Below are 228,673 nucleotides of genomic sequence, written 5' to 3' on the forward strand. Positions count from 1 at the left end.
GTTGATAGGCCAGATCTGGAAGCCCTGTAAGGGGTGGAGGTGACTGGTACTAATAGGCCGAGGGCTTGTCCTCAGTTGCTCGCGTCCACTGTGTTGGTTCTGAAACCACGAACAACCCCGCGTTTGTCACAGAGCGTGGTGCGGTTGATTGTTTCATAGTGTTTCGGTGGTTATAGCGTGAGGGAAACGCCCGGTTACATTCCGAACCCGGAAGCTAAGCCTCACAGCGCCGATGGTACTGCAGGGGGGACCCTGTGGGAGAGTAGGACGCCGCCGAACAATTATTAGAGGTAGGCCCTGAACTTCGGTTCAGGGCCTACCTCTTTTTTGTTTGTCGTCACTTCGAGTTCACGTTCCACGCCGACCATCCCACCATGGGTACTGGAGCAATGCTCAGGGCTGCGGGTGTCGGACTCGGTGACGAGGTCGTGGTGCCGGCCTTCGGTAACACGGAGCTCGCCGAAGAGGTGGCCCGGGTCGGTGCGATGCCGGTGTTCGCGGATGTGGACCCGGTGAGTTACTGCCTCGACGCGCTGGCCGTCGAGTCGGTCGTCACTCCTCGGACGGCGGCCGTCGTCGTGGTGCACCGCTTCGGGCGGCCGGCGGATGTGGCGCGGTTGCGGGAAGTCGGGGCGCGGCGTGGGTTGTTGGTGCTGGAGGAGGGGGACGGGGAAGGGGCCGTCGACGAGGTCGCTCAGCGGCGGGAACGGGCGGCTTATCTGGACGCGCGGTTGCGTGGGGTGTGGACGCCGGACGGTGGTGACGGGCACACGTATCAGCAGTATGTGGTGAGGGTGCCCGGCAACGGCCGGCCGGACCGGGACGCTTTCGCTCGGGCCTTGCGCGGCAAGGGAGTTGCCTGCCGGGTGCCGGTGAAGACGCCTGTGCATCGGCTGCCGGAGTTCCGGCGGTGCGTGTCGTTGCCGGAGACCGAGCGGGCCGCCGACGAGACGCTGGCGCTGCCGGTCGACGCCGGGCTGACGAAGCGTGACATGCAGCGCATAGTGTCCGCCTGCAACGCGCTCGGCGGGCTGTTGCAGTCGGCCTACTGATCGGCCCGCTGAACGGGTTTGGGAATACACGCTCGTTCAGGGTACGATCTTCTTGTTGCCGAGAGGGAAATCGCCCAAAAGGTAACAAGGCCCCTATAGCTCAGTCGGTAGAGCGTCTCCATGGTAAGGAGAAGGTCAACGGTTCGATTCCGTTTGGGGGCTCAGAAATAAACCCCCTGCCTTGAATGGCAGGGGGTTTTCTCATGGCCTCTTCCTCCCCGTTCTCACGCCACCCGCATCGCCAGAATGGCCATGTCGTCCGACGGCGCGTCAGAGGCGAACCGCTCCACCGCGCGCATGATGCGGGCGGCGACCGCACCCGCCGTGAGACCCGTACACGTGGTGAGGACGTCGGCGAGGCCGTCGTCGCCCAGCATGCGGCTGCCCTCGCGGCGTTCCGTGACGCCGTCGGTGACGCAGAGGAGGACGTCACCGGGGTCGAGGGTGACCGTCTGCTCGTACAGCTCCAGGTCCTCGATCACGCCCAGGAGCGGCTGGGGTTCCGCGGCGGGCTCGACCGTGCCGTCCTGGCGCAGGCGCAGCGGGAGGGGGTGGCCGGCGCAGACGACCTTCAGCTCGGCGCTGCCGTCCTCCTGGGGCCGCAGCTCGCCGTAGAGGAGCGTCAGGAAGCGGCTGCGGGCGCCCTCGTCGAGGATCGCGGAGTTGAGGCGCTCCAGGACCGCCGGACCGCTCAGGCCCTCCCTGGCGAGCAGGCGCAGGGCGTGGCGGGCGAGGCCGGTGACGGCGGCGGCGTTGGGGCCGGTGCCGCAGACGTCGCCGATGGCGAAGCCGTACGCGCCGTCGCTGATCGGGAAGACGTCGTAGAAGTCGCCGCCGACCTCGTTGCCCTCGCCGGCCGCGCGGTAGATGACGTCGACCTCGACGCCGTCGATCTCGGGCAGGCCCGGGGGCAGGAGGCTGCGCTGGAGGGCCTGGCTGATGGCCGTGCGCTCCGAGTAGAGGCGGGCGTTGTCCAGGGCCAGGGCGGCTCGGCGGGAGAGGTCCTCGGCGAGTTCCAGGATCTCCTGGCGGAAGTGTTCGTCGGTCGGTTTGCCGAGGGTCAGCATGCCGATGACGCGGTTGCGGGCGACCAGGGGCAGGACGACCGTCTCGCCGCCGACCGCGGAGGCCGTGGCGAGGGTGGGGCCGATGCCCGAGGAGACCGGGTGCGCCGGGCCGCCGGCCAGGCCCAGGCTCCGCATCGAGCTGCGCAGCGCCGCCTCGTGGGCCGCCTGGCCGGGGGCGGTCCAGACGCGGGCGCCCGGGGTGGGGACCGGGTCCGGCGGGGCCGTCTTCGACAGCAGCGACTTGATGCCGTCGATGAGTTCCTCGTCCTCGTGCAGGACGTACGACAGGTAGGGGTCCGACGCCTGGTCGGCGATCGTGTACACGGCACACCAGGTCGCCAGCGTCGGCACCGTCATCTGTGCCATCAGGGCGAGCGTCTGGTCCCGGTCCAGGGTGCCGGCGAGGAGGTCGGACGCCTCGACGAGGAAGCTGAGCGAGCCTCTGCGCAGCCGCTCCAGCTCGCCCAGGCGCGCGGACTCGACGGCGAGGGCGATTCGGTCCGCGGCGAACTGGAGGCGCAGCGCCTCCTCGTTGGAGTAGCGGCCCGGCGACTCGGAGGCGACCCCCAGCGAACCCGTCAGCCGTCCCTCGACCTTCAGCGGGACGGTGACGACGGCCCGCATGCCGGTGCCGTTCAGCAGCGGTACGGCGCCGGGGACGGCCGTCAGGTCCTCGTGGACGGCGGGCATGCGGGCGGAGCCGTAGCGGCCGGGGCCCGCCTCGACGGGGACGCGGGCGAATCGCTGGCGGGTGGAGGGGAGGCCGGTCGAGGCGCGGACCTCCAGTTCCGTCTCGTCGTCCGTCGCGAGGAGCAGGAACGCGGCGTCCGCGTCGAGCATGTCGCGGGCGCGCTCCACCGTGCGCTGGAGGAGGCCGTCGAGGTCGTCCGGTGCGGGGGAGCCGATGAACACCTCGAACGGGTCGGTGTTCGGGGAGTCGGAGGAGGTGGCGGCGTCGCCGGCCGGGACGCGGGCCGGGGTCTGGAGGACCGCGCGCTCGTGGTCGCGGACCAGCAGGCAGACGGTGGAGGGCTCGCCGCCGGTGTCCCGGACGCGCAGGTGGGAGGCGTAGACGGGGGTGACCCGGCCGTCGGCGCCGCGGATGCCGTAACTGCCCTCCCAGCGGGAGAGTTGCAGGGCCTCGGCGATGCCGGTGGCCGTGCCCGGGGTGTGCGGCCAGGCGGCGAGGTCGGTGAGGGGCTTGCCGATGACCTGGTCGGCGGGGTAGCCGAAGATGTCCTCGGCGTCCTCGTTCCAGGCGGAGATCGAGCCCGTACGGTCGATCTGTACGACGGCGACCCGCACCCGGCTGTCGGCGAGCGGCAGGAGGCCGACCGGGAGGGCCGGGCCGGCCGCGCGGGTGCCCACCGCGCGTTCGGGCAGGGCGATCTGGAACCACACGTTCTTGTGGGTGGGCGTGTACTCGACGCCCCAGCGGCCCGCGATGGCCGCGCACAGTTGGAGTCCGCGCCCGCCCTCGCGGTCGGGGTTGCTCATGGCGGGCAGCGCGCCCTGGAGGGGGATCTCGCGCTCCGGATAGCGGTCGGCGACCTCGACGCGTACGCCGTCGTCGCTGCGCAGGCACAGGACGTCGGCGTGGGTGCCCGCGTGGATGACGGCGTTGGTGACGAGTTCGCTGGTGAGGACGACGGCGTCGTCCACGATGTCGGCGAAGCCCCATCCCTGGAGGGTGTCGCGGACGAACGCGCGGGCGGTCGCGACCGATCGTCCCGCAGGCTCGAAACTGGCAGCCGCGCGCGCGGTGATCACAGAACTCCTCGGCCGGTCGTCGGCGGACAGTGCTTCCCGGTCGTCCGGGTGGCGTGGCTGGGGCGGGCGCGTGCCGGCCGGCCGGGGGTCCGGGGGCTGTCCCCCGGGAATCAGTCCGGTGGTCATTACGTCGGCCGCCCCTCCGCTGCCCGCTCGTGCTGGTGCCACCGCCCAGGCCGGGTCGGGCCGGCGCGGCTGGACAGCCTATGCAAGGTTACTGACCTTCCGGGGTCCCGCGGATGCCGGTCGCCCGTGTTCACCGTTCCCGGAATGTGCGGACGATGTGCGCAGCCGCCGAAGTGTTATGGCCGTGTTCGTCGAGGGTGAAACACTGGGCAAGCTTCTTGTGAAGGTCCGGGCAGACTGGGTGTCTTCCGTGTACGTCGGGCAGCAGCCTTCACTGTGGCCTGATTACATCGGGCTTCGATACGCGGTACTGGTAGGGGTCGACCCGTGCGGGAGGGACAAGTGGAGTCTGGCGCAGCGGCGCGGGGCACGAAGGCGCGCGCGAAAGGCGGGACGTCCCTGAACAGGACGCGTGCCGCCCGTGCGGGGGAGACGACCGTGGTGGACACGGCCGCTCTGAACCGTCTTCTGGCCGCCCTGGTGTCCATGCGGGACGGCAACTTCCGCAAGCGGCTCACGGTGTCCGGCGACGGCGTGATGTCCGAGATCGCGGCCGTCTACAACGAGGTGGCGGACCGGAACCTGCATCTGACGGGTGAACTGGCGCGGGTACGGCGGATGGTGGGCCGTGAGGGCAAGCTCACCGAGCGGCTGGAGACCGGTGTCTGCGAGGGGTCGTGGGCCGCGGCCATCGACGCCTCGAACTCGCTGGTCGACGATCTGGCGCGGCCCGTCTCCGAGGTCAGCCGGGTGCTGTCGGCGGTCGCGGAGGGCGATCTGTCGCCGCGTATGGAGCTGCGGGCGCACACCCCGGAGGGGGCCGGGCATCCGCTGCGGGGCGAGTTCCTGAAGGTCGGGCGGGTCGTCAACAACCTGGTCGACCAGCTGTCGACGTTCACCGACGAGGTCACGCGCGTGGCCAGCGAGGTGGGTACCGAGGGCAAGCTCGGCGGTCAGGCGCAGGTTCGTGGAATGTCCGGTTCGTGGAAGGACTTGACCGAATCGGTCAACACGATGGCGGATCGTTTGACCGCACAGGTGCGCGATATCGCGCTCGTGACGACAGCCGTGGCCAACGGTGATCTGTCGCGGAAGGTCACCGTCCATGTCGCCGGCGAGATGCTGGAGCTGAAGGAGACCGTCAACGCGATGGTCGACCGGCTCTCCGCGTTCTCCTCCGAGGTGACCCGTGTCGCCCGTGAGGTGGGCACCGAGGGCATCCTCGGCGGCCAGGCGCAGGTGCGCGGTGTGGACGGGGTGTGGAAGGAGCTCACCGACTCCGTGAACACCATGGCCGGGAACCTGACGGCCCAGGTGCGCGGGATCTCCGAGGTGACGACGGCCGTCGCCAACGGCGACCTGTCCCGCAAGGTGACCGTCCCCGCGCGCGGGGAGGTCGCGCAGCTCGCGGACACGATCAACCAGATGACGGAGACCCTGCGGATCTTCGCGGACGAAGTGACGCGGGTCGCCAACGAGACCGGTTCCGAGGGACGCCTCGGCGGGCAGGCGAACGTACCCGGTGTGTCGGGGACCTGGAAGGACCTGACGGACTCGGTCAACACGGTGTTCCGCAACCTCACCACGCAGGTGCGGGACATCGCCTATGTGACGACGGCCGTGGCGAACGGCGATCTGTCGCAGAAGGTGACCGTCGACGTGGCCGGCGAGATGCTGGAGCTGAAGAACACCGTCAACGGGATGGTGGACCAGCTCTCGGCGTTCGGGGCCGAGGTGACCCGGGTTGCGCGGGAGATCGGCGTCGAGGGTGAACTGGGCGGGCAGGCGCAGGTGCTGGGCGCGGCCGGGACCTGGAAGGACCTGACGGACTCCGTCAACACGGCGTTCCGCAACCTCACCGGACAGGTCCGCAACATCGCGCAGGTGACGACGGCCGTGGCGAACGGCGATCTGTCGCAGAAGGTGACCGTCGACGTCTCCGGCGAGATGCTCCAGCTGAAGAACACCGTGAACCGGATGGTCGACCAGCTGTCGCTCTTCGCCGACCAGGTCACGAAGGTGGCCCGGGACGTGGGTACGGAAGGGCGGCTCGGCGGTCAGGCGCGGGTGGACGGGGTGTCCGGGACGTGGAAGGAACTGACCGATTCCGTCAACTTCATGGCCGGAAACCTGACCTCCCAGGTGCGTCAGATCGCTCAGGTGACGACAGCTGTGGCGCGCGGTGACCTCTCGCAGAAGATCGACGTGGACGCGCGCGGGGAGATCCTGGAGCTGAAGAACACCATCAACACGATGGTCGACCAGTTGTCCTCGTTCGCCGAGCAGGTGACCCGGGTGGCCCGCGAGGTGGGCACCGACGGGCGGCTCGGCGGGCAGGCGCAGGTGCCCGGGGTGGCCGGGGTGTGGCGGGACCTCACGGACTCCGTGAACGGCATGGCGTCCAACCTGACCGGTCAGGTCCGCAACATCGCGCAGGTCGCCACGGCGGTCGCGCGCGGTGACCTCTCGCAGAAGATCACCGTGGACGCGCGCGGGGAGATCCTGGAGCTCAAGAACACGCTGAACACGATGGTGGACCAGCTGTCGTCGTTCGCGGAGCAGGTCACCCGGGTCGCGCGCGAGGTGGGCACCGAGGGCATCCTCGGCGGCCAGGCGGAGGTGCAGGGCGTCTCCGGTACCTGGAAGGACCTCACGCAGTCCGTCAACTTCATGGCGAACAACTTGACCACCCAGCTCCGCAACATCGCCGAGGTCACCACCGCCGTCGCCAAGGGCGACCTGTCGAAGAAGATCACCGTCGACGCCAAGGGCGAGATCCTGGAGCTGGTGACGACCGTCAACACGATGGTCGACCAGCTCTCCAGCTTCGCCGAGCAGGTGACCCGCGTGGCCCGCGAGGTGGGTACCGAGGGCATCCTGGGCGGGCAGGCGCACGTACCCGGGGTCACGGGCATCTGGAAGGACCTCAGCGGCAACGTCAACCTGATGGCCAAGAACCTGACCATGCAGGTGCGCAACATCTCCCAGGTCGCGGCGGCCGTCGCCAACGGCGACCTGACCCGGCAGGTGACGATCGAGGCGCGGGGCGAGGTCCAGCAGCTCGCCGACACCTTCAACACCATGGTGAAGACGCTCAGTTCGTTCGCCGACCAGGTCACCAAGGTGGCCCGCGAGGTGGGTACGGACGGCATCCTGGGCGGCCAGGCGCACGTGCCCGGGGTGTCGGGCACCTGGAAGGACCTCACCGAGTCGGTGAACCAGATGGCGTCCAACCTGACCGGACAGGTCCGCAACATCGCGATGGTCACGACGGCCATCGCCAAGGGCGACCTGACCAAGAAGATCGACATCGACGCGCGCGGCGAGATCCTCGAACTGAAGACGACCATCAACACGATGGTCGACCAGCTCTCCTCGTTCGCCGAGGAGGTCACCCGGGTGGCCCGCGAGGTGGGCACCGAGGGGGCGCTCGGCGGACAGGCGCGCGTGCGCGACGTCGACGGCACGTGGCGCGACCTCACCGAGTCCGTCAACGAGATGGCCGGGAACCTCACCCGGCAGGTGCGCGCGATGTCCCGGGTGGCGACCGCGGTGACCAGGGGCGACCTCAGCCTGAAGATCGACGTGGACGCCTCCGGGGAGATCCAGGAGCTCCAGGACTACATCAACAAGATGATCGCCAACCTGCGCGACACCACGATCGCCAACAAGGAGCAGGACTGGCTCAAGGGCAACCTCGCGCGCGTGTCGGCCCTGTTGCAGGGCCGGCGCGACCAGGTCGACGTCGCCTCGCTGATCATGAGCGAGCTGCCGCCGCTGGTCGCCGCGCAGCACGGCGCGTTCTTCCTGAGCATGGCGACCTCCGACGCCGGCCCCGACCAGTACGAGCTGCGGATGCTCGGCTCGTACGGCTACTCGATGGGGTCGATGCCGACGTCGTTCAAGCCCGGTGAGGGGCTCGTCGGGACGGCCGCGCTGGAGAAGCGCACGATCCTCGTCTCCAACGCGCCCAGCGGCTACCTGAAGATCTCCTCGGGGCTCGGGGAGGCGCCGCCCGCGCAGGTGGTCGTCCTCCCGGTGCTGTTCGAGGGGAAGGTGCTCGGGGTGATCGAGCTGGCGTCCTTCGGGGAGTTCACGCAGATCCAGAAGGACTTCCTCAACCAGATCGCCGAGATGATCGCGACGAGCGTCAACACGATCTCCGTCAACACCAAGACGGAGCGGCTGCTGAAGCAGTCGCAGGAGCTGGCCGAGCAGCTCCAGGAGCGTTCGGGGGAGCTGGAGCAGCGGCAGAAGGCGCTCCAGGCGTCCAACGCGGAGCTGGGGGAGAAGGCCGAGCTGCTGGCGCGGCAGAACCGGGACATCGAGGTGAAGAACACCGAGATCGAGGAGGCCCGGCAGGTCCTGGAGGAGCGCGCCGAGCAACTCGCCGTGTCCATGCGGTACAAGAGCGAGTTCCTCGCGAACATGTCGCACGAGCTGCGCACCCCGCTCAACTCGCTGCTCATCCTCGCCAAGCTCCTCGCCGACAACGCGGAGGGCAACCTCTCCCCGAAGCAGGTCGAGTTCGCCGAGACGATCCACGGCGCCGGCTCCGACCTGCTCCAGCTGATCAACGACATCCTCGACCTGTCGAAGGTCGAGGCGGGCAAGATGGACGTCTCCCCGACCCGGATCGCCCTCGTGCAGCTCGTGGACTACGTGGAGGCCACCTTCCGGCCGCTGACCGCGGAGAAGGGCCTCGACCTGTCCGTCCGGGTCTCCCCGGAGCTGCCCGCCACGCTCCACACCGACGAGCAGCGCCTCCTCCAGGTGCTGCGCAACCTGCTGTCCAACGCGGTCAAGTTCACCGACTCCGGCTCCGTCGAGCTGGTGATCCGGCCCGCCGGGACGGACGTCCCGGTGGTGATCCGGGAGCAGTTGCTGGAGGCCGGTTCGCTGACCGACGCGGACGCCCCGCTGATCGCCTTCTCCGTGACCGACACGGGCATCGGGATCGCGGCCAGCAAGATGCGGGTGATCTTCGAGGCGTTCAAGCAGGCCGACGGGACGACCAGCCGTAAGTACGGCGGTACGGGGCTCGGGCTGTCCATCTCGCGGGAGATCGCGCAGTTGCTCGGCGGGGAGATCCACGCCCAGAGCGAGCCGGGGCGCGGCTCCACGTTCACGCTGTACCTGCCGCTGCGGCCCAGCGAACTGCCTCCGCAGGGCTACCAGCAGGTCGTGCCGGCGCTGGAGGCGGGCGATCTGGTGGCCTCCGAGAACGGGCTCGTGGCGCTCGTCGAGCTGACCGGGCCGGTGCCGTCGGAGATCGAGACGCCGGCCGAGGTGAAGTCGTACCACGAGACGCAGAACGGTGCCGCGGCGCTCTTCCGGCGCCGACGGCGGTCCGCGTCCGGCGAGGAGAACGGGGAGCACACGGCGCACGCGCGCGTGAACATCCGGTTCGGCGGCGACAAGGTGCTCATCGTCGACGACGACATCCGCAACGTGTTCGCGCTCACCAGTGTCCTGGAGCAGCACGGCCTGTCGGTGCTGTACGCCGAGAACGGCCGGGAGGGCATCGAGGTCCTGGAGCAGCACGACGACGTCGCGGTCGTCCTGATGGACATCATGATGCCGGAGATGGACGGGTACGCGACGACCTCGGCGATCCGCAGGATGCCTCAGTTCTCCGGGCTGCCGATCATCGCGCTCACCGCGAAGGCGATGAAGGGCGACCGGGAGAAGGCCATCGAGTCCGGTGCGTCCGACTATGTGACCAAGCCGGTGGACCCGGACCATCTGCTGTCCGTGATGGAGCAGTGGATGCGGGAAGGGTGAGGGGAAGTGTGTGGAGGTGCCGTGACGCGCTGACTCAGGGTGGTCGGCTCTGGGCAGCGGGACGGTGTTCGGGGAACCTTCTGGTCTCTCGCTGCGTTCCTGCTACGTGCACTGTGACATCGCGGTGACAGGGTGTGGCGACGGTCGGGGTGCGGCTACCATGACCGGCACAAGGAAGGGCGGCGCAAAGGATGTCGTCCCCAGGGGCGGCGCCCGGTGCACTGCCGGGGCGAGGAGGGCGGGCCATGGTGCAGAAGGCCAAGATCCTCCTGGTCGATGACCGGCCGGAGAATCTGCTGGCGCTGGAGGCGATCCTCTCGGCGCTGGATCAGACACTGGTGCGGGCATCGTCCGGGGAAGAGGCGCTCAAAGCACTGCTGACGGACGACTTCGCGGTCATTCTGCTGGACGTCCAGATGCCGGGAATGGATGGATTCGAGACGGCCGCGCACATCAAGCGTCGGGAGCGGACCAGGGACATCCCGATCATCTTCCTCACCGCGATCAACCACGGGCCGCATCACACGTTCCGGGGGTACGCGGCGGGGGCGGTGGACTACATCTCCAAGCCGTTCGACCCGTGGGTGCTGCGGGCGAAGGTCTCGGTCTTCGTCGAGCTGTACATGAAGAACTGTCAGCTCCGGGAGCAGGCGGCGTTGCTGCGGCTCCAGTTGGACGGGAGCGGGCGGCCGGGGGTCGACGGGGGCAAGGAGGCGCCCGGGCTGCTCGCGGAGCTGTCCGCGCGGCTCGCGGCGGTCGAGGAGCAGGCTGAGGCGTTGTCCAAGCAGTTGGACGACGATTCGGCGGATGCGGCGGCGGTGGCCACCGCAGCGCATCTGGAGCGGAAGCTGACGGGGTTGCGGCGGGCGCTGGACGCGTTGGAGCCGGGGGCCGGGGGTGGGGCGCCTACCGTGCCTTCGCAGGGCTGAGGGCGGGGTTCGGGGCGCGTGCGGGTACGTCGTGGCGGGGGTGGGCGGGGTTTCGCCCGCCCGTGCCGGCGGGGTGCCGCTGCGCCCACCCGTCTAACTTCCTTGCAGGAAGCGCCTTCAGGCTCGGCGTCAGTTTCGGGCCTCTGGGGAGGCGACACGGACGGGTGAAGCTGTAGGCACACGTGTCCTGTGTTGTTTCCGCCGGTACTCTCACACCCATGGCCTCACGTCCCTCCGCAGCCAAGAAGCAGCCCGCCAAGAAGGCTGCTGCTCCGGCGAAGGCTCCGGCGAAGAAGGCCGTAGCGAAGAAGGCGCCGGCGAAGAAGGCGCCCGCCAGGAAGGTCGCGGCGAAGAAGCCCGCGCCCAAGCCGGCGCCGAGTCCGACAGGCGGCGTCTACCGCCTCGTACGCGCCGTGTGGCTGGGCCTCGCGCATGCCGTGGGGGCCGTGTTCCGCGGGATAGGGAACGGGGCGAAGAACCTGGACCCGGCGCACCGCAAGGACGGCGTCGCGCTGCTGCTGTTCGGGCTCGCGCTGATCGTCGCCGCCGGCACCTGGGCCGACCTCAGGGGCCCCGTCGGCGACCTCGTCGAGATCCTGGTGACCGGTGCCTTCGGGCGGCTCGACCTCCTCGTACCGATCCTGCTCGCGGTGATCGCCGTACGGTTCGTGCGGCATCCGGAGAAACCCGAGGCCAACGGCCGTATCGTCATCGGGCTCTCCGCGCTGCTGATCGGGGTTCTCGGGCAGGTCCACATCGCGTGCGGATCGCCCGCGCGCAGCGACGGGATGCAGGCCATAAGGGACGCCGGCGGGCTCGTCGGATGGGCGGCGGCGACTCCCCTGACGTTCGCGATGACCGAGGTCCTCGCCGTACCCCTCCTCGTGCTGCTAACGGTCTTCGGGCTGCTCGTCGTCACCGCCACCCCCGTCAACGCGATCCCGCAGCGGCTGCGGCTGCTGGGCGTCAAACTGGGCATCCTGCACGACCGGGACGAGGCGTACGACGAGTACGAGGAGTTCGGTGACGACGACGCGCGCTACGACGAGCAGTGGCGTGAGGCGCTCCCCGGGCGAGCGCGCCGCCGGGCGGCCGGGGGAGAGCCGTACGGCCCCGAGGACGCCGAGGAAGCGGCCCTCTCGCGGCGTCGCGGACGGCCGAGGCGCCCCGGGGTGCCCCAGCCCGCCGCGGACCGTCAGCCGGACGCCGTGGACATCGCGGCGGCAGCCGCCGCGGACCTCGACGGCGCCGTCCTGCACGGCATGCCGCCCTCCCCGCTCGTCGCCGACCTCACCCAGGGCGTCAGCGTCGGCGACCGCCAGCCGACGCGGCCGACGCCCGTCCCGGCGGCCCGGCCGCCGAAGCAGGAGAAGCTCAAGCCGGGGATAGTGCCGGACCTGACCAAGGCCCCGCCGGAGGAGATGCGCGACCTGCCCCCGCGCGCGGAGCAGCTCCAGCTCTCCGGGGACATCACCTACTCGCTGCCCTCCCTGGACCTCCTGGAGCGCGGCGGCCCCGGCAAAGCGCGCAGCGAGGCCAACGACGCCGTCGTCGCGTCCCTGACGAACGTCTTCACCGAGTTCAAGGTCGACGCCGCCGTCACCGGCTTCACCCGCGGGCCGACGGTCACGCGCTACGAGGTGGAACTGGGCCCGGCCGTCAAGGTCGAGCGGATCACCGCGCTGACCAAGAACATCGCGTACGCCGTCGCCAGTCCCGACGTACGGATCATCAGCCCGATCCCCGGGAAGTCGGCCGTCGGGATCGAGATCCCCAACACCGACCGGGAGATGGTCAACGTCGGGGACGTGCTGCGGCTCGCGGACGCGGCCGAGGACGACCATCCGATGCTGGTGGCGCTCGGCAAGGACGTCGAGGGCGGGTACGTCATGGCGAACATGGCGAAGATGCCGCACATCCTCGTCGCCGGGGCCACCGGGTCCGGCAAGTCGTCCTGCATCAACTGTCTGATCACCTCGATCATGTGCCGGGCGACCCCCGAGGACGTCCGGATGGTCCTCGTCGACCCCAAGCGGGTCGAGCTGACCGCGTACGAGGGCATTCCGCACCTGATCACGCCGATCATCACCAACCCCAAGCGCGCGGCCGAGGCGCTCCAGTGGGTCGTCCGGGAGATGGACCTGCGCTACGACGACCTCGCGGCGTTCGGGTACCGGCACATCGACGACTTCAACCAGGCCATCCGCGAGGGCAAGCTGAAGACGCCCGAGGGCAGTGAGCGGGAGCTGAAGCCGTACCCGTACCTACTGGTGATCGTCGACGAGCTGGCCGACCTGATGATGGTCGCGCCCCGGGACGTCGAGGACTCGATCGTCCGCATCACGCAGCTCGCGCGCGCGGCCGGTATCCACCTGGTGCTCGCCACGCAGCGGCCGTCCGTCGACGTCGTCACCGGTCTGATCAAAGCCAATGTGCCCTCCCGGCTCGCGTTCGCCACCTCCTCGCTCGCGGACTCCCGGGTCATCCTCGACCAGCCCGGCGCGGAGAAGCTGATCGGCAAGGGGGACGGGCTGTTCCTGCCGATGGGGGCGAACAAGCCGGTCCGGATGCAGGGGGCGTTCGTCACCGAGGCCGAGGTCGCGGCCGTCGTCCAGCACTGCAAGGACCAGATGGCGCCGGTCTTCCGGGACGACGTCACGGTGGGGTCGAAGCAGAAGAAGGAGATCGACGAGGAGATCGGGGACGATCTGGATCTGCTGTGCCAGGCGGCCGAGCTGGTGGTGTCCACGCAGTTCGGGTCGACCTCGATGCTTCAGCGGAAGCTGAGGGTGGGGTTCGCGAAGGCCGGGCGGCTGATGGATCTCATGGAGTCTCGGGGGGTTGTGGGGCCGAGTGAGGGGTCGAAGGCTCGGGATGTGTTGGTGAAGCCGGAGGAGCTGGATGGGGTGCTGGATGTGATCAGGGGGGGTGGGTGAGGGCGGGGGTGGGGGTGGGGTGAGGTGGGGGTGTCTGGGGGGAGGGGGCCTGCTGGGAGGGGGTGGGGCGGGGCCTGGAGGGGGTGGGGGGCAGAGGGAGGGGGAGGGGTAAGGGGGGTAGAGGGGTGCGTGGTGGCTGGGTGAGTGAGTGGGTTCAGGTCGGTTCGGTTCGGTTCGGAGAGTGGGCGGCGGGGGTCTGTGCCGGGTGGGCGGGGGCTTGTGGGGCGGTCGGCGGGGGCTCGTACGGGTGGCCGGTGGGGTGGCCGGGGGAGCGGGGGGCTTCGTGACTCACCCGTTAGAGATCGTCGGGCAACCGTTTCCCTTTGTCGCACGTCCAGTTGAGCGAAGGACAGGTAAGGGCCTCACCCTGGCCCGGTCCGTCCCGCTGTCGGCTTGTCCGGCCATACCGATGGCGTACAAAGTCCGACCGCCCGGTTGCCCCACCCTTTTGTACCCCCCCTAAACTGTATTTCCAGCACAGGCGGCTACACGCTCGAAAGGCGCCCCCGTGTCCATCGGCAACTCCCCTGAAGACGAGCGTCCCTTCGCAGACGTTTCCTCCGAGGAAGCCCCCTCCATCGGCCATGTGCTCCGGCAGGCGCGTATCGCTGCCGGTATGACCGTCGACGACGTCAGTACCGCCACCCGCATCCGCATCGCCATCGTCCACGCGATCGAGGCCGACGACTTCACGCCCTGCGGCGGTGACGTCTACGCGCGCGGGCACCTCCGTACGCTGGCGCGCGCCGTCCACACCGATCCGGCGCCGCTGATCGCCCGGTTCGACGCGGCGCACGGCGGGCGTCCCGCGCCGACGCCGGCCGCGCCGCTCTTCGAGGCGGAACGTATCCGCCCGGAGCGGCGGGGGCCGAACTGGACGGCCGCGATGGTCGCCGCGATCGTCGCGGTGATCGGTTTTGTCGGATTCACCGCCTTCAAGGGTGACGACGCCGACAAGACCGATCAGATCGCCGGCGGTGCGACGCCCACGCCGTCCGCGTCCACCACCGCGCCCACCCCGAAGAGCGAGAAGCTCGCCACCGACCTCCAGCCGACCCCGTCCGACGACGCCATCGCCGCCGCCCCCCTGGACAAGGTCACCGTCCGCGTCAGCGCCACCCACGGGCGCAGCTGGATCTCCGCCAAGGACCACAACGGCCGCCTCCTCTTCGACGACCTCCTCAAGCAGGGGCAGTCCAAGACCTTCCAGGACAACAGCAAGATCAACCTCGTCCTCGGGGACGCGGGGGCCATCGAGCTGTGGGTCAACGGCAAGAAGCTCGACAACGAGTTCAAGGCGGGGGCTGTGGAGAGGCTTACTTATACGAAGGGTGATCCGCAGGCGGGGTGAGGGGGTGGGGCGGGGGATCTTGTCGAACCCCGTCGGCGTTTGTTGTCGGTGGGGCAAAGGAGCGCGGCGGTGGGTCTTGCCGCTTTGAGTGCTGGATAGCAGGTCAGAGGGCCCTTACCTGGGTTGGTAAGGGCCCTCTGGTGTTGCTGCGTGACTATGTGCGTGACTAGCGCTTAGGGGTTGGGGCTCCGAAGATCTCGTCCATGGCGGTGGCGCCGGTTTGGATCACTGGGCGGATCTGTTTGCGGTACACCGTTTCCGTTACGGCTGTGCTGGAGTGGCCTACCAGGCGGGAGATCTCTTCGAGGGGGATGCCTCTGTCGGAGAGGATCGAGACGAAGGATGTGCGGGTCTCCCGGGTCGTCCAGTCCTCAGGCACGAGCGCGTGTGAGCTGTTCTCGGGCAGCAGCTCCGCCGCGTGGGCGATGACCTTGCGGAGCGCCCGGCGGACGTTGATCGCGTACAGCTCCGTGCCGACAGCGGATGTGAAGACCAGGCCCGATTCCTTCCACCTGTCACCGGCCTTGATCCGTTGTTGCTTCTGCCGCTCGCGCTGCACCTTGAGGGCGTCTACGGCTCGTCCGGGGAGGGCCAGGGTGCGGCGGGACTTCTTGGTCTTGGTGTCGCCGGAGCGGCGGACCGAGCGCCACACGGCGATGTAGGGCGGGATCGGGGGGTCCGCGTTCGGATCGCCTTCCAGGTCGACGTGGTCCCAGCGGAGCGGGCGCATTTCTTCCGTGCGACCGCCGGTCAGGAGCGAGACGACGAAGTAGGCGTGGTGCGGGGAGTCCTCCGCCGCCTTCAGTACTGCTTCTGCCTGAGTGAGGGTCAGGGACTTGGACGGTCTTCCGGGGCGGCCGGTGGGGATCGAGCAGAGTTCTACGACGTTGCGCTTCACCTTGTCGCGGGCCATGGCACGTTTGACCGCGCGGTTCAGGCAGGAGTGGATCACTTCCAGGGAGCGGGTGCTCAGCACCTTGGACTTGGCCGCCAGCCACTTGTCCACGTCGTCGGCGCTGAGGTCCCGGAGCTTGCGGGCGCCGAGGTCCGGGACGATGTGGTTCTTGCACATGCTCTTGTCCATCCTGACCGTTCCGGCGTCCAGGCCGTTGCGGCCGTACGTGAGCCAGTCCGTCACGGCGTCCTTGACGGTGTAGCCGGTCGGCGCGATCGCGAGGCCGTCTTCGTAGTCCCGCAGTACCTCTTTCAACTTGTTCTTGGCTTCGGTCTTGGTCTTGCCGCTGGCCCGCTTCACGTTCCGCTTGCCGTTCGGGAGGAAGCCCAGGCTGGCGGTGGCGATCCAGCGTTGGCGCTTGTCGTCCCAGTGGAGGCCGCCGTCGCCCCGGCTTCGACGTGCCGCCATCAGGCCGCGTCCTCAAGGCGTGTGCGGATGTAGTCCTGTACGGCGGTCTCGGGGATGCGGCGGGTGCGGCCCTCCGTGAAGGAGGCGAGGCGCTTGGTGCGGATCAGGTCGTAGACCTTGGACTTGCCGAGCTGGAGCCTCACCATGACGTCAGGGACGGTCAGCAGGGCAGGGGGCGGGGTGGTCATGCGGCGACTCCGTCCAGGTCGGGGTGGGTGTGCCGTTCCTCGCGGGCGGTTTCGCGGTTGAGCTGGATGTCCCGGTGGATGGTGGCGGCGAGCCAGGATTCGCCGGGGGCGTGGCCGTGGCCGGCGTAGGTCCAGTGGGCGAGGGTCAGGGTGGTTGTCTCCTGGGTGTCGGGGAGGCCGAGGGCTTCGCGTTGTTGGGCGGCGCGGTAGTCGGCTCGGGTCTGGCGGAGGGCGCCGAGGGTGGTGGAGTAGCGGCGGGACTTGGTGGAGAAGTGGCCGCGGAAGCCGAGCATGTGGGCCCAGTCGCGGAGTTTGCGGCCGGGGTAGAGGGGGTGGAGGTCGAGGCAGGCCGCGATCAGGCGGGCGGGGTGGTCGGGGACGTTGAGCAGGACGAGGGCTTCCTTGTTGCCGATCCGGCGGTCAACCGTGCCTGTCGTTTCGGCCGCCTTGGTGGCGTACTTGGCGACGTAAGAGGCCACGGCTTGCTCGGTGATCTCCTCACCGTTGCCGAAGGCGCCGATCGGCTGTACGTCGAGCTGGGTGCCCCAGCGCAGGGTGCGGGCGGGTTGGTCACCGGCCGGGGGGACGTCGACCGCGACGCGGGCAGCGGCAGCCCCGATGGCGTCGGTCAGTAGCGCGAGGGTGGCCCAGCGCGGGGGAGCGGCGTGAGGCCCGTCGGGGCCGTCGAAGCGGATCACAGCGTGGAAGTGGACGGCCCCGCGTTTCTGGTACTCGGCGACCTTGCCGAAGGCCACGCGGGATTGTGCGTGGGCGTCCTTCTGCGTGAGGCCCGCACGCTTGGCGATCTCGCGGCGGAGGTAGATCGTGAAGTACCGCCACAGGTCGGAGGCGTAGTTGTTCCACAGGACCGCGCCCGCGTAGTCGTAGGTGTCGGGGTCGAGGGGAGTGCCGAGTTCGGGGGCGTCCTCGGGGTGGTGGTGGCCGCAGCGGCAGGGCCTGTTGCCGGGCCGGTTGTGGACCGGGCCGAATGACGGGGCGGTCAGGGTGGCGAAGACGCGAGGGTGGTCGCGGATGGTGTCCGGGGTGCCCTTGGCGGGGTCTCCGACCAGGCCCGCGCGGATCAGGTGGTACGTGTCGCCCGCGTACGTCCAGGCGCAGGAGGGGCAGCGGGAGGCGCGGCGGTTGCCACAGGCGATGCGGAGCCGTCCGCCGGGCTCGGTGTCGGTCGAGTAGTGGTGCAGCACTCGGCCGGTGGTCTTGTCGCGGGTGACGGTGGCGCCTTGCAGGTGGATCGGGTCGGAGCAGCCGCCTGTGCGGCGGATCTGGTCTTTGACACGGTCGAAGCCGGGGGAACCGGCCAGCCTCAGCACGTCGGCGAGGACGGCCGGTTCCAGGGCCGCCGGGGTGGCGGAGGGGGTCACGCCTTGTGCTCCTTGAGGATCGAGCGGACGACGACCGCACAGACGGCGACGGACGCGGCGGTGATCGCGACGGCGAGGAGCATGGAGACCAGGACCGCGCCGACGACCAGGACCAGGGCGCCGCCGCCCGCGACGAGGGTGAGCGTGCTGCCGGGGGTGAGCTGGAGCGCCGGGCGGTTGGAGACCGGGGCGGACGGGGCCGGGATCGGGACGGCCGGGGTCGTGGTGGTGATGGCCGGGGCGGTGTCGGGCTTCGGGTACTTCGGGGTGAACACGAGGGCGGTCCCTTCTTCAGTCGAGGAGCGTGGCGACGGCGGGGGCGAGGACGCTGTGGGCGATGAGGTAGCCGCCCAGGAGGAGTAGGGCGACGAGCCACCACGGCGGGCGGGCGAGCTGGACGCCGAGCACCGTGACGGCGAGGACGGCGAACCAGAGGGGGACGTTCACGGTGGTGTTCTCCTGTCAGGGCTGGCAGCGGTGGGTGCGGGCGGCGAGTTCGGCGGCGGCGCGGCTGTCGTACTCGGCGGAGAAGTCGCAACGCGGGGCGGTGCAGGCGGCGAGGTGGCGGTTGCGGCCACGGGCGAGGTACGAGGCGACCTGTACGGGGCCGATGCGGCGGACGTCGCGGAAGCGGCGGTTGGGGGTCACCGGTCCTCCCGCAGGGTGGGGGCGGGGAACTCGGCGAGGACGCGGGCCGCCTCGGTGTGGTCCGGGATGAGTTCGGCGGCGGCTTCGGCCAGGAGGCGGGCGAGGGTGGGGCGGTTGCTGTCGGCCATCTCGCGGGCCGCGTTCAGGTAGTCGGCGGGGGTGTTGAAGTTGAGGAACGTCACTGGTCAGGCTCCGGTCGGGGTGAGGTGGGCGGCGACGGCGGGGGTCATGGAGGGCGGGAGGCCGAGGCGGGCGCGGACTGTGTCGGGGTCGGCGGGGTGGCCGGTGGCGGTGCGGAGTTCTTCGGCCAGGGCGCGGACGCGGTCGACGAGGGCGGGCGGCAGGGAGATGACGGGCGTCGCGGTGATGGGAGGCGCCGGAAGTTCGTCGAGGCGGGGCGCGTCGATCTCGGCCGGGGCAGCGGGCTCCTCGTCGAGGTCCGGCGTGGTCGAGGCGGAGGCCGGCGGAGCGTCCTGCCCATGAGGTGTGTGCGCCAGCAGCGTCCCGCCGAAGAAGGCGACGGCAGGCCATCCCGCTACGACGATCCGGAGCGAGGCGGGGACGTCGTCCAGGTCGAGGAGTCCGGCGGTGGCGACGTTGGCGCCGAGGGACGCGCCCAGGGCGACCAGGAACCACAACCGGGCGCCCCCGGAGGGGAGTTGGGCGCGCTGCTGATCACGCATCCGGCGCCAGGCGGCGACCAGGAGCAGGTCTACAGAGACCGGGTAGGCCCACGCCTTCCAGCCGGTCTGTCCGGCGGCTTCGGCGAGGTCGTGCAGGTGGGCGAAGGAGAGCGCACCGGCGATGACGGCTTGGACGAGGACGGCGTCGAGGCGGATCGAGCGGGACACGGTCCTCACTCGTCCTCGTCGTCGGCGACGTCGTACCAGGGGCAGTCGCGTTCGTCGTGGTCCACGCCGGTCTCGGCGCCGTCGGTGTCGCCGCAGTGCTCGCAGAACACGGGGTTCTCCTGGGGGTTTTGGGCATGGCGGGGGTAGGGACTTGGCGCGAGAAGGTCACGCCGACCAGGGGAAAGGGGAGTTGGCTACTCGGTCACCGGGCGGGCGGCGACGGGAGCGACCGGCCCGGCGGCTTCGACGCCGACGGCGACAGCCGGTCGGAAGGCGTCGAGGCGGGGCAGCTCCGGCACGAGGGCCGTAGTCGCGCGGCAGACGGCCGCGACGTCTTCGAGCGTGAGGTGGGGCGAGCGAGCGCGGGACCAGCCGCCGGAGGAGTCTCCGACGATGGCGACGCCGGGCCGTTCGGCGGGGATCGAGGTGGCGGCGAGGGCCGCTTCCGGGGAGATGTCGGCCAGCGCCATGTTTGCGGACGACTCGTCGTTGACCCGGTGGCAGACGCGGCCGGTGAGCTGGGCCCGGAGCATCGTGGCGCCCTTGCCGAGTTCGGAGCCGAAGCGCTGGCCGCAGACTTCGAGGTAGATCCCGGCTGCACGGCCGAGCTGGGCGATACGAATGATCTTTGTGACCATCGCGTCGCGCCGCTTCTCGTCGTCTCGGTTCGCGGCGAGGAAGAGTTCCGCCACCTCGTCGACGACGACCACGACCGGCACCGGCCGTACCTTCTCCGGGAGCCCCCAGACGTCGGAGGTGAGCGGGACACCGTCCGCCCCCGACTTGACGCCGATCAGGCGGAACCGTGCCTCCATCTCCTCCAGCAGCACGTCAAGCAGGTCGTTCGCCCGCTCAGGAGTGTCAGCGAGGGCCGACAGCCGAGGCGAGAACGGCGCCAGTTCCACACCCCACTTGCAGTCGATCCCGACGAGCACGACCGGCCGTCGGGCGAGGCCGTACAGCAGGTTGCGCAGGTAGACCGACTTGCCGGACTGCGTGGCACCGAGGATCAGTTCGTGCGGTACGGCGCGGAAGTCGCGGACGTGCCAGCGGCCGTCGTCGCGGAGTGCCATCGGCAAGGAGAGCGGCCCGCCCCGCTGCTGTCGACGGGGACGCCGTACGTCGGCGAGTACATCCCAGCCGATGAGCCGGAGTTCGATCCACCCCGGCTTGACCGGGCGGATGTGGACGGCGTGAGCGGCCCAGGCGTGCCGCAACCGGTCGGCCGAGGCGATGAAGTCCTCGGGTGCCTGCCCGGTCGCGATGCGCAGCCGCATCACCAGGCCGAACCCGGTCGGCAGCGGGAACGTACGACGAGGCGGGACCGGGGCCGCTTCCTTCCCGACCAGTCGAGCCGTGGCCCGGCGTACGGCCGAGGCGGGGACCGTCAGGCCGCACGCGTCCATCGTGGCCCGGTAGGTGGCGAGCACCCGCAGCGCGACCAGCGGGTACCCGACGAGCCACCAGAAGGCGACCGGGAAGCGGCGGTGCAGCACCAGCGTTGCGGCGAGCGCCAGCAGGCACAGGATCAGCGTCCAGGCGGAGTTGGTCATGGCGATCAACCCTTCGCCGGAGCCGGAAGGTTGACCATGACCGCGTCGGCCCGGTACGCGATGCCGTGACGCATCCGTCCGGCGAACTCGCTCTCCCACGGGCGGGCGATGAGGCCGGACAGGGCGACCGGGGCGCCCATCACCAGACCCTCACCGATACCCGGCTCCGGAACGGTGACCTTGATCATGTCCGAACCGCCCGCCGCGATGAACACCAGCTCCAGCGTCATGAGGCGGTGGTTGGTGACCGGGTCCACGGCGACCTCACCGGTCTGGCGGTCCCGGACCTTCACCTCCGGCAGCTTGGTGACCAGCATCGTCGCGGCGGAGACGTCTACGGGGATGACACGCATTGTGTGAACCTCACTGTGATCGGTGCCGGTTGGTCGGCGCCCTTTTGGTCTGTCCACCCCCCTAGACAGCGTGGGAGGTGAACCCCCTCAACTGTCTAGGGGGCTTGACGCCTACCGTAAACCGACGACCCGGCAACTGTCTAGGGGGGTAAACGGCGAGGGGTGGATTCCTAGGCCAGGACCCAGTGGATGGCGGTTGCGTCGTCCTGGGCTTTGCCCCGTGGCCAGCGTCGACCGTGCGGGTCGGTGGCCTCTGCGGACCGTACGCGGCGGATCAGCTCATCGGGCCCGGAGGAGTCAAGGACGGCCAACGTGTCGTGCCAGGTGGCCAGTTGGAAGCGGTCGGCGAGGCGGGAAGCGCCGTCGCTCAGCAGCGAGACGGATGCCAGCGACTCCAGCGGTACGACCCCGGTGAGCGCGTGTTCCGCCGCTTGCGGGTCGGCTCCGGCGATCCAGAAGCCGTCGGGTCGGTTGCGGAACTTCGTCAGGGCGTCGCGGTACTCGGCGAGGGCGGCGGCGTGTTCGGGCGATCCGGTGGGCAACGCGTCGACCGGTCCGCGCAGGCGCTTGTCGACGTCGTCCAGGCGGCGGTCCGTGATGACCGTCGTGCGGCCCTGGGGATCGGCGAGCAGCAGGGACGAGTCACCGAGGACGAGGTGTTCCAGAGCTCCCGCACGGGCCCGGACGGCGACGACCGTACTGGTCGGACTCGCACGGTGGGTCAGGTCGCAGCCGTCCCCGTGCAGCGACCGGACCACGCGGATCGAGTCGGCGAGACACGCGGCCAACGGCTCATCGGGGCGAGCGGTGATGGAGCCCAGGAGCACCCCGCCCAGCGTCGCGGAGAACCAGGCGACGCCATGCATGCACCCGGTTTCCGCCCCGGCCACGCCGGCGCCGTCGAGGAGAACGGCGGCTTCGGGGGCGACGGCCGCAAAGTCCTCGTTCTCCCGACCCGGTTCGGCAGGCACTGAGGCGAGGCCGACGCTCACGCAGCCGTTTCCTCGTCGTGCTGGTAGAGGGGGGTGAGGAGTTCGGCGGACTGCGGTTCGCTGGTCTCAGGGTCGTACTCGACGCCCACGAGCGTGGAGAAGCGCTGTTCGCCGACTTGCCCCCACAGGGCGTTGAGGTCGGAGCTGAGCAGGTGGACGACGCCGAGGGACCCTTGCGTGTGGATACCGGCGATGGCCAGCACCGAGCCCTTGCCGTCGGGGCGGGGGAGCCTGCCGAGGTATCCGACGTCGTACGGACGGGCGGGATCACTGTCCTGTCCGGACCGGTACACGGTGCCAGTGCGGTGGTCCACGACCGTCCAGGGGCCGTCTTTCGCCTTCTCCCAGCGCAGCACGGGATCTTTGGCGTACATGTCCCACATCTCCTCGGACATGCGCGGACCGCAGACGACGACCAGGCCGTCACGGTTGAGATCGATGTGCCCGCTCACCGGCACGTGCTCGGAGGTGACACCGAGGTCGTACGACCGTGCCAGGTCTTCCAGGCTCTTGCCCGAACTGACGTCGTCCACGGCGACGACCGTGCGCCCGCGTTCGTCGTCTCGCCGCAGAGGGGTCGCAACCGTGACCGTGCCCCGTCCGAGGAACGCGCCCTCCGGTGCCGGGCCGGTGTGGCGGATCTGATGGATACGGCCACGGCTCAGACCGGCTTCCACCGCGATCTGCGCGTACGACATGCCTTGCGCGTGGAGGTCTTGGACCACGCGTCGGCGGAGGCGAGCGAGTTCGGTCACCTCTTGCTGCGCTTCAGACAGACGGACCGTGACTTCCCGCAGAAGCCGGTAGGGGTCGTCAATGGCCATGATGCGTTGCAATTCGTCCGGCACGGCTTCACCTCCTAGCAGTAACCAGGAGTCTAGGGCCCTAGACGGAATGGGCGGGAGCCGCCGCCCCGAATGAACGCCGACCACGTAGAACTTGGACAGCCGTCGAGGTACACCCCGAGGGCTCACCCACCTCTCCCCGGGCGACGAGTGGGGAGCACGGCGACGCGGCGAGCCATCACGTGCCGTTCCGGGGCAGCTCAGCCCAGATGCGGCGCCCGTTGGACCCGCCCTTGACGCCCCAGTCCTTGGCGCAGGCGGCGACCATCAGCAGCCCACGGCCGGTTTCCTCCGCCGGGCCGGTGACCTTGCGCTGGAGCGGTTCCTCGTCGCCGCCCTGGTCAACCACCTCGATGCGGATCAGGTCGTCGGCGAAGTGGACGATCACGATGAACCAGCCTCGGTACCAGCCGCTCCGGGTGTGGCGCACGGCGTTCGCCGCCAGTTCGCCGACGACGATCACGGCGTCGTTGACCAGAGCTTCGTTCTCGTCTCCGAGCAGGGCGCCGACGAAGTGGCGGGCCTCCGCCACCTGCCAGGCCAGGCCGGGGAAGGCCCGGTGCCACATTTTGGGCATGGGAACACTCCTTCGTGTCTAGGGGGCTAGACGTCGCGAGGAGCAGAGTATTCCCGTGCGCGGTCAAGATGCCAGGCATCCTGAGGAATTATTCCTCTAACGAGTGGTGTGGGACTCCAGTTCCCGGAACTCCGCCATGATGCGGATCAGCAGCTCGCGCGCCTCGATGCCGAAGACGGCGGCTTCCTCGAAGCGGGTGAAGGTTTCCTCGTACGTGGTGACCTCGGCGGGGTCGTCGAGGAGCTGTTCGCCTCGGAAGGTTTCGACGACCACGGCCTTTTGGTCGCACAGGGTGAAGCCGTGGCGCGGCATCACCGGTACCGCCCGGCGCCACGGGATGACGCCGATCCGTGCGGTGCTCAGGCTGTCGACGGTCAGGAGGCGGTCGAACTGGGCGAGCATCAGCGAGGGGTCCCCGGGCCAGGTGCGCAGGACGGCTTCCGTCAGCACGAAGACGGATTCGCGGCCCGGTTCGTACAGGAGACTTTGCCGTTCCGCGCGGTCGGCGACTGCGCGGCCGACGGCTTCGGGGGTGGTGTTCGGAGCGCTCTCGAAGACGTGGCGGGAGTAGCCGGCGCTTTGGAGGAGAGCGGGGAGGACGAGGCACTGGAACGAGCGGACCAGGCGGGCGGACCGTACGGCGTCGTCGAGGACCGTCCCGGCAAGAGCCTCTGCGGCGGGTACGTCGGCGATGTCCGACGCGGCTTCCACGGCGGCCAGGAGGTCACGCACTTCGTGGGTGGTCGACTCGTTGAGGTCGAGGGCTAGGGACAGGCGGCCCAGAACGCCGAGGCTGGGAACCATCCGGCCGGTCTCGACCTTGGACACGGTCGGCTGACCTACCCCGGCCCGTTGCGCCAGTACGGCACCTGTCAGACCAGCCTCCATGCGAAGGCCCCGGAGGCGTGCCCCGAGTTCCTTCATCCGTTGTTGCCGCTCACTGCCCATACCCAGGGTTCTACACCACGGGTCTGCCGAAGCAGGGGCCGATCGCCAACGACGACCAACCACCCCAGACACCCCCAGAAGATCACCTGTTACAGGTTTCTCTACCTCATCAAGGCGGCTCGCTCCGCTCCCCGCGCGCGGCCCAGCCCCCGGCCGGGCCTGCGCTCCTGTCTCCGCCCCGCTCCAGCCCGGCCGACGCCCGTGCCGCGCTCACCGCACCGGCCGAATCCCAAAGGGCAGCGGGAGCCCCGGGTTCCACTGGACAAGCGCGACGTTCAAACAGAGCCCACTAAACCCGCACCTGGCTAAGATGTGACCCGCAGCGTGCCAATGAAATCATGTACGACTTGCCTCTAAAGGTGATACGCGCGCGCTTCAGGTCCCTTATCTGCAACGTGGTTAAGCTTGCATGCACCAGAACGGGAACGAAAGTCACTGGGATGCTTTCCATGACTTTATGAATCAAATCCGCTCCCTTCTGTAACTGCTCCACCACCTGTCCCGGCTTAGCCCCACCCCCTTTGAGCTCAATTGCATACGCTCGCACCTCATCCCCCTTGCTCATCACCCAAAAGAAAGCCAGGTCGCTGAGCTTCCCTTCACGTTGATGGTTCTCTTGGTATTTTGTCCCCGACAGGCAAACCCACTTTTCCGATTTTTCCGGGAATATTAGTGAGCACTTTCCTTCCCGGTAGGAACTCGTTATGCCGCAGCAAGTCTTATGTCTCTCCGGGCCGGCAAGTGGATTGCTGGTCTTATTTGTCTTCTTCAAGGCGCCTACTTAGCACAACGGATTCGCCATAGAGCTTTTCTTCGACCTCGGAAAAGCTATTCTGAGAGATGCCGGCATCAGGGCTTACTTCGAGGGCGTGCACCTCGGTACCATTCGCCGTAGGCTCGAATAGATAGGCGCCTACCTTGCTCGGCGGGAGTCGCATTCCAAGGTCAAAGCCCATTTCGTCGGCTTCTGGCTCTGGAATTGCGCTCGCAATAATTGCATTATTTAGCTGCTGTAGAAAGAACTCGCTGTGTGTAGTAAGGGAAACGCGAAGCCCCTTATTTACCAGGCGGCAAATGCAGCGAGCCAAAGCGGTTTGGCTGGCGGGATGTAGGTGCGCCTCGGGCTCTTCGATTACAAGATGATCATGGCGTGAGAGGATGTGACGGAGATATACGACGATTGGAGCGATTTCCGAAATCATCGAGGATGTGCGTGCAAGTGGGTAGTCGCCTTGGCCTTGCGTATAAATAATCTCGGGATAGCCGAAAGCGTCGTCCTCAAGACGCACTGTGCCGCTAAGGATATCCCGCTCCAATTGTGCAGCCTCATCTGTGAAGTTACTTGAATTCCTGGTCTCCAATTCCAGCAATTCGCCGAGAAAGTCAACGACCACGCCACTCATGGCCGGGATTTTCAACTCTTCCATTCCGGCCATGGATGCACGCCTGACCATGGAAGCGGCCAGTGTCTTATGGGACTGGAGGAGCCCTGAACGTGCAGCAGGGAGATACTTAGTGTGATAGGGGATCTTGTTAAAGCAATTGCGCGCGATCTCTGTGGCCATTTCTCGCAAAAGATAAGTTCGGGGGAGTCCTTGGACGTGATCTGTCCGCCGCTTGATTCTTTTCCATGAGTTTGTACCAGCCTTGGGCCAGACTTCGCTCAAGGGCGGTGGTGACACGTCGACCGTTACCCCGCGTGAAGAAATCTCAAATCCAATGGACCATGTTGGCCGCCAGCTTCGGACGCTAATGGTGCCTTTAGTGAGCCTCTTTTGCCTCCTGCGCAACTCCATTAGAGACATCCCAAAGATGCGCTCAAATTCAGTCACCATGCCGCGAGAATACAAGTGCATAATCTCGTGCAATAGTTCAGTGAAGATGTCCTTTATTACATCCGGAATCTCTTCGACTTGCGGAGTTCGGCCTTCTTCTAGCATCTCGAAGACGTATGCGCTCGCTTCGTAAGCCCTTTCGTCGGGGATCTTGGAAAAATGCTTTCCAAGCCTGACTCGCCGTACGGCATAATCAGCTGCTGCCCTGGACCATGCGGCGTACATTCCTGTAGCGAAGATTGACTTTCCGGAGTTATTTGGACCGATCAAGACGTTGAGCGGGTGAAGGTCTACCGTGGCCGTCCTGATAGGGCCGATGTTCCCCATGGTGAGCTGCATATCCGCGTTATGCCTCATAGTTACTTTGACGGGAAAATGAACTGGTCACTGTAATTCTCATCCTCTCCCCGTCAGGGGGGTGGAAGGATGCTATTAGCGCAAGTAGGTATGGCGGCCGCATCACAACCATACGTCGATGGTGGCAAGTAGGTGGTGGTTTTGGAGCATTGCAGTCCAACCAGGCAGCGCGACCGGCGCTTCTGTCGCAGGCAGCCGCCGTTTGGGGTTCTGACACAAGCCGATAGCGTGGCTGAGGCCGGTAGGGGTGCAGCGAGGCGCACGCGTGCCTGATTGGTCGGCGCACCCGCCGTCGTGGCGGACTGTCGTCGGCTCAGGCGCAGACGGGTTCGTAGCCGATCACTCAGCGGATGTTGGCCGTTTGGCCCGGCTCGAACAAGCTGACCCCAATCACGCCAGGCCGACGCCCCACCCCGCCACCCAAGAAGCCCCCACCCCTGCGTGACCAACTGCGTGACAACGCCCCCAACCCCCAGCGGACCCCCACACCCGCCGACGCACCACAACCCCAGCCCACAGCCACCCCCACCCCCATCCGAGCGGGCGCCAAGGTTGCCGGTGGGACAAAGTAGTCTTGAGCCCATGCCTGAACGCCGTACCGTCGCACTGGTCACCCTTGGCTGCGCCCGTAACGAGGTGGACTCGGAGGAGCTCGCAGGCCGTTTGGAGGCGGACGGCTGGGAGCTTGTGGAGTCCGCTGATGACGCGGATGTGGCTGTGGTCAACACCTGTGGGTTTGTGGAAGCCGCCAAGAAGGACTCTGTCGATGCCCTGCTGGAGGCCAACGACCTCAAGGGGCAGGGGAGAACGCAGGCCGTTGTGGCGGTGGGGTGTATGGCCGAGCGGTACGGGAAGGAGCTCGCGGAGGCGCTGCCCGAGGCTGATGGGGTGCTCGGGTTCGACGACTACGCGGATATCTCTGATCGTCTTCAGACCATCCTGAACGGCGGCATCCACGCCTCGCACACCCCCCGCGACCGGCGCAAGCTGCTGCCGATCAGCCCGGCGGAGCGGCAGGAGTCGGCGGCCGGTGTCGCTCTGCCTGGCCACGCTCCGGTGGACCTTCCCGAGGGGCTCGCCCCGGCGTCCGGGCCGCGTGCGCCTCTGCGGCGGCGGCTCGACGGGTCGCCGGTCGCCTCCGTGAAGCTCGCCTCCGGCTGCGACCGGCGCTGTACGTTCTGCGCCATCCCGTCCTTCCGCGGCTCCTTCATCTCCCGCCGCCCCTCGGACGTGCTGAACGAGACGCGCTGGCTGGCCGAACAGGGCGTCAAGGAGATCATGCTGGTCTCCGAGAACAACACGTCGTACGGCAAGGACCTCGGCGACATCCGCCTCCTGGAGTCCCTGCTGCCGGAGCTGGCCGAGGTCGAGGGACTGGAGCGGGTGCGGGTCAGCTACCTCCAGCCCGCCGAGATGCGGCCCGGCCTCATCGACGTACTGACCTCGACGCCCAAGGTCGTGCCGTACTTCGACCTCTCCTTCCAGCACTCCGCGCCGGACGTCCTGCGCGCGATGCGCCGCTTCGGTGACACCGACCGGTTCCTCGAACTGCTCGACACCATCCGGAGCAAGGCGCCCCAGGCGGGCGTGCGCTCCAACTTCATCGTCGGCTTCCCCGGCGAGTCCGAGCACGACCTCGCCGAGCTGGAGCGTTTCCTGACCGGCGCCCGGCTCGACGCGATCGGCGTCTTCGGCTACTCGGACGAGGACGGCACCGAGGCCGCGACGTACGAGAACAAGCTCCCGGAGGACCTCGTCGCCGAGCGCCTCGCGCGCGTGTCCCGGCTCGCCGAGGAACTCGTCTCCCAGCGCGCCGAGGAGCGGGTCGGCGAGAGCGTCCGGGTCCTTGTGGAGTCGGTCGACGAGGTGGAGGGTGTCTACGGCCGCGCGGACCACCAGGCGCCCGAGACCGACGGCCAGGTGCTGCTCACGAGCGGCGAGGGGCTGGAGGTCGGTCGTATGGTCGAGGCGAAGGTGGTCGGCACGGAAGGTGCCGACCTCGTGGCCGAGCCGCTGGAGCGCTCGAACGGGTGGAGTGAGGAGACAGGCAGATGACGGGTGTTCCGGCGTCGGCCGCGGGCGGCTCCGCACGGGTTTCGCAGGGCTCCGGGGGAGCGGGCGGGACGGCGGGGGGCTTTGGGGTTTCGTCGGGGCCCTCTGCGGGGGGTGCGCGGGTTTCTTCCGAGGCCGGCGAGGCGGTGGGGACCGGCGGGGGGATCGCGTCGGGTGAGGTGTCCCAGCCTGCTGAGGACGCTCCGGAGGCTTCGGGGATCGGCAAGGGCTCGGGTTCGGGTACGGGCTCGGGTGCTGCCGGCGGTGATGGGCGCGGCGTCGGAGGTTCGGGCCGTACGTCCGCCGATGACCGTGCCGTTGAGGGTGACGGCCGTGCTTCCGGTGACGCGGGCGTGCGGCGGGGGCCGGGTTCCCGCGGCGCCGCCGGGGCCGGGAGCGGCCTGGGTGCCGACGACGCCGACGGTGCCGACTTCCCGGAACGGGCGCGGGCGCCCCGTGGGGCCAAGGTCGTCGCCGCCGCCGTCAACCAGGCGAGCGTCTGGAACATCGCCAATCTGCTGACGATGCTCCGGCTCATCCTCGTCCCCGGCTTCGTCGCGCTGATGCTCGCCGACGGCGGGTACGACCCGGCGTGGCGCTCGTTCGCCTGGGCCGCCTTCGCCGTCGCGATGATCACCGACCTCTTCGACGGCCACCTCGCGCGCACCTACGACCTCGTCACCGACTTCGGGAAGATCGCCGACCCCATCGCCGACAAGGCGATCATGGGGGCGGCGCTGATCTGTCTCTCCGCGCTGGGCGATCTGCCGTGGTGGGTGACGATCGTCATCCTCGGCCGGGAACTCGGTGTGACGCTCCTTCGTTTCTGGGTCATCAGGTACGGAGTGATCCCCGCGAGCCGCGGGGGGAAGATGAAGACCCTGACCCAGGGCGTCGCCGTCGGGATGTACGTCCTGGCGCTGACGGGGTGGCTGGCCACTCTGAGGTTCTGGGTGATGGCTGCGGCGGTCGTCCTGACGGTCGTCACGGGTCTCGACTACGTAAGACAGGCCATTGTGCTGCGGCGCCAGGGAATCGCCGAGCGCGAGGCGGCGTTGGAGGAGACGGAAGCGTGAGTTCCACGGCCACTGACGTGGTGCGACTACTGACGGTGAAGGGTGAGACGCTCGCCGTCGCCGAGTCGCTGACCGGTGGCCTGGTCGCGGCGGAGATCACCGCGGTCCCCGGGGCGTCCAAGGCGTTCCGCGGTTCGGTCACGGCGTACGCGACCGATCTGAAGCGCCAGGTGCTCGGGGTCGACGCGGCCCTGCTCGCCGCCCGCGGAGCGGTGGACGCGCAGGTCGCGGCCCAGATGGCGGCCGGCGTACGGAAGGCTCTCGGCGCAGACTGGGGCATCGCGACGACCGGTGTGGCGGGCCCCGACCCGCAGGACGGGCAGCCGGTGGGCACCGTCTTCGTCGCGGTCGACGGACCGTTCGGCCCCGATTCCGGTTCCGCCCCTGGCGGAAAAGTGAGGGCCCTGCGGTTGAACGGCAGCCGGACGGAAATTCGTAGAGAGAGTGTACGGAGCGTACTCGCACTGCTTCTTGAGGAGCTTGCGGGCGAACAGACCGGGAATGAGCGGGCACAGGATACGGAACAGAACGGGGGGTCTTGATGTTTACAGCCCTGAGTGAACACGACATCGCTCCCCGCACGGCCGCGGCGCTAGGCGGTACGGTGGGGCGAGAAGGATGCGGCTACGCGGTCCGAGGAGGGAGCCACCGATGATTCTGCTCCGTCGCCTGCTGGGTGACGTGCTGCGTCGGCAGCGCCAGCGCCAGGGCCGTACTCTGCGCGAAGTCTCCTCGTCCGCCCGAGTATCGCTCGGCTATCTCTCCGAGGTGGAGCGGGGGCAGAAGGAGGCGTCCTCCGAACTGCTGTCCGCCATCTGCGACGCGTTGGACGTACGGATGTCCGAACTCATGCGGGAAGTGAGCGACGAACTCGCCCTCGCCGAGCTGGCCCAGTCCGCTGCGGCCACCCCCAGCCAGCCCGTGCCGACCCCGGTGCGCCCGATGCTGGGTTCCGTTTCCGTGACCGGTGTGCCTCCGGAGCGGGTGACCATCAAGGCGCCCGCCGAGGCGGTGGACGTGGTCGCCGCCTGAGGGCGGATGCGCGGGAAGCGTGTGTGCGTGAAGCCCCGGCCGGGTCTCGGCCGGGGCTTTCGCATGCCCCGGGGCCGTGCGTGTTCCGTTTGCCGGGTCCCCGGGGCGCGGGCATCGTGGAACGGCCCGACCCGAGCACCGGAGGTTCACGGATGTACGTCGTCAAGAGCCCGCTGTCCGACGCCGACCTGCGGACCGTCGCCGACGCCCTGCAAGGGGCCCTCGTCGACCTGATCGACCTCTCGCTGGTCGCCAAGCAGGTCCACTGGAACGTCGTGGGACCCCGGTTCCGGTCCGTCCACCTCCAGCTCGACGAGGTCGTCGACGTCGCCCGGCTGCACTCCGACACCGTCGCCGAGCGGGCCTCGGCGCTCGGGGTGCCCCCGGACGGGCGGGCGGCGAGCGTCGCCGCCGGGAGCGGGATCGGGAACGTGGCCGACGGGTGGGTGAAGGACACCGACGCGGTGGGGACGCTGGTCGCCGCGCTGGGCGCGGTCATCACTCGTATGAGGGAACGTGTGGCGGTCACCGGTGACGCGGACCCGGTGAGCCAGGACATTTTCATCGGGATCACCGCGGAGCTTGAGAAGCATCACTGGATGTTCCAGGCGGAGAACGTGTAGGGGGCCGGGTGGTGGGGTGGATAGCCCGGGTACTGCTCGGGGTCGTGTGGTGGTGGGCGGCGCTGCGCCTCGCTGTCGCGCCGGACGCGGGCGTGGTGGAGGGGGCTGTGGTGGCCGGGGGGTGGGGGCTGAGCCTGCTGCCGGTGCACTGTGTGCCGCGGGCCGGGGCGGCGGGGGCGGTGGCGTTGGGGAGGTGGCGGGAGGCTTGGCGGGGTGGGGGTGCTCGGGGTGGAGGCGGGTAGGACGGCGAGGGGGCGGGGGCGCGGGGGTTCAGGGGTACAGAGGTTCGGGGTGAAGGTGTGATGATCGGACCGGATTGTCGCCGGCCCGCTCACCAAGGCATCGCCACACCCCCATTGGGCCGCAGAATCTGCCCCGTCACGAACGCCGACGCGTCCGACGCCAGATACAGCACGGCGTGCGCGACATCCTCCGGCTCACCCACCCGCCCCAACGGCGCGAGCCGGGTCATCGACGACTCCACGCGGGCCTGCGCCGCCGGGTCGGACCGGTCGGTCATCGGCGTACGGACCCACCCCGGGGCGACCGCGTTGACGCGGATGCCGTGCGGGCCGACCTCGGTCGCGAGGGTCTTCGTCAACTGGACGACGGCGGCCTTGGCGACGCCGTAGCAGAGCAGCCCGGCGCCCCCGGTGTCCACGGCCCCGGACGCCATCGTGACGATGCTGCCGCCCGAGCCCTGCCCGATCATCAGACCGGCGGCCTCCTGGCAGGCGTACAGCACGCCCTTGAAGTTGACGGCCCACACCCGGTCCAGATCCTCGTCACGCGTCTCCAGGACCGGACTGCTGTGCATGATCCCGGCGACGGCGGCCAGGACGTCCAGGCGCCCGCAGGAGGCGAGGGCCCGGCGCAGTTGGGTGCGGTCGGTGACGTCGAGGGGGTGGACGCGGACGGATTCGCGGCCGGCGAGGGCCGCCGTGTCCTCCAGCCCTCGCGCGTCCCGGTCCGCCGCGTGGACGGTCGCCCCCGCCTCCGCGAGCAGGACGGCGCAGGCGCGGCCGATGCCGCTCGCGGCTCCGGTGACGAACGCGGTGCGCCCGCTGAGGTCGTACGCCTTCACGGCCATGCACCGACCGTACGAAGGAATCTGACGGTCCGTCAATCCATGGGGCCCTGCTGGCAGCTCGGGCACCAGTAGGCCGGGCGGCCGTCCTGGTCGGCGAGGCGGACGACGGTGCCGCAGCGCAGGCACGGGCGCCCGGCGCGGCCGTACACGAACAGGTCCTGGCCGCGGCGGCCGGTGGTCGTGCGGACCGGGCGGTCGCGGTTGGCCGTCAGGAGGCGGTGGGCGAGGGCGGGGAGTTTGGCCGCGCGGTCGCGGGGAAGCGCGCCGATCGGGAGCCAGGGGGTGGCGCCGGTGAGGAAACAGAGCTCGCTCTTGTAGATGTTGCCGATCCCGGCGAGGTTGCGCTGGTCGAGGAGGGCCTCGCCGAGGGGGCGGGCGGGGTCCGCGAGGAGGTTGCCGAGGGCCCGCCCGGGGTTCCAGTCCGGGCCCAGCAGGTCGGGGCCGAGATGGCCGACGAGACCGTCCTCCTCCGGGGTGCGGATCAGGTTCAGCACGGTCAGGCGGTAGCCGACGGCCGTACGGTCCGCCGTCCCCAGGACCGCCCTGATCTGGTGTCCGGGGCCGCCGCTCCAGCGCCCGCCCCGCTCGTACACCTGCCAGGCGCCCTCCATCCGCAGATGGGAGTGGAGGGTGAGGCCGCCCTCGATCCGGGTGAGGAGGTGCTTGCCGCGCGGGGTGACGTCCAGGACCGACCGGCCGATGAGGTCGACCGTCGCGTACTTCGGGACTCTCAGGTCGGAGCGGGTCAGGGCGGCGCCGGCGAGGGCGGTGTGCAGGCGGCGGGCGGTCTGCCAGACGGTGTCACCTTCGGGCATGGGGGCCCTCTCGGGGGGCTGCGAGGGGCGTACCCGCGCGGGGCGCCGTCGTACGAGGTGTCGTCGTGCGAGGTGTCGTCATGCGCGCAGGCGCAGGCCGCGCGGGGTCGCGATGAAACCTGCTCCTTCCAGGAGGAGGCCGAAAGGGGAGGTGAGGGCCTGGACGCCGTTGACGCGCTCCACCGTGACCGTGCCGAGCGTGCCCGCGCGGGCGGCCTCCGCGAGCGCCTCCGCCGCCTCACGGAGCCGGGGATCGTCCCCCGGAGCGTCGTCAGGACCGCTCGGCCAGGCCAGGAGCGTCTTCCCGCCGCGCTCCATGTACAGCGTCAGCTCCCCGCCGACCAGCACCACCAGCGAGCCCGCCTTCCGCCCCGGCTTGTGCCCCGCCCCGGTCGGCGGCTCCGGCCAGGACAACGCCGCACCGTACGCGTTCGCCGGATCGGCCGCCGCGAGAACGACGGCCCGGGAGGGCGGTGTACGACGGTGAGGGTGCCCTTGCGCGTACGGCGGGGGCGGGCCGGGGCGCCGGGAGCCTCGGAGGGTGCCGACGCCTGTGCCTGTGCCTGCGTCGGCGTCGGCTTCGGGGGAGGCGAAGTCGAGGGTGTCGCCGGGGGCCGGGGTGCTCCAGTCGAGGTCGGGGAAGGCGGTGCCGGGCGGGCCCGGCGTGATGTCGTCGGGGTGCACCGGGTGGTCGTAGGGCGTGCTGTGGTCCGGGGACGCCGGGAAGTCCTCCGGGGTCGGTGCGATGCCGCGCGTGGCGCTCGCGGGGAAGCCGTAGTCGGCCGGGGTCGCCGGGGCGGGCAGGGGTTCGTCCCGGTCGCGAGCGTTCGCCACCGCGCGCAGGCGGTCGACGGCGCCGTCCATCGCGAACTGGGCGGCGCCGAGGCCCTCCACGACGTACCCCCGGCGGGCCTGGCCGTTGTCCTCGAACGCGGACAGCACGCGGTAGACCGCCGAGAAACCGCCCTCGACGCCCTCGGCGGCGACCGCGCCCCGGGTGACCACGCCGTGCCGGTCGAGGAGCGTGCGGGCCAGGGCGTGCGCGCGGACGGTCGGGTCGCCCTCGGGGGGCGGGAGGAGGGACCAGCGGCCGGCCACCGTCGGGGGGCCGCCGCGCGAGGCCGGGCGGGCGGCGGCCGTCAGCGAGCCGTAGCGCCCGCGCGGGACCGCGCGCCGGGCGCGGTGGGCGGTGGAACCCGCGGTCCGGCCGGAGCCCAGCAGGGCGCGCATCGGGGCGAGCGTGTCGTTGGTGAGGCGGCCGGACCAGGCGAGGTCCCAGAGGGCGTCGGCGAGCTGGGGGTCGGTGGCCTCCGGGTGGGTCGTCGCGCGGACCTGGTCGGCGATCTGGCGGAAGAACAGGCCGTAGCCGCCGGTCAGGGCGGTGAGCACCGATTCGTGCAGGGCCGTCGGCTCCAGGGGGTGCGGCGGGGGCAGGAGCAGCGGGGCCGCGTCCGCGAGGTGCAGGGCGATCCAGCCGTCCTTGCCGGGGAGGGCGCCCGCGCCCGCCCAGACGATCTCCCCGGCGGCCGTCAGCTCGTCGAGCATCGCGGGGGAGTAGTCCCGCACGCGCGACGGCAGGACCAGTTTCTCCAGCGCCGAAGCGGGTACGGAGGCGCCTTGGAGCTGCTCGACCGCGCGGACCAGGCCGTCCGTGCCCCGCAGGGCGTGGCTCTTGCCGACGTGCTGCCACTGGGGCAGGAACTGGGCGAGCGCGGCCGGCGGGACCGGCTCCAGCTCCTGGCGGAGCGCCGCGAGGGAGCGGCGGCGCAGGCGGCGCAGGACCGTCGCGTCGCACCACTCCTGGCCGATGCCCGCCGGGTGGAACTCGCCCTGGACGACCCGCCCGCTCGCCGCCAGCCGGTGCAGCGCGCCGTCGGTGACGGCCGTGCCCAGGCCGAAGCGGGTGGCCGTGGCGGCGGACGTGAACGGGCCGTGCGTGCGCGCGTGGCGGGCCAGGAGGTCGCCCAGGGGGTCCTTGACTGGTTCCGTGAATGCCTCGGGGACGCCGACCGGGAGGGCGGTGCCCAGGGCGTCGCGCAGGCGGCCCGCGTCCTCGATCGCCGCCCAGTGGTCGACGCCGGCGATCCGCACCCGGATCACGCGGCGGGCGGCGGCCAGCTCCGGCGCCCAGCGGGGGTCGGCGCCCCGCTCGGCCAGCTCGGCGTCGGTGAGCGGACCGAGGACCCGCAGGGCGTCGGCGACCCCCTCGGCGTCCTTGAGGCGCCGCTCGTCGGTGAGCCACCGCAGCTCCCGCTCCAGTTCGGCCAGCACGTCCGCGTCGAGCAGCTCGCGCAGCTCCGCCTGGCCGAGCAGCTCCGCCAGCAGCCGCGAGTCCAGCGACAGGGCCGCCGCCCTGCGCTCGGCGAGCGGCGAGTCGCCCTCGTACAGGAACTGGGCGACGTACCCGAAGAGGAGGCTGCGCGCGAAGGGCGACGGCTCCGGGGTGGTGACCTCGACCAGGCGCACCCTGCGCGACTCCAGATCGCCCATCAGCTCGACCAGCCCGGGGACGTCGAAGACGTCCTGGAGGCACTCCCGCACCGCCTCCAGGACGATCGGGAACGACCCGAACTCGCTCGCCACCTCCAGCAGCTGCGCCGCCCGCTGCCGCTGCTGCCACAGCGGCGTACGACGGCCCGGGTTGCGGCGCGGCAGCAGCAGCGCGCGGGCGGCGCACTCGCGGAACCGGGACGCGAACAGCGCCGAGCCGCCGACCTGGTCGGTGACGACCCGGTCGACCTCGCTCTTGTCGAAGACGACGTCCTGCGCGCCCACGGGCGCCTGGTCGGCGTCGTATTCGGTGCCCGCCTTCGCCGGTTCCCGGTCGAGCAGGTCCAGGCCCATCAGGTCGGCGTCCGGGAGGCGCAGGACGATGCCGTCGTCCGCGTGCATCACCTGGGCGTCCATGCCGTACCGCTCGGCGAGGCGGGCACCCAGGGCGAGCGCCCACGGGGCGTGCACCTGGGCGCCGAAGGGGGAGTGGACGACCACGCGCCAGTCGCCCAGTTCGTCCCGGAAGCGCTCCACGACGATCGTCCGGTCGTCCGGGACGTGACCGCAGGACTCGCGCTGCTCGGCGAGGTACGACAGGACGTTGTCGGCGGCCCACGCGTCCAGGCCCGCCGCGAGCAGGCGCAGCCGGGCGTCCTCCCGGGACAGCGCGCCGACCTCGCGCAGGAACGCGCCCACCGCGCGCCCCAGCTCCAGCGGGCGGCCCAGTTGGTCGCCCTTCCAGAACGGCAGCCTCCCGGGCACCCCGGGGGCCGGGGAGACCAGGACGCGGTCGCGCGTGATGTCCTCGATGCGCCAGGAGCTCGTCCCGAGCGTGAAGACGTCGCCCACGCGGGACTCGTACACCATCTCCTCGTCCAGCTCGCCGACCCGGCCGCCGCCCTTCTTCGGGTCGGAGCCCGCGAGGAAGACGCCGAACAGGCCGCGGTCGGGGATCGTGCCGCCCGAGGTCACCGCCAGGCGCTGGGCGCCCGGACGGCCCGTGATCGCCCCGGTCACGCGGTCCCACACCACGCGGGGGCGCAGTTCCGCGAACGCGTCCGACGGGTAGCGGCCGGCCAGCATGTCCAGCGTGGCCGTGAACGCGGACTCCGGGAGCGAGGCGAAGGGGGCCGCGCGGCGGACGGCCGCCAGCAGGTCGTCGAACTGCCAGGTGTCCATCGACACCATCGCCACCAGCTGCTGCGCCAGTACGTCCAGCGGGTTCGCCGGGACCCTCAGGGACTCGATGGCGCCCTCGCGCATCCGTTCGGTGACCACCGCCGCCTGGACCAGGTCGCCCCGGTACTTCGGGAAGACCACGCCCGTCGACACCGCGCCCACCTGGTGGCCCGCGCGGCCCACGCGCTGGAGGCCGGAGGCCACCGAGGGCGGGGACTCCACCTGGACCACCAGGTCCACCGCGCCCATGTCGATGCCCAGCTCCAGGCTCGACGTCGCGACGACGGCGGGCAGCCGGCCCGCCTTCAGGTCCTCCTCGACCAGGGCGCGCTGCTCCTTGGAGACCGAGCCGTGGTGCGCCCGCGCGAGGATCGGCGGGGCGCCCTGGGCCGCGCCCGAACCGCCCATCAGCTCCGCCGGGGCGTGATGCTCGCCGAGCGGCTCGCCCGTCGCCCGTTCGTAGGCGATCTCGTTCAGCCGGTTGCACAGGCGTTCCGCGAGGCGGCGGGAGTTCGCGAACACGATCGTCGAGCGGTGGGCCTGGACCAGGTCCGCGATCCGCTCCTCCACGTGCGGCCAGATGGAGGGGCGCTCCGCCTTCGCGTCGTCCACCGGGGAGCCGCCCAGCTCGCCGAGGTCCTCCACCGGGACGACCACCGAGAGGTCGAACTCCTTCGCCGACCTCGGCTGGACGATCTCGACCTTCCCGCGCGGGGCGAGGTAGCGGGCGATCTCGTCCACCGGGCGGACCGTCGCCGAGAGGCCGATCCGGCGGGCCGGTTTCGGGAGCAGTTCGTCCAGCCGCTCCAGGGTCAGGGCGAGGTGTGCGCCGCGTTTCGTGCCCGCCACCGCGTGGACCTCGTCCAGGATGACCGTCTCCACGCCTGTCAGCGCGTCGCGCGTCGCGGACGTCAGCATCAGGAACAGGGACTCCGGGGTCGTGATCAGGATGTCCGGGGGGCGGGTCGCCAGGGCGCGGCGCTCCGCGGGCGGGGTGTCGCCGGAGCGGATGCCGACCTTGACCTCCGGTTCCGGGAGACCGAGGCGGACGGATTCCTGGCGGATGCCGGTCAGGGGGCTGCGGAGGTTGCGCTCCACGTCCACGGCGAGGGCTTTCAGCGGGGAGACGTACAGCACTCGGCAGCGCTTCTTCGGGTCTGCCGGTGGGGGTGCCGACGCGAGGCCGTCCAGCGCGGCCAGGAACGCCGCCAGGGTCTTGCCCGAGCCCGTCGGCGCGACCACCAGGACGTCCGAACCCTCCCGGATGGCCTGCCACGCGCCCGCCTGCGCCTCGGTGGGCGCCGAGAACGCCCCCGCGAACCAGCCGCGGGTCGCGGGGGAGAAGCCGGCTAGGGCTCGATGCGTGGGACTGACCATGCGTCCATCCTGCACCTCGGCACTGACAATCGGGCTGAGCTGGGCGTTCGGGGGCGGGGCGGGGAGAATGGGAGGATGGGTGAGGTGGCTCGGCATTGGCGGTACGGGGAGTTGCCGGGGGTCGATCTTCTGCGGGCTCGGTACGTGCGGAAGTCGTTCGTGCGGCATACGCACGAGGAGTTCGTCATCGCCGCCATCGCCGAAGGGGTGGAGGTCTTCCGGCATCGGGGGAGCGAGGTCTCGGCCGGGGCCGGGGCCGTGGCGCTGGTCAATCCGGACACGCCGCACACCGGGCGGGCCGGGGTGCCGGAGGGGTGGCGGTACGGGGCGGTGTACCCGTCGCCGGAGGTGGTGGCCGGGATCGCCGCCGAGACGACGACGCTGCGGGGGACGCCGGGGTTCGTGAGCCCGGTGGTCGACGATCCCCGGACCGTGCGGCTGGTGCATCAGGTGCTGCGCGCCGCCGAGGAGGGGGACGCGTTGACCGCCGACACGTTGCTGCGGGTCGCGGTGACACGGTTGCTGCGGCTGAACGGGGGTTCGCCGCCGCCGCGGCCGGTGCGGACCGCCGGCGCGAGCGTCGCCGTACGCGCGCGGGACGTGCTGACGGAGCGGATGACCGGGCCGCCGACCCTGGAACAGCTCGCCGAGGAACTCGGGACGGGGCCGTTCGCCCTGCTGCGGGCGTTCCGCGACACCTACGGCATGCCGCCGCACACCTGGCTGACCGACGCCCGGGTACGGCTGGCCCGGCGGCTCCTGGACGCGGGCAGCTCGCCCGCGCAGGCGGCGCTCGCCGTGGGCTTCAGCGACCAGCCGCACCTGAACCGGCACTTCACCCGGATCGTGGGGGTGCCTCCCGGGGCGTACCGCAGGGAGCGCAAGAACGTACAAGACGCGCGGGCGCGCCTGCTCCTACCGTCGACGGGTGACGGAACAGACAGAGACACGCGCCGGTGACGGTGCGGTGGTGCGCGACGGCCTCGCCGTCGGCGTCGCCGTGGGGCTGAGCGGATTCGCCTTCGGGGTGACGTCGGCCGGTTCGGGGATGACGGTGGCGCAGAGTTGCGTACTGAGCCTCCTGGTGTTCACCGGGGCGTCCCAGTTCGCCCTGGTGGGGGCGCTCGCGGCGGGCGGCGGGCCGTTCACGGCGGCTGCGGGGGCGTTCTTCCTGGGGACGCGCAACGCGTTCTACGGGCTGCGGCTCTCCCGGTTGCTGGCCCTCCCGCGCGCGGTGCGGCCGTTCGCCGCGCAGTGGATCATCGACGAGACGGCGGCCGTCGCGCTCGCGCAGCCCACGCGGCGTGCCGCGCGGATCGGCTTCGCCGTCACCGGGCTCAGCCTGTACGTACTGTGGAACCTCACCACCCTGCTGGGCGCCCTCGGAGCGGACGCCCTCGGCGACACCGGGGCGTGGGGCATCGACGCGGCCGGGCCCGCCGTGTTCCTCGCGCTGCTCGCGCCGATGCTGAAGACCTCCGTCGAACGGGGCGTCGCCGTGCTCGCCGTCCTGCTCGGGCTCGGCCTGCTGCCCGTCCTGCCCACCGGGGTGCCCGTGCTGGCCGCGGCCCTCGCCGCGCCCGTCGGGCTCTGGGCCGAGGGACGGCGCCGGAGGGACGCCCGGTGAACACCTGGATCGCGGTGCTGGCCACCGCCGTCGGCTGCTACGCCGTCAAGCTCGCCGGTCTGCTCGTCCCCGAGGGCGTCCTCGAACGCCCCCTCGTCCGCCGCCTCGCCGCGCTCCTCCCCGTCGCCCTCCTGGCCGCTCTCACGGCCCAGCAGACGTTCGCCGACGCCCACACCCTCACCCTGGACGCCCGCGCCGCCGGCCTCGGCGCCGCCGCCGTGGCGTTCCTCCTGCGGGCACCTTTCCTGGTGATCGTCGGAGCGGCGGTGGTGGTGACGGCGGGGGTGCGGGCGTTGGCGGGGTGAGGGGGGTACGCGCGCGGGGAGGTCGCTGAGAACCGCACGGGAACATGGACCGGCTACGCGCGCGCCCGCGAGGAGTGAAGACCTCTGGGTCGTCCAGGAACGGCTACGCGCACCCGCGCGGGAGACGCCGGTTCCGCGCTCCCCTGTCAGGGCTCACCGGATGCCCGTGCCACGCTGATCGCCCGCCCCGGCTCACGTCAGCAGCCGTCCATGCGCTCTCAGCGTGCGGAGAGCCTCGATCGTCAGCATGGCGCGGGACTCCAGGGTGGCGGCGGGGGTCCAGTGGGGGCGGAGGAGGGGCCAGCCGCCGTCGTCCTGCTGGGCGGCGGTGAGGAAGTCGAGGGAGCGGGACATCTCGGCGTCGGTGAACCACGCGCGCGCGAGGGAGCGCGGGGTGCGGGCGAGGTCGTGGGGGAACCGGTGCTCGGTGGGCGCGTAGCCGTCGGCCACGGGGTGGGAGCTCGCCCGGTCGGGGTCCAGGACGACCAGGCGCTGGTCACGGACCAGCCGGCCCAGCCGGTCGGCGGCGGCCTGCGCGCGGGAGCGGTCGGGTACGGAGTCCAGGAAGTCGACGGCGGCCTCGACCTCGTACGGATGGGAGCTCGTGAGGGACTCCACCGCGCGCCAGCAGAAGTCGGTCGCCCGGAACAGCCAGGCGTGCCACACCTCGTTGCGGTGCAGGAGGCCCGCCACGGGACCGGTGGTCAGCAGTTCGCTCGGGGGCGCGTCCACGACCGGGACGAACGGCGCGGTCGGACAGCCCCGCTGGGCGGGCAGGACGGCCGGCAGCGCGCCCTCGGCGGTCGAGACGGCCGTCAGATGGCGGCACAGCTGCTCCACCCGCCGCCCGCCGCAGCGGCCCACGGCGTCCAGGACGCGCAGCGCGTACACGGCGTGCAGCGGTTGGCCCACGGGCCCGCGCAGATCGGGTTCCAGGGCGTGCCCGTACCCGCCGTCGGCGGTGCGGTAGGCGTCGAGGGCGGTCTCCGCGGGTTCGGCGGGGGCGCCCAGGAAGTGGTGGGCGAAGAGCCGCTGTTCCAGCACGCGCGCGTTGAGCCAGACGAAGCGCTCCGCGCGCGCGAGCGGGGAGCGCGCCGAGGGCGTCTGAGGGAGGGGGGCAGCCCCTGGTTCGGCCATGTCGCCGACCGTAGGACGGAAAACGGCTCCCGGGGGGACGTACGGCCAGGGTGTACCCGAGGGGCGGGATACTGGGGGCATGCGGTTGACGGTCTTCTGGGAGCGGATGGCGGAGCACTTCGGTACGGGGTACTCCGAGACCTTCGCGCGCGATCACGTGATGACGGAACTGGGCGGGCGGACGGTGCACGAGGCGCTGGCCGTCGGCTGGGAGGCGAAGGACGTGTGGCGGGTGGTGTGCGCGGTCATGAACGTTCCGCACGAGAACCGGTGATCCGGGGCGAAGATCGCGGGGGGATTGCCGGACCGCCGGGTGCGTGGGCGAGACTTGGGCCGTGGCACCGACTGAGGAGACCGGGCAGCTAGCCCCGCAGACACCGTCGTCCGGCACGGCTACGCCGCCCGCGGACCCTCCCGCCGACAGCAGGGAGGCGGCCGGGGAGCGCATGCCCCGGTGGCTGCCGCGCGCGATGGCGCTCGCGCTGGCCCTCGTCGGCGTGTTCCAGCTCGGGACGTGGGCGTTCCACGAACTGCTCGGACTGCTGATCAACATCCTCATCGCGTTCTTCCTGGCGCTCGCCGTCGAACCGGCCGTGAGCTGGATGGCGTCCTACGGGATGAGACGCGGGATGGCGACCTTCCTGGTCTTCTTCGGGCTGCTGATCGCCGTCGCCGGGTTCATCACGCTCCTCGGGTCGATGCTCGCCGGACAGATCGTCAAGATGGTCGACGACTTCCCGCAGTACCTCGACTCGGTCATCCACTGGGTCAACACGACGTTCCACACCGAGCTGAAGCGCGTGGACATCCAGGAGGGGCTGCTGCACTCCGACTGGCTGAAGAAGTACGCGCAGAACAGCGCCGCCGGGGTGCTCGACGTCTCCACCCAGGTTCTGGGCGGGCTCTTCCAGCTGCTGACGATCGCCCTGTTCGCGTTCTACTTCGCCGCCGACGGGCCCCGGCTGCGGCGGGGCCTGTGCTCGGTGCTGCCGCCGGCCAAGCAGGCCGAGGTGCTGCGCGCCTGGGAGATCGCCGTCGACAAGACCGGCGGGTATCTCTACTCGCGCGGGCTGATGGCGCTGATCTCCGGGATCGCGCACTACATACTGCTCCAGGTCCTGGAGATCCCCTACGCGCCCGTGCTGGGCCTGTGGGTCGGTGTCGTCTCGCAGTTCATCCCGACGCTCGGGACGTATCTCGCGGGTGCGCTGCCCATGCTGATCGCGTTCACCGTCGACCCCTGGTACGCGCTGTGGGTGCTGGTGTTCGTCGTGATCTACCAGCAGTTCGAGAACTACATGCTCCAGCCGAAGCTGACGTCCCGGACCGTCGACATCCACCCCGCCGTCGCCTTCGGCTCCGTCATCGCCGGGACCGCCCTGCTCGGGGCCGTCGGCGCGCTGATCTCCATCCCGGCGGTCGCGACGCTCCAGGCGTTCCTGGGGGCGTACGTGAAGCGGTACGACGTGACCGACGATCCGCGGGTGCAGGGCCGCCCTCGGCGCGAGGAGCCCTCGGGGCTGCGCGAGATGTGGCGGCGGGCCGGCGCGCGTGCGCGTGGGGGACGGGAGCGGTAGGCGCGCCGCCCGCGACGGGACACGCGGGTGTGGTCCGCCGGTGTGAAGGGTGGGTGGACGTACCCTCGGGAGCCGTGTGGTGCGCTTGACACGAAAATCGAACATCCATTCTGATGGAAGCTCCGGCGAGGCATTCGGCGGGGACTTCCCTGGTTGTTTTGCCCGGGTACGGGCGGAGAAGTCGCCAAGTTATCCACAGGCTGGACCGGCGTCGAGGCGCGTTGTCAGTGGCAGGCGTTAGCGTCTTGGACGTGAAGCGATCGACTCAAGCAAACCGGGTGGAACCCATGGCAGGCACGGACCGCGAGAAGGCGCTGGACGCCGCGCTCGCACAGATTGAACGGCAATTCGGCAAGGGCGCGGTCATGCGCATGGGCGAGCGGTCCATGGAGCCCATCGAGGTCATCCCGACCGGCTCGACCGCGCTCGACGTCGCGCTCGGCGTCGGCGGTCTGCCGCGTGGCCGCGTCGTCGAGGTCTACGGACCGGAGTCCTCCGGCAAGACCACGCTGACGCTGCACGCGGTGGCGAACGCCCAGAAGGCCGGCGGCCAGGTCGCGTTCGTGGACGCGGAGCACGCGCTGGACCCCGAGTACGCCAAGAAGCTCGGCGTCGACATCGACAACCTGATCCTCTCCCAGCCGGACAACGGCGAGCAGGCCCTGGAGATCGTGGACATGCTGGTCCGCTCCGGCGCCCTCGACCTCATCGTCATCGACTCCGTCGCCGCGCTCGTCCCGCGCGCGGAGATCGAGGGCGAGATGGGCGACAGCCACGTCGGCCTCCAGGCCCGCCTGATGAGCCAGGCGCTGCGGAAGATCACCAGCGCGCTCAACCAGTCCAAGACCACCGCCATCTTCATCAACCAGCTCCGCGAGAAGATCGGCGTGATGTTCGGCTCCCCGGAGACGACGACCGGTGGCCGCGCCCTGAAGTTCTACGCCTCGGTGCGCCTCGACATCCGCCGCATCGAGACCCTCAAGGACGGCACGGACGCGGTCGGCAACCGCACCCGCGTCAAGGTCGTCAAGAACAAGGTCGCGCCGCCCTTCAAGCAGGCCGAGTTCGACATCCTCTACGGCCACGGCATCTCCCGCGAGGGCGGCCTGATCGACATGGGCGTGGAGAACGGCTTCGTCCGCAAGGCCGGCGCCTGGTACACGTACGAGGGCGACCAGCTCGGCCAGGGCAAGGAGAACGCCCGCAACTTCCTGAAGGACAACCCCGATCTCGCCAACGAGATCGAGAGGAAGATCAAGGAGAAGCTGGGCGTCGGTGTCCGCCCGGAGGAGCCCACCGCCGAACCGGGCGTGGACGCCGCGAGCGCCGCCCCGGCGGACGACGCCTCCAAGACGGTCCCCGCGCCCGCCGCCAAGACCGCCAAGACCAAGGCCGCGGCAGCCAAGAGCTGATCCCCCGTGACACGACGAACCGACTGGGCCGACCCCGACCCCCATGCCTTCTGGGACCAGGAGACGCGGGACACCGGCCAGGGCCGCCGTGGCGGCACCGACCGGTCGGCACAGAGCGCGTACGACGACGGCCGGCCCGGGGACGCCTACTCCCCGGGCGCCGGCCGGCCGAGGAACGGCACGTACGCGAACGGCGATCCGTCCGGCGAGGCCCCTTGGGGTGACGGACCGGACGGCGACGGGGGACCCGGCGCGCGTGGCGGCCGTGCCGGGCGTGGCAGAACCGGCGGAGGTGGTCCGCGCGGCGGGCGCGGCCGTCGCCGGAACGGCTTCGGGGAACCGTCCGGTGGACGGTCCGCCGAGGGGGAAGGCGCCTCCGACTCGTCGAGGGCCGAGAAGGAGCAGCCTTCAGGGGACCCGGCTGAGCGGGCGCGGGGAATCTGCCTGCGCCTGCTCACCGGGGCCCCGCGCACCCGCAAGCAGCTCGCGGACGCCCTGCGCAAGCGGGAGATCCCGGACGACGTGGCCGAGGAGGTCCTCTCCCGCTTCGAGGAGGTCGGGCTGATCGACGACGGTGCCTTCGCGGACGCCTGGGTCGAGTCCCGGCACCACGGCCGGGGCCTGGCCCGGCGAGCCCTGGCCAGGGAGCTGCGCACCAAAGGCGTCGACTCCACGCTGATCGACGAGGCGGTCTCCCAGCTCGACTCCGAGCAGGAGGAGACGACCGCCCGGGAACTCGTCGCCCGCAAGCTGCGGGCCACCCGGGGTCTCGACCGGGACAAGCGCGTCCGCCGTCTCGCGGGCATGCTCGCCCGCAAGGGCTACGCCGAGGGCATGGCCCTGCGGATCGTCCGCCAGGCGCTGGAGGAGGAGGGCGAGGAGACCGACTTCCTGGACGGGGAGGGGTACTGAGCTTTCCGGATGGGGAGGGGCACTGAGCTTCTTGGGCAGGGAGGGGTGCTGAGCCCGGGGCCGCCTGCGGCCTTGGTGCCCGGCGGGTGCCTCGGGGCGGCGTGAGGGTGAGCGAGAGCCGCCGGGAGGTGGTTCTTCGGGCCGAGTGCGTGCCCCTCGGCCCCGGTGGAGCGTTGTCCTGATCGGGGCGGGACGCAGTCGTGGGGGCGACGGCCGGATCGCGGCGTCGGGGCGGTGGCCCCGGGGCCCGTGGCCGTCGAGGCGGGGGCATCGGAGCGGCCGGCTCCGGACAGGGTGGACGCGCGGGGGCGCCGATCGTGTCCGGGCCGGGCTCGGTGTACTTCCCGAGAGCTGCCGAGTGAGGGTGCGGGGTGCGGGGGAGCAAGGTGGGGGAGTGGAGCGCTGAAACGGGGGCGATCCTCTTGTCGTACCGCGACAGCCGGGACGGCCCCCGCCGACGTGTCTCCTCGGCCCCTGTGTCGCCTCGCCCCGTGTCGCTCGGCCCCCGCGTTCCTCGGCCTCGCGTCCCTCTGCCCACGCGCCCCTTCGCTTCGCTACCGCGTCACCGGGAGTCCCGCCGCCCTCCACGCCTGGAACCCGCCGACCAGGTCGGTGGCCCGGTGCAGTCCGAGCTGGTGGAGGGAGGCGGCGGCGAGGCTGGAGGCGTAGCCCTCGTTGCAGACGACGATCACGCGCAGGTCGTGGCCGGTGGCCTCGGGGGCGCGGTGGCTGCCCTGGGGGTCGAGGCGCCACTCCAGTTCGTTGCGCTCGACGACGAGGGCGCCGGGGATCAGGCCGTCCCGGTCGCGCAGGGCGGCGTACCGGATGTCGACCAGCAGCGCGTCTCCCGCGCGGGTGGCGTCGTACGCGTCCTGAGGCTCCACGCGCGCGTAGGTGGTGCGTATCCGGTCGAGCAGGGTGTCGATGCCGACAGGGTGTTCGCCGGGGGTCTCGGTGTCGCTCACTGCCAGTCCTCCGGGCGTTCGACCTGTTCGAGGCGCAGGATCTGTCCGGTCCGGCTGTAGCGGCGGATGCGGGGGAGGGGCGGGTAGTAGGCGTGGACGGAGACCGCGTGCCGGTCGGGGGACTCGTTCAGGACCTCGTGGATGTGGTGACGGCCGAACGCGCGGCCCTGGCCGGTGGACAGGTGGCGTTCGCGGTCGACCTCCTCCGTCAGCTCCAGGGTCTTCCAGCCGTCCGTCGGAAGGCGGGCCGCGAGGGAGTTCTCCTTGAGCGCGCCCTGGGCGGTGAGGAAGGCACCCACCGAGTCCGCGTGGTCGTGCCAGCCGGTGCCGGTGCCCGGGGGCCAGCCGATGAGCCACGCCTCGCTGCCCGCGGGGCCTTCGAGGCGAATCCAGGTACGGCCCTCCGGGTCGAGCGGGAGGGACGCGATCAGCTCGGCGTCGGCTGCGGTGCGTCGTACGAAGTCCAGGAGATCGGCCTGGGTGGGGACGCGTGAGGGTGTGGGGAGGGAAGAGGCGACAGACACGGACACCGTCCTGGTGAGGTTCGCTGAGGGCGCGCGAGGGGCGCGCGAAAAGGGATGCGAATCAGCAGGAGGGACACACGCAGCCCGCGTAACGGACGAGGTCCATATGGACCCTCCGCCACAGGTGCACGCAGGTGTCGGTCACGATCCGGAGTAGACCATGGCCGTGCGGGACGGTCAACTGGCTGTCACCATACGGACGGCAGGGGCGCGGACCGGTGTTCTCGTCGGATCGTCGGACCGGGGAGCACGCTCTGTGCGGGGCCGGAGAACGCGCGCTCCGAAGGACCGGGGAACGCGCTCCCGTACGTCACGAGACCCCGGGATCGTGCGCCTCCCGGTGGAGCCGGAGGCCGCCGGTGCTCACTGCACCCCCGCCTCCGCCTCCTCCCGGCTCGCCCCGCCCATCGCCGTCTCCGCCGCCGCGTACAGATCCGCCGGCCGTACGCCGTTCAGCGCGGCCACCAGATGCCCGTCCGGACGGATCAGCAGCACGGTGTGGGGCGCGGCCCCCGGATAGCTCTCGGCGACCAGCAGCTCCGCCGGATACGGCAGCGCGGTCACCGCGGCGGCGAGCCGGGGCATGATGCCGGCGCCCACCCAGTGCTTGCGCTCCCACACGCCGGTCCCCGGCGCGACCAGCACGGCGAGCAGCGCGCCCCGGCCGAGCCGGTCGCGCAGGCGGACGAAGGAGCCGTCCTCGGCGGTCACCCGGACGTCGGCGACCTGCGCGCCGGGCGGCGTGTCCACGGGCACCTCCGCGGCCAGGTGCCGGGGCGCGAGCGGGGAGTCGGCGTGGCCGCCGGGCGCGCCGAGCGGGCCCCGGCCGAGGTGGCCGTCGGAGAGCAGCGCGTCGTGCCCCCGGGCGGCGCCGGGGACGTACGCGCGCAGACCCCCGCCGCCGCGCAGCAGCGGCAGTGTCTGGTCGGCCGCGCGCAGCCGGGCGGAGACGGCCGCGCGGCGCTCCGCCTGGTAGCTGTCGAGGAGCGCCTCGCGCGGGCCGTGGTGCCAGGCCGCCGCGAGCTTCCAGGCGAGGTTGTCGGCGTCCCGGAGGCCCTCGTCGAGCCCCTGCGTGCCGAACGCGCCCAGCAGATGCGCCGCGTCCCCGGCGAGGAAGACCCGGCCCACGCGCCAGCGGCGGGCCAGCCGGTGGTGGACGGTGTGGACGCCGGTGTCGAGCAGCTCGTACGGAGGGGTCGTCCCGCCGTTCCAGCCGGTGAGGGTCTCGCGCACGCGCGCCACCAGCAGCTCGGGCGTGACGAGGTCCTTGCCGGGCGGGAGCAGCCAGTCCAGGCGCCAGACGCCGTCCGGGAGGGGGCGGGCGGTGACCTCCCCGGCCGATGGTCCGGACGTCCGCCACGGCGGCATCCGATGGAGCAACGCCTGACCCTCCCACGGAAGTTCCGCCCGCAGCGCCGCCACGGCGTGTCGCTCGACGCCGGTGCGTCCCGGGAAGCGGATGTCCTGGAGCTTGCGGACCGTGGAACGGGGGCCGTCGCAGCCGACCAGATGACTCCCGCGCCACCAGGTGCCCTTCGGCCCGCGCGTGTGCGCGGTGACGCCGGACGCCTCCTGCTCGATCGTGTCCAGCCGGCTGTCCGGGGAGAGCTTCACCAGGCGCTCGCGCGCGACAGCGGTACGCAGCGCGTTCGTGAGGACGTGCTGCGCGAGGTGCAGGGGGGCCGGTTCGGCGTCGTCGAACGTGACCTCACGCATCGTCTGTTTGCGGCGCAGCGACCGCCAGCCCGTCCAGCGCAGCCCGTCGAGCGGGGCACCGGTGAGCCGTTCCGCCAGCGCGGTCGTGTCCTCCCGCAGGACGACCGTCCGCGCGAGCCTCGGTTCGTCCTTCCCCGGGCCCTCGTCCAGCACGACCGACGGCACCTCCTGACGCGCGAGCGCCAGGGCGAGCGTGAGCCCCACGGGCCCCGCTCCGACGATGATCACCGGGTCCACTGGACGCCGCCCCCTGCCCGCGACGGTGCCCTCAGGGACGTGAGTGAATACGAAGGACGAGCAGGGAGCGCGATCACAGAACGTATGCAACCCATTGCCGCTGCTTGCGTCAAGTGACGGAGGCAGTGGCGCGCGCGCCACTGCCTCCGTACAGGTCAAGGGATGTGAGGGAGCGTCAGGTCGCGCCGCCCGCACCCGTGCCGTATGTGCCGCCGACAACGGCCGAAGTCGCCACGTCGTCGGTGCCCAGTACCGCGCCCGTGCTGCGCTTGCTCTGCCGCAGGCGCTTCTCCAGCCAGCTCGCGAAGCTGGTCAGGATGAAGTTCAGGACGATGAACATGACCGCGACCACGATGAAGCTCGGGATCGGGTTGGCGTAGTTGGCCGCCAGCGTGCCGCGCGAGTTGAGCAGCTCGGTGAAGCCGATCATCACACCGCCCAGCGCGGTGTCCTTCACGATGACGACGAGCTGGCTGACGATCGCCGGCAGCATCGCCGTGACGGCCTGCGGGAGCAGGATGCTGCTCATCGTCTGGCCCTTGCGCAGACCGATGGCGTAGGCGGCCTCCGTCTGGCCCCTGGGGAGGGCCAGGATGCCCGCGCGGACGATCTCGGCGAGCACGGCCGCGTTGTAGAGCACCAGGCCCGTCACAACGGCGTACAGCGGCCGGTCCTCGCTCGTGATGTCCGTGGAGCTGGAGAAGAACTGGTTCGCGAACAGGATCAGCAGCAGTACCGGGATGGCCCGGAAGAACTCGACGATCGTCCCGGACACCGCGCGCACCGTGGCGTGGTCGGAGAGGCGGGCGATGCCCAGGACCGCGCCCAGCGGGAGGGCGATCAGCATGGCGAGCGCGGCGGCCTTCAGCGTGTCGCCGAGCCCGGGCAGGAGGTACGTCGTCCAGGCTTCCGACTCGGTGAACGGGCTCCACTGGGCGGACGTCAGGAGATTCTTGTCGTCCATCTTCTGCCACACCCACCACACGAGCAGGACGAGCAGGGCGGCGAAGACCACCGAGAGGACGATGTTGCGCACCTTGGCCCGGGGGCCGGGAGTGTCGTACAGGACCGAGCTCATCGCTTCACCGCCAGTCGCTTGCCCAGCCAGCCGAGGAAGAGGCCGGTCGGCAGGGTCAGTACCACGAAGCCGAACGCGAAGACCACGCCGATGAGCAGCGTCTGCGCTTCGTTCTCGATCATCGTCTTCATCAGGTAGGCGGCCTCGGCGACGCCGATCGCGGCGGCAACCGTGGTGTTCTTGGTCAACGCGATCAGGACGTTGGCCAACGGGCCGATGACCGCGCGGAATGCCTGCGGCAGGATGACGAGCGTCAGGGTCTGGGTGAAGCTCAGGCCGATGGCCCGTGCGGCCTCAGCCTGCCCCATCGGCACTGTGTTGATGCCGGAGCGCAGCGCCTCGCAGACGAACGCGGCGGTGTACGCGACCAGACCGAGCACGGCCAGCCGGAATCCCTGGATCTTGAAGTCGTCGGCGCCCAGGGTCACACCGAAGACGTCGGCGAGACCCGCCGAGCAGAACAGGATGATGACCGTCAGGGGGATGTTCCGGACGATGTTGACGTAGGCCGTGCCGAACCCGCGCATCAGCGGGACCGGGCTGACCCGCATCCCGGCCAGCAGGGTGCCCCAGACGAGGGAGCCCAGGCCGGAGAGTGCGGTGAGTTTCACCGTCATCCAGAACGCCCCGAGGACGTCGTAACCTTCAAGAAAGTCGAACACGATCTCCCGCGCTTCCGGGTGGATGGTCAGGGGGAGGGCGCGGCGCGCCGCCGCCGTGATCGCGACGTACGGCGGTGCGCCTCGGGAACCCTTCGGGGTTGCTCCGCGTCTACTTGACGAGGACGCCGATCTTCGGGGCCGGCTCGTTCTTGTAGTTCGCCGGGCCGAAGTTGGCGTCGACCGCCTTCTGCCAGGAGCCGTCGGAGACCATCTTCTCCAGCGCCTTGTTGATCTTGTCGGTGGTCGCGGTGTCGCCCTTCTTGACGCCGATGCCGTAGTTCTCGTTGCTGAGCTTGAGGCCCGCGAGCTTGAACTGGCCCTTGTACTGGTCCTGCGAGGCGAAGCCCGCGAGGATCGAGTCGTCGGTCGTCACCGCGTCCACGGCGCCGTTCTGGAGGGCGGCGATGCACTCGGAGTAGCTGCTGTACTCCTTCAGGTTGGCCTTGGGCGCGATCGTCTTCTGGACGTTCTGCGCGGAGGTCGAGCCCGTCACGGAACACAGCTTCTTGCCGTTGAGGTCGTCGCCCTTGGCGATGTTCGCGCTCGCCTTGATCAGCAGGTCCTGGTGCGCCAGCAGGTACGGCCCAGCGAAGTCGACCTTCTCCTTGCGCTTGTCCGTGATCGAGTACGTCGCCGCGATGAACTTGACGTCCCCGCGCTCGAGCGCGTTCTCACGGTCGGCGCTCTTGGTCTCGACGAAGGTGATCTGGTTCGGCTGGTACCCCAGCTCCTTGGCGACGTACGTGGCGACGTCCACGTCGAAGCCCGCGAAGGAACCGTCCGGCTTCTTCAGGCCGAGGCCGGGCTGGTCGTACTTGATGCCGATCTTGATCTTGCTGCCGCCCCCGCTGGAGGAGCTGCTGTTCGTGTCGTCGTCCTTCTTGTCGCTGCCGCAGGCGGTCGCGGCGAGGGCGAGGGCGAGGACGGCGGCCGAGGCGGCGGTGACCTTGCGAAGCTTCATGGAGCGTCCTTAGGAGTGCTGGGAAGGGATGCGGGTCCGTATCGGTGCGGGTGAGGCCGTCAGTGGTGCAGGATCTTGGACAGGAAGTCCTTCGCGCGATCGCTGCGCGGGTTGCTGAAGAACTGGTCGGGGGCGGCCTGCTCGACGATGCGGCCGTCCGCCATGAACACCACCCGGTTGGCGGCCGAACGGGCGAAGCCCATCTCGTGGGTGACGACGATCATCGTCATGCCGTCCCGGGCGAGCTGCTGCATGACCTCCAGGACCTCGTTGATCATCTCGGGGTCCAGCGCGGAGGTGGGCTCGTCGAAGAGCATCACCTTCGGGTCCATCGCGAGCGCCCTCGCGATGGCCACACGCTGCTGCTGGCCGCCCGAGAGCTGTGCGGGGTACTTGTCGGCCTGGGTACCCACTCCGACGCGGTCCAGGAGCGCCCTGGCCTTCTCCTCGGCCGCCTTCTTGTCGGCCTTGCGGACCTTGACCTGTCCCAGCGTCACGTTCTCGAGCACGGTCTTGTGCGCGAACAGGTTGAACGACTGGAAGACCATGCCGACGTCGGCGCGCAGCTTGGCCAGCTCCTTGCCCTCCTGGGGCAGCGCCTTCCCGTCGATCGTGATCGTGCCCTCGTCGATCGTCTCCAGGCGGTTGATCGTGCGGCACAGGGTGGACTTCCCGGACCCTGAGGGTCCGATGACCACGACGACCTCGCCGCGCGCGATGGTCAGATCGATGTCCTGGAGCACGTGCAACGCACCGAAGTGCTTGTTCACGCTCTTCAGGACGACCAGCTCGTCGGTCGAGGCCGCGTCCTGCTTGGCCACCGATACTTCGGTCATCGCTCTCTGGCTCCGTCCTCCTCGGGTTTCGAGGACAGTAGTAACCAGTCGCGACCAGCGTCATTACATCTGAGGTGAATCTGAGCATCACGATCCGATAGCAATCGGACACGTGTAGTGGCCCGGCGACCTGAGCGCGTATCGGGCGGATAACGGAAGGGGTGCGCAACCGGAACCCGCTTGACGGCGTCGTCGTCCATCAGCGTGACTTCGGTGGTGCACGCGCGCGTGGTGGCGCGTTTTCGCACCCGGGGCTCCGGTTCATTCCTAGGGGCTCGGCGCTACAAAGGAATGAACTGGGGGAGGCCGGAATGAGACTGCTGCTCGTCGAGGACGACAATCACGTCGCCGCGGCCCTGTCCGCGGTCCTCAGGAGGCACGGTTTCGACGTCACCCACGCGCGCAGCGGCGAGGAGGCCCTCCAGGCGCTCGTCCCCGAGGGGCCCGGGTTCGGCGTCGTCCTGCTCGACCTGGGACTGCCCGACCAGGACGGCTACGAGGTGTGCGGCAAGATCCGCAAGCGCACCGCCACCCCGGTCATCATGGTCACCGCCCGCTCGGACGTACGCTCCCGCATCCACGGCCTCAACCTGGGCGCGGACGACTACGTCGTGAAGCCGTACGACACCGGCGAGCTGCTCGCCCGAATCCACGCCGTCAGCCGCCGCACCGTCCACGAGGACGGCGCCCCGGCGGCCGACAGCGCCCTCGTCCTCGGCCCCGTCCACATCGAGCTGCCGACCCGCCGGGTCACCGTGGACGGCGCCGTCGTACAGCTCACCCGAAAGGAGTTCGATCTGCTCGCCCTTCTGGCCCAGCGGCCCGGCGTGGTGTTCCGCCGAGAGCAGATCATCAGCGAGGTGTGGCGCACGAGCTGGGAGGGCACCGGGCGCACCCTGGAGGTGCACGTCGCCTCGCTGCGCGCCAAGCTGCGCATGCCCGCGCTCATCGAGACCGTACGCGGCGTGGGCTACCGGCTCGTCGCGCCGGCCGCGTAGCGGGCACGCGTGCGTACACGGCTGCTGCCGCTGCTCATCGTCCTCATGGCGGCCGTCCTGCTCGCCTTCGGCGTCCCGCTGGCCGTCAGCCTCGCGGGCGCGCAGCAGCAGAAAGTGGTGGTCGACCGGATCGACGACACCGCGCGGTTCGCGGCGCTCGCGCAGTTCGTGACGGTGACCGAGGACGTGTCGACCACCCCCAATGAGCGGCAGGAGACGCTGCGGAAGGAGCTCCAGAGCTACTACGGCGTCTACGGCATCTGTGGCGGGGTCTTCCCGCGCAGAGGTGCCCCCATGGCCGTCGCCCCGTCCAGCTGGGGGCTGGGCGCGAAGGACTCCGAGGTACGCAAGGCGTTCAACGAGGCACTGCTCAGCCGTCGTAGTCACGACCCCGAGCAGGTGTGGCCCTGGGACCGGAGTCGGCTGGTCGTGGCGTCGCCCGTCATCCGGGACGGCGACGTCGTCGCGGTCGTCGTCACGGACTCACCCACCGGGGCGCTGCGGTCACGCATCCTGCGCGGGTGGCTGATCATCGGCGCGGGCGAGGTCGCCGCGCTGCTGATCGCGATCGGCGCCGCGCTGCGGCTGACGGGCTGGGTGCTCAAGCCGGTCGGGATTCTCGACAGCACCACCCACGCGATCGCCAGCGGTCGGCTGAAGTCCCGCGTGGCGGCCTCTGGAGGCCCTCCAGAGCTCCGCAGGCTGGCCCGGTCGTTCAACGAGATGGCGGACACCGTCGAGGACGTCCTGGAGCAGCAGAGGGCTTTCGTCGCCGACGCCTCGCACCAGCTGCGCAACCCGCTCGCCGCGCTCCTGCTGAGGATCGAACTGCTGTCGTACGAACTTCCCGAGGGCAACGAGGAGATCGCCTCCGTCCAGGGCGAGGGCAAGCGACTCGCCCAGGTCCTCGACGACCTCCTCGACCTCGCCCTGGCCGAGCACTCCGAGGCCGACCTGAGGATCACCGACGTCGGTCTGATCGCCGCCGAACGCGTCGCCGCGTGGGCGCCCACCGCCGAGGCCAAGGGGGTCACCCTGCGCGGGGACTGTCCGGCCACCACCGCGTGGGCCGACCCCGTCGCCCTGTCCAGCGCGCTGGACGCCGTCATCGACAACGCCGTCAAGTTCACCCCCGAGGGCGAGAAGGTCGAGGTGTCCGTCGCCGTCGACGGCACCACCGCGACCGTCGTCGTCACCGACAACGGGCCCGGCCTCACGGAGGAGGAACTCGCGCGCGTGGGCGACCGTTTCTGGCGCAGCGGACGGCATCAGAACATCAAGGGCTCGGGGCTCGGGCTGTCGATCTCCCGCGCGCTGCTCGCGGCGGGCGGGGCGACGATCTCGTACGGCCCCCACGAACCGCGCGGGCTGACGGTGACGGTCCGGGTGCCCAGGACGTCGGCCTCCTGAACTACGGCTTCACCGAGCGGTAGTAGCGGCGGGCGCCGGCGTGCAGGGTGAGGGGGTCGGTGTAGATGGCCGTCCTCAGGTCCACGAGCTGCGCGGAGTGGACGTTCTTGCCGATGTCGTCACGGCTCTTGATGACGATCCGGGTGAACCACTCGACGAGGCGCTCCGGGGTGTCCGCACGGGTGATCAGGAGGTTGGCGACGGCGACCGTGGGCACGGGCTCGCCGTGCTGGAGGTTCGGGTAGGCGTCCCCGGGCATGTTGGTGGACCGGTAGTAGACGGCCGGACCACCCTGTTCGTGCATCTTGGCGACGAGGTCCGGCGGTATGGCCACGAACCGGAACTCGAAGGGCTTGGCCGCCAGGGGCTGGAGGCCGTTGGTCGGTACTCCGCCGGACCAGAAGAACGCGTCGATCTTGCCGGCCATGAGATCCCGCGGCCCGGTGTCGATGCCTTCGTTCATGGGCGTGATCTCCTTCTGGGAGACGCCGGCCGCCGCGAGGACCCGGTTCGCCATGAGCCGTACGCCGGAGTTGTTGAGCCCGGTGCCGACCCGTTTGCCCTTCAGGTCGGCGACCGTCTTCACGTCCGATCCGGCCGGCACGATCAGCTGGAGGTAGTCGTCGTACAGGCGCGCGACCGCGCGCAGCTCGTCCGGTCCGTCCTTGTGCGCGTCCTCGTACCCGGCGACGGCGTCGGCGGCTGCGATCGCGAACTGCGCCTCGTCGGCGGCCACGCTCTTGACGTTCGCCTGCGAGCCGTTGCTCTGGAGCAGCTGCACCTTCAGCCCCGGCATGTTCTCGGACAGCGCACCCTTCAGGAGTTCGGCGTACTGGTAGTACACGCCGACCTTGTTCCCGGTGGTGAACTTGACCGACCCGGACGGCGGATCGTCCCCCAGCGGCAGCAGCCACCACAGCAGCAGCCCGAGCAGGACGACACCGACGCCGGCTCCTTCGAGCGCGTGGCGCTTGCCGATACGGGCGGGCAGCTTGGGCATGGCGCGATCCTGCCAGGCGGGGCGGACGGTGACCAGGGCGGGCGGCACAGGGGGGTTGTCAGTGGGCGCCGATACAGTCGGGGCATGAGTTCGTCGCCCGCCGATCTGGTCAGTGAGTTCCACCGAGCCTTCGGGCTCGACGCCCGCAGCACGCCCTCCGAGGTCGCCCCCGCGCTCGCCGCGCACCGCGGGGAGCTGCTCGCGGAGGAGGCCGCGGAAGTCGCCGAGGTGGCCGTGACCGGCCCCCTGGACCGGCTGGCGCACGAACTGGCGGACGTCGTGTACGTCGCCTACGGCACGGCCCTCGTGCACGGCATCGACCTCGACGCCGTCCTCGCCGAGATCCACCGCTCCAACATGACGAAGATCGGCCCCGGCGGGGAGATCGCCCGCAGGGTCGACGGGAAGGTGCTCAAGGGGGAGCACTACGAGGCGCCGGACGTGGCGGGGGTGCTGCGCCGACAGGGATGGGGGTCCGCTTCGTAGGGCGGCTGTGTACGGCGGCGCCGGGCCCCGGGGATCGCTCACGGCGCGCGACGGGCCCCGCCGGGGATCGTGCACGGCGCCGGGTGGGCCCCCGCCGGGGCGGTGGCCCACCCGTTCCTCACGCCGGTGAGCCCGCCAGCTTCCACTCCCGGTGCAGCGTGCCCAGCGGGATGTCCCGCTTGAGCACCGGGGTGCCGAAGACGGAGAGCTGGAGCCGCAGGGTGCCGGTCAGGTCGATGCCGCCGTAGAGCGCCCAGGTGCCCTTCGTCTCGAAGTCGCCGTCCGTGCCGGTGACCGAACCCTGGCCCTCGCCCCGGACGTACGGCGCGAGGTCCGCGATCACGCCGACGGTGCCGTAGAGGCCCACGCTGGCCTCCGCGCCCAGGGCCGCCTTGACGGAGCCCGCGGTGGTGACGGACGTGCGCACCGGAGTGCTCTTCACGGTCGAGGAGTTGACCGGCGTCCACCCCTGGGTGAGCCCGAAGGACCCGCCCGCCTTGAAGTCGCCCTCGACGCTCTGCTCGACGTCGACCGTGACCTTGCCGTCGCCGGTGATCTGGACGTAGCAGGTCAGGTCCAGGTTGACGACGACCGGGACCGGGCCGACCTGGAGCACCGGGTCGGCGTGCAGTTTGGCGAAGGGGATGCGCTGGGCGGTCGCCGAGGCGGCGGCGCGGCCCTTCAGGGACCAGGCCGAGGACCAGTCGCCGGAGACCCCGAGGTACGCCGAGAGCGGGGAGGCCGCCGCGCCCTCGCCGCCGTACGTGAAGTCGACCTGCGGGGCGACCTGGACGAAGCCCGAGACGGACGCGGAGGCCGACGCGGAGCCGTTGCCGACCGTCGGCAGCGCGGCGCTGACGTCGAGCCGCAGACTGCCGAGGGGGACGGTCGCGCCCTTCGGGCCGACGTGCACGTCCCCGGTCTTCGACCAGGAGATGTCGACGTCCGGCAGCAGCTTGTCAATCTCGAACGCGGACGGGTCGACGGGGACCCTCCCCTTCGCCGTCTCGTCGGCCAGCAGCGCGTTCAGCTGCGCCGGTTCGGTCTCCACCTCGGTGCCCTCGTCCGTCTCGCCGAGGACCTTCGTCACCTTGGCGAGCAGACCGTTCGGGGCGCCGGGGGCGGGGGCGCTGGCGATGACGTCGCCCACGGCGGTGGTCTGCTCGGGGGCGGAGCCGGCGGGCGCGGAATCGCTCGCCGAGGGGGCTGCGGAGGCCGGTCCCGAGGGCGATTCCACGTCGCCGGAGGGCTGCGGGGAGGCCGGGTTTTCGGTGGATTCCGAGGGACTTGAGGAATTTGTGGGTGATGGGGAACTTTCGTTCCGCTTGCCCGCGTTGGAGGAGATGACGGCCCGTCCGGTCCGGCTGTCGTACGAGGCCACGCTCAGCTTGCTGGCCTTGGCCCGTCCGTCGGACCCGCCGCCGGGGCGCGCGGTGGCGGTCGGCGCGTCGTCGGGTGCGGCGGCCACGGCCAGCGGGGCGTCGTCCGGAGCGGTCGTCGAGATGTCCGCGGCGATCTGCTCGCCGGCCGCGGCGGGGCGGTCGTTCTGCGGGGCGGAGGAACAGCCCGCCGCGAGGAGCAGGGTGCTCGCGACCAGAGCGGGCATGAGGGCGCGATAGGGCTTCGTGCGTCGGCGCAACGTCAGTCCTGGAGGTGAGGGGGGTGTGGAGAGAGAACGACCGGCGGGGCGAGTTCGCCTACTCACCGGTAACGGGCCATGAGCATGCCACGGCGACCACGCGGAGGTTCCACAGTTTGATCACATCGGGGTGTGACCTGCGTCATGTCTGGGGCGTTCTCGGGGGCTTGCTGGCGGTGTGCGGCGAGTTGTCGGTCCGGGCCTCAACTCGGCTTCGTGGAGGGCGACTTCGGTGCCGGACCGGAACGCGGAACGGCCCCCGGGGCGACGCGGGTCGCGCGTCGCTTCGGGGGCCGTGCGGGGTGGAGGGGGCCTCGAAGGGGGGTGCCTCGAGCGAGGGGGCCTCGATGGGGAGGGCCTCAGCGGGGAGGGCCTCAAGGGAGAGGGCCTCAAGGGGGAGGGCCTCGAAGGGGAGGGCTTCAGTCGCCCACCGACGTCTGCTCCTGCTTCTCCACCAGAGGTGGCACCTCCTGCGCCGCCTTGGCGGACTCCCGGCGCAGCGCCCAGCGCGTGGCGAGGGGCTCGGTGTAGCGGGCCGTCAGCGGGCCGATGATCACCAGCAGGAGGACGTACGCCGTGGCCAGCGGGCCGAGCGACGGCTCGATGCCGGCCGTGACCGCGAGGCCCGCGATGACGATCGAGAACTCGCCGCGCGCGACCAGCGTGCCGCCGGTGCGCCAGCGGCCACGGACGGAGATCCCGGCCCGCCGGGCGGCCCAGTAGCCGGTGGCGATCTTCGTGCCCGCCGTCACGACCGCCAGCGCCAGAGCGGGCAGCAGTACGGGCGGGATGCTCGCCGGGTCCGTATGCAGGCCGAAGAAGACGAAGAAGACGGCCGCGAACAGATCGCGCAGCGGGCTCAGCAGCGTGTGGGCGCCCTCGGCGACCTCGCCCGACAGCGCGATGCCCACGAGGAACGCGCCGACCGCCGCCGACACCTGGAGCTCCTGCGCCACACCGGCCACCAGGATCGTCAGCCCCAGCACCACGAGGAGCAGCTTCTCCGGGTCGTCGCTGGAGACGAACCGCGAGATGAGCCGCCCGTACCGCAGCGCCACGAACAGCACGAGCCCCGCGACACCCAGCGCGATCGCCAGCGTCAGCGACCCCGACAGCAGCCCGGCGCCCGCCACCAGCGCGGTGACGATCGGCAGGTACACCGCCATCGCCAGGTCCTCCAGCACGAGAATGCTGAGGATCACCGGCGTCTCCCGGTTGCCGACCCGCCCCAGGTCGCCCAGCACCTTCGCGATCACCCCGGACGAAGAGATCCAGGTGACCCCCGCGAGGACGACGGCCGCGACCGGCCCCCAGCCGAGCAGCAGCGCGGCGGCGGCGCCCGGCAGCGCGTTGAGACAGAAGTCGACGACCCCGGCGGGATAGTGCGACTTCAGGTTGGAGACGAGATCGCTGGCCGTGTACTCCAGGCCGAGCATCAGCAGCAGGAGGATGACACCGATCTCGGCACCCGTCGCGACGAACTCCTCGCTCGCGCCGAGCGGCAGCAGCCCGCCCTCACCGAAGGCGAGACCGGCCAGCAGGTACAGCGGGATCGGCGAGAACTGGAACCGGGCGGCGACCCGCCCGAGCAGTCCGAGGCCGAGGATGATGGAACCGAACTCGATGAGCAGGACCGCGGAATGCACTCGTTCACTCCTGACCGAGTATCGCGGCCGCCGCGTCGACGCCCTCCCGGGTGCCGATCACGATCACCGTGTCACCGCCGGCCAGCCGGAAGTCCGGCGCGGGCGACGGGATCGCCTCCGCGCGCCGCAGCACCGCGACGATCGAGGCACCGGTCTCGGTGCGCATCCGGGTGTCGCCCAGCAGCCGCCCGTTCCACCGGGAGGTCGCCCCCACCTCGACCCGCTCGGCGACGAGCCCCAGGTCGGTCGTGTACAGCAGGCTCGGGCTGTGGTGCGACGGCATCAGCGCGTCGATCAGCGATTCCGCCTCGGCGGTGGTCAGCCGCAGCGACTGGGCACAGGAGTCGGGGTCGTCGGACCGGTACACGTTCACCGTGCGCGTGCCGTCGCGGTGCGCCACGACCGAGATGTGGCGGTGATCGCGCGTCACCAGGTCGTACTGGACCCCGATGCCCGGCAACGGCGTCGACCGGAGGCGTGGAGCAGACACGTTTCTCTTCCCCTTGATGCTGATGTCGGGCCGAGCCTCCCGCGAGCCGCGGAAGCCTTGCCGATGTGTTCCGGACACACGCCCGGAACCGACCATGCTGCCATCCGGCCGTACCGTGGCGATATGGGTGTCATGACGGATGGACCGGTCGGGGGGTGGGCGGCGAGGCTTTTCGCGGGTGCGCCGTGGGCGCGAGGCGGGACCTCGCGGGGCGGGCCTTCACGAGGGCCGAGGAGAGGAGGGGTCGGGGGAGTGTCGCTGTTCTGGCGGATGTTCTGCCTCAACGCGGTGGGTCTGATCGTCGCCGCCGCCCTGCTCCTGGGACCCGTCACCGTGTCCACGCCGGTACTGCCCGCCGAGGCGCTCGTCGTGGCCGCCGGCCTCGGGGTGCTGCTCGTCGCCAACGCCGTCGTCCTGCGGATCGGCCTCGCGCCGTTGAGCCGACTGGGGCGGGCCATGGCCTCCGCCGACCTGTTGCAGCCGGGCGGGCGCGCGGTCGTCGCCGGGCCCGTCGAGACCGCCGAGCTGATCATGACGTACAACGCGATGCTGGACCGGCTGGAGGCCGAGCGGGCCGCCAGCGCCGGGCGGGCCCTGTCCGCGCAGGAGGGGGAGCGCAGCCGGATCGCCCGCGAACTGCACGACGAGGTCGGGCAGACCCTGACCGCCGTGCTCCTCCAGCTCAAACGGGTCGCCGACCGGGGCCCGGACGAACTGCGCGAGGAGATCGGGCAGGCGCAGGAGGCGACCCGGGCCGGGCTCGACGAGATCCGCCGCATCGCGCGCCGGCTGCGGCCCGGTGTGCTCGACGAACTCGGGCTGATCAGCGCCCTGCGCTCGCTCGCCGCCGAGTTCACCACCCATGGCCTGTCCGTCCAGCGCGACCTCGCCGCCGGCCTGCCCCCGTTCCCCGAGGAGTCCGAACTCGTGATCTACCGCGTCGCCCAGGAAGCCCTCACCAACACCGCGCGCCACAGCACCGCCGACCGCGCGGAACTGAGCCTGCGGGCCGTCCCCGGCGGCGCCGAACTCGTCGTCCGCGACAACGGCAAGGGCTTCTGCGGCGCACCCGAGGGCGCCGGCATCCCCGGCATGCGCGAACGCGCCCTCCTCGTCGGCGCCCGCCTCACCCTCACCGACGCCCCCGGCGGCGGCGCCGAGGTCCGCCTGCGCATCCCGGTCGTCCTCCCGCTGGGGCCCCGGGCGGAGCTGCGCGCCGGGTACGGGGACGGCGGGGCGGGCGAGCACGGCCGTACGGAGGACTTCGTGCACCGGGAGTTCGGGGGCGGGTTTCCGCCGATGGCCGTCGACGCGGGGAAGTCGGGGGCCGGGTCCGGGCGGGCGGACGGCTTCGCGGACGCAGCGGACCCAGCGGACGCAGCGGGTCCGGCGTCCGAAGACGCCGGGCGGGCGGAAGAGCACGGGGGACGGAAATGACCGCCTCACCCGCCGGCCGTCCGCCCATCCGTGTACTACTGGCCGATGATCACACTCTGGTGCGCCGAGGGGTGCGGCTGATTCTCGACGGCGAGGCCGACCTGACGGTCGTCGCGGAGGCCGGGGACGGGGCGGAGGCGGTCGAGCGGGCGCGCGCCGGGGACGTCGACCTGGCGGTCCTCGACGTCGCGATGCCCCGGACGACGGGGCTCCAGGCGGCGCGGGAGCTGTCGAGGCGCCTGCCCGACCTGCGGATTCTCATCCTCACGATGTACGACAACGAGCAGTACTTCTTCGAGGCGCTGAAGGCCGGCGCGGGCGGGTACGTGCTCAAGTCGGCCGCCGACCGGGACCTCGTGGAGGCGTGCCGGGCGGCGATGCGCGACGAGCCGTTCATCTACCCGGGCGCGGAGCGGGCGCTCGTACGGTCGTACCTGGACCGGCTGCACCGGGGGGACGGACTGCCCGAGCGGCCGATCACGGAGCGCGAGGAGGAGATCCTCAAGCTCGTCGCCGAGGGGCACACCTCGAAGGAGATCGGGACCCTCCTCTTCATCAGCGCCAAGACGGTCGAGCGTCACCGAGCCAACCTGCTCCAGAAGCTCGGGATGCGCGACCGCCTCGAACTCACGCGCTACGCGATCCGCGCCGGCCTGATCGACCCCTGAGGCCGGGGCCGGTCCTTGGGGGTTCGCCGCCCCGGGGCTCACCCCGCCAGGTCGAACTCCGGGATCAGCTCGCCGACCAGCTCGATGCTGCGCATGACGCTCTCGTGCGACAGCCCGCCGACCTGCTGGAAGCACATCAGCCGGTCGATGCCGAGATCGGCGTACGCCCGGAGCTTCTTGCGGACGGTCTCGGGCGAGCCGACGATCAGGGAGCCCTGCTCGCTGAGCGCCTCGAACAGCTCCTCCTCGGGGACGGTCTCGCCCTGGAGGATGCGGCCGATCGCGAGCTGCGCGGCGTTCGGCCCGGCCGCGGCGCCCGCCTCGGCGCGCAGGAACGCGCCCGCGCGCCCGCCGCCGTCGGGGGAGGCCATCAGTTCCTTCTCGCGGTTCATGTTCTCCAGGAACGCGTCCGCCGCCTCGAAGAACGTCAGCGCGCGGGCCGTGTACCAGGCAGCCGCCGCTGCCGCGCCGTCCCGCATCGCCTGCTCGTCGGTGTCCGCGCAGTGCACGAACGTGAAGAACGCGATCTGGTCGTTGACGAACGCCCCCGCGGGTTCACGGCACTCGGCCGCCGCCGCGCGGTACAGCTCGACCAGCCGGCTGACCCGCTCCAGCGGCTCCCACAGCGTCGTCCCCAGGACACCGACGCCCCGGCGGCCGGCCTCCTCGAACGAACCGGGCGTGGACGCGGCCTGCCACAGCGGGGGGTGCGGGGTCTGGAGAGGCGACGGGACGACGGGGACGCCCCCGGTGACCGAGAGGTCGCCGCCCCAGATGCGCGGGACGGTCTCGAAGACCTCCGCCACCTGCCGGCGCACGGTCGCCGGGTCCACGCCGAACAGCCGCCACTCTGGGGCCGTCGAGCGCGTCAGCCCCAGCTCGACCCGGCCGCCGCTGAGGTGGTCGAGCACGGCGGCCCGCTCGGCGACCCGGATCGGGTGGTTGATCTGCGGGGGCGCCAGCACGGCCGCGTGACCCAGCCGTATGCGCGCGGTGCGCTGCGAGAGCGCGGCGAGGAACAGCTCCGGGGCCGACGACAGGCTGAACTCCTGAGCGCCGTGGTGCTCGACCTGCCACCAGCAGCCGTATCCCAGTGAATCGGCCAGCTCCGCCTGCTCCAGTGCCTGGGTCATCCGCAGGTGCTGGTGATCGGGGGTCCAGGGCTTCGGGTCCTGGATTTCGCTGAAGATGTCGAGCTTCATGTGGGGAGGTCCCTTCAACGGTGCTCCGACCGGATTTGGTCCGATCGTCGCCATCGTACGAAAGCCCACTGACAATCGGACGCGCGGCCTCCGTCCGGCCGACCGGACGTCAGATCCGGGTAAGTGCGCACTGCTTCACCCCTGCCGTCAGGCATGATCGGTGCATGGCGACGGAGGAGAGCGGCGGGGCACGCGCGGGCGCGATCTCGACGGCGCGGGAAGCCGCGAACGACGAACTGGTGCTGGCGTTCGGACGGTTGCAGGGGGCCGCCAACCGGCTGGAGTACATCCTGGGGCGGGCGCTGGAGGTCGAGTGCGGGATCACGCACCTGACCTTCGAGGTGCTGCTGATCCTCGGGCGCGCGGGGGAACCCGGGCTGTCCATGCGGGCCGTGGCCCAGGAGCAGGTGCTGACGACCGGGGGCGCGACGCGGCTGGTGGACCGGATGGAGGCCGCCGGACTCGTCGAGCGGGTCGACGACCCCGGTGACCGCCGGGGGCGGCTGGTGCGGCTCACCGCGCTCGGCGAGGAGACGGTCGTCTCGGCGTCCCGGGTGCATGTCGCGAACATCGAGCGGTACTTCCTGGCGCCGCTTCCGGAAGAGGACCGGGAGCGGTTCGCGGAGGATCTGCGGGTGCTGAGCCATGCGGCGCGGGACATGCTGCCTCGGTTGCCGTGAGGTGGGGTGAGGTGAGGGGCGGTGACGGGCGGCCGGCCGTCGGATGGAGGAGTCCCGGAAATATCTGAGGGGGCAGATACTGTTCCCTCAGGTGAATCGCTCGCGTCCGGTGAGCGTCCCACCCTGTCGAGGTCATCGATGCAGCTCGTCTACGTGTACGACGCCTACTGCGGCTGGTCCCACGGTTTCTCCGCCACCGTCCGCGAGATCGCCGCGCGCCACCCGGAACTGCCCGTCGAGGTGGTCTCCGGAGGGCTGTTCACCGGCCGTCGGCGTGTCCCGATCCGGGAGTTCGGGTACGTCCAGGGCGCCAACGAGAAGATCACCGAACTGACCGGGGCGGTCTTCGCCGAGCCCTATCAGCGGCTCGTCGCGGACGGCTCCTTCGTCATGGACTCCGAGGCCGCGGCCCGTGGACTGGCGGCCCTCCGCGCGGTGGCCCCCGACCGGGTCGTCGAGTCGGCGACGGCCCTCCAGGACGCCTTCTACATCGACGGGCTGAGCCTCTCCGACCCCGCCACCTACCGGAAGCTCGCCGAGGCGCTCGGGCTGGACGCGGACGCCGTCGTCGCGGCTTTCGAGGCTCCACGCGCGCGTGCGGACGCGGCGGCGGACTTCCGGCGGTCCGAGGAGCTGGGGGTGAGCGGGTTTCCCACGCTGCTGGCCGTCGACGGGGAGCGGGTTGTGCCGCTGGCTCGGGGGCGGGCCACGGCTGATGAGGTGGATGCGCGGTTGGGGGCGTTGGGCTGAGGCGCCGGGCGGGGGCAGGGCCGGGGTGGGGTGGGGCTGAGGTGGGACGGATGCTCGCCGGGGCGGGCTCTCCCGCCCGGTGAGAGTTCGCCGCCGCGGTCTTCGTACGCGTACGAATCACCCGTACCGGATGCCGTGCGCGGAAGCGGGGGCGAAGGGTGTCCGAGGCACCGCCTACCCTGGAGCCATGACCAGCAGCAGTGACCGGAGCCAGCCCGTGGACGCGAAGACCTACGAAGTGCGCACCTACGGGTGTCAGATGAACGTCCACGACTCCGAACGGCTGGCCGGTCTGCTGGAGGGCGCGGGCTACGTGCGCGCGCCCGAAGGGTCCGACGGCGACGCCGACGTGGTGGTCTTCAACACCTGCGCGGTCCGCGAGAACGCCGACAACCGCCTCTACGGCAACCTCGGCCGCCTCGCGCCGAGGAAGGCGTCGCGCCCGGGGATGCAGATCGCGGTCGGCGGCTGCCTCGCGCAGAAGGACCGCGACACCATCGTCAAGAAGGCGCCCTGGGTGGACGTCGTCTTCGGCACGCACAACATCGGCAAGCTCCCGGTGCTCCTCGAACGCGCGCGCGTGCAGGAGGAGGCCCAGGTCGAGATCGCCGAGTCCCTGGAGGCGTTCCCCTCCACGCTCCCCACCCGCCGCGAGAGCGCCTACGCGGCCTGGGTGTCGATCTCCGTCGGCTGCAACAACACCTGCACCTTCTGCATCGTCCCGGCCCTGCGCGGCAAGGAGAAGGACCGCCGCCCCGGCGACATCCTCGCCGAGATCGAGGCCCTGGTCGGCGAGGGCGTCTCCGAGATCACCCTGCTCGGCCAGAACGTCAACGCGTACGGCAGCGACATCGGCGACCGCGAGGCGTTCAGCAAGCTCCTGCGGGCCTGCGGCAAGATCGACGGCCTGGAGCGCGTCCGCTTCACCTCGCCGCACCCCCGGGACTTCACGGACGACGTCATCGCCGCCATGGCCGAGACGCCCAACGTGATGCCGCAGCTCCACATGCCGATGCAGTCCGGCTCGGACACCGTCCTCAAGGCGATGCGCCGCTCCTACCGCCAGGAGCGCTACCTCGGGATCATCGAGAAGGTCCGCGCGGCCATCCCGCACGCGGCGATCTCCACCGACATCATCGTCGGCTTCCCCGGCGAGACCGAGGAGGACTTCGAGCAGACCCTCCACGCCGTCCGGGAGGCCCGCTTCGCCCAGGCGTTCACGTTCCAGTACTCCAAGCGCCCCGGGACGCCCGCGGCGACCATGGAGGGCCAGATCCCCAAGGAGATCGTCCAGGCGCGCTACGAGCGCCTCGTCGCCCTCCAGGAGGAGATCTCCTGGGACGAGAACAAGAAGCAGGTCGGCCGCACTCTCGAGCTGATGGTCGCCGAGGGCGAGGGCCGCAAGGACGACGCCACCCGGCGCCTGTCCGGCCGCGCCCCCGACAACCGCCTCGTCCACTTCACCAAGCCCGACCAGGACGTCCGCCCCGGCGACATCGTCACCGTCGAGATCACCTACGCCGCCCCGCACCACCTCCTCGCCGAGGGCCCCGTCCTCGACGTCCGCCGCACGCGCGCGGGCGACGCCTGGGAGAAGCGCACCGCCGAGAAGGCCGCCGCTCCGGCCGGCGTCATGCTCGGCCTGCCGCAGATCGGCGTGCCCGCGCCGCTGCCGGTGGCGACGGGCGGGTGCAGCGTCGGCTGACGGCGTCTGCGGGGGCTGGTCGCGTCTGCGGGGCTTGAGGTGCGGGAGCCGGCGCTCACGCGCGTGCTCCGGAGCGCCCGGTGGTGCCGGTGCGGCGGGCGTGCATCCGCTGGTCGCCTACGGTCAGTTCGAGACGATTCTGACGCGGGTCCCGGCGGGGGAGGCGGGCGAGGGTGGTGCGGAGGGGGCGAGGGGTGGTGCGTCGGGACGGTACCGGTTCGTCGGATCGCATGCGTAGCGACGAAACGGGCACGTCCCGGCCTGCCGCGTCGGGCCGCTACCGCATCGTCCTGACGATCGCGTGTGGTCGGTACGGTTCCGTCCTCGCGGCGGCGTCGCGTCGCTACGGTTTCGTCCCGACGCCTACGTCCCGACGGACCGGCAGCGTCCCGACGCTCGCGTGACGCCGATCCGGTCCCGTCCCGACGTCACCGCCGGGGCGTACCCCATCCGTATCCGACCGACCCGTATGTGACGTGTGACCGCTTCCCGGGGATACGCTGCCGATCATGCTTGTCGCCGCCGCAGTCTGTCCCTGTCCGCCGCTCCTGGTGCCCGAGATCGCCGGGGGCGCCGCGCCCGAGCTGGACGCCGCGAGAGCCGCCTGCACGGACGCGCTGGGCGTGCTCGCCGCCTCCCGGCCCGACCGGCTGGTGGTGGTGGGTCCCGCGGCCGAGCACGGGTGCGGCCCGTACCCCGAGGGGACGCCGGGTTCGTTCCGGGGGTTCGGTGCCGACATCGTCGTCCGGCTGGGGCGGGGCGACGGCGAGGCGGGTGACGTGGGGGCCGGCCGGCTGCTGCCGCCGTCGCTCGCGGTGGGGGCCTGGCTGCTGGGGCGGGCCGGCTGGGGCGATGCCCCGATCGAGGGACTCGGGGTGGGGGAGCCGTTCGGGGCCGAGCGGTGCGTGCGGACCGGGCGGGAGGTTGCCGGGCGGGCCGGGCGTGTCGCGCTGCTGGTGATGGGCGACGCCAGCGCCTGCCGGACGCTCAAGGCGCCGGGCTACCTCGACGAGCGGGCGGCGCCCTTCGACGCGGAGATGGGGCGGGCGCTCGGCAAGGCGGACGTCACCGCGCTGGAGACCATGGACGTCGAGCTGGCCCGTCAGCTGATGGCGTCGGGCCGGGCGCCCTGGCAGGTGCTTGCGGGGGCGGGGAAGGACGCCGGGCTGAGCGGCGAGCTGCTGTACGAGGACGCGCCCTACGGGGTCGGGTACGTGGTCGCGACCTGGTCGTAGGGCGCCGGGGACGGGCCGGCGGACGGTCCCGGGAGACCGTCCGCCGATGGCTGTCCCGGACGTCGGTCAGGAAGCCGGGGGCGGAGAGCTCGGCGGGGTGCCGGTCGTGCCCTCGTCCTTGTGCGCGAGCTTGTCCACGGCGCCCTTGGCCTTGTCGGTGCCGGAGTGGATCTTCTCGCTGTACTTGCCCTTGGTCCGCTCGTCGACCGCCTTGGCGGCCTTGTCGATGCCGTCCTGGATCTTGCCGCCGTGCTGCTGGGCGAGGTCGGAGACCTTGTCCTTGGCCGGACCGAGCTTGGCCTTCAAGTTGTCCATGAGACCCATCGGGTCACCTTCCCTCGTGGTAGGTCATCCGCAACCGACAGAAATTCGCAAAACGCCCATATCCGTTTCACACGGTACTCGTGCCCCTCCGATCCCGTCACCTCGCCGGTGCGAGTACGGCCCGCGAGGTTTGCGAGACTGGTGCCGTGAGCAGCGCACCCCCCGCCCCCCGAGTCATCGCCGTCGTCGGACCGACCGCGGCCGGCAAATCCGATCTGGGCGTCTTCCTGGCCCGGCGCCTGGGCGGTGAGGTCGTCAACGCCGACTCCATGCAGCTCTATCGGGGGATGGACATCGGTACCGCCAAGCTAACGATCGAGGAGCGCGCCGGAGTTCCCCACCACCTCCTGGACATCTGGGACGTCACCGAGACCGCCTCGGTCGCCGAGTACCAGCGCCTCGCCCGCGAGCGCATCGACGCCCTGCTCGCCGAGGGCCGCTGGCCGATCCTCGTCGGCGGCTCCGGCCTGTACGTCCGCGCAGCCGTCGACAACCTGGAGTTCCCCGGCACCGACCCCGAGGTCCGGGCCCGCCTGGAGGAGGAGCTGACACTGCGCGGCTCCGGCGCCCTGCACGCGCGCCTGGCCGCCGCCGACCCCGACGCCGCGCGGGCGATCCTGCCGGGCAACGGACGCCGGATCGTCCGGGCGCTCGAAGTGATCGAGATCACCGGCAAGCCCTTCACAGCCAACCTCCCGGGCCACGACTCGGTGTACGACACCGTCCAGATCGGCGTCGACGTCGCGCGCCCCGAACTCGACGAGCGCATCGCCCGGCGGGTCGACCGCATGTGGGAGGGGGGACTCGTCGACGAGGTGCGCGCACTGGAGGCGCAGGGGTTGCGCGACGGGCTCACCGCCTCGCGCGCGCTGGGCTACCAGCAGATCCTCTCGGCGCTCACCGGGGAGTGCACCGACGACGAGGCGCGGGCCGAGACCGTCCGCGCCACCAAGCGCTTCGCGCGCCGTCAGGATTCGTGGTTCAGGCGCGATCCGCGGGTGCACTGGTTGAGTGGGGCCGCGGCGGACCGGGAGGAACTTCCGCGCCTCGCATCGGCGTTGGTCGAACGACCGGTCACAGCCTGATCACGTCATGGCATCGGGACGCCCAGGCCGTCATCCGGGCCTGTCGTGCCGTGCCATCATCGAGCTTCGATCGACCAAGTGGAGTCCGAGTTGGGAGGGCGCGTGGCGATGGAGGCCGGCCCTCGCGACACCGCACAAGGCACCGAGAACCGCGCATCCGGGCGGGACGAACGGAAGCCGGACGACGTCCTTCCGGACGCGGACGGGTTCCCCGCCGAGGCCGACGGCTCTCCTCGCCTGATCGGCGGCATCCCCCGACCGGGCGGACGTGACAACGACGCCTCCGGACTCCGGGACACCCTGCCGGACAGTGATCTCCCCGAGCCCGCGGACGCCTTCCAGGAGCCCGTCACCGACCTCTCGGACACCGACGGCGGACTCACCTCCGACGGCCCCGACGACACGGACGAGACACCCGACGGCGTCACGGACGACGGACCCGAGCCCGAGGAGATGTTCGCCTCCGGCCCCGAGGTCGAGGTCGAACTGCGGCCCCAGCGTCGGCTGCGGATCTGGCAGCTCGCCCCGATCGTCGCCCTGGCCACCGTCGGCTCCCTGATGTTCGCCTTCCCGCTCGCCTTCGACTTCGGCGACAGCGGCGCCGTCGTCGCCATGCTCGGTCTGCTGATCTGCTCGTGCGCCGCGGGCTGGGGCATGATGGCCGCCCGCCGTGTCGGTTACACGTGGCCGGGACTGCCCCTGAGGGGCTCCGGACGCCGTCCCGACTGGCGTGTCGTCCTCGGGTACGTCGTGATGGTCGCCGCGGCCGTAGCGCTCGCCGTCTGGCGCGTCGCCCGGCTCCGCTGAGGCACGCGCGCGTGGAGCGTCGCCGTCACCCCGTGTGAGCGGCGCTGTCGTACCCACGCCGTACGATCGAGGAATGAGCACGCGGATCGCCTTCCTCAAGGGGCACGGGACCGAGAACGACTTCGTGATCGTCCCGGACCCCGAGAACGCCCTGGACCTCCCGCCCGCCGCCGTGGCCGCCCTGTGCGACCGCCGCGCGGGCATCGGCGGCGACGGGCTGCTGCACGTCGTACGGTCCGCGGCGCACCCCGAGGCGCGCGCGATGGCGGCCGAGGCGGAGTGGTTCATGGACTACCGCAACGGCGACGGCTCGGTGGCCGAGATGTGCGGCAACGGCGTGCGCGTGTTCGCGCGCTACCTCCAGCACGCCGGACACGTCGAGGAGGGCGACCTCGCGGTCGCCACGCGCGGGGGCGTCAAGCGCGTCCACATCGACAAGGAGGGCGACGTCACGGTCGGCATGGGCCGCGCCCGCCTCCCCGAGGGCGACGTCGAGGTGGCCGTCGGCGAGCGCCACTGGCCCGCCCGGAACGTCAACATGGGCAACCCGCACGCCGTCGCCTTCGTCGACGACCTGGCGCACGCGGGCGACCTGCTCACCGCCCCGCCCGTCAGCCCCGCCTCCGCCTACCCGCAGGGCGTCAACGTCGAGTTCGTCGTCGACCGGGGCCCGCGCCACGTCGCCCTGAGGGTGCACGAACGCGGCTCGGGCGAGACCCGCTCGTGCGGCACGGGCGCGTGCGCCGTCGCCGTCGCCACCGCGCGCAGGGACGGCGCCGACCCGGCCGCCGCCGGAACACCCGTGACGTACACCGTGGACGTGCCCGGTGGACGGCTCGTCATCACCGAACAGCCCGACGGCGAGATCGAGATGACCGGCCCCGCCGTGATCGTCGCCGAAGGAACGATCGAATCCGGATGGCTGGAAGACGCCTCCCGTCGGCGCGCGTAGCGGCTTCACTTCGCAGGCAGGGGCGGCCCGGCACCGTACGGGACCGCCCCTTTTCGCGCACCCGGAGGCTGGAATGCGCGACTCCCTCCGGCCACAGTGGCGCGAAACAGTCAACCACCGGAGTGTCGCTCGAATGGGTGATCCGTTTCACGCTCGGCGAGAGGCGGTCAGCCGCGCATGGTGGGCTCGGTAGCATCAAGCACCGGCCCGGACGGGAGACCGAAACCAGTCCCCGAGCCGTGTCCGCCCTGGGGCACTCGTCCGCCGGTCCACGCAGCCGGAGGTGCCCATGAGTGCGGAGGCGACGAATCCCGCGACCCCAGGCCCGGTGGTGCCCGCCGTCCCCCGACGGCGCAGCCGCCCCCGTATCGACCTGCGCAGGCTGGGTCGTGCCGCCTTCCTGGGCCCGGCCACCAGAGGCCGCCTGCCCGACGCGATCGGCCACGTCGTCGAGGCCCATCGCGCCCACCACCCCGAGGCCGACCTCGAACCGCTGCGCCGCGCGTACGTGCTCGCCGAGTCCTCGCACCGCGGCCAGATGCGCAAGAGCGGCGAGCCCTACATCACCCACCCCCTCGCGGTGACGCTGATCCTCGCCGAACTCGGCGCGGAGACCACGACGTTGACGGCGTCCCTGCTCCACGACACCGTCGAGGACACCGATGTGACGCTCGACCAGGTGCGCGACCAGTTCGGCGAGGAGGTCCGCTACCTCGTCGACGGCGTCACGAAACTGGAGAAGGTCGACTACGGGGCCGCCGCCGAGCCCGAGACGTTCCGCAAGATGCTGGTCGCCACCGGCAGCGACGTACGCGTCATGTCGATCAAACTCGCCGACCGGCTGCACAACATGCGCACCCTCGGAGTGATGCGCCCCGAGAAACAGGCGCGCATCGCCAAGGTCACCCGGGACGTCCTCATCCCGCTCGCCGAGCGCCTCGGCGTCCAGGCGCTCAAGACCGAGCTGGAGGACCTGGTCTTCGCGATCCTCCACCCCGAGGAGTACGCGGGTACGTGCGTGCTGGTCGACGGCAACGCCTCCCGCGCGGACGACCCGCTCGCCGAGATGGCCGAGAGCATGCGCGCGGTGCTGCGCGAGGCAGGCATTCAGGCCGAGATCCTCATCAGGCCGCGGCACTTCGTCTCGGTGCACCGGGTCTCCCGCAAGCGCGGCAGCATGCGGGGCTCCGACTTCGGACGGCTCCTGGTGCTCGTCAACGAGGACGCCGACTGCTACGCCGTCCTGGGCGAGCTGCACACCTGCATGACGCCCGTCGTCTCCGAGTTCAAGGACTTCATCGCCGTACCGAAGTTCAACCTCTACCAGTCGCTCCACACGGCCGTCGCGCGCGAGGACGGGCAGGTCGCCGAGGTGCTGATCCGCACGCACCAGATGCACAAGGTCGCCGAGGCCGGCGTCGTCGCCCTCGGCAACCCCTACGCGGCCCCGGTGGAGGAGCAGACGGCGAGCGACGAGCGCGTCGACCCGACCCGGCCCGGCTGGCTCTCCCGGCTCCTCGACTGGCAGGAGGCCGCGTCCGACCCGGACACCTTCTGGTCGACCCTGCGCGAGGACCTCGCCCAGGACCGTGAGATCACCGTCTTCCGCCCCGACGGCGGCACGCTCGGCCTGCCCGACGGGGCGACCTGTGTCGACGCCGCGTACGCGCAGTACGGCGAGGACGCGCACGCCTGCATCGGCGCCCGCGTGAACGGCCGTCTGGCGACCCTCAGCACCGCTCTGCGGGACGGGGACACCGTCCAGCTCTTGATGGGCCAGGACCCCGCCTCCGAGCCCTCCAGGGAGTGGCTGGAGCACGCCCACACCCCCGCGGCGCGGATCGCCATCCAGCGGTGGCTGTCCACGCACCCCGCGGAGGGGCGCGGTGCCGTCCGGGAGGAGACCCCCGAGGACGCCGCCGCACCCGAGGCCGCGCCCGGCGCCCGGGGCCGCGGCGGCCGGCGCGGCGCCGACGGGCCGTTGCCGCATCCGTCGACCGCCGCGCGCGCGGGGAGCACGATCTCCGTCGCCGGGCGGCCCGGGGTGAGCGTGCGGCTCGCCGGGTGCTGTACGCCCGTCCCCGCCGACGAGGTCACCGGGTTCGCCGTGCGCGGGGGAGTCGTCACCGTCCACCGCGTCGAGTGCGCCGCCGTCGCGCGCATGCGCGGTGCCGGGCGGCCCGAGGCCGACGTCCACTGGGGTGACTCCACCGAGTGCCGGGTCACCCTCGTAGCGGAATCGTTCGGCCGCCCGCATCTCCTGGCCGACCTCACCGAGGCGATCGCCCTGGAGGGCGCCGAGATCGTCTCGGCCACCGTCGAACCGCCCTCCCAGGGGCGCGTCCGCCACACCTACACCCTCGAACTCGCCGACGCGGGCGCGCTGCTCACCCTGATCCGCGCGATGAGAAACGTTCCTGGGGTGTACGACGTGAGCCGGGCGCAGCACCACGCGGGGGTGCACTGAGGGGCGGGCACCGGACGCCGGGGGCACCGCGCGGAGCACGGGCGGCACGCGCGCGTGGGGCGTGACACCGGACGCCGTTCCACCCCCCCTCCGGCGCGCAGGAACGTCCCTCCCCGGCAACTCGGCCCTCCCGGACAACCCGTTCGGGTGGGCCGGACGCGAGTCGGCGCCGTGCGGGGCGGGCGCGCTGGTAGCGGTGGGGCATGCTGCGCAGCCCTCGAACCGAAGCCCCCGGGACGACCGATCCCGCACCGGCCGATTCCTCCGCACCCCGCGCCACCCGCCGCCCCGGACCTCGCCGTCCCGGACCCCGCCGCCTCGCCCGGGCGGCCTTCGTCGCCTCCGCGCTCTCCCTCTGCCTCGTCGCCGCGAGCGCTCCCCCCGAGCAACTCGGCATCGGGGACCGGCTGTTCCCGAACCTCGGCAACCCGGGGTACGACGTCGCCGCGTACGACCTGGAATTCACGTACCCCGGGAGCAACGACAAACCGCTGCGCGCGGTGACGACGATCGACGCGTGGACGACGGCGCGCCTGGAGCACGTCAACCTGGACTTCGCGCACGGGGACGTCGAGTCGGTCGAGGTCGACGGCGAACCGGCGACCTACGCGCGCGCGGGCGAGGACCTCGTCGTCACCCCGCAGCGCCCCCTCCCGGAGGGCAGCTGGATGCGGATCACCGTCCGGCACACCAGCGACCCGATGCCCCCGGAGGACGGCGAGGGCGGCTGGGTGCGCACCTCGGACGGGCTCGCCATGGCCAACCAGGCGGACGCCGGGCACCTGGTCTTCCCCTGCAACGACCATCCTTCCGACAAGGCGATGTTCACCATCAGGGTGACCGCCCCCGACGGCTACACGGCCGTCGCCAACGGCCTGCCCGCCGGCGTCGACCGCGCGCGCGGGTCCACGACCTGGACGTACCGCACCCAGCACCCCATGGCGACCGAACTGACCCAGGTCTCCATCGGCCGCTCCAGCGTCCTGCACCGCGAGGGACCGCACGGGCTGCCCGTCCGGGACGTCGTCCCGACGGCGGACCGCAAGGCCCTGGAGCCCTGGCTGGCGAAGACGCCGGGCCAGATCTCCTGGATGGAGTCGAAGGTCGGCCCCTACCCGTTCGAGACGTACGGGCTGCTCATGGCGGGCGCCACCACCGGGTTCGAGCTGGAGACGCAGACCCTGTCGCTGTTCGAGAAGGACCTGTTCACCGAGCCCGGCTACCCCGCCTGGTACGTCGAGTCGATCATGGTCCACGAACTGGCGCACCAGTGGTTCGGCGACAGCGTCTCCCCGCGCACCTGGTCCGACCTGTGGCTCAACGAGGGGCACGCCACCTGGTACGAGGCCCTCTACGCCGAGGAGAAGGCGGGCCGCACGCTGGAGGCCCGGATGAAGGCCGCGTACGGCGCGTCCGACCGCTGGCGCGCGGCCGGCGGCCCGCCCGCCCTCCCGAAGGGCCCGGAGCCGGGACAGAAGATCAGCATCTTCCGGCCGGTCGTCTACGACGGCGCGGCCCTCGTCCTCTTCGCCCTCCGCGAGGTCGTCGGCCGCCCCGCCTTCGAACGGCTGGAGCGCGCCTGGGTGACCGAGCACCACGACGGCGTCGCGAGCACCGCCGACTTCACCCGCCTCGCCGAACGCGTCTCCGGCCGCGACCTCGCCGCCTTCTTCGACGCCTGGCTCTACGGCACGAAGACCCCGCCGATGCCCGGTCACCCGGACTGGAAGTCCCAGACGCCGACCCCGGCGAAGCCGGCCCGGGAGACCCCGGCGGACCGCCGCGGACGGCCCTGAGAATGCCCCCGGGGCGGCGGTCCGCACACCGGCCAGCCGCCCCGGCCCGGGAGCCCGTGGAGCCCCGTGGATAAGCCGGTGACGCGGCGGGGCGGGGCGTGCGAACATTTTCGGGCCGGCGCGGTACGGGGCCGCAGCGCGGGGAATCTTCCGCGGGCCTCGTGCGTTGAGCAGGGTGACAGGCGCCCGAGCGGCATCTCCGACGACGTAAGGACCCAATGACCTCCTCTTCTTCTTCCCAGGACACCCAGCGCGCCGCGCACTCCTATGCCGACGGTCTTCGGGCCGATGCCCTGATGGAAGAGGACGTCGCCTGGAGCCACACGGTCGACGAGGAGCGTGACGGCGACCAGTTCGACCGCTCCGAGCGAGCGGCCCTGCGCCGCGTGGTGGGCCTCTCCACCGAGCTGGAGGACGTCACCGAGGTCGAGTACCGCCAGCTGCGGCTGGAGCGGGTCGTCCTCGTCGGCGTCTGGACCACCGGCACCGCACGCGACGCGGAGAACTCCCTCGCGGAGCTCGCCGCCCTCGCCGAGACGGCCGGTGCGTACGTCCTCGACGGCGTGGTCCAGCGCCGCGACAAGCCCGACGCGGCCACCTTCATCGGCTCCGGCAAGGCCCAGGAACTGCGCGACATCGTCCTGGAGAGCGGCGCCGACACCGTGATCTGCGACGGCGAGCTGAGCCCCGGCCAGCTGATCGCCCTCGAAGACGTCGTCAAGGTCAAGGTCATCGACCGTACGGCCCTGATCCTCGACATCTTCGCCCAGCACGCCAAGTCCCGGGAGGGCAAGGCCCAGGTCGCGCTCGCGCAGATGCAGTACATGCTGCCGAGGCTGCGCGGCTGGGGTCAGTCCCTGTCCCGGCAGATGGGCGGCGGCAAGGGCGGCGGCCTCGCCACCCGAGGCCCCGGTGAGACCAAGATCGAGACGGACCGGCGCCGTATCCGCGAGAAGATGGCGAAGATGCGCCGGGAGATCGCGGAGATGAAGACCGGCCGCGAGATCAAGCGCCAGGAGCGCAAGCGCCACAAGGTGCCGTCCGTCGCCATCGCGGGCTACACCAACGCTGGCAAGTCCTCGCTCCTCAACCGCCTCACGGGCGCGGGCGTCCTGGTCGAGAACGCCCTGTTCGCGACCCTGGACCCGACGGTGCGCCGCGCGGAGACCCCGAGCGGCCGCCTCTACACCCTGGTGGACACGGTCGGCTTCGTCCGGCACCTGCCCCACCACCTGGTCGAGGCGTTCCGCTCCACGATGGAGGAGGTCGGCGAGTCCGACCTGATCATCCACGTCGTGGACGGCTCCCACCCCGCCCCGGAGGAGCAGCTCGCCGCCGTACGCGAGGTGATCCGGGACGTCGGCGCCACCGCCGTCCCCGAGATCGTCGTCATCAACAAGGCGGACGCCGCCGACCCGCTCACGCTCCAGCGGCTGCTGCGGATCGAGAAGCGCTCCATCGCGGTCTCCGCGCGCACCGGCCAGGGCATCGCCGAGCTGCTCGCGCTGATCGACGAGGAGCTGCCGAGGCCGTCCGTCGAGATCGAGGCGCTCGTGCCGTACACGCACGGCAAGCTGGTCGCCCGCGCCCACACCGAGGGCGAGGTCGTCTCCGAGGAACACCTCGCGGAGGGCACGCTGCTGAAGGCCCGGGTCAACGAGGAACTGGCCGCGGACCTCGCGCCGTACATCCCGGCCCAGGCGCTCTGACGCGGATACGACGAAGCGCCGCCCCCACTCCCGGGGGCGGCGCTTCGCCATGTCGTCAGCCGGCGGACTTCTCGCTCACCGACTCGTACACGCCCTTCGCGACGTCGCCGAGGTGCGGTCCCGCGAGCCAGCCCGACGTGGCCGGGCCGATCGACGTGTTGGAGACCAGCGCGGGCTTGCCGTCCGAACCCTTCGCGACCCAGCCGCCGCCGGAGGAGCCGCCGGTCATCGTGCAGCCGATGCGGTACATCGTCGGGTCCGCCGTCGTCAGCGAGAGCCGGCCGGGCTTGTCCGCGCACTGGTACAGCTTCTGCCCGTCGAAGGGCTCCGCCGCCGGGTAGCCGGTCGCCGTGATGCTCCCGACGTCCGCGACCGCGGGGGCCGCGAAGTCCACCGGCAGCGCTCCGCCGACCGTCTCCTCCAGCGACTTCCCGGAGCCGCCCTTCTCCGGGGTGACGTGGATGACCGCGAAGTCGTACGCCGCGCCGTCACCGCCCGTCGGGCCGCCCTGCGCGATCCACTGCTGGGAGGTCTGCGCCCAGTCGCCCCACCACACGCCGTAGGGGGCCACCTGCTCACGCGTCGCCGTCTTGAGCGCCGACGTCGGTATCGCGCTGTCGTTGTACGACGGGACGAACGCGATGTTGCGGTACCAGCCGCCGTTCTTGCCGGCGTGCACGCAGTGGCCCGCCGTCCACACCAGGTTCGACTTGCCGGGGTGCGCCGGGTCCTTCACGACCGTCGCCGAGCAGACCATCGAGCCCTCGGGGGAGTCGAAGAGCAGCTTGCCCGCCTCGGGCACGTTCGCGTGGTACTTCGCCGCCACCGCCTTCGCGTCCACCGGCGCGGGCTCCGGGTCCGTCACCCCCTGGTCGCCCGAGAGGTCACCGGCGGCGACACCGCGGTCCGGGTCCTGGGCGTCCCGCATCCGGTCGGGGTCCCACAGGCCCTCGATGATCGGGTTGATGAAGTCCTGGGCCTCGCGCAGCCAGTCGTTCTTGTCCCAGTTCTTCCAGGCGCCGTTCTTCCACTTGTCGAGGTCGATGCCGTGCTGCTTGAGCCGGTCCAGGAGGTCGCCGGGGATCTGGATCTTCCCGCTGTCGGAGGCGGAGGCCGCCGCGGACGGCGATCCGCTCGCCTGGTCGTCCCCGTTGCACGCGGTGGCGGTGAGCACGAGGACCGAGGCCAGGGCGACCGCGGACAGCACGGTCCTGTGCCTTCGACGAGCGGTGAACGGCGGCCGTATGGATGGCATTTCTGAACTCCCCCTGCTTTCTGCGATCTTGGAGCCGTGCCGTGCGAAACCGGCCCCCCGAACGGCGAGTTCGGGACGAGTGCACGGTCACGTGGAACGGCAACACACGATATGCGCTCGCTGTGGGGGACTTCCGGGGGAACGGCAACGGTTTCGCTACGGGCCGCCTGAACTGGGGAGTTGGGCGAAGAAACGGTTCCGGTCAGGCGTACCAGGGGTTCCAGGAGCCGGGTGCCGCCCCCCTCGGCACAGGAGCGCGCCGTGCCGCCGCGCCGATCTTGAGCGAGGCCGTAACCCGCCGGTCGGAGCGGGGTTGGTAGCGGTGGGGCCGGGCGGCCCCGGGGGCGCAGGCGTGACGCGGGCCCCGTTCCTGGGCGAGGGGAAGGCGGGGAGCCGTGGGCGGGATCGGGGCGGGGGAGCGGGGGGACGGCGGCGCCGGGGAGTGCGGGCCGGGCGGCTACGAGGGGATTCTGCGGCGGCAGGCCGTGCGGGAGTCGGCTGCGCGGACGTACGCGCGGGCGCTGCCGATCGTGCCGGTGCGGGCCCGGGGGCTGACCGTCGAAGGAGCCGACGGGCGGCGGTACCTGGACTGCCTGTCCGGGGCCGGGGCGCTCGCCCTGGGGCACAACCATCCCGTCGTCCTCGAAGCGATCCGCAAGGTGCTCGACTCGGGGGCGCCGCTGCACGCCCTCGACCTCGCCACCCCCGTCAAGGACGCCTTCGTCACCGAGCTGTTCCGCACCCTCCCGCCCGGACTCGCCGGCCACGCGCGCGTGCAGTTCTGCGGGCCCGCCGGGACGGACGCCGTGGAGGCCGCGCTCAAACTCGCCCGCACCGCCACCGGCCGCACCGGGGTCCTGGCCTTCACCGGCGCCTACCACGGCATGACCGCGGGCGCCGCCGAGGCGTCCGGCCACGCCCCCGACGTACGCGTCACCCGCCTGCCCTATCCGTACGACTACCGCTGTCCCTACGGCGTCGGCGGTGACCGCGGTGCCGGGCTCGCCGCCCGCTGGACCGAGTCCGTCCTCGACGATCCGGGGTCGGGCGTGCCGCACCCGGCCTGCATGATCCTCGAACCCGTCCAGGGCGAGGGCGGTGTCGTCCCCGCGCCGGACGACTGGCTGCGCCGGATGCGGCGGATCACCGCCGAGCGGGCCATCCCCCTGATCGCCGACGAGATCCAGACCGGCGTCGGCCGCACCGGCGCCTTCTGGGCCGTCGAGCACAGCGGGATCACCCCCGACGTCATGGTCCTCTCCAAGGCGATCGGCGGCAGCCTGCCCCTCGCGGTGATCGTCTACCGCGACGACCTCGACGTCTGGGAGCCCGGCGCGCACGCGGGCACGTTCCGCGGCAACCAGCTCGCCATGGCAGCGGGCGCCGCCACCCTCGCCCACGTCCGCGAACACCGCCTCGCCGACCACGCCGCCGCCCTCGGCGCCCGGATGCTCCGCGAACTCGGCGCCCTCGCCGGGGAGTTCCCGCACCTCGGCGACGTACGCGGCCGGGGCCTCATGATCGGCGTCGAGATGGTCGACCCCGAGACCGGTCCGTCGCCGCACGACCCCGGCGCCTTCGCCCCGTCCCCCGCCGCCCCCGGTTTCGCCGCCGCCGTCCAACGCGCCTGCCTGGAGCGCGGGTTGATCGTGGAACTCGGCGGCCGTCACCGCAGCGTCGTCCGCCTCCTGCCGCCCCTCACCCTCACCGACGACCAGGCGACCGCCGTCCTCGACCGCTTCGCCGACGCGGTCGCGGCCGTCACCCGCGCCCCCGCCACCCACCTCACCCCACCACCGCGAACGCACCCCCGACAGCCCCCGCCCACCCCGTACCCGCCCGCCCAGCCCCTGCCCGTCCAGCGACAACATCCCCCCGCCCGACCTCAGCAGCCGTCCGACCGAACCGTAGGCCCACCGCCCCCGCCCGACACCCCACCGACCTAGCCCGCGTCCACCTCGCCACCCACGGGCCACCCACCCCCCACGAGGACTCCCCGTGCACACCGAACCCACCCGACGGCCGACCGCCTCGGCCCTCGCCCCCCACAGCCCCGTCGACGACCCCCTGAACCACCCCGACCCCCACACCGCGGCCCAGGCCGCCACCAGCGAGAACCTCCTCCGCTGCTGGGTGCGCGAGACCTCCGTCCCGCCCCCGGACACCGGCCACCTCCGCATCCCCCTCCCGTCCTGCGGCCTCACCCTGCTCGCCCCCGTCCTGTACTGGTCCCCGACCGGCCTGCACCGCTTCGGCCCCCCGTCGCTCGCCGACGCCCCCGCCGCACCCCTGGACCCGATCACGCTCGCCGCCCTGCTGACCCGCGAAGCGCACCCGACGGCCGCCGCCACCACACCGGGCACCGACACCTCCGACCTCCTCGCCCGAGTCGCCGACTCCCTCCGCCGCACGACCCTCTTCCTCACCGACCACCGCTCCCGCGCCCTCGATCCCGCCGGGACCTCCGACACCCCCGATCTCTTCCTCTCCGCCGAACAGTCCCTCCTGCTCGGCCACCCCCTCCACCCCACCCCGAAGAGCCGGGAGGGCCTCACCGACACCGAGACCCTGCTCTACTCACCCGAGTCGCACGGCTCCTTCCCCCTGCACTGGCTCGCCGTCGCCCCCTCCCTGCTCGCCGCCGACTCCGCCTGGACGGAGAGCGGACGCCCGGTCCGGGCGGAACACCTCACCGCCCGGCTCTCCGGCCCCGGGCTCCCCCTGCCCGACGGCCACGCCGCCCTGCCCCTGCACCCCTGGCAGCTCCGCGAGGTACGCCACCGCCCGGAAGTCGTCGCCCTGCTGGACGCCGGACTCCTGAAGGACCTCGGCCCCTACGGTCCTCCCTGGCACCCCACCTCCTCCGTCCGCACGGTCCACCGCTCCGGCGCCCCCGCGATGCTCAAGCTCTCGCTGGCGCTGCGCATCACCAACTCCCGCCGGGAGAACCTCCGCAAGGAACTCCACCGGGGTGTCGAGGTCCACCGGCTGCTGCGCACCGGCCTCGCCCGGCAGTGGCACGCGGCCCACCCGCACTTCGACATCGTCCGCGACCCCGCCTGGCTCGCCGTCGACGACCGCGAGGGGCGGCCCGTGCCCGGACTGGACGTCGTCGTCCGGCACAACCCCTTCGCCCCGTCGGACGACGTCTCGTGTCTCGCCGGCCTGGTCTCGCCCCGTCCGCGGGCTCCGAGGAGCCTGCCCGGTGCCCGGCGTCCCGTGACCGATCCGTCCCACGGCGATTCCTCCTTCCGTTCCCATCTTTCGACGCTCGTCGACCGGCTCGCCGCCCACAGCCGGCGTCCTCGCGGCGCCGTCGCCGTCGAGTGGTTCCTGCGGTACCTGGACCACGTCGTCCGTCCCGTGCTGTGGCTCGACGGGGAGGCGGGGATCGCCCTGGAGGCCCACCAGCAGAACACCCTCGTCCTCCTGGACCCCGACGGCTGGCCCGTGGGCGGCCGGTACCGCGACAACCAGGGCTACTACTTCCGCGAGTCCCGCCGCGCGGAACTCGACTCCCGGCTGCCCGGGACCGGCGGGGCGAGCGAAACCTTCGTCTCCGACGAGGTCACCGACGAACGCTTCGCCTACTACCTCGGCATCAACAACGTGCTCGGTCTGATCGGCGCCTTCGGCTCCGAACGCCTCGTGGACGAGCGCCTGTTGCTCGCCGCCTTCCGCCGCTTCCTCGAATCGGCCGCCGCCGGCCCCCGGCGGATGCGCAGCACCCTCCCCTCCCGTCTGCTCGACTCACCCGTCCTGCGCTGCAAGGCCAACCTCCTGACCCGGCTCCACGGTCTCGACGAACTCGTCGGCCCCGTCGACACCCAGTCCGTCTACGTCACCGTCCCCAACCCCCTCGCCCCCTGAGGCACTTCAGCCGCCGCCTCCCACCTCCCTCCGTCTCCCGTCTCCCGAAAGGAGCGGCCCTGTGCCGACCGTGGAAGAAGGCCACACCGGCCACGGCACCGCCGAGGACCTGCTGGACGGGGTCGCCGACTGGGGCCCCACCCTGTGCCATCTGGGCATCTTTCACCTCGTTCCCGTGACGTTCGAACTCGGCATCCCCCTGGTCGCCCGCTGGATGAACGACCCCGCCGTCGCGGCCTTCTGGGACCTCGCGGGCCCCGAGATCCGGACCACCCGGCACATCCGCGTCCAGCTCCAGGGCGGCGGACGCAGCGTGCCCTGCCTCGGCGTGCTCAACGGAACCCCCATGAGCTACTGGGAGATCTACCGCGCGGACCTCGACCCGCTGGCCCGCTACTACCCGGCGCTGCCGCACGACACCGGCCTGCACCTCCTCATCGGCGACGCGCGGGACCGGGGGAGAGGAGTGGGCGGGATTCTTCTGCGGACCGTCGCCGAACTCGTCCTCGACAAGCGGCCCTCCTGCCCTCGCGTCGTCGCCGAACCCGACGTCCGCAACGCCGCCTCCCTCAGCGTCTTCTCCACCTCCGGCTTCGAGTGCGCCGGCGAACTCGATCTGCCCTGGAAGCGAGCCGCACTCATGATCCGCAACCGCGCCATTCCGTACCCCCTGACCCCGTATCCCCGGTTCCCGGACGAAGACGATCTGTGACGATCCGGGATTGTCTTGTTACTCATAGTGACGTTCCGCGTGCCGTCCGAGTTCCCCCACCCGCCAAACTTTTTTCTCGCACCTCACTCCGCCCCACCTTCGCCCCACCTCATCCCCGCCTCTCACCGGCGCCCGCCCCACCCCTCGCGCCCCCTCCCGCTCCGCACTCACCCCCCGTCCCACCCCTCACCTCCCCTTCGACCCCACGATTGTCAGTCCCGGGCCGTAGGGTGGTCGCGCTATGACGAAGCCCTCTCTCCCCGAACTCCTGCATGCCGCCGTCGCCGCAGTCGGCGGCGCGGAGCGCCCCGGCCAGGTGACCATGGCCGAAGCCGTCGCGGAGGTGATCGACGACGGCTCCCACCTGCTGATCCAGGCCGGCACCGGCACCGGAAAGTCGCTCGGCTACCTCGTACCCGCGCTCGCGCACGGCGAGCGGGTGGTGGTCGCCACCGCCACCCTCGCCCTCCAGCGCCAGCTCGTGGAGCGCGACCTCCCCCGCACGGTCGACGCGCTGCACCCCCTGCTGCGCCGGCGCCCCGAGTTCGCGATGCTCAAGGGCAGATCGAACTACCTGTGCCTGCACCGGCTCCACGAAGGCGTCCCGCAGGACGAGGAGGAGGGACTCTTCGACCAGTTCGAGGCCGCCGCCCCGTCCAGCAAGCTCGGCCAGGACCTGCTGCGGCTGCGCGACTGGTCGGACGAGACGGAGACGGGCGACCGCGACGACCTCACCCCGGGCGTCTCCGACCGCGCGTGGGCGCAGGTGTCGGTCTCCTCCCGGGAGTGCCTGGGCGCCTCGAAGTGCGCGTACGGCGCCGAGTGCTTCGCGGAGACGGCCCGTGAGCGCGCCAAGCTCGCCGAGGTCGTCGTCACCAACCACGCGCTGCTCGCGATCGACGCCATCGAGGGTGCCCCGGTCCTCCCGCAGCACGAGGTCCTGATCGTCGACGAGGCGCACGAACTGGTCTCCCGGGTCACCGGCGTCGCCACCGGAGAGCTGACCCCGGGACAGGTCAACCGCGCGGTGCGCCGTTCCGCGAAGCTGGTCGACGAGAAGGTCGCCGACCAGCTCCAGACAGCCGCCGAGGGCTTCGAGCGGCTGATGGAACTGGCCCTGCCCGGACGGCTGGAGGAGATCCCGGAGGACCTCCGCTACGCGCTGACGGCCCTGCGGGACGCCGGCCGCGCGGTGATCTCCGCGCTCGGCACGACCCGCGACAAGTCCGTCCAGGACGAGGACGCGGTCCGCAAGCAGGCGCTCGCGTCCGTGGAGACGGTCCACGACGTCGCGGAGCGCATCGTGACGGGCTCCGAGTACGACGTCGTCTGGTACGAACGGCACGACCGCTTCGGGGCGTCCCTGCGCGTCGCCCCGATGTCCGTGTCGGGCCTGCTGCGGGAGAAGCTCTTCGCGGACCGCTCGGTGGTCCTGGCCTCGGCCACGCTCAAGCTGGGCGGCGACTTCAACGGCGTGGGCGCATCCCTGGGGCTCGCCCCGGAGGGCGTCGACGGCGAGGACCTCCCGCAGTGGAAGGGCGTCGACGTCGGCTCGCCCTTCGACTACCCCCGGCAGGGCATCCTCTACGTCGCCAAGCACCTCTCGCGCCCCGCGCGCGACGGCGACCGCGCGGACATGCTGGACGAACTCGCCGAGCTCGTCCAGGCGGCAGGTGGGCGGACGCTCGGTCTGTTCTCGTCGATGCGGGCCGCCCAGCTCGCCGCCGAGGAACTGCGCGTGCGGATGCCGGAGTTCCCGATCCTCCTCCAGGGCGAGGAGACCCTCGGCGAGTTGATCAAGAACTTCGCGGCGGACCCGAGGACCTGCCTGTTCGGCACGCTCTCGCTCTGGCAGGGCGTGGACGTGCCCGGGCCCAGCTGCCAGCTCGTCGTCATGGACAAGATCCCGTTCCCGCGCCCCGACGACCCGCTGATGAGCGCGCGGCAGAAGAAGGTCGAGGAGTCCGGCGGCAACGGCTTCATGTCCGTCGCCGCCACCCACGCAGCCCTCCTCATGGCGCAGGGCGCGGGCCGCCTCGTCCGCGCCATGGGCGATCGCGGCGTCGTGGCCGTCCTGGACCAGCGGCTCGCCACCGCCCGCTACGGCAGCTACCTGAAGGCGTCCATGCCCGACTTCTGGTACACGACGGACCGCAACCAGGTCCGCAGGTCGCTCGCGGCGATCGACGCGGCGGCGAAGCAGGCGGGCGCCTGAGGGCGGGGCGAACGCGAGGACACGACAAAGGGGGCGGACCCTGGCCCGCCCCCTGGCACAACACACCCGTGAGAGCCCCCGACCGGCGTCCGGACACAACACAGGGCCCCGGAACCGGCGCAGGGGTCCCGGGGCCCAGTCACGCAGGGCGGCTCGACCGAACGGCGTCCTCAGACGCGGCGCAGTACGGCCACCACCTTGCCGAGGATCGTCGCGTCGTCACCGGGAATCGGCTCGTACGCGGCGTTGTGCGGCAGCAGCCACACATGGCCGTCCTCGCGCTTGAACCGTTTGACGGTCGCCTCCCCGTCGAGCATCGCGGCGACGATGTCGCCGTTCTCGGCGACGGGCTGACGGCGGACGGTGACCCAGTCGCCGTCACAGATCGCGGCCTCGATCATCGAGTCGCCGACGACCTTCAGCACGAACAGCTCCCCGTCACCGACGAGCTGACGGGGCAGCGGGAAGACGTCCTCGACGGACTCCTCCGCGAGGATCGGGCCACCGGCGGCGATCCGGCCGACCAGCGGGACGTACGACGCGGCGGGCTTGCCCGCGGTGTCCGTCGGCTGCACGGCGGCCGACTGGTCGGAACCGCGCACCTCGTACGCGCGCGGGCGGTGCGGGTCGCGGCGCAGGAAGCCCTTCCGCTCCAGAGCCATCAGCTGGTGCGCCACCGAGGACGTGCTCGACAGGCCGACGGCCTGGCCGATCTCCCGCATGGACGGTGGGTAGCCGCGCCGCTGCACGGAATCCCTGATGACCTCGATCACCCGGCGCTGCCGGTCGGTCAGGCCCGAGCTGTCCGCCCGGATGCCTGGAGGTCGGCCCGGCAGGGAGCGCTTGTGTCCCTCGGGACTGGTGGCTTCGTTCATCGCATGCACCGGGTCGAGTCGGCCCTGGGAGCGGTCCTGGGCGGTGATGGTGGCACTGTCTGCGGTGGTGGTCACGGCGGCCCCTCTCGATGGTCTCCCTGCTTGACAACGGTAGTTGCTTTCGAAAGGTTGCGCCAAACACACGTTCGAGTGAAAAACCCCGAAGAGTTGGACTTGATCATGCGCCCAGGTGTATGGCTCACGTCATGTCCGGCAAGCGGAATGGGCTGACGCCCCAGTCTGCCAGCCGGGGTCGCGCCCGACTCGGACCGCGGTCCGAGTCCCACCTCTCCTCCCTGTGGTGCTCACGCAATCTCCCCATGTGCCCAGGTCCCGAGCCGCACGCGCGCGGGAGGGACGGTTGTGCGGATGCCGTGCGAGCGCGACACGCGGGAACGGCCTGCGTTTTTTCGTCAATCCCCCACATGTAGTGGTCGCGATGAAACAGTGGCCCAGAAGTTGTGGTGCCCCGTGTATTCGCACCCTCCGGGATCGCCTATGCTGGGGGCTGCTTCGTGAGGCCCGAGGGGCCCGTGAGGCCATTGAGTCTGCTTGTGAGGAGGGTTGGGAATCCATGCACTGCCCCTTCTGCAGGCACCCCGACAGCCGCGTGGTCGACAGCCGTACGACCGACGACGGCACGTCGATCCGCAGGCGCCGTCAGTGTCCTGACTGCTCCCGTCGTTTCACGACGGTGGAGACCTGTTCGCTGATGGTCGTCAAGCGTTCCGGAGTCACCGAGCCCTTCAGCCGTACCAAGGTCATCAACGGCGTGCGCAAGGCGTGCCAGGGACGGCCTGTCACCGAGGACGCCCTCGCCCAGCTCGGCCAGCGGGTCGAGGAGACCGTGCGGGCCACCGGGAGCGCCGAGCTGACCACCCACGACGTGGGGCTGGCCATACTCGGCCCGTTGCAGGAACTCGACCTCGTCGCCTATCTGCGGTTCGCCTCGGTCTACCGGGCGTTCGACTCGCTGGAGGACTTCGAGGCCGCGATCGCGGAACTCAGGGAAGAGCCGGGAACCACGGCCGCGGACGACGGCGTCCGCGAAGGAGACGGCGGCGGGAGCGGGGGCGTCCAGGTGCCCCAACCCGCCGGTACCGCCGACTGATCCGAGGGCCGCGACCGGGCGGAGACACCGGGGACGGCCGGACGGCGGCGAGGAAGAGACCAGTCGCGGACGAGTGGACATCGTGGTCCGCGACTTCAGAAATCACACTGTGTCACGGGAACAACGTGGCATTTCTGGGCGTTTTGCCTGTACCAGGGAGGCGGCATGACAGAGACGGCGAGCGGTCCGGCACGAGGTTCCCGAGCCAAGGGCGCCAAGGCCACCAAGGGCCTGCGTATCGAGCGCATCCACACCACCCCCGGCGTGCATCCGTACGATGAGGTGGTCTGGGAGCGCCGTGACGTCGTCATGACCAACTGGCGCGACGGCTCGGTCAACTTCGAGCAGCACGGCGTCGAGTTCCCCGACTTCTGGTCGGTGAACGCGGTCAACATCGTCACCAGCAAGTACTTCCGCGGAGCGGTCGGCACCCCGCAGCGCGAGGTCAGCCTCAAGCAGCTGATCGACCGCATCGTGAAGACGTACACGAAGGCCGGTGAGGACTACAAGTACTTCGCCTCGCCCGCCGACGCGGAGATCTTCGAGCACGAACTGGCGTACGCCCTCCTGCACCAGATCTTCAGCTTCAACAGCCCCGTCTGGTTCAATGTCGGCACCCCGCAGCCCCAGCAGGTGTCCGCCTGCTTCATCCTGGCCGTCGACGACTCCATGGAGTCGATCCTCGACTGGTACAAGGAAGAGGGCATGATCTTCAAGGGCGGCTCCGGCGCCGGCCTGAACCTCTCCCGCATCCGCTCCTCCAAGGAGCTCCTCTCCTCCGGCGGCAACGCCTCGGGACCGGTCTCCTTCATGCGCGGCGCCGACGCCTCGGCCGGCACCATCAAGTCCGGTGGCGCCACCCGCCGCGCGGCCAAGATGGTCGTCCTGGACGTCGACCACCCGGACGTCGAGGACTTCATCGCCACCAAGGTGAAGGAGGAGGAGAAGATCCGCGCCCTGCGCGACGCGGGCTTCGACATGGACCTCGGCGGCGACGACATCACGTCCGTCCAGTACCAGAACGCCAACAACTCGGTCCGCGTGAACGACGAGTTCATGACCGCCGTCGAGAACGGCACCGAGTTCGGCCTGCGCGCCCGCCTGACCGGCGAGATCATCGAGAAGGTCGACGCCAAGGCGCTCTTCCGCAAACTCGCCGAGGCCGCCTGGGCCTGCGCCGACCCGGGCATCCAGTACGACGGCGTCATCAACAACTGGCACACCTGCCCCGAGTCCGGCCGGATCACCGCGTCGAACCCGTGCAGCGAGTACATGCACCTGGACAACACGTCCTGCAACCTCGCCTCGCTGAACCTCATGAAGTTCCTCAAGGACGACGGCAAGGGCACCCAGTCCTTCGAGGCCGACCGCTTCCAGAAGGTCGTCGAGCTCGTCATCACCGCGATGGACATCTCCATCTGCTTCGCCGACTTCCCCACCCAGAAGATCGGCGAGAACACCCGCGCCTTCCGCCAGCTCGGCATCGGCTACGCCAACCTCGGCGCCCTCCTGATGGCGACCGGCCACGCGTACGACTCCGACGGCGGCCGGGCCCTCGCCGGCGCCATCACCTCCCTGATGACCGGCACCGCCTACCGCCGCTCCTCCGAGCTGGCCGCGGTCGTCGGCCCGTACGACGGCTACGCGCGCAACGCCGACGCCCACAACCGCGTCATGAAGCAGCACGCCGACGCCAACGGCACCGCCGTGGCCATGGACGACCTGGACACCCCGGTCTGGGCCGCGGCCACCGAAGCCTGGCAGGACGTGCTCCGCCTCGGCAAGCAGAACGGTTTCCGTAACGCCCAGGCGTCGGTCCTCGCGCCCACCGGCACCATCGGCCTCGCGATGTCCTGCGACACCACCGGCGTCGAGCCCGACCTCGCCCTGGTCAAGTTCAAGAAGCTGGTCGGCGGCGGCTCGATGCAGATCGTCAACGGCACCGTCCCGCAGGCCCTGCGCCGCCTGGGCTACCAGGAGGAGCAGATCGAGGCGATCGTCGCCCACATCTCCGACAACGGCAATGTGATCGACGCCCCGAGCCTCAAGCCCGAGCACTACGAGGTCTTCGACTGCGCCATGGGCGAGCGCGCCATCTCCCCGATGGGCCACGTCCGGATGATGGCCGCGATCCAGCCCTGGATCTCCGGCGCCATCTCCAAGACCGTCAACATGCCGGAGACGGCGACCGTCGAAGAGGTCGAGGAGATCTACTTCGAGGCGTGGAAGCTCGGCGTCAAGGCGCTCGCGATCTACCGCGACAACTGCAAGGTCGGCCAGCCCCTCTCCGCGAAGACCAAGTCGTCCAAGGACGAGCAGGCCGAGGTCACCGAGAAGGCCGAGGCGACGATCCGGGAGACCGTCGAGAAGGTCATCGAGTACCGTCCGGTCCGCAAGCGCCTCCCGAAGGGCCGCCCCGGCATCACCACGTCCTTCACGGTCGGCGGCGCCGAGGGCTACATGACGGCCAATTCCTACCCGGACGACGGCCTGGGCGAGGTCTTCCTGAAGATGTCCAAGCAGGGCTCCACCCTCGCGGGCATGATGGACGCCTTCTCCATCGCGGTCTCCGTCGGCCTCCAGTACGGCGTCCCGCTGGAGACGTACGTCTCGAAGTTCACCAACATGCGCTTCGAGCCGGCCGGCATGACGGACGACCCGGACGTGCGGATGGCCCAGTCGATCGTCGACTACATCTTCCGCCGCCTGGCGCTGGACTTCCTGCCCTTCGAGACCCGCTCCGCGCTCGGCATCCACTCCGCCGAGGAGCGCCAGCGCCACCTGGAGACCGGCTCGTACGAAGCGGCCGAGGACGAGGTGGACGTCGAGGGCCTGGCCCAGTCCGCCCCGCTCCAGGCGGCCCCGGTGACCGCCGCGCCGCTGCCCGCCCCGGTCGCCGTGCCCGCCCCCAAGCAGGCCCACACCAGCGCCGAACTGGTCGAGATGCAGCTCGGCATCCAGGCCGACGCCCCGCTCTGCTTCTCCTGCGGGACGAAGATGCAGCGCGCCGGCTCCTGCTACATCTGCGAGGGCTGCGGCTCGACCAGCGGATGCAGCTGACCTGAGGCACGGTCGCTCACCGGAGTGACCGGCGGGTGACAGAGGTAAGGGGCGTCGGCCATGGCCGACGCCCCTTACGTCGTCGTACGCGTGGGACGGGTCAGGACGGGCGGGTGGTGCCCATGACGCGGGTGAAATCGGCCGGGTCGTCCTCGAAGCCGTGGACGCCGTCGTGATACTCCCAGCCGTCCTTGGGGTCGCGGACGAAGGTGGCGAGGGTGGCGGCCGTGGAGCCGAGGATGTCGCCGAAGTCGCCCTCCGCCAGGACGTTGTAGCCCTCCCGGATGCGGAACTTCGGGTTGACGACGCTGACGAACGTGCGGTGGTCGGGGCGCTGCTGGATGATCACGCCGACGACGACGCGGACGTAGCGCGCGTCCAGGCGGTCGAGTTCGAGGGTCATCACCTCGTCCCAGCCGAAGCCCTTGCCGTCCTTGCTGTCGCGGTTGAGGTAGATCGTGCCGTCCGGCGACCGGCTGTCGAAGTGCACGACGAAACCGGGAGCGCCCTGCGGATCGCTCTGGAGGTAGGTCGCGGCGACCACGTCCAGATCGGTGGCCGGCTGCCCCGCGGGACTGGGGTCCCACTTCACCGAGATCTCCACCTTGCGGATGCCCTTGATGAGGCCGTTCATCAGCCTTCCCCTTCTCCCCTGTGGTTCGCGACCCCAACTGCCCGGTCATCAGGGCCGGTTGTCCATCCTGCCATGCGCGGGCCCGGGAACGTCGGGCTGAGGGTGACCGGCGCCACGCTCCGGGGCCTTACCATGGCGCGGTGCTGGTCAAGTGGATTCGCTGCACCGTGGTGGACCGCCGAGGTTTCGAACGGGGACAGCGGAAGTGGGCGGGGCTTCTGGGGGAGCCGGGATTTCGTGGACAGGGCGGCGGCTGGAGCAGGAGCCGTCCTGCGGTCGCGCACGTCTTCGCGTTCTGGGAGAGCCGTGCCTTCTACGACTCGTTCATGGCCCGCTCCCACGACCGGCTGGCGGCCTCCCAGGCGGGCACCTTCCGTGACGCCCAGGTCCGGCTGTTCGACTACCGCTTCGACGTCAAGACCGGCTTCGAACCCCGCTTCACCGACGCCGACCTGCTGCGCGTCGCCCTCTCCCGGGTCCACGAGGAGCGCGCCGAGCACTTCACGCTGATGCAGGAGAAGGTCTGGAACCCCGCCATGGCCGGCTCGCCCGGCATGATCCGGGGCCTGTTCGCCGAGGCACCCGGCAACGAGTTCATGGTCCTTTCGATGTGGCGCTCCGAGGCCGAGCACGGCAAGTACCGCACGGAACGCATCGAACGGCTCGCCCTGCGCGCCCAGACCGAGGCCGACATCGCCGCCCTCACCGGCGACATCGTCGAGATGGAGTCCGCCTGGACGGTCTGAGGACCGCCTCCGGGCATGTACGGGTGCGACCTCCGATGCGCGTTTCCGTGTGACCTACGCCGTATGGGGCCCGTACGGGTGCTCGAAACGGCGTGACTCGATCTAGGGTTTCGGCATGGCACGACCACGGCGCATCGTCCTTGTCCGGCACGGGGAGTCAACGGGCAATGTTGATGACACCGTCTACGAACGCGAACCCGACCACGCGCTGGCCCTCACCGACAAGGGCCGGCGGCAGGCGGAGGAGACCGGGAGAACCGTCCGGGAGATCTTCGGCGACGAACAGGTCAGCGTGTACGTCTCCCCGTACCGGCGCACCCACGAGACCCTGAACGCCTTCGAGCTCGACCCGGCGCGCATACGCGTGCGCGAGGAGCCCCGGCTGCGCGAACAGGACTGGGGCAACTGGCAGGACCGCGACGACGTCCGCCTCCAGAAGGCGTACCGCGACGCGTACGGCCACTTCTTCTACCGCTTCGCCCAGGGGGAGAGCGGCGCCGACGTGTACGACCGGGTCGGCGGCTTCCTGGAGAGCCTGTTCCGCAGCTTCGAGGACCCCGACCACCCGCCCAACGTCCTGATCGTCACCCACGGCCTCGCGATGCGGCTGTTCTGCATGCGCTGGTTCCACTGGACCGTCGCCGACTTCGAGTCCCTGGCGAATCCCGGGAACGCGGAGCTGCGGATGCTCGTTCTAGGAGAAGACGGCAGGTACTCCCTCGACCGGCCGTTCGACCGCTGGCGGGACCCGGAGCCGTACGGCGTCACCGGATAGGGTGACGGCGATGACTCCCGCCCCTTCCGTCCCCTCCGACCCTTCTGTCCCTCCGACCTCCTCGACCGGCGAGCGCCTGGCGCGCGCCCTCGGCAGCCTGCGAGGGCTGTCCGTGGGAGACGCCCTCGGCTCCCAGTTCTTCGTCCCGGAGAACTACCCCCTCCTGGCCCGCCGCGAGCTGCCGCCCGGCGACTGGCAGTGGACCGACGACACGGAGATGGCCTGCTCGGTCGTCGCAGTCCTCGCCGCCCACCACCGCGTCGACCAGGACGCCCTGGCCCGCTCCTTCGCCGTGCACCACGACTTCGACCGCGGGTACGGGCCCGCCGTCAACCGGCTCCTGCGCCTCGTCCGCGAGGGCGGCGACTGGCGCGAGCTGGCCGCCGCGCTCTTCGGCGGCCAGGGCTCCTGGGGCAACGGCGCGGCCATGCGCATCGCCCCGCTCGGCGCCTGGTACGCCGACGACCCCGAGCAGGCGACCCACCAGGCCGAGATCTCCGCCTACCCCACCCACCAGCACCGCGAGGCCGTCGCCGGTGCCATGGCCGTCGCCGCTGCCGCCGCCCTCGCCGGGTCCGCCGACGGCCCGCCCGCCCCGGAGGCCCTCCTCGACGGCGTCCTCGCGCTCGTCCCGAGGAGCGCCGTCTCCGCCGGGCTGCGGCGCGCCCGCGACATGCTCGACTACTCCGACGCCGGCACCGTCGCCGCCGTCCTCGGCTGCGGGCGCCGCACCACCGCGCACGACACCGTCCCGTTCGCCCTCTGGTCGGCCGCCCGTGCCCTCGGGGACTTCGAGTCGGCGTTCTGGACGACCGCCCAGGCCGGTGGGGACGTGGACACGACCTGCGCGATCGTGGGCGGTGTGGTCGGGGCGGGGAGCGCGGGGGCGCCGCCTCGGGAGTGGGTGCGGCGCACGGAGGCGTTTCCGGAGTGGTTGTCGCCGGGGTTGTGAGGCGGGCGGGCCGTGCCGTTTCGCCGGGGTTGTGAGGCAGACGGGCCATGCCCTTCGCCGTAGCCGTCGCCGGGTTCGTGAGGCGGGCCGGTCGTGCTGTTCACCGCGGTCGTCGGCGGGTTCCTGAGGGCAGCCGGATGCCGGCCGCCCCGGGTTCGGGGAGAGGCCGCCCGTCGCCGTGCACCGCGACGCGTGAGGCCGGTTTCTCGTTGCCGTTCACTTCACGTGTGCGACCACGGACGACCGGAACGGCTTCCGCCGCCCGCTTCTCGCCGGTGCGAGACAGGCGAGGCGGGAGGCGGCGAACCCCGGTTCCCGCGAGGCCCGTTCCGATGCATCCGCGAACGGCACGCGCCGGGCCACCGCCGGGCCGGGCCGGGGTGCCGGGCATCGATCCCGGCGGCGTAGGCTAGGACCGCCATGCCGTACGAACCACCCACTCACACCGTCGAGCGCTCCCTTCGCGCGACGACCGGCGCGAAGGTCATCGCCGGTGTCGACGAAGTGGGCCGGGGAGCCTGGGCCGGTCCCGTCACCGTCTGCGCGGCGGTCACCGGACTGCGTCGGCCCCCCGAGGGCCTCACCGACTCCAAGCTCCTCACCCTCAAGCGCCGCACCACGCTCGCTGCGGAACTCGAAGGGTGGGTGACGTCGTACGCCCTGGGCCACGCGTCGCCCGAGGAGATCGACGAGAAGGGCATGACCGCGGCCCTGCGACTCGCCGCGGTCCGTGCCCTGGAGGCCCTCCCGGTCCGCCCCGACGCCGTCATCCTCGACGGCAAGCACGACTACCTCGGCACGCCCTGGCGGGTCCGTACCGTCATCAAGGGCGACCAGTCGTGCGTGGCGGTCGCGGCGGCCTCGGTGATCGCCAAGGTCCAGCGCGACAAAATGATGGCCGAACTGGGTGCCGAGCATGCAGACTTCGGTTTCGCGGACAACGCCGGGTATCCCTCACCCGTGCACAAGGCCGCACTGGAGGAGCGGGGGCCCACCCCGTACCACCGGCTCTCGTGGGCCTACCTCGACGGGCTGCCCCAGTGGCGGCACCTGAAGAAGGCCCGCAGCTGGGCGGAGACAAGCGCACCGGGGGTCGAGGGCCAGCTCGGCTTCGACTTCTGACGTCCCCGCTCGTACCGATGTGCCACCCCCTGGCGCGAGTCGCACCAACGTTTGATAAAAATCAGCTCATGCCTCTCATTCCCGAGGAGCCTCAGATTCACGAGAGTGCCCAGGGTCCCCGCGTCACTCCGGCCGGCGGCCGCAGCGCGCAGACCCCTCGTCCCGTACCCGGCCCCCGTCCCGCGGCCCCGCCGCGTCCCGGTCGCCCCGGCCCCCTGCGGCCGACGGCTCCGGCGCAGCGCACCCCGCGCGACACGGCCCCTGCCGCCCCGGCGGCGGTCCAGATCCAGGTGATCCCGGCTTCGGCGGACGGCGCTCTCGACGCCGCCGACGAGGCCGTGGACATGCTGCTGGAGTCGGGCCGTGCCCCCGGCGAGGTGCTGGTGATCACCACCGGCGCCCAACACCCCTGGTCCGCCCACGAACTGTCCTTCGGCGAGGCTTCCTACTGGGCCCAGCACGACGCGCGTGACGACGTCTTCTGCACGGACGCCGCCCTCGCGAGCCGCGCCGCCCAGCGCCCCGTCGTCGTGGTCGCCGTCAACGGCGGTCCGGACGACGCCGTCGCCGCCGTCCTGCCGCTGGCCCGTACCAAGGCGAGCGCCCTGCTGATCGTCTGCGGAGACTCGCAGCGCGTCAACGCGGTACTCGCCGCCGGGGTCTGACCGACCCCGGCGAGGGCCTGCCCCACGCGTGCGCACGAACGGGGGTTTCGGCGCACGCGTCCTTCGCCATGCCCCGACGGGGTACGGATCGAAGGGCGCCGTCCACCGCGCCAGGGCTTCGTACACCGTGAACGCGTGAGAGGCCGGGCCGGTTCCCGAAGGGCCGCGGTCTGTCGTACGACGCACCGCGGCCCGTTCTTCGTGCCGTCCCCGGCGGGCGCTCAGCGGGCCGCCGCGCGCCTCAGGACGTCCGAGACGGCGCCGCCGGTGCGGGGGAGCGGGGGCGGGACCTCGGAGAGGCCGAAAGGTTCCGGCAGGGACTCGGAGTTGGGGCTACGGCCGCCCCGGCCCTCGCCCAGCACCTGCCAGCCGTCCCGCGTGAGCGTGATGTACGCCCCGCAGCGCAGCCCGTGCAGTGTGCACGCGTCCCTCAGACCCCACATCCACGCGCCGTCCTCCTCGGTCCAGCGCGCGTCGCCGTCCCGGCAGTAGAGCAGCACCGCCGTCCGCACCGGGGTCCGCCGCCGCAGGTCGTGCGGGATGACCCGGCGCAGCTGGGCGAGCAGCGTGTTGCGGAACATCCAGCCGTCGGCCGGCGCCGGACGGCGCACGAACGAGGCGCTGGCCCGCAGCCGTTCGTCCGGGTCGAGCACGGCGACGACGGCGGTGGACGGTCTCGGCCTGTGTCGCGCGTGCAGTCCGCTCACGACCTCGCGCGGGTTGCGCAGCAGCGGAATCCCCGCCGCGGCCCATTCCGCGGGTTCGAGCAAGCGGCTGGCGGAAGCGGCGGACGCGGACGTCGAGAGCGATGCCGCCGAGGACGGCGCGAATCCGAAGGTCACGATCCTCCCTTCGGCTACGGCCCACACAGCGGGCGGGGCGAATTCGGGGGGCACGCACCGCAAACAGAGCCCTGCCTGACCTCGGGCGGACCGTTACGGGGAGCGGACCTCAATTCTTGCTGTCGAACGGAGATGCGGCAACGAGCAATTGGGATCACCGACGGTTATGTGCCGTTACATGGCTTATATCACTACCCTGGATTCTGCGCCGTGACAGCAGGGGCGGGACGGGTGACGCGCCGGTGCGATCCTGTACCTCCTGGTGTCTGCCTCCTCAGGCGTGCGCTCAACCCTGGAGCGCCAGGACCAGCGGCATCACCCCCCGGGCGCCCGCCCTGCGCAGCATCCGCGCGGCGACCGCGAGCGTCCAGCCGGTCTCGCTCAGATCGTCCACCAGGAGGACCGGACCCTGCGCCCCGTCCAGCGCGGCGGCCAGCGCGGGCGGCACGAGCAGCGCCCCGTCGAGCGCCTTCAGCCGCTGCGCGCTGTTGCTGCGGGCGACCCGGGAGGAGCCCTCCGCGTACTCCAGACCGCCCAGCAGCGGCAGTCGGCCGACCTCCGCGATGTGCGCGCCCAGTGAACCGATCAGCGACACGCGCGTACGCGAAGGGACCGTCACCACGCCCACCGGGCGTGCGGGCGCGTCCGCCGCTCCGGAGGCCCAACCGCCGGGCCCCTTCGCCCAGTCGGCCAGCACTCCCACCACGGCCCGCGCCACGTCCTCGGGCACCGGCCCGTCCGGCGCCTGCGGCGCGAGCAGGGGCCGCAGCCGGTTGCCCCAGCCGATGTCCGACAGCCGTCCGAGCGCCCGCCCGGCCGCCGCCTGCTCACCGGCCGGGATACGGCCCTTGAGGTCCATGCCGACCGCCGCGAGCCCCGTCGGCCACATCCGGCGGGGCTCCACCTCGACGCCCGCCCGGTCCAGGTCCACGCGCGCGGCGTCCAGCGCGGCGCTCGACGCGTCGGCCGTGAAGCGCGCGCCCGCGCAGTTGTCGCACCGGCCGCAGGGCACCGCAGTCTCGTCGTCCAGCTGCCGTTGCAGGAACTCCATCCGGCAGCCCGTCGCCGCGCCGTACTCGCGCATCGCCCGCTGCTCCGCCTCGCGCTGGCGCGCCACCCACGCGTAGCGGTCCGTGTCGTACGACCACGGCTGTCCCGTCGCCGTCCAGCCGCCCTTCACGCGCCGGACCGCGCCGTCCACGTCCAGGACCTTGAGCATGCTCTCCAGGCGAGAGCGGCGCAGCTCCACCAGGGGCTCCAGGGCGGGCAGCGACACCGGCCCCTGCGCGCGCGCGAGGACGTCGAGCGTGCGGCGCACCAGCTCCTCGGCGGGGAACGCCAGGGAGGCGAAGTACTCCCAGATCGCCTCGTCCTCCCGGCCCGGCAGCAGCAGCACCTCCGCGTGGTCGACGCCACGGCCCGCGCGGCCCACCTGCTGGTAGTAGGCGATGGGGGAGGAGGGCGAGCCCAGGTGGACGACGAAGCCGAGGTCCGGCTTGTCGAACCCCATGCCCAGGGCGGACGTCGCGATCAGCGCCTTGACCTTGTTGCCGAGCAGGTCCTCCTCGGCCTGCTGCCGCTCCGCGTTCTCCGTGCGGCCCGTGTACGACGCGACCGCGTACCCGCGCTGCCGGAGGAACGCGGTGACCTCCTCGGCGGCGGCCACCGTCAGCGTGTAGACGATGCCCGAGCCCGGCAGGTCGTCCAGATGGTCGGCGAGCCAGGCCAGGCGGTGCGCGGCGTCCGGCAGCCGCAGCACGTTCAGGCTCAGGCTCTCCCGGTTCAGCGGGCCGCGCAGCACCAGGGCGTCCGACGCGGCGCCCGTACCGAGTTGCTCGGCGACGTCGGCCGTCACGCGCGCGTTGGCCGTCGCCGTCGTCGCCAGGACGGGTACGCCCGCGGGGAGGTCCGCCAGCATCGTGCGCAGCCGGCGGTAGTCGGGGCGGAAGTCGTGGCCCCAGTCGGAGATGCAGTGCGCCTCGTCGACCACGAGCAGGCCCGTCGCGGCGGCGAGGGAGGGCAGGACGCGGTCGCGGAAGTCCGGGTGGTTGAGGCGCTCGGGGCTGATCAGCAGGACGTCCACGACGCCCTCCGCGATCTCCTCCTGGACCGAGCCCCACTCCTCCGTGTTGGCCGAGTTGATCGTCCGCGCCCGCACGCCCGCGCGCGCCGCCGCGTCGACCTGGTTGCGCATCAGCGCGAGCAGCGGGGACACGATCACCGTCGGGCCCGCGCCGCGCGTCCGCAGCAGGGCGGTCGCCACGAAGTACACCGCGGACTTGCCCCATCCGGTCCGCTGCACGACCAGCGCCCGTCTGCCTTCGGCGACCAGGGCCTCGACCGCCCGCCACTGGTCCTCCCTCAGCCGGGCCCGGCCGCTGGGGTCCCCGACGAGCCGGGCGAGGACCGAGTCGGCCTCGGCCCGGAGATCCGCGTTGCTGGTGTGCTGCATGCGTCCATACAACAGGACGGGACTGACAATGCGGGCGGGAGGCCGGGAGCGGGGCCGGACCGAGGGGGTCTTCCTTCCGAAGTGACGTGTCCCTGCCCGGAGTTATCCACAGGCCCAGCGGGAAGTCGCGATTCGCGAGATCGTCACCGCATGACGAATCACAGCGAAACGCCTGAACCCTTCGACAACGGCACATACGACAGCGTCGTGCCGTACGACGTCGAGACCCACGGACTCACCCTCAAGACCCCCGCCGAACTCGCGGACGCCGTGCCCTACCTCCTCGGCTACCGCCCCGAGGACAGCATGGTCCTCGTCTCCCTGCGCGAACAGGACGGCCAAAGCCGCTTCGGCCCACGCGGCGGACTCGGCATCCCCGCGGACCCCGGCAGGTGGAAGGAGGTGGCCGGCATCTTCGCCAAGGGACTGGTGAAGGGCGCGGAACGCCGGGGGATGCGGCCCGAGCAGATGGTCGCCTACCTCTGCCGGGAACCGGGACCCGGCGAGACCGCCCGCGAGGTCATGGAACGGCTGCGGCCCCTCGCCCAGCACCTGCGCAAGGCGTGCGGGCGCCTCGACATCCCCGTCATCGAGGCGCTCTGCGTCTCCGGCGGCCGTTTCTGGTCGTACTGCTGCCGGGGCGACGGCTGCTGCCCGGAGGAGGGCGTCCCGATGGCCCTCCCCGGGACGTCCGTCCTCGCCGCCGCCGCGACCTACGCCGGACTCCAGGTCCGCGGCACCCTGCGGGACTTCCGGGTCCGCATGCTCCCCTGGGAGACCGGAGGCGTCCGGGAGCAGGAGGAGACCCTGGACCGGATCGCGGAGGAGATCGTCCCCCGCATCCTCGACGGCGAGAGCGCTCAGGTCGCCGAGGAGACGATGGCCCTGGTCGAACGGCTCGTACGGCGCCTCGCCGCGGCCCCCGTGGCAGGCGGCCCGCTCCTCTCCGACCGCCGGGACGACGCACTGCTCGGCGAGGAGGAGGCGGCCCGGCTGATCTTCGGCCTCCAGGACCGCACGACCCGCGACCGCGCCGCCGAGTGGATGGAGGGCGAGGAGGCCCTCCCCGCCCTGCGCCTGTGGCGAGCCCTGGCCCGCCGCTGCGTCCTCTCCTACAGCGAGTACGCCGCCGCGCCCCTCGCCCTGGCCGGCTGGGTCGCCTGGTCCCTCGGCGACGAACTCGAAGCGCGCGAGGCGCTCGCCATGGCGCTCGGCGCCGACCCCGACTACCTCTTCGCGGCGCTCCTGCACCAGGCGTGCAACGAGGGGCTCGACCCCGAGTCGATCCGGCGGTGCCTGCGGTCGGAGCGGCAGGGGCGGCAGCCCGAGGAGGCCGGTGCCACGGAGGGTGCCGAGGTGACGCCGGAGGAGGCCGTGGAGGCAGGGGTGACCCTGGAGAAGGCCGTGGAGGCTGGGGCAGTGACGGACGCCGAGGTGGTGCCGGACTCCGGGGCGGTGCCGGATGCCGGGGAGGCCGCACCCGCTCCCCGGCGCCGGGCTCGCTCCAGGGGCGGCGTGCCGGCCGAGGCGGGAGCGGGCGGGCGGCGGCCGGCCCGTACCCGTCCGGCGACGAAGGGCCCGCGCACGCGGACCCCGGGACAGCGGGTCGTACGGCAGCGGAGTGCTCCCGAGGAGGAGGTGAGCTCCGGCGGGGAGGAGACGGCGGGGACGGAGTGAGGGCGTGGGGGTCGGCCGAGGCGGCCGTGCCGGCCGGGCGGTGGGGCGCCGGAACGGGGCGGCGGGGCTTCTCCGGCGGGCGTCGGGCGCGCGGGGCGTGGCGGCGGCTGTTCGGTGGCCGCCGGGAGGACGGCGTCCGGCTCCGGCCGTTCGGACGCCGTCGTACGCACCGCCATTCGGAGTGGCCTTGCGGCTGCGGGCGTGACCCGGGGGAGGTCCGCCCCGTTCACCTGAGTGGCGGAACAACCGCGCGGCCCGCGTCGCCGTACCGCCCCAGTGCCGTCGGGGTGCCTCCCCGGCGCCGCACTCGCCCGTGGCGCACAGAGAGCAGAAGAAGTCACCGCATGCATCAACCGACTCCGCCCTCCGCCCCCGGCGGGCCCCCGTCGTGGGACCGGGACGAGCTCCCCGAGCGGCTCCTGGGGCGGACGCCCCGGGGCCCGGCCGGCGGCGGGGCGCGGCCCCCGCTGCCCGACCAGGGGCGGCGCCCGGCACCCCGCCCCGAGGGGCTCCCGCCCGTCCACACCGCCCTGATCTGCGTCGCCCTCCCCGGGCTCGCGATCTCCACCCGGGAGGGGCAGCTCACCGGGCGCGGCCTGGAGGGGTTCTACCGGGCGGGCCGGCGCCTGCTGTCCCGCTGCCAGGTGCGCGTGGCGGGCCGGGAACCGCTCGTGGTGCAGGCCAGGATGACGGCCGCCGACGAGGCCCGCTTCGTCGGCACCCTGCGCGTCTCGCCCCAGGGCGGCCCCGATCCGGACGTCGTCGTCGAGCGCACCCGCGGCGCCGACGGCACCGAGCGGATCACCCTGCACAGCTCCGCCCCGCGCCCGCTGCGCCTCCCGGTCGAGGTGTCCCTCGGGACGGACCTGGCGGACCTGGGCGCGATCGCGGCCGGCGTGACCGCGCCCGAACTGCCCGCCAGCGTCCACGACTCGGGCCTGCGCTGGTCCGGCCCGCCGGGCGCCTCCACGGTCACGGCGGACCCGCCCCCCTCCGACGCGCTGGCCTCCGCCGGACTGTTGCGCTGGGACCTCGACCTCCCGCCGGGCGGCAGCGCGGTGCTGGAGCTCAGGGTCAGGCTGGACGGGAGCGGACCGATGCGGGCCGTGGGCCGGTCGGCGACGAACCCGCTGGCGCCCGCCCGCGCCCGGGGCGACGACCCGCGCGTGGGACCGCTGCTCGCGGCCGGCGTCGAGGACCTCCAGGCACTCCTGGTCCGCGACCCGGCACACCCCACCGACACCCACCTCGCGGCCGGCGCCCCCTGGCGCTGCGGACTCGCCCCGGCCGACGCCCTGGCCGCCGCCCGGATGACACTGCCCCTCGGCACCGGGCTCGCGGCCGGCACCCTGCGCACCCTCGCCCGCACCCAGCGCGCGGACGGCCTCCTCCCCGGCCCCCGACGGGACGCGGGCGCCCACCTGCCGCCCGCGTGCACGGGCACCGAGGCCACGCTCCTGTTCCCCGTGCTCCTCGCGGAGGCCCGCCGCTGGGGCCTGCCCGAGGCGGAGACCGCTGAGCTGCTGCCCGCCGCGGAACGCTGTCTGACCTGGCTGCGGACCACGGCCGGGTCGGGCACCTACCTGCCCGACCCGCAGCCCGACGGCCCCGTCCGCTGCGAGACCCAGGCACACGCCCACCGCGCGGCCCTCCTCGGCGCCGACCTCCTCGACGCCTGCGGCAGGCCCGGCGCCGAGCCGCTCCGGGAGTGGGCGCGCGGACTGCGGGCGGCGTTCCGCGAGGAGTTCTGGACCGACGACCTCGGCGGTGGCCGGCCGACGGCCGCCCGGCTGCCGAACCGGCGCCCCGTCACGCACCTCGGCGCGAGCGCCGTACACCTGCTGGACACAGGGCTGCTCGGCGGCGGCGAACTCGCCACCGGCCTCCTCGACCGGGTGCAGACCGAGCACCTCGCCCGGCTGCTCGGCGGCCCGGCGCTGGACTCCGGCTGGGGGCTGCGCGGCCTCGGCACGAAGGAGCCCGGGTACAACCCCTTCGGCCACCGCGGCGGCGCCGTCCGGGTCCACGAGAGCGCGCTCGCCGTGGCGGGCCTCGCCGCCGCCGGGTACGAGAAGGAGGCCGGCTCGCTGCTGAAGGGCGTCCTCAGTGCTGCCGAGGCGTTCGGGTACCGGCTGCCCGAGATGTACGCGGGCGAGCAGCGCGCCGACGGGAGCGCTCCCGTGCCCCATCCGGCCGCCTGCCGCCCCGCCGCCACCGCTGCCGCCGCCGGGGTCCTGCTGCTGACCACCCTGGTCGGCATCCGCCCCGACGCCCCGGCCCGCACGGTCACCCTGCGCCCCGTCCACAGCGCGCCCCTAGGGGAGATCGGCCTCAGCGGGCTGCGCGTCGCGGGCGAGCCGTTCTCCGTGCGCGTCAGCAGACTCGGCCTCGCCATGGTCGAGGAGGCCGGCGACGGGCTTCAGCTGGGGGTGTGAGCGACCGGCCGTGCACGGACGACGACGAGGTCCGACCGGAGTGGATCAGCCTTCTCCCCGGTCGGTGAAGGGAGTGTTTATCGTCAGGGAGACGCCTAAGATCGCCGCATGCCCTACGACCCGTCAGCCTTCCCGCCCTTCGCCGTCACCGTGGACCTGGTCGTGCTGACCGTGCGGCGCCACGCCCTGTGCGCGCTGGCGGTCCGCCGGGGCGAGCCGCCGTTCCAGGCGAGATGGGCGCTGCCCGGCGGCTTCGTACGGGCCGACGAGGACCTCTCCCAGGCGGCGGCCCGCGAACTCGTCGAGGAGACCGGGCTGCACGCCCACGACCCCGCGGCCCCCGCCCAGGACAACGGCGCCCACCTGGAACAGCTCGCCACCTACGGCGACCCCGGGCGCGACCCCCGGATGCGCGTCGTCAGCGTCGCCCACCTCGCGCTCGCCCCCGACCTGCCCGCACCCCGCGCGGGCGGCGACGCCAGCAACGCGCGCTGGGCGCCCGTCGAGGAACTCCTGCAACAGGGCGGCTACGGCAGGGACGGCGACCCCGTCGCACCGCTCGCCTTCGACCACGCCCAGATCCTCTCCGACGGCGTCGAACGGGCCCGCTCCAAGATCGAGTACTCCTCCCTGGCCACCGCGTTCTGCCCCACCGAGTTCACCGTCGGCGAGCTGCGCCGGGTCTACGAGGCGGTGTGGGGCGTCGCGCTCGACCCACGCAACTTCCACCGCAAGGTCACCGGCACCCCGGGCTTCCTCGTCCCCACCGGCGGCACCACCACCCGCCAGGGCGGCCGGCCCGCCCAGCTCTTCCGCGCGGGCGGCGCGACGCTCCTCAACCCGCCGATGCTGCGTCCGGAGGTGTGAGCCCGGGGCGGACGGCTGTTCGGGACGGGTTCCGCGGACTTCCGCGAGCGGTCCGTGCCTGGTGCCGGGCGCCGCCCCCGCAGGTTCCGGGACCCCGGTTCGGCGGTCGGCCGTGCGATGTCTCAAAAACCGCAAACGGGGCGCTATCTTGCTGCGGGTGATCCAGGCATTCGGACTGACCAGCATCCCCCGCAAGGATCTCCCTCCCGCCGTCGACGACGTCTCCTTCGAGGCGCGCGTCGGTCATGTCACGGCGCTGCTCGGGGCGCCGGGAGCGGGCAGAAGCACGACGCTGAGACTCCTGCTCGAACTCCAACGGGGCCGTGGCGTCACGTACTTCAGGGGCCGCCCGCTGCACCGCATCGCCCACCCCGCGCGGGAGGTCGGCGTGCTCCTCGGCGATGTCCCGGGGCACCCGGGCCGCACGGTCCGCGGCCACCTGCGGATGCTGTGCGCGGCGTCGGGCGTCCCGGCCGCACGCGCCGAGGAGGTCCTCGAAGCCGTCGGCCTCGTGAGCCTGCGCGAGGAGCGCCTCGGCGCCCTCTCCCGGGGCATGGACCGCCGCCTCGGCCTCGCCTGCGCTCTCCTCGCCGACCCGCACACCCTCGTCCTCGACGACCCCGCCGAGGGCCTCTCCGCCCGCGAGAGCCGCTGGCTGTACGACATGCTCACGGCCCACGCCCGGCACGGCGGAACCGTTCTGCTGACCATGGCCGACCCCAAAGAGGCCGCCCGCACCGCCGACCGCGTCGTCACCCTGGACCGGGGCCGCGTCGTCGCCGACCAGGACGCGCCCGACTTCGCCCGCACCCGGCTGCGCCCCCGCGTCGCCGTCCGCACCCCCCACGCCGCCCGCCTCGCCGCCGAACTCTCCCGGGACGCCCGGACGACCCGGCGCTCCGTGGAGGTCGTCCAGGAGGACGGCAACCACCTCTCCGTGTACGGCAGTACGTGCGCCGACATCGGAGACGTCGCCTTCCGCAACGGCATCCTCGTCCACCAACTCGCCGACGAGGTGGGCGACATGGGGCCCGGGGCGCACGCGGACGCCGGGGAGGGGGGCGGTGACGGCGCCGACGGCGGCGTATCACCGGAGGCGTCGGAAGAGGCGAAGACCGCTGCCGGGAAGGGGCGTTCCCCGCTGGGGGAACTCGGGACTTCGCCGCCCCCGCTGGGGAAGCTCGGGACCTCGCCGCTCCCGCCGTCCATCGCCGTCCGCCCCGCCCCCACCCCGCTGCGCCCTCTGCGTTACGAACTGCGCCGGGCCGCCGGGATCAGCACCGGATTCGCCGTCTGCGCGGGGACGCTCGTCGTCTCCGTGGTCACCGCGCTGCTGCTGGCGCGGCTCGGACACACCCCGCAGGCGCGGCTGTTCGCGGCCTGGCCCGTGCAGTCGCCGCTGCCTCCGGCCGCCCTCGGGGCGGGGCTGCTGGGGGCGCTGGCCTTCGGGGACGAGTTCCGCCACCCCGCGCTGGCCGCCGACCGCGGAACCGTCCCCCGGCGGCTGGGGCTGCTGGCCGCGAAACTCCTCGTCGCCGCACTCACCGCGCTGCTGCTGGCCGTCCTCACTGTGGGCTGCGACGCCGAGGCGCTCTACCTCGTCTACGGACGGGAGCTCGCGGAAGTTCCCGCGGACTGGCTCTCCCTCGGTGCGAGTTGGACCGGCCTCGTGGTCGGCTGCGCCTGGGCCGGGGTGCTGGCGGCCGGCGTGTTCCGGTCCACGACGGCGGGGCTCGCCGCCGTGCTCGCCGTACCGGTCGCCGTCGTCCCGCTCCTGCACCGGCTGTCGGCGGGCGCGTCCGTGCGCGTGGCGGCCGGAATGCCCGCGCGGGCACGCGACATGTTCCTGCTGCGCTGGCCCTTCGGGGGCGAGCGCTACCTCGACGCCGCCGCGCGCGTGGTGGCCCAACCCGTGGGCGGTGCACTCGCGTTGTCGCTCACCACCCTGCTGTGCGCGTATCTGCTCACCACCCTGCGCGGCAGGGTCCGATGACGGGCGTCCACGCGCGCTGTGCGCACAACTCCCCTCAGAAAGCCCATTTCTTTCCGATAAGGCGTCAATTCCGACGGGGTGAGCGATCACCCTTTCGTGTGCTTTTCACCAAAGCCCTCAAGGGAGTTGGGGACGGCGCCGACAAAAGATCCGTGAGTACCCTTGCGCACACCATGATGACCGCCGCCCGCTCCGCCGACTCCGGTCTGGCCGCCCCGGGCGAACTCGACCGTTACCCCTACGCCGAGACCCCCGCCGACCGCTCGCCCATCTGGGACGGCGTCGACCCCGACCTCGGCCGCGTGGGCCGCCGCGCCACGGGCAGCCGCGGGCGCGGGCTGCACGGCCAACTCGTCCAGCAGCTCGGCCAGATGATCGTCTCCGGCGACCTCGGCGCCGACCGCCCCCTGGTGCCCGAGGAGATCGGCCAGCGCTTCGAGGTCTCCCGCACCGTCGTCCGCGAGTCGCTGCGCGTCCTGGAGGCCAAGGGCCTGGTCAGCGCCCGGCCGAACGTCGGCACGCGCGTGCGCCCCGTCAGCGACTGGAACCTGCTCGACCCCGACATCATCGAATGGCGCGCCTTCGGCCCGCAGCGCGACGACCAGCGCCGTGAGCTGACCGAGCTGCGCTGGACCATCGAACCGCTCGCCGCCCGCCTGGCCGCCGGGCACGGCCGGGAGGACGTCCAGCAGCGGATGTCCGACATGGTCGAGATCATGGGGCACGCGATGGCGCAGGGCGACGCCCTGACGTACTCCCGCGCGGACGCCGAGTTCCACACCCTGCTCATCCAGGTCGCCGGCAACCGCATGCTGGAGCACCTCTCCGGGATCGTCTCCTCCGCCCTCCAGGTCTCCGGCGGCCCGGCCACCGGCTGCGAACGGCCGAACGAGACGTCCCTCGCGCACCACGCGCGCATGGTCGACGCGCTCGCCGCGGGCGACGGCGCGGGCGCGGAGGCGGCGATGCGGCAGCTGCTGACCGTCCACCCCGAGGTGGAGCGCGTGGTCCCGGCGCCGCGCGAACACTGACCGCGCCTCTCGGGCGGTGCGGCCGGGACGCTCTTCCTCCTCCGGCGTCCCTCAGTGCCGGTGCCCCGCCCTCCGGTCGGACTCCCCAGGACCCCTCGCGGGCCCTGCGGAGTCCGACGGTGCGACACGGCAGAAGAGCGCTTCGATCACAGGGGGCGACTTCTCTGACCGCGTCTGACCGTTTTTGAGCGCTTACGGGGTGTGACTCGGGCCACGTAGATTGGGCGTAACGCTCGTGGGAACAGCGCGATGACCTAAGAGGTGACAGCCGAGGAGGGAATACGGACGCCGTTCACGGCGCTGTGCATTCTCCCGGCCCCCGCCCGCCCGTCGGCCCATCCCCAAGGCCGGTGGTCGGCTCCTGTCCGCTGTGGACGGGGCCGGAAGCCGTTTTCCAACGTTCCGAGAGGTTGTTCGTGTCGGCCAGCACATCCCGTACGCTCCCGCCGGAGATCGCCGAGTCCGTCTCTGTCATGGCGCTCATTGAGCGGGGAAAGGCTGAGGGGCAGATCGCCGGCGACGATGTGCGTCGGGCCTTCGAAGCTGACCAGATTCCGGCCACTCAGTGGAAGAACGTACTGCGCAGCCTCAATCAGATCCTTGAGGAAGAGGGTGTGACGCTGATGGTCAGTGCCGCAGAGCCCAAGCGCACCCGAAAGAGCGTCGCAGCGAAGAGTCCGGCCAAGCGCACCGCCACCAAGACGGTCGCGGCGAAGACGGTGACCACCAGGAAGGCCACCGCCACCACCGCAGCTCCGGCCGCTCCCGCCGCCGGTGACGGCGAGGAGTCGCCCGCCAGGAAGGCCGCCGCCAAGAAGGCCGCGCCCGCCGCCAAGAAGGCCGTCGCGAAGAAGGCGGCCCCCGCCAAGAAGACCGCCGCGAAGAAGACCACGGCCAAGAAGGACGACGCCGAGATCCTTGAGGACGAGGTCCTCGAAGAGGCACCCGGCGGCAAGGCGGGCGACGAGCCCGAGGGCACCGAGAACGCCGGCTTCGTCCTCTCCGACGAGGACGAGGACGACGCGCCGGCCCAGCAGGTCGCCGCCGCGGGCGCCACCGCCGACCCGGTCAAGGACTACCTCAAGCAGATCGGCAAGGTCCCCCTCCTCAACGCCGAGCAGGAGGTCGAGCTCGCCAAGCGCATCGAGGCGGGCCTGTTCGCCGAGGACAAGCTGTCCAACGCCGACAAGCTGGCCCCCAAGCTCAAGCGCGAGCTGGAGATCATCGCCGAGGACGGCCGCCGCGCCAAGAACCACCTGCTGGAGGCCAACCTCCGCCTCGTGGTCTCGCTGGCCAAGCGCTACACCGGCCGCGGCATGCTCTTCCTGGACCTCATCCAGGAGGGCAACCTCGGTCTGATCCGCGCGGTCGAGAAGTTCGACTACACCAAGGGCTACAAGTTCTCCACGTACGCCACCTGGTGGATTCGTCAGGCGATCACCCGCGCGATGGCCGACCAGGCCCGCACCATCCGTATCCCGGTGCACATGGTCGAGGTCATCAACAAGCTCGCGCGCGTGCAGCGCCAGATGCTCCAGGACCTGGGCCGCGAGCCCACCCCGGAGGAGCTGGCCAAGGAACTCGACATGACCCCGGAGAAGGTCATCGAGGTCCAGAAGTACGGCCGTGAGCCCATCTCGCTGCACACCCCCCTGGGTGAGGACGGCGACAGCGAGTTCGGTGACCTCATCGAGGACTCCGAGGCCGTCGTCCCGGCCGACGCCGTGAGCTTCACGCTCCTCCAGGAGCAGCTCCACTCCGTCCTCGACACCCTGTCCGAGCGCGAGGCGGGCGTCGTCTCCATGCGTTTCGGTCTCACCGACGGTCAGCCGAAGACCCTCGACGAGATCGGCAAGGTCTACGGCGTCACCCGCGAGCGCATCCGCCAGATCGAGTCCAAGACCATGTCCAAACTGCGCCACCCGTCGCGTTCGCAGGTCCTGCGCGACTACCTCGACTAGGTCTCACCTCGTACGACGACGGGGGCCCGGTTCCTTCCAGGGGAACCGGGCCCCCGTCGTCGTACGCGCGCGTGCGGTTCTTCGCGCGGGTGCGCGTCACACCACGGTCGATCACTCTGGGTTTTCGATATCCACCCCAGAGTGAGGAACGTGCATGCGCCTTCCCTTGGTCCGGGCGCTCGCCCGGCCGTTGGCCCTGGCGACCGCGCTGGTCGCCATACCGCTGATGAACGCGGCCCCGGCGGCCTCCGACACCATCGTCGTCGGCGGCTTCCCGGTCGACGTCTCCCAGAGCCCCTGGACGGTCGCGCTGTCCAGTCGTGACCGGTTCGGCGGTACGCGGTCGGGGCAGTTCTGCGGCGGGGTGGCGGTCGCGCCGACCCTGGTGCTCACGGCGGCCCACTGCGTCGGCGAGGACGTCCTCGGGGCGCCCCCGAACCGGGTGCGGGACTTCAAGGTCGTCGCGGGCCGCACGGATCTCTCGACGGACGCCGGCCGGGAGATCGCCGTACGGGACACCTGGGTGAATCCGGAGTACGACCGCTCCAGCAACTCCGGGGACTTCGCCGTCCTCACGATCGCCGATCCGCTGCCCGAGGCGTCGGTCGTCGGAGCGGCCGGGGCGGGGGACACCGCGTACGCGGCGGGGACGGAGGCCATGGTCTACGGCTGGGGCGACGTCTCCGGGTTCGGCCAGTACGCACGCGGTCTGCGGGCCGCGCGGGTGCACGTCATGTCCGACTCGCGCTGCGCGCGGGCGTACCCGGGAGGCCCCGAGGGGGGCTACGTCGCACGGACGATGCTGTGCGCCGGGGAGGCCAGGGGCGGCCCGGACGCCTGCCAGGGCGACAGCGGCGGGCCGCTGGTGGCGCAGGGCAGGCTGATCGGTCTGGTGTCCTGGGGGAGCGGCTGCGGACGGCCGGGGAGCCCGGGGGTCTATACGCGCGTCTCGGACGTTCTGAGGGTGCTCAACGGGCCCGCGGGCCACGCAAAGGCTGCCGGGCCGTCAGACGGGCGCTGAGCGGCCCTGAAGGGATACGCGTACGGGCGGCGGCCCCTGTCTCCAGGGACCGCCGCCCGTACGCCGGCCTGTGCCGGTTGTGCTGCTCGTCGTGAACGCCGAACGTCAGCGCTCATCCTCGGAGGCGGTCGCGGGAACGGCCGTCAGCCGCTCCGTCTCGTCCTGTATCTCGGCGGCGATCTTCTTGAGCTCCGGCTCGAACTTGCGGCCGTGGTGGGCGCAGAAGAGCAGTTCTCCGCCGCTCGCCAGGACAACGCGAAGGTAGGCCTGGGCGCCGCAGCGGTCGCAGCGATCGCCGGCCGTCAGCGGGCTCGCGGGGGTCAGAACAGTAGTCACGTCGCCTCTTCTCTAGCTCGACGAGCTGTCGTACCAGGGTCAACATCCAACCAGCCTCAAACGTTCCCGCTTGCGGCTTTCCCTCGAAAAAATCTTTCGAGGCGGCTGTCTGCTGCCGGTTTGGCGGCGAATGTGCCGTATTGCGTTTCTTGTGTGCTTACGGTTTCGCGCTGTCGATCATGGGGTCGGTCCTCCCGGCCGGGTTGCCGGTTCGTTCTTGAGGACGTGCCCGGAGCCTAAATGGTTCATGCCTCGAAGGGAACGTGATATGTACTTCACTCCATCGAGCGATCGAACACGCATACGACTCTGGACTAGTCTGACTCCAGACGAGGGTGGCGTGACAACGGCTCTACCTGGCCTCGGTACCCTCTTGACGGCGACCGAAGCCGCGCCCTTACCCAGAAGGGCCCCACCTGAAATTCAGCGAGGAGCGAACCGCGTGACCGCCGATACGTCCGTGCCGTCCACTGCGCTGCTGGCAGGAGCAGACCGGGACGGCTCCAACTACACCGCGCGGCATCTGCTCGTCCTCGAAGGACTAGAGGCCGTCCGCAAGCGCCCGGGTATGTACATCGGATCGACCGACAGCCGCGGTCTGATGCACTGCCTGTGGGAGATCATCGACAACTCCGTCGACGAGGCGCTGGGCGGCTTCTGCGACCACATCGACGTCGTGCTCCACGACGACGGCTCCGTGGAGGTCCGCGACAACGGCCGGGGCATCCCGGTCGACGTCGAGCCCAAGACCGGGCTGTCCGGCGTCGAGGTCGTCATGACCAAGCTCCACGCGGGCGGCAAGTTCGGTGGTGGCTCCTACGCCGCCTCCGGCGGTCTGCACGGCGTGGGCGCCTCCGTCGTCAACGCCCTCTCCGCCCGGCTGGACGTCGAGGTCGACCGCGGCGGCAACACGCACGCGATCAGCTTCCGGCGCGGCGTCCCCGGCGCCTTCGCGGCGGCCGGACCCGACGCCCGGTTCGACTCCCAGAGCGGCCTGCGCAAGACCAAGCGGGTCGCCAAGGCCCGCACCGGCACGCGCGTGCGCTACTGGGCCGACCGCCAGATCTTCCTCAAGGACGCCAAGCTCTCCCTGGAGCACCTCCACCAGCGCGCCCGCCAGACCGCGTTCCTGGTGCCCGGCCTGACCATCGTCGTCCGCGACGAACTCGGTCTCGGCGAGGGCGGCAGCAAGGGCGAGGAGTCCTTCCGCTTCGACGGCGGGATCAGCGAGTTCTGCGAGTACCTGGCCGCCGACAAGCCGGTCTGCGACATCCTCCGCTTCACCGGTCAGGGCACCTTCCGCGAGACCGTCCCGGTCCTCGACGAGCACGGCCAGATGACCCCCACCCAGGTCACCCGCGACCTCGTCGTGGATGTCGCCATGCGCTGGGGCACCGGCTACGACACGACCCTCAAGTCGTTCGTGAACATCATCGCCACCCCCAAGGGCGGCACCCATGTCGCCGGCTTCGAGCAGGCCGTCACGACCACCATGAACGAGGTCCTGCGCGCCAAGAAGCTGCTGCGCGTCGCCGAGGACGGCGTCCTCAAGGACGACGCCCTGGAGGGCCTCACCGCCGTCGTGACCGTCCGGCTCGCCGAACCCCAGTTCGAGGGCCAGACCAAGGAGGTCCTCGGCACCTCCGCGGCCCGCCGGATCGTGACCCAGGTCATCTCCAAGGAGCTCAAGGCGTTCCTGACCTCCACCAAACGGGACGTCGCCACCCAGGCGCGGATCGTCATGGAGAAGGTCGTCGCCGCCGCGCGCACGCGCGTCGCCGCCCGCCAGCACAAGGACGCCCAGCGCAGGAAGACGGCCCTGGAGTCGTCGTCCCTGCCGGCCAAGCTCGCCGACTGCCGCAGCGACGACGTCGACCGCAGCGAACTCTTCATCGTCGAGGGGGACTCCGCGCTCGGCACCGCCAAACTCGCCCGCAACTCCGAGTTCCAGGCGCTGCTGCCGATCCGCGGCAAGATCCTCAACGTCCAGAAGTCGTCCGTCACGGACATGCTGAAGAACGCCGAGTGCGGCGCGATCATCCAGGTCATAGGAGCGGGGTCCGGCCGGACCTTCGACCTCGAAGCCGCTCGCTACGGCAAGATCATCATGATGACCGACGCCGATGTGGACGGCTCCCACATCCGCTGCCTGCTGCTGACCCTGTTCCAGCGGTACATGCGGCCCATGGTCGAGGCCGGCCGGGTCTTCGCCGCGGTGCCACCGCTGCACCGCATCGAACTTGTCCAGCCCAGGAAGGGGCAGGACAAGTACGTCTACACGTACTCGGACCGTGAACTGCGCGACAAGCTCATGGAGTTCCAGACCAAGGGCGTGCGGTACAAGGACTCCATCCAGCGGTACAAGGGTCTCGGCGAGATGGACGCGGATCAGTTGGCCGAGACGACGATGGACCCCCGGCACCGGACGCTGCGGCGGATCAACCTCTCCGATCTGGAGGCGGCGGAGCAGGTGTTCGATCTGTTGATGGGCAATGACGTGGCGCCGCGCAAGGAGTTCATCTCCAGCTCGGCGGCTACGTTGGACCGGTCGCGGATCGACGCGTAGCCGCTGCGCTCGGCCTGGGCCGGGGCGGTTCGTGGTGGGGGGTTCGCTCGGAATCGGGGTGCGGGTGGTGCGTGGCCGGTCGCGCAGTTCCCCGCGCCCCTGAAGCGGCCCTGCGGGCGCTTCCCGCAAGGGCTTCCTGTGCCGTCTTCTCCACCCCTGGGTGGAGAAGACGGGGGCCGGGAGATCCACCCTTGATCCACCCTGGCGCCGATCTGCTGGAGGGCTGGTTTCCGTAGGTTCGGAGGGGTCGGCGGCGAGTGTCGTCGGGATCTTCTTCCGCTCACGGAGGCTGGGATGGCCGGGGTCGTCAACGCGTTGGTGACAGTGGCGGTTGTCGCCCTGGTCGTCGGGCGGCAGTTCAGGGCGGCGCCGGTCGATGCGGGGCGGCGGTGGTGGCTGGTTCCCGCGGTGCTGGCCGTCATGGCGTTGCGGGAGCCGGGGTTGCTGGACGCCGGGCACCGGGCCGCTTCGGCGGTGCTGCTCGGGGCGGAGGTGCTGGTCGGGGTGGTGACCGGGGCCGGGTGGGGGTGGACGACCCGGATGTGGGTCGCCGAGGACGGCGTCGTGTGGCGCAAGAGCGGCAGGGCCGGCGCCGGGGTGTGGGGGATCGGGGTCCTGCTGCGGGTGGGGCTCTTCGGGATCGGGGCCGCGATCGGTGTCCATCAGAGCAGCTCCGCCCTGATGCTGTCCCTGGCGGCCACGCTGCTGGTGCGCTCCGGGGTCGTGGCCTGGCGGGCGCAGGGGATCGACCGGCCCCTTGCCGGACCCGTCGCGCCGTACGGTGACGAGGTGCCCCGGTACCGCACGAAGGAGCGCGTGTGACCGAGAACCCCTGGCTGCGCTGGCCGTCCCGGGAGGCCCTCGACCACAAGGCGCCCTCGCCGGTCAGGCGCTCACTGGGTCGGCTGCTGCGGCTCCTGCTGATCGGCATCGTCCTGTGGAGCGCCTTCAGCGGGCCGCACGCGCACGGCTGGCGGCTGGCGGCCGGAGGGGCGATCGTCCTCGTCGCCGCGGGGGCGGCACGGGGGTTCTTCGCGGTGACGCTCGCCCACCGGCTGGTGCCCTCGCTCCTGCTGCTGACGCTCCTGCTGGGGCTCGCCGTCACGGCCGAGGCGCTGGGCTTCGGCTCACCGGCCGTCGTCCTGTGGTGCGGCTGCGCCGTCGTGGCGCTGGAGCGGCTCCCGATGGGCGCCGCGCTGCCCTTCGCCTCGGTCGCCCTGAGCGCGTTCGCCGTCGTCAACGAGGACATGTGGCTGACCACCGCGGCCACGCTCGGCGCGCTGGCCCTGGCGGGCTACACGCTGCGCCTGGACGCCGAGGCCCGCGGCAACTCAGTGCGGCTGCTCGCCCAGGAGCGGGCCGCGCGGGCGGCGGAGGCGGAGTCGGCCGCGCTGACCGAGCGGGCCCGTATCTCCCGCGAGATCCACGACGTCCTGGCACACAGCCTCTCCGCCCAGCTCGTGCACCTGGAGGCGGCCCGCCTGCTCATCGAGCGCGACGCCGACCGGCAGCAGATCCTCGACCGGGTGGTGGCGGCCCGCGCCATGGCCCGCGACGGCCTCGAAGAGACCCGCCAGGCCCTCTCCGCCCTGCGCGGCGACCTCACCCCGCTGGAGGACTTCCTGACGGGCCTGGTCCGTCAGGCGGACGGCGCGGAGATCACCGTACGGGGTGAACGCAGACCGCTGTCGGCCGAGGCGTCCCAGGCCGTGCGCAGGGTCGCGCAGGAGGCGCTCACGAACGTCCGCAAGCACGCCCCGGGCGCCAGGGTCAGCCTCCGGCTGGAGTACGGGCCCGGTGAAGTGACCCTCGACGTGCGGGACTCGGGCGGTCCGCCGGGGGAACTCGCTGGCGCGGGAGGCGGATACGGTCTCCTGGGCATGCGCGAGCGTGCCGAACTGCTGGGCGGCTCGCTGGAGGCGGGGCCGGACGAGGAGGGGTTCGCGGTGAGGCTGAGGGTGCCGGTATGACGGAACAGGAGCGCACGGCGCCCGCCCGGGTGCTGGTGGCGGACGACCAGACCGTCGTCCGGGAGGGGATCGTGATGCTGCTGGGGCTGCTGCCCGAGGTGGAGGTGGTGGGCGCGGCGGTGGACGGCGAGGACGCGGTGCGGCTGGTCGCCGAACTCGCCCCGGACGTCGTCCTGATGGACCTGCGCATGCCCCGCTGCGACGGCGTCGAGGCGACCCGGCGGATCAGGGCCGGCCATCCCGGCACACAGGTCGTGGTCCTCACGACGTTCGCGGACGACGAGTCCCTGTTCCCGGCGCTCGCCGCGGGCGCCCGCGGCTACCTCACGAAGGACGCCGGCGGCGAGGAGATCGTCCGGGCCGTGCGCAGCGTCCTGTCGGGGGACGCGGGACTGTCGCCGGGCATCCAACGGCGGCTGCTGGAACGGCTGTCGGAGCCCGCGCCGGAACCGGTCGGCCCGGCGGGCCCGCCGGACGGGTTGACGGCGCGTGAGACCGAGGTGGTGATCCTTATCGCGGACGGCCTCAGCAACCAGGAGATCTCCCGCAGACTCCACGTCTCCACGACGACGGTGAAGACCCACATCAACAACCTGTTCGCCAAGGCAGGGCTCAAGGACCGCGCGCAGGCGGTGAGTTACGCATACAGAAAGGGGTTGGTAAAACCACCAAAATCGGAAATGGGATAAGTCGGCCCATTGTCGCTTGATGGGGTGAAGAATGCGGGAAAGAGAGTAGGGGATCTTCCCGTTCTGTCCATCATTGGGTATGCAGTTGAGCAACGACCGTGCCCGCAGTGGCGGGGGCGGTCCCGAGAGAGCACGCGAGCACCAAGAGGTGCGGACCCCGGTCCCCGAAGAACCGGCGGGCGTGCGGTATGACGATCCTTGGTACGACGCCCTGGCCCCGGACTGGTCCGGAGCCGAACCGGCGCCCGCGCCCGCGCCGGTGGTCCCAGCGCCCCGTGAGGAGTCCACCCGCGACGCGATGGCGGAGGTCTACCTCGCCGTCCAGCGCAGCGCCGCCTTCCAGGAAGTACGCAGCCGCTACCGGCGGTTCGTGGTCCCGGCGGGCATCGGCTTCTTCCTCTGGTACGTGGCGTACGTCATCGCGGCGACCACCGCGCCCGGGTTCATGGCCCGGCCCGTCGTGGGCGCCGTCAACGTGGCACTTGTCGCCGGTCTGGGACAGTTCCTCACTACCTTCCTCGTGGCCTGGGCCTACGCCCGGCACGCCCGGCTGCGCAGGGACCGGGCCGCCCTCGACCTGCGCTGGGACACCCAGGAACTGACGCGCGGTGTGAAGGGCGGCAAGCCGTGAGCGGTACCCATCAGACCCTGGCCCTCGTGCTGTTCAGCGTGTTCATCGCCGTCACGCTGGGCATCACGACCTGGGTCAGCCGAAACCGGCACGGCTCGGCGGAGGAGTTCTACGCCGGCGGGCGGCTGTTCTCCCCGATGGAGAACGGCTTCGCCATCGCGGGCGACTACATGTCGGCCGCCTCGTTCCTCGGCATCTCCGGCCTGATCGCGCTGTTCGGCTACGACGGCCTGCTCTACTCGGTCGGCTTCCTCGTCGCCTGGCTGGTCGTCCTGCTCCTCATCGCCGAACTCGTGCGCAACTGCGGGCGGTTCACGCTCGCGGACGTCGTCGCGGCGCGGATGAGCGAGCGGCCGGTGCGCATCGCGGCGGGCGCCTCCTCCGTCATCGTGTCCATCTTCTACCTCGTCGCGCAGATGGTCGGCGCGGGCAGCCTGGTCGCCCTGCTGCTGGGCCGCAGCGGTGCGGCGGCCCAGGTGTGGACGGTCATCGGCGTCGGCGCGCTCATGGTCATCTACGTGTCACTGGGAGGCATGCGGGCCACCACCTGGATTCAGATCGTGAAGGCGGTCCTGCTGCTGGGCGGCACGATCGCGCTGACCGTCCTCGTCCTCGTCCGCTTCCACGGCGACTTCGACCGGCTGCTGCTCACCGCGGCCGAACGCAGCGGCCACGGCATCGACTTCCTGGCCCCCGGCCTGAAGTACGGCGCGGACTGGACCTCGCGCTTCGACTTCATGAGCCTCGGCCTCGCCCTCGTGCTGGGCACGGCCGGCCTGCCGCACATCCTGTCCCGCTTCTACACCGTGCCCACCGCGCGGGCGGCCCGCCGCTCGGTGGTCTGGTCGATCGGCCTGATCGGCAGCTTCTACCTGATGACGATCGTGCTGGGCTTCGGCGCCGCCGCGATCGTCGGGCCGGACGCCGTGCGCCAGTCCAACGCGGCCGGCAACACCGCCGTCCCGCTGCTCGCCCTCGACCTCGGGGGCGGCGCGCAGACCATGGGCGGCGCGGTGCTGTTCGCGATCGTCGCCGCGGTCGCCTTCGCCACGATCCTCGCGGTGGTCGCCGGCATCACGCTCGCCTCCTCGGCGTCCGTGGCCCACGACCTGTACGCGTCGCTGCGCCGCAAGCACGCCAAGCAGCGCAGCGAGGTCACGGTCGCGCGGGTCGCGGCCGTCGGCATCGGCATCGTCGCGATCGCGCTCGGCATCCTGGCGCGCGACCTCAACGTCGCGTTCCTCGTCGGCCTCGCCTTCGCCGTCGCCGCGTCCGCGAACCTGCCGGTGCTGCTCTACTCCCTGTTCTGGCGCAACTTCACCACCCGGGGCGCGGTCTGGGCGGTCTACGGAGGACTGATCCCGGCGCTCGTGCTCGTCGTGCTGTCGCCGGTCGTCTCGGGCAGCCCCCAGTCGCTCATCCCCGGTGCCGACTTCCAGTTTTTCCCGCTCCAGAACCCCGGCATCGTCTCGATCCCGCTGGGCTTCCTCGCGGGCTGGCTCGGCACGGTCACTTCGTCCGAGGAGCCCGACGAGGCGCGGCACGCGGAGACGGAGGTGCGTTCGCTGACAGGAGCGGGAGCCGTGTAGGGGCGGCGCCGGGGCTTGGGTCATGGCGCGGCCCAGGCACGGCGCTGCTTCGGACGGGCGAGTCGTCCGTACAGATGGACGACATTGACGACCCGTCCGGAAGTTGCTCCATGCATCCATCAAGGTGCCCGGTACTCATCACGACATGCGGTACTCATCAAGACGCTCAACGAAACCGTGCTCTCAGGCGCGGGTCGCCCACACGTAACGGTGTTCCGGGCGGCCCGCGTCGCCGTACTTGAGGGTCAGACGGGCCCGGCCGGTGCGTTCGAGGAGCTTCAGATAGCGCTGGGCGGTCTGGCGGCTCACGCCCGTGCGATCGGCGATCTCCTGCGCGGACAGCGGGCCGTCGGCGTGCATCAGGGACTGGCGGACCAGTTCGGCGGTCGTGGGGGAGTGCCCTTTGGGCAGGCCGGGTTCCGAAGGCGCCGACAGCGCGCCGAACATACGGTCCACGTCGGCCTGTTCGGCCTCGCCGCCGACGTCCAGAGCGCGGCGCAGCTCGCCGTACGCCTCCAGTTTCGCGCGCAGGCCCGCGAAGGCGAACGGCTTGACCAAGTACTGGAGCGCGCCGTGCCGCATCGCGGAGCGGACCGTCTCGACGTCCCGCGCGGCCGTCACCATGACGACGTCCGCCTGATGACCGCGACGGCGCATCTCCTGGACGGCGTCGATGCCCGTACCGTCGGGCAGGTAGTGGTCCATCAGGACGAGGTCCACCCGGGGCAGCGTCTCCAGCAGACGCAGTGCCTCGGCCGCGCTGTGCGCCTGCCCGGCGACCCGGAAGCCCGGCACCTTCTCCACGTAGGCGGCGTTCACACGGGCGACCCGCGTGTCGTCGTCCACGACCAGGACCTCGATCATCGCGCCTCCTCCTCGACGGCACGCGCGCCGGCGGCCGGTACGGCCGTCCGGGCACCCTCGGACAGCGCGTCGGGCAGGATCACGGTGAACTCCGCGCCACCGCCCTCGGCCTCCCCCACCCGAGCCCCGCCGCCCTGCCGCTCGGCGAGCCGGCGCACCAGGGAGAGCCCGATGCCGCGCCGGCCGTGAGCGGGCGGCTTCTTGGTGGACCACCCCTCGGTGAACACCGACTCCCGGTGCTCCGCCGGGATTCCGGGACCGGTGTCACGCACCCTCAGGACGGCGGTACGCCCCTCGGCGCGCAACTCGACCTCCACGCGCGCGTGCGTCGTGCCCGCGACGGCGTCCAGCGCGTTGTCGACCAGGTTCCCCACGATCGTCACCAGCCCCCTCGGGTCGACCAGCCGGTCCGGGAGCCGCGTGGCGTCGGACAGCCCCAGGGCGACACCGCGCTCCGCCGCGACCGTCGCCTTGCCGACCAGCAGCGCCGCCAGCAGCGGGTCCCGGATCTTCTCGGCGACCTCCTCCGCGGTGGCCCGGTGGTCGCCGACCACCTCGCCGACGAACTCCACGGCCTCCTCGTACATCTCCAGCTCCAGCAGCCCGAGAAGGGTGTGCATCCGGTTGGCGTGTTCGTGGTCCTGCGCGCGGAGGGCGTCGATCAGCCCGCGCGTGGAGTCGAGTTCCCGGCCGAGCTGCTCCAGCTCGGTGCGGTCGCGCAGGGTGGCGACGGCGCCGCCGTCGTCCGTCGGCATGCGATTGGTCACCAGGACGCGCGGGCCGCGCACGGTGAGCAGGTCCGTACCGCTCACCCGGCCCGCCAGGACGTCGGCCGTACGGCCCGTGCCGAGCGCCTCGTCGGGGGAGCGGCCCACGGCCTCGTCGCCGACGCCCAGCAGGCGCTGCGCCTCGTCGTTCAGGAGCCGGACGCGGCCCTCGCGGTCCAGCGCGACGACGCCCTCCCGGATGCCGTGCAGCATCGCCTCACGCTCCGCGAGCAGCGCCGAGATGTCCGAGAAGGCCAGGTCACGGGTCTGGCGGTAGACCCGGCGCGAGATCAGCCAGGCCGCCAGCGCGCCCACCGCGAGCGCGCCGCCCGCGTAGGCGAACAGGCCCGGGATCGCGTGGATCAGCCGGGCGCGGACGCTGTCGTACTCGATGCCGACCGAGACCGCCCCGACGATCCGTCCTTCCGCGTCCCGCAGCGGCACCTTGCCGCGTGCCGAGCGGCCCAGCGTGCCGTCGTCGATCTCCATCACCGCCTCGCCCGCCAGCGCCTTGTGGGGGTCCGTCGAGACGACCCCGCCGATCTGGGCCGGGTCGCGGTGCGACCAGCGGACCCCGGCCCTGTTCATCACGACGACGTACTCGGCGCCGCTCGCCCGCCGAATCCGCTCCGCCTCCCGCTGCACCGGGCCGTCCACCGACGGTGTGCTGTTCTTCAGGTCCTCGGCCAGTTGCGGCATCGCCGCGGTCGTCTGCGCGATCGCCAGTGCGCGGCGCATCGCCTGGTCGTCCAGCTGGTTGCTCAGGGGGGCGAGGAACAGGCCCGTCGCGAGCACCACCACGCCTGCCGCGATCGACAGCTGCATGAGCAGGATCTGCGAGAAGGCGCGCCGGGGGAGGCCGAGGCGCAGGCGGCGGGCGGGGGGAGCGGGGCGCATACCTTGACGGTACGTGGCGGGGGAGGGGGTGCCGTAGGGGTGTGGCGTGGATCTCTTGACCAGGTGGACCAGGTGGACCAGGCGATCAACCGTTGACCTCAGCTCGCCAGCGCGGCCCCCGCCGTCGCCAGCTCCCGCACCTCCACGACGTCCATCCGCGCGGGGGTCCCCAGGACAGACGCCCCGCAGCTCTCCGGGCGGGCCGGCAGCGGGTTGCTCTGGGCGACGACGACCTGCCAGCGCCGGCCGTCCGTATGGGCCACGGTGACCTCCCAGCGCGGCGCCTCGCCCGCGGTGCGGACGACACCCAGCGCCTCGGCGGCGTACTCGTGGACGGCCGTACGGACCGCGAGCTCGGCGGCCTGGCCGGGCCGCTCCCAGGCGGAGCACCCGCGGCACCCGTCGACCACGATCCGGCCCTCCTGGGCGGCGTGGAGGACGTTCTTGACGGTGTGGGCCTCCGCGCGGCCGTACGCGTAGCCGTAGGGCAGGACGAGCACCGTGGGGGAGAAGCGATGACCACCCAGATGGGTGACCTCCCAGACGCCCGGTACGTCGGAGGCGGTCAGTTCGGCGGCGAGGGGGCGGCCGAGGAGGGCGCAGCAGCGGTCGCGCTTGCCGTTCGTGCACACCAGGGCGAGCGGGTCACCCGTGTGGGCGCGCGCGCCGAGGACGGTGTCGAACGTGCGGTGGTCGCCCCGGCCCAGGGCGGCGAGGTCGAGGTCCAGCAGCCGTTCGGGGTCCTGGGTGGCGGCGCTGCGCAGCCACACCCCGCCGGGCACGGTGTGGGCGGCGAAGACCTGGCGCAGGGGAGGGGTGCCGAAGTCGGCGTGGCGGCCGGGGCGCCGGATGAGCGCGACGCGGACGCCGGTGCCCTGGGCGGCCTTCTCCAGGGCGCGGCCGAGCCGCCGGTCCAGGTGGCTCTCGGTGAGCGCCTTGGCGCCCCAGGGGCCCGGCTGTTCCAGCAGGAGCCAGGTCGTCGCCGTGGCCGCGGTCCCGGAAACGGGCTCGTCGAGATCCCGCGCGACAGTCGTGCACGTACTCACAGAGGTGAGCCTAACCTGACTTGGCGCAGGGTGACTTGTCGACGGCGGTGTGTCCCGATCCGCGAAGTTTTCCGAGGGTGGCGCGGCTCGGGCTCCTACGCAGAGTGTCCGTTCGGTGCGTGTCCGTGGTCCCCGGGGAGCGGTCGAGGCGGTCGGGGGCCCACGTAGAGGCCGCTGGGGCGCATCCGAAGGGGGCGTTCGCCGTACTCCTCCAAGGCGTGCGCGATCCAGCCCGCCGTACGGGCGACGGCGAAGATCGCCTCGCCCGCCGCGGGGGCCATGCCGAAGGACTGGGTCAGGACGGCGAGGGCGAGGTCGACGTTGGCGTGCAGGGGGGTGTGGCGGGCGGTGGTGGCCACGACGTCCTGGGCCGCCGAGAGCGCCGGGAGCGCCTGGGGGATCTCCGCCAGGAGGGTGAACAGGGCACGCGCGCGTGGGTCCTCGCCGGGATAGAGCCGGTGGCCCAGTCCTGGGACGCGTCGGCCCGCCCGCAGCTCCTCGGCGATCACCGGGGCCGCGTCGCCCTGTTCGAGGACCTCGTCCAGCAGGCGGTGGGCGAGTCCGCTGGCCGCGCCGTGCAGCGGGCCCTCGACGACGCCCAGGCCCGCGGAGACGGCCGCGTACGCGTGCGCGCGGGCCGACGCGGCGACCCGGACGGCGAGCGTCGAGGCGGCGAGGTCGTGGTCGGCGAGCAGGCCGAGCGCCGTGTCCAGGGCGTTCAGCGCCGCCTCGGTGGGCGTGCGCGGGCTCAGCCGGGCCCACAGGCGCCGGGCCAGCGGGCCCTCGTCGCGGTGGCCGGGGTGCTGCGGGGGGAGGGCGGCCACCAGGGTCGGGATCAGGGTTCTGCCGGTGCCGACGACGGCCTGCTCGGACAGGTCGAAGCGCAGGGGGTCGACGACGGCCGACGCGACGGCCGCGGCCCTCAGCCGGTCGGCGGGGCCGGAGTGCTCCGGCAGCGCGCGGGCCGCCCGGCGGGCCGCCTTGAGGGACGCCTCCGGCGCGGTGAACGTCGCTCCCGCGCGCAGTTCACCCGTCCACAGCCACTCCGCGACCTCCTCGTAGGAGTGCGCGCCGGCCAGCTCGACCGCGTCGACGCCGCGGAAGAAGTACCGGTCGTCGGCGATGTACGTGAGGCGCGTGCGGACCGCGGGCTCGGTTCCGGTGCCGGGGCTCGCGGCGCTCTCCCGTCTGTTGCGGCGCGCGAGGGAGTCCACCTCGGCGGCGTCGAACGTGCTGCTCCGGCTGCCGGGTACGCGGCGGCTGCTGAGCTGGCCGCGGCTGACGTACGCGTACACCGTCTCGGGCTTCACGCCCAGCAGTTCGGCGGCCTCCTTGGTGCTCAGACGGCGTTCGGGGTGGCCGGGGGCGGGTTCCAGGTCGCGCATGGGGGTCACCGTATCCGGATGGAGTACACGTTGATTGGATCAATGTTGACAGTCATTTAGTCAATGATGGACAGTCTAATCAAGTTCAAGGAGGGAAATCATGTCTGTCAACAGGTCCACCCCGTCCTTCGTCGACGTCCCGCGCGGACTCGCCGGCGTCGTCGTCACCGACACCCGGGTCGGCGACGTGCGTGGCACCGAGGGCTTCTATCACTACCGGCAGTACTCCGCCGTCGACCTCGCGCAGACCCGCTCCTTCGAGGACGTCTGGCACCTCCTGGTCCACGGCGAACTCCCCGACCCCGTACAGGCGTCCGCCTTCGCCGCCGAGACGGCCGCCCTGCGAGCGCTGCCGGCCGAGGTGAAAGCGGCCCTTCCCCTCGTCGCCGCGTCGGGCGCGGGCGGCGCCGGACCGCTCGCGGGGATGCGGACGGCGCTGTCGCTGCTGGGTGCGGTCAAGGGGTTCCGGCCGGTGTACGACACGGACGCCGGGCAGCGGCGTACCGACACGCTCGTGGCCGCGGCGGCCGTGCCCACGCTGCTCACCGCGCTGTACCGGCTGGGGAAGGGGCTCGAACCGGTCGAGCCGCGGCGGGATCTGTCGTACGCCGCGAACTACCTGTACATGTTGACCGGTACCGAACCCGATCAATATAAAGCGCGGGCCGTCGAGCAGTACTTGATCTCGACCATCGACCACGGCTTCAACGCGTCAACATTCACCGCGCGCGTCATCGCGTCAACAGGTGCGGACGTCGCCGCCTGCCTCGTCGGCGCCGTCGGTGCGCTCTCCGGCCCGCTGCACGGCGGAGCGCCCAGCCGTGCCCTCGACACCCTCGACGCGATCGGCACCCCCGACCGCATTGATCCCTGGATTCGGAAACATGTACAGGCGGGCGACCGCATCATGGGATTCGGTCACGCCGTCTACCGCACCGAGGACCCTCGCTCCCGGATGCTCCGCGAGATCGCCCAGCGCTTCGGCGGCCCGCGCGTCACCTTCGCGGTCGAGGTGGAACGCCAGGTCGAGGCGATCCTCGCCGAACTCAAACCCGGCCGCGAGCTCCACACCAACGTCGAGTTCTACGCGGGCGTCGTCATGGAACTCTGCGGCCTCCCCCGCGAGATGTTCACCCCGACCTTCGCCTCCGCCCGCGTCGTCGGCTGGAGCGCGAACATCCTGGAACAGTCCCAGGACCCGAAGATCATCCGCCCGGCGGCCCGGTACGTGGGGCCGGAGGCGCCGGTGGCGGTGCCGGTCCTGCCCTGAACCGGGCCGCGCCCCGCCGAGCCCGGAGCCGGACGCTGCCGGGCCGAACCGTCCTCAGGCCGGTGGCGCCCCGTCCTCGCCGTCCATGAGCTCACGCAGAGCCTGATCGAAGCACCGGAAGAAACGCCCTTCCGGGCTGTCGGGAGAAAGGGCCTGCTTCGCCTCCCGGGAGAGAATCCAGTACTGCTGGAAAACCGGACTCCGGAGCAGTCGACGAGCGTGGACGATGATTTCCGAGTCCGGTATTTCGCCCCATTCGTGATGGAGTAGAAGCTGACTGTAGGTGAGATTGGCGAAGAGGAGCTGCCGTACGGTGTCCGGGTCCTGTCCCGGCCAGTCGTTCCAGACTTCGGCGAGCACAGGATCGTTCATCTGCATCTGGGTGAGCTGGACGTGCAGTCCCCGTAGATCGGCTGCCGCACTCCTGCGTAATTCCTCGCGGGACGCGATGAGTTCCAGCCTTTGGAGGGAGAGTTCTTCGCGCTGCATACGCAGTTCACGTTGCTGGAAGAAAAGTGTGACGACGAGGAGGAGTACGGCGATGCCTGAGAAGACGGCGCTGACCGCCCCGAAGTAGTCACCCAGCGCACTGCGCCGCGCGGCGGCCTGGAAGCCGCCGTTGACCTCCTCCACACCGTCCAGGAGCCAGCCGCTGACCACGATCGACATGACGCCCACGAGGGCGGTGCCGACGGTGGCCAGGGCGAACCAGATGACGGACCTTCTTGCCGAGTGCCACACGGATTCCGGTGCCAAGAAGCCCTCCCCGAGGTCGCCCAAGAGGCTTCCCCGGCGGGGAGGAGGGAAACGGCGTCGAGGGGAATGCGGGGTGGCGCATCAAGTCCCCGAGGGATAGTTCACTCGATATCCGGAATATCTTTCTTGGCGCGCAGAAGGGTCTCGCGAGTGATGATCACGATCCGTTCGTATTCGGCGCGCGACGCATCACCGGGAAGGAGAGGGTCGAGTTCGGATGTGGCCTCCCGTCCGATGACGGCGAAGCTCCCGTCCGAAAGCTCGAAGATATCGGGGCAGGACTGGCCGGCGGCGCTGCCCCGCTCCCGAGGGGGAACTCCCATACGTCGCACGATCTTCACAGGGACATACCAACCTTATGCTCGGAGAAAAAAAGACATCGGCCTCCGAGCGCGGTGGTCTCCGGGCGGGCGTGTGCGGCGGAGCGGTCCGTCTCCGATCGCAGGGGTGTTTCGTCGGAGTGCCCGGATGGGGCCAGCGACAAGATATCCAGTCACTGGCTCGTGGCGGGCGGACTTGGTGTCGTGAAGTCGAGTGAAGTTGACAGCCGGTCAGAGCGATTCCTCCGGAGGGTTCCCCACCACCCACCACTCGTCGGTGTCCGCGCTGTCGAGATCCTGGACCAGCTCGTCCATCATGCGCCCCAGCACGGCCTCCTCGGACGCGCTGGGCAGGCTCTTGCGATGCGGACGGGTGGCTTCCCAGTACTCGCGGAAGATCTGGTTCTGGCAGATGATCCGCAGATGACCGTAGAGCTCCGCCTTGGTCATGGCGCCGATCCGGTAGTAGTACAGGGCGTTCACGTACAGAGCGTTGGCGAAGAGGAACTGTCGCTGCTTCTGCGGATCGACGACGGACTCGTAGGTGTCGAGCACAGCTGCCAGGGCGGGATCGTCCATGGCCTTGCAGAGCAGATCGAAGTGGAGCCGGTGCTGCTCGGTGAGCGCGGCGCGTCGTCGGTGTCGTGCGACCGCCCTGAGCGCGGTCGTGAGACTCGTCTGTGCGGCTGAGCCCAACCCCCGTATCCCAAATTTCTGTGTGGCCATGTCAACCCCCGGTCCAGGCGGCCGTGCGCCGGTCGTCGGGGTGCGGGTGTGGTGACGGGGACCGGCGAAGCGGTGGGCGGCGCGTGCCGTCTCCCAGAGTGCCGAGCGGCTCTGATCGGCGGGGAGGCGGAGAGGAGGCGCACGGAAGGAAGCGAGGGTCGCACACCCCGGCGCCTTGCCTCACGTCTGCCCCGGACATGCTGACGACAATCGCTCACTTCGCGGCGATTCTTCCGGCTCGTATCCTGAGGTCGCAGACATTCCACGGCCGTGCTCCGGAGCGTGAACCGGCGCACGCGCAGGCGCGAAAGAGGTCGTACGTGGCGCAGGGCCGCACCCCGCAGGACTCCCCGCAGCACACCCCCCGGCAGATCCCCGTCGTCGTCCTCGCCGGATTCCTCGGCTCCGGCAAGACGACCCTGCTCAACCACCTGCTGCACCGCAGCGGAGGCAGCCGGATCGGCGCGATCGTCAACGACTTCGGGGCGATCGAGATCGACGCCATGGCCGTCGCCGGCGCCCTCGGCGACTCCACCGTCTCCCTCGGCAACGGCTGCCTGTGCTGCGCCGTCGACGCGAGCGAACTGGACTCCTACCTGGAGCGCCTGGCCGCGCCCGCCGTCGGGGTCGACGTCATCGTCATCGAGGCGAGCGGCCTCGCCGAACCCGGTGAACTCGTCCGGATGATCCTCGCGAGCGAACACCCCGCGATCGAGTACGGCGGACTCGTCGAGGTCGTCGACGCCGCCGAGTTCGACGTCACCCGCGCCAAACACCCCGAGATCGACCGGCACATCGGCCTCGCCGACCTCGTCGTCGTCAACAAGGTGGACCGCGCGCACGACGGGGAACGTGTGCTCGGGCTCGTTCGTTCACTGGCCGGGAGCGCCGCCGTCGTACCCGCCCGCTACGGCCGTGTCGACCCGGAGTTCCTCTTCGACTGCCGGCCCGGCGAGGAGCGGATCGGGCAGCTCTCCTTCGACGACCTGCACCGGCACGACGACCCGCACGGTCACGACGGCGGGCACGACAGCGGGGATGACGGCGGTCACGACGGTGGGCACAGCCACGCCGACCACCTCCACGCCGCCTACGACAGCCTCTCCTTCACCGCGACCGCCCCGCTCGACCCGCGCCGCCTGATGGCCTTCCTGGACGGCCGTTCCGAAGGGCTGTACCGCATCAAGGGATATGTCGACTTCGGGCCCGGCGACCCCCTCAACCGCTACTCCGTGCACGCGGTCGGACGGTTCCTCAGGTTCGTCCCGGAGCCCTGGGGCGAGGACGAGGAACGGCGTACGCAGCTCGTCCTGATCGGCACCGGGATCGACCGGGAGGCGCTCGACAAACAGCTCCACGCGTGCGTGCAGGACGCCCCACAGGCCGACGAGCGCGGCATGTGGGGCGTCCTGAGGTACGTACGCGACCCGGAGGCCGAGGAGGAGCCTCCCGGGGACCTCACCGAAGAGGCCCCCGAGGAGCTGCCCGGCGAGGACTAGGCCGTGTCTTTCGGATCAGCCCTGGGCGCGGGGTGTGGCACACGCATCTGCCGCGTTGTCGTCGGTCGCCATGGCTCCGCCATGACTCCCTCCTCCGCCTTGCAGTTGCACGCACCACACCCCGCTCACCGGCGTCACGAAGGCACCGCCTCTTGAGGCGGACCGATCCGAAAGACACGGCCTAGAACGGCCCCGCGACCACCGCCACCGTCTTCGGCAGCGACACCCCCGACCCGTCCCGGCGCGGATCGATCTCCGGCAGTTCGGCGGGCATCCCGTTCTTCTGCGCGGCCCGCGCGGGGACGGCGCCCGCCCAGCCGACCGAGAGGCAGTCCTCGCCCTTCAGGAACCGCTGGCAGCGCACGCCGCCGGTCGCGCGCCCCTTGCGCGGGTACTGGTCGAACGGGGTCAGCTTGGCCGTCGTCTGGACGGAGTCGTCCAGCGTGCCGCGCGAGCCCGCGACGGTGAACACCATGGCGTCCGCCGCCGGGTCGACCGCGGTGAACGAGATGACCTTCGCGCCGTCCGTCAGCTTGATGCCCGCCATACCGCCCGCCGGACGGCCCTGCGGACGCACCTGGGACGCCTGGTAACGCAGCAACTGGGCGTCGTCCGTGATGAAGACGAGGTCCTCCTCGCCGGTGCGCAGCTCCACCGCGCCGACGATCCGGTCGCCCTCCTTGAGGGTGATGACCTCCAGCTCCTCCTTGTTGGACGGGTAGTCCGGCACCACACGCTTGACGACGCCCTGTTCGGTGCCGAGCGCGAGGCCCGGTGACGACTCGTCCAGCGTCATCAGGCAGACCAGCGTCTCGCCGTCCGTCAGCGACACGAACTCCGACACCGGGGCGCCGCCGGAGAGGTTGGGCGCGGCGGCCGTGTCCGGCAACTGGGGCAGGTCGACGACGTTGATCCGCAGGAGCCGACCCTCCGAGGTCACCACCCCGATCTCGCCGCGCGCCGTCGCGGGCACCGCGGAGACGATCACGTCGTGCTTCGCGCGCGGGGCGCCGTCCTCCGCCGCGAAGGGCTCGCCGTTCGCCGTACGGGCCAGCAGCCCCGTCGACGACAGGAGCACCCGGCACGGGTCGTCCGCCACCTGGAGCGGCACGGCGGACGCGGTGGCGCCGGACGACTCCAGCAGGACCGTACGCCGCTCGGTGCCGAACTTCTTGGCGACCGCGGCCAGTTCCGTCGAGACGAGCTTGCGCAGCTCCGCGTCCGACTCCAGGATGCGGGTCAGCTCGGCGATCTCCGCGATCAGCCGCTCCTTCTCCGACTCCAGCTCGATCCGGTCGAACCGGGTGAGCCGGCGCAACGGGGTGTCCAGGATGTACTGCGTCTGGATCTCCGACAGGGAGAAGCGCTCCATCAGGCGCTCCTTCGCCTGCGCGCTGTTGTCGCTGGAGCGGATCAGCCGGATGACCTCGTCGATGTCGACGAGGGCCGTGAGCAGGCCCTCCACCAGGTGCAGCCGGTCACGGCGCTTGCCGCGCCGGAACTCGCTGCGGCGGCGCACGACGGTGAAACGGTGGTCCAGATAGACCTCGAGGAGCTCCTTGAGGCCCAGCGTCAGCGGCTGGCCGTCGACCAGGGCGACGTTGTTGATGCCGAACGACTCTTCCATCGGAGTCAGCTTGTAGAGCTGCTCCAGGACGGCCTCCGGGACGAAGCCGTTCTTGATCTCGATGACCAGCCGCAGGCCGTGCGCCCGGTCGGTGAGGTCCTTGACGTCGGCGATGCCCTGGATCTTCTTCGAGCCGACCAGGTCCTTGATCTTGGCGATGACCTTCTCGGGGCCGACGGCGAAGGGCAGTTCGGTGATGACGAGGCCCTTGCGGCGGGCCGTCACGGTCTCGACCGCGACCGTCGCCCGGATCTTGAACGTGCCCCGGCCCGATTCGTACGCGTCCCGGACGCCGTCCAGGCCGACGATCCGGCCGCCCGTCGGCAGGTCGGGGCCCGGGACGAACTTCATCAGGGCGTCGAGGTCCGCGTTCGGATAGCGGATCAGATGCCGGGCGGCGGCCACGACTTCGCCCAGGTTGTGCGGCGGCATGTTCGTCGCCATGCCGACCGCGATCCCGGAGGAGCCGTTCACCAGGAGGTTCGGGAAGGCGGCGGGCAGCGCCACCGGCTCCTGCTCCTGGCCGTCGTAGTTCGGGGCGAAGTCGACCGTGTCCTCGTCGATCGACTCGGTCATCAGGCTCGTCGCCTCGGCCTGCCGGCACTCGGTGTACCGCATGGCGGCCGGCGGGTCGTCGTTCCCCAGGGAACCGAAGTTGCCGTGGCCGTCGACGAGGGGCACGCGCATGGAGAACGGCTGCGCCATGCGCACCAGCGCGTCGTAGATCGACGCGTCGCCGTGCGGGTGCAGCTTGCCCATCACCTCGCCGACGACACGGGCGCACTTGACGTAGCCCCGGTCGGGGCGCAGGCCCATCTCGTTCATCTGGTAGACGATGCGGCGGTGGACCGGCTTCAGGCCGTCGCGGGCATCGGGCAGGGCGCGGGAGTAGATGACCGAGTAGGCGTACTCGAGGAAGGAGCCCTGCATCTCGTCGACGACGTCGATGTCGAGGATTCGCTCCTCGAACGAGTCGTCGGGCGGTGGGGTCTTCGTGCTGCGGCGGGCCATCGCTGCCGGCTCCTCTTTTCTGGTCGCTTACCTGCGGGGCGCTCAAGTCGGTGCCGAGCGGGCCGGGTTGCCCTCTGCCCCTGGAGCCCGGGCCCCGGTGAGGGCCGGACTCGCTCGTGCGTGACGTGTCTCAAGGGTCTGACGTCGACCATTGTGGACCGTGGCACTGACAACCCGGGCCAGGGCCCGGTGTCACGGGCCCGGACGGGCGAGCACGGGCCGTTCCCCCACGGTCGCCCGCAGGTTACGCGATCCGCTCTCGGCGTACGTCCGCCGGGAACTTCGCCGACCGTCCGCGCGCTTGCATACAGTGACAGGACCGGCAGGAAACTCCGCGGTTCGAGGACCGCGCCGCGATCGAAGGGACGTACATGCCCATGGGTCACACGGCCACCGCCCAGGCAGGCTCCGGGGGCCTGACAGCGACCGAGCACCGCCTGGCCAACGGCCTGCGCGTGGTGCTCTCCGAGGACCATCTGACCCCCGTCGCGGCGGTGTGCCTCTGGTACGACGTCGGCTCGCGCCACGAGGTCAAGGGCCGCACCGGCCTCGCCCACCTCTTCGAGCACCTGATGTTCCAGGGCTCCGCCCAGGTCAAGGGCAACGGCCACTTCGAGCTGGTCCAGGGCGCCGGCGGCTCCCTGAACGGCACCACCAGCTTCGAGCGCACCAACTACTTCGAGACCATGCCCGCCCACCAGCTGGAGCTCGCCCTCTGGCTGGAGGCCGACCGCATGGGCTCCCTGCTGGCCGCCCTGGACGACGAGTCCATGGAGAACCAGCGCGACGTCGTCAAGAACGAGCGCCGCCAGCGCTACGACAACGTCCCCTACGGGACGGCGTTCGAGAAGCTGACCGCCCTCGTCTACCCGGACGGCCACCCCTACCACCACACGCCCATCGGCTCGATGGCCGACCTGGACGCGGCGACCCTGGAGGACGCGCGCGCGTTCTTCCGGACGTACTACGCGCCGAACAACGCGGTCCTGTCGGTGGTCGGCGACATCGACCCGGAGCAGACGCTCGCCTGGGTCGAGAAGTACTTCGGCTCCATCCCCGGGCACGACGGCAAGCCCGCGCCGCGCGACGGCTCCCTGCCGGACGTCATCGGCGGTGAGCTGCGCGAGGTCGTCGTCGAGGAGGTCCCCGCGCGCGCGTTGATGGCCGCCTACCGGCTCCCCGAGGACGGCACGCGCGCGGGGGACGCGGCGGACCTGGCGCTCACCGTCCTCGGCGGCGGCGAGTCCTCCCGCCTGTACAACCGCCTCGTACGGCGCGACCGCACCGCCGTCGCGGCCGGCTTCGGCCTGCTGAGGCTGGCCGGGGCGCCCTCCCTGGGCTGGCTGGACGTCAAGACGTCCGGGGACGTCGAGGTGCCCGTCATCGAGGCCGCCATCGACGAGGAGCTCGCCCGGTTCGCCGCGGAGGGCCCGACGGCCGAGGAGATGGAGCGCGCGCAGGCCCAGCTGGAGCGCGAGTGGCTGGACCGGCTCGGCACGGTCGCCGGCCGCGCGGACGAACTGTGCCGGTTCGCCGTCCTGTTCGGCGACGCGCAGCTCGCCCTCACGGCCGTGGGACGCGTGCTGGAGATCACCCCCGAGGAAGTCCAGGAGGTCGCCAAGGCGCGCCTGCGGCCCGACAACCGCGCGGTGCTCGTCTACGAGCCCAAGCACCCCGACACCGCCGAGGACGCGGACGTCCCCGGCGACCCCGCGCGCGAAGCGACCGTAGAGGCCGGCGACGACAACGAGGAGACGGCCAAGTGACCGAGCTCGCCACGATGGACTTCCACCCGCAGCCCCAGGCGGGCGAGGCCAAGCCCTGGGCGTTCCCCGCGCCCGAGCGCGCCACCCTCACCAACGGCCTGACGGTCCTGCGCTGCCACCGCCCCGGCCAGCAGGTCGTCGCCGTCGAGGTCCTCCTCGACGCGCCCCTGGACGCCGAGCCGACCGGCTTGGACGGCGTCGCGACGATCATGGCGCGGGCCTTCTCCGAGGGCACCGACCGGCACTCCGCCGAGGAGTTCGCCGCCGAGCTGGAGCGCGCGGGCGCCACGCTCGACGCGCACGCCGACCACCCCGGCGTCCGGCTCAGCCTGGAGGTCCCGGCCTCCCGGCTCGCCAAGGGCCTCGGACTGCTCGCCGACGCCCTGCGCGCGCCCGCGTTCGCCGAGGGCGAGGTCGAACGGCTGGTGCGCAACCGGCTCGACGAGATCCCGCACGAGCTGGCCAACCCCTCCCGGCGGGCCGCCAAGGAGCTCTCCAAGGAGCTGTTCCCGGCCGACGCGCGCATGTCGCGCCCGCGCCAGGGCACCGAGGAGACCGTCGAGAAGATCGACGCCGCCGCCGTCCGCGCCTTCTACGACCGGCACGTCCGCCCCGCGACGGCCACCGCGGTCGTCGTCGGCGACCTGAACGGCATCGACCTCGACGCCCTGCTCGCCGAGACCCTGGGCGCCTGGACGGGCTCCTCGGCGCAGTCCCGGCCGGTCCCGCCGATCACCGCCGACGACACCGGGCGCGTCGTCATCGTCGACCGGCCCGGCGCCGTCCAGACGCAGTTGCTGATCGGTCGGATCGGCGCCGACCGGCACGACCGCGTGTGGGCCGCCCAGGTGCTCGGTACGTACTGCCTCGGCGGCACCCTGACGTCCCGTCTGGACGCCGTCCTGCGAGAGGAGAAGGGCTACACCTACGGCGTGCGCGCCTTCGGGCAGGTCATGCGGTCCGCTCCGGACGGCTCCGGCGCCTCCATGCTGGCCATCAGCGGCTCCGTCGACACGCCCAACACCGGTCCCGCGCTCGCGGACCTGTGGACCGTCCTGCGCACGCTCGCCGCCGAGGGCCTCACGGACGCCGAGCGCGACTTCGCCGTGCAGAACCTCGTCGGTGTGGCGCCGCTCAAGTACGAGACCGCCGCGGCCGTCGCCGGGACCCTCGCCGACCAGGTCGAGCAGTTCCTCCCGGACGACTTCCAGGCGACCCTCTACCGCCGGCTCGCCGCCACGGGGACCGTCGAGGCGACCGCCGCCGCCGTCAACGCCTTCCCGGTCGACCGCCTCGTCACGATCCTCGTGGGTGACGCGAAGGAGATCCGGGAGCCGGTCGAGGCCCTCGGGATCGGCCCGGTGCGGGTCGTGACGGCCGAGTAGGAGCCGACAGCCGACGGGCACGCGCGCGTGGGGGACGCCGGATGTCAGGCGTCCCCCACGCGCGCGTTCACCGTTCGCACAGCGACACCGCATCCGAACGCGCGTTCCCGGTGATGACCGTTTTAGTCCGGAGCGTTCGCCTCTGCCCTGTGGTGTGCGCTACAAAAACCCCTGTGCGTTTGGGAATCGACGGCGGCCCCTCTAGCGTCGTCCGGGCTGTTCGTCGGGCAGTACGCCGCACACCGCGGCACCGGACAGCGATCGCCGAGTCCCCGTACGGCGCGAGCCAGGGGAGCCGGGGACCCACCCAGTCCCTGGGGTGAATCGGGCGCGTGCGCCCGTAGGAGACCTTCCTGCTCCGAACCCGTCAGCTAACCCGGTAGGCGAGAGGGAAGGAAAGGACGAACACGACCTCATGGCGTTCACCTGCGCCACCGGCAAGCGCCGCAAGGCGGGCCGGATGCAGCGTACGACCGCCCGCGCGGCGGGCATAGCGGCGCTCACGACCTCGGCGCTGGCCGCCGGCTCTCCCCCCGAACCGACCGCCGCGAACGCCGCTCCGGCCATGGACGACACCGTCACCGTGCGCCTGGACACCGTCGCCGCGCACGCCGACGACCACGCGGCCGTGCAGGAACAGGCCGTCCAGCGGGCCGCCGCCCGCGCGCGGACCGAGGCGGTGCGCGCCCAGGCCGCCGAGGACGCCCGGGCCGCGCGCCTGGCCGAGGCCCGGGCCGCGCGGGAGGCCGAACGCGCCCGCCTGAACGCCTTCGTCGCCCCGGTCACCGGCTCCTACGTCTCCACCGGCTACCGCAGTGGCGGCTCCCTGTGGTCCTCCGGCAGCCACACGGGCATCGACTTCCACGCCGCGACCGGCACCCCGGTGCACGCCGTCGGGCTCGGCACCGTCGTCGAGGCCGGCTGGGGCGGCGCCTACGGCAACCAGGTCGTCGTCCGGATGAACGACGGGACCTACACGCAGTACGGCCACCTGTCGTCGATCTCCGTCTCCGTGGGGCAGACGGTCACCCCGGGGGAGCGGATCGGCCTCTCCGGTGCCACGGGCAACGTGACCGGCCCGCACCTGCACTTCGAGGCCCGGACGACGCCGGAGTACGGCTCCGACATCGACCCGGTCGCCTATCTGCGCGCGCACGGCGTCGGCGTCTGACGCGCGAGATCGTCCAGCCCCGGCCCCCTCGGCCGGGGCTTTCGACGTTTCGGACGCACTTCTGTCCAAAAAATATCCATGGATTCCGGCCCGCCATCGGAAATTCCGGCGCATTGCAATAGAGTCACGGAACACACGTCGATCGGCTGCGTTCGACGGCGTTTCACGGGGATTAAGGCGGAGGTCGGTCATGCGTATTCCGGCGCACTCGGTGTGCACGGCCATCCGGGACGACATCGTCTCGGGTGTCTACGAGCGCGGCAGCCGTCTCACCGAGGAACTCCTCGCGCGCCGGTACGGCGTCAGCCGCGTCCCCGTCCGTGAGGCGCTGCGCACGCTGGAGGCCGAGGGGTTCGTCGTGACCCGCCGGCACGCGGGCGCGTGCGTGGCCGAGCCGACCGAGCAGGAGGCCGCCGACCTGCTGGAGATGCGGCTGCTGCTGGAGCCCCTCGGCGCCGCGCGGGCCGCCCAGCGGCGCACCGAGGCCCATCTGAAGGTGCTGCGCGGACTCGTCAGGCTGGGCCAGGAGCGGGCCAGGAGGGGTAACAGCGAGGATCTGCGCTCCCTGGGCGGCTGGTTCCACGAGACGCTCGCCCAGGCGTGCGGAAGCCACGCCCTGACCTCGACGCTGACCCAGCTGCGCCACAAGATCGCCTGGATGTACGCCGTGGAGCCGTCGGTCGCCCCCGTCGACTCCTGGGCCGAGCACGGCGCGATCGTCGACGCCGTCGCGCGCGGCGACGCCGAACGCGCGCGGGCGGTCACCGCCCTGCACACCGAGCGCTCCACCGCCGCCCACCGGCTGCGCTTCGCCGGCGCCGACCGTGTGAGGACTTCGCAACACGCCGTAAACATGACCGGCCTGCGGCATTAACACGGGCGCCGTATACAAAGAACAGGTAATTATCCGAGGGCTATTTCCGCTGCCCTTTTCCGGAGTGCGCCGTGAATTTCCCGGTGCGCGCCTTCCGTGTGCGCCCGCGCGCCCCGCGGTCCTTATGCCGGGCAATTCATTCCGAGGTGCCCGGAAACGACGGAGCCGCGCCACCTGGAAAGGGTGACGCGGCTCGGTACGCGCGCGTGGAGCGTCGTCAGACGGTCTCGGGGAGCTCGTCGAGACCCTCGGAGACCAGCTTGGCCAGCCGGTCGAGGGCGGCGTCCGCGCCCTCGGCGTCGGAGGCCAGGACGACCTCCTCGCCGCCCTTGGCGCCGAGGCCGAGGACGCCCAGCATGGAGCCCGCGTTGACGGGGGTGCCGCCCGCCTTGGCGATCGTGACCGGTACGCCGGTGGCCGTGGCGGATCGGACGAAGAGGGAGGCGGGGCGGGCGTGAAGGCCCTCCGCCCAGCCGATGGTGACGCGGCGCTCAGCCATGTGATGCTGCCCTTCGGTGTTCAGGGTTGTCTAGACCAGTTTTCCACACGTGAAGCGTTCCCGGAGGAGCCACGACGGCGTCCCCGGGACGGCCGTCCGGACCGCGGCCTCGGTCCGGTTCGTGCCGTCTTCCGTCCCCCAGACTGCCTCGCGCCGTTGTCGGACGCGAGCCGTACGCTGGGCCCCATGCAGAGCGCGCAGGAGCGGCACGAGTACCCCGCCCACTGGGAAGCCGACGTGGTGCTGCGCGACGGCGGCACCGCGCGCGTGCGGCCCATCACCGCCGACGACGCCGAGCGCCTGGTCAGCTTCTACGAGCAGGTGTCGGACGAGTCGAAGTACTACCGCTTCTTCGCGCCCTACCCGCGCCTGTCCGCGAAGGACGTCCACCGCTTCACGCACCACGACTTCGTGGACCGGGTGGGACTCGCCGCCACCGTCGGAGGCGAGTTCATCGCCACCGTACGCTATGACCGCATCGGTCCCGACGGCCTGCCCGCGACCGGCCCCGCCGACGAGGCGGAGGTCGCCTTCCTCGTCCAGGACGCCCACCAGGGCCGCGGCGTCGCCTCCGCCCTCCTGGAGCACATCGCCGCCGTCGCGCGCGAGCGCGGCATCCGCCGCTTCGCCGCCGAGGTGCTCCCCGCCAACTCCAAGATGATCAAGGTCTTCACCGACGCCGGCTACACCCAGAAGCGCAGCTTCGAGGACGGCGTCGTCCGCCTGGAGTTCGGCCTCGAACCCACCGAACGCTCCCTCGCCGTCCAGCGCGCCCGCGAACAGCGCGCCGAGGCCCGCTCCGTACGACGCCTCCTCGCGCCCGGCTCCGTCGTGGTCGTCGGCGCCGGACGCGCCCCCGGTGGCGTCGGCCGCGCGGTCCTCGCCAACCTCCGCGCGGCCGGCTTCACCGGCGCCCTGCACGCCGTCAACAAGGCCCTCCCGGACGGCGTCGAGGAGCTCGACGGCGTCCCGGCCCACCGCTCCGTGCGCGACATCGACGGCCCCGTCGACCTCGCGGTGATCGCCGTCCCGGCGGACGCCGTGCCCGAGGTCGTCGCCGAATGCGGGGAGCACGGCGTCCAGGGACTCGTCGTCGTCTCCGCCGGGTACGCCGAGAGCGGCCCCGACGGGCGCGAGCGCCAGCGCGAACTCGTCCGCCACGCACGCGCGTACGGCATGCGCATCGTCGGCCCCAACGCCTTCGGGGTCATCAACACCGCCCCGGACGTCCGGCTCAACGCCTCCCTCGCCCCCGAGACGCCCCGGCCCGGCCGCATCGGCCTGTTCGCCCAGTCCGGCGCGATCGGCGTCGCCCTGCTCTCCCGGCTGCACCGCCGGGGCGGCGGCGTCACGGGCGTCACCGGAGTGTCGACGTTCGTCTCCTCCGGCAACCGCGCGGACGTCTCCGGCAACGACGTCCTTCAGTACTGGTACGACGACCCCGACACCGACGTCGTCCTCATGTACCTGGAGTCCATAGGCAACCCCCGCAAGTTCACCCGCCTCGCCCGGCGCACGGCCGCGGCGAAACCCCTCGTCGTCGTCCAGGGCGCCGGATCGGCCCCCCAGGGACACGCGGTCCGCGCGACGCGGCTGCCCCACGCGACGGTCTCCGCGCTCCTGCGCCAGGCCGGCGTGATCAGGGTCGCCACCATCACCGAACTCGTCGACACCGGCCTCCTGCTCGCCCGCCAGCCCCTTCCCGCCGGCCCGCGCGTGGCGATCCTCGGCAACTCCGAGTCCCTGGGGCTGCTCACCTACGACGCCTGCCTCTCCGAGGGACTGCGCCCCCTGCCGCCCCTCGACCTCACGACCGGCGCATCCCCGGCGGACTTCCGCCGCGCCCTCACACGCGCGCTGGGCGACGACACGTGCGACGCCGTCGTCGTCACCGCCATCCCCGCGATCGGCGAGGGCTCCGCGGACGACGCCGAACTCGCCGAGGCGCTGCGCTCGGCCGCCGCGGAGGTCCCGGCCAAGCCGGTGCTCGTCGTCCATGTGGAACTCGGGGGGCTGGCGGAGGCGTTGTCGGCGGCGATGAGCACGGGGCCGCAGGGGGCGGGCACGGCTTCCGGCGGGCTCGTGGGGGTTCGCGGGAGCAGCGCCCTCGGCTCGGCCCCGCCGTACCAGCGCGCCGGCGCCCCCGTACCCCTGCCCGCCGCCCCTCCCGGACAGGCCCCCGCGACGCGCCCGGGCAACGCCCTGGCCGCCGCCAGGACCCCGCACCCCGCCCTCTCCGCATCCCCCGACAAAGCCGCACAAGCCCCCCTCGCGCCCCCGCAGGGCCCCCGCCTCATCCCCGCCTACCCGGCCGCCGAACGAGCCGTACGCGCGCTCGCGGAGGCCGTCAAGTACGCGCAGTGGCGGCGGGAGGCGGCCGACCCGGGCCGGGTCCCCGAGTACGAGGACATCGACGAGAAGGGCACCGCGCGGATGATCGACGGCCTCCTCGCGCGCGGGCAGGGCCTCACCCTCGGCACCGACGAGACCTGCGAACTCCTCGGCAGCTACGGCGTCGACGTCCGCCGCGCCGTCCCGGCCCCGACCCCCGAGGACGCCGTCGAGGCCGCGCGCGCCCTGGGCTACCCCGTCGCCCTGAAGGCGACCGCCCCGCACCTGCGCCACCGCGCGGACCTCGGCGGCGTCCGCCTCGACCTCGCGGACGAGGAGCAGCTGCGGCGCTCGTACACCGAGTTGACCGACCTGTTCGGGACACCGGAGGAACTGCGCCCCGTCGTCCAGGCGATGGCCCCGCGCGGGGTCGACACCGTCGTCCGCGCGGTGATCGATCCGGCCGCCGGAGCGGTGCTGTCCTTCGGCCTCGCCGGAGCGGCCTCGCAGCTGCTCGGCGACATGGCGCACCGCCTCGTGCCGGTCACCGACCGCGACGCGACCTCCCTGGTGCGCTCGATCCGCACGGCGCCCCTGCTGTTCGGCTGGCGCGGCTCCACCCCCGTCGACACCCCGGCCCTGGAGGAACTCCTCCTGCGCGTCTCCCGCCTGGTCGACGACCACCCCGAGGTCGTCGCCGTCACCCTGGAACCCGTCGTCGTCGCCCCGCGCGGGGTGAGCGTCCTCGGCGCCTCCGTCCGCCTCGCCCCGCCGCCCGCCCGCGACGACCTCGGCCCGCGCACCCTGCCCGCCTACTGAACGCCTCGCGGCGGCCCTGTGCGGGGTGCCTCGCAGTCAGTGGGTCCCCGTAGGATGGAGGGCATGGCCAAGACCAGTACGACGACCCAGGGGCTGCGCGCGGCGATCGAGCGCAGCGGCTACTACCCGGCCCTCGTGGCCGAGGCGGTGGAGGCCGCCGTGGGCGGCGAGCCGATCCGGTCGTACCTGGTGCACCAGGAGACCACGTTCGACCAGAACGAGGTCCGCAGGCATGTGACCGTCCTCGTCCTCACCGGCAACCGCTTCATCGTCAGCCACACCGACGAGCAGGCCGCCGACACGACGTCCCCGACGCCGTACGCGACCACCTCCACGGAGTCCGTGAAGCTCGGCCGGATCTCCTCCGTCGTCGTCAGCCGCGTCGTCGCCAACCCGGAGTCGTACGCGCCGGGCACGCTCCCGCGCGAGGTGATGCTCACGATCGGCTGGGGCGCCGTCTCCCGCATCGACCTGGAGCCCGCCGCCTGCGGCGACCCCAACTGCGACGCGGATCACGGCTACACGGGCAACTCGACGGCGGACGACCTGAGTCTGCGCGTCAGCGAGGCGGGCGACGGCCCGGAGACGGTGCGTCAGGCGCTCGCCTTCGCGCAGGCGCTCTCCGAGGCGACCGCGGCCGTCTGATGTCCCAGCTCGCCCCCTGGGACCACCCCGAACCCCTCCGCGTCGACTCCGCGCCCGTCCCGCGCTACGGCACCGGCTCCCTCGCCGACCTGCTGCCCACCGTGGCCGCCGGACTCGGCGTCCCCGGCCTCACCGCCGCGATCCCCTCGCTGACGCCCGCCGACCGCGTGTGCGTCTTCCTCGTCGACGGCCTCGGCCTGGAGCAGATCACGGCCCACCCGGACGAGGCGCCGTACCTCAACGGCCTCCTGAAGCCCTCCGCAGGGCATCTCACCGCCGGCTTCCCCGCCACCACCGCGACCTCCCTGGCCTCAGTCGGCACCGGCCTCCCGCCGGGCGCGCACGGACTGCCCGGCTACACCGTCCGCGACCCCGCGACCGGCGCGCTGATGAACCAGCTCCGCTGGCAGCCCTGGACCTCCCCGGAGGTCTGGCAGCCCTACCCGACGGTCTTCCAGCTCGCCGACGCGGCCGGTGTGCACACCGCCCAGGTCTCCTCGCCCGCCTTCCAGAACACCCCGCTGACCAAGATCGCGCTCAGTGGAGGAACGTTCCACGGACGGCTGACCGGCGAGGAGCGCATGGACCTCGCCGCGGCCCAGCTCGCCGCCGGGGACCGGTCGTTGGTCTACACGTACTACGCCGAACTCGACGGCGCCGGGCACCGCTACGGCATCGCCTCCGACACGTGGCGCGGCCAGCTCATGTACGTCGACCGGCTCGTCCAGCGGCTCGCCGAGCAGCTTCCGCCGCGCAGCGCGCTGTACGTCACCGCCGACCACGGCATGGTCGACATCCCCTTCGACGAACAGCACCGCATCGACTTCGACGAGGACTGGGAGCTGCGCGCGGGGGTCGCCCTCCTCGGCGGCGAGGGGCGCGCCCGGCACGTGTACGCCGTCCCCGGTGCCGCCGCCGACGTCCTGACCTGCTGGCGCGAGGTCCTCGGCGAGCAGTTCTGGGTCGCCTCGCGCGAGGAGGCCATCGCCGCCGGGTGGTTCGGTCCGCACGTCGACGAGCGGGTGTACGACCGGCTCGGCGACGTGATCGCCGCCGCGCGGGACGATGTGCTGATCATCGCCTCCGAGCGGGAGCCGAAGGAGTCCGCGATGGTCGGCAACCACGGTTCGATGACCCCTGCGGAGCAGTTCGTGCCCCTCCTCGAAGTACGCTCCTGATCGATTCCGACCGTTTCTCCGGCCCTCCCGGGGCCTTCCTGCCGAAAGGTGCTCACCTCGCCATGCCCGAGTTGGTGTTCTTCTCCGGAACCATGGACTGCGGGAAGTCGACCCTGGCGCTCCAGATAGAGCACAACCGATCGGCTCGCGGGCTCAAAGGGATGATCTTCAGTCGCGACGACCGCGCGGGCCGGGGCAAGCTGTCCTCCCGGCTCGGGCTCGTCACCGACGCGGTGGAGATCCGGGACGGCCAGGATCTGTACGCCTACCTCGTCGACCACCTCTCCCACGGCGGCCGGGCGGACTACGTCATCGCCGACGAGGCGCAGTTCCTCGCGGAGGAGCAGATCGACCAGCTCGCGCGCGTGGTCGACGATCTCGGGCTCGACGTCTACGCGTTCGGCATCACCACCGACTTCCGATCCAAGCTCTTCCCCGGCTCCCAGCGGCTCGTCGAACTCGCCGACCGCGTCGAGGTCCTCCAGGTCGAGGCCCTCTGCTGGTGCGGCGCCCGCGCCACCCACAACGCCCGCACCGTCGGCGGCGTCATGGTCGTCGAGGGCGCCCAGGTCGTCGTCGGCGACGTCAACCAGGCGGACACCATCGGCTACGAGGTGCTGTGCCGCCGACACCATCGCCGCCGGATGACGGCGGCATCGGAGAAGGCGGCTGCGCTGTCGCCCGATGTGCTGCCGGTCCAGGCGGTGTAGGCGAGACCGTCCACTCGCCGATGTCGTCGGAGAAGCCGCTGTTCATGGAGAACTGGACGGTGCCCACCCGTGAGTTGTCCGGTACCTCGAAGGAGAGGTAGCCGAGAGCCGTGTCACCAGGGCGGATGAGGACATGGACTGGGAAGTCCGCCCCCGCAGTGGTCAGGGTGCTGGTCGTATCGAAACGTTGATTGTCCTGATCAATGATGGACGCTCCGTTCGAGGGCGCGTCGCTGTACACCTCCGTCCCGGTGTTCTTGAGCCGGAACTGGACGGCGACGAGACGGTTGCCGGAGTCGGGCTGCGCGTACGAGTCCTTCGCGCGCGCGGGGTCGACCACCTTGACAAACGTCACGTCGAGCTTCTCGTCCCCCGTGTTCCCCGTGAGACTCAGCGTGTCCCCGACCTTCCCGTCGGACGATCCCGGTGCAGCGGAGCGGCAGATGACACCATCGTCCGCCCGCACCGAGAAGACGGCGAGCCGGGGTCAGGCGGGGCGTTGGAGGACGGCGAAGCGGGCGCCCTCAGGGTCGGCGAGTGTGGCGGTGCGGCCCAGGGGAGTGGTCGTAGCGGGGGAGACGACGTGGGCGCCCAGAGACACCGCCCGGGACAGGGCCGCGTCCGTGTCATCGACCTCGAAGTACGTCAGCCAGTGCGGGCCCCGGTCGCGGGGGAGGGTGGGGCCGAGGGCGTGGAGGGCGGCCACGGGGTGGGCGCCCAGGCGGAGGGTCACCGTGTCGGGGGTGGGGTCGGAGTCGTAGCCGAAGAGCGTCTCGTAGAACTTGGTGACCGTCTCCGTGTCGTACGTGAGGAGTTCGTTCCAGGCGGGTGTGCCGTGGGCGCCTGTCAGGGCCGTGCCGAGGTGGGAGGCGGGCTGCCAGAGGCCGAAGACGGCGCCGGCGGGGTCGGAGCAGATGGCGAGGCGGCCGGTGTCGCCCGCGTCGAGGGGCCCCACGCCTACGGTCCCGCCGCACAGCCGGACCCGCTCGGCGTCCCGGTCGACGTCGTCGGAGGCGAGGTAGGGCGTCCAGGCGACCGGCATCGGCCGCCCCGCGGGGAACTGGCCGATGCCCGCGACGTCCCGCCCGTCGAGCAAGGCACGCGCGTAGGAGCCCAGTTGCCGCGGCCCCGGGACGAACTCCCAGCCGAACAGCTCGCCGTAGAACTCCTCCGTCGTCGTCAGCCCGTGCACCATCAGGCTGACCCAGCAGGGCGTACCGGGTGCGTACCGGCCGTGCGTCTCGCCGTGCCGGTCCGAACCCCGTGCCTCGGTCATCGTCACTCTCTCCTTGGCCCCTCGCGGTGGCCGTGTCGTTCCGCCCTGGAACCCCCGTGCCGATGCTCGCACCACCCGCGCGGCCTCGCGTCCCGGAGCGCGCCGCCACGAGGGGACGTTGATGACGCACCCGTTTCACATTGATTGCCGTCAAGTGTTGATCGGTTGTACTCGGTGTGCCCGATCCCGTACACCTGGTGATCGAGCTTGCCCGGCGGGCAGAGTAACCGGACACCGGCGGCGGGGCCACCCCGTGCGCAAGGATGGGCGCCATGAACGCCATCATTTCCGCACCCGAGCTGGCGGCCGAACTGGCCGGAAACCACCCGCCCGTGGTCCTCGACGTCCGCTGGCAGCTCAGCGTCCCGACGGCGGGTCAGCCCCCCTTCGACGGCCACGCCGCGTACGCCACGGGACACGTCCCGGGAGCCGTCTTCGTCGACCTGAACCGCGAGCTGGCGGGCGCGCCGGGCGCCTCGGGCCGCCACCCTCTGCCCGACCTCGACGGCTTCGGCGCGGCGATGCGCCGGGCGGGCGTCTCGGCGTCGACACCGGTGGTCGTGTACGACGGAGGGCAGGGCTGGGCCGCCGCACGCGCGTGGTGGCTGCTGAGCTGGACGGGTCACCCGGACGTGCGGGTCCTCGACGGCGGGTTGCCGGCCTGGGAGGGGGAGATCTCGGCCGACCTGCCCGCGCCCGCCGAAGGCGACTTCACGCCGGTGCCCGGGGCGACCGGTCTCCTGGACGCGGACGGCGCCGCCGCCCTCGCCCGCTCCGGTGTCCTGCTCGACGCCCGCGCGGGGGAACGCTACCGGGGCGAAGTCGAGCCCATCGACCGGGTCGGCGGCCACATCCCCGGGGCGCTCTCCGCGCCCACCACCGAGTCGGTCGGCCCCGACGGCCGCTTCCTGCCCGCGGGCGAGCTGAAGGACCGCTTCCGGGCGCTGGGGGCCGACGGCGGCACCGAGGTCGGGGTGTACTGCGGTTCGGGCGTCTCCGGGGCGCACGAGGTCCTCGCCCTCGCGGTGGCGGGCATCCCGGCGGCCCTGTACGTCGGTTCCTGGTCCGAGTGGTCCGCCGACCCGTCCCGCCCGGTCGCGGTGGGCGCCGACCCGCAGTAGGACCGTTCACCGGAACCCGCGCGGGACGCCCCGCAGGGCCGCGAGCACCCGCGCGGGACTGACGGAAACGCGAGCACCCGCGCGGGGTGGTTACTCCTGCTTCTTGCGGCGGGTGCCGAAGACGATCTCGTCCCAGCTGGGGACGGCCGCGCGGCGGCCGGGGCGGACGCCGTCGGCCTCGGCCTGGCGATCGGTGGCGCCGATCAGCCGGTCCCGGTGGCTGCCCACGGAGCGCGGCATGAGGACGTCCGCGTAGGCGGAGCCGGCGGACGCGGCGGGTGCCGGGGGCTCCTCGACCTCGGCCTCCTGCTCGGTCTCCTCGGCGTCCTCCGCGGGCCGTTCGGGTACGACCATGTCGCCCCGGAAGCTCGGTACGGCCTCCAGCAGGCTGGTCAGCGAGTCCCGTTCGGCCACCGCCTCCTCGGCCGGTTCGGCGGGCGACGGAGCGGGCGGCGCGGGGCGCTCGCGGTCGAGCGGGCGGTCCCGGGGCAGCCGCGCGATCCGCGGCACGAACGGAAAGCTGGGCTCCGGCGCGGCGAGGTCGTCGGACTCGCCGATCAGGGAGCGCGCCTCGTTGTCCACGGCCTGGACGAGCCTGCGGGGCGGGTCGTACGTCCAGCTCGCGGAGTGGTGCTCGCCGGCCACCCGGTAGACCAGCATGACCTCCCAGGTGCCGTCGTCGCGGCGCCAGGAGTCCCACTGGACGGTGTCCTTCTCGGCGCCGCGCAGCACCAGCCGCTCCTGGACGGCCTCGCCGAGCTGGGGGCCGGCGTTCTCACCGGGACGGCGTACGGGGGTCTTGCGGGCGCGCTCGGCCATGAAGGCGCGCTCGGCCAGGACGGGGCCCTCGAAGCGGCGGACGCGGTCGACGGGGATGCCGGCGAGCTGCGCGACCTCTTCCGCGGTGGCACCCGCGCGTATGCGCGCCTGGATGTCGCGGGGGCGGAGGTGGCTCTCCACCTCGATCTCGATCTGGCCGAGCCGGGGCCGGTCGCCACGCACGGCGGCGCGCAGGCGCTCGTCGATGGGGAGTGTGTACTCCGTTGAGTCGGCAGCTTTGAGCACCAGCCGTGTTCCGTCATTCGAGACGGCCACGACCCGTAGTTCGGGCATGGGGACCTCCCGGGTGGTGCCTGCCGACGTCACGTGCGTCGCTGCTTCCGCTAGTCGAGTGTGGCCTGCCCGGGTGCAGCCTGCCACAACCTTGCCGAGTTGCCCGGCGTGTCGGGCACGGGCCCTGGATCGCCGTTATGGCACGGTTACCTATTCGCCACGCTAAGTGACTGACGCCGTCACCCTGTGCAACTGGTTCCCCTCCTGGCGGTCCAGCAAGGCCCCGGACACCCTGTAGGGAGGCCGGGCCCAGGGCTCGCAACAGTACTCCATTTGGGCCACGTGCGTGGATTGCCGCGCCCCTCAACTTCTCGCAAGAGGTGCGACTTGGCCGTGCTTCCCCCTGTTTTCGGGATCTTGAACGTGGCGTACTTCACGGATCATCCGGAATCGGAACTATCGGTTTCGTCCTGACGTCCCCTTCTTGAGTGGATAGACGATCAACCATTGATCAAGTAGGGGAAAGGCAGGCTAGGTCCCGGCATGCGTGAAAGGCCCGATCTCAGTGTTCCGCAGGTCGCGGGAAGCGCGTTGGCCGCGGTGCTCGCCGCCAAACTCGCCTCGTCCTTCGGCGTGTACGGCACGATCCTCGGGGCCGGTGTCGTCAGCGTGATCGCGACCTGTGGCGGCTCGCTCTTCCAGCACTTCTTCAAGCGCACCGGCGAGCAACTGCGCGAGGCGACCGTCCCCGCCGGCGCGGAACAGGCCCCGGCACCGGGGGAGTACTCGGCGGGGACGGTGCACCGCGCGCGGGGGAGAGGGCTGCGGCGGCCCGTCGTCGCGGCCGTCCTCGTCTTCGGCGTCACGATGACCGGCATCACCGCCTACGAACTGGCGTCCGGGAGCAGCTTCAGCGGCGGCGGGGGGACGACCGTCAGCGACGCGGTCTCCGACAGCGGCCGGTCGTCCGGGGACTCCCGCTCGACGACCCCGGAGAACACACCGTCCCCGGGCTCCTCTGACGCCTCGGACTCCTCCGGCTCTGCGGACTCCTCTCAGGGCGAGGCGACCCCCAGCCCGTCGGCCCCGGAGGCGACCCCGAGCCCCTCGCCGACCGCGGGCGCCGACGAGGCGACGCCCGCGCCGAGTCCGTCCGCTACTGCCCCAGAACCCTCCGCAGATAGTCGTTCTGGAACAGCCGATCCGGGTCCAACCGGTCCCGCAGCGCGGTGAACTCCCCGAAGCGCGGGTACACGCGCGTGAAGTACTCCGCGTCCCGGGTGTGCACCTTGCCCCAGTGCGGGCGCCCCTCGTGCGCCGTGAAGATGCGCTCGGCGGCCGTGAAGTACGCCTGGTAGGCCGTGCCCCGGACCATGTGGACGGCGACGTACGCGCTGTCGCGGCCGGACGCCGTGGACAGTGTGATGTCGTCGGCCGGCGCGGTGCGCACCTCCACGGGGAAGCTGACCCGCAGCCCCGAACGGTCGACGACCGCCTTCAGCTCGCGCAGCACCCCGGTCACCGCCTCGCGCGGAACGGCGTACTCCATCTCCACGAACCGCACCCGGCGCGGCGAGGTGAACACCCGGAACGGGATGTCGGTGTACGTCCGCGCGGAGAGCGCCTTGCTGGAGACCTGGGCGATCGTCGGGATCGTCGCGGGCACCGCCCGGCCGACCCACTGGGCCACCTGGAAGACGCCGTTGGACAGCAGCTCGTCCTCGACCCAGCCCTTCACCTGCCCCACCGGCCGGCGCGGGCCGGCGCTGCGGTTGTTGCGCTTGGTGTTGGTGCTCCCGGTGTGCGGGAACCAGTAGAACTCGAAGTGCTCGTTCTCCGCCCACAGCTGATCGAACTCGGCGAGCACCGTCTCGAACGGCATCGGCTCCTCCCGCGCGGTCAGCAGGAAGAGCGGCTCCACGGCGAACGTGATCGCGGTGACGATGCCGAGCGCGCCCAGGCCGATCCGCGCGGCGGCGAAGACCTCGGGGTTCTCCTTCTCGGAGCAGGTGAGGACGGAGCCGTCCGCCGTCACCAGCTCAAGCCCCTTGATCTGCGCGGCGATCGAGGCGGACTCCCGGCCCGTGCCGTGCGTGCCGGTCGACGTGGAACCGGAGACCGTCTGCTCCATGATGTCGCCCATGTTGGCGAGCGACAGGCCCTCGCGCGCGAGGGCCAGGTTGAGCCGCTTGAGCGGGGTACCCGCCTCGACCGTGACCGTCATGTCGTCCCGGTCGATGTTGCGGATACCGGTCAACAGTTGAGGGCGGATCAACACACCGTCGGTCGCCGCGATCGACGTGAACGAGTGCCCCGTACCGACGGCCTTCACCTTCAGACCGTCCTCGGCGGCCTGCCGTACGGCGGCGGCCAGCTCCTCCACGGAGGCGGGCTCGACCTCCCGCGCGGGACGGGCGACGACGTTCCCTCCCCAGTTACGCCACGTGCCGCTCTTCCCGCTCGCTGTGCTGCTCAACGGTGCCTCCCCGACCCGTAGCCGGCCTGCTGAGCCGGCGGTACCCCAGGAAACCGACCACGACCGCGACGGCACCGGACACCGCCGGAACCCCGTACCCCGCCCGCGCCCCGGCGGCGTCGATCACCCATCCGGCCGCCGAGGAGCCCAGCGCGACGCCCACCGCGAGCCCGGTGCTGATCCAGGTCATGCCCTCGGTGAGCTGCGTGCGTGGTACGTGCTCTTCGATCAGGGACATCGTCGTGATCATCGTGGGAGCGATGGACAGGCCCGCGACGAAGAGCGCCACGGCCAGAAACGGCAAGTTTCCGACCAGTAGGAGGGGGATCATACTCACGGCCATCGCCAGGATGCCCAGCAGCCAGCGCCTTTGCGGGGGCCCGGCGACGCGCATCAGGCCGAACACCAGCCCCGCCACGCACGAGCCGGCCGCGTACACCGCGAGGACGAGGCTCGCCGCGGCCTTGTGGCCCCGCTCGTCCGCGAACGCGACGGTCACCACGTCCACCGCTCCGAAGATCGCCCCCGTGGCCACGAACGTGGCCACCAGCACCTGGAGGCCCGGGGAGCGCAGCGCCGAACCCGAGCCGTGCCGCTCGCGCGGGTGCGGCTTCGGCTCGGTGGCCCGCTGGGCGGTCAGCCAGAAGACGCCCACCGCGAGGAAGCACGCCGCCAGCAGCGGCCCCGCCTCCGGGAACCAGGCGGTCGACAGGCCGATCGAGATGATCGGCCCAAAGATGAAGCACACCTCGTCGACGACCGACTCGAACGAGTACGCCGTGTGCAGCTGAGGCGTCCCCCGGTACAGGGCGGCCCACCGCGCGCGGACCATCGCGCCGAGGCTCGGCACCGCCCCGATGCCCGCCGAGAAGACGAACAGCGACCAGTCCGGCCACGACCAGTGCGCCGCCACCAGCATCCCGGCCGCCGCGACCAGCGCGACCAGCGTCGCCGGGCGCAGCACCCGGCGCTGGCCGTGCTGGTCGACCAGCCGGGAGATCTGCGGGCCGACCAGCGCGGCGGACAGCGCGATCGTCGCCGACAGGGCGCCCGCGAGGCCGTACCGGCCGGTCAGCTGGGAGATCATCGTGACCACACCGATGCCCATCATCGACAGCGGCATCCGCCCGACGAACCCGGCGGCGGCGAAGCCCTTCGTGCCGGGTGCGGCGAACAGTGCGCGGTAGGGGCTGGCCAAGGCGGTCTCCGGTCGTGCGAAGACCGCGTCCGGCCGGCGGCTCGGCGGGACGCGGTGGTGGCGGCTCTGCGGTACGGACCCCGTGACCAGAGTTCCGTAAGGTGCCAACGCGGCCCGTACAGCTTACGGCCCGGGGCACCCGGCCGCACCACCTCCGACGGCCCGGGAACTCCCGCAGGACACCCCGCCGTTTCCCGGTTGTCAGTGCCGGGTGGCAGGATCGACCCATGTCAGACGCGCTCGATGCCACCCCCTACGACGCCCTGCTCCTGTTGTCCTTCGGCGGCCCCGAAGGTCCGGACGACGTGGTCCCGTTCCTGGAGAACGTGACGCGTGGGCGAGGCATCCCCACCGAACGCCTCAAGGAAGTCGGGCAGCACTACTTCCTCTTCGGCGGGGTCAGCCCGATCAACGACCAGAACCGCGCCCTGCTCGACGCCCTGCGCAAGGACTTCGCCGAGCACGGCCTGGACCTCCCGATCTACTGGGGCAACCGCAACTGGGCCCCGTACCTGACGGACACCCTGCGCGAGATGGTCGCCGACGGTCGTCGCCGCGTCCTCGTGCTGGCCACCAGCGCCTACGCCTCCTACTCGGGCTGCCGTCAGTACCGCGAGAACCTCGCCGAGTCCCTGGCCGCCCTGGAGGCCGAGGGCCTCGACCTCCCGAAGGTCGACAAACTGCGCCACTACTTCAACCACCCGGGCTTCCTCGCCCCCATGGTCGACGGCGTGGTGGAGTCCCTCGCCGCCCTCCCGGCGGACGTCCGGGACGGCGCCCACCTCGCCTTCTCGACGCACTCCATCCCCACCGCCGCCGCCGACACCTCCGGCCCCGTCGAGGCGCACGGCGACGGCGGCGCGTACGTCGAGCAGCATCTGGAGACGGCCCAGCTCGTCGCCGACGCCGTCCGCGAGCGCACCGGCGTCGACCACCCCTGGCAGCTCGTCTACCAGTCCCGCTCCGGCGCCCCGCACATCCCGTGGCTGGAGCCCGACATCTGCGACCACCTGGAGGCGCTCCACGAGGCGGGCACCCCCTCGGTGGTCATCGCGCCCATCGGCTTCGTCTCCGACCACATGGAGGTCCTCTACGACCTCGACACCGAGGCCAAGGCCAAGGCCGGGGAACTGGGCCTCCCCATGCGCCGCTCGGCCACCGTCGGCGCCGACCCGCGCTTCGCCGCCGCCGTCCGCGACCTCGTCCTGGAGCGCGCGGCCGGCGAGTCCGGCCGCGAGGTCACCCCCTGCGCCCTGGGCGCCCTCGGCGCGACCGCGGACCTCTGCCCCGTCGGCTGCTGCCCCGCCCGAGCCCCCAAGCCCGCCGCCGCGGGCGCCGACAGCCCCTACGCGTGAGGAGCCCCATGACCGACGAGCCCTTGCCCGCCGAGCCCCTGTACGACGAACTCCTCGGCCTGGCCAAGGAAGCCGCCGCCCACGCGGGCGCCCTCCTGCGCGACGGCCGCCCCAGCGACCTCACGGTCGCCCACACCAAGTCGAGCGCCGTCGACGTCGTCACCGAGATGGACATCGCGGCCGAGAAGCTCATCACCGGCCTGATAGGCGAACACCGCCCGGACGACGGCTTCCTGGGCGAGGAGGGCGCCTCCGCGCCCGGCACCTCCGGCGTCCGCTGGATCATCGACCCCCTCGACGGCACCGTCAACTACCTCTACGGCCTCCCCAGTTGGGCCGTCTCCATCGCCGCCCAGCAGGACGGCGAGACGGTCGTCGGAGTGGTGTACGCCCCCCTGCGCGGCGAGACCTACGAGGCCGTGCGCGGCCGGGGCGCCCGGATCACGGCGGACGGGGAGGCGCCCCGCCCGCTGACGGTCCGTGAGGCGCCCCCGCTGGAGCGGGCCCTGATCTCCACCGGCTTCGGCTACACCACCGAACGCCGCACCTCCCAGGCGGCCGTCGCCGCCGCCCTGATCCCCCAGGTCCGCGACATCCGCCGGGGCGGCTCGGCCGCCATCGACCTCTGCGACGTCGCCGCGGGCCGCCTGGACGGCTACTACGAACGCGGCCTGAACCCCTGGGACTACGCGGCCGGCGACCTGATCGCGAGGGAGGCCGGCGCGCTCACGGGCGGCCGCAAGGGCATCCCCCTGTCGACGGAGCTGACGATCGCGGCTCCCCCCGGGGTCTTCACGCCCCTCCAGGAGCTCCTGGAGAGCCTCGGCGCCTGGCGGGACTGACCCCGGACGGACGCGAACGAGGAGAGCCCCCGGCGCTGGATTCGCCGGGGGCTCTCCTCGTCAGCCGGAGAAACGGGACCTCTCAGGCCGAACTGCGCACACCTCTCACACCGGTCTAGGCGCCGACCTCGACACCGTGCTCCGCGGCGAGCCGCCGCAGATCGTCGAGTTCCGCCTGCTCCACCTCGACGAGGAAGTCGTCGCCCTCGTCACGTGCACGGCTCAGGTCGGTTTCGGTCGCCCTTATGCGCTGGAGGAGTCCTGTCGTGAAAGCGTCCATGCTGCGCCCCCTCGTCCTGGGTCGTGGGTCGATGGCACGGGGGTGTGCCAGTCGGAAGGGGCGATCACGTCTGCGGCAGATGCCCAGCACACCGGACGCGCTGGGCGGCGTCGGTGCCGAGCACCCACGTCCGCTCTGCGAGACGAAACGAAAGCGGCCGTACCGCACGGGAGTGCGGCACAGACAGAGTGTGATCGCGGGGTGTAACGCTTCCTCCCCCCGCTCCCTTCCACGGAAACCTCAACCCGACGAGAAAATCTGGCATTCCCGGGCTTCACACCTTCATTTCATCCGGCGCTCACCGGACCTCCTCCTCAGGTCCTCTCCCGCCTTACAGCCGACTTATGGCCGAAAAGGGCAGGATGGGGTCCACACATGCTGGATACCCCTGCCCGCGCTATCGGCCCAGTCCCGGACAGCTACGCGGGTGGACACAGGAAGGACAAGCGACGTGCGCGTACTCGTCGTCGAGGACGAGCAACTGCTCGCCGATGCGGTGGCCACCGGACTGCGCCGGGAGGCCATGGCCGTCGACGTCGTGTACGACGGTGCGGCGGCCCTGGAGCGCATCGGCGTCAACGACTACGACGTGGTCGTCCTCGACCGCGACCTCCCGCTCGTCCACGGCGACGACGTCTGCCGCAAGATCGTCGAACTCGGCATGCCCACGCGCGTGCTGATGCTGACGGCGTCCGGAGACGTCAGCGACCGTGTCGAGGGCCTGGAGATCGGCGCCGACGACTACCTGCCGAAGCCCTTCGCGTTCAGCGAGCTGATCGCCCGCGTGCGCGCCCTGGGCCGGCGCACCAGCGTGCCGCTGCCGCCGGTCCTGGAGCGCGCGGGCATCAAGCTGGACCCGAACCGCCGGGAGGTCTTCCGGGACGGGCGAGAGGTCCAGCTGGCGCCCAAGGAGTTCGCGGTGCTGGAGGTGCTGATGCGTTCCGAAGGGGCCGTCGTCTCGGCGGAACAGCTCCTGGAGAAGGCGTGGGACGAGAACACGGACCCGTTCACCAACGTCGTCCGCGTCACGGTCATGACGCTGCGGCGCAAGCTCGGTGAGCCGCCGGTCATCGTGACCGTGCCCGGCTCCGGCTACCGGATCTGATCCACCGTGGCCGCGACACCCGCGCCTCCCCAGGCGCCCCCGAAGCCCACCTGGGACCCCCGCCGTCCCGAACTGCCGTTCCCGTGGCTGCGTCCGACGATCCGGATACGGCTCACCCTGCTGTACGGCGGCATGTTCCTGATCGCCGGCATCCTGCTGCTGTCGATCATCTACCTGCTGGCCGCGCAGGCGATCAACACGGGGAACCAGCCACCGTTCAAGATCGTCGCCGGCAGCAAGATGAACGTGGCGAGTTCGTACTGCCCGGCGGTGAACGCCGCGTCCAACGCGGACGGCGAGGTGTACCTGTCGACGTTCAACGCGGCGATCAGCTCCTGCATCGACCAGCGCCGCCAGGACGCCCTGGACAACCTCCTCAGCCGCTCCCTGCTGGCCCTCCTGGGCCTCGCGGTCATCGCGTTCGCCTTCGGGTACGCGATGGCGGGCCGGGTGCTCACCCCGCTCGGCCGCATCACGCGCACCGCGCGCGCGGTCGCCGGTTCGGACCTGTCCCGCCGGATCGAGCTGGACGGCCCGGACGACGAGCTGAAGGAGCTGGCGGACACCCTGGACGACATGCTGGCGCGCCTCCAGCGGGCGTTCACGGCGCAGCAGAGGTTCGTCGGGAACGCGTCCCACGAGCTGCGTACGCCGCTCGCGATCAACCGGACGCTCCTGGAGGTCCATCTCTCGGACCCGGGCGCGCCCGTGGAGCTCCAGCAGCTCGGCAAGACCCTGCTGGCCACCAACGAGCGCAGCGAGCAGCTCGTGGAGGGCCTGCTGCTGCTCGCCCGCAGCGACAACCAGATCGTCGAGCGCAAGCCGGTGGACCTCGCCGAGGTGGCCAAGCAGGCGATCGACCAGGCGCACGGCGAGGCCCAGGCCAAGGGCGTCGAGATCCGGGGCGAGCGGCAGACCGCCGTCGTCCAGGGCAACGGCGTCCTGCTGGAGCGGATCGCGCTGAACCTGGTGCAGAACGCGGTGCGCTACAACGTCCCCGAGGACGGCTGGGTGGAGGTCACCACCGAGGTGCAGCACGGACAGGCGGTGCTGGTGGTGTCGAACACCGGACCGGTGGTCCCGGCGTACGAGATCGACAACCTCTTCGAGCCGTTCCGGCGGCTGCGTACGGAGCGTACGGGCAGCGACAAGGGGGTGGGGCTCGGGCTGTCGATCGCGAGGTCGGTGGCGCGGGCGCACGGCGGGCACATCGCGGCCCAGCCGCGGGAGGGAGGGGGACTGGTGATGCGTGTCACCCTGCCGCTCTGAGATCATGGGGCCCGACACACGCGAGGGTGTTCGCTTTGCGCGGAATTTTCGGGGCTTCTTCCCCGTGCTCATGTGTGTGATCGATCACAAAGGCGAATTTCCGGCCATCTACTCACTGTGATCATGAAGGCTGCCGTAAGGCCCGGAAAATCCGGGTTTTCGGGGGTCCTGATGACGGGAAGTACACGGTGGGACGCCTTTGAAGTGCGACATTCGGACCGTGTACGGTCCCGATCGCCAACCGACCCGATCACCCGCGAGGGCTCCGGTCGGGTGTCGATTGAGTAACAGACCTTGATGTGAGGCAAAATCTCCGCCTCAAGGCGGGCACAAGTCCGGCCTCTCACGCGTTACGTGCGCTGGAGACACCTCATTCACCCAGAGGGGGAGAGCGAATATGGCAACCGATTACGACACCCCACGCAAGACCGACGACGATGTCGACTCCGACAGCCTTGAAGAGCTGAAGGCCCGGAGGAACGACAAGTCGGCCTCTTCGGTCGACGTCGACGAGTTCGAGGCCGCCGAGGGCCTCGAACTGCCCGGAGCCGACCTCTCCAACGAGGAGCTGGCTGTCCGGGTGCTGCCCAAGCAGCAGGACGAGTTCACCTGCATGAGCTGCTTCCTGGTGCACCACCGCAGCCAGCTGGCCCGCGAGAAGAACGGTCAGCCGATCTGCCGCGACTGCGACTGAGGGAGGGTCGGCCGTGACTGGCTCGACCTCTCCTCGGAAGCGCCGCTTCCCCCTGGGGAGAGCGGACAAAGGGTCGTCCGACCCTCTCGGCGTGCATGAAGACGAGCGAGGTTCGTCCGACCCAGGATCGACCTCGCTCGAACCGGCCGGCGACGGGACCGAGTCATCGGAACTCCCGGCACCGGCACAGAGCACCGCGGCCGTCGCCAGGCGGTCGGCCGCGGTGATCAGGGACAGAGCCTGGGACCTCGCCCGGGACGGCCTCCACAAGGGCCACAGCCGGGCGAAGGCGGGCCTCGGGTACCTCGCGGACCGGATCATCGAGAACGCCCCCAGAATCCCCGTACGCGACCTCAGGACGCTCCAGGGGCAGTTCCCCGGACTCGGGCCCGAGGAGCTCGCGGACAAGCTCGTGGCGGGCGCCGCGAACGCGTCGGCGACCGTCGGCGCGGGCGTCGGCGCCGCGGCGATGCTGCCTGTCCCGCCCGCGATGCCCGCGGAACTGGCGGCGGAGATCACCGGCGTCGCCGCGATCGAGCTCAAACTGATCGCCGAACTCCACGAGGTGTACGGCCTGCGGCCTCCCGGCAACCTCAAGGACCGCAGCACCGCCTACCTGCGCTCCTGGTCCGGCGAACGCGGCGTGGACGTCCTCAAGCCGTCCTCCGTGAACTCCGCGCTCGGCGGCCAGATGAAGCGCGAACTGCGCCAGCAGATCATGAAGCGCATGGTGCGCAACCTGCCGAACCTGACCCCCTTCCTGGTCGGCGCCGCCGTCGGGGCCGTCATGAACCGCCGAGACACCAGAAAGGTCGCCGCCAAACTCCGCAAGGACCTCCGCGAGCGCCAGGTCCCCTGGACCGCCCTGACCGCCCTCCCGGCCCTGGAAAAACCGGCCGACCCGCTCGTGATCGACGAACGGGCCGGACGCGGGGAACTTGAGGGCTGACGCCCCGGCGGACGCCTAGACGGTGGCCTCGCGGGCCTCCTTGAGGGCCTGCGCCAGCCGCTGCGGCTCCCGGGTCGACAGGTACAGGTACGGCGTCGGGTCCTCGGGGTCGGTCACGAGAACGCGCAGCGCGCCCGGGATGTACGCGCGCAGCAGCAGGTACGCGCGCGTGTCCGCCTTGTACGTGCGCCAGGCGCGCGCCTCCTCCTGGTCCAGGACCTCCGCCTCGCCGAGCGCCGTCACCGGGATCTTCGCGTCCCCGGCGATCAGGAAACCGCCCACCACGCGGATGCGCGGCGAGCCGTACGCGCTGGCCACGACGGCCGCCACCGCCGTACCGCCGACCAGGCCGCCGAGCAGCGGCAGGGTGCCGAACGGCAGCATGATCAGGGCCGCCGAGACACCCACGAGGAAGGACAGGAACCACCACGAGCGGGGGGCGGTGAGACGTTCTTCGTACGGGGCCGTGGAGAGCTGCATGGGCCAAGCTTGGCACGGGGAACCGACACCGCCGGGGCCGGGGCGGGGCGCGCCGAGGTGACCGGTGGGTAAGAGCGGTGAGCACAGGGTGGCCGAGGGTGAGGGACGGGCGGGTAAGGTCTGCGGCTGTGAGTGGTACTTCCGCAGCTCTTCAGCCTCCGGCCGGCGCCCTGGAACCGGTGCGGCACCCCGACGCTCCCGCGCCCGGCGAGCTTCTGGGCACCCACTACGAACAGTGTTTCGGATGCGGCGAGGGCCAGGCCCACGGACTGCACCTGACGCCCCGCGCGGGCGAGGGCGTCACGGCGACCGCGGAGTTCGCCGTCCGCCCCGCCCACCAGGGCGCCCCCGGCCTCGCCCACGGCGGAGTGCTCACCGCCGCCCTCGACGAACTGCTCGGCTCGCTGAACTGGCTGCTGCGCACCGTCGCCGTCACGGGCCGGCTGGAGACCGACTTCGTGCGGCCCGTCCCCATAGGGGCGACGCTCCACCTGGCGGGCCGGGTCAAGGCCGTCCAGGGGCGGAAGGTCTACTCCACGGCGACCGGCCGGATCGGCGGCCCCGAAGGGCCCGTCGCCGTCCGCGCGGACGCCCTGTTCATAGAGGTCCCGGTCGCGCACTTCGTGGACCACGGCCGGGCGGAAGAGATCCGGGCCGTACGGGACGACCCGGACCAGATGCGGCGCCTGCGCGCCTTCGAGGTGAACCCGTGAGCCGTGAACCCCTGAACGTGCGGATCAGGCGCGTCGACCCCGGCGTGCCGCTCCCCGCGTACGCGCAGCCCGGTGACGCGGGAGCCGATCTGCGCACCACCGAGGCGTGCGAACTGAAACCCGGTGAGCGGGCCGTCCTGCCCACCGGGGTCGCGATCGCCCTCCCCGAGGGGTACGCGGCCTTCGTGCACCCCCGCTCCGGGCTCGCGGCCCGGTGCGGAGTAGCCCTTGTGAATGCCCCGGGGACGGTTGATGCCGGGTACCGTGGGGAGATCAAGGTGATCGTGGTGAATCTCGATCCGCGCGAGGCCGTGCGGTTCGAGCGCTTCGACCGGATTGCCCAACTGGTCGTCCAGCAGGTCGAGAGGGTCCGCTTCCACGAGGTCGCGGAACTTCCCGGCTCGGCTCGGGGCGAGGGGGGCTTCGGGTCCACCGGCGGCCACGCCGCGGTGGGGACGGACAGTACGACCGGTGACGCCGCCACGGGCGGCACAACGGGTGGGAATCGATACGCTTCGGTCGTATCCGACCGGGAAGGACAGTGACGTGTTCGGACGTCGCAAGAAGAAGGATGCCGCCGAGGGCGCGGCCGGCGAGGCCGAGCAGGTCGTCGACAGCGTCGACACTGAGGCGGACGAGACGGACGGGCGCCCGCGCGAGCGCGTGCGGCTCGAACCCGAGCCCCGGCCCGACGGCCCCTGGGACGACACCGAGGTGAGCGACCCCGCCGAGGGCCGTGTCGACCTCGGCGGGCTCTTCGTGCCCGGCGTCGACGGCATGGAGCTGCGGGTCGAGGTCGCGGGCGACGCGATCGTCGCGGCGACCGTCGTGCTGCGCGACAGCGCCGTCCAGCTCCAGGCGTTCGCCGCGCCCAAGCGCGAGGGCATCTGGGGCGAGGTGCGCGAGGAGATCGCCTCCGGGATCACCCAGCAGGGCGGCATCATCGACGAGGTCGAGGGTCCGCTGGGCTGGGAGCTGCGCGCGCAGGTGCCGGTGCAGCTGCCGGACGGACAGAGCGGGTTCCACGTCGTGCGGTTCGTCGGCGTGGACGGGCCGCGGTGGTTCCTGCGCGGGGTGATCTCCGGGCAGGGCGCGGTGCAGCCGCAGGCCGCCGGGCTCCTCGAGCAGATCTTCCGGGACACGGTCGTCGTGCGCGGCGAGGGTCCGATGGCCCCCCGCGACCCGATCGTCCTCAAGCTGCCGAACGACGCCCAGATGGTTCCCGAAGGGGTCCAGCAGCAGGACGAGGGCTCGCGTTTCTCCGGCGGCATGGGGCAGTTGCAGCGCGGGCCGGAGATCACCGAGGTGCGCTGAGGTTTTTCGCCAGACCGTGAAAGGGCCGGGTCCGCTGGGACCCGGCCCTTTCGCATGCGGTTCTCGTGGGGGCGGAAGAAAATCTCGCGGAGCGTGAACCGATCGGCCCGGATCTTCCGATGAAGGGGCAAGAAGGGCCTGACCGGCGAGGTGTCAGGGTTTTGTCAAAGGTGCGACGGCGGCGGAGGGAGTGTCTGAATTGTCTGACGAAAGGGCCGTAACGTCTCCGCTGCACACGTGGTGGTCGGCGGAAGACAATGAGGGCATGGCGCGCGGAAAGCTACGGATCTACCTCGGTGCGGCGCCGGGCGTCGGAAAGACGTACGCGATGCTGTCGGAGGCGCACCGCAGGGTCGAGCGGGGCACGGACTGCGTCGTGGCGTTCGTCGAGCACCACGGCCGCCCGCGCACCGAGGTGATGCTGCACGGCCTGGAGGAGATCGAGCGCCGCGAGATCGACTACCGGGGCGGCACGTTCACCGAGATGGACGTGGACGCGGTCCTGCGCAGGGCCCCGGCGGTGGCCCTGGTGGACGAACTGGCGCACACGAACGTCCCGGGCTCGCGCAACGCGAAGCGCTGGCAGGACGTCGAGGAACTGCTCGCGGCCGGCATCGACGTCGTGTCGACGGTGAACATCCAGCACCTGGAGTCCCTGGGCGACGTCGTCGAGTCGATCACCGGCGTACGCCAGCGCGAGACCGTGCCGGACGAGGTGGTGCGCCGCGCGGACCAGGTCGAACTGGTGGACATGTCCCCGCAGGCCCTGCGCCGCCGCATGGCGCACGGCAACATCTACCAGCCCGACAAGGTCGACGCGGCCCTGTCGAACTACTTCCGCCCCGGGAACCTCACCGCGCTGCGCGAGCTGGCCCTCCTGTGGGTGGCCGACCGGGTCGACGAGTACCTGAACCAGTACCGCAGCGAGCACCGCGTCTCCGCGATCTGGGGCTCCCGGGAGCGGATCGTCGTCGGGCTGACCGGCGGCCCCGAGGGACGCACCCTGATCCGGCGGGCGGCACGCCTCGCGGAGAAGGGCGCCGGCGGCGAGGTCCTCGCCGTGTACATCTCCCGCAGCGACGGCCTCACCTCCGCCTCGCCGAAGGAGCTGGCCGTGCAGCGCACCCTGGTCGAGGACCTCGGCGGCACGTTCCACCACGTCGTCGGGGACGACATCCCCGCCGCGCTCCTCGACTTCGCGCGGGGAGCGAACGCGACGCAGATCGTGCTCGGCTCGTCCCGGCGCAAGGCGTGGCAGTACATGTTCGGCCCCGGCGTCGGGACGACGGTCGCCCGCGATTCCGGACCCGACCTGGACGTCCACATCGTCACCCACGAAGAGGTCGCCAAGGGCCGCGGCCTGCCCGTCGCCCGGGGCGCGCGGCTCGGGCGGGCCCGCATCCTGTGGGGCTGGCTGGTCGGCGTCGGCGGCCCGGTCGGCCTCGCCCTCCTGCTGAACGCCGTCCACCTCGGCCTCGCCAACGACATGCTGCTGTTCCTGGCGCTGACGGTCGCCGCCGCCCTCCTCGGCGGGCTGCTGCCGGCCCTCGCCTCGGCGGCGCTCGGCTCCCTGCTGCTGAACTACTTCTACACACCCCCGCTGCACCGGTTCACGATCGCCGACCCGAAGAACATCGTCGCCATCGTGATCTTCGTCGGCGTGGCGATATCGGTCGCGTCCGTCGTCGACCTCGCCGCCCGGCGCACGCATCAGGCGGCCCGGCTGAGGGCGGAGTCGGAGATCCTGTCGTTCCTCGCGGGGAACGTGCTGCGCGGGGAGACCAGCCTGGAGGCCCTCCTGGAGCGGGTGCGGGAGACCTTCGGGATGGAGTCGGCGGCGCTCCTGGAGCGGGAGAGCGACGTCGCGCCGTGGACCTGCGCCGGGCGCGTCGGGTTCGGGCGGGAGGTGGCGCGCCCCGAGGACGCCGACGTGGACGTGCCGGTCGGGGACCACATGGCGCTCGCGCTGACCGGGCGGGTGCTGCCGGCCGAGGACCGGCGGGTGCTCGCGGCGTTCGGGGCGCAGGCCGCCGTCGTCCTCGACCGCCGGCGCCTCCAGGAGGAGGCCGACCGGGCGCGGGCGCTCGCCGAGGGCAACCGCATCCGCACGGCGCTGCTGGCCGCCGTCAGCCACGACCTGCGCACCCCCCTCGCCGGGATCAAGGCGGCGGTCTCCAGCCTCAGGTCGGACGACGTGGCCTGGTCCGAGGAGGACCAGGCGGAGCTGCTCGAAGGGATCGAGGACGGCGCCGACCGGCTCGACCACCTCGTCGGGAACCTCCTCGACATGTCCCGGCTCCAGACCGGGACGGTCACGCCGATCGTGCGGGAGATCGACCTCGACGAGGTGGTGCCGATGGCGCTCGGCGGGGTCCCCGAGGACAGCGTCGAGCTGGACATCCCGGAGACGCTGCCCATGGTGTCGGTGGACGCGGGGCTGCTGGAGCGGGCCGTCGCCAACCTCGTGGAGAACGCCGTCAAGTACAGCCCGGGCGGACAGACCGTGCTCGTCGCGGCGAGCGCCCTGTCCGAGCGGGTCGAGGTGCGGGTCGTGGACCGCGGGCCCGGGGTGCCCGACGACGCCAAGGAACGCATCTTCGCCCCCTTCCAGCGGTACGGTGACGCCCCGCGCGGTGCCGGGGTCGGGCTCGGGCTCGCCGTGGCGCGGGGGTTCGTCGAGGCGATGGGCGGCACACTGGCCGCCGAGGACACACCGGGCGGCGGGCTCACGATGGTGCTCACGCTCCGCGCGGCGGCCGGGCCGTCCGGAGCGGGGGAGGGCACGGCGTCCGGTGCCGCCGACGTCGTACCGGCAGAACGTTCGGGACCGTCCGAGAGGCAGGCCACATGATGAGCCCCACCGGGGGCAACCCCCAGGGCCCCACGAGGGTGCTCGTGGTCGACGACGAGCCGCAGATCGTGCGGGCGCTCGTGATCAACCTCAGGGCGCGCAAGTACGAGGTCGACGCGGCGCACGACGGGGCGAGCGCGTTGCAGCTGGCCGCGGCCCGGCATCCCGACGTCGTCGTGCTCGACCTGGGGCTGCCCGACATGGACGGCGTCGAGGTGATCAAAGGGCTGCGGGGGTGGACGCGGGTGCCGATCCTGGTGCTGTCCGCGCGGCACTCCTCCGACGAGAAGGTGCAGGCGCTGGACGCCGGGGCCGACGACTACGTCACCAAGCCGTTCGGGATGGACGAGCTGCTGGCGCGGCTGCGGGCGGCCGTGCGCAGGGCCGAGCCGGTGGGGCCGGGGGAGGGGGAGGTGCTCGTCGAGACCGAGGGGTTCACCGTCGACCTCGCGGCGAAGAAGGTCAACCGGGGCGGGAAGGACGTCCGCCTCACGCCCACCGAGTGGCATCTCCTGGAGGTCCTCGTCCGCAACACCGGCCGCCTGGTCAGCCAGCGGCAGCTGCTCCAGGAGGTGTGGGGGCCGTCGTACGGGACGGAGACGAACTATCTGCGGGTGTACATGGCGCAGCTGCGGCGAAAGCTGGAGGGGGACCCGGCGCACCCTCGGCACTTCATTACCGAGCCGGGGATGGGGTACAGGTTCGAGAAGTGACCGGGGTGGGGGTGTCGTCGGGGGCCGGTAGGCTTTTGGGTATGAGTGCTGTTCCGCATTCCGAGAAGCCGGTGGGCCGGTTCCGGCGTATGCTCGACCGGCTCTCCTCGTCCCAGGAGGACCTGGAGTCCGAGGAGCTGCGGGAGGACGCCGAGACCGCCGGGTGTACGCGGATCGAGGACTGCCGGGATCGGCAGATAGTGACCGTTACTGGTACGTTGCGCACGGTCACTCTGCGCCCGCGGGCCGGAGTCCCGGCGCTGGAGGCGGAACTGTTCGACGGCTCCGCCGCGTTGGACGTGGTGTGGCTGGGGCGGCGCTCCATCGTCGGCATAGAGCCGGGCCGCCGGCTGATCGCGTCGGGCCGGATCTCGCTGAGCAGAGGCCGGCGCGTGCTGTTCAATCCGAAGTACGAACTGAGACCCCTCGGTAGGGAGTAGCCGGTGACGTCGCTCGACAAGCCGACCGAAGAAGAGCAGGCGCGGGACGCCCGGGCGGTGACCGAGGCCGCGTTGTTCGAGGCGTTCGGCGGCGTGCGGGGCATGGTCGAGACGGTGATGCCCGGCCTGCTGTTCGTCACGATCTACACGATCAACCAGGACCTGCACATGTCGGCGATCGCCGCGCTCGCGGTGTCCGTCGTGCTGGTCGTGGTGCGGCTCGCGATGAAGGGCACCGTCAAGCACGCGTTCAGCGGCGTCTTCGGGGTCGCCTTCGGTGTCGTCTTCGCGATGATGACCGGCAACGCGAAGGACTTCTACCTCCCGGGCATGCTGTACACCCTGGGGCTGGCGCTCGCCTACATCGTCACCACGCTGTGCGGGGTCCCGCTGATCGGGCTCATGCTCGGGCCGGTCTTCAAGGAGAACCTCTCCTGGCGGACCCGCAACCCCGGCCGCAAGAAGGCGTACTCCAAGGCCAGTTGGGCCTGGGGGCTGATCCTGCTCGCCAAGTGCGCGATCCTCTTCCCGCTGTACTGGTGGGCCGACACGACGCAGCTCGGCTGGGTCCTCATCGCGCTGAAGATCCCGCCGTTCCTGCTGGCGGTCTGGTTGACCTGGGTGTTCCTCGCGAAGGCCCCGGCGCCCATCGACGTGTTCGCGGAGATGGAGGCCGAGGAGAAGGCGGAGGAGGAGCGGAAGGCCGCCGCCGCCCGGGGAGCCGAACAGGGCTGACGGCCCCCTCGACGACGCCCCCTCGACGACGCGCCCCCCCACGACGCGCCCCCCCACGACGCGCCCCCCCCCACGACGCGCCCCCCCACGACGCGCCCCCCCCACGACGCGCCCTCCACGACGCGAAAAAGGGCTCGCTCCGTACGTACGGAGCGAGCCCTTCCTCATGCCGAACTCTTACGCGTCCGTCTCTTCCCTGCGCACCGACAGCAGATCCTCCAGCTGCTCCTCCCGCGCCGGAGCCGCCACGAACAGCAGCTCGTCCCCCGCCTCCAGGGAGTCCTCCGCGGTCGGCGTCAGGACCCGGTTGCCCCGGATGATGGTGACCAGGGACGTGTCCTGCGGCCACTCCACGTCCCCCACCTGCGTGCCGGCCAGCGCCGACTCCTCGGGCAGGGTCAGCTCGACCAGGTTCGCGTCACCGTGGCTGAAGCGCAGCAGCCGGACCAGGTCGCCGACCGAGACCGCCTCCTCCACCAGCGCCGACATCAGCCGAGGGGTCGACACCGCGACGTCCACCCCCCAGGACTCGTTGAACAGCCACTCGTTCTTCGGGTTGTTGACGCGCGCGACGACCCGGGGGACGCCGTACTCCGTCTTGGCCAGCAGCGAGACGACCAGGTTGACCTTGTCGTCGCCCGTCGCGGCGATCACCACGTTGCAGCGCTGGAGCGCCGCCTCGTCCAGGGACGTGATCTCGCAGGCGTCGGCGAGGAGCCACTCCGCCTGGGGGACCCGCTCGACCGAGATGGCGGTGGGGGCCTTGTCGACCAGGAGGACCTCGTGCCCGTTCTCCAGCAGCTCGCCCGCGATCGAGCGGCCGACGGCGCCGGCTCCGGCGATGGCGACCCTCATCGGTGACCGCCTTCCTGCGGACCCTCGGAGAAGGCCGCCTCGACCTTCTCGACCTCGTCGGTCCGCATCATGACGTGCACGAGGTCGCCTTCCTGGAGGACCGTCTGCGAGGACGGGAGGATCGCCTCGCCCAGCCGGGTGAGGAAGGCCACACGGACCCCGGTCTCCTCCTGGAGCGTGCTGATCTTGTGGCCGATCCAGGACGGCGACGCGTGCACCTCGGCGAGCTGGACACCGCCCGTGGGGTCGCGCCACAGCGGCTCGGCGCCGGACGGGAGGAGCCGGCGCAGCATCTGGTCGGCGGTCCAGCGGACCGTGGCGACCGTGGGGATGCCCAGGCGCTGGTAGACCTCGGCGCGGCGCGGGTCGTAGATCCTGGCCGCGACGTTCTCCACGCCGAACATCTCGCGGGCCACCCGGGCGGCGATGATGTTGGAGTTGTCACCGCTGGAGACGGCGGCGAAGGCGCCCGCCTCCTCGATGCCGGCCTCGCGCAGGGTGTCCTGGTCGAAGCCGATGCCGGTGACCCGGCGACCGCCGAAGGAGGAGCCGAGGCGCCGGAACGCGGTCGGGTCCTGGTCGATCACGGCGACGGTGTGACCCTGTCGCTCCAGGGTCTGCGCGAGGGCGGAGCCCACCCGGCCACAGCCCATGATGACGATGTGCATGGCCCTACACCACGCTCCCCACAGGCCCGATGACCTGCGTCGCTGTCGTTCTCATGTTCCTCTCTCGGCTCTTCGGGCAATGCGTCGCGGCCGGATGACGACCGCCAGGCAGACATCATGCCCGGGAACCTCCGGCTGAGGTCCGGGAGCCGACGTCGATTTGCCCACTTCCAACGTAGCGGTTCCCGCCACCGGCCTCGCGGGAGGGGGACGCGGACGGCCCCCGGCGTACGGAGTGGCGCGTTCCACGTGACCTTGTGATGAAGGCAGGGGCCAGGAGGTGGGCGGCTGCCTGTTCGAAGGCATACGATTCTCTGTTGTGTCCAAACTGACCGACGTGCCCAAGCGGATTCTGATCGGGCGCGCTCTGCGCAGTGATCGGCTTGGGGAAACGCTCCTGCCGAAGCGCATCGCCCTCCCAGTCTTCGCCTCCGACCCGCTGTCCTCCGTGGCCTACGCGCCCGGGGAGGTGCTGCTGGTCCTGTCCATCGCGGGCGTGTCGGCGTACCACTTCTCCCCCTGGATCGCCCTCGCGGTGGTCGTCCTGATGTTCACCGTGGTCGCCTCCTACCGGCAGAACGTCCACGCGTACCCGAGCGGCGGCGGCGACTACGAGGTGGCGACGACCAACCTCGGACCCAAGGCGGGCCTGACCGTCGCGAGCGCGCTGCTCGTCGACTACGTCCTGACCGTCGCCGTGTCCATCGCCTCCGGCATCGAGAACCTCGGCTCCGCGATCCCCTTCGTCGTCGAGCACAAGACGGCGTGCGCGGTCGCCGTCATCATCCTGCTGACGCTGATGAACCTGCGCGGGGTGAAGGAGTCCGGGAAGCTCTTCGCGATCCCGACGTACGTGTTCGTCGCGGGCGTCTTCATCATGATCGCGTGGGGCGCCTTCCGCGGGCTCGTGCTGGACGAGACGATGCGCGCGCCGACGGCGCAGTTCGAGATCAAGGCCGAGCACCAGGGGCTCGCCGGGTTCGCGCTGGTCTTCCTGCTGCTGCGGGCCTTCTCCTCCGGCTGCGCCGCGCTGACCGGCGTCGAGGCCATCTCCAACGGCGTGCCCGCCTTCCGCAAGCCCAAGTCGAAGAACGCGGCCACCACCCTCGCCGCGATGGGCCTGCTGGCGGTGACGATGTTCTGCGGGATCATCGTCCTCGCGCTCGTCACGGACGTACGCATGGCGGAGAACCCGGCGACCGATCTGATCAGGAACGGGGTCGAAGTCGGGTCGGGGTATGTGCAGAACCCGGTGATCACGCAGGTCGCGGAGGCGGTGTTCGGCAAGGGGAGCTTCCTGTTCGTGGTGCTCGCCGCGGCGACCGCGCTCGTGCTGTTCCTCGCCGCGAACACCGCCTACAACGGGTTCCCGGTGCTCGGCTCGATCCTCGCGCAGGACCGCTACCTGCCGCGCCAGCTGCACACCCGCGGCGACCGGCTCGCCTTCTCCAACGGCATCGTGCTGCTGGCGGGCGCCGCGATCCTCCTCGTGTGGATCTACGGCGCCGACTCCACCCGCCTCATCCAGCTGTACATCGTCGGCGTGTTCGTCTCCTTCACGCTCAGCCAGACCGGCATGGTCCGGCACTGGAACCGGCTGCTGGCCACCGAGACGGACCCGGCGAAGCGCCGGCACATGGTCCGCTCGCGGGCGATCAACGCGTTCGGCGCGTTCTTCACCGGGCTCGTCCTCGTCGTCGTCCTCGTCACGAAGTTCACGCACGGCGCGTGGGTGGCGCTGCTCGGGATGGTCATCTTCTTCGCGACGATGACCGCGATCCGGCGCCACTACGACGGGGTCGCGGAGGAGCTGGCGGCGAGCGAGGGGCCGAGCGACGACAGCGTCCGGCCCTCCCGCGTCCACTCCGTGCTGCTGATCTCCAAGATCCACCGGCCGACGCTGCGGGCGCTCGCCTTCGCCAAGCTGATGCGGTCGGACACGCTGGAGGCGCTCACCGTCAACGTCGACCCGGTCGAGACGAAGGCGCTGCGCGAGGAGTGGGAGCGGCGCGGGATCGACGTACCGCTCAAGGTCCTCGACTCGCCCTACCGGGAGGTCACGCGGCCGGTCATCGAGTACGTCAAGAGCCTGCGGCGGGAGTCGCCGCGGGACGCGGTGTCGGTGATCATCCCCGAGTACGTCGTCGGGCACTGGTACGAGCATCTGCTGCACAACCAGAGCGCGCTGCGTCTCAAGGGCCGCCTCCTGTTCACGCCGGGCATCATGGTCACCTCCGTCCCCTACCAGCTCCAGTCCTCCGAGGCCGCCAAGCAGCGCGCCCGGCGCCGGCAGGAGTGGAACGCGCCGGGCTCCGTCCGACGGGGTCCCGCGGGCTCTCCCGAGCGGCCCAGGGAGACGAGCGGACGCGGGGAGTAGGCGCCGGGGGGTGTCCCGTACGGCGGTCGTGGCTCTGGTGCGCAGGGCCTAGACTGGACGGCTGTCGTCGTACGCCGGTCCCGAGGCCGCCGCCTCCGCCGCGCACCCCCTGTCGCCTTCCCGATCTGGAGTCACCCCGCCATGCAGGCAGAACCGAAGAAACCGCAGGCGGGGGAGTCTCTCGACGAGCGGGTGTCGCTCGTCGGACAGGAGTACGAGGTCGAGGTCGGGCCCGTCGCGCACGGCGGGCACTGCATCGCGCGGACCGACGAGGGGCAGGTGCTGTTCGTGCGGCACGCGCTGCCCGGGGAGCGCGTGCTGGCGCGGGTCACCGAGGGCGAGGAAGGGGCGCGGTTCCTGCGTGCCGACGCCGTCGAGATCCGCACCGCGTCCAAGGACCGGGTCGAGGCGCCCTGCCCGTACGCCGGGCCCGGGAAGTGCGGGGGCTGCGACTGGCAGCACGCCAAGCCGGGGGCCCAGCGGCGGATGAAGGGCGAGGTCGTCGCCGAACAGCTGCTGCGCCTCGCCGGGCTCACCCCCGAGGAGGTGGGCTGGGACGGCACCGTCATGCCCGCCGAGGGCGACAAGCTGCCCTCCGGTGAGGTGCCGCAGTGGCGTACGAGGGTGCAGTACGCCGTCGACGCGGACGGCAACGCCGGTCTGCGCCGCCACCGCTCCCACGAGGTCGAGGTGATCGACCACTGCATGATCGCGGCGCCCGGGGTCAGCGAGCTCGGTGTCGAGAAGCGGGACTGGGCCGGGATGGAGAGCGTCGAGGCGATCGCCGCGACCGGGTCCCAGGACCGGCAGGTCATCCTCACGCCGCGCCCCGGCGCCCGCCTTCCCCTCGTCGAGCTGGACAAACCGGTCTCCGTCATGCGGGTCGAGGAGCGGGACGGCGGTGTCCACCGTGTCCATGGCCGGCCCTTCGTCCGTGAGCGGGCCGACGGGCGTACGCACCGGGTCGGCAGCGGGGGTTTCTGGCAGGTCCACCCGAAGGCGGCCGACACGCTCGTCCTCGCGGTCATGCAGGGGCTCCTGCCCCGTAAGGGGGAGATGGCCCTCGACCTCTACTGCGGCGTCGGCCTCTTCGCGGGCGCCCTCGCGGACCGGCTCGGCGAGAAGGGGGCCGTCCTCGGGATCGAGTCCGGGAAGCGGGCGGTGGAGGACGCGCGGCACAACCTCGCGGCTTTCCCTCGCGTCCGCATCGAGCAGGGCAAGGTCGATTCCGTCCTCCCTCGCACCGGCATCACCGAGGTCGACCTGATCGTCCTCGACCCCCCTCGCGCGGGCGCCGGCCGCTCGACCGTCCAGCACCTTGCCTCCCTCGGGGCCCGGCGGATCGCTTACGTGGCTTGCGATCCGGCTGCGTTGGCCCGGGATCTGGGGTATTTCCGGGAGGGGGGGTATCGGGTGCGGATGCTTCGGGCGTTCGATCTGTTTCCGATGACTCATCATGTGGAGTGCGTGGCGATTCTGGAGCCGGCCAAGAAGGGCTGAGCCGACGGGGAGGGGACCCGTGTATGGGCTTGTCGTCGCCGAGTTCGCAGTGGTCCGTTCTTCCTGAGTACGGGCATGACTGGGCGTTGGTGGATGTGGAGACCTCCGGGTTGCGGCCCGGGCGGGATCGGGTGTTGTCGCTTGCGGTTCTGACGCTGGACGGGGACGGGAACCGGACGGGGGAGTTCGCGACGTTGCTCGATCCGGGGTGTGATCCCGGGCCGGTGCATGTGCATGGGCTCACCGCTGCCCGGCTCGCCGGGGCGCCCGTGTTCGAGGATGTCGCCGTGCGGGTGGGGGAGTTGCTCCGGGGCCGGGTGCTCGTCGCTCACAACGCGCAGTTCGACTACGACTTCCTGGCGCATGAGTTCGCGCGGGCGCGGTCGTGGGTTCCGGTCGGGCGGCGGTTGTGCACGCTGGCGTTGAACCGGCTGGTCGGGCCTGCGACGGCGGATCTGAAGTTGGGTACGCTCGCCGCTCATTACGGTGTGCGTCAGGAGCGGGCGCATGACGCGCAGGACGATGTGCGGGTGTTGTCCGGGGTGTTGAGGAGGTCGTTGGAGGAGGCCGGGCGGCTGGGGCTGGCTCTGCCGTTGGTGGAGTGTCCGCCTCGGCAGGACTACAAGCCGTACGTGCCCAAGACGCCCTGTGCTTACCGTGATCCGGGGCGGCTGGGGGTCGGTGGGCCGTTGGTGCAGGGGATGAAGGTCGCGATCACCGGGGACACCCGGGTCTCGCGTGAGGAGTTGGTCGCCCGTTCGGTGGCGGCCGGGCTGAACATGATGACGTCGGTGAGCGGCCGGACCGGTGTCGTCGTCACCAACGATCCGGGGGCGGGGTCGGAGAAGCTGCGCCGGGCCGTCCGGGAAGGCGTCCCGTTCGTGGACGAGGCGGCCTATCTGCGGCTGCTGGAGGATGTGCGGCCTGGTCGGGCCAAGGGGGTTGCCCGGCAGAGTGCGGGGAAGGGGACGGCGGCCGTGCGAACCGTTCCGCCTCAGCGGACGGTAGGTGCAGGTTCCGCCTCCGCTCCTGATCCCGTTTCCGCGTCCGTTTCCGCTCCTGCTTCTGTCTCCGGTCCGGGGCGGGTGCTCGGTGGGCGCAGGGTTCTGGTGCTGGGCGGTCCCCATGAGGCGGCTGCGGAAGCACGTGCTCGGGCCGTCGCGCTCGGCGCCTCCGCCGCGGTCAACCTCTCGGCCGGGGTGACCGACGTGGTCGTACTGCCCGGTGGCGAGGGGGACCGGCGGATGAGCCGTGTCACCGCTCTCGGGCTCCGTGTCCATGACGCGGCCTGGCTCCTCGCGGGGGCATCCGCGCCTGCTGAGCGCGGGCAGGCCGGGGCTGAGGCCGGGACCGAGACCGAGGCCGGGGCCGGGGCCGAAGCCGAGACGGGGGCCGGCACCGAGACCAGGACCGGGGCCGGGGCCGGGACGGAAGCCGTCGTGGTGGTGGTCGCGCCGGAAGCCGAGGTGCTGGTCCGAGGCGCCGTCATCGACCTTCCCGACACCGGCGCAGACAATCACATCGGCACCGATCACACCGGCGCCGATCCCACGGGCACTCGCCCCGGCACTCACACCGCCACCCCCTGGACCCTCGCCGCCTCCTGGAGCCAGCACGCCCTCTGCGACGTGGACCTCGTCGCGTTCGCGGTCGACGAGCGGGAACAGGTCGCGGGAGACGAGGACTTCGTGTTCTACGGCGCCCCCGAGCACCCCGACGGCACCGTCCTGCTCGCCACGGACGGCCCGACGGAACAGGCCGTCACCGTGGACCTGGAGCGGCTGCCCCTGGAGATCCGGAGGGTCGTCGTCGCCGCGGCGATCGACGGCGCGGCGACCTTCTCGGACGTCGGAGCCGTCGAGATCACGCTCACGTGCGGGATCGGCGCGGCCCCGGCCGTGCGGGCCACCCTCGACGCCGCCACCACCGAGCGCACGATGATCCTCGCCGAGCTGTACCGCAGGGGAGAGGGCTGGCGGATGCGGGCCGTCGGGCAGGGGTACGACCACGGTCTGGCCGAACTGGCGCGCGGCTACGGCGTCGATGTGGACGGCTGACCCGTCCGTACGGTGGTCAGTCGGTGCCCCGCCAGATGTGGGGTTCCTCTCCGTACGCGTTCTCGTCCTCCCCCGCCAGCAGGGGTGGGGGAGGGGCCGGGGCGGGGGGTGGGGTGGTCATGGGGCGGCTCCGGGGTCAGACGCCTAGGCGGCGGCCTAGGGGGTTGCGGGTGAGGATGAGGGTGATGCCGGCGGTGAGGGTGATGAGGCCGAGGGTGAGGAAGTAGGCGGCGGAGGGGGACTCGTCGCCGGAGAGTTTGAGGGCGTTGCCGCCGAGGCCGCCGCCGAGGGCTCCGGCCAGCCAGAAGAGGCCGACCATCTGGCTGACGAAGGTGGCGGGGGCGATGGCTGTGGTGGCGCTCATGCCCACGGGGGCGAAGGCGACTTCGCCGGCTGCCAGGAGGAGGAACGCGGCGACCAGCCACCAGGGGGAGACCTTGCCGGAGGCCGAGGCGGTCGCCTGCCAGGCGGCGAGGGACATGACCGTGTAGGCGAGGGCGGTGCTGATCATGCCGATGCCGAACTTGACGGCGGTGTTGATGCGGTCGCCGGCTCTGCGCCACAGGGTGGCGAAGAGGGGGGCCGTCAACAGCACGAACAGCGGGGTCGCGGACTGGAACCAGCTCGTGGGGATCGTCGTGCCCAGCACCGAGCGGTCGGTCGTCTCCTTCGCGAAGAGGGAGAAGACCGAGCCGCCCTGGAGGAACATCGCCCAGAAGAGGGCGGAGGCGAGGAAGAGCCAGATGTAGGTCTTCACCCGGACGCGCTCCTCCGGCGTCAGGAGGGGGTTGCGCAGGAGCCGCCAGAAGAACACGGCGGGGACGACGATCGTCAACAGGCCGATCAGGCCCATGACATGGACGATCTCGAAGGCGCCCAGCGCCGCGTCCGTCCCGTAGCCGACCGCCAGGACGGCCGCCACGACCAGGCTCCGGCGGACGACCCGCGTGCGCTGGGCCGGCGTCGCCGCGCGGGACGGAGCGCGCCCCGTGTCGCCGAAGTGCCGGGTCCCGCGGACGTACTGGAGGAGACCGAGGGCCATGCCGACGGCGGCCAGGCCGAACCCGAGGTGCCAGTCGACCGTCTCACCGACCGCGCCGACGATCACCGGCGCGGCCAGCGCGCTGACCTGCACGCTCATGTAGAAGATCGCGAACCCGGCGTCGCGGCCCGCCCGGTCCCGCGGCGCGTAGAACGCGCTCAGCAGGTTCGCCATGTTCGGCTTGAGGAGGCCGGTGCCGGCGGCGATCAGGAGGAGGCCGGGGTAGAAGAGGAGCCGGCCCGGGATCGCCATCGACACATGGCCGAGGGCGATCAGGACACCGCCGTACAGGACCGCTCTCGACGCGCCGAACAGGCGGTCGCCCAGCCAGCCGCCCGGCACCGAGCACAGGAACACGGACGCCATGTAGAGGCCGAACAGGAGCGCCGCGTCCGAGTCGGAGAGGCCGAGGCCGCCGTCGGCGGTGGGCTCCGTCGCGTACAGGACGAGGATCGCCGTCATGCCGTAGAAGCTGAACCGCTCCCAGATGTCCGTGCCGAACAGGGTGGTGAACCAGCGGGGCCAGCCGAGCGGGCCCCGGCCGGCGGGGCGTCCTGACCGGGGGAGGACGGGGGGCTTGGCCGGCGCGGTCATGGCTCCTCCAAGGGGACGGCTGAGGGGAGGAGAGGCTCGCCCCGGACCGTCCAGACGCGGTGGAGGACGGCTCGAAGGGCGCGGTTCGAGCGGGGGTCGAGGCGGGGTGCGGACACTGGCGGCGCTCTCTCGGCCCCCACCCGCTTCGGAGGTTGCTCAGATGCCCGCTTCGCTTCCCTTCCGCGTGATGCTGCGCATGGAGACCGTCCCCGGGCTCGGCGCCGAGTTCGAGAAGGTGTGGGAGGAGGTGGGCCGGGGCATCGCCGCCCAGCCCGGCAACCTCGCCCAGTCCCTGGCCCGCTCCGCCGACGAGCTCGACGTCTACTACGTCGTCACCGACTGGACCGACCGGGCCAGCTTCCACCGCTTCGAACTCAGCGAGGAACACGTCGTCAACCGCCGCCGCCTCCAGCCGTACCGCCGGGGCGGCGAGATGCGGCTGAGCGAGACCGTGTGCCTGCTGCGGGGGGCGGCGGCGGAGGGGTAGGGAGAGGACAGGGGCGGGAGCAGCGGCAGGGGGCTGCCCGGCGGTGGCGGTGGTACGACAGGGGCGCGAGCCGCAAAGACCCGCGCCCCCGGCCTGTGGCCCCTCGGCCTGTGGCCCCCCGCCCATGAACTCCCGGCGCGTACCCCGCCCGTGCCCCCTCAGCCCATGCCCGCCCCCCCGGCCCGCGGAGCCCTCTCTCACCCCGGCAGTGTCAGCCCCCACTCCTCCAGCCACGCGTTCAGCTTCAGGGCCAGTTCGAGTTCCGTGCGGCTCAGGCGGGGGGAGTCGAGGGCTGTGGGGGACAGGAGGGGGCGGACCGGGGCGGTCGGGGGGAGGGCGGCGAGGCGGGTGCGGAGGGTGGTGTCGTACGTCGTGTCGTGGGTCATCGGGTAGCCCGACTTGCGGCGGCCGAGGACCGAGGCGGGCAGGAGGTCCGCCACGGCCGCGCGGAGGGTGCTTTTTTCCCAGCCGTCGGACGTCTTCGTCGTCCAGGGGATGTTCAGGGCGTACTGGACCAGGCGGTGGTCGCAGAAGGGGAGGCGGACGTCGATGCCGGACGCGGCGCCGAAACGGTGCGCGCGGTCGAGCTGTTCGGGGAGGAAACGGGTCGTGAAGAGGTACGCCAGTTCCCGCATCCGGCGCTCCCGGCGGTTCTCGCCCCGCAGCCCGGGGATCTCCGCGAGGGCGGTCGCGTAGTGGTCCGCGCGGAACGCCAGGACCTCCAGCTCCTTCATCGCCGGCGCGAACAGCGTGCCCACGAGTTCGTCGGTCGTCGGCGTCCACGGGAAGTCGGGCGCCTCGGCCCACCGGGGATGGTGGAACCAGGGGAACCCCCCGAACAGCTCGTCCGCGCCCTCCCCGCCGAGCAGGACGTCCACCCGCCCCGCGACCGCCCCGTACAACTGGGACATCGACGGCTCGGTGTCCGCGAACAGCCGGGGCTGGTCCAGCTCCGCGACGAGCCGCGCCCACACCTCGGGCCGCAGCAGATCCCGCGTCGTGAGGACGACGTCGGTGTGGTCCGTCCCGAGATGCGCGGCCATGTCCCGCACGAACGGGCTGTCCGGATCGGGCCGCACGATGTGCGGACGGAAGTTCTCCTCGTACCCCTGGTAGTCGACGGCGAACGTCCGCACCGGCCCCTCGGCGCCCGCCGCCAGCAGCGCGGTGAGCGCGCTGGAGTCCAGCCCCCCGGACATCAGACTCCCGACCCGCGCCCCCGGCCGCCCGGCCCCCTCCGCCACGGCGTCCGCCAGCAGCTCACGGACGCGTACGGCGGTGGCGGCCACGTCGTCCGGATGCCCGGCCGCCTCGGGCCGCCAGTAGCGGCGTACGGTCCGGCCGGCGCGGGTGAACCGCACGGCGTGGCCCGCGGGAACCTCGTACACGTCCCCGAAGACCGTCCGGCCCGGGACGTTGACGCCGGACAGGACCGTGCGCAGGGCGTCCTCGTCGAGGCGGGGGGGCAGGGCGGGGTGGGTGAACAGGGCGGCGGGGCGGGAGGCGAAGACGACCCCGGTCGGGGTCTGCGCCCAGTACAGCGGGCGGGTGCCCAAGTGGTCCCGGACCAGGGTGAGTTCGGCCGTCCGCGGCTCCCAGACCGCCAGCGCGTACGAGCCGCGCAGCCGCTCGGCGGTACGGGCGCCGGACGCGAGCCAGGACAGCAGGACCGCCCCGGTGTCGTCGCGGGCGGGCGGCAGCTCGGCCCGGTTGTCGCAGTGCCCGGCGAACGCCGCGGCGGCGACCGTGCCGAGGCTGTCCCCCTCCGCCGCCGGACCCGGCGTCCCGGCGAGGACGGCGGCGGGCGACGGCCGCAGCGCCAGAACCGCCCCCGGCCCCTCCCACAGCCGCACCCCGTCCGCGTCCCCGGCGCGCAGCGCGCGGGCCATCGCCACGACGGTGTCCCGCCCCTCGGGCAGCTCTTGCGTGAAATCGACCCAACCGGCGAGCTCTGACACGGGACTTGACTCCTTGAACAGGGGGGGAGGGAGGTTCAGGACGCCCGCAGCGCCGGGTGCAGCCGGCCCCGGACCAGGGCCGACGCGAGCCGCCCGCACGCCTTGGGGCCCGTGAGGCGCTCCGCGCGGGTGCCGTTGCGGGTGGCGGCGAGGATGCGGGCGGCGAGCCAGGGCGCTACGACGTCCAGGGGGTCGGAGAGGACCTTGTAGTACACCTGCTGGCGGCGGCCCCGCAGGTCGGAGCGGAGGTCGTTGTCCGCGACGAGTTCGGTGACGACGAGACCGGGGGAGAGCAGGCCGATCCGCACCGGCGTCCCCTTCGCCTCCAGGGTCAGGGTTTCGTGCAGATAGGCCAGCGCCCGCTTCGTCGAGCCGTACGGCGCCATGCCCCGGGAGATCCGGCCGTTGCTGCCGAAACCGACCATGTTCCAGACGAAACCGCCGCCCTGCCCGAGCATCCGGTCGACGGCGACGGCGCACCCGTTGATCGCCCCCATCAGATTGACGTCGACGAGCCGGCGCACCTCGTCCTCCGGGACGTCGTGCAGCAGCCGGGGAGCCAGCGCCACACCGGCGTTGTTGATCCAGTGGTCGACCCGGCCGAAGCGCTCCACCGCCTCCTCCCACAGCCGCCCGACGTCCGCCCGCGAGGTGACGTCGGCACGCACCCCGAGCGCCTCCGGACCGGCCGCCTCCGCCGCCGTCCGCACCGTCCCCTCGTCCCGGCCGCAGAGCACGACCCGGCATCCGCGGGCCGTGAACGCCCGCGCCAGCCCCAGTCCGATGCCCCGGCTGCCTCCGGTGATCACGATGACAGTCATACGGGCATCGTCACCGCGCCCGCCCCACAGCCGGTCGAGCCCCGCTCGAACCCCATGGCGCGACCCGTGCTCTTGAGTCGATGTGAAGCGGTTCGTGATGAACTGCCGGGCCGAAATCCCCCACACCGAAGGAGCGCAGGCCATGGCGCCTGAACACCGACCGCTGGACTTCCCCTTCGCCTTCCCGAGAGGCACCGCCCAGCCCGACGAACTCGCCCTGCTGCGCAAGGAGGCCCCGGTCGCCCGGGTCGTGCTCGCCACCGGCGACGAGGCGTGGCTGGTCACCCGGTACGCCGACGTCCAACTCGTCCTGAACGACGACCGGTTCAGCCGGGCCGCCGCCGAGGCCCCGGACGCCCCCCGGATGGGCGCCTCCAACCCGGGCCCCGACGTCATGCTCGGCATGGACGGCCCCGACCACGTCCGGCTGCGCCGGCTCGCCGTCAAGCACTTCACCAACCGCCGGGTGGAGCGGCTGCGCCCCTGGACCCAGCGGCTCGCCGACTCCCTCCTCGACACCCTCGCCGAGACCGGGCCGCCGGGCGACCTGGTGCCCGGGCTCGCCTTACCGGTGCCGCTCATGCTGGTGCTGGAGCTGCTCGGGGTGCCCCCGCAGGACAGTCCGCAGCTGTGCGCGTGGACGGACACCGCGTTCAGCATGACGAGGCACTCCCAGGAGGAGATCGTGGCGGCCCGCGGCCACCTGGAGTCCTACGTCTCCGGCATGATCGCGCTGCGCCGCGAACACCCCGGCGACGATCTGCTGGGCGCGCTGGTCGCCGAGCGCGACGAGGGCGGGCGGCTCACCGAGAAGGAACTCGTCGGGTTCGCGTTCCTGCTGGTCACCGCCGGTTATCTGAGCACCGTCAACGCGATCTCCAGCGGTGTCCTGACCCTGCTGCTGAACCCCGGGGAGCTGGCGCGGCTCCGGGAGCGGCCCGAGCTGGTGCCGACCGCCGTGGAGGAGCTGCTGCGGTACAACCCGTCGGCGATCAGCGGGGCGCTGCCCCGGGTCCTCCTGGAGGACGTCGAGCTGGGCGGGGTCCTGATCCGGGCGGGCGAGGCGGTGGTCCCCGCGATCGGGTCCGCCAACCACGATCCGGCCGTCTTCGAGGCGCCCGAGCTGGTGGACGTGGGCCGGGGCGCCAACCCGCACCTCGCCTTCGGGTACGGGGTGCACCGGTGCCTGGGCGCGCAGATGGCCCGGATGGAGCTCCAGGTGGCGGTGGCCACGCTGCTGCGGAGACTGCCGGGGATCAGGCTGGCCGTCCCGGAGCACGGACTGCGGTGGAAGGATCACCCGGTCTCCCGAGGGCTGTTGTCGTTGCCGGTGGAGTGGTGACGGCGGGGCCGTGCCGGGCGTGGTTCGTCGAGTAGCCCGCGGGCCGGGCCGCTGAGCGGTGCCCGGCGGCTTCCCGCCGGGCACCCGTTCCCTCGTACCGCTCCCCTCGTGCCGCTACGAGTGGCCGCTGGAAGTGGCCGTCATGAGTGGCCGCCACAGGCGGCTGCCGCGAGCGGCCGTCACGAGTGGCTCTCCACCCGCACCTCCGGCAGCGCCCGCGCCAGCGCCCCCGGCAGCCACCACGCCCGTGCCCCCATCAGCCGCATCGCGGCCGGCACGATCAGGCAGCGGATGACGACGGCGTCGATGAGGATGGCCACCGCGAGCCCGAAGCCGAACTGCCGCAGCATTCGGTCCGGGCTGAGCATGAACCCGGCGAACACCACGATCATCACGGCCCCGGCGGCGGTGACGACGGCCCCGGTGTGCGCGAGCCCCTCCCGGACCGCCCGCCCCGCGTCCTGGGTGCGCAGCCACTCCTCGCGCATCCGGGAGACGAGGAAGATCTCGTAGTCCATGGAGAGCCCGAAGACGATGGCGAAGATCATCGTCGGGATGAACGCCTCGATGGGCCCGGCCTCGGCGCCGAACCAGCCGTGCTGGAAGACCAGGGAGACCGCGCCGAGCGCGGCGCCGACGCTGACCAGGTTGAGCACGGCGGCCTTCAGCGGGATCAGCACCGAGCGGAACACCATCATCAGCAGCAGGATCGACAGGCCGATCACGATCGTCATGAACAGCGGCAGCTTCCCGCCGATCGTGTCGGAGAAGTCGATGACCGCCCCCGTCGCCCCGCCGACCAGGAAACGGGTCTTCGTCTGCTCGGAGACCTTCGGCAGCACGTCGTCCCGCAGGTGGTGCACGAGATCCGAGGTCGCGGTGGCCTGCGGCGCGGTCTTCGGGACGGCGAGCAGCATGGCGGCCTTGCCGTCCTCGGTCGGGATCGGGCCGTTCACCACGGCGATCCCCGGGGTGTCCTTGAGCGTGCCGGCCGCGGTGCCGGCGGCCTTGACGGCGTCGTCGCCCTCGGTCACGATCACCAGCGGCCCGTTGAACCCGGGACCGAACCCCTTGGCCAGCAGGTCGTACGCGACCCGGCTGGTGGTGCCGTCCGGATCGTTGCCCGCGTCGGCGAGGCCGAGCCGCAGATCCGTCGCGGGGTACGCGAGCGCGCCCAGCGCCACCAGCGGCAGCAGCAGCGCGGCCCACGGGCGCCGCTGGACGGCCTGTCCCCACGCCCGCCACCGGGCGCCCTCCTCGGGCCTGCCCTTCTCCGCTCTCTTGCGGTGGCGCGCGGTGAACTGCCGGGCGAACCGCTTGCCGAAGATCGCGAGGAGCGCCGGCAGCAGGGTCAGCGAGGCCAGCATGGTGAGCAGCACGGTCAGCGCGACCGCGAGGGCCATGCCGCGCAGCGAGCCGATCCCGAGGGCGACCAGGCCGAGCAGCGCGATGATCACCGTGCTGCCCGCGAACAGGACGGTCCGCCCGGCGCCCTCCAGCGCCCGGCGCTCGGCCTCGTCGGGGGCGACGTCCTTCACCAGCTCGGCCCGGTAGCGGGCGAAGATCAGCAGCGCGTAGTCGATCCCGACGCCCAGACCCACCAGGGACATGACATACGGGGAGTAGCTGGCGATCGTGAACGCGTGCGAGGCGAGCACGATGATGCCGAGCGTGGCGCCGACCGCGAAGACGGCGGTGATGATCGGCAGGCTCGCCGCGACGACCGTGCCGAACATGAGCAGCAGGATCAGCAGGGCCGCGAAGATCCCGGCGCCCTCCGCCCCGCTGCCCTGGTTCTTGCCCAGCTTGCGCGCGGCCTCGCCGCCCAGTTCGACCTGGAGGCCGTCCTTCTGCTGGATCTCCCGCGCGGTGTCGAGGATCTTCTGGCTCTGCGAGGCGGGCACGTTCTCCGACGCCTGGTTCAGCTCCACGGTCGCGTAGGCGACGGTGCCGTCGGCGGAGACGGCCGACTGCTCGTCGTAGGGGCTGCTGACCTGGACGACCCCGGGCAGGGTCTTGACCTTGGCCAGCATTCCGGCGACCGCGCTCTCGGTGCCGGAGTTCTTCAGGCCCTTCGGGTCGTGCAGGACGATGTCGACGGTGTTCCAGGCGTTGCCCGCGCCGTGTTCCTTCAGGATCTCCAGGGCGTTCTGGGTCTCGGTGCCCGGCAGCGAGTAGTCGTCCCGGTAGCGGTCGCCCGCCTGCGAGGCGCCGGCCCAGACGCCGACGAGCACGACGAGCCACAGGATCAGGGCGGTCCATCGGTGCCGGTTGGCGAACACCGCGATCCGGGAGAAGACACCGGCCTGACCGGGCCTGACGGCGGAGGCGGCCTCGGGTGGACGAGTAGACATGGTGGTCGTGATTCCCCTTGTGGAAGAGATGGGGAGACATGGACGCACACACCGCTAGTGTCCGAGTACAGTCACGCTAGAGCCGCCGCCGCGCCCGTCCGTTCCGGCCGGTTCGGGCCGTCCGCTCTCACCACGGCATCGTGCCGTCCCCGCGCAGGAAGGCCCCCGAGGGACCGTCGTCCGGGAGGGCCGCGGCGTCCGCGATCCGCCGGGCCGCGTCCTGCGGGGACTGCTCGGCGTCGGGCCGCATCCGGGTCCTGACCAGCCCCGGGTTGACGGAGTTCACCAGTACGCCGGTGCCCTCGGTCTCCTTGGCCAGCATCACCGTCAGCGCGTTCAGCGCCGTCTTGGACGCCGAGTAGGCCGGACACTGCGCGGCCGGCCCGTACGCGAAGGAGGCGGCGCCGCTGGAGACGTTGACGACCCTGCCCCAGCCCCGCCCGACCATCCCCGGCAGCAGCGCCTGCGCCATCCGCCAGGCGCCCAGCAGGTTCACGTCCAGGGTCTGCCGGACCCGGTCGAGGCCGATCGTGGAGGGGGCGTCGCCCCAGTCGAGCTGGACGCCCGCGTTGTTGACGAGCACGTCGACCGCGCCCGCCTCCGCCAGCGCGCGGTCCACGGACGACTGGTCGGTGACGTCGAGGACGAGGGGCACGGCCCGTTCGCCCAGGGTCCCGGCGGCCTTCGCGGCGGCGTCCCCGTCGCGGGCGGCGAGCAGCACCCGGTGGCCCCGGGAGTACAGTTCGGCGGCCACCGCGAGGCCGAGGCCCCGGTTCGCTCCGGTCACGAGGGCGGTGCGGAAAACGGGCATATCGACTCCAGGGCCGGGCGCGGGCACGGGCTGGCGCCGATTATGGGGTCGTCGGCTGGAAAATCTCTCGAACCTCAAGACACGTTTCTGACCTGCGGATTCATGGGTCTGCCGGGCACTCGATCGAGCAGGAATCGAGCAAGACCCCGGCGGCGCTCGTGCGGGCAAGCCCATAATTCCCCAATGACTGGTAAAAAAAGCTCCACGACCGACCCTCGCAGGGGAAGTGAGGAGAGCGGCTCGGACGTGGCGCGCGGCGGTGGGGCGCCCGCGAAACGGCCCCGGACCATCCGCCGCAGGATTCTGTTAATCACCGGAGGACTGCTCGGCATCGGCGTGCTCGGCGCCGGCGCCTACGCGGCCAACTTCGCCGTCGCCTACCGGGGCCGCAAACTCAGCAACGTCGGTGACCTCTCCTTCGAGAACAAGGTCCGCATCCCCCCGCTCCTGGAGGGCAAGGACGACGGCTCCGGGCGCCGGGTCTTCGAACTCAGGGCCCAGACCGGCAAGAGCGAGCTGCTGCCCGGCAAGAAGACCTCGACCTGGGGCGTCAACGGCGCCTTCCTCGGCCCGACCCTCCGGGTGCGCCGGGGCCAGAAGGTCGCGGTCTCCCTCACCAACGACCTCCCCGAGTCGACCACCCTGCACTGGCACGGCATGCACCTGCCCGCCGAGATGGACGGCGGCCCGCACCAGATGGTGCGCCCCGGGGAGACCTGGAAGCCGCAGTGGGAGATCGCCCAGCCCGCCTCGACCCTCTGGTACCACCCCCACCCCCACCAGAGCACCGCCGACCACGTCTCCCGAGGGGTGGCCGGCCTGATCGTCGTCGAGGACGACGAGGCGGACCGCGCGGGGCTCCCCAACTCCTACGGCGTCGACGACATCCCGCTGATCCTCCAGGACCGCGCCTTCAACGACGACGGCTCCATCGACCTGCGCGGCGCCTCCTTCCTCCAGAGCCTCGCCGGGGTCGGCAGCCCCGGGGTGCTCGGCGACAAGATCCTCGTCAACGGCACGTACAACCCGCACGTCGAGGTCTCCACCTCGCTCGTCCGCTTCCGGCTCCTCAACGGCTCCAACGCCCGCTCCTACAACCTCGCGTTCACCGACAGCCGCGAGTTCCACCTCGTCGCCCAGGAGAACGGGCTGCTCGAACAGCCGGTGCCGCTCAGGCGGTTGCAGCTGTCGCCGGGGGAGCGGGCCGAGATCGTCGTCGCGTTCAAGGCGGGGGAGAAGACCGTCCTGCGCAGCTATCCGCCGGAGCTCGGGCTGTCGTTCCCGACGAAGCGGTTCGGCGGGGGCGAGGACACCTTCGACATGATCGAGGTGCGGGCAAAGGCGAGCCTCGCCGCGTCGGCGCCGCTGCCCGGCCGGCTGCGCGGGGCGCAGGCCGCGATCACGGTCCCGGCGGACGCGAAGGTGCGGACGTTCGACTTCAACAGCACCGTGATCAACGGCAAGGGCATGGACATGAGCCGGATCGACGAGGTCTGCCCGGCCGGCAAGACCGAGATCTGGGAGGTGAGCGGTGACGCGGAGGTCGTCCACAACTTCCACGTCCACGGGCTCACGTTCAACGTCGTCGACTACGGCGGCAAGAAGCCGGAGGCGTGGCTGAGAGGGCCGAAGGACACCGTGCGGGTGCCGCCGGGCGGGACGATGCGGCTCGCGGTGACGCTGCCGCCGTACACCGACCCGAAGACGCCGTACATGTTCCACTGCCACATCCTGCGCCACGAGGACGTGGGAATGATGGGCCAGTTCACGGTGGTGAAACCGGGGACGGAGAGCAGCGCGCCGCGGACCGTCGAAGCGTCCCACCACTGATCGCCATGACAGCGAACGCCGTACCCGGGCTTCCGGGTGCGGCGTTTTTTTCCGGCCGCTTCGGGGGCGCGTGAGGTCTTCACTTGACATTCAAGTATCTCGACCCTCAAGATAAAGAAGTGCCTTGAAGGTCAAGAAGATCGATCCTCAAGGGAAGTCGAGTCGGGTCGACAACGAAATGTTGCCCAGGTTCCAGGAGGAACACTGCGATGAACACCAGGAGTGCGGCCCTGATCGGCTGCGGTATCGCCGGACCGGTTCTGGCTCTCTACCTCCAGAAGGCGGGGATCGAGGCGGTCATCTACGAAGGCAGCCCGGAGCCGCGTGACGACGCGGGCGCCTTCCTCAACCTCGCGCCCAACGGCCTCGCCGTGCTGGACACCCTCGGCATCCGGGGGGACGTCGAGCAGTACGGCAGCCGGACCACCAGCACCGCCTTCCTCAACCACCACGGCAAGAAGCTCGGCGAGAACCCCGCCGAGACGCTCCTCCTCAAGCGCGGCCTGCTCAACAAGGGCCTGCGCGAGGCGGCCGTCCGGCACGGCATCCGCATCGAGTACGGCAAGTTCTTCGAGACCGTCGCCGAGACCGACGACGGCGTCCTGATCCGGTTCGCCGACGGCTCCACCGCCGAGGCGGACATCCTCATCGGCTGCGACGGCATCCACTCCAAGACCCGCTACACCGTCATGCCCGACGCCCCCCACCCCGAGTACACCGGGGTGATCGGCACGGCCGGCTACACCCGCTCCCGGGACGCCGCCCCCGCCGACGGCGTGATGCGGATGTCGTTCTGCTACAAGGGCTTCTTCGGCTACCAGACCATCCCCGGCGGCGAGGTCTACTGGTTCGAGAACTACCACGAGCCGGTCGAGCCGGGCCGCGGCGAGACCGAGCGGACCCCGCACGACGTGTGGAAGAAGCGGCTCCTGGAGCGCCACGCCAAGGACCACCACCCGGTCTCGGCGATCATCGACTCCACGTCCGACGGCATCATCGGCTACCCCATCTACGACATGCTGACGCTGCCGCTGTGGCACCGCGGGAAGGTCTGCCTCGTCGGCGACGCCGCGCACGCCACCTCGCCGCATGTCGGCCAGGGCGCGTCGATGGCGATGGAGGACGCGATCGTGCTGGCCAAGTGCCTGCGCGATCTGCCCACCCCGCAGCGGGCGTTCGCCGCGTTCCAGGCGATCCGCCAGGACCGCGTGGAGAAGATCATCAAGGAGGGCCGCAGGACGGGCAACCAGAAGGCGGCGGCCAACGGCCTCGCCCGTACGGTCCGCGACCTGGTCCTGCCGTTCTTCCTCAAGCTCGGCGTCAAGGCGACCGTCCCCGTGTACTCCTACCGGGTCTCCTGGGAGGAGAAGGTGGCCGAGAACGCCGTGGCCGCCGCCCGCTGAGGGGGCGGCGGCCGTGGGGGAACCGGCAGGGGCCGTGCCCTGCCGGTTCCCCCTTCATCGGGGCTCGGTGAACTGAGCGGGCTCAGCCGGCTCAGTGGTCCGAATGCGTGGAGATCTGCACGTAGTTGCCCTCAGGGTCGGCGACGTACGCCTGGCGCTCGCCCCACGGCTGGTTCTTCGGTGCCATCAGGACCTTCGCCCCGGCGTCCTTCGCCTTCTTGAACGCGGCGTCCACGTCCGCGAAGAGCACGGCGACGTCCGACTGCTTCTGCGTCGACTTGCCGATGTGCTTCAGCGGAGTGTTCTGCTTGATCGTGTCGAACGACGTGAAGGTGATGTAGTAGGCGTCCCCCTTGGACACGGTTCCGAAAGCCGCGGTCCCCGTCGCGGGGAACCGGAAGTCCACCTGGAATCCCAGGGCGTTCTTGTAGAAGTTCAGCATCTTGTCGACGTCGCTGGTGTACAGGTTCGGCTGGCCGAAACGGGCCGGGGCCGCCGCGGCGACCGCCGCCGTGTTCACGGCCTCCGGCTCGGCCATGGCGTTGCCGACACCGTTCAGGCCCACCAGCAGCAGCGCGGTCACCCCCGTGCTCGCGGCCCATCTTCGCGCGTTCGACGACGTCCTCATCGGTCACTCCTCGTGCTTGTGATGTACAGAGCACGATTGAGCCAGACAGTGGCCGATTCTTGCTCGGGGGAAGCTCGTACACCACTCGAACGAGTGCATCGAGCCCTCTTCAACTCCCTTTCCAGCGCAGGGCTCCACGGTGGCGAACGGCATTCCGCCCCGCTACCGCGTCCCGGGGGGACGCAGAGATTGGAGATCTCATGCGCGACTCCACGCAGATCCTCGTCATCGGGGGTGGCCCCGCCGGTTCGACGGCGGCCGGTCTGCTGGCCAAGGAGGGCTTCGAGGTCACGCTGCTGGAACGGGAGAAGTTCCCGCGCTACCACATCGGCGAGTCGATCCTCCCGTCCTGCCGGCCGATCCTCGAACACCTCGGGGTCTGGGACAAGGTCAACCGCCACGGCTTCCAGCCCAAGGGCGGCGCCTACTTCTTCTGGGGACCCGAGGAGTGGGAGGTCAACTTCGGCGGCCTCGGCGCGGACGGCACCAACGCCTGGCAGGTGGTGCGCTCCGAGTTCGACGAGATCCTCCTGCGGCACGCCGCCGAACTCGGGGTGACGGTCGTCGAGGAGACCACCGTCAAGGAGGTCCACTTCGAGAACGGCCGCCCCGTCGCCGCCAGCTGGGCCGGCACGAAGGACCCCTCCCGGTCCGGCCGGATCTCCTTCGACTACGTCATCGACGCCTCCGGCCGCACCGGCCTCGTCGCCGCCCGCCAGCACAAGAACCGGCAGTACCACGAGGTGTTCCAGAACGTCGCCGCCTGGACCTACTGGAAGGGCGTCAAGCGTCTCGACCGGGGCCCCGACGGCGCCATCGCGGTCTGCTCCGCCCCCGACGGCTGGTTCTGGGTGATCCCCCTGCACGACGGGACGACCAGCGTCGGCCTCGTCACCGGACGCGACATCTTCAACGAGAAGAAGCGCCTCCAGGGCGGCATCCAGGAGGTGTACGACCAGGTCCTCACCGAGTGCCCGCAGGTCGCCGGGATGCTGGAGGGCGCCGAGCAGGTCGCCGGGATGAAGGTCGAGCAGGACTACTCGTACACCGCCGAGAAGTTCTGCGGCCCCGGCTACCTCCTCAGCGGCGACGCCGCCTGCTTCCTCGACCCGCTGCTCTCCACCGGCGTCCACCTCGCCACCTACAGCGGCATGCTCAGCGCCGCGAGCCTCGGCAGCGTCCTGCGCGGCGAGGTCGCCGAGGACGAGGCGTGGGAGTTCTACCAGACCGTCTACCGGCACGCCTACGAACGCCTCCTCGTCCTCGTCTCCGTCTTCTACGAGAGCTACCGGGGCAAGGAGCACCACTTCTACAACGCCCAGCGCCTCACCCAGAGCCAGCGCGACAGCCTCGACCTCCAGGAGGCGTTCAACCGCATCGTCACCGGCATCGCCGACATGGACGACGCGCAGGACGTCTACGCGAGCGTCCACGCCCACCTCAACGGCGCCGAGAGCGGCGACCCGAACCCCCTCGCCAACCTCAACAAGGTGCACGAGCAGAAGCAGGCCCCGATGAACCCGGCCAACGCGGTCGGCGGTCTCTACCTCGCCTTCGGGCCGAAGCTGGGCCTGCGCCGCGCCGAAGGGACGCAGAGCTGATGACCCCCGACGACCTCACCAAGATCAGCGGACTCGCCCACAGCTTCACCGTCTCCAAACTCCTCCTCAGCGCCGTCGAACTCGGCGTCTTCACGGCCCTCGCGAGCACCGTCGAGGGCAGCGCCGAGACCGAGGAGCTGCGCGCCGCGACCGGGCTGCACGCGCGCGCCGCCACCGACTTCTTCGACGCCCTGGTCGCCCTCGGCCTCCTGGAGAAGACCGAGGGCCGCTACCGCAACAGCCCGCTCGCCCAGGGGTACCTGGTGCGCGGCGAGAACTTCCGGGGCGGCTTCCTCGACGGCGCGAACTACGTCCTCTACCCCGCCTGGGGCCGGCTCACCGAGGCGCTGCGCACCGGGAAGCCGCAGGCGGAGGGCGACTTCGAGGCGATGCTCGACGACCCCCGGGCCCGCCAGACGTTCCTCGCGATGCAGGACGCCCTCAGCGCCCCGCTGGTCCCGCAGCTCCTGGACGCCGTCGACCTCGCGGGCTACGCGACCCTCACGGACGTCGGCGGCGCGCGCGGCAACCTCGCCGGGCTGATCCTCCAGGCCCGCCCGCATCTGACGGCCCGGGTCTTCGACCGCCCGCAGAACGCCGGACCGTGCGCCGAGCACGCGAAGACCCTCGGCGTCGAAGGGCGCCTGGAGTTCACCGGCGGCGACTTCTTCGCCGACCCGCTGCCCGCCGCCGACGCCGTCGTCATCGGCCACGTCCTCGCCGACTTCTCCGTCGACGAACGCAAGACCCTGGTGCGCAAGGCGTACGACGCCGTCGCGCCCGGCGGCGCGCTGCTGGTGTACGACCCGATGCCGGGCGACGAACCGCACCTGCCCGCGCTGGTGTCCAGCCTGCACATGCTGGTGATGACCCCGGCCGGCGCGGGCTACCACCCCGGCGACTGCGAACAGTGGATGAAGGTGGCCGGGTTCACCGACGTCACCCGGCATCCGCTGCTGCTGGGCAACACGCTGCTCGTCGCCCGCAAACCCGCCTAGCCGAAGGGAGCCCGCCATGGAGACAGGAGTGGGGCTGCCCACGACCGTGCCGGACGTCGACGGCGCCCGGCTCACCGGCTGGGCGCGCGAGGCCGAGAACCTCGGCTTCGCGAGCCTCGGCGTGCTCGACCGGCTCGTGTACGACAACTACGAGTCGATGACCTCGCTCGCCGCCGCCGCGGCGGTCACCGAGCGCATCCGGCTCACCTCCAGCATCCTCATCGCCGCCTACCGGCCGGGGACGGCGGTGCTCGCCAAACAGGCGGCCACCGTCCACGCCCTGTCCGGCGGCCGGCTCACGCTGGGGGTCGCCGCCGGCGGCCGGGACGACGACTTCCGGGCCACCGGCGCGACCTACGGGGACCGGGGCCGCCGGCTGGACGGCATGATCGCCGAGATGAAGGACATCTGGGCGGGCCGGGGCCCGGTCCCCGGGATCGGCCCGGCCTTCCCCGAGGACGGCCGGCCCGAGCTGATCGTGGGCGGGCACACCCCGGCCGCGATGGCGCGGGCCGCCCGGCACGCGGACGGCTGGATCGCCGGCGGCAGCTCCGCCACCGGGTACGCGGACCTCGCGGGGCGGGCCCGGGAGGCGTGGCGCACGGCCGGGCGGACGGAGAAACCCCGGCTCGTCGCGCTCGTGTACGCCTGCCTGGGGCCCGGCGCCCGGGACGTCGCCGAGAGCTATCTGAGGGCGTACTACGCCTTCATCGGACCCAAGGCGGAGATGGCGGCCAAGGCCGTCGTCATCGGCGCCGAGGCGCTGCGCGAGACGGTCGCCGCCTACGAGGAGGCGGGCTGCGACGAGCTGCTCGTCTTCCCCTGCACGGCGGACCCGGGCCAGCTGGAGCTGCTCGCGAAGGCCGCGCTGGGCTGAGCGGCGCCGTACGGAACAGGGCGGGGCGGCTGCGCAGCCGCCCCGCCCCTGTGTTCAGGGCACGCGCCGTGCCGTCGGCGGGCTCTCGCGGGCGGCGAGGTCCTGGCGGACCCGTTCCGCCGGGTAGACGAACGGCAGGACGACGCCCGCCATCGCCGTCGTCACCAGCGCCATCACGACCATCAGCGAGTACAGCGGCTGGTCGAGGACGCCGATCTGGAGCCCGACCGTCAGGACGATCAGCTCGGTCAGCCCCCGGGTGTTGATGAGGAGGGCCAGCACGACCGAGTGACGGGGCTGGACGCCGTTGATCCGGGCGCCGAAGAAGGCGCCGGTGAACTTGCCGCCGATCGCCACCAGCAGGATCAGCCCCAGCTCCCCGAGCGCGGTCGCGTCCATCTTCGACAGGTCGACCTTGAGGCCGGCGACCATGAAGAACACCGGCAGCAGGAGGAGCGAGGAGACCCGCTCCACCCACGGCAGGACCCGGCTGCGCAGCCGGACGGAGCCCTCGCGCGGCAGGACGATGCCGAACAGGAACGCCCCGAAGATGAGGTGCAGCCCCATCCACTCGGTGGCCCGCGCCGACAGGTACAGCCCGCCCACCAGGGCGGCCAGCACCGCGGCGTCGACCGCCCAGTTCGCCCGCTCCCCCTTGCCGCGCGCGGCGAGCCTGGCCAGCAGCGGCCGTACGCCCCACAGCAGCAGCGCGGCGTACGGCAGGACCAGGGCGACGTGCCAGGGGGCGCCCGCGGCTCCGGCGAGCGCCGCGACGGCCGCCAGCATCGACCAGGCGAGGACGTCGTCGACGGCCGCCGAGGCGAGCGCGAGCCCCCCGATCGGCGTACTGATGAGGCCCTTGTCGGTGAGGATGCGGGCCAGCACCGGGAACGCGGTCACCGACATCGCCGTACCGAGGAAGAGGACGAAGGCGAGCTTGTCGTCGGTGGGGTGGTTGCCCGTGAGGTACAGGGCGAGGAGCGCGCCCAGGGAGAACGGCAGGACGATCGCGCTCAGGGAGACGCTCGCCGCGATCCGGCCCTGGCCGCGCAGCAGGTCCCGGTTGAACTCCAGGCCGACCAGGAACATGAACACGCACACGCCGATGTTCGCCAGGTCCGTCAGGGACGGGCGGACGTCGGAGGGGAAGAGGGCGGCGGTGATGTCGCCGCTGAACAGCGTCGGGCCGAGCAGAATCCCGCCGATGATCTCGCCGATCACGGGGGGCTGCTGAAGCCGGCGGGCGAGCGCGCCCAGCAGCCGGGCCACGGTGACGATCACCACCAGGGCGAGGAGCAGTCTGCCGAGGGTGCTCAGCTCCATCGCGGGCCCCCTTCCCTGGCGTCGGGGGAGGGGGCGGCCGGTTCGGGGAACGGTTCTTCGGGGCTCATCGCACAGCTCTCCTCGGTCTCGGGGCCCGCCCGCCAGGGTTCCTGACGGGCAGGGCGAGACGGTAAAGGGAGCCGCTCAAGCCTGTGTCGAAGCCGTCACACGTCGTCGCTCTTGGGGCGGGGGCCCGGGAGCGTCGGGTCCGGGAGGGCGGGGTGGTCGCCGTCGCGGTGCGCCCTGCGGGTCTCCTCGATGAACTCGCGGCTGAACATCGAGGAGAGATTCGCCATACCGCCCCGGGAGATCCGGACCTCGCTGTGCTGGAGCCGGCCGGTCAGCCGGATGCGCCGGCCGCCGGTGCCCGGGGCATGCCGCTGGGTGTCCTTGACCTTGGAGTTGTCCGGGAGTTCGAGCCCCGTCTCGTCGATCACCGAGCCGTCCGGGACGAGGAGCTTGACCGTGGAGCGCTCGGCCAGCAGCCGGACGGTGATCTCGCCGTCGGGGATCTGGTGCGAGCGCAGGTCGAGGTGGAGCGAGGAGCGGCGGGCGCGGACCTCGATCTGCCGGGCCTTCGTCCAGTGCCCGAGCTTCTTCTCCGAGGTGTAGTACACCTCCACCAGGACCGAGTCCTCGGCGGCGCTCTCCGTGTTGTTACTGTCTTTGTTCATGTCGTGCGGGGTGCTCATCACAGCGTTCCTCTCTGGAACCCGGGCAACATTCCCGATTTTCTACGGCTTGATTTTCCTTGCCGGTCAACTATCTTGACTGTCAAGGCGTACTCCTATCTTGAAGGTCGAGATACTTGAATGTCAAGTGAAGCTGTGACCGGCCTGGACAAAGAGGCGCTGTGCTGGGAGCTCGCCAACGAGGTCCGGCTCCTACAGAGCGCCGTCGAGGCGGTCGACGCGTCCGCCGCGGTCAGGCTCGGCATCAACCAGACCGACCTGCGCTGCCTGGACGTCCTGTTGCAGCGCGAGAGCGCCGCACCCGGGGAACTGGGTGCGGCGCTCGGACTCACCACCGGCAGCGTCACGGCCATGCTGGACCGGCTCGACAAACTCGGCTATCTCACCCGGGAGCCGGACCCGGGCGACCGGCGCCGGTCCGTCGTCCGGGCCAGCGAGCGGACCCGGAAGGCCGCCGCGGAGATCTACATGCCGCTCGCCCAGGAGGCGCACGCCGGGCTCCAGAAGTACTCGGCCGAGGAGCTGGCGCTGCTGCTCGACTTCGTCCGCGGCAGCCGCGAGGTCCAGGAGAAGCACGTGACCCGGATTCGCGGCTGAGCGGTACCCCGGCAGAGGGGACTGCGGCTCACCCCTTCCTGGCGACGACGAGCGTCACGTCGTGGCCCAGCGTCGTGTGGCCGACGGACGCGAAACCCGCCGCCCGCATCCAGGCCGCGCACTGCTCCAGGTCGTACCCCGTACCGTGCGGGGTCATCAGCTGGAGGTTGAGGCTGCGGACCAGGTTGCGCAGATAGCTGTCCGCGCCGTGCACGATCACCGGGTCCCACACCAGGAACGCCCCGCCCGGCCGGACCGCCGCGAACGCGGCCCGCACCAGCGCCTGGCGCTGCTCGTCGTTCCAGTCGATGAGCGAGTGCCCGATCATCACGACGTCCGCCGCCGGCAGCGGCCCCGCGAAGAAGTCCCCGCCGTGGAAACCGACCTTCCCGGTCATCCCGATCGCCGCCATGTGCGCCGTGAAGTCCGGCTCCATCTGCGGCAGGTCGAACACCCGGGCCTCCAGATGCGGATGCGCCCGCACCAGCCCCGCCAGCACGTTCCCCCGGCAGCCGCCCAGCTCCAGCACCGAGCGGTGCGCCGACCAGTCGAACCGGGACGTCAGCGCCGGGATCAGCGGACGGCTGGCGTCCTCGGCCATGCCGACGAGCCCGCCCTTCTTCTCCTCGCTGTCGTACAGCTCGCCGAACATGTCCTCGCCGGAGAACGTCGCGGCCTGCGGCGCCCCCGTGCGCAGCGACTCCGAGAGCTTCCCCCACGCCGGGTACATCACCTGGTCCGCCGCCCGCAGGAAGCCGCCCAGATAACCCTCACCGCCCGGCACCAGGGAGTCCCGCGTCAGCGCCGCGTTCCGGTACCGGCCCGCCGCGTCCCGCTCCAGGAAGCCCAGTTCGGCCAGTGCCGCAAGGAAATGCCCGGTGCCCCGGGCGTGCAGACCGAGCCGGCCCCGCAGCTCCTCCTCGGTGCCCGGCTCCTTCGCCAGCGCCTCGAACAGGCCCAGCTCCAGACCCGTCAGCACGAGCTTCGCGTACTGGAACGCCATGGCCTGCCCGAGCACGGCCGCCGGACCCCCGGCGGCGCTCGCGTCCGTCATCGCGCGGACCCCTCTCAGACCGACGCCGGCGTGTGGCCGGCCGCCCGGGCGATCACGTCCGACAGCACCGCCAGCGGATCGCCCGCGAGACCCGGCGAACGCCACGCCACGAACGCGTCCGGACGGACCAGGACCGCGCCGGACGCGCCGACGCCGTAGACGTCCGTCCACTGCCGGGCGTCCCGGTCGCTGGGCTTCAGGGCCTCGCCCGCGCCGACCGCGTGGGTGCGCAGCGGGACGCCGAGCTTCTCCGCGACCTTCGTCGCCGCCTGCGCCCAGGCGGCGCCCTCGGGGCCGGTGAGCAGGACGTAGGAGTCCCAGAACAGGTCGATCGTGGAGATCGTCTCCTCGCCCCTGCGCAGCCACAGGTGGGGGGCGCGGGTGCCCGGCTCGCCCGTCAGCTCCAGGTCCGGGGAGAGGACCTTGGCGCCGGGCGCGGCGATCACCGAGGAGGAGCGGTAGCGGTAGCCGAGCGTGATGATCACGTCGTCCACGAAGTCCGCGCGGTCCTGCTCGGTGGCGTACCCGTGCCGGATGCGGTTGCGGACGAGGGCCTGCTCCGACATGGCCGTGCCGAGCGGGCGGCGCTCCGCGTCGTACGTGTCCAGCAGGGTGTCCGTGCCCCAGCCCTGGAGGGCCGCGGCCAGTTTCCAGGACAGGTTGTGGGCGTCGTGGATACCCGTGTTGGCGCCGAAGCCGCCCGCCGGGGGGTGGACGTGCGCGGCGTCGCCCGCGAGGAAGACGCGGCCCTCGCGGAAGGTCTCCGAGACGAGCTGGGCGCCGCGCCACGGGACCTTCGCGACGACCTCCACGTCGATGTCGCGGCCGGCCGCGCGGCGGACGATGTCCCGGCAGCGGTCGTCGTCGAAGTCCTCCGGCTTCTCGCCCTTCTCCGGGTAGTAGAGGGGGGTCGCGAGCCAGGGGTCGCAGCCGTGCAGCCGGGACAGGCCCATCAGGGTGCCGCCCGCGCTGGCGTAGCAGAGGATGAACTTCGCGTCCTTGAGGAGGACCTCCAGTTCGGGGGCCCGGAAGTAGATGCTCAGGGCGTCGAAGACGGTGCCTCGGCCGCTGCGCGGGACGCCGAGGGACTCCCGGACGCGGCTGCCGGCGCCGTCGGCGCCCACGAGGTAGTCGGCGCGGATCGTGTACCGCTTGCCGCCGGTCTCCTCGGCGATCGCGGTGACGCCGTCCTCGTCCTGCTCGAAGGAGATCAGGCGGGTGCCGAAGCGGACGTCCGCGCCGGACTCGCGGGCCTTGTCCGCGAGGACCTTCTCGTAGCGGTCCTGGCCGCAGCCCATGACGCGCTCCGGGCTGACGGTCGGGCCGTCCAGGGACGGGGCCTCCAGGAGGACCGCGTCGTCGATCTCGGCGAAGGTGTGGACCTTGATGATGCCGCCCTCGAAATAGGCGTGCGAGTCGCCCATCTCCAGGGCCCTGATCTCCGGGCCGAGGCCGGCCGCGCGGAACAGTTCCATCGTGCGGGCCTGGAGGCCGGGGGCGCGGGGGAGGGTGGAGGTGCTGTCGCGCTTCTCCAGCAGCATCGTGCGTATCCCTCGGCGGCCACTGAACAGGGCGGTGGACAGCCCTACGGGCCCCCCGCCGATGATCAGCACCGGAATCCTCACGTCGTACATGCGTGTCCCCTCTGGACGATCCGGACGGTCGGACGGACGCGAGATGAATAGCTGCGCGGGCTCAAGGGGTGGTGGAGAGGGGGTTCGGGGGTGAAGGGCTGTGGGGCGGGTGCGGGTTCGTTGTGGCTTGTCGCGCAGTTCCCCGCGCCCCTGAAAAACGTGGCTGGTCGTCGTGTTGGAGGGTGCGGGTGCGTTGTGGCTGGTCGTGCCCCGCGGCGGAGCCGCATATCGATACAGCCCCGCGCCCCTGAGAAGACGTGGCTGGTCGCCGTGCAGCGGATCGCACCGGTCGGGTTCGAGGGGGTCTCGACTTTGGGGTGGGAGGGTCCTCGGGCCGCGGGGCAACTCGGCCATCGTGGGCGCTGGAAGGAGTACACGCGGATGTCGCACACCATTCCGGACGTCGGGACCCCTGCTGGGATCATTCGGCTGGGGAACATGTTCTGTGACGCCAAGGCGCTGCTGACGGCCGTCGAGCTGCGGTTGTTCACGGTGCTGCACGAGAAGGGGGAGGCGAGCGAGGGGGAGATCAAGGAGGCGCTGGGCCTGCACGGGCGGGGGCTCGGGGACTTCCTGAGCCTGCTCACCGCGCTCGGGCTGCTGGAGCGGGAGGGGGGGATCTACCGGAACGCCGCCGGGGCCGACACGTATCTCGTGCAGGGGGAGAAGACGTACGTCGGCGGGTTCCTGGAGAGGTCGAACCGGAACCTGTACCCGGCGTGGGGGAGGTTGTCGGAGGGGCTGCGGACGGGACAGCAGCAGTCCGGCAGTGACTTCGACGCCGTCACGAAGAACCCGCACATCCTGCGCCAGTTCGTCGGGATGATGGACGCGCTGACGCACGTCGTCGGCCCGGAGCTGGCGCAGAAGTACGACTGGTCGGGGCACGCCTCCGTCCTCGACGTCGGCGGCGCCCGCGGCAACCTCTGCTCCATCATCACCAAGCACCACCCCCACCTGACCGGCCACGTCTTCGACCTGCCCGCGATGGAACCCCTCTTCGACGAGCGCGTCGCCGAGGACGGCCTCACCGAGCGCGTCACCTTCCACGGCGGCAGCTTCTTCACCGACCCGCTGCCCACCGCCGACGTCGTCATCCTCGGCCACGTCCTGCACGACTGGGACGAGAGCCAGCGCGCCGCCCTCATCGCGAAGGCGTACGACGCCGTCAACCCCGGCGGGACCCTGCTGGTCTACGACCGGATGCTGGAGGACGAGTCCACGCACATCGAGAACCTCGTCATCAGCCTCGACATGCTCCTCGTCACCGACGGCGGTGAGGAGTACCCGGTCTCCGAGGCCGTCGCCGTCGCCAAGCGCGTCGGGTTCGCCGAGGTCGAGGTCTCGCCCCTCAGCGAGTACGACACGCTCGTCGTCTGCCGCAAGAAGCCCTGAACCCCGCCGCCACAGAGAGGAGTTCGTCCATGAGCAAGGCGCCTACCGAGGTACAGGTGCTGATCGTCGGGGGCGCGGTCACCGGCCTGTCGACCGCGGCCTTCCTCGCCCGGCACGGGGTCAGTACCCTGGTCGTCGAGCGGCACCCCGACACCCTCAGCCACCCCCGCTCCCGGGGGATCAACCCCCGTACCGTCGAGGTCTACCGGCAGGCGGGCCTGGAGTCCCGGATCTGGGCCGAGGCGAGCCTCGCCACGGACTTCAGCAAGCTCCAGATGATCAGGGCGCGGACGCTGGCCGCCGAGGAGCACTTCGCCGGCCCCACCGACAGCCCCGACCCCAGCGGGGAGGTCAGCCCCTGCGAGTGGGCGCCGATCGACCAGGACCGGCTGGAGCACGTGCTGCGCGAGCGGGCCGGTGAACTCGGCGCGGAGCTGTCCTTCGGGACGGAGCTGGTCTCCTTCGAGCAGGACGACGACGGCGTCACCGCGGTGCTGCGGGACCGGGAGAGCGGGGCCGAGCGGACCGTCCGCGCGCGGTATCTGATCGCCGCCGACGGGGGGCGCAGCCCCGTCCGCACCGGGCTCGGGATCGAGCTGGACGGGCCCGGGGAGTTCGCGACGACCGTCTCCGTGCTGTTCGAGGCGGACCTGAGCGAGGCCGCCCGGGGGAGGCCGGTCGGGGTCTGCTACCTCGACGAGCCGGCGCCGTCGACGATCCTCTTCGCGCACGACGGGGACAAGCGGTGGATCTTCGCGACGCCGATGCCGCCGGACACGACGCTGGAGACGGTGACCGAGGTGCAGGCGGTCGGGCTGGTGCGGGCGGCGATCGGGGTGCCGGACCTCGATGTGCGGATCGTTCCGCAGCTGCCGGCCGGCGGGGCGAAGTGGCTCAGCTTCGTCATCGGGGCGCAGGTCGCCCGGGAGTACCGGCGGGGGCGGGTGTTCCTCGTCGGGGACGCGGCGCATCTCGTGCCGCCCACCGGGGGGTTCGGGGCGAGTCTCGCGATCCAGGACGCGCACAATCTGGCGTGGAAGCTGGTCGCTGTGCTGGACGGGAGCGGGGGTGAGTCGCTGCTCGACACGTATCAGGCGGAGCGGCAGCCCGTCGCGTGGATGACGCTTCAGCAGACCATGGCGATGATGCAGGACCGGACCGGGCAGGAAGGGGGCGAGGACGGGGGGCTGTCTCCCGCGGACAGCTACAGCACGACCGTCTTCGGGTACCGGTACTCCGAGGGGGCGCCGGTGCTGCCTCGGCTGCTTTCCGGGGAGCCGGGGACTCGGGCGCCGCATGTTCCTCTGTCGCGGGACGGGGAGTCGGTATCGTCGCTGGATCTGTACGGGGCCGGGCCTGTTCTGGTCACCCCTGCGGCCGGCGGGGCCTGGGAGGCGGCGGCCTCTGCGGTGGCGTCCCGGCTGGGGGTCTCCCTCGCGGTGCACCGTCTCGGTACGGGTGGCCTCGCCGACCCCGCCGACACGTTCGCCTCCCGGCACAGCATCGGTTCCGACGGGGCCGTCCTCGTCCGTAGCGACGGGTTTGTCTCCTGGCGGTCGGCTTCCGCCGGGGAGAAGCCGGAACAGGAGCTGACGGAGGCGGTCCAGCAACTCCTCGGCCGAGCCTGATCCCCACTCCACAACGCCGGACAAGCTGAAACTCAGCTTGTCCGGCGTTGCTGTTCGGGAGGGGGGACGGAGGGCTGGGTGGGTTGGGGGTTGTCGGGCGGGTGCGGGTGAGCTGTGGCTGGTCGCGCAGTTCCCCGCGCCCCTGGGGGGAGGGTGGCTGGTCCGGTTTGCCGGGTGCGGGTGCGTCGTGGTTGTTCGCGCAGTTCCCCGCGCCCCTGAAGGAGTGGGTGCCCGTGAGTGGTTGGGTGCGGGTGCGTCGTGGCTGATCGCGCCCACGCGGCGGTAGCCGCACATCGATACGGCCCCGCGCCCCTGAGGCTCGTGGGGGTCGCTGAGTTCTGTCGGGTGCTGCTGCGCTGAGCTTCCCCGAGTGGCTACGTTCGCCTGCCGCCTGCCGCCTGCCGCCTGCCGCCTGCCGCCTGCCGCCTGCCGCCTGCCGCCTGCCGCCTGCCGAACGGCGCCCGGCGTCCGGCGTCTGGGGATGGTGCTTGCCCGGGGTTGGGCCGGGTAGTTTTGCCCGCTGCCCGCTGCCCGCTGCCCGCTGCCCGCTGCCCGCTGCCCGCTGCCCGCTGCCCGCTGCCCGCTGCCCGCTGCCCGCCGAACGGCGAACGGCGAACGGCGAACGGCGAACGGTGGTTCTGGATGCCGACCTGCGTACGGCGCCCGCCGGCCGGAGCACGTCCGCTGCCACGTCTTGTGCAGCCGACGCCGCACGCACACCCCCCCCGCGCACCCGACGCCCGCCCAAGAACCCCCCCCGCCCCGCCACCTCACCCATCCCCTACGCCTGCCCGCGTGACCCCCACCCCCTGCCTGGCCCCCATGTGTCAGGGCGTGCGGAGGCCCGGGAGCCGTTGGGGGGTCCCGGGCCTTCGGGTGTGGGTGGAGAGAGTCAGTCTGTGTCGATGATCTTTATGGAGTTGGTGGGGCAGGCTCGGGCGGCTCGGTGGACTTCTTCTTCCTGGGCGGGGGTGGGGTGGGGGTTCAGGAGGAGGACTAGGCCCTCTTCGTCCTGGTCGAAGATGGCGGGGAGGCGGTAGACGCAGAGGCTGCTGACCGCGCAGGTGGAGGGGGTGGTGACTATGCGCATGGGGCTCACCAGTCGACCGGGATCTCGGTGAAGCCCTCCATGAAGCCGCCCAGGGCGCGGGGGAGTTCCTCGGCCGGTTTTGCCAGGCGGATGTCGGGGAAGCGGCGCAGGAGGCTCTCCGTGGCGATCTGGAGTTCCATGCGGGCCAGGGCCGCGCCCACGCAGTAGTGGATGCCGGCGCCGAAGGTCATGTGGTGGTTCTCCTGGCGGCGGATGTCCAGCTCGAAGGGGTTCTCGAAGACCTCGGCGTCACAGTTGGCCCCCTCCTCGGAGAGCAGGACGCTGGTCCCCTTCTTGATGACGGACCCGTCGGAGAGCGGGATGTCCTCGACCGCGTAGCGCATCGTGCCGACCGAGGAGCCCATGATCTGCGTGCGGAGGAGCTCCTCGACCGCCGAGGGGACCAGGCTCCAGTCCGCCTGGATCTCCCGGACCAGGTCGGGGCGGTTCAGCAGCACCGCCGTCCCCGTACCGATCTGGCTCGCCGTCGTGACGTACCCGGCGATCAGCAGCCCCTGGCACCAGAAGTGCAGCTCGTGCTCGTTCATCCGGTTGTCGTCCTCGTCGCGGACCCGGATGAACTCGCTGATGAGATCGTCGGCGGGGTTCTCGCGCTTCGCCTCGATGAGGTCACCGAGGTACTTCCACAGGTTCTGCCGGGCCTTGCCGATCTCCTCCGGGGGCAGCTTCGTGACGGCGAGGAACCCGTCGACGTACCCCCGGAACTGGTCCCGGTCCTCGGCGGGCACGCCGAGCAGCTTGCAGATCACCTTGATGGGGAGGGGGAACGCGAACGCCTCGTTCAGTTCGGCGGGGCGGGGGCCGGCGGCCATCTCGTCGAGGAGTTCGTCCGCGACCTCCTGGACGTACGGCCGCAGCGCCTCGATCCGCCGCGCGGTGAACGCCTTCGTCACCAGCGACCGCACCTGCGTGTGCTTCGGCGGGTCCGGGTCGATGTGCGGGTCCATGAACAGGTCGTTGTCCTTGGAGATCCGCGCGCAGTCGGGCCGCGCGATGTTCCGCGACAGCCGCTTGTCGGCGAACAGGGAGCGGACGTCCTGGTAGCGCGTGACGAGCGTCGCCGTGTCACCGCTCGGCAGCGTCACCTCCATCGCGGAGGCGCCGTGGACGTCCCGCAGCGCCCCCGGCATCTCCATCGGGGGGCTCCAGGCGAACGGATACCTCGGCGGGTTCGAGGCATGGGGGCACACTTCGGGGCTCACGTCGGCAGTCACATCGATCCCTTCACAGACGGTACGACGGTCATGGTTTTCACAGCGGCCAGCCCGACCGGGACCAGGCGGCCTCGGCGAACGCCCACTCGTAGCGGACGCTCGTCGTGAAGTACTGGACGAGCTCGGCGCGGCCCGGCACGGCCATCCGCTCCCCGAGCTCGTCGTAGGCGGTCATGAAGGCCCGGACGGCGAACCGGTAGCCCTCGCCCGGGTGGTACGCCTCGATCCACTCGGCGTAGCGGGAGCCCGGCGTGTGCCGTTCCAGGAGGTCGTCGGAGATCCGGTGGTTGAACCAGACCATCGGCAGCAGCGCCCCCATCCCCGCGGCGACCGTCGAGGCGGTCGCGGCGTGCAGGAAGGTGCAGTGGGCGTGGGTCGCGGCCGTGACCTCGGGCGTGTCCGACACCGCCGGCAGCTTCAGCCGGGGCGTCAGCTCGGTGTACGCGGTGCGCAGCCGGTCCCGGGCCTCCAGGGAGCCGGTGACCGAGCGGGCCAGCAGCGCGGCGTGCTCGTCCCACCGGGTCGCGGCGGCGGTGCGGGCCATCGCCCGCGCGTAGGCGGGCAGCAGATGGGCCGTGTCCTGCTCGACGAAGTGGGCGAGGGACTCGGGCGGCAGCGAGCCGTCCCGCAGCCCCGCCCAGAACGGGTGCTCCTTGACCTTGGCGAGCACGGGCTCGGCCAGCTCCTGGAGTTCCTTGCTCAGCACGGCTTCCTCCTCCTTGGAATGGACGGGTCAGAGATCGAGGCGCACCCGCTGCCGGCGCAGCCAGGTGTCGAGCTGGAGGACCATCTCCACGTCACGCCGCTCGCCCCACCCGCTGACCTCGATGGGCCGGTCCTGCGCGGAGAGCCGGGCGCACGCCTCCCGGTCGAGCAGCGGACCGACGGGCCCGGAGGGGTCGTTGACGACGGCGTCGAACCGCTCCTTCAACACCCGCCCGTAGCCCGGGTCCTGAGTGATCGGGAACGGGCTCTTGCGCCGCTCGGTGACGGACGCGGGCAGCAGATCCGCGACGGCGGAGCGCAGCACGCTCTTCTCCCGGCCGTCGGCGGTCTTCATCTCCCAGGGGATGTTGTAGACGTACTCGACGAGCCGGTGGTCGCAGTACGGCACCCGCAGTTCGAGACCGACGGCCATGCTGAGCCGGTCGTCGCGGGTCAGCAGCAGCGGCATCCAGCGGGTGAGGTGGACGTGGCTGACCCGCCGCATCCGGTGTTCGAGCTCCGACTCCCCCTCCACGCGCGGGACTTCGGCGATCGCGTCCGCGTACCGCTGGGCGGCGTGCCCGGGGACGTCGATCTTCTTCAGCAGCCCCGGGTCCAGCAGGCCGGTGCTCATGCCGTGCGGGGCGACCTTCAACCCCATCGTCACCCACGGGAAGTTGCCGGTGTCGACGAGCGACGGGTCCTGGAACGAGCGGTAGCCGCCGAAGAGTTCGTCGGCCGCCTCGCCCATCAGGGCCACCGTCGAGCGCCGGCGCACCGCGCGCAGCAGCAGGTACAGCGAGCGGTCCATGTCGGGGATCGGGCGCGGCAGGTCCTGCGAGAGCAGCGCCGCCGCGTCGACGACCGGGTCGACGAGGTCGGCCGTCCGCAGCACCACCGGCTCGTGGTCGGTGCCCACGTGCCGGGCGACCTCGGCGGCGTACGGGGCGTCGGGGTCCTCGTGCCAGAAGTCCTTCTGGAAGCGTTCCGTGTGGCCCTCGAAGTCGACGGCGAAGGTCCGCGGCCGGCTGCCCGAGCGGGCGGCGAGCGCGACGATCGCGCTGGAGTCGACGCCCCCGGAGAGCAGCGTGCACAGCGGCACGTCGGAGACGAGATGCGCCTCGACGGACTCGGCGAGCAGCCCGCGCACGGTCTCCACGGTGGTCGCCGTGTCGTCGGTGTGGGGGCGGTTCGGCAGCGTCCAGTACGCGGACTCGGTGACCCCGCCCGGCCCGACGACCGCCGTGTGCCCGGCCGGCAGCTCCCGCACGCCCCGGTACACGGCGTGCCCGGGGGTCGCGATGTACGCCAGCAGCTCCGCGAACCCCTCGGCGTCCACCGCGCACTCCATCGCGGGGTGCGCGAACAGCGCCTTGGGCTCGGAGCCGAACAGCAGGCCCTGCGCGGTCGTCGCGTAGAACAGCGGCTTGATGCCGACCCGGTCCCGGGCCAGGAACAGCCGGCCGCGGCCCGGGTCCCACACGGCGAACGCGAACATGCCGTCGAGGTGCTCGACGCACCGCTCGCCCCACTCCAGATAGGCCCGCACCACGACCTCGGTGTCCCCGGCGGTCCGGAACCGGTGCCCCCGGCCCTCCAGGGTCCGCCGCAGCTCACGGAAGTTGTAGATCTCCCCGTTGTGGACGACGACGGCCAGCGTGCGGCCGTCCTCCTCGACCGTCATCGGCTGGGTGGAGCGCTCCAGGTCGATGACGGAGAGCCGGCGGTGCCCGAGGGCCGCTCGCCGGTCCGTCCACACGGCCTCGTCGTCGGGGCCCCGGTTGGCGAGGGCGGCGACCATCGTCCTTACGGCGGCCCCCTCCTCGGTCATGTCACGCCGGAAGTCGACCCAGCCCGCTATGCCGCACACGTGATCACCTTCGTCCGCAGTTCGTTCACGATGTCGGCGGGCGAGGGCAGTTCCAGCATTCGCGCCCGCAGCGAACGGGCCGTCTCCCGCACGCCCGCCCCCGCCACCGGGTCCAGCAGCCGCCCGGCCTCCTCGCGCAGCCGGCGCGGCGTCGCCTCGTCCCGGGAGAGCACCTCACCGGCCCCGGCGGCGAACACCCGCCCCGCGTGCCCGGTGTGGTCCGGCAGCTGCGGTACGAGGAGCAGCGGCACCCCGGCCCGCAGCGAGGCCAGCACGGTCCCCGCCCCGCCGTGCGCGACGACCAGATCGGCGCCCGGCACCAGGGTGTGCAGCGGGGCGTCCGCCACGACCCGCACCCGCGACAGCAACTCCGGTGCCAGCAGCTCGCGTTGGGCCGTCGTCACGGCGAGCACCACCTCGGTGTCCCGATCCGCCAGCGCCGCCGCGACGTCCCCCGCGAGGAACAGTTCGGGGCTGAGCCGCGCCATGGTGTGCCCCCACGTCACCAGCACCCGGCGCACCCCCGGCGCGGGCGCCGGCAGCGGGCCCGGCGAGACGCCGACGCCGTTGTAGGGGACGTGGCGCACCGGCATCCGGGCGTAGTCGGTGGGGACCTGGAAGGTGTCGGGACACGGGTCGACGGTGACCGTGCCGAGCGGGTCGAAGTCCGTGACGCCGTGCCGGTCCAGGATCGGCGCGAGCACCTCCGGCAGCAGCGTGCGGGCCCGCAGCATCAGGTCCGTGCCGTACAGCACGCGGATCGCGGGGACGCCGAGCGCGGCGGCGGCGATCGGGCCGGCCAGCGCCGTCGGGTCGTACGCGATCGCGTCCGGGCGCCACTCGCGGGCCAGCTCCACCAGGTCGTCCGTCATGGACTCGGCGTGCGCCGAGAACATCCGCAGGGCCCGGGGCCCTTTGCCCTCGCGGGGGGCCTGCGGTCCGCCCGCGGACTCGCCGGCCGACGACGGCAGGACGTACCCGCGCACCATCCCGACCGCGTCGACGTCGTCGCCGACCACCGCGGCCGGCAGGCCCGTGCGGTCGATCTCCGGCTTCAGCTCCGGCTGGCTCGCGATCAGCACCTCGTGCCCCGCCGCCCGGAACGCCGAGGCGAGCGGCACCAGGGCGTACAGGTGGGAAGGCCAGGCCCAGGTCGTGAACAGTACGCGCATGGAATCCGTCAGCCCCTTCATGACGTCGATGTCCCCGGCAGACCCGGGGCTCCGATGCAGAGCCGACGGTGAGCCACCCGCCTAGCGATCGGCTCGGAATCCGCTCGATCTCCCGGCGGGCCGCCCCGAGCCCGTTTCCGGGCATGCGGACGCCCCCCTCCGGCCCCGCCGGAAGAGGGCGCCCCCGTGCGCTCACGCCTGGTGCTCGGCGATCACCGCCGCGTCCTTCGCGCCGTCCCCGGCCGCCACGACCGCCGCGAACCGCTCCAGGACCGTGTCCAGGACCGGCACCGTGAGCCCCGCCGCGTGGGCGGCCTCGGTGGCGATGCGGACGTCCTTCGCCATCAGGTCGGCCCGGAAGAACGCCGGTTCGTACCGCCCGCCCTTCATCAGCGCCGCCCGGAACTTCATCACCACGGAGCTGAAACCGCTCTCCGCGATCGACGTGATGAGCTGCTCCCGGTCCAGGCCCGCCGCCACGCCGTACGCGACCGCCTCGGCCATCGAGGCGACCTGGGCGCCCAGCAGCAGGTTCAGGACGAGCTTCATGCTCGTCGCCGTGCCCGGCGCCCCCAGGTGCAGGACCTGCGAGCCGATCGCGTCCAGCACCGGACGGACCTCCGCGAAGTCCTCCTCGGCGCCGGAGACGTAGACGCGCAGCGCGCCTTCGCGGGCTTGCAGCGGGTTCCCCACCACGCACGCCTCGACCCGGCGCAGCCCCTTCGAGGCCAGCCGCCCGGCCGCCTCCCGGGCATAGCCGGGGGAGACCGTCGACGTGTCGACGACCAGCGCCCCCGGCTCCAGGACCGGCACCACCCGCCCGAACAGCACCTCGTCGACGGCCCGTTCGTCACTGAGGCTCAGCAGGACCACCCGCTGCCCCTCGGCGGCCCCCTCCGGCGAGTCCGCGACCACCGCCCCCGCCTCCACCAGCGGCTTCGCCTTCGCGGCCGTCCGGTTGAAGACGGTGAGCCGGTGCCCCCGCTCCACGAGCCGGTGTGCCATCCCGCCGCCCATGTTGCCCAGGCCGATGAACGCCAGCTGGTTCATGACTGCTCCTTCCTGCCGACAGGCGGTCAGTACGCGGCGTCGACCTCGTACACGGCGAACGGCTTGGACGCGCGGGTGTCGCGGAACGGGCGCAAGGGCGCCGTGTCGTCGCGGTGCTCGGCGCCCTGTTCCCACTCCAGGAACGCCGCCATGGACTCCCAGCGGCTCACCACGGCCAGCGCCGTCGGATCGGCGGGGCTGCGCAGCAGTTCGTTGCCGAGCATGCCGGGGACCTTCGCGAGGCGCTCGCTCACCAGGTGGTAGGCCGCGCGGACCTCGGCGAGCTGGCCCTCGTCGTGCGCGGCCTGGTACACCATCACCCGGACCTCAGCCGGCACGGCCCGCCGCCTCGCCCACGAGGTGCGTGACCAGCTCCATCGTGTGGAAGGAGCCGCCCTTGCGGAACGGGTGCAGGGTCGCCCGGTGCTTCAGGTGCTCCGGGCTGTCCTCGAACGCCCGGAAACGCGGCTCGTCCACCCAGTCGCTGACGATGTAGTAGGTGCTCTCCTCGGCGGTGGACCGGGACAGCGACTGGCCGAGGTTGGCCGGATGCCCGGTGACCGCGTCCGTGCCCTCGTGCCAGGCGCGTTCGAAGTCGGCCTCCTTGCCGGGCTCGATCTCCATGCGCAGCATCACCCGGAACATCAGGAGATCCCCCCGTCGACCCCGATCACGTTGCCCGTGACGTACCGGGACAGGTCGCTGGCCAGCCACAGCACCGCGCCCGCGACCTCCTCCGGCTTGCCGAGCCGGCCGAGCGCCGTCTTCGCGCTGTAGCGCTGCGTCATCAGCGTGCGCTGCTCCTCGGGCAGGTTGTGGAAGTTCTCCGTCTCGATGACGCCGAGCGCGAGCACGTTGAAGCGGATGCCCTTCGGCCCGAACTCCTTGGCCAGCGACCGGTTCAGGCCGACCAGCGCCGCCTTCGTCATCGTGTAGTGGGCGCGCAGCGGGATGCCCGCGTCGATCGACCGGGAGCCGATGCTGACCACCGACGACCCCTCGCCGAGCAGCGGCAGCGCGTGCTGGATCACCAGGTGGGCGCCGGTGACGTTGGTGGTGAGGATGCGCTGCCACTCCTCCAACGGCAGCTCGGCGTAGGGGACATGACTGATCGTGCCCGCGTTGTTGACGACCAGGTCGAGGCGGCCGAACCGCTCCCTCACCTGCTCCAGCAGGCCCGCGATCTCGGCCGGCTGCGAGAGGTCGGCGCGCAGGACGTGGTGGTCGCCGCCGGTCTCCTTCAGCTCGGCCTCCAGCGAGGCGACGTGCTCGCTCTGGTTCTGGTAGCAGGTGACGACGTCGACACCGGCGCGGGCCAGCGCGAGGACGATGCCCCGGCCCACCCCCCGGGTGCCGCCGGTGACGAGGGCCTTCTTGCCCCGCAGCGCGAGTTCCATGGTGTTCTCCTTGAGCGGTGGGTTACAGCAGGACGCCGAGGCCGGCGCAGTTGACCAGCAGCGCGGCGATGGTGAGGAGGCTGCGCCTGCGGTTCCAGGCGCCCCAGTCGTGGCGCGGGTCGCGGTCCGCGAAGTCCTCCGGCAGGTCGTCCGGGTCGAGGGTGCGCATCCACCGGTTGACCGGCACGTTCTTCACGACCGAGATGACGGAGGTCGCCGCGGCGAGCACGGCGGCCACCGCGAACGCGGCCCGCGCGGCCGGCTCCGGCGCGAGGAACGCCAGGGCCGTGTCGCAGCCGACCGTGCCGACCAGGCAGAGCGGCATCGCCGGGTCGTAGCGCGTCCCGAAGAACGCGTGCGCCTCCACGTACCGGTCGGCCGGCAGCGAGGCCAGATAGGGGAAGCCGCCGAGCTGCGTGCCGAACAGCACGCCGGCCGCGAGCCCGTTGAGCAGCAGCACCAGCGGGACGAGGAAGGTCACGACGACTGCCCCGCGGCCTCGACCCTCTCCTTGATGAGCGCCATCTGGACCTTCGTGTTGCGGTTGAGGTGCTCGGTCATCTGCTCGTCCGTCGCGGGCGCCTGCGGCTTCATGTGGAAGTCCTGCACCCAGCGCATCCGCACCCCGCCGCCGGGCTCCTCGGTGTACTCCCAGTAGATCTTCATGAAGTCGAACGGGCCCGTCTCCACCCGCTCCGCGTGCACGGTCCGCGACTTCGGGTCGCTCGTGCGCCGCGAGACCCAGCTCCAGACGTTCCCGTCCTCGTCCGGGTGCATCGTGAGCCGGAACAGGACGGTGTCGCCGTCGCGCTCCAGGATCTCCGCCTTCGCGTACTCGCTGAACAGGTCGGGCCAGTTCGGGACGTCGTCGGTCATCGTCCACACCAGGTCCATGGGGGCCTGGATGACGATGTGGTTGTCGGTGTGTCCGGCCATCGTTCTCGTACTCCTCACCAAGTCGGGATCAGCGGCCCAGGACCAGGGCCGAGGTGAACCCCCCGTGACCGCGCGCCAGCACGAGCGCGTGCCGCAGGGGGAGTTGCCGGGGACCGTCCGTGACCAGGTCGATCTCCAGGCCGGGCGCCGGACGCCGGGTCCCGGCGGTGGGCGGTACGACGCCGTCGCGCAGGGCCAGCAGCGCCGTCGCGACGTCCAGCGGGGCGCCCCCGCCGTACAGCCGCCCGGTGAGGGTCTTCGGCGCGGTGACCGGCACCCCCGACGGGCCGAACAGGGACATCAGCGCCTCGGCCTCGGCGCGGTCGTCCGCCGGGACGCCGGCGGCGTCCGCGAACACCACGTCGATGTCCCCGGGGTTCAACCCGGCGTCCCGCAGCGCCTGTTCGGCGACCCGGCGCAGCACCCGGGGCCGTCCCGTCTCGGCCGGCGGGTCGAAGCCGGCGGCGTGTCCGAGGACCCTGCCGTACCCCGGTCCGGCCCCCCGCGCCCCGGCCGACGCGGCGCTCTCCAGGACGAGGATCGCCCCGCCCTCCCCGGGCACGTACCCGCGCGCCTCCGCGTCGAACGGGACGTAGGCGCGGCCGGGGTCCTGGGAGGTGGAGAGCTTGCCGGTGGACAGCTGCGCCGTCAGCCCGTACGGGCACAGCGAGGCGTCCGTGCCGCCGGTCAGCACCAGCCGGGCGCCCTTCCCCGTCAGCCGCTTCGCCTGCGCGACCGCGTCGAGGCCGCCCGCCTGCTCACAGGCCAGCACCCCGCACGGGCCGCGCATCTGGTGACGGATGGAGAGCTGGCCGGTCGTCGCCGCGTAGAACCAGGCGATCGACTGGTAGGCGCCCACCCACGACGGCTCGTGCTGGTACAGCGCCGTCATCTCGCGCTGCCCGAACTCGGTGCCGCCCGAGGAGGACGAGGTGACGACCGCCATCTCGAACTCCGGGAGCTCCGCCAGGTCGACCTCCGCGTCCGCGAGCGCCTCCTCGGCCGCCGCGAGCGCCAGATGCGTCCAGTGGTCGGTCTGCGAGATCAGCCGCCGGGGCCGTACCGCGCTGTCCGCGTCGAACCCCGGCACCTCGCCCGCGAGCCGTACCGGATAGCCGGCCGCGTCGAACCGCTCGATCCGCCCGATCGCCGACTTCCCGGCGAGGACCGCCGCCCAGTGCGCCTCGACGCCGATCCCGGTCGGGGCGGTCACACCGATGCCGGTGATCACCGGCGCGGCCCTCATGCCCCGCTCCTGCCGGCCGCCGCCGCTGCCGTGCCCGGCCGGGCGAGGAGCATCGCGGTCTGGAAGCCGCCGAAGCCGCTGCCGACGCTCAGGATCACGTCCAGGGCGTGGTCGCGGGCGGTGAGCGGGACGTAGTCCAGATCGCACTGCGGGTCGGAGTGGTGCAGGTTCGCCGTCGGCGGGACGACCTGGCGTTGCAGGGCCAGCGCGCACGCCGCGACCTCGATCGAGCCGATCGCGCCCAGCGAGTGCCCGACCATCGACTTGATGGAGCTGACCGGGATGTCGTACGCGTGCGCGCCGAGGCTCCGTTTGAACGCGGCCGTCTCGTGGCGGTCGTTCTGCTTGGTGCCCGAGCCGTGCGCGTTGACGTAGTCCACGGCCGTCGGGTCCAGCTTCGCCTGGTCCAGGGAGACCCGGATCGCCTCCGCCATCTCCCGGCCGTCCGGCTTGAGACCGGTCATGTGGTAGCCGTTGCTGCGGCCCGCGAACCCCGCGATCTCCCCGTAGATCCGCGCGCCGCGCGCCAGCGCCGCCTCCCGTTCCTCCAGGACGAGGACGGCCGACCCCTCCGCCAGCACGAAGCCGTCCCGGTCCCGGTCGAAGGGGCGGGAGGCGTGCTCCGGGTCGGTGTTGTTCGGGGTCGTCGCCTTGATCGCGTCGAAGCACGCCGAGGTGATCGGGGAGAGGGGGGCGTCCGTCGCGCCCGCGATCGCCACGTCCGCGCTGCCCTCCTCGATGAGCTGCGCGGCGTGCGCGATCGAGTCCAGGCCCGAGGTGCAGCCCGTCGACACCAGCGCGACCGGACCCTCCGCGCCCACCTCCCAGGCGACCTCGGCCGCCAGGGTGCTAGGCACCATGTAGCCGTACAGGTGCGGGACGCCGTACTCGTGGTCGACGAGCCACTTGCGGCCCCGGTCGCTGAGGACGACGTACTCCTCCTCCAGGCCCATCGTGCAGCCGACCGCGCTGCCGATGCTGACTGTCAGCCGCTCCGGGGGCAGCGCCGCGAGGTCGATGCCGCTGTCCTCGACGGCCTCCCGGGCGGAGACGACGGCGAACTGGGCGGCGCGGTCCATCCGGCGGATCTGCTGGGCCCCGAGGCCCGCCGCGACCGGGTCGAAGTCGACCTCGGCGGCGACCTGGGAACGGAAGGGGGCCGGGTCGAAGAGGCTGATCCGGCGGGTCGCCGTGCGTCCCTCGGAGAGCAGCTCCCAGAACGCCTCCCGGCCGACCCCGCCCGGAACCACCGCACCGATGCCGGTGATGACGGCCCGTCGGCTCACGGCGTACCGCCCACGGACGGGTTCGCCTGCTCCGGGTGCTGGGCCGGCTCCGTGTCGACGTGGCCCAGCTCCGGGCGCGGGGCCAGCGGGGAGAGGTGGAAGGCGCACTTCGCCGTCGTGTCTCCGGTGTTCACCAGGCGGTGGCGGACGCCGATGGGCACGAGCAGGGAGTCGCCGGGGGCCAGGGTGATCGGCTCGCCGTCCAGGGTCATCGTGAGCGTGCCCTCGACGACGTGCAGGAACTCCTCCGAGTACGGGTGGTAGTGCTCGGTGATGTGGTCGCCGGGCTCCAGGGTCATGACGCCGCCGAAGCCGGAGGTGCAGCCGACGGTCTTGGGGCTGAGGGTGACCCGGATGTCGCCGCCGCGGCGGGTGTTGGGGACGGCCTCGTCCGAGGAGACCTTCACGGTGCGGGTGATGGAGGTGGTCACCGGATTCGCCCCCCGTCCTTCGTCCAGACGTAGAAGGGCTCGGCCATCGCGTCCTTCGGCTCCTTCCAGTCCGGGTCGTAGGGCTCGACGCAGGACGCGAGCCGGGTGTTGATGTCGTCGTAGAGGGGGTGGCTGCGGGCCCGGTACAGGTTCGGGGTGATGTCCTCGTCGGCCTCGACGAGGTGGAAGTACAGGCCGTGGAAGCGGAAGAGGGTGCGGCGGGAGACGCCGATCATCTTCGGGAGGTCGGAGGCGTCGGACTCGGCGAAGATCTCGGCGATGTCGTCGACTTTGTCCGGCTTCAGACGGGCGACGATCAGAGTGCGGTGCACGGCGTACCTCCTGGGCAACGGCGTCCGGCATCAGGTCGGTGCGGACCGTCGCACCGGTGTCTGGAGAGCCGCTCGAAACCACGTCCAGCAGGGGAGTGGTGCACGTGGGCTCGAGCGGACCCCGAGGGGGGTGGGCTGACCTGGGGGACCGATCCGAGTGTCCGAGCGAAGGAGCCGTCCATGCCGTTCGCGGCGATCACCTACGACATCAAGCCCGGCTGCGAGAAGGAACTCACCGAGATCTTCGGGAACTTCCGGCGGGTGCGCGGCAGCAGCGTCACCGACGAGGCGGGCAAGGAGGCCGGCACCATCCTCGCCACCGCCGTCTTCCTGCGCGACGACACGCTCGTGCGCGTCATCGAGTACACCGGCGACCTCGACGCCGTCGCGCGCCACATGGCGAACCAGCCGGGCGTCCGCGAGGTCGAACGCAAACTGAAGCCCTACCTCACCCGGCCCCGGGACACGGACACGCCCGAGGGCTTCGTCGCGACCTTCCGCCGCAGCCTGCTGACGACGGTCGCGGAGATCTCGGCGCGGGGATAGCGGGCGCGCGTGAGCCGTGCAGCCCTGGCCCGCCGACCGGGTCAGGGCTGCACGGGGTTCCTAGGAGGTGGTGACCGCCGTCGCCGTCACCGCCAGGGCCAGGACCGCGAGGGCGGTGCGCAGGAGGTGCCAGCGCCGCCACAGGGGGCGCGGGTCCTCCCAGTCCGCGGGGAGGGCGGCCGGGTCGGTGACGGACTTGACCCGGCGGTTGATGGGGACGTTGCAGAGGTGGGAGACGGCGGAGACGCCCACCAGCAGGACGACGGACAGCAGGTACAGGGCTCTGGACGTGCCCTCCGTCAGGGCCGCCAGGACGCCGTTCGCGAGGGCGCTGGACAGGACGATCACCGGCATCGTGGGGTCCCAGTTGCGCCCCAGGAGACGGTGCGCGTACACGTACGTCCCCGTCTCCATCGCGAACAGCGCCGGCACGACGCTCAGCGCGACCGCGAACAGCACCCCCGCCGTGATCCCGCCGCCGAGCAGCGCGGCGACCTCCAGCGGCCCCGTCATGACGCCGGGGCCGCCGCGGGATGCGTGTCGATCGTCAGCTGGGACACCGTACGCATCGTCGCGTTCCGGAAGTACTCCGCGAACCCCTGGTCGGAACGCGTCTCCCGCTCCTCGGCGAGATACGGCGCGAGCTTCTCCTCCAGGACGTGCACCCCCTTCTGCGCGGCCATGTGCCGGGCGACCGCCGAGAAGTCCCCCTCGTAGTGGATGACCCGGACGAGGACGTCGTCCTTGAGGAAGACGGCCGTCCCCAGCAGCCGCCCGGCCGCCGCGCCCCCCTTCCCCGCGAAGTCCGGCGTGTCCACCCGCTGGAACCCCGCGAAGATCGCGGCGATCTCCTCCTCGTGCCCGGGTTTCACCCGGTAGGTGATGGCTGCGTACGGCATCAGATACCTCCGTCGACTTCGAGCGTGGCGCCGGTGACGTATGAGGCCGTCTCCCCGGCGAGATACAGGACCGCCCCGGCGACGTCCTCGGGACGTCCGAGCCGGCCGAGCGCGGTCATCCCGGCGAGCCGGGACGCGAGCGCGGGCGGCAGCCCGGCCCCCGGCTCGGTCTCCGTCACCCCGGGCGCGACCGTGTTGACCCGGATGCCCCGGCCGCCCAGCTCCTTCGCGAGCGCCCGGGTGAACCCGACCAGCGCCGCCTTGGAGGCGCTGTAGTGCACACCGAGCGGCCGGCCCCGCAACGCCACCGAGGCGCCCACGTTGACGACCGACCCGCCGTCCGGCACCAGACCGACCAGCGCGTTCGTCACGAGGTACGCGGACGTCGCGTTGTGGTCCATCACCCGGTGCCACTCCGCCTCGGCGAGGTCCTCGAACTTGGCGTGACCGTCCACGCCCACGTTGTTGACCAGGACGTCCACCCCGCCGAACCGCTCGCGCACGGTCTCCGCGAGCAGCCGGGCGCCGTCGCCCGTGGTCAGGTCGGCCCGGACCAGGACGTGTTCGGCGCCCAGCGCCGTCAGCTCGGCACCGAGTTCCCGCACCGGCTCCCCGGCGGTGCGGTGGACGACGGTGAGGCGGGCGCCGGCCCGGGCGAAGGCCACCGCGATCGCCCGGCCGATCCCCCGGGTGCCGCCGGTGACCACCACCCGGGCGCCGTCGAAGCCGCTCACCGGGCCACTCCGGCGCCCGGCGCCTCCTTGATCATGTTCAGCAGCAGCCGCGGGGTCTCGGCCTCCATCACCGCGTCGTCGGACAGCACGATGCCGTGCCGCCGGGTGATCAGACCGGTCACCTGGAGCAGGGCCAGCGAGTCGTAGCCGAAGTCCAGGAACGGCGTGTCCAGGGCCTCCTCGCTGTCGAGGCTCGTGCCCTCCTCCGGGGCTCCGACGCATTCGAGCAGCAGCTCGCTCAGCTCGGCCAGGGTGATCTCGCTCATCGGCGTACTTCCTTCCGTGAGTCGGTTGTTCGGGGATTTCTCGGGGACGGGGAAGTTCAGGGTGGGGAGAGTCCGGGACGGCTTTCGCGAGAGGTCAGCCGACCTTCGCGAGATGACCGGACGGCATCCCCACGTCGAGGTCCAGCAGGGACGAGCCGAGGACCGCCCGCTGGAGGTGCTCGATACCGGGCGAGGGGTCCAGGCCGAGGTTCTGGCCGAGCGCCGTCCGCAGCTGCCGGTACGTCGTCAGGGCGTCGCCCCGGCGCCCCGCCCGGTAGAGGGCGACCATCAGCTGGCCGTGGATGCCCTCGTTCAGCGGGTAGCGGGCCGCGAGCCCGGACAGCTCACCGATCAGCTCATGGTGGCGCCCCAGCCTCAGGTCCGCCTCGATCCGCCCGTGCAGGACGCTCATCCGGGACTCCTCCAGCCGGGTCGCCTCGACGTCGAGCAGCGGACCGCGCTGCACGTCGACCAGGGCCCGGCCCTTCCACAGCGCCAGCGCCCGGCCCAGGTGGGCGGAGGCCGCCGACCAGTCGCCCTGCTCCAGCGAGCGGTGCCCGGCCGAGGCCAGCACCTCGAACTCCTGCATGTCGAACAGACCGCCCTGGGTGTCCAGCAGATAGCCGCCGGGCTCCGTGATCAGGACGCTCTTCGCGCCGTTCGGCAGACCCGCGCACTCCGCGCCGAGCGCGGCGGCGATGAGGGTGCGCAACTGGAGGATGTACGTCTGGAGGGTGGTCTGCACGCTGCGCGGCGGAGCCTCCCCCCACACCTCCTCGACCAGCGAGGAGACCGAGACGAGCTGGTTGGCCTGGAGGGCCAGCAGCGCGAGCACTTTGCGTGGTTTGACGGCGGTCGGAGTGACCGACACACCTGACTGAGTCGCTTTGAACGGGCCGAGTACACAGATGTCCATCCGCGGATCTCCTTCCACAACGAACACATCAGCCGACCTGAGGCAGCGGCATCTCGGCATGCAGCGCCGCTCCGACGGCAAGGGGCAGCTCACGGCCGCGGACGAAGAAATGCGCGCCGGGCATCGTCCGGAAGTGGAACCGGGAGCTGGTGCAGCGTTCCCACGCGCGGACCTCCGAGACGCCCACCATCCGGTCGTCCCGCCCCGCGAAGGCCCACAGGGGGCACGGCAGCGGAGGGGACGGCACCGAGCGCAGCCGGCGGGCCAGCCGCAGGTCCGCCCGGAGGGTGGGGAGCGTGGCCCGCAGCCACTCGGGGCGCCCGAGCAGCAGCTCGGGCACGCTGTCGTCGTCGGCGAGCAGGCCGACCAGCTGCTCGTCGCTCACCCCCGGCCGCGCCGCCGCCTCCAGCAGGAGGGACGGCAGGTGCGGGGCGGGGCAGGCGCCGACCAGGACGACCTCGGGAGGCCGCCGGCCGGTCGCGACGAGATGCAGGGCGAGCCGGTGGGCGACCAGCGCGCCGAGGCTGTGCCCGTAGAAGGCGTACGGCACGTCGAGCAGCGGACCGAGGTCCTCCGTGAGCTCCTCGACGAGCCGGTCCGCGTCGGTGAACGGGGCTTCCCTGAGCAGGGACTCCCGGCCCGGCAGGCGCACCGGGAGGACCGCGACGCCGGCCCCCACCCGTTGGCGCCAGCCCGCGAACGTCATGGCACCCGCTCCGGCGTGGTGGAAGCAGAGCAGCCTCCGTGCCGGGGCGTCACCGCCCGCCGTCGGTCGAGTCGCGAGATAGCGAAGCATCTCCCGGAGCCCCCTTCCGTACGATGCCTTCCGGCGAGACGACTCCGAGCCTCACCGCGTCCTCTGGAAACGCGCTCAACGAGCGGTGGAGCGGGGGTCGGAGAACAGCCCACCCCTGCTGCCGGGTCGCTGAAACCCCCAGATCAGCGGGGTTTCAGGGGATGTCGGACGTTCACTGGACGATCACCAGCGGTCTGTGTCGCACGGTCGCGCGTTCGCTGTCGCGATTCGCACGGGCGTACGCGGGGGCGCACAAGGGGGCGCGTTCGGTGGGGGCGGGTCAGGCGTACGGGTCGGGTGGGGGCGGGGTGGGGCGGGGGTACGGGGGGTCGAAGAACTCGGCGGGGGGTACGCCGGGGAGCCAGAACCAGCCGTACAGCGCGAGGGAGTGCCACAGGGGGCGCAGCAGGCGCCGCGCCGGGCTCCCCGGGGTGTCGGCGGACCGGTCGGGCGGCTTGTTCGGGGCGGGCACGGCGGCTCCCTCCGGGACGGGACACACGAAGGGAGCAGGGTGGGGAAACGGCTCGACGGGCTCTCGAAGGGGGCTCGTGACCGGGCCGGGAGCGGCTCGCGGGGGCGGCTCTAGCGGTCCTCTAGCGTTTCTTGCTCAGGTGGTTCCCGCATGCCGCGAACGCGCACGCTGCGGTGGGACTCCGATGAGATCGTCAGGTCTCCGAAAGGACGGTGCGCTGTGGTGCGCGAGGCGGCGAACGGGGAGGCACTGGACCCCCGTCCGGCCGGGGTCCGGGGTGAGCCGGGGCAGTTCGTCGCCGCGCTGTGGCGGTTCGAGCTGAGCGGTGGGGGGACCGCGGCGGGGCTCGAAGAGGAGCTGGCGCGGACGGCGCGGTCCCAGCGGGGGTTACGGGGGCTGTGGGGGCAGATGACGCTGCGGTCCCTGGACCGGCCCGGACGGTACCTGCACCTCAGCTGCTGGCGGTCGTTCGGGGCGCTGCTGGGGGCGCTGCACGCGGGGACGTTCTGCGCGGGCCTCGACCGGCTCGACCGGCTGGCCGACGTCGAGCCGGGGCAGGCGGTGGGGGTGGGGCTGCTGGGGACGGCCCTCGCGGTCGCGGACACCGCGCACGCGATCCTCGTCGAAGCGCTCCTGGACGGTGAGGCCGCCCGCTTCGAACTGGACTTCGGCGCGTTCGCCGGGCAGTTCATGCACGACACCGGCTTCGGCGGGGTCCTCCTCCTCCGCTCCACCACCGACCCCCGCGCCTACCTCGGCATCCTCTGGTGGACCAACCCCCTCGACCGCGACGAGGCTTTCACCACCCCCCACTTCCACACCCGCCACCACCACCTCCACACCACGACCACCCACCTCACGATCGAACGAGCCCAGACGACTTCGGCCCTTCCGCCGAACTCGACCGAACTTTGAGGGGACTTGGGGGCGGGGATGGGGATGGGCGGGGGCTGTGGGTGGGTGGGTGGGTAGGGGGCGGGGCTGGAGGATGGGCCGGGGGTCGGGGCTGGGAGCGGTGGTCGGGAGCCGTGGGCTGGGAGCCTTGGTGGTGGGGGCGGGAGCCGGGGGTTGGAGCCGGGGCCGTGGTCAGGAGCTGGAGCCGGGGGTCTGGAGCCTGGGGGTGTATCGGGTGCGGTGAGGTGAGAGATGTGAGGTGGGGATGAGAGGTGGTCACGCCCAGGGGCCCGCCGGGAGGCTGAGGTGGGGGTTGAGCGTGGTGGGGGAGTGGTGGCGGTGCGGAGGAGTGGGACGTTGAGGGGGTTGGCCGGTGGCGATGCTGGGTGGGGGTGGTGTCGGGGAGTGCGGTGGAGCCTCGTCCTCGTCGGGGTTTCGGACGACGTTCTCGTATGGGCTCGGTGTCCGGATTGCTTTGCGTCGGCCCTCCTTCCGGTTCCCGCCCCTTCCGTCTCCCTCGCTCCACCAGGCGACTTGGCTCTCCGAACCCCCTGCTCGACCTCCCCCCGGCCCGTACGCGACCGGGGTTCGAGGGGGATCGGACAAGGTGGGGGCATGTCCGAACACCCGCTCCTCAGAGTGGTCCGGGGGCAGCCGGACGCGTGTGAACTGGCCGCGGTGGTCGCCGCGTTGCTGGTGCTGGTGCGAGCTGACGGGCCGTCGCCGGAGTCGGGTCCGCGGCGGGCCGAGTGGGGCACGGGGCGGTTCCGCCACCGCAGTGCCGCCTCCTGGTCGGCTCCGTGAACCGTCACCCCCTACACGGCGGGGGTGACGTCGAGGGAACCCATGCGAGGGGGACGTGTTGACCAGCCACCACTATGTGACCAGCCATCAGAGTGCGCCGGGACGGCAGAGCGCACCCGGCCGGCAGAACACCCCCGGCCGACAGGGCGTCGCCGACCGGCAGAGCCTCCCCGACCGGCAGAGTGTCACCGAGTTGCAGAGCACCGCGGAACGACAGGGCGTCGCCGAGCGCCAGGGACCGGCCGAGTACCCGAACCCGGCCACGCCCTCGACCCCGACCGCTCACCAGAACCCGGCCACGCACCCCACCTCGGCCACGCCTTCGGCCGCTCAGCCGAGTCCGGCCAAGCCCTCGGCCCTGGCCGCTCGCCCGGCCCCGGGCACGCACCCGGCCTCGGCCGTTCAGCCGAGTCCGGTTACGTCTTCGGCGCCGACCGCTCACCTGACCTCGGCCGCGCCTTCGGCCGCACACCAGACCCCGGGCACACACCTGGCCCCGGCCACGTCTTCGGCCCCGACCGTTCACCCGGCCCCGGCCACGTCCCCGACAGTTCACCAGAACCCGGCCGCGCACCTGACTTCGGCCACGCCTTCGGCTACTCAGTCGAGTCCGGCCAAGTCTTCGGCGCCGGTCGCTCACCAGAACCCGGCCGCGCACCCCACCTCGGCCGCGCCCTCGGCCCCGGCCGCTCAGTCGGGTTCGGGCACGGCCTCGGTGCCGGGTGTTCACCAGAATTCCGTCGTCCACCCGACCTCGGTCACCCAGCGGAACCCGGCCGTTCTTCAGACCTCGGTCACTCACCCGATGCCGACCCCGGTCCCGCCCCCCGCCACGCATCCGGTGCCGCCCGCCCACCAGCCTTCGGCGCCGCTCCAGGTGCCGCCTGCTCATCACAACCTCGCCTCGCACCACAACCCCGCCGCCCGTCAGAACTCCATCGGGCGTCAGGACTCCGTCGGTCCCGCGAGGCTCGGTGGTGGGTATCTGAACTTCACCGAGCTGATGAGGGCGAGGGCGGAGACGGTGCCGGGGCGGGACGCGCTGTTGCTGCTGCCGGACAGCGAGGAGAGAGGGCGCCCCAAGTCGATCTCGTACCGCAGCCTGGACGCGGCGGCCCGCAGGCTGGCCGGCTGGCTCCAGAGCCAGCACGCCGCCGGCGAACGTGTGCTGCTCCTGCATCACTCCCGCCGCCAGTTCGCGGTCAGTTTCCTCGCCTGCCTCTACGCGGGCGCCATCGCAGTTCCTTGTCCGCCCGGTGGCGGACACGCCCACCACGCGGAGCGGATCACCGGGATCGTCAAGGACACCGCCCCCTGCGTGACGCTCACGGACGCCGCGCTCGCCCCGGAGGTCTCACGGCTGCTGGCCCGCTGCGGCTACGGCAACATGCCCTGCCTGCCCGCCGACGCCGTCCCCACCGCCCCGCCCTGGACCCCCCTGGCCCCCGACCCGGAGGCCGTCGCCTACCTCCAGTACACCTCCGGCTCCACCGGCCAGCCGCACGGCGTCGTCATCACCCACGCGAACCTGCTCGCCAACCAGCGGGCCATCAAGGACGCCCTCGGCACCAGGCCCGGCGACCGGGTCGGCGGCTGGCTCCCGCTCCACCACGACATGGGCCTCGTCGGCCAGCTCCTGCACCCGCTGTGGCTCGGCGGCACCTCGGTCATGCTGCCCGCCGAGACCTTCGTACGGCACCCCGTGCGCTGGCTGGAGGCGATCGGCCGGCACCGGATCACCGTCAGCGGCGCCCCGGACTTCGCCTACGACCTGTGCCTGCGCCGCGTCACCGACGAGCAGCTCGCCGGCCTCGACCTGTCCGGCTGGCGCACGGCCGTCTCCGGCGGCGAACCCGTCCGCCCGGAGACCCTGCGCGACTTCGCGGACCGCTTCGGCCGGGCCGGCCTGCGCCCCGGCGCGTTCGCCGCCTGCTACGGCCTCGCCGAGGCCACCCTCCTGGTCTCCGGCGGCGGCACCCTGCCCCGCCACGAACGAGGCCACGAACGCAGCCAGGACCGCGGCTGCGAGCGCACCGTCGACGCCGAGGCCCTCGAACGCCACCTGTGGCAGCCCCCGCGCCCCGGCCGCCCGGCCCGCTCCCTGCTGTCCTGCGGCCCCGCCACCGGCTGCGAGATCAGGATCGTCGACCCCGACACCCGCGCCACCGTCCCCGACGGCCGCATCGGCGAGATCTGGGTCCGCGGCCAGGGCGTCGCCCGCGGCTACTGGCGCGACCTCGGCGAGACCGCCCGCGTCTTCCACGCCGCCACGGCCGACGGCGAGGGCGGCTTCCTGCGCACCGGCGACCTCGGCACTCTCGACGACGGCCACCTCTACGTCACCGGCCGCCTCAAGGACGTCATCGTCGTCGCCGGCCGCAACCTCTACCCGCAGGACGTGGAGCGCACCGTCCAGCACGTCAACGCCCTCTTCGGCCCGGGGACCGCGTTCGCGGTGCCCGGCGAGCGCGAGCGCGTCGTCGTCGTCCAGGAACTGCGCGCCCGCAGCGGCTACGACCTCGACCTCGCCGCGCTCGCCGGCCAGGTGGAGCGCTGCCTCACCGAGGAGTTCGACGTACGCGTCGGCGGCGTCCTGCTGGTCCGCCCCGGCACCGTACGCCGCACGACCAGCGGAAAAGTGGAGCGGTCCGCGATGCGCGAGCTCTTCCTGCGCGGCCGTATCCGCCCGCTGCACCAGCGGCTCGACACCGATCTGGTCCCGGGGCCGGCCGCACTCACCGGATGAACCAGGTCGACGGAGGGGGCTGGTGTGATCCACGTACTGAGCGGCGAGCGGCACGAGCGGGAGTTCCTCGGCTGGCTGACGGAGCGCATCTCGGACTACGCGCGCCGCGAGATCGGCCGCGACGCCCTGCTCGTGGAGTGCGGGCTCGACTCGGTGGCCCTGCTGAGCCTCTACGGCGACATCGAGGCGGAGTTCGGCTCGCTGATCGGCCCCGAGGACATGTGGATGTACCCGACGGTCCGTGAGCTGGCCCGCCACCTCGCGGTGCGCCGCGCCCACCGCAGCCGGGCCGGACGCCGGGTGCGCGCGGTGTTCGTGTTCAGCGGCCAGGGCAGCCAGCACCCCGGCATGGCCGAGGGCCTCTACCGCCACTCCACCCCCTACCGCTCCAGCCTGACCTGGGTCGACGAGGTCCTCTGGCCCTACCTGGGCCGCTCGGTGACCGAGCTGATCCTCGGCCAGGACCCCGGCATCGACCGCACCGCCCTGTCCCAGCCGGCCCTGTTCGCCGTCGAGTACGCCCTCGCCCGCACCCTCCTGGACGCCGGGGTCCGCCCGGTCGCCGTCCTCGGGCACGGCGTCGGCGAGTTCGCGGCGGCCACCGTCGCCGAGGCCCTCACCCTGGGCCACGCGGCCCGGCTGGTCGCCCTGCGCGGCGCGTTCATGCAGCGCCTCCCGGACAGCGGCGGCATGCTCGCGACCTGCGCCGACCCGTACGAGGCCGCCGAGGTCGCCGCCTGGGAGCCGGGGGTGTCGATCGGCGCCGTCAACGCGGCCCGCGCGACCGTCCTCTCCGGCGACCTGGAAGGGCTCGCCCGGGTCCGCACCCGCCTCGCGGACGCCGGGATCTCCAGCCGGCTCCTGCCGGTCGGGCACGCCTTCCACTCGCCGTGCATGGCGGACGCCGTCCCCGGCTTCACGGCGGCGGCCCGCCGCGCCCCGGGCGCCCCGCCCCGCGTGCCGTTCTACTCGACGGTCTACGGCCGCCGGCTCGCCGAACCCCTCGGCGCCGCCTACTGGGCCCGGCAGATCACCTCACCGGTCCGCTTCGCGGAGGCCGTCCGCCACATGCTGGACCGGCACGCCCCCACCCACGTCGTCGAGATCGGCCCGAGAGCCGTCCTCACCCCGCTGCTGCGCCGGATCGGCGGCGCCGACGGCCCCCGCTGCCTCGCGGTGTGCCAGGGACCGGAGAGCGACGCGGTCGACCTCGCCGGGGTGCTCTCCGCGCTGGACGCGGGCCCGCTGGCCGAGGACGTGTGAGCGGATGGCGCGTCGACCGGTGGCGAGGGTCAGGGAATCCAGTCGGCCTCTTTCGCGATCCGGATCGCGTCGATGCGGTTGCGGGCGTTCAGCTTCGCGACGATCGCCGTCAGGTAGTTGCGGACCGTCCCCTTGGTCAGATACAGCGCCTCGGCGATCTCGGCGGTGTCCGCTCCCCGGGCGGCCAGCCGCAGCACCTCGGCCTCGCGCGGGGACAGCGGGGACTCCACCGCCTCCCAGGCGGAGAGCGCCAGTTGGGGGTCGACGACCCGTTTCCCCGCGGCCACCGCGCGCACCGAGTGGGCGAGCCGGTAGGGGGGAGCGTCCTTGAGGAGGAAGCCGCAGACGTGGGCGGACAGGGCCCGGCGGACCATGCCGGGCCGGCCGAGGCTGGTGAGGATCAGCACCCGGCAGGTCGGCAGCCGGTCGTACAGTTCGGCGGCGGCCGTGATCCCGTCGGTGCCGGGCAGGTCGATGTCGACGACCGCCACGTCGGGGCGGGTGCGCAGGGCGGTCTCCACGATCAGGTCGCCGCGGTCCACCGAGGCGACGACCTGGAGGTCGGGCTCCAGCTCCAGCAGGGCGACCAGGGCCCCCCGGACCATGTGGACGTCCTCGGCGAGCAGGATCTTCACCGACAGCATTGATTCCCCCTGATCAAGCGTGGGCGGTGACGGCTACGCGATCTCCCGCACGGCAGTGGTCGCTGCCATGGGGGAGACCGGTCTGACGGGTACTTTGGCCACGAGGCGGAACCGGCCGTCGTCGCGCACCATGGCCGTCAGCCGGCCGCCGACCGCGTCGACACGGGTCCGGAGGTTGTCGAGGCCGCAGCCGTGCGGGGCGGCGGGGACGTGCGGGACGTGCGGGGTCTGGGGCGGGTGCGGGCCCGCCGTCCGCTTCTTGGCGGCCACCCCGTCGTTCACCAGGACGAGTCGTACGGTCTCCCCCTCGCGGACCGCCCTGATGTCGCAGGTCTGGGCCTTGCTGTGGCGCAGGATGTTGGTGACGCCCTCGCGCAGTGTCGTCGCGAGGACCGTGTCCACGGCCGGGTGCAGCCGGCCGCAGGCGATGTCCATCGTGGTCCTGATGTCCGCCGCCGCCATGACCTCGACGGCCGACTCCGCCTCGGCCGCGAGCGACATCTCGCGGTAGCCGCTGGCCACCAGCCGGGCGTCCGCGACGGCCTGCCGGGAGACCGCGAGCACCGACTCCACCTCGTCCAGTGCCCGCCCCGGGTGGGCCAGCACCAGCCGGTGGATCAGCTCGCACTTGAGGGTGATCGCGGAGAGGCTGTAGCCCAGCAGGTCGTGCACGTCCCGGGAGATGCGGCGGCGCTCCTGGGCGACCGCCGCCCTCGCCAGCTCGGCGCGGGTGGCGTGCAGCTCGTGCACCATGTCGGTGAGCCGGGTGACGCCGTGCAGGACCAGTCCGGTGAGCATCGTCGTCAACGGCGCGTAGACCTGGCCGACGACCGGGAGGCCGAGGAGCACGGCACCGCCGCCGACCGCCGCCGTGAGCAGGGCGAACAGGGCCCAGGACAGCGGGCGGGGCAGCAGGAGGAGCAGCGAGGCGCCGAGGACCCCGCCGCCCGGGGCCCAGGCGACGCCGAACCACAGGAACGGCAGGAAGGTGAGGACTGCCTGGACACCGAGGGTCAGCGCCTTCAGCCGCGGCGGCCAGCCGCGGGCGCGGGGCGCGAGGTGCAGCAGTTGCACGCCGAAGAGGACCGCCACACAGGCCAGACAGAGGACGAGTCCGCCCGGACCGGGCCGCTCCCACAGGACGTTGAGCACGAGGACCGCCGCGTAGCCGCACAGTACGGCGACGGCGATGTACGTCGCGACGCGTGCCGCCGGAACGTCCCCGCGAGGACGGCCGACGAGCCGTCCCGCTCCCGCTAACCACGGCCCCGAACCTCCCTGACCGGACCCGGGCCTGTCACGGGCGTCGCCGTGAAGGTCTCCGGAATCCGTATGGCGAGACGGGTCGGCCATGCGGTGCCTCCTCCTCAGACCGCTTGAACTGTTCGAAATATACGTTGTCTTGGTCTGCGAGAGGCTGGCCGAACGGGGATTGATTACGCGAACATGGGAGTCGGGTTCAGAGAGTCACCGGCGGGCGTCGGAACGGGAAGAACGAGCCGTACCACGAAGCCGTTTTGGCACCCCCCGCACCACGACAACCCCCACGTCGGACCACATCCGCGCAAGAACCGACACGCCTCCGGTCCGGCGGTCACTTTCCGGAGCAGATCAGCGCGGCGAGGCGCGCGGAACCCCGCCGGACAGGCGCGTGATTTCCCCCGCGCCGGTACCGCCGGCGGCCGAATCCCGCCGGTCCCGGAAGCGGCGGGAGCCGGGTCTTCCGGGGGCCGGTTCCGGGGCGGGCGGTCCGGTTCCGGGCACGGGGGTCACCGGCGGTCCTCCTCGGCGGCATGCGCCACGGCGTCCATGGCCCGGTCCTTTCCACTGGGTGAAAAGCCCCCGCCGGACGGATTCGGGCGAGATGCTCCACGTCAGTGAGGTGAGATTTTGAGCCGAGGAGGCCGGGGCGGGGGAGCTGCATACGTCATGGGGTGACCATGAACTTTTCATGATTGCGGTCATGCGTTGCTCACTGGGCGCCCCCCACCTGGGGTGGGAGCATGCGCAGCACGCTCCGAGTGGGGGACACCCGGGTCATGGGGATGCGACTCGAAAGGGGAGAGCACGCCTATGGAGATCAAGGTATTGGGACCGCTCCGCGCGGTCGAACAGGGGACCTCGGTGGTCCCCAGCGCGGCCAAGCCCCGGCAGATTCTGGCCCTGCTGGCGCTCCAGGCCGACCACGTCGTCACCGTACCGACCCTGATGGCAGAGATCTGGGGCGAGCGGATTCCGCGCAGCGCCTCCACGACGCTCCAGACGTACATCCTCCAGCTGCGCCGCAGGATCGCGGCCGGCCTGACGGGCGACGCCCGCACCGCGAAGGACGTCCTCGTCACCCAGTTCGGCGGCTACCTCCTGCGCGTCCAGCCCGGTCAGGTCGACGTCCAGGAGTTCGAGCAGCTCGTCGCCGACGGCCGGCTCGCCTACGACGCCGGCGACTACCGCACGGCCTCCCGCCTCCTCGGCGCCTCCCTCGCCCTGTGGCAGGGCCCGGCGCTGGTCGACGTCCGCGCGGGCAGCGTCCTCGAACTGGAGGTGCTGCGCCTGGAGGAGAACCGCATGGCCGCCCTGGAGCGCCGGATCGAGGCCGACCTGCGTCTCGGCCGGCACGCCGAAGTCGTCCCGGAACTGCGGGTGCTGACCGCCCGGCACCCCATGAACGAGCGGTTCTGCGCGCAGTTCATGCTGGCCCTGCACCGCTCCGGCGGCGCCTGGCGGGCACTGGAGGCGTACCAGCGGCTGCGCGGCGCGCTCGTCACGGAGCTGGGCCTCGAACCCTCGCCCTCCCTCCAGCAGCTCCACCACGCGGTCCTCTCCGGAGACACCGCCCTGGACGAGCAGCCGGCGGTGACGCCCTGACCGCACCCGGCCGGCACTGACCGTCTCCAGCCCGTCTTCAGCTCCCTTCGAGCCCCCCTTCCTACGGTGAGGGGATGACGACCCTCGACGAACTCCTGGCCGCGGCGCCGGCGCCCGACCTGGGCCGGGCCACCGCGGAGCTGAATCTGCTCAAGGAGGAGGTGAGCCGGGGGCCCGACCCGGACGCCACCCGCCGCCAGCACGGCAAGGGGAAGCTGACCGTCCACGAGCGGCTCGACCTGCTCTTCGACCCCGGTACGTTCACGGAGATCGAGCCGCTGCGCCGGCACCGGGCGACCGGCTTCGGCCTGGAGGACCGCAAGCCGCACGGCGACGGGGTCGTCATCGGCTGGGGCGAGGTGCACGGCCGGACCGTCTTCGCCTACGCCCACGACTTCCGGGTCTTCGGCGGCGCCCTCGGCGAGGCGCACGCCGCGAAGGTCCACAAGGTGATGGACCTGGCCCTGTCCGCGGGCGCGCCGCTGGTCGGGCTCAACGACGGCGCGGGCGCCCGTATCCAGGAGGGCGTCACCGCGCTCGCCGGCTACGGCGGGATCTTCCGCCGCAACACCCGGGCCTCCGGGATCATCCCGCAGATCAGCGTCATGCTCGGCCCCTGCGCGGGCGGCGCCGCCTACAGCCCCGCCCTCACCGACTTCGTCTTCATGGTCCGCGAGACCTCGCAGATGTTCATCACCGGCCCGGACGTCGTCCAGGCGGTCACCGGCGAGGAGATCACCCACAACGGGCTCGGCGGCGCCGACGTCCACGCGGCCACCTCGGGCGTCGCCGGCTTCTGCCACGACGACGAGACGGAGTGCCTGGAGGACGTCCGCTTCCTCCTCTCGCTGCTGCCCCAGAACAACCGCGAACTCCCCCCGGACACCCCGTCGGCCGACCCGGCCGACCGCCGCACCGACGCCCTGACCTCGCTGGTCCCCGCCGATCCGGCGCAGGCGTACGACATGCGGGCGGTCGTCGAGGAGGTCGTGGACGACGGCGAGTTCTTCGAGGTGCACGAGGCGTGGGCGCGCAACGTGGTGTGCGGGTTCGCCCGGCTCGGCGGCCAGGTCGTCGGGATCGTCGCCAACCAGCCCGCCGCCCTCGCCGGCGTCCTCGACATCCACGGCTCGGAGAAGGCCGCCCGGCACGTCTCGATCTGTGACTCCTTCAACATCCCGCTGGTCACCCTGGTCGACGTCCCGGGCTTCCTGCCGGGCGTGGACCAGGAGCACGGCGGGATCATCCGGCACGGCGCGAAACTCCTGTACGCCTACTGCAACGCCTCCGTCCCCCGGATCTCCCTGGTCCTGCGCAAGGCGTACGGCGGCGCCTACATCGTCATGGACTCCCGGTCGATCGGCGCGGACCTGTCGTTCGCCTGGCCGACCAACGAGATCGCGGTGATGGGCGCGGACGGCGCCGCGAACGTCGTCTTCCGCCGGGAGATCGCCGCCTCGGACGACCCGGAGGCCACCCGCGCCCGCCTCGTCGAGGGCTACCGCGCCGAGCTGATGCACCCCTACTACGCCGCCGAACGCGGCCTCCTGGACGATGTCATCGACCCCGGCGACACCCGCCGCACCCTGATCCGCTCGCTGACGATGCTGCGCGGCAAGAACGCGGTGCTCCCCGACCGCAAGCACGGCAACGTCCCCCTGTGACACAGTTCCCGGGTGACCTACGACGACCTGGGAACCCCGCTCGGCCTGCCCCGCCCGCCCCGCCGCGTCGTCTCCCTGGTCCCCTCTCTCACCGAGGCCCTCGCCGCGACCGGCACGCTGGTCGGCGCCACCGACTGGTGCACGCACCCGGCGGACCTGGACGTCACCCGGGTGCGGGGGACGAAGAACCCGGACCGGGCGGCCATCGCCGCGCTCGCGCCGGACCTGGTGATCGCCAACAAGGAGGAGAACCGCGAGCTGGACGTCGTCCGGCTGCGGGCGGCGGGGATCGCGGTGTGGGTGACGGTCGTGGAGACCGTGCCGCAGGCCGTCGCCTCGCTGGAGCGGCTGTTCACCCAGGCGCTGCGGACCGGGGAGCCGGAGTGGCTCGGGGAGGCGCGCGAGCTGTGGACGGGTGAGGTGCCGCCGGTCACCGCGACCGTCGCCGTACCGGTCTGGCGCGATCCCTGGATGGTCGTCGGGGGGTCCACCTTCACCGGTGATCTGCTGCGCCGCGCAGGGCTTGCCAACGTGTTCGACGGGGACGGGCGGGGCCGGTATCCGAAGGTGGCGGTCGAGGAGATCCGCGCGGACGCCGTGCTGCTGCCGGACGAGCCGTACGTGTTCTCGGCGGCGGACGGGCCGGAGATGTTCCCCGGCCGGACGGTGAAACTGGTCAGCGGACGGTCGCTGACCTGGTACGGGCCGTCACTGGTCGCGGCGCACGGGATGCTGCGCGGGCTGGCCCGGGAGATCTGAGGCGTTCTCGCTCCCCTCCTTGCCCCACGAAGCTCCACGAATTCACTTGGACGTCCTAGTATCTATTTAGTAGGACGTCCAAGTATCTGGTCGCACGTTGCTGGAAGGCCCCCATGAGCGAACTGCACCGGCCCACGCACCCCGTCCGGCTCGTCACCGCCTCCGCCCTGTTCGACGGGCACGACGCGTCGATCAACATCATGCGGCGCATCTTCCAGGCGCAGGGCGCCGAGGTGATCCACCTCGGTCACAACCGCTCGGTGCGCGAGGTCGTGGACGCGGCGCTGGAGGAGGACGCGCACGGCGTGGCCGTCTCCTCCTACCAGGGCGGACACGTCGAGTACTTCGAGTACCTGGTGGAGTCCCTGCGCGAACAGGGCGCGGACCACGTCCGGGTGGTCGGCGGCGGGGGCGGCGTCATCGTGCCCGAGGAGATCACCCGGCTGCGCGCCTCCGGCGTGACGATCTTCTCGCCGGAGGACGGGCAGCGGATGGGCCTCGCCGGGATGGTCAACTCGGTCGTGAAGGACTGCGACTTCGACCTGTGGGACGGCCGCCCCGCCGACGCCGACGCGGTGCTGGCCGGCGACCGCTTCGCCACCGCCCGCGCGATCACCGGCGCCGAACTCGGCAAACTTCCCCCGGAGTTCACCGCCGCCCTGCGGGCCACGACCCGTACGGTCCGGGTCCTCGGCATCACCGGCACCGGCGGCTCCGGCAAGTCCTCGCTGACCGACGAACTGGTCCGGCGTTTCCGCCTCGACCAGCAGGACAAGCTGCGTATCGCGGTGATCGCCGTCGACCCGACCCGGCGGCGCGGCGGCGGCGCCCTGCTCGGCGACCGCATCCGGATGAACTCCCTCGACGGGCACCGGGTGTTCTTCCGCTCCCTCGCCACCAGGGGCAGCCGCGAACTCCCCGAGCACCTCTCCGACGTGATCGACGTCGTGAAGGCCGCAGGCTTCGACCTGGTGATCGTCGAGACCCCCGGCATCGGTCAGGGCGACGCCGCGATCGTGCCGTTCGTCGACACCTCGCTGTACGTGATGACACCGGAGTTCGGGGCGGCCTCCCAGCTGGAGAAGATCGACATGCTCGACTTCGCCGACACGGTCGCCATCAACAAGTTCGAACGCCGGGGCGCGAAGGACGCGCTGCGGGACGTCGGCCGCCAACTCGTGCGCAACCGCGAGGCGTTCGGGAAGAAGCCCGAGGACATGCCGGTGTACGGCACGAGCGCCGCGACCTTCAACGACGACGGAGTGACCGCGCTCTACCAGCACTTGAGGGCGACGCTGGCCGAGCGCGGCCTCCCGCTGGAGGAGGGCGCCCTCGCCCCGGTCGCCGTCCGGCACTCCTCCGGCATCCGCCAGGTCGTCCCCGCCGAACGCGTCCGCTACCTCGCCGAGATCACCGACACCGTCCGCGCCTACCACGCCCGCACCCTCGAACTCGCCGACGCGGCACGCCGGTTGCAGCGGCTGGAGGCGGTGCGGGAGGAGCTGGCCGAGGCGGGCGCCGACGCGGCGAACCTCGCGCCGCTGCTGAAGGACGCCCACCGCGCCGTCCCGAGCGACATCGCCGACCAGCTCGCCGGCTGGCCCGCCGTCGTGGCCTCCTACTCGGGCGACGAGCAGATCGTGACCGTACGCGGCAGGGAGATCCGCACCCGGCTGACCCGGGAGTCCCTCTCCGGGAACGCGATCCCGAGGGTGGCGCTGCCCCGGTCCACCGACCACGGCGAGCTGGTGGGTTTCTGGCGCCGGGAGAACCTGCCCGGGCAATTCCCGTTCACGGCAGGGGTGTTCCCCTTCAAGCGGGACGGCGAGGACCCGGCGCGGATGTTCGCGGGCGAGGGCGACCCGTTCCGCACGAACCGCCGCTTCAAGCTGCTCTCCGAGGGCCAGCCCGCGACCCGGCTGTCCACGGCCTTCGACTCGGTCACCCTCTACGGCCGCGACCCCGACGAACGCCCCGACATCTACGGCAAGGTGGGCACCTCCGGCGTCTCCGTCGCCACCCTCGACGACATGAAGGCCCTCTACGACGGGTTCGACCTGGTCGCCCCGACGACCTCCGTGTCCATGACGATCAACGGCCCCGCCCCGACCGTCCTCGCGTTCTTCCTCAACACCGTGATGGACCAGCGCGTCGACGCGTTCCGCTCGGCACAGGGCCGCGAACCGTCCGAGCAGGAGGCGGCGGAACTGCGCGCCGAGGCACTCGCGAGCGTGCGCGGCACGGTCCAGGCGGACATCCTCAAGGAGGACCAGGGCCAGAACACCTGCCTGTTCTCCACCGAGTTCTCCCTGCGGATGATGGCCGACGTCCAGGAGTGGTTCATCCGGCAGCGGGTCCGCAACTTCTACTCGGTCTCCATCTCCGGCTACCACATCGCCGAGGCCGGCGCGAACCCCATCAGCCAGCTCGCCTTCACCCTCGCCAACGGCTTCACCTACGTCGAGGCGTACTTGGCGCGCGGCATGCACATCGACGACTTCGCCCCCAACCTCTCCTTCTTCTTCTCCAACGGCATGGACCCCGAGTACGCGGTCCTCGGCCGCGTCGCCCGCCGGATCTGGGCGGTCGCCATGAAGGAGAAGTACGGCGCGAACGAGCGCAGCCAGAAGCTGAAGTACCACGTCCAGACCTCGGGCCGCTCCCTGCACGCCCAGGAGATGGACTTCAACGACATCCGCACGACGCTCCAGGCGCTGATCGCCCTCTACGACAACTGCAACAGCCTGCACACCAACGCCTACGACGAGGCCGTCACCACCCCCACCGAGGACTCGGTGCGCAGGGCGCTCGCGATCCAGCTCATCATCAACCGCGAGTGGGGGCTCGCGATGAACGAGAACCCGCTCCAGGGGTCGTACGTCATCGACGAGCTGACCGACCTCGTCGAGGAGGCGGTGCTCCAGGAGTTCGAGCGGATCAGCGAGCGCGGCGGGGTGCTGGGCGCGATGGAGACCGGCTACCAGCGGGGCCGTATCCAGGACGAGTCGATGCTGTACGAGCAGCGCAAGCACGACGGGACGCTGCCGATCGTCGGCGTCAACACGTTCCGCAACCCGCACGCCGACACCGCCGCCCCCGGCCCGGTGGAGCTGGCGCGGGCGACGGAGGGGGAGAAGCGGTCCCAGCTGGAGCGGCTGCGCGCCTACCAGGTGTCCCACCGCGACGCGTCCCACGCGGCGCTGGCCGCGCTGAAGGAGGCGGCGATGGGGGACGGGAACGTGTTCGCGGTGCTGATGGAGGCGGCCCGGGTGTGCACGCTCCAGCAGGTCACGGAGGCGTTCTTCGAGGTGGGGGGCCAGTACCGGCGCAACGTCTGAGGGGACGGAGGGTGGCTCCTCGCGCAGGGGAGCCACCCTCTCCCTTCAGTGGAAAGCTTTGTGAATAGCTTTCTGGTTGGCTTTTGAGGTAGCTTTCTCGGTGTGAAAGATCCTCGTATCCTGATCCGGGGCGGCCGTGTCGTCGACACCGAGCCCGAACCCCACGTGAGCCCCGCGACCGACGTCCTGATCGAGGACGGCCGTATCCTCGCCCTCGGCCGGGGGCTCCCCGACGCGGGCGCCACCGTCATCGACGCCACCGACCGGATCGTCCTGCCCGGCTTCGTCGACGCCCACCGCCACCTCTGGCAGTCCGCCCTGCGCGGCGCCGCCGTCGACACCGACCTCGGCACGTACCTGGGCCTCCTCGCCCACTGCGGCCCCCAGTTCACCCCCGCCGACGTCCGCACCGCGACCCTGGCCGGCGCCCTGGAGTGCCTCGACTCCGGCATCACCACCCAGCTCGACTACTCCCACATCGTCTACTCGCCCGACCACGCCGACGCCGCGATCGACGCCCTCACCGACGCCGGCCTGCGCGCGGTCTACGGCTACGGCACCCCCGTCACCGGCGGCGACGGCCTCGCCGGCCTGCGCCGGGTCCGCACCGAACGTCTCGCGGACGACCAGGCCCTCGTCACTCTCGCCTACGCCCCGCTCGGCCCCTCCTTCACCCCGCTCCAGCTGGTCGCCGAGGAGTGGCGCACCGCCGACGAACTGGACCTCCCGGTCACCTTCCACGTCGCCGCGACCCCCCTCGCCGAGCGCCCGGTCACCGCCCTGCGCGAGGCGGGCCTGCTGCGCGAGCGGACCCTCTACGTCCACGGCAACACCCTCGACGACGACGAGCTCAAGCTGATCGCCGACTCCGGCGCCACCGCCTGCGCCGCCCCCGGCGCCGAGGCCGCGCTCGGCAACAGCGCGCCCGTCGCCGGCCGCCTGCGCCGCGCCGGTGTCGTCACCGGTCTCGGCGTCGACGCGGTCACCTCCGCGCCCGGCGACATGTTCTCCCTGATGCGTGCCGCCCTCCTCGCGAGCCAGCTCACCGACGAACCCCGGATGACCGTCGCGGACGTCCTGCGCATGGCCACCCTCGACGGCGCCGCCGCCCTCGGCCTCGCCGACCGCACCGGCTCCCTGCGCCCCGGCAAGCAGGCCGACGTCGTCCTGATCCGGATGGACGACCTCAACTGCCTGACCGCCGAACGCGATCCGATCGCCGCCGTCGTCACCTGCGCCGGCCCGCACAACGTGGACACGGTCCTGGTCGCGGGCCGGGTCGTGAAGCGCGCGGGGCGGCTGGTGCGGGGCGATCTCGGGCCGGCCGTCCGGGAGTTGCGCGCACTCGCGGCGGGGCTGCGCTGATGCGCGCGCTGCGCGTCCCCGAGGCGGGCGGGGAACCCGCCGTCGGCGAGGTGCCCCGGCCCCGAGTGGCCCCCGGGCACGTCCTGGTGAGCGTCCGCGCGGCCGGGCTCAACCCCCTCGACAACGTCCTCGCCGCCGGGCTGCTCGCGGACCGCTTCCCCTACACGTACCCCCTCGTCCTCGGCCGGGACGCCGCCGGGACCGTGCTCGCCGTCGGCGCCGGGGTCGACCACGTCAGACCGGGACAGGAGGTGTTCGGGCACACCCCGCTGGCCGCCCCGCTGGGCGCCGGGACGCTCGCCGAGTACGCGCTCCTGCCCGCCGAGACCGTCGTACCCAGACCCCTCGGGCTCGACTTCGTGGCCGCCGCCGCGCTGCCGCTGGCCTCCGCCGCCGCGTTCGCCGCCGTCGACCGGATCGATCCCGGACCCGGGGAGACCGTGCTCGTCGACGGCGCGACCGGGGGTGTCGGCCGGTACGCCGTCCAGCTCCTCGCGCTGCGCGGGGCGCGGGTCGTCGCGACCGGGGGCGCGGAGGACTGCGCGCGGCTCACCGCGCTCGGCGCGCGGCTCGTCGTCGACCGGGCGGCGGGGCCGGTCGCCCGCCAGGTGCGGGGCCTCTTCCCCGGCGGGGTCGACGCGCTGATCCACCTCACCTCCGAGGACGCCCCGCTCGACGCCGTCCGCGCGGGCGGCCGGGTCGCCACCACGACCGGGGTGCCCGGCCCGGAGGCGCTCGCCGCCGCCGGACTCACCGGCTCCACGGTCTACGCCCGCCCGCTGCGCGAGACCGTCGAACCCCTGGCGGAACAGGCCGCCGACGGCACGCTCGCCGTCGACGTGTACGCGGTCCTGCCGCTGGAGCGGGCCACGGAAGGGCTCGCGG

The 228,673-nt window shown here is 71.8% G+C and carries 197 protein-coding genes, 1 tRNA gene, 1 rRNA gene, 2 pseudogenes and 1 riboswitch (1 of these 202 cut by a window edge); of the genes and pseudogenes, 108 read left to right on the top strand and 93 right to left on the bottom strand.

The features are described 5' to 3' along the window. Nucleotides 1-162: 162 nt before the first annotated feature. From rrf to ABZX85_RS03745, 3 genes are all read left to right on the top strand, one after another. Nucleotides 163-279, top strand: a 5S ribosomal RNA gene (gene rrf / locus ABZX85_RS03735). A 110-nt stretch (nt 280-389) separates the two neighbouring features. Further along, a complete protein-coding gene (locus ABZX85_RS03740; protein WP_355863074.1) occupies nt 390-1,052 on the top strand; it encodes a DegT/DnrJ/EryC1/StrS family aminotransferase in 663 nt (220 codons plus the stop codon). A gap of 89 nt (nt 1,053-1,141) precedes the next feature. Beyond that, nucleotides 1,142-1,214 (top strand) — tRNA-Thr (locus ABZX85_RS03745). Nucleotides 1,215-1,276: 62 nt separating this feature from the next. Here the strand turns inward: ABZX85_RS03745 and ABZX85_RS03750 are convergent. Beyond that, nucleotides 1,277-4,015 (bottom strand): SpoIIE family protein phosphatase, encoded by a 2,739-nt coding sequence (locus ABZX85_RS03750; protein ID WP_355862339.1) that lies wholly within the window; start codon nt 4,013-4,015, stop codon nt 1,277-1,279. A gap of 342 nt (nt 4,016-4,357) precedes the next feature. Here ABZX85_RS03750 and ABZX85_RS03755 point away from each other — a divergent pair, with 342 nt between their 5' ends. The 4 genes from ABZX85_RS03755 (at nt 4,358) to ABZX85_RS03770 (ending at nt 15,015) form a co-directional block, all read left to right on the top strand. Further along, on the top strand, nt 4,358-9,799 hold the full coding sequence (locus ABZX85_RS03755) for a HAMP domain-containing protein (RefSeq protein ID WP_355862340.1): 5,442 nt from the start codon (nt 4,358-4,360) through the stop codon (nt 9,797-9,799). A 245-nt stretch (nt 9,800-10,044) separates the two neighbouring features. After that, nucleotides 10,045-10,728: a response regulator gene (locus ABZX85_RS03760; protein ID WP_355862341.1), complete on the top strand. Its 684-nt coding sequence runs from the start codon at nt 10,045-10,047 to the stop codon at nt 10,726-10,728. 218 nt (nt 10,729-10,946) lie between these two features. After that, complete coding sequence (locus ABZX85_RS03765) at nt 10,947-13,664, top strand: DNA translocase FtsK (RefSeq protein ID WP_355862342.1); 2,718 nt, start codon at nt 10,947-10,949, stop codon at nt 13,662-13,664. A 508-nt stretch (nt 13,665-14,172) separates the two neighbouring features. Continuing rightward, the gene (locus tag ABZX85_RS03770; protein WP_355862343.1) at nt 14,173-15,015 is read left to right on the top strand and encodes a RodZ domain-containing protein; all 843 of its coding nucleotides are present in this window, start codon (nt 14,173-14,175) and stop codon (nt 15,013-15,015) included. Nucleotides 15,016-15,181: 166 nt separating this feature from the next. On the opposite strand, the gene ABZX85_RS03775 is transcribed toward ABZX85_RS03770, so the two are convergent. The 16 genes from ABZX85_RS03775 to ABZX85_RS03850 form a co-directional block, all read right to left on the bottom strand. Next, on the bottom strand, nt 15,182-16,378 hold the full coding sequence (locus ABZX85_RS03775) for a tyrosine-type recombinase/integrase (protein ID WP_355862344.1): 1,197 nt from the start codon (nt 16,376-16,378) through the stop codon (nt 15,182-15,184). After that, the gene (locus tag ABZX85_RS03780) at nt 16,378-16,566 is read right to left on the bottom strand and encodes a helix-turn-helix domain-containing protein (RefSeq protein ID WP_355862345.1); all 189 of its coding nucleotides are present in this window, start codon (nt 16,564-16,566) and stop codon (nt 16,378-16,380) included. The genes ABZX85_RS03775 and ABZX85_RS03780 overlap by 1 nt, the downstream gene beginning before the upstream one ends. Beyond that, on the bottom strand, nt 16,563-17,948 hold the full coding sequence (gene repSA, locus ABZX85_RS03785; protein ID WP_355862346.1) for a replication initiator protein RepSA: 1,386 nt from the start codon (nt 17,946-17,948) through the stop codon (nt 16,563-16,565). Before repSA ends, ABZX85_RS03780 begins: the two co-directional genes overlap by 4 nt. Continuing rightward, entirely contained in the window at nt 17,945-18,223 is a 279-nt protein-coding gene (locus ABZX85_RS03790; RefSeq protein WP_355862347.1) for a SpdD protein, read from the bottom strand. The genes repSA and ABZX85_RS03790 overlap by 4 nt, the downstream gene beginning before the upstream one ends. Before the next feature lie 16 nt (nt 18,224-18,239). Beyond that, nucleotides 18,240-18,395: a hypothetical protein gene (locus tag ABZX85_RS03795; protein ID WP_355862348.1), complete on the bottom strand. Its 156-nt coding sequence runs from the start codon at nt 18,393-18,395 to the stop codon at nt 18,240-18,242. Between the two features lie 15 nt (nt 18,396-18,410). Continuing rightward, entirely contained in the window at nt 18,411-18,596 is a 186-nt protein-coding gene (locus tag ABZX85_RS03800) for a mobile element transfer protein (protein ID WP_355862349.1), read from the bottom strand. Then, a complete protein-coding gene (locus ABZX85_RS03805; RefSeq protein WP_355863117.1) occupies nt 18,593-18,778 on the bottom strand; it encodes a hypothetical protein in 186 nt (61 codons plus the stop codon). The genes ABZX85_RS03800 and ABZX85_RS03805 overlap by 4 nt, the downstream gene beginning before the upstream one ends. Before the next feature lie 3 nt (nt 18,779-18,781). Continuing rightward, entirely contained in the window at nt 18,782-19,447 is a 666-nt protein-coding gene (locus tag ABZX85_RS03810) for a DUF2637 domain-containing protein (RefSeq protein WP_355862350.1), read from the bottom strand. Between the two features lie 194 nt (nt 19,448-19,641). Beyond that, nucleotides 19,642-21,000, bottom strand: coding sequence for an FtsK/SpoIIIE domain-containing protein (locus tag ABZX85_RS03815; protein WP_355862351.1), 1,359 nt, complete (start codon nt 20,998-21,000; stop codon nt 19,642-19,644). A 5-nt stretch (nt 21,001-21,005) separates the two neighbouring features. Further along, on the bottom strand, nt 21,006-21,353 hold the full coding sequence (locus tag ABZX85_RS03820; RefSeq protein WP_355862352.1) for a hypothetical protein: 348 nt from the start codon (nt 21,351-21,353) through the stop codon (nt 21,006-21,008). 170 nt (nt 21,354-21,523) lie between these two features. Further along, a complete protein-coding gene (locus tag ABZX85_RS03825) occupies nt 21,524-22,345 on the bottom strand; it encodes an integrase (RefSeq protein WP_355862353.1) in 822 nt (273 codons plus the stop codon). Beyond that, a complete protein-coding gene (locus ABZX85_RS03830; RefSeq protein WP_355862354.1) occupies nt 22,342-23,193 on the bottom strand; it encodes a sigma-70 family RNA polymerase sigma factor in 852 nt (283 codons plus the stop codon). Before ABZX85_RS03830 ends, ABZX85_RS03825 begins: the two co-directional genes overlap by 4 nt. 175 nt (nt 23,194-23,368) lie before the next feature. Then, nucleotides 23,369-23,767 carry an ATP-binding protein gene (locus ABZX85_RS03835; protein WP_355862355.1) on the bottom strand — a complete coding sequence of 133 codons (399 nt, stop codon included), beginning with the start codon at nt 23,765-23,767 and terminating at the stop codon, nt 23,369-23,371. Between the two features lie 96 nt (nt 23,768-23,863). After that, complete coding sequence (locus ABZX85_RS03840; RefSeq protein WP_355862356.1) at nt 23,864-24,715, bottom strand: helix-turn-helix transcriptional regulator; 852 nt, start codon at nt 24,713-24,715, stop codon at nt 23,864-23,866. A gap of 289 nt (nt 24,716-25,004) precedes the next feature. Beyond that, nucleotides 25,005-25,487: a hypothetical protein gene (locus ABZX85_RS03845; RefSeq protein ID WP_355862357.1), complete on the bottom strand. Its 483-nt coding sequence runs from the start codon at nt 25,485-25,487 to the stop codon at nt 25,005-25,007. Beyond that, nucleotides 25,471-26,889: an AAA family ATPase gene (locus ABZX85_RS03850; RefSeq protein WP_355862358.1), complete on the bottom strand. Its 1,419-nt coding sequence runs from the start codon at nt 26,887-26,889 to the stop codon at nt 25,471-25,473. Before ABZX85_RS03850 ends, ABZX85_RS03845 begins: the two co-directional genes overlap by 17 nt. Nucleotides 26,890-27,489: 600 nt before the next feature. On the opposite strand from ABZX85_RS03850, the gene rimO reads away from it, so the two are divergent. From rimO to ABZX85_RS03880, 6 genes are all read left to right on the top strand, one after another. Continuing rightward, complete coding sequence (gene rimO / locus ABZX85_RS03855) at nt 27,490-28,962, top strand: 30S ribosomal protein S12 methylthiotransferase RimO (RefSeq protein WP_355862359.1); 1,473 nt, start codon at nt 27,490-27,492, stop codon at nt 28,960-28,962. Between the two features lie 398 nt (nt 28,963-29,360). Beyond that, nucleotides 29,361-30,035, top strand: a complete 675-nt coding sequence (gene pgsA, locus ABZX85_RS03860) for a CDP-diacylglycerol--glycerol-3-phosphate 3-phosphatidyltransferase (protein WP_355863076.1) — start codon at nt 29,361-29,363, stop codon at nt 30,033-30,035. Then, nucleotides 30,032-30,577, top strand: coding sequence for a nicotinamide-nucleotide amidohydrolase family protein (locus tag ABZX85_RS03865; RefSeq protein ID WP_355862360.1), 546 nt, complete (start codon nt 30,032-30,034; stop codon nt 30,575-30,577). The genes pgsA and ABZX85_RS03865 overlap by 4 nt, the downstream gene beginning before the upstream one ends. Nucleotides 30,578-30,686: 109 nt before the next feature. Continuing rightward, entirely contained in the window at nt 30,687-31,067 is a 381-nt protein-coding gene (locus ABZX85_RS03870; RefSeq protein WP_046591591.1) for a helix-turn-helix transcriptional regulator, read from the top strand. A 152-nt stretch (nt 31,068-31,219) separates the two neighbouring features. After that, nucleotides 31,220-31,690 (top strand): DNA starvation/stationary phase protection protein, encoded by a 471-nt coding sequence (locus ABZX85_RS03875; RefSeq protein ID WP_355862361.1) that lies wholly within the window; start codon nt 31,220-31,222, stop codon nt 31,688-31,690. Between the two features lie 8 nt (nt 31,691-31,698). Continuing rightward, nucleotides 31,699-31,932 carry a hypothetical protein gene (locus tag ABZX85_RS03880; RefSeq protein WP_355862362.1) on the top strand — a complete coding sequence of 78 codons (234 nt, stop codon included), beginning with the start codon at nt 31,699-31,701 and terminating at the stop codon, nt 31,930-31,932. Nucleotides 31,933-32,021: 89 nt separating this feature from the next. Here ABZX85_RS03880 and ABZX85_RS03885 read toward each other — a convergent pair whose 3' ends face one another. From ABZX85_RS03885 to ABZX85_RS03895, 3 genes are all read right to left on the bottom strand, one after another. Continuing rightward, entirely contained in the window at nt 32,022-32,780 is a 759-nt protein-coding gene (locus ABZX85_RS03885; protein WP_355862363.1) for an SDR family NAD(P)-dependent oxidoreductase, read from the bottom strand. A gap of 32 nt (nt 32,781-32,812) precedes the next feature. Beyond that, nucleotides 32,813-33,595 (bottom strand): DNA-formamidopyrimidine glycosylase family protein, encoded by a 783-nt coding sequence (locus tag ABZX85_RS03890; RefSeq protein ID WP_355862364.1) that lies wholly within the window; start codon nt 33,593-33,595, stop codon nt 32,813-32,815. Nucleotides 33,596-33,673: 78 nt separating this feature from the next. Next, entirely contained in the window at nt 33,674-38,644 is a 4,971-nt protein-coding gene (locus ABZX85_RS03895; protein WP_355862365.1) for an ATP-dependent helicase, read from the bottom strand. Between the two features lie 75 nt (nt 38,645-38,719). Here ABZX85_RS03895 and ABZX85_RS03900 point away from each other — a divergent pair, with 75 nt between their 5' ends. The 3 genes from ABZX85_RS03900 to ABZX85_RS03910 are packed head-to-tail and all read left to right on the top strand — an operon-like array spanning nt 38,720 to nt 40,576. Further along, nucleotides 38,720-39,604, top strand: a complete 885-nt coding sequence (locus ABZX85_RS03900) for an AraC family transcriptional regulator (protein ID WP_355862366.1) — start codon at nt 38,720-38,722, stop codon at nt 39,602-39,604. Then, complete coding sequence (locus tag ABZX85_RS03905) at nt 39,573-40,271, top strand: AzlC family ABC transporter permease (protein WP_355862367.1); 699 nt, start codon at nt 39,573-39,575, stop codon at nt 40,269-40,271. Before ABZX85_RS03900 ends, ABZX85_RS03905 begins: the two co-directional genes overlap by 32 nt. Then, nucleotides 40,268-40,576, top strand: coding sequence for an AzlD domain-containing protein (locus ABZX85_RS03910; RefSeq protein WP_355862368.1), 309 nt, complete (start codon nt 40,268-40,270; stop codon nt 40,574-40,576). The genes ABZX85_RS03905 and ABZX85_RS03910 overlap by 4 nt, the downstream gene beginning before the upstream one ends. 192 nt (nt 40,577-40,768) lie before the next feature. On the opposite strand, the gene ABZX85_RS03915 is transcribed toward ABZX85_RS03910, so the two are convergent. Then, a complete protein-coding gene (locus ABZX85_RS03915) occupies nt 40,769-41,713 on the bottom strand; it encodes a hypothetical protein (protein WP_355862369.1) in 945 nt (314 codons plus the stop codon). A 79-nt stretch (nt 41,714-41,792) separates the two neighbouring features. Here ABZX85_RS03915 and ABZX85_RS03920 point away from each other — a divergent pair, with 79 nt between their 5' ends. The 4 genes from ABZX85_RS03920 (at nt 41,793) to recX (ending at nt 45,614) form a co-directional block, all read left to right on the top strand. After that, a complete protein-coding gene (locus ABZX85_RS03920; RefSeq protein ID WP_355862370.1) occupies nt 41,793-41,987 on the top strand; it encodes a DUF3046 domain-containing protein in 195 nt (64 codons plus the stop codon). A gap of 61 nt (nt 41,988-42,048) precedes the next feature. Next, a complete protein-coding gene (locus tag ABZX85_RS03925) occupies nt 42,049-43,290 on the top strand; it encodes an AI-2E family transporter (RefSeq protein ID WP_355862371.1) in 1,242 nt (413 codons plus the stop codon). Between the two features lie 287 nt (nt 43,291-43,577). Beyond that, nucleotides 43,578-44,702: a recombinase RecA gene (gene recA / locus ABZX85_RS03930; RefSeq protein WP_355862372.1), complete on the top strand. Its 1,125-nt coding sequence runs from the start codon at nt 43,578-43,580 to the stop codon at nt 44,700-44,702. Between the two features lie 6 nt (nt 44,703-44,708). Next, nucleotides 44,709-45,614 carry a recombination regulator RecX gene (gene recX, locus ABZX85_RS03935; RefSeq protein WP_355862373.1) on the top strand — a complete coding sequence of 302 codons (906 nt, stop codon included), beginning with the start codon at nt 44,709-44,711 and terminating at the stop codon, nt 45,612-45,614. A 554-nt stretch (nt 45,615-46,168) separates the two neighbouring features. On the opposite strand, the gene ABZX85_RS03940 is transcribed toward recX, so the two are convergent. The 8 genes from ABZX85_RS03940 to ABZX85_RS03975 form a co-directional block, all read right to left on the bottom strand. After that, entirely contained in the window at nt 46,169-46,579 is a 411-nt protein-coding gene (locus tag ABZX85_RS03940; protein WP_355862374.1) for a rhodanese-like domain-containing protein, read from the bottom strand. Beyond that, nucleotides 46,576-47,109, bottom strand: a complete 534-nt coding sequence (locus ABZX85_RS03945; RefSeq protein WP_355862375.1) for a cysteine dioxygenase — start codon at nt 47,107-47,109, stop codon at nt 46,576-46,578. The genes ABZX85_RS03940 and ABZX85_RS03945 overlap by 4 nt, the downstream gene beginning before the upstream one ends. A gap of 55 nt (nt 47,110-47,164) precedes the next feature. Beyond that, complete coding sequence (locus ABZX85_RS03950) at nt 47,165-47,209, bottom strand: hypothetical protein (RefSeq protein WP_355863078.1); 45 nt, start codon at nt 47,207-47,209, stop codon at nt 47,165-47,167. A gap of 257 nt (nt 47,210-47,466) precedes the next feature. Next, nucleotides 47,467-49,056: an FAD-dependent monooxygenase gene (locus tag ABZX85_RS03955; RefSeq protein ID WP_355862376.1), complete on the bottom strand. Its 1,590-nt coding sequence runs from the start codon at nt 49,054-49,056 to the stop codon at nt 47,467-47,469. Between the two features lie 175 nt (nt 49,057-49,231). Next, nucleotides 49,232-50,134 (bottom strand): amino acid ABC transporter permease, encoded by a 903-nt coding sequence (locus ABZX85_RS03960; protein ID WP_355862377.1) that lies wholly within the window; start codon nt 50,132-50,134, stop codon nt 49,232-49,234. After that, entirely contained in the window at nt 50,131-50,796 is a 666-nt protein-coding gene (locus ABZX85_RS03965; protein WP_355862378.1) for an amino acid ABC transporter permease, read from the bottom strand. The genes ABZX85_RS03960 and ABZX85_RS03965 overlap by 4 nt, the downstream gene beginning before the upstream one ends. A gap of 109 nt (nt 50,797-50,905) precedes the next feature. Further along, nucleotides 50,906-51,757: a glutamate ABC transporter substrate-binding protein gene (locus ABZX85_RS03970; protein ID WP_355862379.1), complete on the bottom strand. Its 852-nt coding sequence runs from the start codon at nt 51,755-51,757 to the stop codon at nt 50,906-50,908. 59 nt (nt 51,758-51,816) lie between these two features. Then, entirely contained in the window at nt 51,817-52,593 is a 777-nt protein-coding gene (locus tag ABZX85_RS03975; RefSeq protein WP_355862380.1) for an amino acid ABC transporter ATP-binding protein, read from the bottom strand. 311 nt (nt 52,594-52,904) lie between these two features. Between ABZX85_RS03975 and ABZX85_RS03980 the strand changes: the two genes are divergently transcribed. Together ABZX85_RS03980 and ABZX85_RS03985 are read left to right on the top strand one after the other, a co-directional pair. Then, nucleotides 52,905-53,591, top strand: a complete 687-nt coding sequence (locus tag ABZX85_RS03980) for a response regulator transcription factor (protein ID WP_355862381.1) — start codon at nt 52,905-52,907, stop codon at nt 53,589-53,591. A 9-nt stretch (nt 53,592-53,600) separates the two neighbouring features. Then, nucleotides 53,601-55,001, top strand: coding sequence for a HAMP domain-containing sensor histidine kinase (locus ABZX85_RS03985; protein WP_355862382.1), 1,401 nt, complete (start codon nt 53,601-53,603; stop codon nt 54,999-55,001). 1 nt (nt 55,002) lies between these two features. On the opposite strand, the gene ABZX85_RS03990 is transcribed toward ABZX85_RS03985, so the two are convergent. Continuing rightward, nucleotides 55,003-56,001: a TAXI family TRAP transporter solute-binding subunit gene (locus tag ABZX85_RS03990; protein WP_355862383.1), complete on the bottom strand. Its 999-nt coding sequence runs from the start codon at nt 55,999-56,001 to the stop codon at nt 55,003-55,005. A gap of 84 nt (nt 56,002-56,085) precedes the next feature. Here ABZX85_RS03990 and ABZX85_RS03995 point away from each other — a divergent pair, with 84 nt between their 5' ends. Then, the gene (locus ABZX85_RS03995) at nt 56,086-56,487 is read left to right on the top strand and encodes a MazG nucleotide pyrophosphohydrolase domain-containing protein (RefSeq protein ID WP_355862384.1); all 402 of its coding nucleotides are present in this window, start codon (nt 56,086-56,088) and stop codon (nt 56,485-56,487) included. Between the two features lie 118 nt (nt 56,488-56,605). On the opposite strand, the gene ABZX85_RS04000 is transcribed toward ABZX85_RS03995, so the two are convergent. The 3 genes from ABZX85_RS04000 to ABZX85_RS04010 all read right to left on the bottom strand — a co-directional run bounded on the left by ABZX85_RS04000 (nt 56,606) and on the right by ABZX85_RS04010 (nt 60,262). After that, the gene (locus ABZX85_RS04000) at nt 56,606-58,093 is read right to left on the bottom strand and encodes a hypothetical protein (RefSeq protein WP_355862385.1); all 1,488 of its coding nucleotides are present in this window, start codon (nt 58,091-58,093) and stop codon (nt 56,606-56,608) included. Between the two features lie 452 nt (nt 58,094-58,545). After that, nucleotides 58,546-59,772, bottom strand: a complete 1,227-nt coding sequence (locus ABZX85_RS04005) for a cation:proton antiporter (protein WP_355862386.1) — start codon at nt 59,770-59,772, stop codon at nt 58,546-58,548. Nucleotides 59,773-59,776: 4 nt separating this feature from the next. Further along, nucleotides 59,777-60,262 (bottom strand): TrkA C-terminal domain-containing protein, encoded by a 486-nt coding sequence (locus ABZX85_RS04010; RefSeq protein ID WP_355862387.1) that lies wholly within the window; start codon nt 60,260-60,262, stop codon nt 59,777-59,779. A 252-nt stretch (nt 60,263-60,514) separates the two neighbouring features. Here ABZX85_RS04010 and ABZX85_RS04015 point away from each other — a divergent pair. Together ABZX85_RS04015 and ABZX85_RS04020 are read left to right on the top strand one after the other, a co-directional pair. Further along, nucleotides 60,515-61,441: pseudogene (locus ABZX85_RS04015) on the top strand (sensor histidine kinase); the annotation flags it as partial. A gap of 254 nt (nt 61,442-61,695) precedes the next feature. Beyond that, on the top strand, nt 61,696-62,367 hold the full coding sequence (locus tag ABZX85_RS04020) for a response regulator transcription factor (protein WP_355862388.1): 672 nt from the start codon (nt 61,696-61,698) through the stop codon (nt 62,365-62,367). Nucleotides 62,368-62,405: 38 nt separating this feature from the next. On the opposite strand, the gene ABZX85_RS04025 is transcribed toward ABZX85_RS04020, so the two are convergent. Then, nucleotides 62,406-63,569: an LLM class flavin-dependent oxidoreductase gene (locus tag ABZX85_RS04025; protein WP_355862389.1), complete on the bottom strand. Its 1,164-nt coding sequence runs from the start codon at nt 63,567-63,569 to the stop codon at nt 62,406-62,408. 164 nt (nt 63,570-63,733) lie between these two features. Between ABZX85_RS04025 and ABZX85_RS04030 the strand changes: the two genes are divergently transcribed. From ABZX85_RS04030 to ABZX85_RS04045, 4 genes are all read left to right on the top strand, one after another. Further along, the gene (locus ABZX85_RS04030; protein ID WP_355862390.1) at nt 63,734-64,249 is read left to right on the top strand and encodes a MarR family transcriptional regulator; all 516 of its coding nucleotides are present in this window, start codon (nt 63,734-63,736) and stop codon (nt 64,247-64,249) included. A gap of 138 nt (nt 64,250-64,387) precedes the next feature. Next, a complete protein-coding gene (locus tag ABZX85_RS04035; RefSeq protein WP_355862391.1) occupies nt 64,388-64,999 on the top strand; it encodes a DsbA family protein in 612 nt (203 codons plus the stop codon). Nucleotides 65,000-65,186: 187 nt separating this feature from the next. Beyond that, nucleotides 65,187-66,704: a tRNA (N6-isopentenyl adenosine(37)-C2)-methylthiotransferase MiaB gene (gene miaB, locus ABZX85_RS04040; protein WP_355862392.1), complete on the top strand. Its 1,518-nt coding sequence runs from the start codon at nt 65,187-65,189 to the stop codon at nt 66,702-66,704. 509 nt (nt 66,705-67,213) lie between these two features. After that, complete coding sequence (locus ABZX85_RS04045) at nt 67,214-67,939, top strand: class III extradiol dioxygenase subunit B-like domain-containing protein (protein ID WP_355862393.1); 726 nt, start codon at nt 67,214-67,216, stop codon at nt 67,937-67,939. A gap of 66 nt (nt 67,940-68,005) precedes the next feature. Here ABZX85_RS04045 and ABZX85_RS04050 read toward each other — a convergent pair whose 3' ends face one another. After that, nucleotides 68,006-68,263 (bottom strand): antitoxin, encoded by a 258-nt coding sequence (locus ABZX85_RS04050; protein ID WP_355862394.1) that lies wholly within the window; start codon nt 68,261-68,263, stop codon nt 68,006-68,008. 146 nt (nt 68,264-68,409) lie between these two features. Here ABZX85_RS04050 and miaA point away from each other — a divergent pair, with 146 nt between their 5' ends. The 6 genes from miaA (at nt 68,410) to hflX (ending at nt 77,079) form a co-directional block, all read left to right on the top strand. Further along, entirely contained in the window at nt 68,410-69,348 is a 939-nt protein-coding gene (miaA, locus tag ABZX85_RS04055; protein WP_355862395.1) for a tRNA (adenosine(37)-N6)-dimethylallyltransferase MiaA, read from the top strand. A 300-nt stretch (nt 69,349-69,648) separates the two neighbouring features. Further along, the gene (locus ABZX85_RS04060; protein ID WP_355863080.1) at nt 69,649-70,155 is read left to right on the top strand and encodes a hypothetical protein; all 507 of its coding nucleotides are present in this window, start codon (nt 69,649-69,651) and stop codon (nt 70,153-70,155) included. 73 nt (nt 70,156-70,228) lie between these two features. Continuing rightward, nucleotides 70,229-71,107, top strand: coding sequence for a diaminopimelate epimerase (gene dapF, locus ABZX85_RS04065; RefSeq protein WP_355862396.1), 879 nt, complete (start codon nt 70,229-70,231; stop codon nt 71,105-71,107). Nucleotides 71,108-71,396: 289 nt separating this feature from the next. Then, entirely contained in the window at nt 71,397-73,574 is a 2,178-nt protein-coding gene (locus ABZX85_RS04070; RefSeq protein WP_355862397.1) for an HD domain-containing protein, read from the top strand. Nucleotides 73,575-73,777: 203 nt separating this feature from the next. Beyond that, complete coding sequence (locus ABZX85_RS04075; RefSeq protein ID WP_355862398.1) at nt 73,778-75,370, top strand: M1 family metallopeptidase; 1,593 nt, start codon at nt 73,778-73,780, stop codon at nt 75,368-75,370. A gap of 218 nt (nt 75,371-75,588) precedes the next feature. After that, entirely contained in the window at nt 75,589-77,079 is a 1,491-nt protein-coding gene (hflX, locus tag ABZX85_RS04080; RefSeq protein ID WP_355862399.1) for a GTPase HflX, read from the top strand. A gap of 55 nt (nt 77,080-77,134) precedes the next feature. Here hflX and ABZX85_RS04085 read toward each other — a convergent pair whose 3' ends face one another. Further along, nucleotides 77,135-78,334 (bottom strand): hypothetical protein, encoded by a 1,200-nt coding sequence (locus ABZX85_RS04085; protein ID WP_355862400.1) that lies wholly within the window; start codon nt 78,332-78,334, stop codon nt 77,135-77,137. 404 nt (nt 78,335-78,738) lie between these two features. Between ABZX85_RS04085 and ABZX85_RS04090 the strand changes: the two genes are divergently transcribed. The 4 genes from ABZX85_RS04090 to ABZX85_RS04105 all read left to right on the top strand — a co-directional run bounded on the left by ABZX85_RS04090 (nt 78,739) and on the right by ABZX85_RS04105 (nt 85,131). Then, entirely contained in the window at nt 78,739-80,280 is a 1,542-nt protein-coding gene (locus ABZX85_RS04090) for a diaminobutyrate--2-oxoglutarate transaminase family protein (protein ID WP_355863082.1), read from the top strand. Nucleotides 80,281-80,332: 52 nt separating this feature from the next. Then, on the top strand, nt 80,333-82,204 hold the full coding sequence (locus ABZX85_RS04095) for an IucA/IucC family protein (RefSeq protein ID WP_355862401.1): 1,872 nt from the start codon (nt 80,333-80,335) through the stop codon (nt 82,202-82,204). A gap of 61 nt (nt 82,205-82,265) precedes the next feature. After that, nucleotides 82,266-82,916 carry a GNAT family N-acetyltransferase gene (locus tag ABZX85_RS04100; protein ID WP_355862402.1) on the top strand — a complete coding sequence of 217 codons (651 nt, stop codon included), beginning with the start codon at nt 82,266-82,268 and terminating at the stop codon, nt 82,914-82,916. A gap of 241 nt (nt 82,917-83,157) precedes the next feature. After that, the gene (locus ABZX85_RS04105; RefSeq protein WP_355862403.1) at nt 83,158-85,131 is read left to right on the top strand and encodes an ATP-dependent DNA helicase; all 1,974 of its coding nucleotides are present in this window, start codon (nt 83,158-83,160) and stop codon (nt 85,129-85,131) included. 170 nt (nt 85,132-85,301) lie between these two features. On the opposite strand, the gene lexA is transcribed toward ABZX85_RS04105, so the two are convergent. Next, nucleotides 85,302-86,081 carry a transcriptional repressor LexA gene (gene lexA / locus ABZX85_RS04110; protein ID WP_355862404.1) on the bottom strand — a complete coding sequence of 260 codons (780 nt, stop codon included), beginning with the start codon at nt 86,079-86,081 and terminating at the stop codon, nt 85,302-85,304. 499 nt (nt 86,082-86,580) lie between these two features. Here lexA and nrdR point away from each other — a divergent pair, with 499 nt between their 5' ends. Together nrdR and ABZX85_RS04120 are read left to right on the top strand one after the other, a co-directional pair. Then, a complete protein-coding gene (nrdR, locus tag ABZX85_RS04115; protein WP_355862405.1) occupies nt 86,581-87,117 on the top strand; it encodes a transcriptional regulator NrdR in 537 nt (178 codons plus the stop codon). A gap of 165 nt (nt 87,118-87,282) precedes the next feature. Continuing rightward, nucleotides 87,283-90,177, top strand: coding sequence for a vitamin B12-dependent ribonucleotide reductase (locus ABZX85_RS04120; RefSeq protein WP_355862406.1), 2,895 nt, complete (start codon nt 87,283-87,285; stop codon nt 90,175-90,177). A 100-nt stretch (nt 90,178-90,277) separates the two neighbouring features. Here ABZX85_RS04120 and ABZX85_RS04125 read toward each other — a convergent pair whose 3' ends face one another. Continuing rightward, the gene (locus ABZX85_RS04125; protein ID WP_355862407.1) at nt 90,278-90,811 is read right to left on the bottom strand and encodes a TerD family protein; all 534 of its coding nucleotides are present in this window, start codon (nt 90,809-90,811) and stop codon (nt 90,278-90,280) included. Between the two features lie 140 nt (nt 90,812-90,951). Here ABZX85_RS04125 and ABZX85_RS04130 point away from each other — a divergent pair, with 140 nt between their 5' ends. The 5 genes from ABZX85_RS04130 (at nt 90,952) to ABZX85_RS04150 (ending at nt 95,071) form a co-directional block, all read left to right on the top strand. Further along, nucleotides 90,952-91,557, top strand: coding sequence for a YdbC family protein (locus ABZX85_RS04130; protein WP_355862408.1), 606 nt, complete (start codon nt 90,952-90,954; stop codon nt 91,555-91,557). 115 nt (nt 91,558-91,672) lie between these two features. Beyond that, nucleotides 91,673-92,332 carry a histidine phosphatase family protein gene (locus tag ABZX85_RS04135; RefSeq protein WP_355862409.1) on the top strand — a complete coding sequence of 220 codons (660 nt, stop codon included), beginning with the start codon at nt 91,673-91,675 and terminating at the stop codon, nt 92,330-92,332. 10 nt (nt 92,333-92,342) lie between these two features. After that, nucleotides 92,343-93,284, top strand: a complete 942-nt coding sequence (locus tag ABZX85_RS04140; RefSeq protein ID WP_355862410.1) for an ADP-ribosylglycohydrolase family protein — start codon at nt 92,343-92,345, stop codon at nt 93,282-93,284. 420 nt (nt 93,285-93,704) lie between these two features. Next, a complete protein-coding gene (locus ABZX85_RS04145) occupies nt 93,705-94,406 on the top strand; it encodes a ribonuclease HII (RefSeq protein WP_355862411.1) in 702 nt (233 codons plus the stop codon). Between the two features lie 68 nt (nt 94,407-94,474). Further along, a complete protein-coding gene (locus ABZX85_RS04150) occupies nt 94,475-95,071 on the top strand; it encodes a hypothetical protein (RefSeq protein WP_355862412.1) in 597 nt (198 codons plus the stop codon). 221 nt (nt 95,072-95,292) lie between these two features. On the opposite strand, the gene ABZX85_RS04155 is transcribed toward ABZX85_RS04150, so the two are convergent. After that, nucleotides 95,293-95,913 carry a hypothetical protein gene (locus ABZX85_RS04155; protein WP_355862413.1) on the bottom strand — a complete coding sequence of 207 codons (621 nt, stop codon included), beginning with the start codon at nt 95,911-95,913 and terminating at the stop codon, nt 95,293-95,295. Between the two features lie 286 nt (nt 95,914-96,199). Beyond that, nucleotides 96,200-98,365 carry a RecQ family ATP-dependent DNA helicase gene (locus ABZX85_RS04160; protein ID WP_355862414.1) on the bottom strand — a complete coding sequence of 722 codons (2,166 nt, stop codon included), beginning with the start codon at nt 98,363-98,365 and terminating at the stop codon, nt 96,200-96,202. A gap of 150 nt (nt 98,366-98,515) precedes the next feature. Here ABZX85_RS04160 and ABZX85_RS04165 point away from each other — a divergent pair, with 150 nt between their 5' ends. The 7 genes from ABZX85_RS04165 to ABZX85_RS04195 all read left to right on the top strand — a co-directional run bounded on the left by ABZX85_RS04165 (nt 98,516) and on the right by ABZX85_RS04195 (nt 109,350). Continuing rightward, on the top strand, nt 98,516-100,042 hold the full coding sequence (locus tag ABZX85_RS04165; RefSeq protein ID WP_355862415.1) for a DUF4192 domain-containing protein: 1,527 nt from the start codon (nt 98,516-98,518) through the stop codon (nt 100,040-100,042). Between the two features lie 344 nt (nt 100,043-100,386). Continuing rightward, nucleotides 100,387-102,477 carry a glycogen debranching N-terminal domain-containing protein gene (locus tag ABZX85_RS04170; protein WP_355862416.1) on the top strand — a complete coding sequence of 697 codons (2,091 nt, stop codon included), beginning with the start codon at nt 100,387-100,389 and terminating at the stop codon, nt 102,475-102,477. Between the two features lie 108 nt (nt 102,478-102,585). Continuing rightward, nucleotides 102,586-103,344, top strand: a complete 759-nt coding sequence (locus ABZX85_RS04175; protein WP_355862417.1) for an NUDIX hydrolase — start codon at nt 102,586-102,588, stop codon at nt 103,342-103,344. A 157-nt stretch (nt 103,345-103,501) separates the two neighbouring features. After that, nucleotides 103,502-105,337 carry an ABC transporter ATP-binding protein gene (locus ABZX85_RS04180; RefSeq protein ID WP_355862418.1) on the top strand — a complete coding sequence of 612 codons (1,836 nt, stop codon included), beginning with the start codon at nt 103,502-103,504 and terminating at the stop codon, nt 105,335-105,337. A gap of 152 nt (nt 105,338-105,489) precedes the next feature. After that, nucleotides 105,490-106,368: an FCD domain-containing protein gene (locus ABZX85_RS04185; RefSeq protein ID WP_355862419.1), complete on the top strand. Its 879-nt coding sequence runs from the start codon at nt 105,490-105,492 to the stop codon at nt 106,366-106,368. A gap of 416 nt (nt 106,369-106,784) precedes the next feature. Then, on the top strand, nt 106,785-108,329 hold the full coding sequence (locus ABZX85_RS04190) for an RNA polymerase sigma factor (RefSeq protein ID WP_355862420.1): 1,545 nt from the start codon (nt 106,785-106,787) through the stop codon (nt 108,327-108,329). 154 nt (nt 108,330-108,483) lie between these two features. Further along, entirely contained in the window at nt 108,484-109,350 is an 867-nt protein-coding gene (locus ABZX85_RS04195; RefSeq protein ID WP_355862421.1) for a serine protease, read from the top strand. A 105-nt stretch (nt 109,351-109,455) separates the two neighbouring features. Here the strand turns inward: ABZX85_RS04195 and ABZX85_RS04200 are convergent, their stop codons facing one another. Then, a complete protein-coding gene (locus ABZX85_RS04200; RefSeq protein WP_055721807.1) occupies nt 109,456-109,686 on the bottom strand; it encodes a hypothetical protein in 231 nt (76 codons plus the stop codon). Nucleotides 109,687-110,128: 442 nt separating this feature from the next. On the opposite strand from ABZX85_RS04200, the gene ABZX85_RS04205 reads away from it, so the two are divergent. The 6 genes from ABZX85_RS04205 (at nt 110,129) to ABZX85_RS04230 (ending at nt 117,131) form a co-directional block, all read left to right on the top strand. Next, nucleotides 110,129-112,252 (top strand): DNA topoisomerase IV subunit B, encoded by a 2,124-nt coding sequence (locus tag ABZX85_RS04205; RefSeq protein WP_355862422.1) that lies wholly within the window; start codon nt 110,129-110,131, stop codon nt 112,250-112,252. Between the two features lie 294 nt (nt 112,253-112,546). Then, complete coding sequence (locus ABZX85_RS04210) at nt 112,547-113,074, top strand: DUF1453 domain-containing protein (RefSeq protein WP_355862423.1); 528 nt, start codon at nt 112,547-112,549, stop codon at nt 113,072-113,074. Next, the gene (locus tag ABZX85_RS04215; RefSeq protein ID WP_355862424.1) at nt 113,071-114,222 is read left to right on the top strand and encodes a histidine kinase; all 1,152 of its coding nucleotides are present in this window, start codon (nt 113,071-113,073) and stop codon (nt 114,220-114,222) included. The genes ABZX85_RS04210 and ABZX85_RS04215 overlap by 4 nt, the downstream gene beginning before the upstream one ends. Continuing rightward, on the top strand, nt 114,219-114,911 hold the full coding sequence (locus ABZX85_RS04220) for a response regulator transcription factor (RefSeq protein WP_355862425.1): 693 nt from the start codon (nt 114,219-114,221) through the stop codon (nt 114,909-114,911). The genes ABZX85_RS04215 and ABZX85_RS04220 overlap by 4 nt, the downstream gene beginning before the upstream one ends. Before the next feature lie 79 nt (nt 114,912-114,990). Next, nucleotides 114,991-115,542, top strand: a complete 552-nt coding sequence (locus ABZX85_RS04225; protein ID WP_355862426.1) for a DUF485 domain-containing protein — start codon at nt 114,991-114,993, stop codon at nt 115,540-115,542. Next, a complete protein-coding gene (locus ABZX85_RS04230) occupies nt 115,539-117,131 on the top strand; it encodes a cation acetate symporter (protein ID WP_355862427.1) in 1,593 nt (530 codons plus the stop codon). The genes ABZX85_RS04225 and ABZX85_RS04230 overlap by 4 nt, the downstream gene beginning before the upstream one ends. Nucleotides 117,132-117,314: 183 nt before the next feature. Here ABZX85_RS04230 and ABZX85_RS04235 read toward each other — a convergent pair whose 3' ends face one another. The 4 genes from ABZX85_RS04235 to ABZX85_RS04250 form a co-directional block, all read right to left on the bottom strand. Further along, entirely contained in the window at nt 117,315-117,995 is a 681-nt protein-coding gene (locus ABZX85_RS04235; RefSeq protein ID WP_355862428.1) for a response regulator, read from the bottom strand. Next, entirely contained in the window at nt 117,992-119,659 is a 1,668-nt protein-coding gene (locus ABZX85_RS04240) for a sensor histidine kinase (protein WP_355862429.1), read from the bottom strand. Before ABZX85_RS04240 ends, ABZX85_RS04235 begins: the two co-directional genes overlap by 4 nt. A 98-nt stretch (nt 119,660-119,757) precedes the next feature. After that, the gene (locus tag ABZX85_RS04245; protein ID WP_355862430.1) at nt 119,758-120,705 is read right to left on the bottom strand and encodes a sucrase ferredoxin; all 948 of its coding nucleotides are present in this window, start codon (nt 120,703-120,705) and stop codon (nt 119,758-119,760) included. A gap of 95 nt (nt 120,706-120,800) precedes the next feature. Next, nucleotides 120,801-122,090 (bottom strand): citrate synthase, encoded by a 1,290-nt coding sequence (locus ABZX85_RS04250; RefSeq protein WP_355862431.1) that lies wholly within the window; start codon nt 122,088-122,090, stop codon nt 120,801-120,803. Nucleotides 122,091-122,190: 100 nt separating this feature from the next. Here ABZX85_RS04250 and ABZX85_RS04255 point away from each other — a divergent pair, with 100 nt between their 5' ends. Next, complete coding sequence (locus tag ABZX85_RS04255) at nt 122,191-123,360, top strand: citrate synthase/methylcitrate synthase (RefSeq protein ID WP_355862432.1); 1,170 nt, start codon at nt 122,191-122,193, stop codon at nt 123,358-123,360. A 54-nt stretch (nt 123,361-123,414) separates the two neighbouring features. Here the strand turns inward: ABZX85_RS04255 and ABZX85_RS04260 are convergent, their stop codons facing one another. The 3 genes from ABZX85_RS04260 to ABZX85_RS04270 all read right to left on the bottom strand — a co-directional run bounded on the left by ABZX85_RS04260 (nt 123,415) and on the right by ABZX85_RS04270 (nt 125,162). Further along, the gene (locus ABZX85_RS04260; RefSeq protein WP_355862433.1) at nt 123,415-124,116 is read right to left on the bottom strand and encodes a DUF6082 family protein; all 702 of its coding nucleotides are present in this window, start codon (nt 124,114-124,116) and stop codon (nt 123,415-123,417) included. A 101-nt stretch (nt 124,117-124,217) separates the two neighbouring features. Next, complete coding sequence (locus tag ABZX85_RS04265) at nt 124,218-124,457, bottom strand: hypothetical protein (RefSeq protein ID WP_355862434.1); 240 nt, start codon at nt 124,455-124,457, stop codon at nt 124,218-124,220. 210 nt (nt 124,458-124,667) lie between these two features. After that, nucleotides 124,668-125,162, bottom strand: a complete 495-nt coding sequence (locus ABZX85_RS04270) for a DUF6082 family protein (protein ID WP_355862435.1) — start codon at nt 125,160-125,162, stop codon at nt 124,668-124,670. A gap of 320 nt (nt 125,163-125,482) precedes the next feature. Here ABZX85_RS04270 and ABZX85_RS04275 point away from each other — a divergent pair, with 320 nt between their 5' ends. Further along, entirely contained in the window at nt 125,483-126,661 is a 1,179-nt protein-coding gene (locus tag ABZX85_RS04275) for a GTP-binding protein (RefSeq protein ID WP_355862436.1), read from the top strand. A gap of 181 nt (nt 126,662-126,842) precedes the next feature. On the opposite strand, the gene ABZX85_RS04280 is transcribed toward ABZX85_RS04275, so the two are convergent. Then, nucleotides 126,843-129,299 carry a DNA topoisomerase IV subunit A gene (locus ABZX85_RS04280; protein WP_355862437.1) on the bottom strand — a complete coding sequence of 819 codons (2,457 nt, stop codon included), beginning with the start codon at nt 129,297-129,299 and terminating at the stop codon, nt 126,843-126,845. A gap of 371 nt (nt 129,300-129,670) precedes the next feature. Between ABZX85_RS04280 and ABZX85_RS04285 the strand changes: the two genes are divergently transcribed. The 4 genes from ABZX85_RS04285 to ABZX85_RS04300 all read left to right on the top strand — a co-directional run bounded on the left by ABZX85_RS04285 (nt 129,671) and on the right by ABZX85_RS04300 (nt 134,495). Beyond that, nucleotides 129,671-131,065: a pitrilysin family protein gene (locus ABZX85_RS04285; protein WP_355862438.1), complete on the top strand. Its 1,395-nt coding sequence runs from the start codon at nt 129,671-129,673 to the stop codon at nt 131,063-131,065. Beyond that, a complete protein-coding gene (locus tag ABZX85_RS04290; RefSeq protein ID WP_355862439.1) occupies nt 131,062-132,450 on the top strand; it encodes a pitrilysin family protein in 1,389 nt (462 codons plus the stop codon). The genes ABZX85_RS04285 and ABZX85_RS04290 overlap by 4 nt, the downstream gene beginning before the upstream one ends. Before the next feature lie 252 nt (nt 132,451-132,702). Next, a riboswitch (cyclic di-AMP (ydaO/yuaA leader) is annotated at nt 132,703-132,851 on the top strand. A gap of 14 nt (nt 132,852-132,865) precedes the next feature. Then, a complete protein-coding gene (locus ABZX85_RS04295) occupies nt 132,866-133,621 on the top strand; it encodes a M23 family metallopeptidase (RefSeq protein WP_355862440.1) in 756 nt (251 codons plus the stop codon). Nucleotides 133,622-133,811: 190 nt separating this feature from the next. Next, a complete protein-coding gene (locus ABZX85_RS04300) occupies nt 133,812-134,495 on the top strand; it encodes a GntR family transcriptional regulator (RefSeq protein ID WP_355862441.1) in 684 nt (227 codons plus the stop codon). 217 nt (nt 134,496-134,712) lie between these two features. On the opposite strand, the gene ABZX85_RS04305 is transcribed toward ABZX85_RS04300, so the two are convergent. Next, nucleotides 134,713-134,994, bottom strand: a complete 282-nt coding sequence (locus ABZX85_RS04305; protein WP_355862442.1) for an HPr family phosphocarrier protein — start codon at nt 134,992-134,994, stop codon at nt 134,713-134,715. Between the two features lie 186 nt (nt 134,995-135,180). On the opposite strand from ABZX85_RS04305, the gene ABZX85_RS04310 reads away from it, so the two are divergent. The 4 genes from ABZX85_RS04310 to ABZX85_RS04325 all read left to right on the top strand — a co-directional run bounded on the left by ABZX85_RS04310 (nt 135,181) and on the right by ABZX85_RS04325 (nt 140,677). Beyond that, on the top strand, nt 135,181-138,144 hold the full coding sequence (locus ABZX85_RS04310) for a GNAT family N-acetyltransferase (RefSeq protein WP_355862443.1): 2,964 nt from the start codon (nt 135,181-135,183) through the stop codon (nt 138,142-138,144). 54 nt (nt 138,145-138,198) lie between these two features. Beyond that, nucleotides 138,199-138,789 (top strand): DUF5998 family protein, encoded by a 591-nt coding sequence (locus ABZX85_RS04315; RefSeq protein ID WP_355863084.1) that lies wholly within the window; start codon nt 138,199-138,201, stop codon nt 138,787-138,789. Next, the gene (locus tag ABZX85_RS04320) at nt 138,789-139,967 is read left to right on the top strand and encodes a nucleotide pyrophosphatase/phosphodiesterase family protein (RefSeq protein ID WP_355862444.1); all 1,179 of its coding nucleotides are present in this window, start codon (nt 138,789-138,791) and stop codon (nt 139,965-139,967) included. The genes ABZX85_RS04315 and ABZX85_RS04320 overlap by 1 nt, the downstream gene beginning before the upstream one ends. Before the next feature lie 62 nt (nt 139,968-140,029). Then, nucleotides 140,030-140,677 (top strand): thymidine kinase, encoded by a 648-nt coding sequence (locus ABZX85_RS04325; RefSeq protein ID WP_355862445.1) that lies wholly within the window; start codon nt 140,030-140,032, stop codon nt 140,675-140,677. A gap of 37 nt (nt 140,678-140,714) precedes the next feature. On the opposite strand, the pseudogene ABZX85_RS04330 reads toward ABZX85_RS04325, so the two are convergent. Both ABZX85_RS04330 and ABZX85_RS04335 read right to left on the bottom strand, forming a co-directional pair. Continuing rightward, nucleotides 140,715-141,143, bottom strand: a pseudogene (locus tag ABZX85_RS04330) (DUF4352 domain-containing protein); the annotation flags it as partial. 21 nt (nt 141,144-141,164) lie between these two features. Continuing rightward, a complete protein-coding gene (locus tag ABZX85_RS04335) occupies nt 141,165-141,953 on the bottom strand; it encodes a VOC family protein (RefSeq protein ID WP_355862446.1) in 789 nt (262 codons plus the stop codon). A gap of 272 nt (nt 141,954-142,225) precedes the next feature. On the opposite strand from ABZX85_RS04335, the gene ABZX85_RS04340 reads away from it, so the two are divergent. Further along, a complete protein-coding gene (locus ABZX85_RS04340) occupies nt 142,226-143,074 on the top strand; it encodes a sulfurtransferase (RefSeq protein ID WP_355862447.1) in 849 nt (282 codons plus the stop codon). A 90-nt stretch (nt 143,075-143,164) separates the two neighbouring features. Here ABZX85_RS04340 and sepH read toward each other — a convergent pair whose 3' ends face one another. Then, nucleotides 143,165-144,187, bottom strand: a complete 1,023-nt coding sequence (gene sepH / locus ABZX85_RS04345; RefSeq protein ID WP_355862448.1) for a septation protein SepH — start codon at nt 144,185-144,187, stop codon at nt 143,165-143,167. Between the two features lie 483 nt (nt 144,188-144,670). On the opposite strand from sepH, the gene ABZX85_RS04350 reads away from it, so the two are divergent. Continuing rightward, a complete protein-coding gene (locus tag ABZX85_RS04350) occupies nt 144,671-145,360 on the top strand; it encodes a hypothetical protein (RefSeq protein ID WP_355862449.1) in 690 nt (229 codons plus the stop codon). Here the strand turns inward: ABZX85_RS04350 and ABZX85_RS04355 are convergent. Both ABZX85_RS04355 and ABZX85_RS04360 read right to left on the bottom strand, forming a co-directional pair. Beyond that, complete coding sequence (locus ABZX85_RS04355) at nt 145,284-146,603, bottom strand: D-arabinono-1,4-lactone oxidase (protein ID WP_355862450.1); 1,320 nt, start codon at nt 146,601-146,603, stop codon at nt 145,284-145,286. The two genes, ABZX85_RS04350 and ABZX85_RS04355, sit on opposite strands and share 77 nt — an antisense overlap. Continuing rightward, nucleotides 146,563-147,801, bottom strand: coding sequence for an MFS transporter (locus ABZX85_RS04360; RefSeq protein ID WP_355862451.1), 1,239 nt, complete (start codon nt 147,799-147,801; stop codon nt 146,563-146,565). The genes ABZX85_RS04355 and ABZX85_RS04360 overlap by 41 nt, the downstream gene beginning before the upstream one ends. A gap of 227 nt (nt 147,802-148,028) precedes the next feature. Here ABZX85_RS04360 and ABZX85_RS04365 point away from each other — a divergent pair, with 227 nt between their 5' ends. Together ABZX85_RS04365 and ABZX85_RS04370 are read left to right on the top strand one after the other, a co-directional pair. Beyond that, nucleotides 148,029-149,156, top strand: a complete 1,128-nt coding sequence (locus ABZX85_RS04365) for a ferrochelatase (RefSeq protein ID WP_355862452.1) — start codon at nt 148,029-148,031, stop codon at nt 149,154-149,156. A gap of 8 nt (nt 149,157-149,164) precedes the next feature. Further along, nucleotides 149,165-149,998, top strand: coding sequence for an inositol monophosphatase family protein (locus tag ABZX85_RS04370; protein ID WP_355862453.1), 834 nt, complete (start codon nt 149,165-149,167; stop codon nt 149,996-149,998). 115 nt (nt 149,999-150,113) lie between these two features. On the opposite strand, the gene ABZX85_RS04375 is transcribed toward ABZX85_RS04370, so the two are convergent. Then, on the bottom strand, nt 150,114-150,278 hold the full coding sequence (locus ABZX85_RS04375; RefSeq protein WP_187746768.1) for a hypothetical protein: 165 nt from the start codon (nt 150,276-150,278) through the stop codon (nt 150,114-150,116). 451 nt (nt 150,279-150,729) lie between these two features. Between ABZX85_RS04375 and ABZX85_RS04380 the strand changes: the two genes are divergently transcribed. From ABZX85_RS04380 to ABZX85_RS04395, 4 genes are all read left to right on the top strand, one after another. Further along, complete coding sequence (locus ABZX85_RS04380; protein ID WP_010353034.1) at nt 150,730-151,383, top strand: response regulator transcription factor; 654 nt, start codon at nt 150,730-150,732, stop codon at nt 151,381-151,383. A 6-nt stretch (nt 151,384-151,389) separates the two neighbouring features. After that, complete coding sequence (locus ABZX85_RS04385; RefSeq protein ID WP_355862454.1) at nt 151,390-152,652, top strand: HAMP domain-containing sensor histidine kinase; 1,263 nt, start codon at nt 151,390-151,392, stop codon at nt 152,650-152,652. Nucleotides 152,653-153,049: 397 nt separating this feature from the next. Continuing rightward, entirely contained in the window at nt 153,050-153,346 is a 297-nt protein-coding gene (locus tag ABZX85_RS04390; protein ID WP_043504706.1) for a DUF4193 domain-containing protein, read from the top strand. Between the two features lie 13 nt (nt 153,347-153,359). After that, nucleotides 153,360-154,295, top strand: coding sequence for a hypothetical protein (locus ABZX85_RS04395; RefSeq protein WP_355862455.1), 936 nt, complete (start codon nt 153,360-153,362; stop codon nt 154,293-154,295). 15 nt (nt 154,296-154,310) lie between these two features. Here the strand turns inward: ABZX85_RS04395 and ABZX85_RS04400 are convergent, their stop codons facing one another. Continuing rightward, the gene (locus ABZX85_RS04400) at nt 154,311-154,775 is read right to left on the bottom strand and encodes a DUF3093 domain-containing protein (RefSeq protein WP_355862456.1); all 465 of its coding nucleotides are present in this window, start codon (nt 154,773-154,775) and stop codon (nt 154,311-154,313) included. A 128-nt stretch (nt 154,776-154,903) separates the two neighbouring features. On the opposite strand from ABZX85_RS04400, the gene ABZX85_RS04405 reads away from it, so the two are divergent. The 7 genes from ABZX85_RS04405 (at nt 154,904) to ABZX85_RS04435 (ending at nt 161,541) form a co-directional block, all read left to right on the top strand. After that, nucleotides 154,904-155,488 carry a PaaI family thioesterase gene (locus ABZX85_RS04405; RefSeq protein WP_355862457.1) on the top strand — a complete coding sequence of 195 codons (585 nt, stop codon included), beginning with the start codon at nt 154,904-154,906 and terminating at the stop codon, nt 155,486-155,488. Next, nucleotides 155,485-156,033, top strand: coding sequence for a dUTP diphosphatase (gene dut / locus ABZX85_RS04410; RefSeq protein WP_355862458.1), 549 nt, complete (start codon nt 155,485-155,487; stop codon nt 156,031-156,033). Before ABZX85_RS04405 ends, dut begins: the two co-directional genes overlap by 4 nt. 1 nt (nt 156,034) lies before the next feature. After that, on the top strand, nt 156,035-156,802 hold the full coding sequence (locus ABZX85_RS04415; protein WP_355862459.1) for a DUF3710 domain-containing protein: 768 nt from the start codon (nt 156,035-156,037) through the stop codon (nt 156,800-156,802). 265 nt (nt 156,803-157,067) lie between these two features. After that, nucleotides 157,068-159,653: a sensor histidine kinase KdpD gene (locus ABZX85_RS04420; protein WP_355862460.1), complete on the top strand. Its 2,586-nt coding sequence runs from the start codon at nt 157,068-157,070 to the stop codon at nt 159,651-159,653. Further along, the gene (locus tag ABZX85_RS04425) at nt 159,650-160,366 is read left to right on the top strand and encodes a response regulator (protein WP_355862461.1); all 717 of its coding nucleotides are present in this window, start codon (nt 159,650-159,652) and stop codon (nt 160,364-160,366) included. Before ABZX85_RS04420 ends, ABZX85_RS04425 begins: the two co-directional genes overlap by 4 nt. A gap of 41 nt (nt 160,367-160,407) precedes the next feature. Beyond that, a complete protein-coding gene (locus ABZX85_RS04430) occupies nt 160,408-160,806 on the top strand; it encodes an OB-fold nucleic acid binding domain-containing protein (RefSeq protein ID WP_355862462.1) in 399 nt (132 codons plus the stop codon). Between the two features lie 3 nt (nt 160,807-160,809). Continuing rightward, entirely contained in the window at nt 160,810-161,541 is a 732-nt protein-coding gene (locus ABZX85_RS04435; protein ID WP_355862463.1) for a DUF3159 domain-containing protein, read from the top strand. A gap of 177 nt (nt 161,542-161,718) precedes the next feature. Here ABZX85_RS04435 and ABZX85_RS04440 read toward each other — a convergent pair whose 3' ends face one another. After that, on the bottom strand, nt 161,719-162,396 hold the full coding sequence (locus ABZX85_RS04440) for a TrkA family potassium uptake protein (protein ID WP_355862464.1): 678 nt from the start codon (nt 162,394-162,396) through the stop codon (nt 161,719-161,721). Further along, nucleotides 162,393-163,064 (bottom strand): TrkA family potassium uptake protein, encoded by a 672-nt coding sequence (locus ABZX85_RS04445; RefSeq protein ID WP_355862465.1) that lies wholly within the window; start codon nt 163,062-163,064, stop codon nt 162,393-162,395. Before ABZX85_RS04445 ends, ABZX85_RS04440 begins: the two co-directional genes overlap by 4 nt. Nucleotides 163,065-163,383: 319 nt before the next feature. Here ABZX85_RS04445 and ABZX85_RS04450 point away from each other — a divergent pair, with 319 nt between their 5' ends. From ABZX85_RS04450 to ABZX85_RS04460, 3 genes are all read left to right on the top strand, one after another. Beyond that, entirely contained in the window at nt 163,384-165,441 is a 2,058-nt protein-coding gene (locus ABZX85_RS04450; RefSeq protein WP_355862466.1) for an APC family permease, read from the top strand. A 141-nt stretch (nt 165,442-165,582) separates the two neighbouring features. Beyond that, entirely contained in the window at nt 165,583-166,941 is a 1,359-nt protein-coding gene (locus ABZX85_RS04455) for a TRAM domain-containing protein (RefSeq protein WP_355862467.1), read from the top strand. Nucleotides 166,942-166,964: 23 nt separating this feature from the next. Continuing rightward, on the top strand, nt 166,965-168,998 hold the full coding sequence (locus tag ABZX85_RS04460) for a TerD family protein (protein WP_355862468.1): 2,034 nt from the start codon (nt 166,965-166,967) through the stop codon (nt 168,996-168,998). Between the two features lie 136 nt (nt 168,999-169,134). Here ABZX85_RS04460 and ABZX85_RS04465 read toward each other — a convergent pair whose 3' ends face one another. Beyond that, nucleotides 169,135-170,634 (bottom strand): oligopeptide:H+ symporter, encoded by a 1,500-nt coding sequence (locus ABZX85_RS04465; RefSeq protein WP_355862469.1) that lies wholly within the window; start codon nt 170,632-170,634, stop codon nt 169,135-169,137. A 160-nt stretch (nt 170,635-170,794) separates the two neighbouring features. Here ABZX85_RS04465 and ABZX85_RS04470 point away from each other — a divergent pair, with 160 nt between their 5' ends. After that, nucleotides 170,795-171,121 (top strand): antibiotic biosynthesis monooxygenase family protein, encoded by a 327-nt coding sequence (locus tag ABZX85_RS04470; protein WP_355862470.1) that lies wholly within the window; start codon nt 170,795-170,797, stop codon nt 171,119-171,121. A 197-nt stretch (nt 171,122-171,318) separates the two neighbouring features. Here the strand turns inward: ABZX85_RS04470 and ABZX85_RS04475 are convergent, their stop codons facing one another. Both ABZX85_RS04475 and ABZX85_RS04480 read right to left on the bottom strand, forming a co-directional pair. Next, nucleotides 171,319-173,079, bottom strand: coding sequence for an asparagine synthase-related protein (locus ABZX85_RS04475; RefSeq protein ID WP_355862471.1), 1,761 nt, complete (start codon nt 173,077-173,079; stop codon nt 171,319-171,321). Nucleotides 173,080-173,114: 35 nt separating this feature from the next. Then, the gene (locus tag ABZX85_RS04480; RefSeq protein ID WP_355862472.1) at nt 173,115-173,900 is read right to left on the bottom strand and encodes an SDR family oxidoreductase; all 786 of its coding nucleotides are present in this window, start codon (nt 173,898-173,900) and stop codon (nt 173,115-173,117) included. Between the two features lie 142 nt (nt 173,901-174,042). Between ABZX85_RS04480 and ABZX85_RS04485 the strand changes: the two genes are divergently transcribed. Further along, a complete protein-coding gene (locus tag ABZX85_RS04485) occupies nt 174,043-175,242 on the top strand; it encodes a cytochrome P450 (protein ID WP_355862473.1) in 1,200 nt (399 codons plus the stop codon). Nucleotides 175,243-175,421: 179 nt separating this feature from the next. Here ABZX85_RS04485 and ABZX85_RS04490 read toward each other — a convergent pair whose 3' ends face one another. Further along, nucleotides 175,422-177,596: an MMPL family transporter gene (locus tag ABZX85_RS04490; protein WP_355862474.1), complete on the bottom strand. Its 2,175-nt coding sequence runs from the start codon at nt 177,594-177,596 to the stop codon at nt 175,422-175,424. A 127-nt stretch (nt 177,597-177,723) separates the two neighbouring features. Next, nucleotides 177,724-178,407 (bottom strand): SDR family oxidoreductase, encoded by a 684-nt coding sequence (locus tag ABZX85_RS04495; protein WP_355862475.1) that lies wholly within the window; start codon nt 178,405-178,407, stop codon nt 177,724-177,726. A 183-nt stretch (nt 178,408-178,590) separates the two neighbouring features. Between ABZX85_RS04495 and ABZX85_RS04500 the strand changes: the two genes are divergently transcribed. Beyond that, on the top strand, nt 178,591-180,237 hold the full coding sequence (locus tag ABZX85_RS04500; protein ID WP_355862476.1) for a multicopper oxidase domain-containing protein: 1,647 nt from the start codon (nt 178,591-178,593) through the stop codon (nt 180,235-180,237). 209 nt (nt 180,238-180,446) lie between these two features. Continuing rightward, nucleotides 180,447-181,640, top strand: coding sequence for an FAD-dependent monooxygenase (locus ABZX85_RS04505; RefSeq protein WP_355862477.1), 1,194 nt, complete (start codon nt 180,447-180,449; stop codon nt 181,638-181,640). Between the two features lie 91 nt (nt 181,641-181,731). On the opposite strand, the gene ABZX85_RS04510 is transcribed toward ABZX85_RS04505, so the two are convergent. Then, complete coding sequence (locus ABZX85_RS04510; RefSeq protein ID WP_355862478.1) at nt 181,732-182,268, bottom strand: VOC family protein; 537 nt, start codon at nt 182,266-182,268, stop codon at nt 181,732-181,734. A gap of 200 nt (nt 182,269-182,468) precedes the next feature. Between ABZX85_RS04510 and ABZX85_RS04515 the strand changes: the two genes are divergently transcribed. The 3 genes from ABZX85_RS04515 to ABZX85_RS04525 are packed head-to-tail and all read left to right on the top strand — an operon-like array spanning nt 182,469 to nt 185,744. Then, entirely contained in the window at nt 182,469-183,869 is a 1,401-nt protein-coding gene (locus ABZX85_RS04515) for an NAD(P)/FAD-dependent oxidoreductase (protein WP_355862479.1), read from the top strand. Beyond that, nucleotides 183,869-184,867, top strand: a complete 999-nt coding sequence (locus ABZX85_RS04520) for a methyltransferase (RefSeq protein ID WP_355862480.1) — start codon at nt 183,869-183,871, stop codon at nt 184,865-184,867. The genes ABZX85_RS04515 and ABZX85_RS04520 overlap by 1 nt, the downstream gene beginning before the upstream one ends. Nucleotides 184,868-184,883: 16 nt before the next feature. Next, nucleotides 184,884-185,744 (top strand): LLM class flavin-dependent oxidoreductase, encoded by an 861-nt coding sequence (locus ABZX85_RS04525; protein ID WP_355862481.1) that lies wholly within the window; start codon nt 184,884-184,886, stop codon nt 185,742-185,744. A 54-nt stretch (nt 185,745-185,798) separates the two neighbouring features. On the opposite strand, the gene ABZX85_RS04530 is transcribed toward ABZX85_RS04525, so the two are convergent. Both ABZX85_RS04530 and ABZX85_RS04535 read right to left on the bottom strand, forming a co-directional pair. Next, entirely contained in the window at nt 185,799-187,067 is a 1,269-nt protein-coding gene (locus ABZX85_RS04530) for a cation:proton antiporter (RefSeq protein ID WP_355862482.1), read from the bottom strand. Nucleotides 187,068-187,231: 164 nt separating this feature from the next. Beyond that, the gene (locus ABZX85_RS04535; protein ID WP_355862483.1) at nt 187,232-187,741 is read right to left on the bottom strand and encodes a hypothetical protein; all 510 of its coding nucleotides are present in this window, start codon (nt 187,739-187,741) and stop codon (nt 187,232-187,234) included. Between the two features lie 138 nt (nt 187,742-187,879). Between ABZX85_RS04535 and ABZX85_RS04540 the strand changes: the two genes are divergently transcribed. Continuing rightward, nucleotides 187,880-188,356, top strand: coding sequence for a MarR family transcriptional regulator (locus tag ABZX85_RS04540; RefSeq protein WP_355862484.1), 477 nt, complete (start codon nt 187,880-187,882; stop codon nt 188,354-188,356). 28 nt (nt 188,357-188,384) lie between these two features. On the opposite strand, the gene ABZX85_RS04545 is transcribed toward ABZX85_RS04540, so the two are convergent. Next, nucleotides 188,385-189,410: a methyltransferase gene (locus ABZX85_RS04545; RefSeq protein WP_355862485.1), complete on the bottom strand. Its 1,026-nt coding sequence runs from the start codon at nt 189,408-189,410 to the stop codon at nt 188,385-188,387. Nucleotides 189,411-189,424: 14 nt separating this feature from the next. Continuing rightward, nucleotides 189,425-191,044 carry an FAD-dependent monooxygenase gene (locus tag ABZX85_RS04550; protein ID WP_355862486.1) on the bottom strand — a complete coding sequence of 540 codons (1,620 nt, stop codon included), beginning with the start codon at nt 191,042-191,044 and terminating at the stop codon, nt 189,425-189,427. Between the two features lie 381 nt (nt 191,045-191,425). On the opposite strand from ABZX85_RS04550, the gene ABZX85_RS04555 reads away from it, so the two are divergent. Together ABZX85_RS04555 and ABZX85_RS04560 are read left to right on the top strand one after the other, a co-directional pair. Beyond that, the gene (locus ABZX85_RS04555) at nt 191,426-192,439 is read left to right on the top strand and encodes a methyltransferase (protein WP_355862487.1); all 1,014 of its coding nucleotides are present in this window, start codon (nt 191,426-191,428) and stop codon (nt 192,437-192,439) included. A gap of 29 nt (nt 192,440-192,468) precedes the next feature. Next, nucleotides 192,469-194,067, top strand: a complete 1,599-nt coding sequence (locus ABZX85_RS04560) for an FAD-dependent monooxygenase (RefSeq protein WP_355862488.1) — start codon at nt 192,469-192,471, stop codon at nt 194,065-194,067. An 892-nt stretch (nt 194,068-194,959) separates the two neighbouring features. On the opposite strand, the gene ABZX85_RS04565 is transcribed toward ABZX85_RS04560, so the two are convergent. From ABZX85_RS04565 to ABZX85_RS04635, 15 genes are all read right to left on the bottom strand, one after another. Continuing rightward, nucleotides 194,960-195,157 carry a ferredoxin gene (locus ABZX85_RS04565; RefSeq protein ID WP_355862489.1) on the bottom strand — a complete coding sequence of 66 codons (198 nt, stop codon included), beginning with the start codon at nt 195,155-195,157 and terminating at the stop codon, nt 194,960-194,962. A 5-nt stretch (nt 195,158-195,162) separates the two neighbouring features. Beyond that, entirely contained in the window at nt 195,163-196,314 is a 1,152-nt protein-coding gene (locus ABZX85_RS04570; RefSeq protein WP_355862490.1) for a cytochrome P450, read from the bottom strand. A 115-nt stretch (nt 196,315-196,429) separates the two neighbouring features. Then, nucleotides 196,430-197,098: a TenA family transcriptional regulator gene (locus tag ABZX85_RS04575; RefSeq protein WP_355862491.1), complete on the bottom strand. Its 669-nt coding sequence runs from the start codon at nt 197,096-197,098 to the stop codon at nt 196,430-196,432. A 27-nt stretch (nt 197,099-197,125) separates the two neighbouring features. Next, nucleotides 197,126-198,967 (bottom strand): asparagine synthase (glutamine-hydrolyzing), encoded by a 1,842-nt coding sequence (gene asnB / locus ABZX85_RS04580; RefSeq protein WP_355862492.1) that lies wholly within the window; start codon nt 198,965-198,967, stop codon nt 197,126-197,128. After that, nucleotides 198,955-200,139: a nucleotide disphospho-sugar-binding domain-containing protein gene (locus ABZX85_RS04585; protein ID WP_355862493.1), complete on the bottom strand. Its 1,185-nt coding sequence runs from the start codon at nt 200,137-200,139 to the stop codon at nt 198,955-198,957. The genes asnB and ABZX85_RS04585 overlap by 13 nt, the downstream gene beginning before the upstream one ends. Nucleotides 200,140-200,331: 192 nt before the next feature. Then, complete coding sequence (locus ABZX85_RS04590; protein ID WP_355862494.1) at nt 200,332-201,189, bottom strand: NAD(P)-dependent oxidoreductase; 858 nt, start codon at nt 201,187-201,189, stop codon at nt 200,332-200,334. A gap of 26 nt (nt 201,190-201,215) precedes the next feature. After that, entirely contained in the window at nt 201,216-201,527 is a 312-nt protein-coding gene (locus tag ABZX85_RS04595; RefSeq protein WP_355862495.1) for an antibiotic biosynthesis monooxygenase family protein, read from the bottom strand. After that, on the bottom strand, nt 201,517-201,834 hold the full coding sequence (locus ABZX85_RS04600) for an antibiotic biosynthesis monooxygenase family protein (protein ID WP_355862496.1): 318 nt from the start codon (nt 201,832-201,834) through the stop codon (nt 201,517-201,519). Before ABZX85_RS04600 ends, ABZX85_RS04595 begins: the two co-directional genes overlap by 11 nt. Then, a complete protein-coding gene (locus ABZX85_RS04605) occupies nt 201,834-202,586 on the bottom strand; it encodes an SDR family oxidoreductase (protein WP_355862497.1) in 753 nt (250 codons plus the stop codon). Before ABZX85_RS04605 ends, ABZX85_RS04600 begins: the two co-directional genes overlap by 1 nt. 22 nt (nt 202,587-202,608) lie before the next feature. Next, on the bottom strand, nt 202,609-203,067 hold the full coding sequence (locus tag ABZX85_RS04610; protein WP_355862498.1) for a DUF1772 domain-containing protein: 459 nt from the start codon (nt 203,065-203,067) through the stop codon (nt 202,609-202,611). Then, on the bottom strand, nt 203,064-203,522 hold the full coding sequence (locus ABZX85_RS04615; RefSeq protein WP_355862499.1) for an SRPBCC family protein: 459 nt from the start codon (nt 203,520-203,522) through the stop codon (nt 203,064-203,066). Before ABZX85_RS04615 ends, ABZX85_RS04610 begins: the two co-directional genes overlap by 4 nt. A 28-nt stretch (nt 203,523-203,550) precedes the next feature. Then, nucleotides 203,551-204,768: a ketosynthase chain-length factor gene (locus ABZX85_RS04620; protein ID WP_355862500.1), complete on the bottom strand. Its 1,218-nt coding sequence runs from the start codon at nt 204,766-204,768 to the stop codon at nt 203,551-203,553. Beyond that, nucleotides 204,765-206,054, bottom strand: coding sequence for a beta-ketoacyl-[acyl-carrier-protein] synthase family protein (locus ABZX85_RS04625; RefSeq protein WP_355862501.1), 1,290 nt, complete (start codon nt 206,052-206,054; stop codon nt 204,765-204,767). Before ABZX85_RS04625 ends, ABZX85_RS04620 begins: the two co-directional genes overlap by 4 nt. Then, nucleotides 206,051-206,485, bottom strand: coding sequence for a cupin domain-containing protein (locus ABZX85_RS04630; protein ID WP_355862502.1), 435 nt, complete (start codon nt 206,483-206,485; stop codon nt 206,051-206,053). The genes ABZX85_RS04625 and ABZX85_RS04630 overlap by 4 nt, the downstream gene beginning before the upstream one ends. Further along, nucleotides 206,482-206,817 (bottom strand): TcmI family type II polyketide cyclase, encoded by a 336-nt coding sequence (locus ABZX85_RS04635; protein WP_355862503.1) that lies wholly within the window; start codon nt 206,815-206,817, stop codon nt 206,482-206,484. Before ABZX85_RS04635 ends, ABZX85_RS04630 begins: the two co-directional genes overlap by 4 nt. A gap of 180 nt (nt 206,818-206,997) precedes the next feature. Here ABZX85_RS04635 and ABZX85_RS04640 point away from each other — a divergent pair, with 180 nt between their 5' ends. After that, nucleotides 206,998-207,363: a SchA/CurD-like domain-containing protein gene (locus ABZX85_RS04640; RefSeq protein WP_355862504.1), complete on the top strand. Its 366-nt coding sequence runs from the start codon at nt 206,998-207,000 to the stop codon at nt 207,361-207,363. A 60-nt stretch (nt 207,364-207,423) separates the two neighbouring features. Here the strand turns inward: ABZX85_RS04640 and ABZX85_RS04645 are convergent, their stop codons facing one another. The 7 genes from ABZX85_RS04645 to ABZX85_RS04675 form a co-directional block, all read right to left on the bottom strand. Continuing rightward, nucleotides 207,424-207,876: a DUF1772 domain-containing protein gene (locus tag ABZX85_RS04645; RefSeq protein ID WP_355862505.1), complete on the bottom strand. Its 453-nt coding sequence runs from the start codon at nt 207,874-207,876 to the stop codon at nt 207,424-207,426. Then, nucleotides 207,873-208,262 (bottom strand): SchA/CurD-like domain-containing protein, encoded by a 390-nt coding sequence (locus ABZX85_RS04650; RefSeq protein WP_355862506.1) that lies wholly within the window; start codon nt 208,260-208,262, stop codon nt 207,873-207,875. The genes ABZX85_RS04645 and ABZX85_RS04650 overlap by 4 nt, the downstream gene beginning before the upstream one ends. After that, nucleotides 208,262-208,996: an SDR family oxidoreductase gene (locus ABZX85_RS04655; RefSeq protein ID WP_355862507.1), complete on the bottom strand. Its 735-nt coding sequence runs from the start codon at nt 208,994-208,996 to the stop codon at nt 208,262-208,264. Before ABZX85_RS04655 ends, ABZX85_RS04650 begins: the two co-directional genes overlap by 1 nt. Beyond that, complete coding sequence (locus ABZX85_RS04660; protein ID WP_355862508.1) at nt 208,993-209,262, bottom strand: acyl carrier protein; 270 nt, start codon at nt 209,260-209,262, stop codon at nt 208,993-208,995. The genes ABZX85_RS04655 and ABZX85_RS04660 overlap by 4 nt, the downstream gene beginning before the upstream one ends. 94 nt (nt 209,263-209,356) lie before the next feature. Further along, entirely contained in the window at nt 209,357-210,133 is a 777-nt protein-coding gene (locus tag ABZX85_RS04665) for an AfsR/SARP family transcriptional regulator (protein WP_355862509.1), read from the bottom strand. 73 nt (nt 210,134-210,206) lie between these two features. Then, on the bottom strand, nt 210,207-210,974 hold the full coding sequence (locus tag ABZX85_RS04670; protein WP_355862510.1) for a thioesterase domain-containing protein: 768 nt from the start codon (nt 210,972-210,974) through the stop codon (nt 210,207-210,209). A gap of 280 nt (nt 210,975-211,254) precedes the next feature. Next, the gene (locus ABZX85_RS04675; protein WP_355862511.1) at nt 211,255-211,446 is read right to left on the bottom strand and encodes a hypothetical protein; all 192 of its coding nucleotides are present in this window, start codon (nt 211,444-211,446) and stop codon (nt 211,255-211,257) included. Nucleotides 211,447-211,665: 219 nt separating this feature from the next. Here ABZX85_RS04675 and ABZX85_RS04680 point away from each other — a divergent pair, with 219 nt between their 5' ends. The 4 genes from ABZX85_RS04680 to ABZX85_RS04695 all read left to right on the top strand — a co-directional run bounded on the left by ABZX85_RS04680 (nt 211,666) and on the right by ABZX85_RS04695 (nt 217,153). Further along, on the top strand, nt 211,666-212,361 hold the full coding sequence (locus ABZX85_RS04680; RefSeq protein WP_355862512.1) for a hypothetical protein: 696 nt from the start codon (nt 211,666-211,668) through the stop codon (nt 212,359-212,361). Between the two features lie 594 nt (nt 212,362-212,955). Further along, nucleotides 212,956-213,144, top strand: a complete 189-nt coding sequence (locus ABZX85_RS04685) for an acyl-CoA carboxylase epsilon subunit (RefSeq protein WP_355862513.1) — start codon at nt 212,956-212,958, stop codon at nt 213,142-213,144. Nucleotides 213,145-213,949: 805 nt separating this feature from the next. Then, complete coding sequence (locus ABZX85_RS04690; protein ID WP_355862514.1) at nt 213,950-215,890, top strand: fatty acyl-AMP ligase; 1,941 nt, start codon at nt 213,950-213,952, stop codon at nt 215,888-215,890. 24 nt (nt 215,891-215,914) lie between these two features. Continuing rightward, entirely contained in the window at nt 215,915-217,153 is a 1,239-nt protein-coding gene (locus tag ABZX85_RS04695; RefSeq protein WP_355862515.1) for an acyltransferase domain-containing protein, read from the top strand. A gap of 29 nt (nt 217,154-217,182) precedes the next feature. On the opposite strand, the gene ABZX85_RS04700 is transcribed toward ABZX85_RS04695, so the two are convergent. Together ABZX85_RS04700 and ABZX85_RS04705 are read right to left on the bottom strand one after the other, a co-directional pair. Further along, nucleotides 217,183-217,797, bottom strand: coding sequence for a response regulator transcription factor (locus ABZX85_RS04700; RefSeq protein ID WP_355862516.1), 615 nt, complete (start codon nt 217,795-217,797; stop codon nt 217,183-217,185). Between the two features lie 33 nt (nt 217,798-217,830). Continuing rightward, nucleotides 217,831-218,949, bottom strand: a complete 1,119-nt coding sequence (locus ABZX85_RS04705) for a histidine kinase (RefSeq protein WP_355862517.1) — start codon at nt 218,947-218,949, stop codon at nt 217,831-217,833. Between the two features lie 921 nt (nt 218,950-219,870). On the opposite strand from ABZX85_RS04705, the gene ABZX85_RS04710 reads away from it, so the two are divergent. From ABZX85_RS04710 to ABZX85_RS04735, 6 genes are all read left to right on the top strand, one after another. Beyond that, nucleotides 219,871-220,662 carry an AfsR/SARP family transcriptional regulator gene (locus tag ABZX85_RS04710; protein ID WP_355862518.1) on the top strand — a complete coding sequence of 264 codons (792 nt, stop codon included), beginning with the start codon at nt 219,871-219,873 and terminating at the stop codon, nt 220,660-220,662. 74 nt (nt 220,663-220,736) lie between these two features. Beyond that, entirely contained in the window at nt 220,737-222,326 is a 1,590-nt protein-coding gene (locus ABZX85_RS04715; protein WP_355862519.1) for an acyl-CoA carboxylase subunit beta, read from the top strand. A gap of 12 nt (nt 222,327-222,338) precedes the next feature. Beyond that, nucleotides 222,339-223,085, top strand: coding sequence for a helical backbone metal receptor (locus ABZX85_RS04720; protein ID WP_355862520.1), 747 nt, complete (start codon nt 222,339-222,341; stop codon nt 223,083-223,085). A gap of 113 nt (nt 223,086-223,198) precedes the next feature. Continuing rightward, on the top strand, nt 223,199-226,423 hold the full coding sequence (icmF, locus tag ABZX85_RS04725) for a fused isobutyryl-CoA mutase/GTPase IcmF (protein ID WP_355862521.1): 3,225 nt from the start codon (nt 223,199-223,201) through the stop codon (nt 226,421-226,423). 102 nt (nt 226,424-226,525) lie between these two features. Further along, on the top strand, nt 226,526-227,788 hold the full coding sequence (locus tag ABZX85_RS04730; RefSeq protein ID WP_355862522.1) for an amidohydrolase family protein: 1,263 nt from the start codon (nt 226,526-226,528) through the stop codon (nt 227,786-227,788). Then, nucleotides 227,788-228,673 carry the 5' portion of an NADP-dependent oxidoreductase gene (locus tag ABZX85_RS04735; protein WP_355862523.1) on the top strand. The gene runs 53 nt beyond the window's last position, so the window shows 886 of its 939 coding nt (coding positions 1-886); it begins with the start codon at nt 227,788-227,790; its stop codon lies beyond the right edge, outside the window. The genes ABZX85_RS04730 and ABZX85_RS04735 overlap by 1 nt, the downstream gene beginning before the upstream one ends.

This window comes from Streptomyces sp. NPDC004539 (genome assembly GCF_040610055.1).
GTDB lineage: Bacteria > Actinomycetota > Actinomycetes > Streptomycetales > Streptomycetaceae > Streptomyces.

Bases quoted from the DNA above. Each gene is read 5' to 3' on its own strand.
- ABZX85_RS03740 (WP_355863074.1), top strand. From the start codon at position 390: ATGCTCAGGGCTGCGGGTGTCGGACTCGGTGACGAGGTCGTGGTGCCG.
- ABZX85_RS03750 (WP_355862339.1), bottom strand. From the start codon at position 4,015: ATGACCACCGGACTGATTCCCGGGGGACAGCCCCCGGACCCCCGGCCG.
- ABZX85_RS03760 (WP_355862341.1), top strand. From the start codon at position 10,045: ATGGTGCAGAAGGCCAAGATCCTCCTGGTCGATGACCGGCCGGAGAAT.
- ABZX85_RS03765 (WP_355862342.1), top strand. From the start codon at position 10,947: ATGGCCTCACGTCCCTCCGCAGCCAAGAAGCAGCCCGCCAAGAAGGCT.
- ABZX85_RS03775 (WP_355862344.1), bottom strand. From the start codon at position 16,378: ATGGCGGCACGTCGAAGCCGGGGCGACGGCGGCCTCCACTGGGACGAC.
- ABZX85_RS03780 (WP_355862345.1), bottom strand. From the start codon at position 16,566: ATGACCACCCCGCCCCCTGCCCTGCTGACCGTCCCTGACGTCATGGTG.
- ABZX85_RS03815 (WP_355862351.1), bottom strand. From the start codon at position 21,000: ATGACCAACTCCGCCTGGACGCTGATCCTGTGCCTGCTGGCGCTCGCC.
- ABZX85_RS03820 (WP_355862352.1), bottom strand. From the start codon at position 21,353: ATGCGTGTCATCCCCGTAGACGTCTCCGCCGCGACGATGCTGGTCACC.
- ABZX85_RS03835 (WP_355862355.1), bottom strand. From the start codon at position 23,767: ATGCCCAAAATGTGGCACCGGGCCTTCCCCGGCCTGGCCTGGCAGGTG.
- ABZX85_RS03840 (WP_355862356.1), bottom strand. From the start codon at position 24,715: ATGGGCAGTGAGCGGCAACAACGGATGAAGGAACTCGGGGCACGCCTC.
- ABZX85_RS03850 (WP_355862358.1), bottom strand. From the start codon at position 26,889: ATGCAGCTCACCATGGGGAACATCGGCCCTATCAGGACGGCCACGGTA.
- rimO (WP_355862359.1), top strand. From the start codon at position 27,490: ATGCCTGAACGCCGTACCGTCGCACTGGTCACCCTTGGCTGCGCCCGT.
- ABZX85_RS03870 (WP_046591591.1), top strand. From the start codon at position 30,687: ATGATTCTGCTCCGTCGCCTGCTGGGTGACGTGCTGCGTCGGCAGCGC.
- ABZX85_RS03875 (WP_355862361.1), top strand. From the start codon at position 31,220: ATGTACGTCGTCAAGAGCCCGCTGTCCGACGCCGACCTGCGGACCGTC.
- ABZX85_RS03885 (WP_355862363.1), bottom strand. From the start codon at position 32,780: ATGGCCGTGAAGGCGTACGACCTCAGCGGGCGCACCGCGTTCGTCACC.
- ABZX85_RS03890 (WP_355862364.1), bottom strand. From the start codon at position 33,595: ATGCCCGAAGGTGACACCGTCTGGCAGACCGCCCGCCGCCTGCACACC.
- ABZX85_RS03895 (WP_355862365.1), bottom strand. From the start codon at position 38,644: ATGGTCAGTCCCACGCATCGAGCCCTAGCCGGCTTCTCCCCCGCGACC.
- ABZX85_RS03900 (WP_355862366.1), top strand. From the start codon at position 38,720: ATGGGTGAGGTGGCTCGGCATTGGCGGTACGGGGAGTTGCCGGGGGTC.
- ABZX85_RS03915 (WP_355862369.1), bottom strand. From the start codon at position 41,713: ATGGCCGAACCAGGGGCTGCCCCCCTCCCTCAGACGCCCTCGGCGCGC.
- ABZX85_RS03920 (WP_355862370.1), top strand. From the start codon at position 41,793: ATGCGGTTGACGGTCTTCTGGGAGCGGATGGCGGAGCACTTCGGTACG.
- recA (WP_355862372.1), top strand. From the start codon at position 43,578: ATGGCAGGCACGGACCGCGAGAAGGCGCTGGACGCCGCGCTCGCACAG.
- ABZX85_RS03960 (WP_355862377.1), bottom strand. From the start codon at position 50,134: ATGAGCTCGGTCCTGTACGACACTCCCGGCCCCCGGGCCAAGGTGCGC.
- ABZX85_RS03970 (WP_355862379.1), bottom strand. From the start codon at position 51,757: ATGAAGCTTCGCAAGGTCACCGCCGCCTCGGCCGCCGTCCTCGCCCTC.
- ABZX85_RS03975 (WP_355862380.1), bottom strand. From the start codon at position 52,593: ATGACCGAAGTATCGGTGGCCAAGCAGGACGCGGCCTCGACCGACGAG.
- ABZX85_RS03980 (WP_355862381.1), top strand. From the start codon at position 52,905: ATGAGACTGCTGCTCGTCGAGGACGACAATCACGTCGCCGCGGCCCTG.
- ABZX85_RS03990 (WP_355862383.1), bottom strand. From the start codon at position 56,001: ATGCCCAAGCTGCCCGCCCGTATCGGCAAGCGCCACGCGCTCGAAGGA.
- ABZX85_RS03995 (WP_355862384.1), top strand. From the start codon at position 56,086: ATGAGTTCGTCGCCCGCCGATCTGGTCAGTGAGTTCCACCGAGCCTTC.
- ABZX85_RS04000 (WP_355862385.1), bottom strand. From the start codon at position 58,093: ATGCCCGCTCTGGTCGCGAGCACCCTGCTCCTCGCGGCGGGCTGTTCC.
- ABZX85_RS04020 (WP_355862388.1), top strand. From the start codon at position 61,696: ATGACCGCCTCACCCGCCGGCCGTCCGCCCATCCGTGTACTACTGGCC.
- ABZX85_RS04025 (WP_355862389.1), bottom strand. From the start codon at position 63,569: ATGAAGCTCGACATCTTCAGCGAAATCCAGGACCCGAAGCCCTGGACC.
- ABZX85_RS04030 (WP_355862390.1), top strand. From the start codon at position 63,734: ATGGCGACGGAGGAGAGCGGCGGGGCACGCGCGGGCGCGATCTCGACG.
- ABZX85_RS04035 (WP_355862391.1), top strand. From the start codon at position 64,388: ATGCAGCTCGTCTACGTGTACGACGCCTACTGCGGCTGGTCCCACGGT.
- miaB (WP_355862392.1), top strand. From the start codon at position 65,187: ATGACCAGCAGCAGTGACCGGAGCCAGCCCGTGGACGCGAAGACCTAC.
- ABZX85_RS04045 (WP_355862393.1), top strand. From the start codon at position 67,214: ATGCTTGTCGCCGCCGCAGTCTGTCCCTGTCCGCCGCTCCTGGTGCCC.
- ABZX85_RS04050 (WP_355862394.1), bottom strand. From the start codon at position 68,263: ATGGGTCTCATGGACAACTTGAAGGCCAAGCTCGGTCCGGCCAAGGAC.
- dapF (WP_355862396.1), top strand. From the start codon at position 70,229: ATGAGCACGCGGATCGCCTTCCTCAAGGGGCACGGGACCGAGAACGAC.
- ABZX85_RS04070 (WP_355862397.1), top strand. From the start codon at position 71,397: ATGAGTGCGGAGGCGACGAATCCCGCGACCCCAGGCCCGGTGGTGCCC.
- ABZX85_RS04075 (WP_355862398.1), top strand. From the start codon at position 73,778: ATGCTGCGCAGCCCTCGAACCGAAGCCCCCGGGACGACCGATCCCGCA.
- hflX (WP_355862399.1), top strand. From the start codon at position 75,589: ATGACCTCCTCTTCTTCTTCCCAGGACACCCAGCGCGCCGCGCACTCC.
- ABZX85_RS04085 (WP_355862400.1), bottom strand. From the start codon at position 78,334: ATGCCATCCATACGGCCGCCGTTCACCGCTCGTCGAAGGCACAGGACC.
- ABZX85_RS04105 (WP_355862403.1), top strand. From the start codon at position 83,158: ATGACGAAGCCCTCTCTCCCCGAACTCCTGCATGCCGCCGTCGCCGCA.
- nrdR (WP_355862405.1), top strand. From the start codon at position 86,581: ATGCACTGCCCCTTCTGCAGGCACCCCGACAGCCGCGTGGTCGACAGC.
- ABZX85_RS04120 (WP_355862406.1), top strand. From the start codon at position 87,283: ATGACAGAGACGGCGAGCGGTCCGGCACGAGGTTCCCGAGCCAAGGGC.
- ABZX85_RS04125 (WP_355862407.1), bottom strand. From the start codon at position 90,811: ATGAACGGCCTCATCAAGGGCATCCGCAAGGTGGAGATCTCGGTGAAG.
- ABZX85_RS04135 (WP_355862409.1), top strand. From the start codon at position 91,673: ATGGCACGACCACGGCGCATCGTCCTTGTCCGGCACGGGGAGTCAACG.
- ABZX85_RS04140 (WP_355862410.1), top strand. From the start codon at position 92,343: ATGACTCCCGCCCCTTCCGTCCCCTCCGACCCTTCTGTCCCTCCGACC.
- ABZX85_RS04145 (WP_355862411.1), top strand. From the start codon at position 93,705: ATGCCGTACGAACCACCCACTCACACCGTCGAGCGCTCCCTTCGCGCG.
- ABZX85_RS04150 (WP_355862412.1), top strand. From the start codon at position 94,475: ATGCCTCTCATTCCCGAGGAGCCTCAGATTCACGAGAGTGCCCAGGGT.
- ABZX85_RS04160 (WP_355862414.1), bottom strand. From the start codon at position 98,365: ATGCAGCACACCAGCAACGCGGATCTCCGGGCCGAGGCCGACTCGGTC.
- ABZX85_RS04165 (WP_355862415.1), top strand. From the start codon at position 98,516: ATGACGAATCACAGCGAAACGCCTGAACCCTTCGACAACGGCACATAC.
- ABZX85_RS04170 (WP_355862416.1), top strand. From the start codon at position 100,387: ATGCATCAACCGACTCCGCCCTCCGCCCCCGGCGGGCCCCCGTCGTGG.
- ABZX85_RS04175 (WP_355862417.1), top strand. From the start codon at position 102,586: ATGCCCTACGACCCGTCAGCCTTCCCGCCCTTCGCCGTCACCGTGGAC.
- ABZX85_RS04195 (WP_355862421.1), top strand. From the start codon at position 108,484: ATGCGCCTTCCCTTGGTCCGGGCGCTCGCCCGGCCGTTGGCCCTGGCG.
- ABZX85_RS04210 (WP_355862423.1), top strand. From the start codon at position 112,547: ATGGCCGGGGTCGTCAACGCGTTGGTGACAGTGGCGGTTGTCGCCCTG.
- ABZX85_RS04220 (WP_355862425.1), top strand. From the start codon at position 114,219: ATGACGGAACAGGAGCGCACGGCGCCCGCCCGGGTGCTGGTGGCGGAC.
- ABZX85_RS04225 (WP_355862426.1), top strand. From the start codon at position 114,991: ATGCAGTTGAGCAACGACCGTGCCCGCAGTGGCGGGGGCGGTCCCGAG.
- ABZX85_RS04235 (WP_355862428.1), bottom strand. From the start codon at position 117,995: ATGATCGAGGTCCTGGTCGTGGACGACGACACGCGGGTCGCCCGTGTG.
- ABZX85_RS04240 (WP_355862429.1), bottom strand. From the start codon at position 119,659: ATGCGCCCCGCTCCCCCCGCCCGCCGCCTGCGCCTCGGCCTCCCCCGG.
- ABZX85_RS04250 (WP_355862431.1), bottom strand. From the start codon at position 122,090: ATGCGCGACCTGGAACCCGCCCCCGGCCACCCCGAACGCCGTCTGAGC.
- ABZX85_RS04255 (WP_355862432.1), top strand. From the start codon at position 122,191: ATGTCTGTCAACAGGTCCACCCCGTCCTTCGTCGACGTCCCGCGCGGA.
- ABZX85_RS04270 (WP_355862435.1), bottom strand. From the start codon at position 125,162: ATGGCCACACAGAAATTTGGGATACGGGGGTTGGGCTCAGCCGCACAG.
- ABZX85_RS04280 (WP_355862437.1), bottom strand. From the start codon at position 129,299: ATGGCCCGCCGCAGCACGAAGACCCCACCGCCCGACGACTCGTTCGAG.
- ABZX85_RS04285 (WP_355862438.1), top strand. From the start codon at position 129,671: ATGCCCATGGGTCACACGGCCACCGCCCAGGCAGGCTCCGGGGGCCTG.
- ABZX85_RS04295 (WP_355862440.1), top strand. From the start codon at position 132,866: ATGGCGTTCACCTGCGCCACCGGCAAGCGCCGCAAGGCGGGCCGGATG.
- ABZX85_RS04300 (WP_355862441.1), top strand. From the start codon at position 133,812: ATGCGTATTCCGGCGCACTCGGTGTGCACGGCCATCCGGGACGACATC.
- ABZX85_RS04305 (WP_355862442.1), bottom strand. From the start codon at position 134,994: ATGGCTGAGCGCCGCGTCACCATCGGCTGGGCGGAGGGCCTTCACGCC.
- ABZX85_RS04310 (WP_355862443.1), top strand. From the start codon at position 135,181: ATGCAGAGCGCGCAGGAGCGGCACGAGTACCCCGCCCACTGGGAAGCC.
- ABZX85_RS04315 (WP_355863084.1), top strand. From the start codon at position 138,199: ATGGAGGGCATGGCCAAGACCAGTACGACGACCCAGGGGCTGCGCGCG.
- ABZX85_RS04320 (WP_355862444.1), top strand. From the start codon at position 138,789: ATGTCCCAGCTCGCCCCCTGGGACCACCCCGAACCCCTCCGCGTCGAC.
- ABZX85_RS04325 (WP_355862445.1), top strand. From the start codon at position 140,030: ATGCCCGAGTTGGTGTTCTTCTCCGGAACCATGGACTGCGGGAAGTCG.
- ABZX85_RS04335 (WP_355862446.1), bottom strand. From the start codon at position 141,953: ATGACCGAGGCACGGGGTTCGGACCGGCACGGCGAGACGCACGGCCGG.
- ABZX85_RS04340 (WP_355862447.1), top strand. From the start codon at position 142,226: ATGAACGCCATCATTTCCGCACCCGAGCTGGCGGCCGAACTGGCCGGA.
- sepH (WP_355862448.1), bottom strand. From the start codon at position 144,187: ATGCCCGAACTACGGGTCGTGGCCGTCTCGAATGACGGAACACGGCTG.
- ABZX85_RS04350 (WP_355862449.1), top strand. From the start codon at position 144,671: ATGCGTGAAAGGCCCGATCTCAGTGTTCCGCAGGTCGCGGGAAGCGCG.
- ABZX85_RS04365 (WP_355862452.1), top strand. From the start codon at position 148,029: ATGTCAGACGCGCTCGATGCCACCCCCTACGACGCCCTGCTCCTGTTG.
- ABZX85_RS04370 (WP_355862453.1), top strand. From the start codon at position 149,165: ATGACCGACGAGCCCTTGCCCGCCGAGCCCCTGTACGACGAACTCCTC.
- ABZX85_RS04375 (WP_187746768.1), bottom strand. From the start codon at position 150,278: ATGGACGCTTTCACGACAGGACTCCTCCAGCGCATAAGGGCGACCGAA.
- ABZX85_RS04390 (WP_043504706.1), top strand. From the start codon at position 153,050: ATGGCAACCGATTACGACACCCCACGCAAGACCGACGACGATGTCGAC.
- ABZX85_RS04400 (WP_355862456.1), bottom strand. From the start codon at position 154,775: ATGCAGCTCTCCACGGCCCCGTACGAAGAACGTCTCACCGCCCCCCGC.
- ABZX85_RS04420 (WP_355862460.1), top strand. From the start codon at position 157,068: ATGGCGCGCGGAAAGCTACGGATCTACCTCGGTGCGGCGCCGGGCGTC.
- ABZX85_RS04425 (WP_355862461.1), top strand. From the start codon at position 159,650: ATGATGAGCCCCACCGGGGGCAACCCCCAGGGCCCCACGAGGGTGCTC.
- ABZX85_RS04430 (WP_355862462.1), top strand. From the start codon at position 160,408: ATGAGTGCTGTTCCGCATTCCGAGAAGCCGGTGGGCCGGTTCCGGCGT.
- ABZX85_RS04440 (WP_355862464.1), bottom strand. From the start codon at position 162,396: ATGAGGGTCGCCATCGCCGGAGCCGGCGCCGTCGGCCGCTCGATCGCG.
- ABZX85_RS04445 (WP_355862465.1), bottom strand. From the start codon at position 163,064: ATGCACATCGTCATCATGGGCTGTGGCCGGGTGGGCTCCGCCCTCGCG.
- ABZX85_RS04455 (WP_355862467.1), top strand. From the start codon at position 165,583: ATGCAGGCAGAACCGAAGAAACCGCAGGCGGGGGAGTCTCTCGACGAG.
- ABZX85_RS04460 (WP_355862468.1), top strand. From the start codon at position 166,965: ATGGGCTTGTCGTCGCCGAGTTCGCAGTGGTCCGTTCTTCCTGAGTAC.
- ABZX85_RS04465 (WP_355862469.1), bottom strand. From the start codon at position 170,634: ATGACCGCGCCGGCCAAGCCCCCCGTCCTCCCCCGGTCAGGACGCCCC.
- ABZX85_RS04470 (WP_355862470.1), top strand. From the start codon at position 170,795: ATGCCCGCTTCGCTTCCCTTCCGCGTGATGCTGCGCATGGAGACCGTC.
- ABZX85_RS04480 (WP_355862472.1), bottom strand. From the start codon at position 173,900: ATGACTGTCATCGTGATCACCGGAGGCAGCCGGGGCATCGGACTGGGG.
- ABZX85_RS04485 (WP_355862473.1), top strand. From the start codon at position 174,043: ATGGCGCCTGAACACCGACCGCTGGACTTCCCCTTCGCCTTCCCGAGA.
- ABZX85_RS04490 (WP_355862474.1), bottom strand. From the start codon at position 177,596: ATGTCTACTCGTCCACCCGAGGCCGCCTCCGCCGTCAGGCCCGGTCAG.
- ABZX85_RS04495 (WP_355862475.1), bottom strand. From the start codon at position 178,407: ATGCCCGTTTTCCGCACCGCCCTCGTGACCGGAGCGAACCGGGGCCTC.
- ABZX85_RS04500 (WP_355862476.1), top strand. From the start codon at position 178,591: ATGACTGGTAAAAAAAGCTCCACGACCGACCCTCGCAGGGGAAGTGAG.
- ABZX85_RS04505 (WP_355862477.1), top strand. From the start codon at position 180,447: ATGAACACCAGGAGTGCGGCCCTGATCGGCTGCGGTATCGCCGGACCG.
- ABZX85_RS04510 (WP_355862478.1), bottom strand. From the start codon at position 182,268: ATGAGGACGTCGTCGAACGCGCGAAGATGGGCCGCGAGCACGGGGGTG.
- ABZX85_RS04515 (WP_355862479.1), top strand. From the start codon at position 182,469: ATGCGCGACTCCACGCAGATCCTCGTCATCGGGGGTGGCCCCGCCGGT.
- ABZX85_RS04520 (WP_355862480.1), top strand. From the start codon at position 183,869: ATGACCCCCGACGACCTCACCAAGATCAGCGGACTCGCCCACAGCTTC.
- ABZX85_RS04525 (WP_355862481.1), top strand. From the start codon at position 184,884: ATGGAGACAGGAGTGGGGCTGCCCACGACCGTGCCGGACGTCGACGGC.
- ABZX85_RS04530 (WP_355862482.1), bottom strand. From the start codon at position 187,067: ATGGAGCTGAGCACCCTCGGCAGACTGCTCCTCGCCCTGGTGGTGATC.
- ABZX85_RS04535 (WP_355862483.1), bottom strand. From the start codon at position 187,741: ATGAACAAAGACAGTAACAACACGGAGAGCGCCGCCGAGGACTCGGTC.
- ABZX85_RS04540 (WP_355862484.1), top strand. From the start codon at position 187,880: ATGTCAAGTGAAGCTGTGACCGGCCTGGACAAAGAGGCGCTGTGCTGG.
- ABZX85_RS04545 (WP_355862485.1), bottom strand. From the start codon at position 189,410: ATGACGGACGCGAGCGCCGCCGGGGGTCCGGCGGCCGTGCTCGGGCAG.
- ABZX85_RS04550 (WP_355862486.1), bottom strand. From the start codon at position 191,044: ATGTACGACGTGAGGATTCCGGTGCTGATCATCGGCGGGGGGCCCGTA.
- ABZX85_RS04555 (WP_355862487.1), top strand. From the start codon at position 191,426: ATGTCGCACACCATTCCGGACGTCGGGACCCCTGCTGGGATCATTCGG.
- ABZX85_RS04560 (WP_355862488.1), top strand. From the start codon at position 192,469: ATGAGCAAGGCGCCTACCGAGGTACAGGTGCTGATCGTCGGGGGCGCG.
- ABZX85_RS04565 (WP_355862489.1), bottom strand. From the start codon at position 195,157: ATGCGCATAGTCACCACCCCCTCCACCTGCGCGGTCAGCAGCCTCTGC.
- ABZX85_RS04570 (WP_355862490.1), bottom strand. From the start codon at position 196,314: ATGGAGATGCCGGGGGCGCTGCGGGACGTCCACGGCGCCTCCGCGATG.
- ABZX85_RS04585 (WP_355862493.1), bottom strand. From the start codon at position 200,139: ATGCGCGTACTGTTCACGACCTGGGCCTGGCCTTCCCACCTGTACGCC.
- ABZX85_RS04590 (WP_355862494.1), bottom strand. From the start codon at position 201,189: ATGAACCAGCTGGCGTTCATCGGCCTGGGCAACATGGGCGGCGGGATG.
- ABZX85_RS04600 (WP_355862496.1), bottom strand. From the start codon at position 201,834: ATGTTCCGGGTGATGCTGCGCATGGAGATCGAGCCCGGCAAGGAGGCC.
- ABZX85_RS04605 (WP_355862497.1), bottom strand. From the start codon at position 202,586: ATGGAACTCGCGCTGCGGGGCAAGAAGGCCCTCGTCACCGGCGGCACC.
- ABZX85_RS04615 (WP_355862499.1), bottom strand. From the start codon at position 203,522: ATGGCCGGACACACCGACAACCACATCGTCATCCAGGCCCCCATGGAC.
- ABZX85_RS04620 (WP_355862500.1), bottom strand. From the start codon at position 204,768: ATGAGGGCCGCGCCGGTGATCACCGGCATCGGTGTGACCGCCCCGACC.
- ABZX85_RS04640 (WP_355862504.1), top strand. From the start codon at position 206,998: ATGCCGTTCGCGGCGATCACCTACGACATCAAGCCCGGCTGCGAGAAG.
- ABZX85_RS04645 (WP_355862505.1), bottom strand. From the start codon at position 207,876: ATGACGGGGCCGCTGGAGGTCGCCGCGCTGCTCGGCGGCGGGATCACG.
- ABZX85_RS04650 (WP_355862506.1), bottom strand. From the start codon at position 208,262: ATGCCGTACGCAGCCATCACCTACCGGGTGAAACCCGGGCACGAGGAG.
- ABZX85_RS04660 (WP_355862508.1), bottom strand. From the start codon at position 209,262: ATGAGCGAGATCACCCTGGCCGAGCTGAGCGAGCTGCTGCTCGAATGC.
- ABZX85_RS04670 (WP_355862510.1), bottom strand. From the start codon at position 210,974: ATGCTTCGCTATCTCGCGACTCGACCGACGGCGGGCGGTGACGCCCCG.
- ABZX85_RS04685 (WP_355862513.1), top strand. From the start codon at position 212,956: ATGTCCGAACACCCGCTCCTCAGAGTGGTCCGGGGGCAGCCGGACGCG.
- ABZX85_RS04690 (WP_355862514.1), top strand. From the start codon at position 213,950: ATGCCGACCCCGGTCCCGCCCCCCGCCACGCATCCGGTGCCGCCCGCC.
- ABZX85_RS04700 (WP_355862516.1), bottom strand. From the start codon at position 217,797: ATGCTGTCGGTGAAGATCCTGCTCGCCGAGGACGTCCACATGGTCCGG.
- ABZX85_RS04710 (WP_355862518.1), top strand. From the start codon at position 219,871: ATGGAGATCAAGGTATTGGGACCGCTCCGCGCGGTCGAACAGGGGACC.
- ABZX85_RS04715 (WP_355862519.1), top strand. From the start codon at position 220,737: ATGACGACCCTCGACGAACTCCTGGCCGCGGCGCCGGCGCCCGACCTG.
- icmF (WP_355862521.1), top strand. From the start codon at position 223,199: ATGAGCGAACTGCACCGGCCCACGCACCCCGTCCGGCTCGTCACCGCC.